227 protein-coding genes and 2 tRNA genes (2 of these 229 running past the window's edge) are annotated in these 223,625 nt (G+C 70.7%); 136 read left to right on the top strand and 93 right to left on the bottom strand.

Going from position 1 to position 223,625, the window contains the following annotated elements:
- Positions 1-786, top strand: partial view of an ABC transporter substrate-binding protein gene (locus ACIBI9_RS03270; protein WP_397220278.1) — the 3' portion only. 516 nt of this gene lie to the left of the window's left edge; only the last 786 of its 1,302 coding nucleotides appear in the window; its start codon lies beyond the left edge, outside the window; its stop codon occupies positions 784-786.
- Between the two features lie 54 nt (positions 787-840).
- Here ACIBI9_RS03270 and ACIBI9_RS03275 read toward each other — a convergent pair whose 3' ends face one another.
- The 6 genes from ACIBI9_RS03275 to ACIBI9_RS03300 all read right to left on the bottom strand — a co-directional run bounded on the left by ACIBI9_RS03275 (position 841) and on the right by ACIBI9_RS03300 (position 6,064).
- Complete coding sequence (locus ACIBI9_RS03275; RefSeq protein WP_397220279.1) at positions 841-1,242, bottom strand: hypothetical protein; 402 nt, start codon at positions 1,240-1,242, stop codon at positions 841-843.
- 60 nt (positions 1,243-1,302) lie between these two features.
- The gene (locus tag ACIBI9_RS03280) at positions 1,303-2,094 is read right to left on the bottom strand and encodes an ABC transporter ATP-binding protein (protein WP_397220280.1); all 792 of its coding nucleotides are present in this window, start codon (positions 2,092-2,094) and stop codon (positions 1,303-1,305) included.
- Entirely contained in the window at positions 2,091-3,041 is a 951-nt protein-coding gene (locus ACIBI9_RS03285; protein ID WP_397220281.1) for an ABC transporter ATP-binding protein, read from the bottom strand. Before ACIBI9_RS03285 ends, ACIBI9_RS03280 begins: the two co-directional genes overlap by 4 nt.
- Entirely contained in the window at positions 3,031-4,029 is a 999-nt protein-coding gene (locus ACIBI9_RS03290; protein ID WP_397220282.1) for a branched-chain amino acid ABC transporter permease, read from the bottom strand. The genes ACIBI9_RS03285 and ACIBI9_RS03290 overlap by 11 nt, the downstream gene beginning before the upstream one ends.
- A gap of 16 nt (positions 4,030-4,045) precedes the next feature.
- Positions 4,046-5,335 (bottom strand): branched-chain amino acid ABC transporter permease, encoded by a 1,290-nt coding sequence (locus ACIBI9_RS03295; RefSeq protein WP_397220283.1) that lies wholly within the window; start codon positions 5,333-5,335, stop codon positions 4,046-4,048.
- Positions 5,336-5,719: 384 nt separating this feature from the next.
- Positions 5,720-6,064, bottom strand: coding sequence for a PaaI family thioesterase (locus tag ACIBI9_RS03300; RefSeq protein ID WP_397220827.1), 345 nt, complete (start codon positions 6,062-6,064; stop codon positions 5,720-5,722).
- 131 nt (positions 6,065-6,195) lie between these two features.
- Between ACIBI9_RS03300 and polA the strand changes: the two genes are divergently transcribed.
- The 5 genes from polA (at position 6,196) to ACIBI9_RS03325 (ending at position 13,993) form a co-directional block, all read left to right on the top strand.
- The gene (polA, locus tag ACIBI9_RS03305; protein ID WP_397220284.1) at positions 6,196-8,886 is read left to right on the top strand and encodes a DNA polymerase I; all 2,691 of its coding nucleotides are present in this window, start codon (positions 6,196-6,198) and stop codon (positions 8,884-8,886) included.
- A gap of 56 nt (positions 8,887-8,942) precedes the next feature.
- Positions 8,943-10,037, top strand: coding sequence for a polysaccharide deacetylase family protein (locus tag ACIBI9_RS03310; RefSeq protein WP_397220285.1), 1,095 nt, complete (start codon positions 8,943-8,945; stop codon positions 10,035-10,037).
- A 192-nt stretch (positions 10,038-10,229) separates the two neighbouring features.
- Positions 10,230-11,714 carry a 30S ribosomal protein S1 gene (gene rpsA / locus ACIBI9_RS03315; protein ID WP_397220286.1) on the top strand — a complete coding sequence of 495 codons (1,485 nt, stop codon included), beginning with the start codon at positions 10,230-10,232 and terminating at the stop codon, positions 11,712-11,714.
- A 272-nt stretch (positions 11,715-11,986) separates the two neighbouring features.
- Positions 11,987-13,495 (top strand): alpha/beta fold hydrolase, encoded by a 1,509-nt coding sequence (locus tag ACIBI9_RS03320; protein WP_397220287.1) that lies wholly within the window; start codon positions 11,987-11,989, stop codon positions 13,493-13,495.
- An 18-nt stretch (positions 13,496-13,513) separates the two neighbouring features.
- Positions 13,514-13,993 carry a GNAT family N-acetyltransferase gene (locus tag ACIBI9_RS03325; protein WP_397220828.1) on the top strand — a complete coding sequence of 160 codons (480 nt, stop codon included), beginning with the start codon at positions 13,514-13,516 and terminating at the stop codon, positions 13,991-13,993.
- Here the strand turns inward: ACIBI9_RS03325 and ACIBI9_RS03330 are convergent.
- Positions 13,881-14,567, bottom strand: a complete 687-nt coding sequence (locus tag ACIBI9_RS03330; protein WP_397220288.1) for a Clp protease N-terminal domain-containing protein — start codon at positions 14,565-14,567, stop codon at positions 13,881-13,883. The genes ACIBI9_RS03325 and ACIBI9_RS03330 overlap by 113 nt on opposite strands.
- A gap of 31 nt (positions 14,568-14,598) precedes the next feature.
- Between ACIBI9_RS03330 and coaE the strand changes: the two genes are divergently transcribed.
- Entirely contained in the window at positions 14,599-15,201 is a 603-nt protein-coding gene (gene coaE, locus ACIBI9_RS03335) for a dephospho-CoA kinase (RefSeq protein ID WP_397220289.1), read from the top strand.
- A 7-nt stretch (positions 15,202-15,208) separates the two neighbouring features.
- Here coaE and ACIBI9_RS03340 read toward each other — a convergent pair whose 3' ends face one another.
- Positions 15,209-20,776 carry a TIR domain-containing protein gene (locus tag ACIBI9_RS03340; RefSeq protein WP_397220290.1) on the bottom strand — a complete coding sequence of 1,856 codons (5,568 nt, stop codon included), beginning with the start codon at positions 20,774-20,776 and terminating at the stop codon, positions 15,209-15,211.
- 67 nt (positions 20,777-20,843) lie between these two features.
- Here ACIBI9_RS03340 and ACIBI9_RS03345 point away from each other — a divergent pair, with 67 nt between their 5' ends.
- Positions 20,844-22,016, top strand: a complete 1,173-nt coding sequence (locus ACIBI9_RS03345; RefSeq protein WP_397220291.1) for an SLC13 family permease — start codon at positions 20,844-20,846, stop codon at positions 22,014-22,016.
- On the opposite strand, the gene ACIBI9_RS03350 is transcribed toward ACIBI9_RS03345, so the two are convergent.
- The 7 genes from ACIBI9_RS03350 to ACIBI9_RS03380 all read right to left on the bottom strand — a co-directional run bounded on the left by ACIBI9_RS03350 (position 22,017) and on the right by ACIBI9_RS03380 (position 27,083).
- Positions 22,017-22,259 carry a hypothetical protein gene (locus ACIBI9_RS03350; RefSeq protein ID WP_397220292.1) on the bottom strand — a complete coding sequence of 81 codons (243 nt, stop codon included), beginning with the start codon at positions 22,257-22,259 and terminating at the stop codon, positions 22,017-22,019.
- 96 nt (positions 22,260-22,355) lie between these two features.
- Positions 22,356-23,177 (bottom strand): inositol monophosphatase family protein, encoded by an 822-nt coding sequence (locus tag ACIBI9_RS03355; protein WP_397220293.1) that lies wholly within the window; start codon positions 23,175-23,177, stop codon positions 22,356-22,358.
- A 10-nt stretch (positions 23,178-23,187) separates the two neighbouring features.
- On the bottom strand, positions 23,188-23,805 hold the full coding sequence (locus ACIBI9_RS03360; RefSeq protein ID WP_397220294.1) for a hypothetical protein: 618 nt from the start codon (positions 23,803-23,805) through the stop codon (positions 23,188-23,190).
- On the bottom strand, positions 23,805-24,857 hold the full coding sequence (locus ACIBI9_RS03365; RefSeq protein ID WP_397220295.1) for a hypothetical protein: 1,053 nt from the start codon (positions 24,855-24,857) through the stop codon (positions 23,805-23,807). Before ACIBI9_RS03365 ends, ACIBI9_RS03360 begins: the two co-directional genes overlap by 1 nt.
- 213 nt (positions 24,858-25,070) lie before the next feature.
- Complete coding sequence (locus tag ACIBI9_RS03370; protein WP_355191877.1) at positions 25,071-25,304, bottom strand: helix-turn-helix transcriptional regulator; 234 nt, start codon at positions 25,302-25,304, stop codon at positions 25,071-25,073.
- A gap of 13 nt (positions 25,305-25,317) precedes the next feature.
- Positions 25,318-26,172, bottom strand: coding sequence for an ABC transporter permease (locus ACIBI9_RS03375; RefSeq protein WP_397220296.1), 855 nt, complete (start codon positions 26,170-26,172; stop codon positions 25,318-25,320).
- Positions 26,169-27,083, bottom strand: coding sequence for an ABC transporter ATP-binding protein (locus ACIBI9_RS03380; RefSeq protein ID WP_397220297.1), 915 nt, complete (start codon positions 27,081-27,083; stop codon positions 26,169-26,171). Before ACIBI9_RS03380 ends, ACIBI9_RS03375 begins: the two co-directional genes overlap by 4 nt.
- A 139-nt stretch (positions 27,084-27,222) precedes the next feature.
- On the opposite strand from ACIBI9_RS03380, the gene ACIBI9_RS03385 reads away from it, so the two are divergent.
- The 4 genes from ACIBI9_RS03385 (at position 27,223) to uvrB (ending at position 33,042) form a co-directional block, all read left to right on the top strand.
- On the top strand, positions 27,223-28,827 hold the full coding sequence (locus ACIBI9_RS03385) for an SPFH domain-containing protein (protein ID WP_397220298.1): 1,605 nt from the start codon (positions 27,223-27,225) through the stop codon (positions 28,825-28,827).
- Position 28,828: 1 nt separating this feature from the next.
- Positions 28,829-30,061: an SPFH domain-containing protein gene (locus tag ACIBI9_RS03390; protein ID WP_397220299.1), complete on the top strand. Its 1,233-nt coding sequence runs from the start codon at positions 28,829-28,831 to the stop codon at positions 30,059-30,061.
- A 10-nt stretch (positions 30,062-30,071) separates the two neighbouring features.
- Positions 30,072-30,845 (top strand): sporulation protein, encoded by a 774-nt coding sequence (locus ACIBI9_RS03395; protein WP_397220300.1) that lies wholly within the window; start codon positions 30,072-30,074, stop codon positions 30,843-30,845.
- Between the two features lie 88 nt (positions 30,846-30,933).
- Positions 30,934-33,042 (top strand): excinuclease ABC subunit UvrB, encoded by a 2,109-nt coding sequence (gene uvrB, locus ACIBI9_RS03400; RefSeq protein WP_397220301.1) that lies wholly within the window; start codon positions 30,934-30,936, stop codon positions 33,040-33,042.
- A 13-nt stretch (positions 33,043-33,055) separates the two neighbouring features.
- On the opposite strand, the gene ACIBI9_RS03405 is transcribed toward uvrB, so the two are convergent.
- The 5 genes from ACIBI9_RS03405 to ACIBI9_RS03425 all read right to left on the bottom strand — a co-directional run bounded on the left by ACIBI9_RS03405 (position 33,056) and on the right by ACIBI9_RS03425 (position 38,639).
- Positions 33,056-33,817 carry an alpha/beta fold hydrolase gene (locus ACIBI9_RS03405; RefSeq protein WP_397220302.1) on the bottom strand — a complete coding sequence of 254 codons (762 nt, stop codon included), beginning with the start codon at positions 33,815-33,817 and terminating at the stop codon, positions 33,056-33,058.
- A 714-nt stretch (positions 33,818-34,531) separates the two neighbouring features.
- A complete protein-coding gene (locus ACIBI9_RS03410; RefSeq protein ID WP_397220303.1) occupies positions 34,532-35,407 on the bottom strand; it encodes a serine protein kinase RIO in 876 nt (291 codons plus the stop codon).
- Between the two features lie 342 nt (positions 35,408-35,749).
- Positions 35,750-36,481, bottom strand: a complete 732-nt coding sequence (locus ACIBI9_RS03415) for an ABC transporter permease (RefSeq protein WP_397220829.1) — start codon at positions 36,479-36,481, stop codon at positions 35,750-35,752.
- A gap of 23 nt (positions 36,482-36,504) precedes the next feature.
- On the bottom strand, positions 36,505-37,434 hold the full coding sequence (locus ACIBI9_RS03420) for an ATP-binding cassette domain-containing protein (protein ID WP_397220304.1): 930 nt from the start codon (positions 37,432-37,434) through the stop codon (positions 36,505-36,507).
- A gap of 5 nt (positions 37,435-37,439) precedes the next feature.
- Complete coding sequence (locus ACIBI9_RS03425; protein WP_397220305.1) at positions 37,440-38,639, bottom strand: cytochrome P450; 1,200 nt, start codon at positions 38,637-38,639, stop codon at positions 37,440-37,442.
- Between the two features lie 145 nt (positions 38,640-38,784).
- On the opposite strand from ACIBI9_RS03425, the gene ACIBI9_RS03430 reads away from it, so the two are divergent.
- A complete protein-coding gene (locus tag ACIBI9_RS03430) occupies positions 38,785-39,468 on the top strand; it encodes a helix-turn-helix domain-containing protein (RefSeq protein ID WP_397220306.1) in 684 nt (227 codons plus the stop codon).
- A 296-nt stretch (positions 39,469-39,764) separates the two neighbouring features.
- On the top strand, positions 39,765-40,325 hold the full coding sequence (locus ACIBI9_RS03435) for a hypothetical protein (RefSeq protein ID WP_397220307.1): 561 nt from the start codon (positions 39,765-39,767) through the stop codon (positions 40,323-40,325).
- Positions 40,326-40,391: 66 nt separating this feature from the next.
- Here the strand turns inward: ACIBI9_RS03435 and ACIBI9_RS03440 are convergent, their stop codons facing one another.
- Both ACIBI9_RS03440 and ACIBI9_RS03445 read right to left on the bottom strand, forming a co-directional pair.
- Positions 40,392-40,961 carry a Uma2 family endonuclease gene (locus tag ACIBI9_RS03440; protein WP_397220308.1) on the bottom strand — a complete coding sequence of 190 codons (570 nt, stop codon included), beginning with the start codon at positions 40,959-40,961 and terminating at the stop codon, positions 40,392-40,394.
- Positions 40,962-41,023: 62 nt separating this feature from the next.
- Positions 41,024-41,629 carry a hypothetical protein gene (locus tag ACIBI9_RS03445; protein WP_397220309.1) on the bottom strand — a complete coding sequence of 202 codons (606 nt, stop codon included), beginning with the start codon at positions 41,627-41,629 and terminating at the stop codon, positions 41,024-41,026.
- 136 nt (positions 41,630-41,765) lie between these two features.
- On the opposite strand from ACIBI9_RS03445, the gene ACIBI9_RS03450 reads away from it, so the two are divergent.
- Together ACIBI9_RS03450 and ACIBI9_RS03455 are read left to right on the top strand one after the other, a co-directional pair.
- Positions 41,766-42,530 carry a glucose 1-dehydrogenase gene (locus tag ACIBI9_RS03450; RefSeq protein ID WP_397220310.1) on the top strand — a complete coding sequence of 255 codons (765 nt, stop codon included), beginning with the start codon at positions 41,766-41,768 and terminating at the stop codon, positions 42,528-42,530.
- Complete coding sequence (locus tag ACIBI9_RS03455; protein WP_397220311.1) at positions 42,531-43,325, top strand: alpha/beta fold hydrolase; 795 nt, start codon at positions 42,531-42,533, stop codon at positions 43,323-43,325.
- A gap of 57 nt (positions 43,326-43,382) precedes the next feature.
- On the opposite strand, the gene ACIBI9_RS03460 is transcribed toward ACIBI9_RS03455, so the two are convergent.
- Positions 43,383-43,982: a DUF4126 domain-containing protein gene (locus tag ACIBI9_RS03460; RefSeq protein WP_397220312.1), complete on the bottom strand. Its 600-nt coding sequence runs from the start codon at positions 43,980-43,982 to the stop codon at positions 43,383-43,385.
- Between the two features lie 4 nt (positions 43,983-43,986).
- Positions 43,987-44,892 (bottom strand): phosphotransferase, encoded by a 906-nt coding sequence (locus tag ACIBI9_RS03465; protein WP_397220313.1) that lies wholly within the window; start codon positions 44,890-44,892, stop codon positions 43,987-43,989.
- 70 nt (positions 44,893-44,962) lie between these two features.
- Here ACIBI9_RS03465 and ACIBI9_RS03470 point away from each other — a divergent pair, with 70 nt between their 5' ends.
- Positions 44,963-47,320, top strand: a complete 2,358-nt coding sequence (locus tag ACIBI9_RS03470; protein WP_397220314.1) for an FAD-dependent oxidoreductase — start codon at positions 44,963-44,965, stop codon at positions 47,318-47,320.
- On the opposite strand, the gene ACIBI9_RS03475 is transcribed toward ACIBI9_RS03470, so the two are convergent.
- From ACIBI9_RS03475 to ACIBI9_RS03495, 5 genes are all read right to left on the bottom strand, one after another.
- A complete protein-coding gene (locus ACIBI9_RS03475; RefSeq protein WP_397220315.1) occupies positions 47,298-48,056 on the bottom strand; it encodes a GntR family transcriptional regulator in 759 nt (252 codons plus the stop codon). The genes ACIBI9_RS03470 and ACIBI9_RS03475 overlap by 23 nt on opposite strands.
- A 285-nt stretch (positions 48,057-48,341) precedes the next feature.
- Positions 48,342-49,106 carry a carbohydrate ABC transporter permease gene (locus ACIBI9_RS03480; protein WP_397220830.1) on the bottom strand — a complete coding sequence of 255 codons (765 nt, stop codon included), beginning with the start codon at positions 49,104-49,106 and terminating at the stop codon, positions 48,342-48,344.
- A 53-nt stretch (positions 49,107-49,159) separates the two neighbouring features.
- Positions 49,160-50,122 (bottom strand): carbohydrate ABC transporter permease, encoded by a 963-nt coding sequence (locus ACIBI9_RS03485; protein ID WP_397220316.1) that lies wholly within the window; start codon positions 50,120-50,122, stop codon positions 49,160-49,162.
- Positions 50,112-51,422 (bottom strand): ABC transporter substrate-binding protein, encoded by a 1,311-nt coding sequence (locus ACIBI9_RS03490; protein ID WP_397220317.1) that lies wholly within the window; start codon positions 51,420-51,422, stop codon positions 50,112-50,114. The genes ACIBI9_RS03485 and ACIBI9_RS03490 overlap by 11 nt, the downstream gene beginning before the upstream one ends.
- A 72-nt stretch (positions 51,423-51,494) precedes the next feature.
- Positions 51,495-52,745, bottom strand: a complete 1,251-nt coding sequence (locus ACIBI9_RS03495; protein ID WP_397220318.1) for an ROK family protein — start codon at positions 52,743-52,745, stop codon at positions 51,495-51,497.
- Between the two features lie 86 nt (positions 52,746-52,831).
- On the opposite strand from ACIBI9_RS03495, the gene ACIBI9_RS03500 reads away from it, so the two are divergent.
- The 3 genes from ACIBI9_RS03500 to ACIBI9_RS03510 are packed head-to-tail and all read left to right on the top strand — an operon-like array spanning position 52,832 to position 56,876.
- Entirely contained in the window at positions 52,832-54,976 is a 2,145-nt protein-coding gene (locus ACIBI9_RS03500; RefSeq protein WP_397220319.1) for an alpha-N-acetylglucosaminidase TIM-barrel domain-containing protein, read from the top strand.
- A gap of 8 nt (positions 54,977-54,984) precedes the next feature.
- Positions 54,985-55,887 (top strand): N-acetylmuramic acid 6-phosphate etherase, encoded by a 903-nt coding sequence (locus ACIBI9_RS03505; RefSeq protein WP_397220320.1) that lies wholly within the window; start codon positions 54,985-54,987, stop codon positions 55,885-55,887.
- Positions 55,884-56,876, top strand: coding sequence for an N-acetylglucosamine kinase (locus ACIBI9_RS03510; RefSeq protein WP_397220321.1), 993 nt, complete (start codon positions 55,884-55,886; stop codon positions 56,874-56,876). The genes ACIBI9_RS03505 and ACIBI9_RS03510 overlap by 4 nt, the downstream gene beginning before the upstream one ends.
- Here the strand turns inward: ACIBI9_RS03510 and ACIBI9_RS03515 are convergent.
- A complete protein-coding gene (locus ACIBI9_RS03515; RefSeq protein WP_397220322.1) occupies positions 56,821-57,951 on the bottom strand; it encodes an NAD(P)H-dependent flavin oxidoreductase in 1,131 nt (376 codons plus the stop codon). The two genes, ACIBI9_RS03510 and ACIBI9_RS03515, sit on opposite strands and share 56 nt — an antisense overlap.
- 9 nt (positions 57,952-57,960) lie before the next feature.
- Positions 57,961-58,644, bottom strand: coding sequence for an acyltransferase (locus tag ACIBI9_RS03520; RefSeq protein WP_397220323.1), 684 nt, complete (start codon positions 58,642-58,644; stop codon positions 57,961-57,963).
- Between the two features lie 110 nt (positions 58,645-58,754).
- Between ACIBI9_RS03520 and ACIBI9_RS03525 the strand changes: the two genes are divergently transcribed.
- The 13 genes from ACIBI9_RS03525 to ACIBI9_RS03585 all read left to right on the top strand — a co-directional run bounded on the left by ACIBI9_RS03525 (position 58,755) and on the right by ACIBI9_RS03585 (position 72,438).
- Positions 58,755-60,419 (top strand): CTP synthase, encoded by a 1,665-nt coding sequence (locus ACIBI9_RS03525; protein WP_397220324.1) that lies wholly within the window; start codon positions 58,755-58,757, stop codon positions 60,417-60,419.
- A gap of 76 nt (positions 60,420-60,495) precedes the next feature.
- Entirely contained in the window at positions 60,496-61,095 is a 600-nt protein-coding gene (locus ACIBI9_RS03530) for an NUDIX domain-containing protein (protein WP_397220325.1), read from the top strand.
- Between the two features lie 17 nt (positions 61,096-61,112).
- Positions 61,113-62,018: a site-specific tyrosine recombinase XerD gene (locus tag ACIBI9_RS03535; RefSeq protein WP_397220326.1), complete on the top strand. Its 906-nt coding sequence runs from the start codon at positions 61,113-61,115 to the stop codon at positions 62,016-62,018.
- Positions 62,019-62,142: 124 nt separating this feature from the next.
- Positions 62,143-63,078: a ParA family protein gene (locus ACIBI9_RS03540; protein WP_394500055.1), complete on the top strand. Its 936-nt coding sequence runs from the start codon at positions 62,143-62,145 to the stop codon at positions 63,076-63,078.
- A complete protein-coding gene (locus ACIBI9_RS03545) occupies positions 63,075-63,890 on the top strand; it encodes a segregation and condensation protein A (RefSeq protein ID WP_397220327.1) in 816 nt (271 codons plus the stop codon). Before ACIBI9_RS03540 ends, ACIBI9_RS03545 begins: the two co-directional genes overlap by 4 nt.
- A 655-nt stretch (positions 63,891-64,545) precedes the next feature.
- A complete protein-coding gene (gene scpB / locus ACIBI9_RS03550; RefSeq protein ID WP_225966326.1) occupies positions 64,546-65,079 on the top strand; it encodes an SMC-Scp complex subunit ScpB in 534 nt (177 codons plus the stop codon).
- Entirely contained in the window at positions 65,076-67,013 is a 1,938-nt protein-coding gene (locus tag ACIBI9_RS03555; RefSeq protein ID WP_397220328.1) for a pseudouridine synthase, read from the top strand. Before scpB ends, ACIBI9_RS03555 begins: the two co-directional genes overlap by 4 nt.
- A gap of 69 nt (positions 67,014-67,082) precedes the next feature.
- Positions 67,083-67,442: a chorismate mutase gene (gene aroH, locus ACIBI9_RS03560; RefSeq protein ID WP_185073133.1), complete on the top strand. Its 360-nt coding sequence runs from the start codon at positions 67,083-67,085 to the stop codon at positions 67,440-67,442.
- Between the two features lie 63 nt (positions 67,443-67,505).
- Complete coding sequence (locus ACIBI9_RS03565) at positions 67,506-68,594, top strand: prephenate dehydrogenase (RefSeq protein WP_397220329.1); 1,089 nt, start codon at positions 67,506-67,508, stop codon at positions 68,592-68,594.
- Positions 68,595-68,698: 104 nt separating this feature from the next.
- Positions 68,699-69,268, top strand: coding sequence for an RNA polymerase sigma factor (locus ACIBI9_RS03570; protein ID WP_397220330.1), 570 nt, complete (start codon positions 68,699-68,701; stop codon positions 69,266-69,268).
- Complete coding sequence (locus tag ACIBI9_RS03575; RefSeq protein WP_397220331.1) at positions 69,261-70,322, top strand: CU044_5270 family protein; 1,062 nt, start codon at positions 69,261-69,263, stop codon at positions 70,320-70,322. Before ACIBI9_RS03570 ends, ACIBI9_RS03575 begins: the two co-directional genes overlap by 8 nt.
- A complete protein-coding gene (locus tag ACIBI9_RS03580) occupies positions 70,319-71,218 on the top strand; it encodes a hypothetical protein (protein WP_397220332.1) in 900 nt (299 codons plus the stop codon). Before ACIBI9_RS03575 ends, ACIBI9_RS03580 begins: the two co-directional genes overlap by 4 nt.
- 71 nt (positions 71,219-71,289) lie before the next feature.
- Positions 71,290-72,438: an NAD(P)/FAD-dependent oxidoreductase gene (locus tag ACIBI9_RS03585; RefSeq protein WP_397220333.1), complete on the top strand. Its 1,149-nt coding sequence runs from the start codon at positions 71,290-71,292 to the stop codon at positions 72,436-72,438.
- Between the two features lie 50 nt (positions 72,439-72,488).
- Here ACIBI9_RS03585 and ACIBI9_RS03590 read toward each other — a convergent pair whose 3' ends face one another.
- Positions 72,489-72,689, bottom strand: coding sequence for a DUF2795 domain-containing protein (locus tag ACIBI9_RS03590; protein ID WP_192792368.1), 201 nt, complete (start codon positions 72,687-72,689; stop codon positions 72,489-72,491).
- A 40-nt stretch (positions 72,690-72,729) separates the two neighbouring features.
- Positions 72,730-73,575, bottom strand: a complete 846-nt coding sequence (locus ACIBI9_RS03595) for a glycosyltransferase family 2 protein (protein ID WP_397220334.1) — start codon at positions 73,573-73,575, stop codon at positions 72,730-72,732.
- Between the two features lie 108 nt (positions 73,576-73,683).
- Here ACIBI9_RS03595 and ACIBI9_RS03600 point away from each other — a divergent pair, with 108 nt between their 5' ends.
- From ACIBI9_RS03600 to der, 4 genes are all read left to right on the top strand, one after another.
- Positions 73,684-74,316, top strand: a complete 633-nt coding sequence (locus ACIBI9_RS03600; protein WP_397220335.1) for a TetR/AcrR family transcriptional regulator — start codon at positions 73,684-73,686, stop codon at positions 74,314-74,316.
- A gap of 1 nt (position 74,317) precedes the next feature.
- Positions 74,318-75,673, top strand: a complete 1,356-nt coding sequence (locus tag ACIBI9_RS03605; protein WP_397220336.1) for a carotenoid oxygenase family protein — start codon at positions 74,318-74,320, stop codon at positions 75,671-75,673.
- A 61-nt stretch (positions 75,674-75,734) separates the two neighbouring features.
- Positions 75,735-76,457 carry a (d)CMP kinase gene (gene cmk / locus ACIBI9_RS03610; protein WP_397220337.1) on the top strand — a complete coding sequence of 241 codons (723 nt, stop codon included), beginning with the start codon at positions 75,735-75,737 and terminating at the stop codon, positions 76,455-76,457.
- A 30-nt stretch (positions 76,458-76,487) separates the two neighbouring features.
- Positions 76,488-77,879, top strand: a complete 1,392-nt coding sequence (gene der / locus ACIBI9_RS03615) for a ribosome biogenesis GTPase Der (protein ID WP_394500028.1) — start codon at positions 76,488-76,490, stop codon at positions 77,877-77,879.
- A 71-nt stretch (positions 77,880-77,950) separates the two neighbouring features.
- Here der and tnpB read toward each other — a convergent pair whose 3' ends face one another.
- The 4 genes from tnpB to ACIBI9_RS03635 all read right to left on the bottom strand — a co-directional run bounded on the left by tnpB (position 77,951) and on the right by ACIBI9_RS03635 (position 82,508).
- Positions 77,951-79,351 (bottom strand): IS607 family element RNA-guided endonuclease TnpB, encoded by a 1,401-nt coding sequence (gene tnpB / locus ACIBI9_RS03620; RefSeq protein WP_397220338.1) that lies wholly within the window; start codon positions 79,349-79,351, stop codon positions 77,951-77,953.
- A 184-nt stretch (positions 79,352-79,535) separates the two neighbouring features.
- Positions 79,536-81,335: an MFS transporter gene (locus ACIBI9_RS03625; protein ID WP_397220339.1), complete on the bottom strand. Its 1,800-nt coding sequence runs from the start codon at positions 81,333-81,335 to the stop codon at positions 79,536-79,538.
- Positions 81,332-81,976 carry an LppX_LprAFG lipoprotein gene (locus ACIBI9_RS03630; protein WP_397220340.1) on the bottom strand — a complete coding sequence of 215 codons (645 nt, stop codon included), beginning with the start codon at positions 81,974-81,976 and terminating at the stop codon, positions 81,332-81,334. The genes ACIBI9_RS03625 and ACIBI9_RS03630 overlap by 4 nt, the downstream gene beginning before the upstream one ends.
- 73 nt (positions 81,977-82,049) lie before the next feature.
- Positions 82,050-82,508 (bottom strand): MarR family winged helix-turn-helix transcriptional regulator, encoded by a 459-nt coding sequence (locus ACIBI9_RS03635; protein ID WP_397220341.1) that lies wholly within the window; start codon positions 82,506-82,508, stop codon positions 82,050-82,052.
- 34 nt (positions 82,509-82,542) lie between these two features.
- Between ACIBI9_RS03635 and ACIBI9_RS03640 the strand changes: the two genes are divergently transcribed.
- Positions 82,543-83,472, top strand: coding sequence for a cation diffusion facilitator family transporter (locus ACIBI9_RS03640; protein WP_397220342.1), 930 nt, complete (start codon positions 82,543-82,545; stop codon positions 83,470-83,472).
- Positions 83,473-83,488: 16 nt separating this feature from the next.
- On the opposite strand, the gene ACIBI9_RS03645 is transcribed toward ACIBI9_RS03640, so the two are convergent.
- The 11 genes from ACIBI9_RS03645 to ACIBI9_RS03695 are packed head-to-tail and all read right to left on the bottom strand — an operon-like array spanning position 83,489 to position 93,129.
- Positions 83,489-83,668: a hypothetical protein gene (locus ACIBI9_RS03645; RefSeq protein WP_350726448.1), complete on the bottom strand. Its 180-nt coding sequence runs from the start codon at positions 83,666-83,668 to the stop codon at positions 83,489-83,491.
- A gap of 10 nt (positions 83,669-83,678) precedes the next feature.
- Positions 83,679-84,269, bottom strand: coding sequence for a 4'-phosphopantetheinyl transferase family protein (locus ACIBI9_RS03650; RefSeq protein WP_397220343.1), 591 nt, complete (start codon positions 84,267-84,269; stop codon positions 83,679-83,681).
- A 17-nt stretch (positions 84,270-84,286) separates the two neighbouring features.
- Complete coding sequence (locus ACIBI9_RS03655; RefSeq protein ID WP_397220344.1) at positions 84,287-85,009, bottom strand: hypothetical protein; 723 nt, start codon at positions 85,007-85,009, stop codon at positions 84,287-84,289.
- Positions 85,006-86,370, bottom strand: coding sequence for an MCE family protein (locus ACIBI9_RS03660; RefSeq protein ID WP_397220345.1), 1,365 nt, complete (start codon positions 86,368-86,370; stop codon positions 85,006-85,008). Before ACIBI9_RS03660 ends, ACIBI9_RS03655 begins: the two co-directional genes overlap by 4 nt.
- The gene (locus ACIBI9_RS03665) at positions 86,367-87,371 is read right to left on the bottom strand and encodes an MCE family protein (RefSeq protein ID WP_397220346.1); all 1,005 of its coding nucleotides are present in this window, start codon (positions 87,369-87,371) and stop codon (positions 86,367-86,369) included. Before ACIBI9_RS03665 ends, ACIBI9_RS03660 begins: the two co-directional genes overlap by 4 nt.
- Positions 87,368-88,399: an MCE family protein gene (locus ACIBI9_RS03670; RefSeq protein ID WP_397220347.1), complete on the bottom strand. Its 1,032-nt coding sequence runs from the start codon at positions 88,397-88,399 to the stop codon at positions 87,368-87,370. The genes ACIBI9_RS03665 and ACIBI9_RS03670 overlap by 4 nt, the downstream gene beginning before the upstream one ends.
- Positions 88,396-89,421: an MlaD family protein gene (locus tag ACIBI9_RS03675; RefSeq protein ID WP_397220348.1), complete on the bottom strand. Its 1,026-nt coding sequence runs from the start codon at positions 89,419-89,421 to the stop codon at positions 88,396-88,398. The genes ACIBI9_RS03670 and ACIBI9_RS03675 overlap by 4 nt, the downstream gene beginning before the upstream one ends.
- Complete coding sequence (locus ACIBI9_RS03680; RefSeq protein ID WP_397220349.1) at positions 89,421-90,455, bottom strand: MCE family protein; 1,035 nt, start codon at positions 90,453-90,455, stop codon at positions 89,421-89,423. The genes ACIBI9_RS03675 and ACIBI9_RS03680 overlap by 1 nt, the downstream gene beginning before the upstream one ends.
- A gap of 1 nt (position 90,456) precedes the next feature.
- Positions 90,457-91,476, bottom strand: coding sequence for an MlaD family protein (locus ACIBI9_RS03685; RefSeq protein ID WP_397220350.1), 1,020 nt, complete (start codon positions 91,474-91,476; stop codon positions 90,457-90,459).
- Between the two features lie 4 nt (positions 91,477-91,480).
- Positions 91,481-92,338: an ABC transporter permease gene (locus ACIBI9_RS03690; protein ID WP_397220351.1), complete on the bottom strand. Its 858-nt coding sequence runs from the start codon at positions 92,336-92,338 to the stop codon at positions 91,481-91,483.
- Entirely contained in the window at positions 92,338-93,129 is a 792-nt protein-coding gene (locus ACIBI9_RS03695; RefSeq protein WP_387558184.1) for an MlaE family ABC transporter permease, read from the bottom strand. The genes ACIBI9_RS03690 and ACIBI9_RS03695 overlap by 1 nt, the downstream gene beginning before the upstream one ends.
- A gap of 251 nt (positions 93,130-93,380) precedes the next feature.
- On the opposite strand from ACIBI9_RS03695, the gene ACIBI9_RS03700 reads away from it, so the two are divergent.
- From ACIBI9_RS03700 to ACIBI9_RS03745, 10 genes are all read left to right on the top strand, one after another.
- A complete protein-coding gene (locus ACIBI9_RS03700; RefSeq protein WP_397220352.1) occupies positions 93,381-93,809 on the top strand; it encodes a CBS domain-containing protein in 429 nt (142 codons plus the stop codon).
- A gap of 93 nt (positions 93,810-93,902) precedes the next feature.
- The gene (locus tag ACIBI9_RS03705; protein ID WP_397220353.1) at positions 93,903-94,484 is read left to right on the top strand and encodes a hypothetical protein; all 582 of its coding nucleotides are present in this window, start codon (positions 93,903-93,905) and stop codon (positions 94,482-94,484) included.
- Between the two features lie 212 nt (positions 94,485-94,696).
- Positions 94,697-95,569, top strand: coding sequence for an endo alpha-1,4 polygalactosaminidase (locus tag ACIBI9_RS03710; protein ID WP_397220354.1), 873 nt, complete (start codon positions 94,697-94,699; stop codon positions 95,567-95,569).
- Positions 95,559-96,473, top strand: coding sequence for a carbohydrate kinase family protein (locus tag ACIBI9_RS03715; RefSeq protein WP_397220355.1), 915 nt, complete (start codon positions 95,559-95,561; stop codon positions 96,471-96,473). The genes ACIBI9_RS03710 and ACIBI9_RS03715 overlap by 11 nt, the downstream gene beginning before the upstream one ends.
- The gene (locus ACIBI9_RS03720) at positions 96,470-97,759 is read left to right on the top strand and encodes an alpha-glucosidase/alpha-galactosidase (RefSeq protein ID WP_397220356.1); all 1,290 of its coding nucleotides are present in this window, start codon (positions 96,470-96,472) and stop codon (positions 97,757-97,759) included. The genes ACIBI9_RS03715 and ACIBI9_RS03720 overlap by 4 nt, the downstream gene beginning before the upstream one ends.
- Positions 97,756-99,033, top strand: coding sequence for an ABC transporter substrate-binding protein (locus tag ACIBI9_RS03725; protein ID WP_397220357.1), 1,278 nt, complete (start codon positions 97,756-97,758; stop codon positions 99,031-99,033). The genes ACIBI9_RS03720 and ACIBI9_RS03725 overlap by 4 nt, the downstream gene beginning before the upstream one ends.
- Positions 99,030-99,941, top strand: coding sequence for a carbohydrate ABC transporter permease (locus ACIBI9_RS03730; RefSeq protein ID WP_397220358.1), 912 nt, complete (start codon positions 99,030-99,032; stop codon positions 99,939-99,941). The genes ACIBI9_RS03725 and ACIBI9_RS03730 overlap by 4 nt, the downstream gene beginning before the upstream one ends.
- The gene (locus ACIBI9_RS03735) at positions 99,938-100,750 is read left to right on the top strand and encodes a carbohydrate ABC transporter permease (protein WP_397220359.1); all 813 of its coding nucleotides are present in this window, start codon (positions 99,938-99,940) and stop codon (positions 100,748-100,750) included. Before ACIBI9_RS03730 ends, ACIBI9_RS03735 begins: the two co-directional genes overlap by 4 nt.
- A 67-nt stretch (positions 100,751-100,817) precedes the next feature.
- Positions 100,818-101,591: a cyclase family protein gene (locus ACIBI9_RS03740; RefSeq protein WP_397220360.1), complete on the top strand. Its 774-nt coding sequence runs from the start codon at positions 100,818-100,820 to the stop codon at positions 101,589-101,591.
- On the top strand, positions 101,588-103,294 hold the full coding sequence (locus ACIBI9_RS03745; RefSeq protein ID WP_397220361.1) for a thiamine pyrophosphate-binding protein: 1,707 nt from the start codon (positions 101,588-101,590) through the stop codon (positions 103,292-103,294). Before ACIBI9_RS03740 ends, ACIBI9_RS03745 begins: the two co-directional genes overlap by 4 nt.
- A gap of 72 nt (positions 103,295-103,366) precedes the next feature.
- Here the strand turns inward: ACIBI9_RS03745 and ACIBI9_RS03750 are convergent, their stop codons facing one another.
- The 4 genes from ACIBI9_RS03750 to ACIBI9_RS03765 form a co-directional block, all read right to left on the bottom strand.
- The gene (locus ACIBI9_RS03750; RefSeq protein ID WP_397220362.1) at positions 103,367-103,741 is read right to left on the bottom strand and encodes a PTS-dependent dihydroxyacetone kinase phosphotransferase subunit DhaM; all 375 of its coding nucleotides are present in this window, start codon (positions 103,739-103,741) and stop codon (positions 103,367-103,369) included.
- Positions 103,742-103,790: 49 nt separating this feature from the next.
- Positions 103,791-104,408 carry a dihydroxyacetone kinase subunit DhaL gene (gene dhaL, locus ACIBI9_RS03755; protein WP_397220363.1) on the bottom strand — a complete coding sequence of 206 codons (618 nt, stop codon included), beginning with the start codon at positions 104,406-104,408 and terminating at the stop codon, positions 103,791-103,793.
- Complete coding sequence (dhaK, locus tag ACIBI9_RS03760) at positions 104,408-105,388, bottom strand: dihydroxyacetone kinase subunit DhaK (RefSeq protein WP_397220364.1); 981 nt, start codon at positions 105,386-105,388, stop codon at positions 104,408-104,410. Before dhaK ends, dhaL begins: the two co-directional genes overlap by 1 nt.
- Before the next feature lie 77 nt (positions 105,389-105,465).
- Complete coding sequence (locus ACIBI9_RS03765; RefSeq protein ID WP_397220365.1) at positions 105,466-107,082, bottom strand: IS200/IS605 family accessory protein TnpB-related protein; 1,617 nt, start codon at positions 107,080-107,082, stop codon at positions 105,466-105,468.
- Positions 107,083-107,433: 351 nt separating this feature from the next.
- Here ACIBI9_RS03765 and ACIBI9_RS03770 point away from each other — a divergent pair, with 351 nt between their 5' ends.
- The 3 genes from ACIBI9_RS03770 (at position 107,434) to ACIBI9_RS03780 (ending at position 109,757) form a co-directional block, all read left to right on the top strand.
- On the top strand, positions 107,434-107,832 hold the full coding sequence (locus tag ACIBI9_RS03770) for a cytochrome P450 (protein WP_397220366.1): 399 nt from the start codon (positions 107,434-107,436) through the stop codon (positions 107,830-107,832).
- Between the two features lie 18 nt (positions 107,833-107,850).
- Positions 107,851-108,597 carry a lysophospholipid acyltransferase family protein gene (locus ACIBI9_RS03775; RefSeq protein ID WP_397220367.1) on the top strand — a complete coding sequence of 249 codons (747 nt, stop codon included), beginning with the start codon at positions 107,851-107,853 and terminating at the stop codon, positions 108,595-108,597.
- A gap of 131 nt (positions 108,598-108,728) precedes the next feature.
- Entirely contained in the window at positions 108,729-109,757 is a 1,029-nt protein-coding gene (locus ACIBI9_RS03780) for an RDD family protein (RefSeq protein ID WP_397220368.1), read from the top strand.
- A 114-nt stretch (positions 109,758-109,871) separates the two neighbouring features.
- Here the strand turns inward: ACIBI9_RS03780 and ACIBI9_RS03785 are convergent, their stop codons facing one another.
- Positions 109,872-110,372 (bottom strand): MarR family winged helix-turn-helix transcriptional regulator, encoded by a 501-nt coding sequence (locus ACIBI9_RS03785; protein WP_397220369.1) that lies wholly within the window; start codon positions 110,370-110,372, stop codon positions 109,872-109,874.
- 90 nt (positions 110,373-110,462) lie between these two features.
- Between ACIBI9_RS03785 and ACIBI9_RS03790 the strand changes: the two genes are divergently transcribed.
- Positions 110,463-111,317: an NAD-dependent epimerase/dehydratase family protein gene (locus ACIBI9_RS03790; protein WP_397220370.1), complete on the top strand. Its 855-nt coding sequence runs from the start codon at positions 110,463-110,465 to the stop codon at positions 111,315-111,317.
- Between the two features lie 432 nt (positions 111,318-111,749).
- Positions 111,750-112,715: a DUF418 domain-containing protein gene (locus ACIBI9_RS03795; RefSeq protein WP_397220371.1), complete on the top strand. Its 966-nt coding sequence runs from the start codon at positions 111,750-111,752 to the stop codon at positions 112,713-112,715.
- A 69-nt stretch (positions 112,716-112,784) separates the two neighbouring features.
- Here ACIBI9_RS03795 and ACIBI9_RS03800 read toward each other — a convergent pair whose 3' ends face one another.
- Together ACIBI9_RS03800 and ACIBI9_RS03805 are read right to left on the bottom strand one after the other, a co-directional pair.
- Positions 112,785-114,059, bottom strand: coding sequence for an ABC transporter substrate-binding protein (locus ACIBI9_RS03800; protein ID WP_397220372.1), 1,275 nt, complete (start codon positions 114,057-114,059; stop codon positions 112,785-112,787).
- Between the two features lie 307 nt (positions 114,060-114,366).
- A tRNA-Pro gene (locus tag ACIBI9_RS03805) sits at positions 114,367-114,440 on the bottom strand.
- A gap of 95 nt (positions 114,441-114,535) precedes the next feature.
- Between ACIBI9_RS03805 and ACIBI9_RS03810 the strand changes: the two genes are divergently transcribed.
- From ACIBI9_RS03810 to ACIBI9_RS03825, 4 genes are all read left to right on the top strand, one after another.
- On the top strand, positions 114,536-114,961 hold the full coding sequence (locus tag ACIBI9_RS03810; RefSeq protein ID WP_397220373.1) for a hypothetical protein: 426 nt from the start codon (positions 114,536-114,538) through the stop codon (positions 114,959-114,961).
- 70 nt (positions 114,962-115,031) lie between these two features.
- Positions 115,032-115,577: a hypothetical protein gene (locus ACIBI9_RS03815; RefSeq protein ID WP_397220374.1), complete on the top strand. Its 546-nt coding sequence runs from the start codon at positions 115,032-115,034 to the stop codon at positions 115,575-115,577.
- A gap of 8 nt (positions 115,578-115,585) precedes the next feature.
- Positions 115,586-116,275, top strand: coding sequence for a hypothetical protein (locus ACIBI9_RS03820; RefSeq protein ID WP_397220375.1), 690 nt, complete (start codon positions 115,586-115,588; stop codon positions 116,273-116,275).
- 6 nt (positions 116,276-116,281) lie between these two features.
- Complete coding sequence (locus ACIBI9_RS03825; RefSeq protein WP_397220376.1) at positions 116,282-116,479, top strand: hypothetical protein; 198 nt, start codon at positions 116,282-116,284, stop codon at positions 116,477-116,479.
- Between the two features lie 81 nt (positions 116,480-116,560).
- On the opposite strand, the gene ACIBI9_RS03830 is transcribed toward ACIBI9_RS03825, so the two are convergent.
- Together ACIBI9_RS03830 and ACIBI9_RS03835 are read right to left on the bottom strand one after the other, a co-directional pair.
- A complete protein-coding gene (locus ACIBI9_RS03830; RefSeq protein ID WP_397220377.1) occupies positions 116,561-116,974 on the bottom strand; it encodes an ATP-binding protein in 414 nt (137 codons plus the stop codon).
- Between the two features lie 15 nt (positions 116,975-116,989).
- Entirely contained in the window at positions 116,990-117,760 is a 771-nt protein-coding gene (locus tag ACIBI9_RS03835) for a SigB/SigF/SigG family RNA polymerase sigma factor (RefSeq protein WP_397220378.1), read from the bottom strand.
- A 174-nt stretch (positions 117,761-117,934) separates the two neighbouring features.
- Here ACIBI9_RS03835 and ACIBI9_RS03840 point away from each other — a divergent pair, with 174 nt between their 5' ends.
- The gene (locus tag ACIBI9_RS03840) at positions 117,935-118,291 is read left to right on the top strand and encodes an STAS domain-containing protein (RefSeq protein ID WP_394500053.1); all 357 of its coding nucleotides are present in this window, start codon (positions 117,935-117,937) and stop codon (positions 118,289-118,291) included.
- Between the two features lie 24 nt (positions 118,292-118,315).
- On the opposite strand, the gene ACIBI9_RS03845 is transcribed toward ACIBI9_RS03840, so the two are convergent.
- Positions 118,316-119,017 (bottom strand): ANTAR domain-containing protein, encoded by a 702-nt coding sequence (locus ACIBI9_RS03845; protein ID WP_397220379.1) that lies wholly within the window; start codon positions 119,015-119,017, stop codon positions 118,316-118,318.
- 79 nt (positions 119,018-119,096) lie between these two features.
- On the opposite strand from ACIBI9_RS03845, the gene ACIBI9_RS03850 reads away from it, so the two are divergent.
- Together ACIBI9_RS03850 and ACIBI9_RS03855 are read left to right on the top strand one after the other, a co-directional pair.
- Positions 119,097-120,923 carry a SpoIIE family protein phosphatase gene (locus ACIBI9_RS03850; RefSeq protein ID WP_397220831.1) on the top strand — a complete coding sequence of 609 codons (1,827 nt, stop codon included), beginning with the start codon at positions 119,097-119,099 and terminating at the stop codon, positions 120,921-120,923.
- 126 nt (positions 120,924-121,049) lie between these two features.
- Positions 121,050-122,153, top strand: a complete 1,104-nt coding sequence (locus tag ACIBI9_RS03855; protein ID WP_397220380.1) for a glycosyltransferase — start codon at positions 121,050-121,052, stop codon at positions 122,151-122,153.
- A 54-nt stretch (positions 122,154-122,207) separates the two neighbouring features.
- Here the strand turns inward: ACIBI9_RS03855 and ACIBI9_RS03860 are convergent, their stop codons facing one another.
- Positions 122,208-123,260, bottom strand: a complete 1,053-nt coding sequence (locus tag ACIBI9_RS03860; protein WP_397220381.1) for a PucR family transcriptional regulator — start codon at positions 123,258-123,260, stop codon at positions 122,208-122,210.
- Positions 123,261-123,335: 75 nt separating this feature from the next.
- Between ACIBI9_RS03860 and ACIBI9_RS03865 the strand changes: the two genes are divergently transcribed.
- The 4 genes from ACIBI9_RS03865 to ACIBI9_RS03880 all read left to right on the top strand — a co-directional run bounded on the left by ACIBI9_RS03865 (position 123,336) and on the right by ACIBI9_RS03880 (position 127,582).
- Positions 123,336-124,253, top strand: a complete 918-nt coding sequence (locus ACIBI9_RS03865) for a proline dehydrogenase family protein (RefSeq protein ID WP_397220382.1) — start codon at positions 123,336-123,338, stop codon at positions 124,251-124,253.
- Entirely contained in the window at positions 124,253-125,878 is a 1,626-nt protein-coding gene (gene pruA / locus ACIBI9_RS03870; RefSeq protein ID WP_397220383.1) for an L-glutamate gamma-semialdehyde dehydrogenase, read from the top strand. The genes ACIBI9_RS03865 and pruA overlap by 1 nt, the downstream gene beginning before the upstream one ends.
- 114 nt (positions 125,879-125,992) lie before the next feature.
- Entirely contained in the window at positions 125,993-126,955 is a 963-nt protein-coding gene (locus tag ACIBI9_RS03875; RefSeq protein ID WP_397220384.1) for a GlxA family transcriptional regulator, read from the top strand.
- Positions 126,956-126,958: 3 nt separating this feature from the next.
- Complete coding sequence (locus tag ACIBI9_RS03880) at positions 126,959-127,582, top strand: DJ-1/PfpI family protein (RefSeq protein ID WP_397220385.1); 624 nt, start codon at positions 126,959-126,961, stop codon at positions 127,580-127,582.
- 154 nt (positions 127,583-127,736) lie between these two features.
- Here the strand turns inward: ACIBI9_RS03880 and ACIBI9_RS03885 are convergent, their stop codons facing one another.
- Complete coding sequence (locus tag ACIBI9_RS03885) at positions 127,737-128,345, bottom strand: ArsR/SmtB family transcription factor (RefSeq protein ID WP_397220386.1); 609 nt, start codon at positions 128,343-128,345, stop codon at positions 127,737-127,739.
- A gap of 67 nt (positions 128,346-128,412) precedes the next feature.
- Between ACIBI9_RS03885 and ACIBI9_RS03890 the strand changes: the two genes are divergently transcribed.
- Positions 128,413-129,654: an MFS transporter gene (locus tag ACIBI9_RS03890; RefSeq protein ID WP_397220387.1), complete on the top strand. Its 1,242-nt coding sequence runs from the start codon at positions 128,413-128,415 to the stop codon at positions 129,652-129,654.
- A 56-nt stretch (positions 129,655-129,710) separates the two neighbouring features.
- Positions 129,711-130,517 (top strand): serine/threonine-protein kinase, encoded by an 807-nt coding sequence (locus tag ACIBI9_RS03895; protein ID WP_192792411.1) that lies wholly within the window; start codon positions 129,711-129,713, stop codon positions 130,515-130,517.
- On the opposite strand, the gene ACIBI9_RS03900 is transcribed toward ACIBI9_RS03895, so the two are convergent.
- Together ACIBI9_RS03900 and ACIBI9_RS03905 are read right to left on the bottom strand one after the other, a co-directional pair.
- Complete coding sequence (locus ACIBI9_RS03900; protein ID WP_397220388.1) at positions 130,518-131,399, bottom strand: hypothetical protein; 882 nt, start codon at positions 131,397-131,399, stop codon at positions 130,518-130,520. It lies immediately after the preceding gene.
- A gap of 2 nt (positions 131,400-131,401) precedes the next feature.
- Entirely contained in the window at positions 131,402-131,776 is a 375-nt protein-coding gene (locus tag ACIBI9_RS03905; RefSeq protein WP_397220389.1) for a hypothetical protein, read from the bottom strand.
- Positions 131,777-131,915: 139 nt separating this feature from the next.
- Here ACIBI9_RS03905 and ACIBI9_RS03910 point away from each other — a divergent pair.
- A tRNA-Pro gene (locus ACIBI9_RS03910) sits at positions 131,916-131,989 on the top strand.
- Positions 131,990-132,048: 59 nt separating this feature from the next.
- Here ACIBI9_RS03910 and ACIBI9_RS03915 read toward each other — a convergent pair.
- Genes ACIBI9_RS03915 through ACIBI9_RS03935 form a run of 5 tightly spaced genes read right to left on the bottom strand, consistent with a single transcriptional unit; the run spans position 132,049 to position 135,015 of the window.
- Positions 132,049-132,960, bottom strand: a complete 912-nt coding sequence (locus ACIBI9_RS03915; protein WP_397220390.1) for a hypothetical protein — start codon at positions 132,958-132,960, stop codon at positions 132,049-132,051.
- Positions 132,957-133,343, bottom strand: coding sequence for a hypothetical protein (locus ACIBI9_RS03920; RefSeq protein WP_397220391.1), 387 nt, complete (start codon positions 133,341-133,343; stop codon positions 132,957-132,959). Before ACIBI9_RS03920 ends, ACIBI9_RS03915 begins: the two co-directional genes overlap by 4 nt.
- Positions 133,344-133,357: 14 nt before the next feature.
- Positions 133,358-133,522, bottom strand: coding sequence for a CHAT domain-containing protein (locus ACIBI9_RS03925; protein WP_397220392.1), 165 nt, complete (start codon positions 133,520-133,522; stop codon positions 133,358-133,360).
- Between the two features lie 23 nt (positions 133,523-133,545).
- Positions 133,546-134,112: a hypothetical protein gene (locus tag ACIBI9_RS03930; RefSeq protein ID WP_397220393.1), complete on the bottom strand. Its 567-nt coding sequence runs from the start codon at positions 134,110-134,112 to the stop codon at positions 133,546-133,548.
- A 51-nt stretch (positions 134,113-134,163) separates the two neighbouring features.
- On the bottom strand, positions 134,164-135,015 hold the full coding sequence (locus tag ACIBI9_RS03935) for a DUF72 domain-containing protein (protein WP_397220394.1): 852 nt from the start codon (positions 135,013-135,015) through the stop codon (positions 134,164-134,166).
- Between the two features lie 128 nt (positions 135,016-135,143).
- On the opposite strand from ACIBI9_RS03935, the gene ACIBI9_RS03940 reads away from it, so the two are divergent.
- Genes ACIBI9_RS03940 through ACIBI9_RS03950 form a run of 3 tightly spaced genes read left to right on the top strand, consistent with a single transcriptional unit; the run spans position 135,144 to position 138,173 of the window.
- The gene (locus tag ACIBI9_RS03940; protein WP_397220832.1) at positions 135,144-136,271 is read left to right on the top strand and encodes a mandelate racemase/muconate lactonizing enzyme family protein; all 1,128 of its coding nucleotides are present in this window, start codon (positions 135,144-135,146) and stop codon (positions 136,269-136,271) included.
- Between the two features lie 5 nt (positions 136,272-136,276).
- Positions 136,277-137,446, top strand: coding sequence for a mandelate racemase/muconate lactonizing enzyme family protein (locus tag ACIBI9_RS03945; protein WP_397220395.1), 1,170 nt, complete (start codon positions 136,277-136,279; stop codon positions 137,444-137,446).
- A gap of 10 nt (positions 137,447-137,456) precedes the next feature.
- On the top strand, positions 137,457-138,173 hold the full coding sequence (locus ACIBI9_RS03950; RefSeq protein ID WP_394499971.1) for a FadR/GntR family transcriptional regulator: 717 nt from the start codon (positions 137,457-137,459) through the stop codon (positions 138,171-138,173).
- Positions 138,174-138,389: 216 nt separating this feature from the next.
- Here the strand turns inward: ACIBI9_RS03950 and ACIBI9_RS03955 are convergent, their stop codons facing one another.
- The 5 genes from ACIBI9_RS03955 to ACIBI9_RS03975 are packed head-to-tail and all read right to left on the bottom strand — an operon-like array spanning position 138,390 to position 143,134.
- Positions 138,390-139,673 carry a glucarate dehydratase family protein gene (locus ACIBI9_RS03955; protein ID WP_397220396.1) on the bottom strand — a complete coding sequence of 428 codons (1,284 nt, stop codon included), beginning with the start codon at positions 139,671-139,673 and terminating at the stop codon, positions 138,390-138,392.
- Complete coding sequence (locus ACIBI9_RS03960; RefSeq protein WP_397220397.1) at positions 139,670-140,065, bottom strand: universal stress protein; 396 nt, start codon at positions 140,063-140,065, stop codon at positions 139,670-139,672. Before ACIBI9_RS03960 ends, ACIBI9_RS03955 begins: the two co-directional genes overlap by 4 nt.
- Positions 140,062-141,582: a tripartite tricarboxylate transporter permease gene (locus ACIBI9_RS03965; protein WP_397220398.1), complete on the bottom strand. Its 1,521-nt coding sequence runs from the start codon at positions 141,580-141,582 to the stop codon at positions 140,062-140,064. Before ACIBI9_RS03965 ends, ACIBI9_RS03960 begins: the two co-directional genes overlap by 4 nt.
- Before the next feature lie 10 nt (positions 141,583-141,592).
- The gene (locus ACIBI9_RS03970) at positions 141,593-142,105 is read right to left on the bottom strand and encodes a tripartite tricarboxylate transporter TctB family protein (protein WP_397220399.1); all 513 of its coding nucleotides are present in this window, start codon (positions 142,103-142,105) and stop codon (positions 141,593-141,595) included.
- 21 nt (positions 142,106-142,126) lie between these two features.
- Positions 142,127-143,134 (bottom strand): tripartite tricarboxylate transporter substrate binding protein, encoded by a 1,008-nt coding sequence (locus tag ACIBI9_RS03975; RefSeq protein ID WP_397220400.1) that lies wholly within the window; start codon positions 143,132-143,134, stop codon positions 142,127-142,129.
- A 135-nt stretch (positions 143,135-143,269) separates the two neighbouring features.
- Here ACIBI9_RS03975 and ACIBI9_RS03980 point away from each other — a divergent pair, with 135 nt between their 5' ends.
- From ACIBI9_RS03980 to ACIBI9_RS03995, 4 genes are all read left to right on the top strand, one after another.
- Entirely contained in the window at positions 143,270-144,256 is a 987-nt protein-coding gene (locus tag ACIBI9_RS03980; protein ID WP_397220401.1) for a LysR substrate-binding domain-containing protein, read from the top strand.
- Positions 144,257-144,319: 63 nt separating this feature from the next.
- Positions 144,320-145,234, top strand: coding sequence for a 5-dehydro-4-deoxyglucarate dehydratase (gene kdgD, locus ACIBI9_RS03985; protein WP_397220402.1), 915 nt, complete (start codon positions 144,320-144,322; stop codon positions 145,232-145,234).
- Positions 145,235-145,239: 5 nt separating this feature from the next.
- Positions 145,240-146,562, top strand: a complete 1,323-nt coding sequence (locus ACIBI9_RS03990) for an enolase C-terminal domain-like protein (protein ID WP_397220403.1) — start codon at positions 145,240-145,242, stop codon at positions 146,560-146,562.
- Positions 146,563-146,619: 57 nt separating this feature from the next.
- On the top strand, positions 146,620-147,477 hold the full coding sequence (locus ACIBI9_RS03995; RefSeq protein WP_397220404.1) for an NAD(+)/NADH kinase: 858 nt from the start codon (positions 146,620-146,622) through the stop codon (positions 147,475-147,477).
- Between the two features lie 13 nt (positions 147,478-147,490).
- Here the strand turns inward: ACIBI9_RS03995 and ACIBI9_RS04000 are convergent, their stop codons facing one another.
- The gene (locus ACIBI9_RS04000) at positions 147,491-148,780 is read right to left on the bottom strand and encodes a YibE/F family protein (protein ID WP_397220405.1); all 1,290 of its coding nucleotides are present in this window, start codon (positions 148,778-148,780) and stop codon (positions 147,491-147,493) included.
- A 65-nt stretch (positions 148,781-148,845) separates the two neighbouring features.
- Between ACIBI9_RS04000 and ACIBI9_RS04005 the strand changes: the two genes are divergently transcribed.
- On the top strand, positions 148,846-149,553 hold the full coding sequence (locus ACIBI9_RS04005; protein ID WP_397220406.1) for a DUF72 domain-containing protein: 708 nt from the start codon (positions 148,846-148,848) through the stop codon (positions 149,551-149,553).
- Between the two features lie 134 nt (positions 149,554-149,687).
- The gene (locus ACIBI9_RS04010; RefSeq protein ID WP_397220833.1) at positions 149,688-150,524 is read left to right on the top strand and encodes a magnesium transporter CorA family protein; all 837 of its coding nucleotides are present in this window, start codon (positions 149,688-149,690) and stop codon (positions 150,522-150,524) included.
- Here the strand turns inward: ACIBI9_RS04010 and ACIBI9_RS04015 are convergent.
- Genes ACIBI9_RS04015 through ACIBI9_RS04025 form a run of 3 tightly spaced genes read right to left on the bottom strand, consistent with a single transcriptional unit; the run spans position 150,502 to position 154,003 of the window.
- Entirely contained in the window at positions 150,502-150,981 is a 480-nt protein-coding gene (locus ACIBI9_RS04015) for a DUF1850 domain-containing protein (protein WP_397220407.1), read from the bottom strand. The genes ACIBI9_RS04010 and ACIBI9_RS04015 overlap by 23 nt on opposite strands.
- A gap of 38 nt (positions 150,982-151,019) precedes the next feature.
- A complete protein-coding gene (locus tag ACIBI9_RS04020) occupies positions 151,020-151,967 on the bottom strand; it encodes a TAXI family TRAP transporter solute-binding subunit (protein WP_397220408.1) in 948 nt (315 codons plus the stop codon).
- Positions 151,964-154,003, bottom strand: a complete 2,040-nt coding sequence (locus ACIBI9_RS04025; RefSeq protein ID WP_397220409.1) for a TRAP transporter permease — start codon at positions 154,001-154,003, stop codon at positions 151,964-151,966. Before ACIBI9_RS04025 ends, ACIBI9_RS04020 begins: the two co-directional genes overlap by 4 nt.
- 270 nt (positions 154,004-154,273) lie before the next feature.
- On the opposite strand from ACIBI9_RS04025, the gene ACIBI9_RS04030 reads away from it, so the two are divergent.
- Entirely contained in the window at positions 154,274-155,245 is a 972-nt protein-coding gene (locus tag ACIBI9_RS04030) for a response regulator transcription factor (RefSeq protein WP_397220410.1), read from the top strand.
- On the opposite strand, the gene ACIBI9_RS04035 is transcribed toward ACIBI9_RS04030, so the two are convergent.
- Positions 155,246-155,689, bottom strand: a complete 444-nt coding sequence (locus tag ACIBI9_RS04035; protein WP_397220411.1) for an ATP-binding protein — start codon at positions 155,687-155,689, stop codon at positions 155,246-155,248. It abuts the gene before it with no gap.
- A 174-nt stretch (positions 155,690-155,863) separates the two neighbouring features.
- Between ACIBI9_RS04035 and ACIBI9_RS04040 the strand changes: the two genes are divergently transcribed.
- The 3 genes from ACIBI9_RS04040 (at position 155,864) to ACIBI9_RS04050 (ending at position 157,908) form a co-directional block, all read left to right on the top strand.
- The gene (locus ACIBI9_RS04040; protein WP_397220412.1) at positions 155,864-156,331 is read left to right on the top strand and encodes an adenylyltransferase/cytidyltransferase family protein; all 468 of its coding nucleotides are present in this window, start codon (positions 155,864-155,866) and stop codon (positions 156,329-156,331) included.
- Between the two features lie 193 nt (positions 156,332-156,524).
- Positions 156,525-157,112 carry a hypothetical protein gene (locus ACIBI9_RS04045; RefSeq protein WP_397220413.1) on the top strand — a complete coding sequence of 196 codons (588 nt, stop codon included), beginning with the start codon at positions 156,525-156,527 and terminating at the stop codon, positions 157,110-157,112.
- A gap of 103 nt (positions 157,113-157,215) precedes the next feature.
- Positions 157,216-157,908: a DUF427 domain-containing protein gene (locus ACIBI9_RS04050; RefSeq protein WP_397220414.1), complete on the top strand. Its 693-nt coding sequence runs from the start codon at positions 157,216-157,218 to the stop codon at positions 157,906-157,908.
- A gap of 39 nt (positions 157,909-157,947) precedes the next feature.
- On the opposite strand, the gene ACIBI9_RS04055 is transcribed toward ACIBI9_RS04050, so the two are convergent.
- Complete coding sequence (locus ACIBI9_RS04055) at positions 157,948-159,345, bottom strand: tyrosine-type recombinase/integrase (RefSeq protein ID WP_397220415.1); 1,398 nt, start codon at positions 159,343-159,345, stop codon at positions 157,948-157,950.
- Positions 159,329-160,054 (bottom strand): helix-turn-helix domain-containing protein, encoded by a 726-nt coding sequence (locus ACIBI9_RS04060; RefSeq protein ID WP_397220416.1) that lies wholly within the window; start codon positions 160,052-160,054, stop codon positions 159,329-159,331. Before ACIBI9_RS04060 ends, ACIBI9_RS04055 begins: the two co-directional genes overlap by 17 nt.
- A 95-nt stretch (positions 160,055-160,149) precedes the next feature.
- Between ACIBI9_RS04060 and ACIBI9_RS04065 the strand changes: the two genes are divergently transcribed.
- The 41 genes from ACIBI9_RS04065 (at position 160,150) to ACIBI9_RS04265 (ending at position 189,313) form a co-directional block, all read left to right on the top strand.
- Complete coding sequence (locus ACIBI9_RS04065) at positions 160,150-160,407, top strand: helix-turn-helix transcriptional regulator (RefSeq protein WP_397220834.1); 258 nt, start codon at positions 160,150-160,152, stop codon at positions 160,405-160,407.
- Between the two features lie 166 nt (positions 160,408-160,573).
- The gene (locus ACIBI9_RS04070; protein ID WP_397220417.1) at positions 160,574-160,810 is read left to right on the top strand and encodes a hypothetical protein; all 237 of its coding nucleotides are present in this window, start codon (positions 160,574-160,576) and stop codon (positions 160,808-160,810) included.
- A 1-nt stretch (position 160,811) separates the two neighbouring features.
- Positions 160,812-161,699 (top strand): hypothetical protein, encoded by an 888-nt coding sequence (locus ACIBI9_RS04075; protein ID WP_397220418.1) that lies wholly within the window; start codon positions 160,812-160,814, stop codon positions 161,697-161,699.
- Positions 161,696-162,952 carry a DnaB-like helicase N-terminal domain-containing protein gene (locus ACIBI9_RS04080; RefSeq protein ID WP_397220419.1) on the top strand — a complete coding sequence of 419 codons (1,257 nt, stop codon included), beginning with the start codon at positions 161,696-161,698 and terminating at the stop codon, positions 162,950-162,952. The genes ACIBI9_RS04075 and ACIBI9_RS04080 overlap by 4 nt, the downstream gene beginning before the upstream one ends.
- Before the next feature lie 52 nt (positions 162,953-163,004).
- Positions 163,005-163,271 carry a hypothetical protein gene (locus ACIBI9_RS04085; RefSeq protein WP_397220420.1) on the top strand — a complete coding sequence of 89 codons (267 nt, stop codon included), beginning with the start codon at positions 163,005-163,007 and terminating at the stop codon, positions 163,269-163,271.
- Positions 163,271-164,029, top strand: a complete 759-nt coding sequence (locus ACIBI9_RS04090; RefSeq protein WP_397220421.1) for a hypothetical protein — start codon at positions 163,271-163,273, stop codon at positions 164,027-164,029. Before ACIBI9_RS04085 ends, ACIBI9_RS04090 begins: the two co-directional genes overlap by 1 nt.
- Positions 164,026-164,220, top strand: coding sequence for a hypothetical protein (locus ACIBI9_RS04095; protein WP_397220422.1), 195 nt, complete (start codon positions 164,026-164,028; stop codon positions 164,218-164,220). Before ACIBI9_RS04090 ends, ACIBI9_RS04095 begins: the two co-directional genes overlap by 4 nt.
- The gene (locus ACIBI9_RS04100) at positions 164,217-164,615 is read left to right on the top strand and encodes a hypothetical protein (RefSeq protein WP_397220423.1); all 399 of its coding nucleotides are present in this window, start codon (positions 164,217-164,219) and stop codon (positions 164,613-164,615) included. The genes ACIBI9_RS04095 and ACIBI9_RS04100 overlap by 4 nt, the downstream gene beginning before the upstream one ends.
- 20 nt (positions 164,616-164,635) lie before the next feature.
- Positions 164,636-164,944, top strand: a complete 309-nt coding sequence (locus ACIBI9_RS04105) for a hypothetical protein (protein WP_397220424.1) — start codon at positions 164,636-164,638, stop codon at positions 164,942-164,944.
- Between the two features lie 65 nt (positions 164,945-165,009).
- Positions 165,010-165,489: a DUF6011 domain-containing protein gene (locus ACIBI9_RS04110; RefSeq protein ID WP_397220425.1), complete on the top strand. Its 480-nt coding sequence runs from the start codon at positions 165,010-165,012 to the stop codon at positions 165,487-165,489.
- Positions 165,486-165,689 (top strand): hypothetical protein, encoded by a 204-nt coding sequence (locus tag ACIBI9_RS04115; protein ID WP_397220426.1) that lies wholly within the window; start codon positions 165,486-165,488, stop codon positions 165,687-165,689. Before ACIBI9_RS04110 ends, ACIBI9_RS04115 begins: the two co-directional genes overlap by 4 nt.
- Positions 165,686-166,363 carry a hypothetical protein gene (locus ACIBI9_RS04120; protein WP_397220427.1) on the top strand — a complete coding sequence of 226 codons (678 nt, stop codon included), beginning with the start codon at positions 165,686-165,688 and terminating at the stop codon, positions 166,361-166,363. The genes ACIBI9_RS04115 and ACIBI9_RS04120 overlap by 4 nt, the downstream gene beginning before the upstream one ends.
- Positions 166,360-166,899, top strand: a complete 540-nt coding sequence (locus ACIBI9_RS04125; RefSeq protein ID WP_397220428.1) for a helix-turn-helix domain-containing protein — start codon at positions 166,360-166,362, stop codon at positions 166,897-166,899. Before ACIBI9_RS04120 ends, ACIBI9_RS04125 begins: the two co-directional genes overlap by 4 nt.
- 791 nt (positions 166,900-167,690) lie before the next feature.
- On the top strand, positions 167,691-168,116 hold the full coding sequence (locus ACIBI9_RS04130) for a hypothetical protein (RefSeq protein WP_397220429.1): 426 nt from the start codon (positions 167,691-167,693) through the stop codon (positions 168,114-168,116).
- A gap of 360 nt (positions 168,117-168,476) precedes the next feature.
- Entirely contained in the window at positions 168,477-168,746 is a 270-nt protein-coding gene (locus ACIBI9_RS04135) for a hypothetical protein (RefSeq protein ID WP_397220430.1), read from the top strand.
- Positions 168,730-170,268 carry a hypothetical protein gene (locus ACIBI9_RS04140; RefSeq protein WP_397220431.1) on the top strand — a complete coding sequence of 513 codons (1,539 nt, stop codon included), beginning with the start codon at positions 168,730-168,732 and terminating at the stop codon, positions 170,266-170,268. The genes ACIBI9_RS04135 and ACIBI9_RS04140 overlap by 17 nt, the downstream gene beginning before the upstream one ends.
- Positions 170,265-170,447 (top strand): hypothetical protein, encoded by a 183-nt coding sequence (locus ACIBI9_RS04145; protein WP_397220432.1) that lies wholly within the window; start codon positions 170,265-170,267, stop codon positions 170,445-170,447. The genes ACIBI9_RS04140 and ACIBI9_RS04145 overlap by 4 nt, the downstream gene beginning before the upstream one ends.
- Positions 170,444-171,835, top strand: a complete 1,392-nt coding sequence (locus tag ACIBI9_RS04150) for a phage portal protein (RefSeq protein WP_397220433.1) — start codon at positions 170,444-170,446, stop codon at positions 171,833-171,835. The genes ACIBI9_RS04145 and ACIBI9_RS04150 overlap by 4 nt, the downstream gene beginning before the upstream one ends.
- Positions 171,832-172,602, top strand: coding sequence for an HK97 family phage prohead protease (locus ACIBI9_RS04155; RefSeq protein ID WP_397220434.1), 771 nt, complete (start codon positions 171,832-171,834; stop codon positions 172,600-172,602). The genes ACIBI9_RS04150 and ACIBI9_RS04155 overlap by 4 nt, the downstream gene beginning before the upstream one ends.
- Positions 172,599-174,044 carry a phage major capsid protein gene (locus ACIBI9_RS04160; protein WP_397220435.1) on the top strand — a complete coding sequence of 482 codons (1,446 nt, stop codon included), beginning with the start codon at positions 172,599-172,601 and terminating at the stop codon, positions 174,042-174,044. The genes ACIBI9_RS04155 and ACIBI9_RS04160 overlap by 4 nt, the downstream gene beginning before the upstream one ends.
- A gap of 56 nt (positions 174,045-174,100) precedes the next feature.
- Positions 174,101-174,319: a hypothetical protein gene (locus ACIBI9_RS04165; RefSeq protein ID WP_397220436.1), complete on the top strand. Its 219-nt coding sequence runs from the start codon at positions 174,101-174,103 to the stop codon at positions 174,317-174,319.
- A complete protein-coding gene (locus ACIBI9_RS04170) occupies positions 174,316-174,591 on the top strand; it encodes a hypothetical protein (RefSeq protein ID WP_397220437.1) in 276 nt (91 codons plus the stop codon). The genes ACIBI9_RS04165 and ACIBI9_RS04170 overlap by 4 nt, the downstream gene beginning before the upstream one ends.
- Positions 174,592-174,656: 65 nt before the next feature.
- Complete coding sequence (locus tag ACIBI9_RS04175; protein WP_397220438.1) at positions 174,657-174,836, top strand: hypothetical protein; 180 nt, start codon at positions 174,657-174,659, stop codon at positions 174,834-174,836.
- Positions 174,823-175,476 (top strand): hypothetical protein, encoded by a 654-nt coding sequence (locus tag ACIBI9_RS04180; RefSeq protein WP_397220439.1) that lies wholly within the window; start codon positions 174,823-174,825, stop codon positions 175,474-175,476. Before ACIBI9_RS04175 ends, ACIBI9_RS04180 begins: the two co-directional genes overlap by 14 nt.
- Positions 175,476-175,775: a hypothetical protein gene (locus ACIBI9_RS04185; RefSeq protein WP_397220440.1), complete on the top strand. Its 300-nt coding sequence runs from the start codon at positions 175,476-175,478 to the stop codon at positions 175,773-175,775. The genes ACIBI9_RS04180 and ACIBI9_RS04185 overlap by 1 nt, the downstream gene beginning before the upstream one ends.
- Before the next feature lies 1 nt (position 175,776).
- Positions 175,777-177,330, top strand: coding sequence for a hypothetical protein (locus ACIBI9_RS04190; protein ID WP_397220441.1), 1,554 nt, complete (start codon positions 175,777-175,779; stop codon positions 177,328-177,330).
- Positions 177,327-178,169, top strand: a complete 843-nt coding sequence (locus ACIBI9_RS04195; RefSeq protein ID WP_397220442.1) for a hypothetical protein — start codon at positions 177,327-177,329, stop codon at positions 178,167-178,169. Before ACIBI9_RS04190 ends, ACIBI9_RS04195 begins: the two co-directional genes overlap by 4 nt.
- 77 nt (positions 178,170-178,246) lie before the next feature.
- Positions 178,247-178,708, top strand: coding sequence for a hypothetical protein (locus tag ACIBI9_RS04200; RefSeq protein ID WP_397220443.1), 462 nt, complete (start codon positions 178,247-178,249; stop codon positions 178,706-178,708).
- Positions 178,708-179,139, top strand: coding sequence for an HK97 gp10 family phage protein (locus ACIBI9_RS04205; protein WP_397220444.1), 432 nt, complete (start codon positions 178,708-178,710; stop codon positions 179,137-179,139). The genes ACIBI9_RS04200 and ACIBI9_RS04205 overlap by 1 nt, the downstream gene beginning before the upstream one ends.
- Positions 179,140-179,156: 17 nt before the next feature.
- Complete coding sequence (locus ACIBI9_RS04210; protein WP_397220445.1) at positions 179,157-179,660, top strand: hypothetical protein; 504 nt, start codon at positions 179,157-179,159, stop codon at positions 179,658-179,660.
- 9 nt (positions 179,661-179,669) lie between these two features.
- A complete protein-coding gene (locus ACIBI9_RS04215; RefSeq protein ID WP_397220446.1) occupies positions 179,670-179,990 on the top strand; it encodes a hypothetical protein in 321 nt (106 codons plus the stop codon).
- A complete protein-coding gene (locus ACIBI9_RS04220) occupies positions 179,991-180,476 on the top strand; it encodes a hypothetical protein (protein ID WP_397220447.1) in 486 nt (161 codons plus the stop codon). It begins immediately after the preceding gene.
- Positions 180,473-180,979 (top strand): hypothetical protein, encoded by a 507-nt coding sequence (locus ACIBI9_RS04225; RefSeq protein ID WP_397220448.1) that lies wholly within the window; start codon positions 180,473-180,475, stop codon positions 180,977-180,979. Before ACIBI9_RS04220 ends, ACIBI9_RS04225 begins: the two co-directional genes overlap by 4 nt.
- Before the next feature lie 173 nt (positions 180,980-181,152).
- Positions 181,153-181,287, top strand: coding sequence for a hypothetical protein (locus ACIBI9_RS04230; RefSeq protein WP_397220449.1), 135 nt, complete (start codon positions 181,153-181,155; stop codon positions 181,285-181,287).
- Positions 181,274-184,798, top strand: coding sequence for a hypothetical protein (locus ACIBI9_RS04235; protein ID WP_397220450.1), 3,525 nt, complete (start codon positions 181,274-181,276; stop codon positions 184,796-184,798). The genes ACIBI9_RS04230 and ACIBI9_RS04235 overlap by 14 nt, the downstream gene beginning before the upstream one ends.
- Before the next feature lie 26 nt (positions 184,799-184,824).
- Positions 184,825-186,636, top strand: coding sequence for a hypothetical protein (locus tag ACIBI9_RS04240; protein WP_397220451.1), 1,812 nt, complete (start codon positions 184,825-184,827; stop codon positions 186,634-186,636).
- Positions 186,637-186,650: 14 nt separating this feature from the next.
- Complete coding sequence (locus ACIBI9_RS04245) at positions 186,651-187,178, top strand: hypothetical protein (RefSeq protein ID WP_397220452.1); 528 nt, start codon at positions 186,651-186,653, stop codon at positions 187,176-187,178.
- 123 nt (positions 187,179-187,301) lie between these two features.
- Positions 187,302-187,658, top strand: a complete 357-nt coding sequence (locus ACIBI9_RS04250) for a hypothetical protein (RefSeq protein ID WP_397220453.1) — start codon at positions 187,302-187,304, stop codon at positions 187,656-187,658.
- A complete protein-coding gene (locus tag ACIBI9_RS04255; protein WP_397220454.1) occupies positions 187,658-188,257 on the top strand; it encodes a hypothetical protein in 600 nt (199 codons plus the stop codon). Before ACIBI9_RS04250 ends, ACIBI9_RS04255 begins: the two co-directional genes overlap by 1 nt.
- 2 nt (positions 188,258-188,259) lie before the next feature.
- Entirely contained in the window at positions 188,260-189,051 is a 792-nt protein-coding gene (locus ACIBI9_RS04260; protein WP_397220455.1) for an N-acetylmuramoyl-L-alanine amidase, read from the top strand.
- A gap of 43 nt (positions 189,052-189,094) precedes the next feature.
- Positions 189,095-189,313, top strand: a complete 219-nt coding sequence (locus ACIBI9_RS04265; protein WP_397220835.1) for a hypothetical protein — start codon at positions 189,095-189,097, stop codon at positions 189,311-189,313.
- Positions 189,314-189,399: 86 nt separating this feature from the next.
- On the opposite strand, the gene ACIBI9_RS04270 is transcribed toward ACIBI9_RS04265, so the two are convergent.
- On the bottom strand, positions 189,400-190,251 hold the full coding sequence (locus tag ACIBI9_RS04270) for a helix-turn-helix domain-containing protein (protein ID WP_397220456.1): 852 nt from the start codon (positions 190,249-190,251) through the stop codon (positions 189,400-189,402).
- A gap of 15 nt (positions 190,252-190,266) precedes the next feature.
- Positions 190,267-191,022, bottom strand: coding sequence for a DUF6879 family protein (locus tag ACIBI9_RS04275; RefSeq protein ID WP_397220457.1), 756 nt, complete (start codon positions 191,020-191,022; stop codon positions 190,267-190,269).
- 249 nt (positions 191,023-191,271) lie between these two features.
- On the opposite strand from ACIBI9_RS04275, the gene ACIBI9_RS04280 reads away from it, so the two are divergent.
- The 3 genes from ACIBI9_RS04280 to ACIBI9_RS04290 are packed head-to-tail and all read left to right on the top strand — an operon-like array spanning position 191,272 to position 192,433.
- Complete coding sequence (locus tag ACIBI9_RS04280) at positions 191,272-191,970, top strand: hypothetical protein (protein WP_397220458.1); 699 nt, start codon at positions 191,272-191,274, stop codon at positions 191,968-191,970.
- On the top strand, positions 191,967-192,182 hold the full coding sequence (locus tag ACIBI9_RS04285; RefSeq protein ID WP_397220459.1) for a hypothetical protein: 216 nt from the start codon (positions 191,967-191,969) through the stop codon (positions 192,180-192,182). Before ACIBI9_RS04280 ends, ACIBI9_RS04285 begins: the two co-directional genes overlap by 4 nt.
- Positions 192,179-192,433, top strand: a complete 255-nt coding sequence (locus ACIBI9_RS04290) for a hypothetical protein (protein WP_397220460.1) — start codon at positions 192,179-192,181, stop codon at positions 192,431-192,433. The genes ACIBI9_RS04285 and ACIBI9_RS04290 overlap by 4 nt, the downstream gene beginning before the upstream one ends.
- Positions 192,434-192,714: 281 nt before the next feature.
- On the opposite strand, the gene ACIBI9_RS04295 is transcribed toward ACIBI9_RS04290, so the two are convergent.
- From ACIBI9_RS04295 to ACIBI9_RS04305, 3 genes are all read right to left on the bottom strand, one after another.
- Entirely contained in the window at positions 192,715-193,305 is a 591-nt protein-coding gene (locus tag ACIBI9_RS04295) for a hypothetical protein (RefSeq protein ID WP_397220461.1), read from the bottom strand.
- Entirely contained in the window at positions 193,302-193,637 is a 336-nt protein-coding gene (locus tag ACIBI9_RS04300) for a hypothetical protein (RefSeq protein WP_397220462.1), read from the bottom strand. Before ACIBI9_RS04300 ends, ACIBI9_RS04295 begins: the two co-directional genes overlap by 4 nt.
- Positions 193,638-193,708: 71 nt before the next feature.
- A complete protein-coding gene (locus tag ACIBI9_RS04305) occupies positions 193,709-194,371 on the bottom strand; it encodes a DUF6907 domain-containing protein (RefSeq protein ID WP_397220836.1) in 663 nt (220 codons plus the stop codon).
- On the opposite strand from ACIBI9_RS04305, the gene ACIBI9_RS04310 reads away from it, so the two are divergent.
- A complete protein-coding gene (locus tag ACIBI9_RS04310; RefSeq protein WP_397220841.1) occupies positions 194,300-194,542 on the top strand; it encodes a hypothetical protein in 243 nt (80 codons plus the stop codon). The genes ACIBI9_RS04305 and ACIBI9_RS04310 overlap by 72 nt on opposite strands.
- A gap of 225 nt (positions 194,543-194,767) precedes the next feature.
- On the opposite strand, the gene ACIBI9_RS04315 is transcribed toward ACIBI9_RS04310, so the two are convergent.
- A complete protein-coding gene (locus ACIBI9_RS04315) occupies positions 194,768-195,370 on the bottom strand; it encodes a TIGR03086 family metal-binding protein (protein WP_397220463.1) in 603 nt (200 codons plus the stop codon).
- 55 nt (positions 195,371-195,425) lie between these two features.
- Positions 195,426-196,079, bottom strand: coding sequence for a TetR/AcrR family transcriptional regulator C-terminal domain-containing protein (locus ACIBI9_RS04320; RefSeq protein WP_397220464.1), 654 nt, complete (start codon positions 196,077-196,079; stop codon positions 195,426-195,428).
- A gap of 86 nt (positions 196,080-196,165) precedes the next feature.
- Here ACIBI9_RS04320 and ACIBI9_RS04325 point away from each other — a divergent pair, with 86 nt between their 5' ends.
- Complete coding sequence (locus tag ACIBI9_RS04325; RefSeq protein ID WP_397220465.1) at positions 196,166-197,674, top strand: FAD-dependent monooxygenase; 1,509 nt, start codon at positions 196,166-196,168, stop codon at positions 197,672-197,674.
- On the opposite strand, the gene ACIBI9_RS04330 is transcribed toward ACIBI9_RS04325, so the two are convergent.
- From ACIBI9_RS04330 to ACIBI9_RS04340, 3 genes are read right to left on the bottom strand one after another with little or no spacing between them, the layout of a single operon-like run.
- Positions 197,671-198,933, bottom strand: a complete 1,263-nt coding sequence (locus ACIBI9_RS04330; RefSeq protein ID WP_397220466.1) for a M20/M25/M40 family metallo-hydrolase — start codon at positions 198,931-198,933, stop codon at positions 197,671-197,673. The genes ACIBI9_RS04325 and ACIBI9_RS04330 overlap by 4 nt on opposite strands.
- Positions 198,930-200,792, bottom strand: coding sequence for a prolyl oligopeptidase family serine peptidase (locus tag ACIBI9_RS04335; RefSeq protein WP_397220467.1), 1,863 nt, complete (start codon positions 200,790-200,792; stop codon positions 198,930-198,932). Before ACIBI9_RS04335 ends, ACIBI9_RS04330 begins: the two co-directional genes overlap by 4 nt.
- Positions 200,793-200,796: 4 nt before the next feature.
- Positions 200,797-201,849 carry a C39 family peptidase gene (locus ACIBI9_RS04340; protein WP_397220468.1) on the bottom strand — a complete coding sequence of 351 codons (1,053 nt, stop codon included), beginning with the start codon at positions 201,847-201,849 and terminating at the stop codon, positions 200,797-200,799.
- A gap of 93 nt (positions 201,850-201,942) precedes the next feature.
- On the opposite strand from ACIBI9_RS04340, the gene ACIBI9_RS04345 reads away from it, so the two are divergent.
- Together ACIBI9_RS04345 and ACIBI9_RS04350 are read left to right on the top strand one after the other, a co-directional pair.
- On the top strand, positions 201,943-203,271 hold the full coding sequence (locus tag ACIBI9_RS04345) for an SWIM zinc finger family protein (protein ID WP_397220469.1): 1,329 nt from the start codon (positions 201,943-201,945) through the stop codon (positions 203,269-203,271).
- Positions 203,268-205,979: a hypothetical protein gene (locus tag ACIBI9_RS04350; RefSeq protein ID WP_397220470.1), complete on the top strand. Its 2,712-nt coding sequence runs from the start codon at positions 203,268-203,270 to the stop codon at positions 205,977-205,979. Before ACIBI9_RS04345 ends, ACIBI9_RS04350 begins: the two co-directional genes overlap by 4 nt.
- A 33-nt stretch (positions 205,980-206,012) precedes the next feature.
- Here ACIBI9_RS04350 and ACIBI9_RS04355 read toward each other — a convergent pair whose 3' ends face one another.
- Entirely contained in the window at positions 206,013-207,122 is a 1,110-nt protein-coding gene (locus ACIBI9_RS04355) for a DUF5925 domain-containing protein (RefSeq protein ID WP_397220471.1), read from the bottom strand.
- Between the two features lie 66 nt (positions 207,123-207,188).
- Positions 207,189-208,601, bottom strand: a complete 1,413-nt coding sequence (locus tag ACIBI9_RS04360) for a serine/threonine-protein kinase (protein WP_397220472.1) — start codon at positions 208,599-208,601, stop codon at positions 207,189-207,191.
- Between the two features lie 94 nt (positions 208,602-208,695).
- Between ACIBI9_RS04360 and ACIBI9_RS04365 the strand changes: the two genes are divergently transcribed.
- From ACIBI9_RS04365 to scpA, 5 genes are all read left to right on the top strand, one after another.
- On the top strand, positions 208,696-210,561 hold the full coding sequence (locus ACIBI9_RS04365) for a potassium transporter TrkA (RefSeq protein ID WP_397220473.1): 1,866 nt from the start codon (positions 208,696-208,698) through the stop codon (positions 210,559-210,561).
- Between the two features lie 17 nt (positions 210,562-210,578).
- On the top strand, positions 210,579-211,517 hold the full coding sequence (mtnA, locus tag ACIBI9_RS04370; protein ID WP_397220474.1) for an S-methyl-5-thioribose-1-phosphate isomerase: 939 nt from the start codon (positions 210,579-210,581) through the stop codon (positions 211,515-211,517).
- A gap of 81 nt (positions 211,518-211,598) precedes the next feature.
- Positions 211,599-213,293, top strand: a complete 1,695-nt coding sequence (locus tag ACIBI9_RS04375; RefSeq protein WP_397220475.1) for a peptidoglycan-binding protein — start codon at positions 211,599-211,601, stop codon at positions 213,291-213,293.
- Positions 213,294-213,381: 88 nt separating this feature from the next.
- Complete coding sequence (locus tag ACIBI9_RS04380; protein WP_397220476.1) at positions 213,382-215,112, top strand: methylmalonyl-CoA mutase family protein; 1,731 nt, start codon at positions 213,382-213,384, stop codon at positions 215,110-215,112.
- Positions 215,109-217,256, top strand: a complete 2,148-nt coding sequence (gene scpA, locus ACIBI9_RS04385) for a methylmalonyl-CoA mutase (protein ID WP_397220477.1) — start codon at positions 215,109-215,111, stop codon at positions 217,254-217,256. The genes ACIBI9_RS04380 and scpA overlap by 4 nt, the downstream gene beginning before the upstream one ends.
- On the opposite strand, the gene ACIBI9_RS04390 is transcribed toward scpA, so the two are convergent.
- On the bottom strand, positions 217,250-219,307 hold the full coding sequence (locus tag ACIBI9_RS04390) for a serine/threonine protein kinase (RefSeq protein WP_397220478.1): 2,058 nt from the start codon (positions 219,305-219,307) through the stop codon (positions 217,250-217,252). The genes scpA and ACIBI9_RS04390 overlap by 7 nt on opposite strands.
- A 112-nt stretch (positions 219,308-219,419) precedes the next feature.
- On the opposite strand from ACIBI9_RS04390, the gene meaB reads away from it, so the two are divergent.
- From meaB to ACIBI9_RS04405, 3 genes are all read left to right on the top strand, one after another.
- Positions 219,420-220,379 carry a methylmalonyl Co-A mutase-associated GTPase MeaB gene (meaB, locus tag ACIBI9_RS04395; RefSeq protein ID WP_397220480.1) on the top strand — a complete coding sequence of 320 codons (960 nt, stop codon included), beginning with the start codon at positions 219,420-219,422 and terminating at the stop codon, positions 220,377-220,379.
- A gap of 85 nt (positions 220,380-220,464) precedes the next feature.
- Entirely contained in the window at positions 220,465-222,219 is a 1,755-nt protein-coding gene (locus ACIBI9_RS04400; protein ID WP_397220482.1) for an AMP-dependent synthetase/ligase, read from the top strand.
- Positions 222,216-222,668 carry an acyl-CoA thioesterase gene (locus tag ACIBI9_RS04405; RefSeq protein WP_397220484.1) on the top strand — a complete coding sequence of 151 codons (453 nt, stop codon included), beginning with the start codon at positions 222,216-222,218 and terminating at the stop codon, positions 222,666-222,668. The genes ACIBI9_RS04400 and ACIBI9_RS04405 overlap by 4 nt, the downstream gene beginning before the upstream one ends.
- On the opposite strand, the gene ACIBI9_RS04410 is transcribed toward ACIBI9_RS04405, so the two are convergent.
- Positions 222,586-223,625: the 3' portion of an acyltransferase family protein gene (locus tag ACIBI9_RS04410; protein WP_397220486.1), read on the bottom strand. Its footprint extends 34 nt past the window's final position; the window shows 1,040 of its 1,074 coding nt (coding positions 35-1,074); its start codon lies off the right edge, out of view; the stop codon is at positions 222,586-222,588. The two genes, ACIBI9_RS04405 and ACIBI9_RS04410, sit on opposite strands and share 83 nt — an antisense overlap.

Genomic DNA, 223,625 nt, shown 5'->3' on the forward strand with positions numbered 1-223,625 from the left:
TCGCCGCCCGACAAGCTGCAGGGGCGCGTGCTGGGTGACCTCGTGGTGGCCGACGGCAACGACACGGTGGGCATCCTGGCCATGCAGGACTCCTACGGCACGGGTCTGGCCGACCAGGTGCAGAAGACCGTCACCGACGGTGGTGGCGAGGTCGTCGAGCGCGTCGACTACGACCCGAAGGCGGCCGACTTCTCGGCGGACGTGGCCAAGATCAAGGCGAAGAACCCGAAGGGCATCGTGCTGATCGGGTTCGAGGAGACGGCGAAGGTCGTGGCGGAGCTGGTCAAGCAGGGCCTGCCCGCCAGCAAGCACAAGTGGTACATGGTGGACGGCAACACGTCCAACACGAACTACGTGAAGATGCCCAAGGGCACGCTCGAAGGCGTCAAGGGCACGATCCCGGGTGCCGCGGCCCCCGAGGAGTTCGAGAAGAAGCTCCTGGCCGTCGACCCCAAGCTCCAGGACTTCAGCTACGCCCCCGAGTCCTACGACGCGGCCAACCTGATCGCGCTGGCCGCCGAGGCCGCCAAGAGCGACGCCGGCACGGACATCGCGGCCAAGCTCGCCGAGGTGAGCAAGGGCGGCGAGAAGTGCAAGAGCTTCAAGGAGTGCGTGGACCTGCTGAAGGCCGGCAAGGACATCGACTACGAGGGCGTCAGCGGCCCGGTCGAGTTCAACGAGGCCGGTGACCCGTCCGTGGCCACCATCGGCATCTACCAGTACGGCGCCAACAACAAGTACGCCACCAAGGCGCTCGAGTACCGCACCGGCAACATCGCCGGCTAGTACCGCCGCCTCACACGGAAGGGCCCGGCCGTCACGGCCGGGCCCTTCTCGTTTCTACTTGCAGCCCGCCACGATCTGGTCGGCGGCCACGCGGTACTGCTTGAGCAGCGCCACCTGCCGCGCCCGGGGCACGTCGTTCCTGGACAGCCCCGCGGTCGTGGTCTTGATCGTCTGTACGGCGCCCTTGAGGGAGTCGGGCAGCCGGTCGCCGAACTCCAGCGTGATCCCGCGCAGCTCCGCCAGGCGGCCGATCACGGCGTCCTCGAAATATTGCCGGTCCTCCTGACCCTTCGGCTTCAGCATGAGGTTGGCGTACCCGATGGCCGAGACCACGCGGGCGCACGGGCTGTCGGTGGGATCGCCGCCGGTGCTGTATTTGGACGCGGACGAGGCGTTGCCCTGGCATCCGACGAGCAGCACGGGAAGCATGAGCGCGACTGTCGCTAAACGTTTCACACCGCACATTAAAGAACGGCGAAGGGGCCCATGGGAGCCCCTTCGCCGTTCTCGAGCGTCTTACGCCTTGGCCAGCGTGCCGAGGTACAGCTCGATGACCTTGGGGTCGTTGGCGAGCTGCCGTCCGGTGCCGGTGTAGGCGTTGCGGCCCTGGTCGAGGACGTAGCCGCGGTGGCAGATCTGCAGGCAGCGCCGCGCGTTCTGCTCCACCATGATCACCGTCACGCCCGCCTTGTTGATCTGCTGGGCCTGGATGAACACCAGGTCCTGCAGCTTGGGCGACAGACCCGCCGACGGCTCGTCGAGCAGGAGCACGGACGGCTCGGTCATGAGGGCTCGGGCCATCGCGACCATCTGCCGCTCACCGCCGGACAGGGAGCCGGCGCGCTGCTTGCGCCGCTCCTTGAGCGCGGGGAACAGCTCCGCCACGAACTCGAAGCGCTCCTTGAACTTCCCCGGCACCTGGAAGGCGCCCATCTCGAGGTTCTCCTCGATGGTGAGGCTGGGGAAGACGTTGTTGGTCTGCGGCACGTAGCCGACGCCGCGGGCGACCAGCGAGTGCGCCTTCATGTTCGTGATGTCCTCACCCTTCAGCAGCACGGTGCCGCTGCGGATGGTGACCAGCCCGAACATGGCCTTGAGCAGCGTCGACTTGCCGGCGCCGTTGGGGCCGATGATGCCGATCAGCTCGCCCTCTTTGACGTAGAGGTCGGAGCCGTTGAGGATGTTGACGCCCGGCAGGTAGCCGGCGATCAGCTCGTCGCACCTCAGTACGGCGTCCTTGGCGCCCTCCAGGTGGTCGCTGCGGTCGGTGACGGCCGCCTTCGACTGGGCCGGCTCAGGGACGGTCACTTCTGCGTCTCCTCTTCGATCTCGGCCTCCAGCGCCGCCTCGGCCTCGTGGAGCTGGGCCTCCAGCTCGGTCTCCGAGAGCGGCGCGTCGTGGTGGGCGCCCAGGTAGGCGTCGATCACGCGCTCGTCGGACATGATCGTCGAGGGCGGTCCCTCGGCGATGACCGCGCCCTGCGCCATGACGATGACCCAGTCGCTGATGTCGCGGACCATGTCCATGTCGTGCTCCACGAACAGCACCGTCATGCCCTGCTCGCGCAGGTCCTTGACGTGGCCGAGCAGCGACTGCGTCAGCGCCGGGTTGACCCCGGCCATGGGCTCGTCGAGCATGACCAGCTCGGGCTGGACCATGAGCGCGCGGGCCATCTCCAGCAGCTTGCGCTGGCCGCCCGACAGCGACCCGGCGAAGTCGTCACGCTTGGCGGCGAGTTTGAACCGCTCCAGCAGTTCCTCGGCCCGCACCGTGATCTCGTCCTCCTGGCCGCGCCACAGGCTCGGCACGAGCGCGCGGAAGAAGCTCTCACCCTTCTGCTGCTGGGCGCCCAGGCGCATGTTCTCCATGACCGTCAGCCTGGACAGCGCCTTGGTGAGCTGGAACGTGCGCACCATGCCGGCGCGGGCCACCTTGTGCGCTGGCACCCCGTTCATGGCCCGCCCGTTGAACGTCCACGAGCCGGAGTCGGCCGTGTCGAACCCGGTGAGCTGGTTGAAGAACGTGGTCTTGCCGGCGCCGTTGGGGCCGATCAGCGCGGTGATGGAGCCGCGCTGGATCTCGACGTGGCCGACCTCGACCGCGGTCAGGCCGCCGAAGCGGCGCACCACGTTGTCCACCACGAGGATGGGGTCGGGCTTGGGCACGCCGGGATCGCGCGCGAGGTCCTTGAACGCCGCCAGGGCGGCCGCCTTGCGCTCGGTGGCGCCTGCCTGGGTGTGGGTTTCAGCGTGCATCGATTGCTATCTCCCTCTTGTCACCGAAGACGCCCTGTGGCCGGAAGACGAGCAACAGGATGAGGCCAAGACCCACGATGATGTAGCGGAAAGCGCCCACCTGGTTGGTGTCCATGAACGTGATGTACCCGGCGCCGACCGCCTCGGTGAGCACACCGTAGATGAAGACCAGCAGCACCCAGAAGATCATCGAGCCGACGACCGGGCCGAGCACGCGGGCCGCGCCGCCGAGGATGACCATGGTGTAGACGTAGAAGGTCGTCTCGGTGCCGAAGACGTCCGGCTGCACGGAGGCGAAGGCCAGGCCGTAGATGAAGCCGCCGAGCGAGCCGATGACGCCGCCCAGGATGAGCGACTGCATCTTGTACGAGAAGACGCTCTTGCCGAGGCTGCGCACGGCGTCCTCGTCCTCGCGGATGGCCTTGAGCACGCGGCCCCACGGGCTCTTCATGAGCAGGTAGACGATGCCGCAGCAGATGGCGATCAGTGCCCAGCCGACGACCAGCACCCACAGCACCCGGTTGTTGAAGAAGATCGGCACCGGGCCGAGGTTGAAGCCGTATTCGCCCTCGGGGAAGGGGTTGAGCGCGTAGAAGCCGTCGGAGAAGCCGCGCTGCCCGTCGGAGCCGCCGAAGACGTCCTTGAAGGCCACCGAGCGGAAGACGAGCCTGATGATCTCGGCCGCCGCGATGGTGACGATGGCCAGGTAGTCGGCGCGCAGCTGCAGCGTCGGGATGCCCATGAGGATCGCCAGCACCACGGCGGCGGCCAGGCCGACGATGATGCCGATCCAGAACGGCAGGCCCATGACGGTGACCGTGACGGCCAGGCCGTAGCCGGCCACGCCCATGAACGCGGCCTGGCCGAAGTTGAGCAGGCCGGTGTAGCCGAAGTGGATGTTGATACCGATGGCCGCGAGGGCGTACAGCACCGTGTCCACGCCGATGGCGGCCTTGAGCGTGGTGCTGATGATCGTGATCCAGTCCATTCTGATCCTCCCCCGATCAGCCGATCCGCTCGCGGCGGCCCAGGATGCCCTGCGGCCGGACGAGGAGCACGATGATGAGTACGGCCAGCGCGCCGACGCTCTTGAGCTCCGGCGGCACCCACAGGGTCGAGACCTGGATGAACAGTCCCACCACCAGCGAGCCGACCAGCGCGCCGAACGCGGTGCCGAGCCCGCCGAGCGTCACGCCGGCGAAGATGAGCAGCAGGATGTCCTGGCCCATGGTGAATTTCAGGCTCTGCGACAGGCCGAGCATGATGCCCGCCAGCGCGGCGATGGCGCCGCCCGTGGTCCAGATGATCCGGATGACCCGGTCGACGTTGATGCCGGACGAGGCCGCGAGCGCGGGGTTGTCGGCCACGGCGCGGGCCGCCTTGCCGGTGCGGGTGCGCATCAGGGCCAGGCCGACGATGATCAGGACCGCGAGCTCGATGCCCATGGCGACGAAGTTCTTGGGGGCGGCCGTGATGGGGCCGACCTGGATGCCGGGCTGGGCCGTGTACTGGGCGAAGGCCTCGTTCTGGCCGCCGAAGAAGATCAGGAACACGTACCGCAGGAAGAGCGCCACGCCGATCGAGATGATCATCATGGCGATGGTGCCGGTGCCGCGCCTGCGCAGCTGGCCCCAGAACAGGCGGTCCTGCAGGTAGCCGAGGATGCCGCCGACCGCGACCGCGATGATGGCGGCGGGTATGAGATGCAGCCCGAAGCCCACGTTGAACGCATAGGCGAGGATCGCGCCGAGCGTGACCAGCTCGCCGTGGGCGAAGTTGGTCAGGCCGGTCGTGCCGTAGATGAGCGACAGACCGAGCGCGGCCAGGGCGATGATCAGGCCGAGGTTGAGCCCCTCGAAGGTCAGCTGCGCGGCCGTCGTCCAGAAGGAGCTCTCGCCGCCGCTCTCCTGCTGCTGCTGCCCAGGGGCGCCCTTGGCCTGGAGGGCGAACAGGACCGTCGAGCAGTTGCCCTCGAAGACGGTCGGTGTGCGGACATTGTTGCCGCCACGCACCTCCGCGTTCTGCGGAAGGCTGCTGACATCCAGGGTGACCTTGTACTTGCCGGGTTTGTCGACCTGAACGTCCCAAGTGCCCTGTGCGTTGCTCGTGACCTCCTTAACGGGTTGTCCGCTCTCGGTGGTCACGGCGATTTTGGCGCCGTTCACTGGCTGGCCTTGGAGTTTGAGTGTTCCCCTCAGTCCCTGGCAGTCGGCGGGCCCCGCGTGGGCGGGGCTGGCCAGCAGGAAGACGAGTCCACTCAGGAAGGCCGTGAACGCGATCACGGCTCTGCGCAATGGTGCTCCCTCAAGTAGGTCAAGGCGGGGTTGTGCCCCTCCATCTCGACACGCGCGCATCGCAGGCACAACTGGGATGCTGTGGCGGGAGCTTATTCTGGTGGCGCCCGGTTCAGTATCGTTCGTCACCAATTAGTGACATGTGTGTGTCGCTGATGTGAGCAAACAACAAGCCAGGTCAGGGGCTAAATCACAGTAGACGCCTGGCGGCTTGGTGAACGAATCCATAACGATCGCCGTAAAACGTGGACGAGCCCGCGAGGGCGACCTTTGGGGCCGTGTAGGGCTTCCCCGGCCGCACACGTTTTCTACTGGGCCGCCCTGCGGGCTCGCGTTCGGACCACCGTATGACCTACGGGCGCGGCGCGCAAAGGGACGGGAGGTTCACCTGTCGCGGAGCATGCACGTGAGACGAGAGGTGCAGACGAGTTTTCCCTGCTCGTCGGTGATCTCGATGCCGTACGTCGCCAATGTCCGGCCGCCGTGCAGCCTGGTCGCCACGCCCGTGACGTGTCCGGCGGTCGCCGAGCGGTGGTGGGTGGCGTTGATCTCGATGCCCACGGCGATGCGCTCGGGGCCCGCGTGGATGGCGGCCGCCACCGAACCCAGCGTCTCGGCCAGCACCGCCGAGGCCCCGCCGTGCAGCAGGCCGTAGGGCTGGGTGTTGCCCTCGACCGGCATGCGGCCCACGACCCGCTCGGGGCCGGCCTCGAGGAACTCGATGCCCATGCGGTCGGCCAGCGTGCCCTCGTGCACGGCGCCGAGCACCGAGAAGTCCAGGGGGTTGGTCTGCGTCAAAGGGACGTCTCCACTCTTCCGAGCTCAGGTTTTCTGTCGCAGACGCAGACTAGGCTGCGTGTGTGCCGAAGAGTGAAGTGACCCCCAGCCGCCCGCGCCTGTTGCTGCTTGACGGGCATTCCCTGGCCTACCGCGCTTTTTACGCGCTCAAAGACGCCAACCTGATGACCACCGATGGTCAGCACACCGAGGCGGTCTACGGGTTCACCTCGATGCTGACCAACGTCCTGCGCGACGAGCAGCCGACCCACGTGGCGGTGGCCTTCGACAGGTCGGAGCCGACGTTCCGCCACGAGGCGTACTCCGACTACAAGGCCAACAGGAGCGAGACGCCGGAGGACTTCCGCGGTCAGATGCAGCTCATCTTCGAGCTGCTCGACATCCTGCGCATCCCGCGCCTGTCCAAGGCGGGCTTCGAGGCCGACGACCTCATCGCCACGCTCGCCACCCGCGCGGACGGCGAGGGCATGGACGTGCTGATCGTCACCGGCGACCGCGACGCGCTGCAGCTGGTCAACGAGCACATCACCGTCCTGATGACCCGGCGCGGCATCAGCGACATGACGAGGTTCACTCCCGAGGCCGTCGTCGAGAAGTACGGCCTGACCCCGGAGCAATACCCCGACTTCGCCGCCCTGCGCGGCGACCCCAGCGACAACCTCCTGAGCATCCCGAGCGTGGGGGAGAAGACCGCCGCCAAGTGGGTGCGCGAGTTCGGCTCGCTGACCGCGCTGGTCGACCGGGTCGACGAGGTCAAGGGCAAGGTCGGCGACAAGCTGCGCGAGCACGTCGCCCAGGTGCTGATGAACCGGCGCCTCACCGAGCTGCTGCGCGACGTCCCGCTCGAGGCCGACCTCGGCGACCTCACGCAGGGTGCGTGGGACCGCGAGGAGATCAACAAGCTGTTCGACTCCCTGCAGATCCGCGGCGAGCTGCGCGAGCGCGTCTTCAAGGTGCTCGGCAGCGGCGAGCAGGAGCCCGAGCAGGGCTTCGAGGTCGAGACCGTGCTGCTCGGCCCCGACCGGGTGGCCGGCTGGCTGTCGGCGATGCCCGCGGGCCGGGCCGGGCTGGCCTTCAAGGGCGCCTACGGCAGCGGCACCGGCCGCATCGACGGCATCGCCATCGCCTCGCCCGACGGCACCGCCGCCCACATCGACCCCGTCAAGCTCACCGAGGCCGACGAGACGGCCCTGCGGGCCTGGCTGGGCGACGAGGGCAGGCCCAAGGCCGTCCACGACGCCAAGGGGCCCATCCTGGCGCTCTGGGCGCAGGGCCTCGACCTGCGCGGCCTCAGCTGCGACACCGCGCTGGCGGCCTACCTGGCGATGCCGGGGCAGCGCACGTTCGCGCTCGAAGACCTTGCCAGGCGCTACCTCCACCGCGACCTGCGGGCCGAGGAGGAGTCCACCGGGCAGGCCGCGCTGTTCGGCGACGACGAGGACGCCCCGGCCAAGGACCTCGCGCTGCGCGCCCACGCCGTGCGCGAGCTGGCCGACTCCCTGGAGACCTTCCTGGCCGGGCGCGGCGGCACCCAGCTCCTGGCCGACGTCGAGCTGCCCCTGCTGACCGTGCTGGCCGAGCTGGAGCGGGCGGGCATCGCCGTCGACGGCCAATACTTCGCGGGCCTGGAGGCCGAGTTCGGGGCCGCGGTCAAGCACGCCGTGGAGGAGGCCCACCGCTCCGTCGGCGAGCAGTTCAACCTGGGCTCTCCCAAGCAGCTGCAGGAGATCCTCTTCGTCCGGCTCAACCTCCCCAAGACGAAGAAGATCAAGACCGGCTACAGCACCGACGCCGACCAGCTCGCCTGGCTGGCCACGCAGACCGAGCACGAGCTGCCGACGATCATGCTGCGCCACCGCGACCAGCAGAAGCTGCGCACCACCGTCGAGGGCCTGATCAAGGAGATCTCCGACGACGGGCGCATCCACACCACGTTCAACCAGATCATCGCCGCCACCGGCCGCCTGTCCTCCGAGAAGCCCAACCTGCAGAACATCCCGATCCGCACCGCCGAGGGCCGCCGCATCCGGCAGGGCTTCGTGGTCGGCGAGGGCTACGAGACGCTGCTGACGGCCGACTACAGCCAGATCGAGCTGCGCATCATGGCCCACCTGTCGGGCGACGAGTCGCTGATCGCGGCGTTCGAGTCGGGCCACGACTTCCACCAGGCCACCGCCGCGCGCGTGTTCAACCTGCCGCCCGAGCAGATCGACGGCGAGCTGCGGGCCCGCATCAAGGCCATGAACTACGGCCTGGCCTACGGCCTGTCCGACTTCGGCCTGTCCGGCCAGCTCAACATCCCGGTCTCGGAGGCGCGGGCGCTGAAGGAGGAATACTTCACCGAGTTCGGCGGCGTGCGCGACTTCCTGCAGGCCATCGTCCAGCAGGCGCGCACCGACGGCTACACCGAGACGATCATGGGCCGCCGCCGCTACCTGCCCGACCTCACCAGCGACAACCGCCAGCGCCGCGAGATGGCCGAGCGGATGGCGCTCAACGCCCCCATCCAGGGCTCGGCCGCCGACATCATCAAGGTCGCCATGCTCAACGTCCACCAGGCCGTCCGCGAGGAGAAGCTGGCCTCCAGGATGCTGCTGCAGGTCCACGACGAGCTGGTGTTCGAGGTCGCGCCAGGGGAGCTGGAGCAGCTCAAGCAGCTCGTGTGCGACCAGATGAACGCCGCCTACCACCTGCGCGTCCCGCTGGAGGTCTCCGTGGGCGTGGGGCGTACGTGGGAGGACGCCGGGCACTGACTGATCATCTCTTTCGACTAACCTGGAGGAAATTTCACTAGGCGGCCAGGAGCTCTGTGCGGATTTCAGCGTCCCTCACGCGGATCATCGGCATCGCCAACGTGGTGGTGGTAACGGTGGCCGTCGTCGGCCTGAGCCTCTTACCGTCCGAGCAGAGCCCGCACGCCAAGCCGAAGGACGTGGCCAAGATCCAGGGCAGCGTCGCACCGCCGAGCCAGACGCCGGTGGGCGAGCCGCCGGGGGTCGTGGCCACGCCCGAGTTCGCCCGGCAGGTGCACGCCAACGAGGCCGGGCTGGTGCCGGTCCTGATGTACCACCGGATCCTCCCCAAGCGGCTGGCCTCGATCGACAGGACGCCCGACCAGCTCAGGAAAGAGCTGGAGAAGCTGGCCAAGAAGGGCTACGTGCCGATCACCGCCAGAGACTTCGCCACCGGCGACATCAAGGTGCCGGCGGGGAAGTTCCCGGTCGTCCTGACGTTCGACGACGGGCACCCGAGCCACTTCGCGCTCGACGCGAACGGCAACCCCAAGGCCGGCACGGCCGTGGCCGTCCTCCAGGAGGTGGCCGGGAAATACCCGGGGTTCCGGCCGGTCGCCACCTTCTGGATCAACAGGGAGCCGTTCGGGCTGACCGACCGGCAGTCCCAGGCGGCCGCCGTCAAGTGGCTGATCGACCACGGGTACGAGGTGGCCAACCACACCTGGAACCACCCCAACCTGCGCGTGCTGCGCAAGAAGAAGGTCCGCGAGCAGATCGTCCGGCTCGAACGCCTGCTCAAGAAGCTCGGCGTGCCGGAGTCGCGGACCATGGCCCTGCCGTTCGGGTCGATGCCCCGGCCGAAGAAGCTCGCCCGTACCGGGTCTTGGGACGGCACCCGGTATGATTTCGCGGGTGTCTTTCTCGCGGGTGCGGAGCCATCGCTTTCGCCCTACGCGAAAAAATTCGACCGCGGAGCCATCCAGCGCATCCAGAGCAACGGCAAGAAGGGCGAGTGCCGCAAGTGGTGCTCGCAGTACTGGCTGGAATGGCTGGACAAGCACCCTGGCGAGCGCTATGTCTCCGACGGCGACCCGGCCCGCATCTCCATACCGGAGAAACTGCGAGGTAAAATCGACGCCAAGCGCGGACTGCAGGTCATCGCGTATTGATTGCTCCCCGGATTGACCCCGTGGCGATGGTCTCATATGCTGATCGCTGCGCTGTGGGCTCGCGCGCGCCTCAGACGGAGCGGGCTCGCGCTCGGTCACGTCGATGTCGTAATTCCTCGGCTTGATGCGGAAGAGGGCCTGCCGCGCATCCGCCACATCGACATCCTGTCCGCGTTCGGAGCAATTCCACACATGACGTCCAGCACTGAGGCCACCTCGAGCACCCCGCAGGTAGCGGTCAACGACATCGGGTCCGAGGAAGCCTTCCTCGCGGCGATCGACGAGACCATCAAGTACTTCAACGACGGCGACATCGTCGAGGGCACCGTCGTCAAGGTCGATCGAGACGAGGTTCTTCTCGATATCGGCTACAAGACCGAGGGTGTCATCCCCTCGCGCGAGCTTTCCATCAAGCACGATGTCGACCCAGCTGACGTCGTGGAGGTCGGGGAGCACGTCGAAGCCCTGGTTCTCCAGAAGGAGGACAAAGAGGGCCGCCTGATCCTGTCCAAGAAGCGCGCGCAGTACGAGCGCGCCTGGGGCACGATCGAGAAGATCAAGGACGAGGACGGCATCGTCACCGGCACCGTCATCGAGGTCGTCAAGGGTGGTCTCATCCTCGACATCGGCCTGCGTGGCTTCCTGCCGGCGTCCCTGGTGGAGATGCGTCGCGTCCGCGACCTGCAGCCGTACGTCGGCCGCGAGCTCGAGGCCAAGATCATCGAGCTCGACAAGAACCGCAACAACGTGGTTCTGTCGCGCCGCGCCTGGCTCGAGCAGACGCAGTCCGAGGTTCGCCAGACGTTCCTCAACACCCTCCAGAAGGGTCAGGTCCGCAAGGGCGTCGTCTCCTCGATCGTCAACTTCGGCGCCTTCGTCGACCTCGGTGGGGTCGACGGTCTGGTGCACGTGTCCGAGCTGTCCTGGAAGCACATCGACCACCCCTCCGAGGTTGTCGAGGTCGGCCAGGAGGTCACGGTCGAGGTCCTCGACGTCGACATGGAGCGCGAGCGCGTCTCCCTGTCGCTCAAGGCGACCCAGGAAGACCCGTGGCAGCAGTTCGCCCGCACCCACCAGATCGGCCAGGTCGTGCCGGGCCGCGTCACCAAGCTGGTGCCGTTCGGCGCGTTCGTCCGGGTCGAGGAGGGCATCGAGGGCCTGGTCCACATCTCCGAGCTGGCCGAGCGCCACGTGGAGATCCCGGAGCAGGTCGTCCAGGTCGGCGACGAGATCTTTGTCAAGATCATCGACATCGACCTCGACCGTCGTCGCATCAGCCTCTCGCTGAAGCAGGCCAACGAGGGCGTCGGGGCCGAGGTCGAGTTCGACCCGACCCTGTACGGCATGGCGGCCACGTACGACGACCAGGGCAACTACATCTACCCCGAGGGCTTCGACCCGGAGACCGGGGAGTGGCTCGAGGGCTTCGACAAGCAGCGTGAGGAGTGGGAGCGGCAGTACGCCGAGGCCCAGCAGCGCTTCGAGGCTCACCGGAAGCAGATCGAGGAGGCCCGCAAGGCCGAGGCGGAGGCCGGCGAGGCCGCTCCCTCGTCCTACAGCGGCGAGACGCAGGCTCCGGCCGGCGGCTCTTCGTCGTCGGCTCCGGCCAGCGGCGCGCTCGCCTCGGACGAGGCGCTCGCGGCTCTTCGCGAGAAGCTCGCCGGCGGCCAGAGCTGACCCTCGGGTCCGGCTGAGGCCCAGCCATAACTCCGGAAGGCCCCGCACCGTTCGTGGTGCGGGGCCTTCCGCATGCCTGCCCCCATGCGTGTGGCGCTGTGGGCGTGCCGGGAGCGTAGGGGGCTTTTGGGGCGGTTCGGTGAGGGGGCCGGAGATTTTACCTTGGGTGTCGGCGAGGCCGCCGCCCGCGACGATCGGCGCTGACAGACTGACCTGCGCTGTTGACACCACGATCGATTCCCAGGGGCGACGCATTGGGCATGGTTCAGCGGGTGATCATCCTTGCCGCGGCCGCTCTGGCGGCCGCGGCCACCGCGTCGCCGGCGGTGAAGGGCGCGGCCGCTCCCCAGTGGCAGGACTGCGGCGACGGGCTGCAGTGCGCCAAGCTGTCCGTGCCCGTCGACTGGGCCAGGCCGCACGGCGCCCGTACCGAGATCGACCTGGCGAGGATGCCCGCGCAGGACCCGCAGCACAGCCGCGGCTCCCTGGTGGTGAACACCGGCGCGGCCTCCACCGTCCAGGCCGTGCGCGCCCGGCCGGAGAGCGTGAGCGAGCTGACCAGGTGGTTCGACGTGGTGCTCGTCGAGCCGCGCGGGCTGGGCGACCGGGGGAGCACGGCCGCCGTCCGGTGCGCGGTGGCGCAGCCCGACCCGCTGCGCCTCGTCCTCACCCCGGGACGGGCCGGGTGGCGCGCCTACGCCCGCGACAACGCCGCCTACGACCGGAGCTGCCGCGCCGCCGCCGGACCCGCCTACGACGGGCTCACGTCCTGGCAGGTCGCCCACGACCTCGAGGCCCTGCGCGCCGAGCTGGGGGAGCCCCGGCTGCGGTACTTCGGCGCCTCCTACGGGGCCGTGTACGGGCAGGCGTACCTGGAGCTGTTCCCGCACCGGGCCGGGCGGATGTACCTGGAAGGCGGGCCCGACCACACCGAGCCCGCCCTGGCGCAGCGGCTGACCGCCCAGGCGCGGGCGGCCGAACGGCAGCTGTTCTCCTTCCGCGACTGGTGCCGCAGGCACCTGGGCTGCCCGCTCGACGACGCCGACGCCGTGAAGGTCTACGACGCCCTGACCCGCCGCACGCCCCTGCACGCAGGCCCCGGGCGTACGGTGAACGCCCGGCACCTCGCGGCGGCCGTCCACGCCGGGCTGGTCCCGGGGCGCTGGCCGGAGCTGGCCCGGGCCATGTCCGAGGCCAGGGAGGGCGACGCCACCAGGCTGGCGGCGATGGGCTCCGAGGCCAGGGAAGGCGACGCGACCAGGCTGGCGGCGATGGGCTCCGAGGCCAGGGAGGGCGACGCGACCAAGCCGGCCGCCGTGAGCGCCCCGGCGGCGCCCGCGACCGTGTCGGGATCCATGCTGTGCCACGACTTCATGCCGGCCATGCCCGGCTACCGGCGCTTCCTCGCGATGGAGACGCGGCTGCGCGAGGTGGCGCCGCGCGTGGGATGGGTGAGCGGCCGGTACGAGGTCGCGCGGTGCCTGGGCATGCCGCGCAAGGGCGCCCCGAGCTGGCCCCCGCACGTGCCGGCCCCGCGCCACGACCCCACGGTCCTGGTCGGGATCGGCCGGCTGGACGCGGGAGCCCGGCCCACGGGGCCCGTCCCCGGGGCGGTCGTGCTGTCGCACGGCGACGGGCGCGACGCGTACCTGCTCCAGGGGGTCAGCAGGCTCCGCGCCACCTGCCTGCGCACGCACGTGCACGACTACCTCGTCAACGGGGCGCTGCCGCAGGAGGGCACCGACTGCCCCGGCGAGCTCACGGCGAGCATGTATTCGTGAACAGCGAACGATAGGGTGCTGCGCGTGCTGATCGAACGGGCGACCACGGTGGACGCGGGCGAGATCCTCACCCTGCAGCGGGCGGCCTACGTGAGCGAGGCCCAGCTGTACGGCGACCCGTACATCCCGTCGCTCGTCGAGTCGCTGGAGCAGGTCCGCAAGGTCATCGAGGGCGCCGTCGTGCTCAAGGCGCTCGACGCCGGCCGCGTGATCGGGGCGGTGCGCGGACAGGTGTCCGGCACGACCTGCCTGGTCGGCCGCCTGGTCGTGGCGCCCGACCGCCAGGGCCAGGGCATCGGCACGGCGCTGCTGACGGCCCTGCACGAGGCGGTGCCGGAGGCGGAGGCGTTCGACCTGTTCACGGGGCACCTGTCAGAGGCCAACCTCAAGCTCTACCGCCGTCTGGGCTACCGGGAGACGGGCCGGGAGCGGATGGACGATCATCTGACGCTGGTCCACCTGCGTATGCGGCCAGATCGATCCCTTCCTCAGCCGTGATCATGACGCGGCCCAGGTCGTCGTCCACCCAGTTCCATCCCCAGCGCCACTCCGAGCCCGCCGGATGCTCGGCGTCGAGCCGGTCGAGCACGTCCTGGAGGGCGGAGGCGGGCACGATGACCTGGTGGCGGCCCCGCCACGGCACGTGCACGGGCGGGTCGATCGGCGGCGTCGGGACCCCGTGCGCGCGCAGCGCCTCGGCCACCGCCGCCGGGTCCACCCCGAACAGGTGCAGCGGCGTCGGTCCCCTCTCCTCCTCGACGTCATAGGCCAGGGCCATGAGCCAGTGCGCCGGCTCCGCGTGCCGGTGGCCCGCGGCCAGCGCCAGGCCGGTCGCGATGCCGTACAGCTTGTAGAAGGCGGGGTTGGCGAAGCCGCCCGCCCCGTGCGCGGGCCTGGCGTGGTGCGGCAGGCATGCGAGCGCGCGCTCGCGGTCCAGCCCTGCCTCGGCCAGCACCCGCGCGGCCAGGGACTCACCGGCCAGCAGGGCGAGCACGACGTGTTGCGGCCCCACCCAGTCGTCCCCGACGGCCGCGGCCTGCTCGTGCGCGGCCCGTACGATCGTCGTCTTCATGCTTCGATGATGACCCCGTAGGCTTTTTCCCGTGTTGAAGACTGGGCTCACAGGCGGTATCGGATCGGGCAAGAGCGAGGTGTCGAAGCGGCTCGCGGCCAAGGGCGCGGTCGTGATCGACGCCGACAGGATCGCCCGCGAGGTGGTCGAGCCGGGCACGCCGGGGCTGGCCAGGGTGGTGGCCGCGTTCGGGGAGGGCGTGCTGCGCGCCGACGGCTCGCTCGACAGGGAGAAGCTCGGCTCCATCGTCTTCGCCGACCCCGACCGGCTCGCCGCGCTCAACGCGATCGTCCACCCGCTGGTGGGGGAGCGGGTGGCGGAGCTGCAGAGCCGGGCGGCCGACGACGCGATCACCGTCTACGACGTGCCGCTGCTGGCGGAGAACCACCTGGCCCCCATGTACGACGTGGTCATCGTCGTCGACGCCGACGACGAGACCCGCATCCGGCGTCTGGCCGAGCACCGGGGCATGCCGGAGGCCGACGCGATGGCCCGCATCGCCGCCCAGGCCTCCCGGGAGGACCGGCTGGCGGTGGCCGACATCGTGATCCCGAACGAAGGCGCGCTGGCCGAGCTCGACGCCCGCGTGGACGAGGTCTGGGAGGAGCTGACGAGGCGCGCGAGCCGCGGCTGACCCGTGCTCAGAGGGGCGAGTCGAGCGGCACCTGCCGCACGCCCGGCAGGTAGGGGTCGAGCTCGCCCAGCTCGAACCGGGACATCCCGATCACGTGCCAGAACTGCCCGGCCGGCTCGCCCTGCACCTTGTAACGCCCGTCGGGCGCCAGCGCTGCCCACCCCTCGGCCAGCCCGAGCAGGGTGGCCCGCCGCTCGCCGCCCTCCCAGAGGATCACCACGCCGTCGTCGCCCGCGCTGGCCAGCAGGTCGGCGACCGGGCTGAAGGCCACCGACCACACCCGGCGGGCGTGCCCGGCCAGCGTGTGCCGCGGCCGCCCGGTCACGGTGTCCCAGACCCGCACCACGAGATCGTCGCCGCCCGTGGCCAGGCGCTCGCCCGTGGCGTCGAACGCCAGGCTCCACAGCCGCCCCTCGTGCCAGAGCTCGTGCACCAGCCGCGGCTGCCACGGCTGCCCGGGACGCAGCTCCCACACCATGGCCCGGCCGTCGTTGCCGGCGCTGGCCAGGTGGCGGCCGTCGGGGGAGAAGACCACCGAGTAGACCCGGTCGGTGTGGCCCTTGAGCGTGGCGACCCGGCCGCCGGAGGCCACGTGCCACAGGCGTACGAGCCGGTCGTCGCAGCCCGTGGCCACGTACTCGCCGTCGGGGCTGAACGCGATCGAGCGCACCCGCCCGCGGTGGTCGGCCAGGTTGCCCGCCAGCCGCCCGGTCGGGCGGTACCAGATCTTGACGCTGTCGTCGTCGTTGGCCGTGGCCAGCAGGCTGCCGTCGGGGCTGAACGCCTCGGCCCAGACGTGGTCGGTCTCGGCGCTCAGCTCGCGCTCGTAGTCGCCGGTGACGGCGTTCCAGAAGTGCACGCCGCCGTCGTTGCTGGAGGTGGCCAGCACGGGCCCGGCGGGGGAGAACAGGGCCGAGATGAGCCGGTCGGCCGTGCCGGTGAACTCCCGCAGCCGCCGTCCCGTACGCGGTTCCCACACGCGTACGACGCCGTCGTTGCCGCTGGTCGCCAGCATCGAGCCGTCGGCGCTGAACCTGACCGACGAGATGCGCCGCCCGTGGCCGCGCAGCACCCGCTGGCACTTGCCCGAGCCCGGGTCCCACAGGCGCACGGTGCCGTCGTTGCTGCTGGTGGCGATCTGCTGGCCGTCGGGGCGGAACGCGAACGGCCAGACCGAGCTGCGGTGGCCCGTCAGCTCGACCCGCTGACCGCCGCCGACCTGCTGGAGCCGGAGCACGCCGCCCGAGTCGCCGCTGGCCAGCGCCTGCCCGTCGGGGCTGAAGGTCACCTGGTAGACGGCCGCCGCGTGCGTGGTGTGCACGCCCCGGGACTCGCCCGACGGCTCCCACAGGCGTACGGCGCCCGCCGTGTCGCCGGTGGCCAGCAGCGAGCCGTCCGGCGAGAACGCCACGCAGTAGATGCTGCCCGCGTGCCCGCTCAGCACGTGCAGCGGCCGCCACGTGGCGGTGTCCCACAGCCTGAGGGTGCCCGCCTCGTCGCCGGTGGCCAGCAGGCGGCGGTCCGGGCTGTGCACGGCGCGGTAGACGCTGCCGCGATGGCCGTCGAGCGTCTGCCTCACCTGACCGGACGTCAGGTCCCAGACGCGTACGACGCCGGCCGCGTCGCCCGTCACCAGCACCGAGTGGCCGAACGACGCCGTGTAGATCGGCGCCTGGTGCCCCTCCAGCGCGTGCGCGAGCCGCCCGGTGGCCGTCTCCCACACGCGGACGATGCCGTCGCCGCCCCCGGCCGCCACCAGGTCGCCGGCCGGGCTGAGGCGCACCGGCCAGACGCCGTCGGCGTGGCCCTTGAGCGCGTGCAGGCACTCGCCGGTGAGGGAGTCCCACAGCAGCACGGCTCCGTCGCTCGCGCCCGTGGCCAGCAGGTCGCGGGTGCGGGCGAACGTGACCGCGTAGACGCGGCCCCGGTGCCCCTGCAGCGTGCGCACGGGCGCGCCGCCGACGCAGAGCAGCACGCCGCCGTCCTCGTTGCCGATCGCGATCGTGGAGCCGTCGGGGCTGTAGGCGATGGGCTCGGGCAGGCGGCTGGTCTGGAAGTGGTAGCCGTACGGGACGCCGATGCCGGCCGGGGCAAACTCGACCTCCACCGGCTGGCCCGGCACCACCGCCGCGCCGGGCAGGTGGGGCAGCGTGCCGGTCACGTCGATCAGCGAGGCCCGGTGCCAGCGGGCGCCCTCGACCGCCGCGTCGCTCAGGTCGACCCGGGCCAGCCGTGCCCCCGACAGGTCGGCGCCGGTCAGGTCGGCCCCGGTCAGCACGGCGCCGTCGAGCCGCGCCCCGGTCAGTCTGGCCTCGCGCAGGACGGCCCTGGACAGGTTCGTGCCCGCCAGGGTGGCCTCGGACAGGTCGGCGCCGGTGAGGTCGACCTCGCTCAGGTCCCTGGCCGACAGGTCCTCGCCCTTGAGGTTCGCGCCGCGCAGGTCGGCCCGCGCCGGCGTGCGCAGCCTGGCCGAGATCTTGACCGCGTTGGCCCTGGACACGTCGTCGCCCGGCGGGTCGGCCGCCCACGCGCGCAGCGCCTGTACGTCGGCCAGGTCGCACAGGAACTCCACGGTCAGCGCCGACAGCGGCCTGCGTGACAGCAGCGCGAAGTTGTCGAGGGCGATGTGGCGGGCGATCAGCCACTCCATCACGGACGCGTGGATGAACCCGAACATCCCGTCCTCGGTCCGCACCAGCAGGCTGCCCGAGCCCATCCGGTACGCCGCGTGCGCCGCCGACAGCTGCCCGTCGGACAGGTCCGTCAGCGTTTCGCCGATCTCGGTCAGCTCGTCCACGCCCAGCAGCGACTCGCCGGTGTCCCACAGCCGCATCGCCAGCGCCGTCACGGCCTGCCACAGCTCGTCGACGGTCAACGCCGTGGCCGAGCCGGGGATCCTGGCCCGGCGTTCCTCGAAGGCCAGCCAGGAGCTGAGGATCTCGTCGTACAGCAGCGCGGGGCTGATCGTGTGGCGGGCGCCCGCCACCGTACGCAGCCGGTCGGCGTCGAGGTCGGCGATGAAGGTCAGCATGCGCGGGTTCTGGGCCAGCGCCAGCAGGTCCTTGATCTCACCCATCAGCGACATGCGCGCGCCGGCCTCGTCGCCGTCGTCGAACCGGTTGGCCAGGTAGGAGCGGATCTGGTCGTGCGTGAAGTCCTCGACGCTGAGCACCCGCCGCTGCGGCAGCACCCCCACCATCTCGCCGAGCGAGGTCAGCACCTGGCTGTGCGACTTGAAGTGCTGCGTGCGGCTGGCGACCACGATCTTGGCCTTGTCCTCGGCCGCCGCCAGCAGCGTGGCCAGGTGATCGGCCGCCCGGTCGAACGTCAGCCGGGTCACCAGCTCGTCGAACCCGTCGAACAGCAGCACGATGCGCCCCTGCCTGAGCAGGTAGCGGAACGCCTTGAGATCGATGAACTCCTCGCCGTGCCCGGCCAGATGGGCCGCCACCAGCGCGTCCACGGAGTGCGCCTTGTCCAGGGCGCGCAGCTCGATCAGGATCGGCGTCAGGTGCGGCAGCTCGACCGGGATGCGCCGGGCCAGCTCGCGCAGCGCGAACGTCTTGCCGTGGCCGAAGTCGCCGAGCAGCAGCAGGAACCTGCCGTGGTCGGTGGCCAGCAGCCGCATCAGCTCGTCGGTCAGGCCGTGCTTGATCTGGCCGCCCTGGCGGTCGAGCTCGCGGTAGCGCTGCGGCACGTACAGGTCGGGCGGGTAGCGGCGGTCGGCCGTCAGCCTGGCGGTCTGCTCGGCGACGTAGCCGGTCAGGTCGAGCAGCCCCTGGAACTCGGTGAAGGTGCGCAGCCGCACCCCCTTGCGCATCAGGTCGTCGCGGACCGCCCGGGAGGCGGGCGGGCCCTGGTAGACCAGCTCGGCGGCGAGGCCGGTGGCGTGCGCCTGGCGGACGAAGCCGTCGGCGGTGCTCTCGGTCAGCTCGCCCACGTGCGCGCCGATCATCGTCTGGCGGACGAAACCGTCCTCCGGGTGGGTGACCACGAGGTGCGCGTCGAACCGGCGGATCCTGGCCCGCTCGTGCCTGGCCTCGCAGACCTCGGCGATCCGGTCGAGCAGCAGCTCGACCGGGCTCGGGGCGCGCTCGTCCGGCTTGGGCGCGGGCGGCTCGGGGGTCGGGCTCTCGCCGGTGAACGTGGCCCGCACGGCCTTCCACCGGTACGGGGCCGGCTCGGGCTCGCCCGCGTCGGGCTGCCAGATCCGCAGGCCGTCAGGGGTGATCTCGACCACCTGGTGCCGCCCGGAGCGCGGCGCGGCGATCACGCCCTCGGCCCGGTGGGCGGAACCGCCGTGGAAGAGCAGGTTGAGCCGGTGGGCCAGCAGCCGCTCGAACGTGGGCGCGTCCCGCAGCTCGCCCGGCGGATGCCCGATGGCGCCCAGCCGCAGCCACGCGCTCTCCTCGTACGGCCGCAGCCGTTCGGCGAACCAGGCCGCCTGCGCCTCCCCGAGCTGCGCGTACGCGTCCCGTTCGAGGTGGCTCATCGCCATCGTCGAGTTGAGCCCCGCCACGACCACCTTCAGATCGGGCACCTCGAACAGCGTCCACGGCTGCCCGCCGTCGAACACCCGGTCGTCCAGCCCCTGGTAGACCTCGCCGAACAGCCCGGCGAAGTGCCGCCACTTGGGCCAGTAGGGCGGCTGCGGGCTCACGTCGTCGGCCTCGCAGGTCATGAAGTACGCGCTGGCGGCGGCCTTGGTCACGTCGCGCGGCCCGGGCAGCAGGATCAGCCGGTGCTGCTCCAGCCCGATCAGCAGCCGCAGGTCGGTCACGAACCGCGTCGCCTGCCCGAACTGCCCCAGGCTGCCAGACTCCGTCAGGTCGCCGGTGACCAGCATGAGGTCGGGACGTGGCATGCCCCGGTCGTACATGGCGGTCAGGTCCGCCCAGATGCGCGCCTGCATGTCCTCGGGCGTGAACGGCTCGCCCGGATCGGGCAGCGCCCGGCCGAACCTGGGGCCGCCGATGTGCAGCACGCTGATCGACTCGCGCGCCCGGTCGGGGCTCACCGTCGGGGGGAACTTGGGCGCCGTCACCGGCGTGCGCCGCGCCCTGGCCCGGTCGCCGGGTGGCGGGAGCGTCGGGGCGGGCACCGCCACCCTGGAGCCGTCGGGGAACGCGGGCGCCGCCTCCGGCTTGGCCCGGCCCGCCATCGCCTCCCGCACCCGGCCCAGCAGCAGCGCCCTGGCCTGCCCGGGGTCGGTGACGCCCAGCAGGTCGACCCAGGTGATCGTGGACAGCAGGCCCTCGAGCTGGACGTCCTCCAGCCTGATCGTGACGAGCTTGTTGGAGGGGTTGTCGGGGTCGGCCCGCAGCGCGGCCTGCCACTCCATCCGGCCGTAGCGGGAGGTGAGGTAGTTGCGCGACAGCACGGCCACGACCAGCTGCGCCTCGCTGACCCCGCGGTCCATGAAGTCGATGAAGTTGGTGCCCGGCACGAAGTCCCACTCTTGGATCATGGTCTTGTAGCCGGCCGCCTCGAGCTCCCACGCTATCCAGGTGGCCCACGCCGTGTCGGCAGGGGAGTAGCTGACGAAGATCTCTGTCGGCCTGCCGTCACGCGCCATGAGCTCAGTATCCCCTGTGGGACCGCGGGTTTCAGCGTCCTTTGGCCACCTGTGCGATCATCTACGGGTGTGGCGGCGTCTCGGTGTGCTCGACCTGATCAGGATCGGGCTGCTCATACTCGGCGTGGTGTTCGTGCCGACCGGGTTGCTGCCCTGGGAGGCGGCGGCTGAGAGCCTCGACGAGATCGGGCCCCTGCTGATCTTCCTGGTCGCGATCATCGTGCTGGCCGAGCTCACCAAGGAAGCCCAGGTCTTCGACGCCATCGCGGCGAGGATGGCGGTGCTCGGACGCGGCAACTACGCCGCCCTCTTTTTTCTTTGCACAGCTTTCGCGTCATTTATCACGATATTTCTGAATCTGGACACGACGGCGGTCCTGCTCACCCCCGTCATGCTCGCCCTCGCCCCCAGAGCCCGCATCGCCGCCCTCCCCCTGGCCATGACCACGATCTGGCTGGCCAACACCGCGAGCCTGCTGCTCCCCGTCTCCAACCTGACCAACCTCCTGGGCATGGAGAAGATCGGCCTCGACGCCCAGCAGTTCGCCGCGCGCATGTGGGTCCCGCAGCTCGCCTCGATCGCGGTGACGATGGTGTTCCTGTGGGTGTTCTACTGGCGCCGCGGCGAGCGGCGCGACCTGCGCTACACCCCGCCGCTGCTGGAGCCGGTGGCCGACCGCGTGCTGTTCGGCGCCGCGTCGGCCGGCTGCCTGCTGTTCATCGCGATGCTGCTGCTCAAGGCGCACGTCGCCATCGCCGCCACGGCGGCCGCCGCGATCGTCGTGGCGGCCTTCCTGGTACGCGCCCGCGACCGCCTGACCTGGAGCCTCATCCCGTGGCAGCTCGTGATCTTCGTGACGGGGCTGTTCCTGGTGGTGCCCACGCTCAGCAGGCACGGCCTGTCCGACCTGATGACCTGGATGGTCGGCACGGAGGGCGACCCCTACCGCACGGCCGCCGTCGGGGCCGGGCTCTCCAACGCCATCAACAACCTGCCCGCCTACAAGGCCGTCGAGACCGTCATCCCGGCCGCCGACCAGGACCAGCTGCTGGCCCTGCTGGCCGGCACCAACGTGGCGCCGGTCGTCACGCCGTGGGCGTCGCTGGCCACGCTCCTGTGGTTCGAGTCCTGCCGCCGCCACGACGTCAAGGTTCCGATGCGCCGCTTCCTGCTCACCGGCACGGGCCTGGCCGTGGTCGGCCTGCTCGCCACCGTGTGGACCCTCGTGCGGTTCAGCTGATCAGGCGGCGGCCAGCGCGTAGGCGCCGGCGACCGCGTCCAGCGCCCAGCGCATCCGCACGACGTACGTCTCGGGGTGGTCGCCGGCCTCCTGCGCCACGTACGCCGCGCACCAGGCCGGGTCGCCGCCGCACCGGCACAGCCGCTCGTCCACGGCCTCGCGGATCTGGAACGGGGACAGCCGGTCGGACGGCTGCAGAGCGGTCGCGAAGAGCACCTGCGCCAGCTGGGTCGTGGTCATCATGTCGAGCCCCTCTCCCTTGTTCCGTTCTCTCTGAATAGACCTCGAACGGGAGCGGAACTCATCGACGAAAGACACAGATATTCTGCGGACTTTTCCTCATTCGGGCCGGAGGAGGGCGAGCAGCCCGGGGACGGCCCGGGGATGGGCGGCGACGAAGCTGCGGTCGTCGGCCGTGCCGTCGATGCACTCCTCGAACGGGCCGCCGTCCAGCGCCCTGATCTCGATGCCGGCCTCCTGGGCCAGCAGCGCGCCCGCGGGCAGGTCGACCGCCTCGGCCCGGTAGCCCACGATGCCGTCGATGTCGCCGCGCGCCAGCATCGCCCACGCCAGCAGCGGCGCCCACAGCTGCAGCACCCGCCGCGCGTTGAGCTCCAGCGCCGAGCGCAGCGCGCGCACGGTCGCGTCGCCCCTGCTCACGTCGTAGCCCTGGGTCCAGGCCAGCAGCGGCCCGTGCGGGCTCGGCGCGTACGGGGGCGCGAGGCGTACCCCTGAGGACGACCCCGCCGCGGCGGACAGCGCGCCCCGCCCGCGGACGGCCGACCACGTCCGGGCGGACACAGGGTCGTGCACCACGCCCAGCACGGGACGCCCGCCCCGGCACAGCGCCACGCCCACCACGTAGGCGGGCAGCCCGATCGCCACGTTGTTGGTGCCGTCGAGCGGGTCGACCAGCCACGTCCACTCGCCGCCCGCGGCTCCCACGAGCCCTGACTCCTCGGCGATCACCGTGTGCGACGGGTACGCCGTCAGGATGCGCTCCAGCAGCAGCTTCTCCGAGGCCAGGTCGAGGTCGGTCACCACGTCGCCCGCCTCGCCCTTGGCCCGGACGCCGACCACGCCGCGCATGCCCTCCCGGAGCAGCGCCCCCGCGGCCTCGGCGGCTTCGACGGCGACCGTGCGGGCGTGATCCAGGTCCATCGGATGCCTCTCAGGTCAGGTGAGCGGTGATCAGGCGTACGGCCAGCTCGGTCTCGCGGGCGTCGAGGGGCTGCCTGGCCACGTGGTGCGGCCCGCCGCCCAGCGGGCCGAGCGACAGGTCGCGGCTGCCGGGCCGGCCCCGTCCCAGCGCGATCGTGGCCGCCTCGCCGCCCTCCGGCACGACGCTGCTGTGGAAGCGGTCGGCGGCCAGCGTGTACGTGTCGCCGGGGCCGAACACCTCCACCAGGCCCGTCGCGTGCCGCACGGTGCGCCCGGTGGGCGAGATGCGGTCGCCGTCGGCCCCGCTGACCACCTCGAAGACCCGGTGCGTGGCGTCCCGGCTGGCGTCGGTGACCACCGCGTGCACGTTGCGCACCTGGCCGTAGAGGACGTGGCTGACCAGGTCCCAGCTGTGGCAGTGGATCTGCGAGGTGGTGCTCTCGGCGTGCGTGAACGAGTCGGACCACAGGTGGAGGCACACCCCTTCGCCGCCGTCGCGCTCCAGCGGCAGGCACACGAATCCGAGCGGGTGGCGCACCGCGGTCAGGCCCCCGGACGAGAGCGTCTCCAGCGCCCAGGCCCTGGCCTCACCACCGAGCACCCGCTGGTGGACGCCGTGATGGCTCATCACACACCAGCTCGATCATGGGGCTCGCCATAGGGATCCATCGCCCGCAACGCCTTGCGGGCGATGTCGACGACGTCACGGCCGTTGTACGCCTTGGGCAGGGGGATCCCGACGCGTTCGAACAGCTCCTGAACCTCCTCGATGGTGGGCTCGTCGCTCAACGGCACCTTCTTGTACATCTCCAGCGGCACCCGCCGCGCCTGCTCGAAGCTGAGCCGCAGCTCGGTGTCGCAGTTCTCGTAGTAGAAGGTGCCGGCCAGCGCGGTCATCGCCTTGTTGGGGTCCTCGACCGTCATGATCACGCGGGTGGCCGACACGTCCCAGCGGAACGTGGTCATCGTCGAGGACAGGCCCACCGCGATGTCGAGCAGGCCGTAGCGCTGGCGGTGCCAGAAGGCGGCCAGGATCGTCGCGTACGACTCCTTCCTGGCCCGGTCGGTCGTCCACGTCTCGCCGGTGCCGTCGGGGGCGTCCGACAGCGAGCGGCGGTAGTGGGCGTACGTCTCGCACACCTCCAGGTTGGACGGGTCGATCACCTCGACCCTGACCGTGAGGTGGCGCTTGTCCCTGCGGGCGGCCGCGACGCACTCGGGCAGGGTGACCGCGCGCAGGTAGGTGCCGGTGCCGCCCTTGAAGCTCCACCGGTGGGTGTCCTTGCGCGCCTCCGCGTGGGACTGGGCGATCTCCTGCGAGCTGCCCAGCACCCGTACGAGCTGGAGCGCGTCGAGGGCCTTGCGGGTGCTGCCGACCAGCCCCTCGATCTCCTGCAGGCGGGCCAGGCGCGCGGGCAGCTCGGCCAGCGCGCCCGAGGTGATCGTCTCCTCGACCGGGGCCTGGCGCGCGCGGTCGCGCAGCAGCGCGGTGGCCACCAGCGCCATGATGACCAGGGTCGCGGCGTTGACCAGCTGGGACTGCACCTCGTCGGGCACGATCTCGTTGGGCATGACGCCCACGACGCCGATCACGATCGCGAGCACCAGCGCGATGGCCCCGTCGGCGTTCTGTGCAGCCCATGGGGCGACCTGCTTCACCGCCGCCACGAACCGTGTCATCGCTCGCCCCGCCGTTCGACGATCATTCAGTCCCGAGGTCATGTTAACGACCACGCCAAACGACTACCAGTACATATAAAGCTAGGGAGCTTTATTGGCTCTAACCCGTACGGGGCCCATCGGTAGCATGCGGCTCGCATGATCATGGATCCCGAGGTGCTGAGCGGTCACCTCCTGGCCGTGGCCACCGCCTGGCCGCGGGCGCGGCCGCGGTCAGGCGGTCCGCTCGCCGATCCGGGGGAACGGGCTGGTCGAGAAGACCACCTCCACCGGCACCTCGAAGTATTCGGCGATCCGCAGCGCCAGGAAGAGGCTCGGGCTGTATTCGCCCCGTTCCAGGTAGCCGACGGTCTGGTAGTGGACCCCCAGGGCGTCGGCCAGCTGCCTGCGGGTCACGTTCCGCTCTGCGCGCAGCAGCGCGATGCGGTTGTAGACGGTCTCGCTCATCCCGCGTATCTTCTCAGCCGATCCGCTGCAACGCCCGGTCACGACGTGCCTGCATCAGCGAGCCGGACTCCCTCCTGGCCATCCTGCGCAGGATCGGCGGGGCGAGCACCAGGCCCGCCACGGCCCACGCGCTCAGCACGAGCACCATCGGGACCGGCCGCCAGGAGCCGCCGAGCTCCGTGGCCGCCATGGCGTCGGGCAGGAAGGCCATGCGCATGCCGTGCCCCAGCCAGTACAGCGGGAACGCCTGCGCCACCCCCTGCAGCCAGCCCGCCAGCGAGGAGATCGGGTAGAAGATGCCCGAGATGGCGGTCAGCCCGCCGACGGCCAGCATGGAGAACCCGGCGGCGCTCGTCGGGCTCTTGGCGGTCGAGCCGATGACGGCGCCCAGCGGCAGGGTGGCGACCAGCCCGAGCAGCGACACGCCGACCACCAGGAGCCAGCCGCCCACCCCGATGTCCGCGAGCGCGGGGATCATGATCAGCCCGGCGACGAGCAGGATCGCGATGGAGATCAGCGCGGAGAGCGTGAGCAGGACGACGCGGCCGATGAGGTAGCCGAGCATGCCCTGCGGGAGCGCCTTGGCGCGCAGCAGCGTGCCGTCCTCGCGCTCGACGGCCAGCGAGCCGACCGCCCCGATCAGCCCGTTGAACGCGGCCAGCATGCCCAGGATGCTCGGCAGCGTGAAACTGGCCAGCATGAACTCGGCGCCCGGCATCTTGGCCTCGCGCTGGAAGTACAGCACGACGATCAGGGCGACGGTGGAGACGATGGTGAACCCGAGGTCCTGCGGGTTGAGCAGGCTGTGCTTGAACTCGATCCAGCCGCGTGCCAGGCCGAGCCGCACGGCGTGCAGGGTGGCGTTCACGCCTCCTCCCTCCTGACGATCTCCATGTACGTGTCCTCCAGCGTGGCCCGCCGCACCTCCAGGTCGGCGATCTCCGTGCCGTGCTGCGCGAACAGCTCGCGCACGAACCCGGTGGCGTCCTGCGTGGCGTGCACGAACTGCTCGCCGCCCCGGCTCCAGCGCACCTGCGCGTCGCGTGAGACCTCGCGGGACAGGCGGTCGGCGCTGCCGTCGGCCACGATCCTGCCGCCGGCCAGGATGAGGATCCGGTCGGCGAGCTTCTCCGCCTCGTCGAGGTCGTGCGTGGTGAGCAGGATGGTGGTCTCGTCGAGGTCCGACAGGCGGTGCACGAGGTCGTGGAAGTCGCGCCGGGCCTGCGGGTCGAACCCGGCGGTCGGCTCGTCGAGGAAGAGCACCTCGGGCCGTCCGACGATGCCGATGGCGACGTCGAGGCGGCGGCGCTGGCCGCCGGAGAGCCGGTTGATCCGGTGGTCGGCGTGCTCGCCGAGCCCGACGGCCTCGATCAGCTCGCCGATGTCGAACGGCGGCCGGCCCGGGACCGCGTACGGCTCGTAGTAGCGGCTCAGGTGATGGAGGAGCTGGCGCACCCGCCAGCGGCCGTGGTCGCGCCAGGACTGCAGCACCACGCCCAACCTGGCCCGCCAGCGCTCGTCGCCGCGGGCCGGCACGGTGCCGAGCACGCGCACGGAACCGGAGGAGGGCACCCGGAAGCCCTCCAGGATCTCGATCGTCGTCGTCTTGCCCGCGCCGTTCGGCCCGAGCAGGGCGATCACCTCGCCGGAGGCGACCGTGAAATCGACGCCCCGGAGGACCTCCTTGTGCCCGTACGCCATTCGCAGGCCGTCGACCTCGATGGCGGCGGCGGTCCGGCCCAGGTCGAGACCGCCCGCGAGCTCTCTTACCGCATCCATCAATTCTCCAGATAGTAGCTCTACTACATAGATAGCACACCTACTACGGGACGCAATAGACATATGACATGCATTGCAAGCGAACAGTAAGTCGCACCCGATACGGTCGGATTCGCCTGTAGCGGAAAAGGAAGGTTCGATGTCACGACCCAGAGAGGCACTGATCCAGGCAGGTCAGGGCATAGCCCAAGCGGTTGCCCAAGGGGGTGACATGCGGCAGGCGATGGGGCAGGCCATGGGCCAGGTCGTCGATCAGGCGGGACAGTTCGCGGGCCAGGCCCGGGGTTTCGCGCTGAACCCCCACGACTTCGCCGCGGCCCGCGACGGCGGCGCGTCGGTCGGCACGGCCATCGAGGCCAGGTCGGCGTCGCTGAACGAGGCCGGCGAGATCGTCAACCGCAGCTTCACCGAGAACGGCATGCACGTCATCTCCCCGGTGGTGATCCCCAAGGGGAGCACCGCGAAGGTGATCGTGCCGCTGGGCATCCTCGTGGTGCTCGGCCTGATCGGCGCGCTCGGCAACGTCATCCCCAACACCGATCTGTTCTTCGGCCCGCACTACTGGGTGGTGCTGGTCCTGGCGGCCGCGTTCCTGTGGTGGCGGCGCAGCGTGGTGATGGTGCCCGAGGGCTGCAAGGCCCTGATCACCCAGTTCGGCAAGCTGGTGCACATCGCGGACCCGGGCCGGGTGACGCTGTTCAACCCGTGGAAGCGGGTCAGCTACATCGTCAACACCACCCGCGAGTACCCGTTCAACGCGCCGATCAGCGAGGCGCCGACGCAGCAGGGCGTCAAGGCCAGCGTGGACCTGTTCCTGCAGTTCAGGATCGAGAACCCGGCGGAGTTCATCTTCGTGCTCGGCTCGGTCAGCGGCTTCCAGTCCAAGCTCCAGAACGCCATCAGCGAGGTCACCCGCTCCCTCATCTACGCCCAGCGGGCCGAGGAGATCTACGACCTGGTGGGCGAGAGCACGCTGGGCATGCTGGAGAGCCTCAACCAGCAGTTCCTGCCCGCCGTACGGCTCACCGACGTGAACATCACGCACGCCGAGCCGTCCAGCCAGGAATACCGGATGGACCTGGCCGCCCCCGAGATGGTCAGGGTCGCCAAGGAGGCCTACACCTACGAGTACGAGCTGCAGTTGCGCAAGGAGCAGAACGAGGGCGACCTGGTCAAGGAACTGGCCGGGCTGCAGGAGACGCTGAGCGCCATCCAGGCGGAGATCGCCGGCTACCAGGCCCGCATGGACACCGCCCTCGAACGCGCCAGCCACCAGGCCACCGCGCAGGCCAGGCAGCGCCTGGTCGAGGCCGAGTCCACGGCCAACGCCAACGCCGCCCTCCTGGAGGCGCAGGCACTGGACATCAGGGCGCTGTCGGCCGCGGAGGCGCCCGAGATCCTCGACTACCGCTTCCAGCAGGACCTGCTGAACAAGCTGGAGTCCGTCGCCACCAGGCTGCCGCAGGTCGTGCAGGTGGGCGAGCAGACCGACATCGACTTCCTGGCCCTGGCCCAGCAGCTGGTGGGCGGCAAGGACGCGGCGCTGTTCTCCGCCGAGGACATGGCCGCCATCCGCGCCAGGCTCGACGAGATCGGCTCCCGCGTGCAGAGCCGCGAGGCCGAGATCGCCGCCCTGCTCAAGAAGGCCGTCGCCGACGTGACCGAGCCCCAGGCGCCGCCGCCGCCCGACGCGGACCTGGAGAGCACCGTCGAACGCCTGCTGCCCGGGAAGGGGGAGATCTGACATGAGCCGCGAATTCTCGAAGATCAAGGAGTCGCTGGCCTCCTGGGGCGACATCCGCCAGCTCCTGCGCGGCGGCGAGCAGGGCCAGCTCGTCCCCGTCGTGATCCCCAAGGACCGGCGCGGCTTCGCCTGGATGTCGCTGGTGTTCCTGGCGCTGTACTTCGCGGGGATGGCGGTCCTGACCGACCTCACCGTGACCGCCGCGCTGCTGGCGCTGTTCTTCCTGGTCGTGGCCATGGTCACGATGTGGCGCAAGGCGATCATCGAGATCGAGGAGGGCACCACCGGCGTACGCAGCCGCTGGGGCGCCATCACCGGCACCCTCCCGCCGGGCCGCCACTACCTGTGGCTGCCGTGGGACCGGGTGGACGCGGTCGTCGACACCTCCACGGAGATCCCGTACTCGGCGCCGATCGTGGCCTGCCCCACGGCCGAGAACGTGCCGCTGAAGTCGATCGAGTTCTTCCTCAAGTTCCGCATCGTGGACCCCGTCGCGTTCGTCCGCACGATCGGCGCGGGCAACTTCGACCTGGTACTCTCCAGCGCGGTGCAGGACGCGATCAGGCAGCGCAGCCGCCGTGTCAACACCGAGCGCGCGTACGACCTGCGCGGCTCCGACGTCGGCGACATGCAGGACGCCCTCAACCGCCAGCTCGGCCGGTACGGCGTGCGCATCACGGGCGCCAACATCCCCGACGTCCAGCTGCCCGACCAGTACCAGCAGCACCTGGCCACCCGCGAGAAGGTGGCCAAGGAGCTCTCGGCCTACGAGCGCGAGTGGGAGCTGACCCGCAAGCGCCGCATCGACACCCTGCTGATGGAGATCGAGCGCTCCAAGAAGACCCGTGACGCCCGCGTCGTCGAGGTCAAGGCCGCCCACAACAAGGCGCGCAAGGACGTGGCGCGCATGCTGGAGGAGCAGGAGACCGAGGCGCAGCGCGTGACATGGGAGATCGAGGCGCGCGGCCGGGCCGAGCTGACCGCCGCCGAGAACGAGGCCAAGGCACTGCGCCGGCTGGCCGAGTCGTACCGGGACAACCGGGCCGTGCTGCAGTACGAGCTGGCCCGCAGGCGCCTCGACGTGGGCGCCAAACTCGCGGAGAACGCGCCGCAGCCGCTGGTCGTGCGCACCCAGCAGGGCCAGTCGGACTCCGCGCTCTCCACCCTCCTCCTTGCCCAGTTGCTCCCCCGCATCTCGGGCACGGGTCAGAACGGCCACACACCTTCCGCTTAGGAGAACCCCAATGGTGTTCCGCAAATTGATGGCCGCGTTCGGCGCGGGCGTCGAGGTTGACACGGTGTTGACCAACACGGGCGTGCGTCCCGGCGAGATCCTGCGCGGCGTCGTCCACTTCCGTGGCGGCAGCTCCGACTACAAGGTCGAGGGCATCCACATCGACCTGACCGCGGTGGTCGAAGTCGAGTCGGGCGACAACGAGTACAAGACGACCTACAGCTTCCTGCGCCAGCAGGTCGCCGGGACGTTCCAGCTCGCCGCGGGCGCGCAGCACCAGCAGCCCTTCGAGATCCAGATCCCCTGGGAGACGCCGATCAGCGCCATCGCCGGGCATCCGCTGCACGGCATGAGGCTGGGCGTCCAGACGGAGCTGGCGCTGGCGGGCGCGCTCGACAAGGGCGACCTCGACCCGCTGTACGTGAGCCCGCTGCCGGCGCAGGACCACGTCATCGCCGCGCTCGACCGGCTGGGCTTCCAGTTCAAGAAGGCCGACCTGGAGCGCGGCACGCTGTACGGCTCGACGATGCCGTTCTTCCAGGAGATCGAGTACTACGCGGGCGGGCAGTGGCGGCGCCACTTCAACGAGCTCGAACTGACGTTCATCGCCGGGGCGCGGCAGATGGACGTCATCCTGGAGGCCGACAAGCGGGGCGGCTTCCTGACCTCGAGCCATGACGCGTACAACCGCTTCACCGTGCGCTACGACGACCCGCCGCACTCGGCGGACGCGGCGCTGCAGCGCGGTCTGGAGCAGATGGCCCGCCACCGCGGCTGGTTCTGATCGGGTACGTCGCCGGGGAGCGGGGACCCCGGCGACGGCCAGAGGGGGCGTGACTGTTTCTGTCGGTCGGGACGCCTACAGTGGCAACATGCGACCGGTCACAGATTTGCAGCGGAAGGTGGCGCCTTTCGAGGTCGTCACCGAGATGACTCCCTCCGGCGACCAGCCCACGGCCATCGCCGAGCTGGAGCGCCGCGTCAAGGCCGGAGAGAAGGACAGCGTGCTGCTGGGCGCCACCGGCACCGGCAAGACCGCCTCCATCGCCTGGCTGATCGAGCGGCTGCAGCGGCCCGCGCTGGTCATGCAGCCCAACAAGACCCTCGCCGCGCAGTTCGCCAACGAGCTGCGGGAGATGCTGCCCAACAACGCGGTCGAATATTTCGTTTCTTATTACGATTATTACCAGCCTGAGGCGTACGTCCCGCAGAGCGACACGTACATCGAGAAGGACTCCTCGATCAACGACGAGGTCGAGCGGCTGCGCCACTCGGCGACCAACTCGCTGCTCACCCGCCGCGACACCATCGTGGTCGCCTCCGTGTCGTGCATCTACGGCCTGGGCACGCCGCAGGAATACGTCGACCGCATGGCCAGGCTGCGCGTCGGCATGGACGTCGACCGCGACCAGCTCCTGCGCCGCCTGGTCGACATGCAGTACACGCGTAACGACCTGGCCTTCACCCGGGGCACGTTCCGGGTCCGGGGCGACACGATCGAGATCATCCCGAAGTACGAAGAGCTGGCCGTGCGCATCGAGATGTTCGGCGACGAGATCGAGAAGCTCTCGACCATGCACCCGCTGACCGGCGAGGTCATCACGGAGGACGAGGAGCTCTACATCTTCCCCGCCTCCCACTACGTCGCGGGCGAGCAGCGCATGGCCGCCGCCGTGACGGGCATCGAGGCGGAGCTGGCCGGGCGGCTGGAGGAGCTGGAGCGCCAGGGCAAGCTGCTGGAGGCGCAGCGGCTGCGGATGCGCACGACGTACGACATCGAGATGATGCGGCAGATCGGCACCTGCTCCGGCATCGAAAACTACTCGCGCCACATGGACGGGCGCGAGGCCGGCAGCGCGCCCAACACGCTGCTCGACTACTTCCCCGAGGACTTCCTCCTGGTCCTCGACGAGTCCCACCAGACCGTGCCGCAGATCGGCGCCATGTACGAAGGCGACGCCTCCCGCAAGCGCACGCTGGTCGAGCACGGTTTCCGGCTGCCGTCGGCGCTCGACAACCGGCCGCTGAAGTGGGAGGAGTTCCTGGAGCGCATCGGCCAGACCGTCTACCTGTCGGCGACGCCGGGGCCGTACGAGCTGGGGCGGGTCAAGGGCGAGGTCGTCGAGCAGGTCATCCGCCCGACCGGCCTGGTCGACCCCGAGATCGTGGTCAAGCCGACCAAGGGCCAGATCGACGACCTGGTCCACGAGATCCGCCAGCGGGCCGAGCGCGACGAGCGCGTGCTGGTGACCACGCTGACGAAGAAGATGTCCGAAGACCTCACCGACTACCTTCTGGAGCTCGGCATCCGGGTGCGCTACCTGCACAGCGAGGTCGACACGCTGCGCCGCATCGAGTTGCTGCGGGAGCTGCGCACGGGCGAGTTCGACGTGCTCGTCGGCATCAACCTGCTGCGCGAGGGCCTCGACCTGCCCGAGGTGTCGCTGGTGGCCATCCTCGACGCCGACAAGGAGGGCTTCCTGCGCTCGGAGACGTCGCTGATCCAGACCATCGGCCGTGCCGCCCGTAACGTGTCCGGCCAGGTCCACATGTACGCCGACAAGATCACGCCGTCCATGGAGCGGGCGATCGACGAGACCAACCGGCGGCGGGCCAAGCAGATCGCCTTCAACGAGGCCAACGGCATCGACCCGCAGCCGCTGCGTAAGAAGATCGCCGACATCCTCGACTCGCTCCAGCGCGAGGACGCCGACACCGACCGGCTCCTGGGCGGCGGCCGCCAGCAGTCGCGCGGCAAGGCGCCGGTGCCCGGCTTCGGCGCGCGGCAGGCCGGCCAGCACGCCAAGGCCATCGCCGGCGAGATGCCGCGGGCGCAGATGGAGTCCTTGATCGAGTCGCTGACCGAGCAGATGCACCAGTCGGCGGCCGACCTGCAGTTCGAGGTGGCGGCGCGGCTGCGCGACGAGATCAAGGAGCTCAAGCGCGAGCTCCGCGACATGCGCGAGGCCGGCATCAAGTGACGCGCCTGCCGGGCTAGTGGAGGAAACCCGCCAGGGCACGGACGAATGCCTCGGGGTCGTCGAGCATGACGCCGTGCCCCGACTCCGGGATGCCGACCACCTCGACACCGCTCGCCCGCAGGTTGTCGGCGTCCTCGGGCGGGTCGCCCTCCGGGTGCAGGAAGGCGCGGGGGATCGGGAGGTCCTGCAGGAGCCGGCGCATGGGGGGCGTGGTGCCCGCGGCCAGGCTGACGGCCGTACGGTGGAGCCCGCGCAGGTCCGCCAGCCGCATGGTGGACCACCAGTGCGGCCCCACGCGCTCGCGCACCTCCTTCCACCCGTGCGACAGGAACGCCTCCTCCGTGTAGCTCGCGATGCCGCCGCCGGCCGGCTGCACGGGAGCCGGGGGATAGGGGTCGAGGTCGGCGTCCACCAGCACCAGGTTGGCGATCAGCTCCGGGTGACGCGAGGCAAGCACGATCGCCACCGCACCGCCCATGCTGTGGGCGATCACCGACGCCCCGGCGACCCCCGCTTTACGCAACGCCTCGGCCAGGGCGTCGGCATGGGTCTCGAGCGTGTAGTCGAAGTCCCGGGGGCGGTCGCTGATCCCGAACCCGAGCAGGTCGATCAGGAGGGAACGATGCTGCGGCAGGAGGGGGTGGGCGGCGACCTCGGCGTAGTACGGGGCGGAGGTCGCGCCGAGGCCGTGCACGTAGACGCGCGCCGGCTCCGCGCCCGGCAGCTCTACCCAGCGGATGCGAGCGCCGCTGGGGTGGACGACGGCATCGTGCATGACGGCCCTCCTCGTCGTATATCGGGGCCAATATACCCACCACCTGCGTAAACGACCGGCAGCCCGACAGCCCCCGCAGATCCCCTCAGCCACCACCGACACTTCCAACCCCGTGCGACCCAGCAGCCGGCACGCGCTCCTCCGCGGAGCAGTGGTCGGCCCGCCCAACCCCTGCGACCCAGTGGCCGGCATGCGCTCCTCCGCGGTCCAGCGGCCGGCGCCACGCTACCCCACGGTCCAGCGGCAGGGACGCTACCCTGCGGTCTGGCGGTCGGCACCCGCTACCCCTCAGTCCAGCGGAGGGCGACGGCGCGCGGCTGCTTCGCGAGCCAGTGGGCTGCGATGGCGTGCGCTGCTTCGCCACCCGGCGGACGGCGGCGACACGCGCTCTCCCGTTCCGGCGCGCTGGCAGCCCGCCGCCCTGTGCGCGCTGACGGCCAAGGTTGCGACTCCGGCCCTGCGTTTGGCGCCCTAACCCGGGCACTGCCACCTCCACCCCAGCACCCGAGGGACCGCGACCCCGCGTCCACGGCGCCATCCGCAGCCCTACGGCGCGATCCGGCCGTCCCGTCTCGCCATTCGGCTGTCCCGTCTCGCTATCTGGCCGTCCCGCCTCCGATCTGGCCGTCCTGCCTCGCCATACGGCCGTCCTGCGCCGCCATCCGTCACCTCGATGCGTCGCAGGAGGTCGGGCTGCGGGGGACGGGAGCCGGATCACTGGGACAGGCCGGCCTCTCTGCGGAGGAGTGCGGCGAGGGAGTCCGGGTCGGCGGCCGGGACGCCCTTGGCGGCGAACCAGGTGGCGACGTTGTGGGCGTCCCGGTCCAGGAACGAGGGGCCGGTCGGGTGGGCGATCACGTCCACGATCTGCGGCAGGTCGATGATCACCAGCCTGCCGTCATGGACCAGCAGGTTGTACGGCGACAGGTCCCCGTGGGCCAGCCCCTCCCTGGCCAGCGTGACCATGGCCGTCACGAGCTGCTCCCACAGCCCGTCCAGGTCGTCCGACACCTGCGCCAGCCGCGGCGCCGCGTACCCGTCCCGTGTCCCGATGAACTCCTGCAGGATCTCCGTCTCGACGATCTGCACCGGGTACGGCACGGGGACCCCGAGCTCCCACAACCGGCACAACGCCCCGAACTCGGCGACCGCCCACTGGGCGGCGATCACCTGCTTGCCGAACGCGGTGCGGTTGGCCATGGCGCGGTTCATGCGGCTCTCGCGGGTCCTGCGGCCCTCCAGGTAGCCGGAGTCTCGGTGGAACAACCGGTGATCGGAGGAGCGGTAGCGCTTGGCGGCCAGCAGGCAGACCCGGTCCGTGCCGGGCACGCCCCGCGAGATCAGGTGGACGTCGGCTTCCTTGCCGGTCTTGAGCACGCCGTGCTCGGTGTCGACGGCGGCCAGCTCGGTGACGAGCCAGTCGGGGTACGGCTTGGGCCCCTTCTCCGTGGGAGTGCTCTGGTCCCAGGTGGACCAGCGGTCACCCTCGGGCGGCCCGTCGTCGGTCTCGGGAGTGCTCTCCAGCCATTCGAGGTCGTCGGCGTCGAGGGCGTACTTGCCGCGGGTGCGGTGCTGCGAGTGCTTGGGCACGGTGGGATTGCTCCAGGTGTGAGGCCCACCAGCTCGTCGATCAGGTCAGCGAACGCGCGGTGGGAAGGTTTGAGGACGCGGAAAACGGCACGCGAACAGTCGTCGTCACGGTCTCACCCTCCCTTCGCGGCACAGCGCGGCGATCATCGTCAAGCCGCTGCCAAGCGATCAACTCGGGTCCCGAGTATGCCGGGCCCCGCACGGCCCTCGCAACCGATTAAACGACGCCCCCGCCGCCCGGTCTCACCCCCTGCCTCGAGCGACCGGCCGGAGTGACAGCCTGGCCGGCAGGCTCGCGTCCGTACCGCCGAGCACGGACTCGGCAGCAGGTCGGCGTCAATCTCATCGGTTGTAGAGCCTGCGTGCCCACAGGTATCCGGCCAGGGCGATGACCGCGCTCCACGCGGCCGCCTCCACGAAGCTGGAGCCCGCCGGGCGGCCGGCCAGCAGCGCGCGCAGTGTCTCGATGACGGGAGTGAACGGCTGGTGTTCGGCGAACCAGCGCAACCCGGTCGGCATCGACTCGGTCGGTACGAAACCGCTGCCGAGGAACGGCAGCAGCATCAGCGGCATCGGCAGGTTGCTGGCCGTGGTGACGCTCTTGGAGACCAGGGCGAGCGCGACCGACAGCCAGGTGATGGCGAAGGTCAACATGGCCAGCACACCGACCACGCCGAGCCAGTCCAGCGCGGAGGCGGACGGGCGGAAGCCGATCAGCACGGCCACCAGGGTCACCGCTGCGATCGCGATGAACGTCTGCACCATCGCCCCGAGCACGTGCCCCATGAGCACCGAGACACGGGCGATGGCCATGGTCTTGAACCTGGCGATGATGCCCTCGGTCATGTCGGTCGCCACCGAGATCGCGGTGCCCTGCGCGGCGCCCGCGATCGTCGTGATCATGATGCCGGGGGTGAGGTAGCCGGCGTAGGCGGCGCGGCCGCCGCCGATGCCCGCGCCCATGGTGCCGCCGAAGACGTACACGAACAGCAGCAGGAACACCACGGGGACGGCGGCGAACGTGAAGATCAGCGAGGGGTAGCGCCAGATGTGTTTGACCTGGCGGCGCAGCATCGTCGCCGAGTCGGTGATCGCTCTCAACGGGAGGGCTCCTTGGTCAGGGCGAGGAAGACGTCGTCCAGGTCGGGGGTGTGCACCGACAGCTCGGCGACGTCGATGGTCTGGGTGTCCAGCCACTCCAGGAGCTTCTTCAGCGTCCTGACGCCGCCGGAGTCGGGGATCTGGACGGTGAGCGCCGCGTCGTTGTGCGAGGTCGCGCCGACGTGCGGGGCGGCCCTGCGGTAGCCGTCGGCGTCGGCGAAGCGCACGACGATGTGGCCGCCGGGGACCAGCCGCTTGAGCTCCTCCGGGGTGCCCTCGGCCACCAGTTCGCCCTGGCTGAGCAGGGCGATGCGGTCGGCGAGCTCGTCGGCTTCCTCCAGGTACTGCGTGGTCAGGAAGACGGTCACGCCGTCCTGCCCGACCAGGTCCCTGACGATCTGCCACATGGTGCGGCGGCTGCGCGGGTCCAGGCCCGTGGTCGGCTCGTCGAGGAAGATCAGCTTGGGCGTGCCGACCATGGTCATGGCGAGGTCGAGCCGGCGGCGCATGCCGCCCGAGTAGGCGACCGCCGGCTTGCGCGCGGCGTCGGTGAGGTCGAAGCGCTCCAGCAGCTCGCGGGCTCGTTCGCGGCCCCTGGAGCGGCCGAGGTGGAGCAGGTCGGCCATGAGCCGCAGGTTCTCCTCGCCGGTGAGGAAGCTGTCGACGGCGGAGAACTGGCCCGTGACGCCGATCGCGGCGCGCACCTTCTCGGGCTCTCTGGCCAGGTCGTGCCCGGCCACCCGGATCTCGCCGGCGTCGGCCCTGATCAGGGTGGACAGGATCTGCACCATCGTGGTCTTGCCCGCGCCGTTGGGGCCGAGCAGGGAGAAGATCGTGCCCTGCGGGATGGCGAGGTCGATGCCGTTCAGGACGCGGTGGGCGCCGTAGGACTTACGCAGCCCCGTCACCGAGATGAAGGTTCGCATCGGGTTCACCACCGATCCCAGGTGACGGGCAGGCTGTGCACGCCGTACACCTGCGAGGGGTCGGTGCGCAGCGGCACCTCTTCTGCCGGTACGGCGAGCCGCAGCGTCGGGAAGCGGGCGAACAGCGCGGGGAAGGCGACGCGCATCTCGACGCGGGCGAGCTGCTGGCCGAGGCACTGGTGGATGCCGTGGCCGAAGGCCAGATGTCCGGTGGCCGAGCGGCGCAGGTCGAGCACGTCGGGGTCGGAGAACTTGGCGGGGTCCCTGTTGGCGGCGTTGATCGCGATGATGACCGTGTCGCCGGCCTTGAGCTGCCTGCCGCCGAGCTCGACGTCCTCCAGCACGCCGCGCAGGCCGGTGGCGGCGATGGACAGGTGGCGCAGCAGCTCCTCCACGGCACCGGCCGCAAGGCCGGGGTCGTCGCGCAGGGCGGCGAGCTGTGCCGGGTTGCGCAGCAGGGCGAAGGTGCCGAGCGCGAGCATGTTGGCGGTGGTGTCAAGCCCGGCGCCGAGCAGGAAGGCGGCCACGCCGCCGAGCTCCTCGTCGGTCAGGTCGCTGCCTGTGGCCAGGTCGCTGAGCAGGTCGTCGGTCGGGTTCGCGCGCTTGGCGAGCGCGAGGGTCCGCAGGTACTCGCCGAGCTCGATGAAGGCGGCGTACTGCGCCTCGGGCTCTGCGCCGTCCGAGATGGTCCGCGTGAAGGTCTGGAACTCATCGCGGTCCTCGTACGGCACGCCGAGCAGCTCGCAGATCATCAGCGCGGGGACCGGCCGGGCGAAGACCTCGACGAGGTCGGCGGGCGGCCCCTGCCGCTCCATCGCGTCGAGCCGCTCGCGGGTGATCTCGGTGACCCGCTCGGTGAGCAGGTTCATCCTGCGGACGGTGAACTTGCCCGCCAGCATCTTGCGGAAGCGGGTGTGCTGGGGCGCGTCCATGCCGGTCAGATCGCCGACGGGGGCGGGTGGCAGGTATCCCATCAGCGGGTAGTACTGGGTCTCGTAGCGGGAGCTGAAGCGCGGGTCGGCGAGGATCTGGCGGACCAGCCCGTAGCCGGTGACCAGCCAGACGCCGGGAGCGCCCTCGGGCGCGGCCAGCCGGGCGATCGGCTGCTCGTCGCGCAGCGCGGTGACCTCGGGGGCGGGATCGAAGGGGCAGGAGGGGGCGCGGTCGAAGGAAGGGGTCTCTTCGCGATAGTACGTGTTCGACATATTGTGAACGCTACGTTGCATTCAAAAGAGCTGCAATCGATGGAATGCGTTTCCGCAGGCCGCAGCGGGCAAATTGATGCAATGACAATGGAGGCGAACGCAATGCTTCGTTGCATTGAGTGGCGGCGAACGCAATAATGCCGTCATGTCACGAGGAAGGTTGACCCAGCGGGACCGCCAGCGCATCGCGGCCGGCCTCGCCGAAGGACGTTCCTATGCCGAGATCGCCAGGCGGCTGGACCGGCCGACCTCGACGATCAGCCGGGAGGTCGGTCGCAACGGCGGCCCCGGCGGTTACCGGCCCGAGCAGGCGCACCGGGCGACGGAGCGGCGGGCGCGGCGCGGCACGCCGGCTCTCCGGTTCGCGGCCGGACCGCCGGACGCCAAGGGGCGCGAGGTGGCGGACGAGGTCATCGAGATGGCGGTCGGAATGGGGCTGCCGAAGATGATGGCGCGCGTGCTTATCAGCCTGTGGCTGAACGAGGACGGCAGACTCACCGCGGCCGAGCTGACGCGCGGGCTGAAGGTGAGTCCGGCCTCGGTCTCCCTGGCCGTGACCTACCTGATCCAGCAGGGGCTGATCGGGCGCGAGCGCGATCCGCAGCGGCGTCGCGACATCTACGTGGTCGACGACAATGCCTGGTACCAGTCGGTCGTGATCAGCTCGCGGCAGTCGCTCGAGGCGGCGGAGCTCGCCAAGGCGGCGGGGGAGACGTTCGGCCTCGACACGCCCGTGGGGCGCCGGCTGGCCAAGGGCGGGGCCTTCCTGGAACGGATCAGCCTGGACTTGCTGGAGTCGACCGAGCGCTGGCGCCACCTCCTGTCATGATCCGCCCAGCGGCCGGACAGGCTTGATACGTCGTCACCAGGCAGGCTCGCGTCCCCGTCCGCTCCGGTGCAGCTGCTCTGTGCATGGTCGCCTTGGGGGAAGACCGCGCTGAATCCGGCGCGGCGGCATCGACGTGCTGCTCGGCTCGATGACGGCCAGGCCGGCGCCGACTCGGAGTCTCATCAATCTCGAACATCCCAGGAGGAAGCCGCAGCCCTGTGGCCATGGCGACGCCCAACCGCGCATCGAAAAGAAATGCGGTGCGGTGGATCCGGCCGGGCTTGTACGGTGCGGGCATGCGACGTTGCCCGGAATGCGACCACTGGGAGCCCGCCGGAGCCCCCGGCTGCGCCCGGTGCGCCGGACTGGTCGACGAGATCGTGGAGGAGGGCTGGCGCGCGTTCCTTGAACGGGAGTTCGGCACCGCCCGGCCGCCGGACGAGCGCCTCATCGCCGAGATGGTCACCGACGAGCCCGACAAGCACCCGTGGCGCGTGGTGGACGCCGCTTATGACCGCCTGACCTGCCCCGAGTGCGGCGATCGGCTCAGCAGGGGCCCGGCCGGGTGCGCCGCCTGCGACCTGGCCAACGGCTTCCGCTACTCCGCCATCGAGATCGACCGCCCCGCCGTCCCGCCCGGCAACGAGCACGCGCTGCGGGTGAACGTGGCCGTCACGCGCCGTCCGTCCGGGATCTCGGAGTCCGAGGTGCTGCTGCGGCGACTGTCGCTGCCCATCCTCATCGAGGGCCGGCTCCCCACCCGAGCCCAGGCCCAGGCAACCAAGGCCCTGGCCAACGGCGGCGCCACGGAGGCGGAGCTCGCGGCGCTCATGTACGGGGAGTGGGGCGACGCCTGAGTCGCCACCCCTTGGTCGGGCGGACGGGTTGTCCGCCGCCTTCAGTCGCCGTGGGCGGACTGACCCCTAAACGGGTGGCCATTTCAAGTCGAGATCGATGTCGACGTCGAATCCGATGTGGGTCTGCAGTCGCTTGCGGTGAATGCCGGTGGGGACGTAGGCCTTGACCGTGGGCTCGAGCTCGAAGGTGTAAACAACGGGCAACCCTTCTTCCTGCTCGACTCGCCAGAAGTACTTGATGCCCGCATTCGAATATTTGATCGGCTTGGTGGTCCGATCTCTTTCCATGGATTCGTCTGAGACCACCTCTGCCACGAGATGCACGTCCTCCGGCTTGAAGGTGGTGGTCTTCGCCGAGATCGCCGACTTCTTGACTACGAGGATGTCCGGCTCTGGCCGCTGGCGCAGTCCCAGGGTAACCGTCATCTCGCGAATCACTTCGAGATGCTCGGGGGGATTGAGGAAGTTCTCAAACAGCCGGATCGCATACAAGTGAAAAGCGGTCTGCGGCGACATCATGATGAGTGACCCATCGATCAGTTCGACGTGCCGAGGCGCGTCGGGGGGAAGATGATCGAGCATGTCGGCGGTCCAGCCGCCGGAAGGGCCGGGAAAGAACCACTCAGGAAGGGTCATAGTCATAGTCTGCCTCCTCAGCGTTTCACGCGGCGCACCCATCTTGCCACAGAGAGTAGTCGCTAAGGGAGGTCTTTGCGTTCCTCCATCGAGCGGCGGTAGAGCTCGTCGATCTGGTCCAGCGGGTCGGGGGCGTGGCGGCGGGCCTCGATCTCGAGGTCGGTGCGGGAGCCGAGGTCGGCGATGCCCGTGGCCGTGTGCTGCACCTGGTCGCCGAGGAGGTCGGCGCGGATGCGGGCGCACATCGCCGTCAGCTTGGCCTGGTGCTCCCTGAGCCGGTCGAGGGTGGCGTGGTCGACGTACGGGGACAGGCGGCGTTGCTGGGCGTACATGCCGAGCTGGCCGTCGTGGACGTCCGCCTGCGCGGAGAGGTCGGCCATGAGCCGGGGGAGGTCGCCGAGGCCCCAGCCCTGGCGCTGGGCGTGGTCGACGGCCTGGCGGGTGAGGGAGACCTCCCGGCGCAGGTCGAGGCGGAGGCGCTCGACCTCGGCGGCGTCGCCCGTGCCCATGGCGTTGACGTGGGTGGTGAGCCGGGTCGTGGCCTGCTTGGCCTTGACCGCCGCCTTCCTGCCCAGCTTGACCAGGAGGTAGACGCCCACACCGCCCAGCAGCAGGAAGAACGCCAGGATCACCAGTAGGACGACAAGCAGCTCGCTGATCTCCGCCACCTCCTGTGGGTCTCGATGAATTGAAGGATAGTCGGCCGGGGCGGCATCGGCGCGGACAAGAAACCAAGCAAGCACTTGATCGGAGTCGCGGGGCTGTGCTTCAGTTCTCGCAGAGCGGCGGGAAGGGCGGGGTGACGTGCTCGACGGCAAGGTTGTGATCATCACCGGTGGCGCCCGTGGGATGGGGGCGGCCACCGCGCGGCGCTGCGTCGCGGCCGGGGCCCAGGTCGTGATCACCGATGTGCTGGTGGAGGAGGGTACGGCCACCGCCAAGGAGCTGGGTGCCCGATTTTTACCCCACGATGTGACAAATCAGGACCAGTGGGCCGAAGTGGTCGCCGCCACCCTGGAGGCGTACGGCAGGCTCGACGGGCTGGTGAACAACGCGGGCATCGCCCTCGCGCAGCCGATCGAGCACCAGCCGCTGGAGGCCTTCGAACGCGTGCTCCAGGTGAACCTGGTCGGCGTCTTCCTGGGGCTCAAATCGGTGGTCAAGGCCATGCGCGAGTCAGGCGGCGGCGCCGTCGTGAACCTCTCGTCCGTCGCCGGCCTCACCGCTCTCCCGGGTACGGGCGGCTACGGCGCGTCCAAGTGGGGCGTGCGCGGGCTGACCAAGATCGCCGCCTTGGAGTTCGGCAAGGATCGCATCCGGGTCAACTCCGTACATCCCGGAATGATCGTCACCCCGATGACGCAGCCGCTCGGGGCCGTCTCGGGGGACGGGACCTTTCCGCTGGCGGCCGCCGGGCGCTGGGGTGAGCCGGAGGAGGTGGCGGAGGCCATCGCGTTCCTGCTGTCCGACGCGGCCTCGTACGTGACGGGCGCGGAGCTGGCCGTGGACGGCGGGTGGACGGCAGGAGAGGGCGCGCTGCTGTCCCGACTGGAGGGTGAGGGTCAATAGATGCCGTACGCGGATGTCGGCGGAAATATCAGGCTTTTCTACACGGAGGACGGTGACGGGCCGCCGCTGCTGCTCGTCCACGGGTGGGGCACCGACTCCCACCAGTGGTCCTGGCACATCGACGCGCTCGCGGCCGCCCACCGGGTGATCGCCGTGGACCTGCGCGGCCATGGCTACTCGTCCGTCCCCGAGAGCGGCAACACGCCGCGCGAGATGGCCGGCGACCTGCGCGTCCTCCTCGAAAGCCGGGGCATCCCGCAGGTGGTCGCCGTCGGGCACTCGATGGGCGGCCAGGTGGTCTCCATCCTCGCCGTCGAACATCCCGAGCTCGTACGCGGGCTCGTCGCCGTCGACCCCGGCTACGGCATGACCGACCCGGTCGCCCGGCGCTTCCCCAAGATGATCGCGGGCCTGCGCGGCGAGCACCCGCACGCCGCCGCCGAGAAGATCGACGAATGGTGCACGAACGCCGGCACGCCCGCCGTCATCAGGCGCTGGCACAAGCGCCGGCTGTACGGCATGCCGCCGCACGTGCTGGTCCAGGCGTTCGAGGCCATGTTCACGGCCCCGGACGCCATCGGGGTGCGCCCGGCCAGCGACGACTACCTTGCCCGCCGGCGCTGCCCGGTGCTGTCGATCTGGGCGGATCGGGAACGGGCGAGCTGGGAGTCCGGCCTGCTCAAGCACCCCGCGTCCAGGGTCGTGTGCTGGGAGGGTGCTGGCCACCGGCTGCACGAGGAGCGCCCCACCGAGTTCGTGGACCTCGTGGAGGAGTGGCTGCAGGCCCAGGAGTGACCGCGGGCCAGGAGTGACCGCGGGCCAGGAGTGATCGCAGGTCAGGGGCGCCCCGGGTCAGGGGAGGCCGCGGGCCGCTCTCCTGCGGGCGCGCATGCGCCGTACCTTCCTGATCAGCCACCAGGCCAGCACGGCCATCACCAGCAGCGCGACGATCACCAGCACGGGGGCGAAGACGGCGACCAGGCTCATGCCGAGCGATCCCGCGTCCTCCGCCGTGCTCACCACCGGGGCGCCCACGCCCGCGGTCCCGGCGTTGATCACCGGCCGGGCGGCGGCCTTGACCGCGTGCACGGCCAGCGCCATCACGATGCCGAGCAACCAGCCGGCCCAGGGGTGCTCGGCCATCCAGGTGGAGTGGTCCAGCTCGGCCGCCGCCTGCGTCGCCGAGAAGACCACGCCGCCCGACGCCGGGCGCACCACGGTCTGGATGGTGTCGTTGATGCTGTCCACGGCGGGCACCTTGTCCAGGACGAACTCGGCCGCCAGCAGGACGGCGATCACCGCGAGCACGCCCCAGTTGGACAGCCAGGAGTAGCCGTCGGGGAGTTTCACGGTGTCCGTGAAGTTGGCCAGGACACCCACGACCAGGAGCGGGATGTAGGCGTTCAGCCCGGCGGCCGTGGACAGGCCGAGGCCGGTCAGTGCGGCTAACATGCCCCTAGTCTGCCCGCGCCGCCTCGTCCATGAGGTACGCGAACCCGGATCCGGTGAATTCGGCCACCGCCCGCTCGTACTTCTCCATGCCCCAGGACCAGAAGTCGAAGTCGATGCTCTCGTTCGCGCCGTCCTGGATCGAGGCCCAGAGCGTCCAGCCGTACTTGGACATGAGGCCGAGCAGCCGCGCGCGGGCGATCTTGTGGCGCAGACGGCGGCCGTAGTAGGCGGTGACGAGCTCCTCCAGGTGGCCGAGCGGCAGGTCGGACTCGCTCCAGATGTTGCCGAGCTCGAAGCAGGGGTCGTTGTTGCCGGCGTACTCGTAGTCGATCAGCCAGAGGCGCTGCCCGTCGTCGAGGATGTTGCCGGGCAGGAGGTCGTTGTTGCAGGGTACGGTGCCTTCCGCCCTTATTTGCAGACATTTCCGGAGGTCGTCGACGGCGGGCATGAAGTCGAGGTAGCCCGCGGGAAGCCGGTAGCCCCGCTCCCGCACGATCCCCAGGTAGTGCCGCTGGACCTCGAACATGTCGAAGTCCCGTACGAACCGCGGCCCCGCGTGCAGGCGGCGGCACGCCCGCGCCACCCGGGGCAGGTTGGCCGGGTCGCGCAGGTCGGCCTCGGTGAACGTCCGCCCCGGCAGGAAGCCCACCACCAGCACCCCCAGCTCGGGCAGGTACGCGTGCACCGGCGCCCCCACCCCGGCCGCGGCGGCGGCCAGCGAGCACGCGTGCTCGGCGTCCCTGTCGATCCCCAGCAGCGAGCTGTCGCTGGCCCACACGCGCGCCACGTAAGTCCCGTCCGGGGTCGTGACCTTGTAGTTGTGGTTGGTCAGCCCTCCGGGCAACTCCTCGACGGAGCGCGGCACGCCGGACAGCAGAGGAATGCGATCGAGCACCTCGGGCACGGCCATGCTCGATGCTAGGACGGGCGGCGCTAAACGGTCTAGACCTTTTACCGGTCCGAAGGTTAGCCTCGCCACCATGAGCGACTCGGCCCGCATCGTGATCATCGGTGGCGGGGTGGGCGGCGCGTCCGTCGCCTACCACCTCACCCAACTCGGCGAACGCGACGTCGTCCTGCTGGAGCGGGACGAGCTCACCAGCGGCTCCACCTTCCACTCGGCGGGCCTGGTCGGCCAGCTGCGCGCCGATCCCACCCTGACCCGCATGAACCAGTACTCCGTCGAGCTCTACCGCACCCTCGACGCCGGATGGACGGAGTGCGGCGGCATCAAGCTGGCCTCCACGCCCGAGCGCATGGCGGAGATCCGCCGGCAGATCGGCTGGGCGCGGACGTTCGGGCTGCCGCTGGAGGAGATCTCGGTGGCCGAGGCCGTCGAGCTGTTCCCCCTCATGGACCCCGAGGGCGTCGTGGGCGCCGCGTACCTGCCCACGGACGGGCAGATCGACCCCTCGCAGCTCTGCTACGCCCTGGCCCAGCGGGCCCGCGAGGGCGGGGCGGTGATCCGTACCAAGACCAGGGTGCTCGGCATCACGACGGCGAACGGCCGCGTCACCGGCGTGCGCACCGACCAGGGGGACATCGACTGCGAGATCGTGGTCAACTGCGGCGGCATGTTCGCGGCCGAGGTCGGCCGCATGGCCGGGGTGCGGATCCCGATCGTGCCCATGTCGCACCAGTACGTGGTGACCGACGCCTGCCACGAGCACACGGGGCTGCCCACGCTGCGCGACCCCGACCTGCTCGTCTACTACCGGCAGGAGGTGCAGGGGCTGGTCATGGGCGGGTACGAGCGCACCTGCGCGCCCTGGACGGCCGGCCCGAACTCCTTCGACGCGGTCCCCGCGGACTTCAACGGCCGCCTCCTGTCCGAAGATTGGCCGAGATTTGAGGAAATTTCGGATAATTCCCGGATTCGTGTGCCTGCGATGGCCGACGTCGGCATCCGCAAGCTGATCAACGGCCCCGAGGCGTTCACCCCCGACAACGAGTTCTGCCTGGGGGAGACGGAGGTCGGCGGGTTCTTCGTGGCGGCCGGGTTCTGCGCGCACGGCATCGCGGGCGCGGGCGGCATCGGCAAGGTGATGGCCGAGTGGATCGTCGAGGGCGAGCCCAGCATGGACCTCTGGCACATGGACATCCGCCGCTTCGGCCGTCAGTACCGCTCGCCGTCGTACACGATCAAGCGGGCCGTCGAGAACTACGAGACGTACTACGACATCCGCTACCCGGGCCACGAGCGCTCGGCGGGACGGCCCCTGCGGCTCTCGCCCGCGTACGGCTGGCACGCCGCCCACGGCGCCGTCTTCGGCGAGAAGTCCGGCTGGGAGCGGGTCAACTACTACGACTCGAACTCGACAGGGGAGGGGGAACGCCCCGACGGTTGGGCGGGGCGGCTCTGGTCGCCCGCGATCGGCGTCGAGCACCGGGCCACGCGCACCACGGCGGGCCTGTTCGACGAGAGCTCGTTCGCGAAGATCGAGGTCTCCGGCCCGGACGCGGCGGACCTGCTGGAATGGGTGTGCGACAACCGGGTCGCCCGCGAGGTCGGCGCCGTCACCTACACCCAGGCGCTCAACCGGCGCGGCGGCATCGAGTGCGACTTCACCGTGACCAGGCGGGGCGAGCAGGAGTTCCTGATCGTCACCGGAACCGCGTTCGGCTCGCACGACCTGGGCTGGCTGCGCAAGCAGGCCGCGCGCACCGGCGCGACGGCCAGGATCGCCGACGTCACCGGCCAGTACGCGTGCTTCGCCCTGTGGGGCCCGCGCGCCCCCGAGATCATCGCCGGGCTCACGCCGGACCCGATGGACTTCCCGTTCATGTCGTCGCGGGAGATCACCGTGGGTGACGTGCCGGTGCTGGCGCTGCGGGTCACGTTCGTGGGGGAGACGGGCTGGGAGCTGTACTGCTCCACCGAGTACGGGCTGGGGCTGTGGCAGGAGCTGTGGCGGGCGGGGGAGCCGTACGGGCTGGTGGCCGGCGGCTACCGGGCCATCGACAGCCTGCGGCTGGAGAAGGGCTACCGGGTGTGGGGCGCGGACATCGGGCCCGAGACGACGCCGTACGAGGCGGGGCTGGGGTTCTGCGTCAAGACCGACAAGGACTTCCTCGGCAAGGACGCCCTGGACGCGGCGCCCGAGCGGCGGCTGCGGTGCGTGACGCTGCGCGACCCGCGGGCGGTCGCGCTCGGCAACGAGCCCGTACGGCTGGACGGGCAGGTCGTGGCCCGGGTCACCTCGGGCGGGTACGGCTACACGGCGAAGGAGTCGATCGCCTACGCCTACCTGCCGGTCGGTCCCGGGGCCCAGGTCGAGATCGAGGTCGAGGGCGCCTGGGTGCCGGGCGTCGTGGTCAGGACTCCCTTGGTTCCGTGACGCCGCTGCGTACCGAGATCCGGACCCGGTCGGGGCGGAACAGGTCCCGGGCGAACTCCACCGGCGTGCCGTCGCCCGCGTGGGCGGTGCGCTCGATGAGCATGAGCGGCGCGCCGGGGGCGATGCCCAGCTCGGCGGCCTCCGCCGGACGGGCGATCACCGGGGCCAGGTGCTCGACCGCCGTACGCGGCTCCAGGTCGTAGCGGGCGGCCAGCAGGGCGTAGAGGGAGCCGGTGAGGTCCTGGTCGAGGAAGCCGGGCAGGGGCGGGAACCAGGAGTGCTCCAGCGCCACCGGCGACAGCCCGGCCGAGCGCACCCTGGCCACCTCGTGCACCGGCGAGCCCTCCGCCACCTCCAGCCCCGCGGCCGCCGCCCGCGGGGCGGGCACGGTGGCCGCCGTCAGGACCCGCGCCTCGGCCCGCAGGTGGGCCCGCCGCATCTGCTCGGTGAACCCGGCCAGCCCGGTCAGGTCGCACTCGATGCGCGGCTCGGCCACGAACGCGCCGCCCGACCTGCCGGGCACCCTGATCAGCACGCCGTCGCGCTCCAGGGTGGCCAGGGCCTGCCTGAGCGTCATCCTGCTCACGCCCAGCCGCCCGGCCAGCTCCCGCTCGCCGGGCAGCCGGTCGCCCGGCTCCATCTCGCCGCTGGAGATCGACTCGAGCAGCCACCGCTCGATCTGCACGTGCGCGGGGACTCCCGTGCCACGCTCCAGCTCCGGTGGTGTCCCGACCACACGCGCATCTTGGCATGGGTTTCGGCGTGAATGCCAAATGTGAGCCACTTGCCCGCCGACCGCGGCCGGGGTCCTTTGAGGAGGGCAGGGCACGGCGCTCGCGCAGGTCGGGTGGCACCTCCGCCGCGTCTCCGAGGGACCTCAGCCGACGTCGGCGGCGCGGTCGGGGATGGCGGGACGCGCCCGCCGACCGTGGCTGGGGTCCTCTGGGGATGGAGGGCGGTGCGGGCCCGTTGGGCGGCGAGCGTCGGTCGAGGGCTGGGGTCCTTGAAAGGGTGGTGTGGGTCAGCCCTTGATGGCGCCCTGGGTGATGCCGTTGACGAAGCTGCGCTGGAAGACGAGGTACACGACGACGATCGGCGCGATGACGATCAGGCAGGCCGCCGCCAGCAACGGGATGTCCGTCGTGTACTGGCCGACGAAGAGCCCGAGCCCGCTCGGTGCGGTGCGCCGGTCCGGGTCCTGCATCATGACCAGCACCAGCATGAACTGGTTCCACGACCACATGAAGTAGAGGACGGACAGCGTGGTGACCGCGGGCCACGAGATGGGCAGCAGCACCCGCGCCAGCACCACGAGGTCCCGGGCGCCGTCGATGCGCGCCGCCTCGACGAGTTCCTCGGGCACGTTCGAGAAGTGCGTCTGCATCCAGTACACCCCGAACGGCATGAACAGCGCCGCCTCGGCCAGGATGACGCCGACGTAGGAGTTGGTGAGACCGACCTCGCGCAGGTTGAAGTAGAGCGCCACCACGATGACCTCGATCGGCAGCGTGAGCCCCATCACGAACCCGAACGACAACGTCCGGTGCCCCCACACCTTGAGGATCGCCAGCCCGTACCCCGCGAGCGTGGCCATCACCACCGCGAGCGGCACCACGAAGACCGCGATCAGCACGCTCGAACTCATGAGGTTGGTGAAGTTGCCCCGCTCCCAGGCGAGCGCGAAGGTCTCCCACGACCACCTGTCCGGGATGCTCAGCCCGTCGAGCTGCGCGCCCGAGGGGTGCAGGGCGGCCAGGACGATGCCGGCGAAGGGCACCAGCACCATCACCGCCAGCAGGACGAGCACTCCGTACCGGACACTGACACCGCCGAGCGTTCTCAACTCTGATCATCCCTGGTGAAGTATCGGACGGCGCTGACGACGGCGACCACGATCACGGTCAGCACGACCGCGAGCGCGCTGGCGCCGCCGATGTCGCCCTCGTTGAAGGCCAGCCGGTAGACCAGCAGGCCGGGCACGTTGGTCTGCCCCGCCGGGCCGCCGTTCGTGGTGACGAAGACGAGGTCGAAGCTGGCCAGCGCGGCGATCGTGGTGATGACGCCGGCGACCGTGATCTCCCTGCGCACCCCGGGCACGGTGACGTGCCGGAACTGCCGGAACGCCCCCGCGCCGTCGAGCCTGGCCGCCTCGTACAGGGACGGGTCGATCTTCTGCGCGCCGGCCAGGAAGAGCATCATGCACAGGCCGCTCATCACCCACGTCCCGATGAGGCCGAGCGCGATGAGAGCCAGGCCGTAGTCGCCCAGCCAGGCGCGGGTGATCGACCCCAGCCCCACCAGATCGAGGAACTGGTTGACCACGCCGGACTCGCTGTAGAGCCAGCGCCAGGTGATGCCGACGGCGACGAGCGGCAGCACCTGGGGGAGGAAGAAGACGATCCGGAAGAACGTCATGCCCCGGCGCACCTTGCCCATCAGGAGGGCCGTCATGAGCAGCCCGACGCAGATGGGGATGACCGAGAAGAAGACGATCAGCGCGAGGCTGTGCAGGATGGCCTCGTACAGCGCTGAATCACGAAAAATCTTGACGTAGTTGGAGAAACCAGCCCAGACCGGCGGCAGGATGCCGTCCCAGGTCAGGAGCGACAGGCGGAGGGTGTTCAGCGCCGGCCAGATTGCGAAGCCCAGGTACACCGCGAGCGCGGGGAGCACGTACAGCCAGCCGCGCACCCGCCGCCCCAGCCGGCGCGGTGGCGGGGCGTCCCCGGCGGTCGCCCGCCCCCCGCCGCGGGCCGGAGCGGCCCGCGGCGGGGAGACGGCCGGGCTCAGCTCACGAGCCATGATGGGCGTCCCACGACTCCTGCAGGGACTTCAGGAAGGCGTCGGGGGTCATCTTGTTGCTGATCAGCCCCTGGATGCCGGGAGTCAGCTTGTCGATCATGCCGGGGGAGGCGAAGTCGGGGAACGGGACGATCCCGTTGCCCTGCGCCACCGGCGCGAAGACGCCCGCGATGTCGCCGCGCAGCCCCGTGGCGCCCAGCTCGGCCTTGGTGTCGACCGGCATGAACCCGCCGTCGAACTCGACCTTCGCCGCCTCCGGCGAGCTGAGGTAGTCGAGGAACGCCGCGGCGACGTTCGGGTTCTTCGACTTCGACGAGATGGCGTACGCGACGCTGGCTCCCGAGGCCACCTTCGCGGGCTCGCCCGACGGCGTGGGCATGAGGAAGAAGCCCACGTCGTCCTTCATCTCGGTCTCCAGGGTGGAGGCCGCCCAGTTGCCGGTGATCAGGAACGCGCTGTCGCCCTTGGCGAAGCTCGCCAGCGCGTCGGCGTCGGCCGTGGCGCTCGCCCCGGCGGAGACGTATCCCTTCTTCGCCCAGTCGGCCAGCGTCTGGGTGGCCTTCAACGCGGCCGGGTTCTCGATCGTCGCGCCCGGCTTGCCGTACACCCACGACCGGTAGTCGTTGACGTCGCCGGTGACGTTGAGCAGCGCGTTCCACAGGTGGAACCCGCCGACCTGGAGCGCGCCGTTGCTCAGCGGGGTCTGGCCGGCGTCCTTGGCCTTCTGCATCGCGGCCTCGAAGTCGGCCAGCGTCTTCGGCACCTCTTTCACGATCTTCTTGTTGTAGAAGACGCCGAGCACCGAGAGCCCGCCGGGCACGGCGTACAGGCTGCCGGTCCCGAACTGCTTGGCCGACTTGTCGGAGCTGAGGACCTCGAGGCTGGCCGGCGGGAACTTGGTGGTCCAGCCGTACGCCTTGGACCACGGGCTCAGGTCGAGGATGAGACCGGCCGGGACCAGGGAGTTCATCGCGCCCGGGTTGTACTGGGCGATGTCCGGCGCCGAGTCGGACGACATCGCGAGCTTGATGGACTTGATGTAGTCGTTGAACGGCGTCATCTGGGGCTTGACGGTGACGTTGGGGTGCTTCTTGGTGAAGCCGTCGATGAGCGCCTTGGTGGGCGGGTCGTTGGTGTAGGCCAGGGTCAGCGTCACGGGGTCGTTCGCGATGGTGGTCGATACATTGACCTTGGTCGCCGTACTTCCCCCCGAACTGCTGGCGCCCGCGCAGGCCGTCAGCGCGAACGCCGTCGTGACGCTGAGCGCCGCGAGCGCTGCATGCCGGGCTGGTCTCGTCATGCGTGTGACCTTTCTCCTCAATCGGGTGGGTGGCGTCGTGTCGTCAACGGCTGTCAGGGCGACCGGTTCTCATCACGCGGAGGCTGGTCTCACCAGGCCGAATCTGGTCCGTTCGATCTCGTCCAGCGAGTGGAGCAGCGCCCCGTGGACGACGGCGTCCTCCTGGAGCGTCGAGACCTCCAGCGCCGGCTGGTCCAGCGGCTCGCAGGACAGATGCCGCCGGAGCGCCGCGAGCAGCGGCTCGCCGCATCTGGCCAGGGGCCCGCCGATGACGACGAGCCGCGGGTTGAGGATCGCCCGGATCACGGAGATCCCCTTGGCGAAGCGGCGGGCCACCACGTCGATCGCCTCCAGCGCCGCCGGCTCGCCGTCGGCGACGGCGTCCAGCACGGCCTCGAGCGCGTGCTCTCCCGCGGCGTCGATCCGGGCCAGGAGCGCGCCGTCGGCGGCGCGTCCGGCCGCCGCCGTGGCCTGGCGCACGATCTCCGCGCCGCCGACCCGATCCTCGAACGGGCCCAGGCCCTGCGGGTGGCGGGGGGTCGAGGGGCCGTCGGTGAACAGGTCGAGGAAGCCGACGTCGCCGGCGTCGTTCGAGGCGCCGCGGTAGAGCTCGCCGTTCAGCACGATGCCGGCGCCGACCCGCTCGCCCCAGTGGATCATCACCAGCGAGTCCTCGCGCCGCTCCGCGTCCCGCCAACGCTCGCCCTGTGTGGCCAGCTTGACGTCGTTGTCCAGGTAGACCGGGCAGCCGAGCGCCTCCGTCAGCCGGCGCGCGAGGAGGTCGCCAGTCAGGCCGGGCATGCTCGGGATGAGCTTGATGACCCCGGTCGCCGGGTCGACGATGCCGGGGGTGCCCACCGAGGCGAACCAGAGGTCGCCGGTCGTGACGCCCGTCGCGCGCAGCGTCCGCTCCACCGTGGACAGGAGCGTCTCCACCACCTGGTCACCGCCGGGACCGGCGGCGAGCTGCTCCGCGTCGGAGGCCGTGACCGTGCCGGCCAGGTCCGCCAGCGCCACGCGCACGTCCTGAGGGCTGATCGACAGGCCCAGCACGTGGCCGGCCTCCGCCCGGAACCGTACGAGCTGCGCCGGCCGTCCCGCCCGGGTGGAGTCGCGATCGAGGGGGCCGAACTCGACGAGCCCTTCGGCGACCAGCGCGTTGAGCGAGCGGGTGACCGCCTGGCGGGAGAGCCCCACCGCCTTGGCCAGCGCGGACACGCTCATGCTGGCCTCCTTCGGCGGCGCGGCCCGCAGCTTGCGCAGGACGGCGGCGGCGTTGACCTCGCGCATGAACTGCGTGCCGGCGGCGACGACCTGCTCCATGCTCTCTCCCTGCGATCGGTTGCCGGTACGCTAGCATATTAATTATGGACCGTACGGAACTAATTAGTCGAGGGGTGTGAGCTGCAGTGTTGTCCGGTGAGGGCCCGCCCTGGGCGGACACCGTCCGCGGCCTGGCCCGCCGCGTGCTGGGTCCCGTGGCCGGGTCGGTACGGTTCGCCGCCCGCGACGGCGACGGCCGTGAGTACGCCTACGAGGCGGCGGACGGCGTGCTCGCCATCGCCGCGACGGACGGGGTGAGCGCCTCGGTCGCGCTCCATCACTATCTCCGGGAACGCTGCGGCACGTCCGTGGGCTGGGACACGGTGCTCCCACTAGGGCTGACGTCCCTGCCCGACGCCCCTCTCCGACAGGGCGCCGCGCGGGTCCGGGAGGGCTACTACTTCAACTTCTGCACCTTCAGCTACACGATGCCCTACTGGGACTGGGCCGACTGGGAGCGGGAGATCGACTGGATGGCCCTGCACGGCATCACCATGCCGCTGGCCGTCACCGGCCACGAGGCCGCGCTGCACGCCGCCTACTCCCAGCTCGGTCTCGACGACCGGCAGATCCGCGGCTTCCTGGGCGGGCCGGGCTATCTGCCGTTCCAGTTCATGGGCTGCCTGGACAACTTCGCCGGCCCGCTGTCCTCGTCCTGGATCGAGAGCCATCGCGAGCTCGGCGCGCGCATCCTCGACCGCGAGCGCGCCTTCGGCATGACGCCCGTGCTCCCGGCCTTCACGGGACATGTCCCGCCCGAGCTCGCGTCGACGGGGCGGGCCGGTCGCCGCCTCTGGCAGGGGTTCGAGACCTGGGTGCTCGACCCGGCCGACCCGCTGTACGAGCGGATCGGCGCCGAGATCGCCCGCGCGCAGATCAAGCTCTTCGGCACCGATCACCTGTACGCCGCCGACCCGTTCATCGAGATGATCCCCATCGACGCCGACCCGGCCTTCCCCGGGGCCGTGGCGGCGGCGACGCTGGCCGGGCTCCAGGCCGCCGACCCGGACGCGGTCTGGCTCATGCAGGCCTGGCCGTTCTCCTACCAGCGGGACTTCTGGACCGAGGACCGCGTCAACGCCTTCCTCGACGCGATCCCGGACGGCCGGATGCTCGTGGCGGACCTGTGGGCGGAGCACGACCCGCTGTGGGGGCCCTTCCAGGGGTTCTCCGGGAAGCCGTGGCTCTGGTGCGCGCTGCTCAACTTCGGCGGCCGCACCGATCCGGGCGCCGACCTGCGCGGAGTGCCCGCCGGGATCGACGCGGCCCTGGCGGCGCCGAGCCCGCCCGCCGGCCTCGGCCTGTCCATGGAGGCCACCCGCAACAACCCGGTCTTCTTCGAGCTCGTCGTCGACCAGATCTGGAACGAGGTCCCCGACCTCGACGCCTGGCTCGACGCGTTCGTGGCCCAGCGCTACGGCACCCGCTGGACGGCCGAGCTGCGGACGGCCTGGCAGGGGCTCCTGGAGACCGTCTACGACACCCGGGGCCTGCCGATTCTCCCCCAGGCGTTCGAAGGCGTCATCACCGCGGCGCCCTCGTACGAGCGCGGCCCGGCCGAGCTCCGCGCCGACGTCGCCGGTGTCCTGTGGTACCGGCCGGAAGTCCTCGCCACGGCCTGGGAGCAGCTGATCGAGGTGGCCGAGCGCGACCCCGGCCTGGCCGCGGGACCGCTCGGGCACGACCTCGTGGAGACCGGCATCGCGTACATGGCCAGGGTCGCCGACCGCCTCTGCCTCGACGTCCTGGACTCGGCGGGCAGCCCGGCGCAGGTCGACCGCTTCCTCCGGGTCTTCGAGGACCTCGACCGGATGCTGGCCTGCCACCCCGAGTACACCTTCCAGCACTGGGAGGCCACGGCCCTGTCGTGGGCCGGCGACCCGGACGACCGGGCGGTCCTGCGGGACAACGCCCGCCGCATCATCACGGTGTGGGGCACCTCGGACAGCCCGCTGCTGGACGACTACGCGGGCCGGCACTGGGCGGGACTGGTCGGCGGTTACTACCGCGACCGCTGGGAGCTGTGGGCGCGAGGTCTCGCACGCGCGCTCGCCGGCGACCCCGGCGCGGAGGCGGAGCTGCGGGAACGGCTCCGCGAACGCGCCGAGCTCTTCCTGCGGGAGGGCCCGGGGCCCGCGGCGTCGGATCCGGGTGATCTGGCCACGGAGTCACGCCGGCTGTTCACCGCCTACGAGGGCTCGCTCGCCCAGCCGTACGAACACGATCGATGAGGAGCACGATGCCCCAGGTGGCACCACCGACCGAAAGCCGCAACCCGCGCACCGCCGACATCGACACGCTGGAGTCAGGAGACGTCCTGCGGCTGCTGCTGGACGAGGACGCCAGGGCGGTGGAGGCGGCCCGCGCGGCAACCGGGCCGCTCGCCCGGGCGGTGGACGAGGCGCGTCTCCGGCTGGGCCGGGGCGGGAGCGTGCACTACTTCGGCGCCGGCGCGTCGGGGCGGCTGGCGGTGCTGGACGCCACCGAGATCACGCCGACGTTCGGGGTGGCGCGTGGCCTGTTCACGGCGCACTTCGCCGGCGGGCCGGGCGCGCTCACCGACTCCTCCGTGGACCGGGAGGACGCCGAGGAACTCGGCGCCGCCGACGCCGGGGCGCTCGGCGAGAACGACGTGGCGATCGGGATCACGGCGTCCGGGGCCACCCCGTACGTGGCCGGAGCGCTGCGCGCGGCCAGGGCGGCGGGCGCGCTCACCGTGCTGATCACCTGCAACCCGGCCGCGCCGCTGCGCGATCTGGCCGCGATTCTCGTCGTCGCGGACACCGGGCCCGAGGCGCTGACCGGGTCCACCCGGCTCAAGGCGGGCACGGCGACCAAGGTGCTGCTGAACGCGTTCTCGACGGCACTCATGATCAAGGCGGGGCGTACCTACTCGAACCTCATGGTCGGGCTGGTCGCCACCAACGCCAAGCTGGAGCAGCGGGCGGTGAACCTGCTCATGGAGGCGACCGGGGAGGACGCCGCGGCCTGCGGCGCCGCGCTGGCGGAGGCGGACGGGCGGATCCCGGAGGCGCTCGTACGGCTGCTCACGGGCTGCACACCCGGCCAGGCGCGGGCCGCGCTCGCCGCTCATCCGGGCGTCCGCGCGGCCGTCGCCGCGCTGGGCGGGCAGGCCGGATGAGCGGCTTCGCGGGCGTGGACGTCGGCGGCGGAGGCATCAGGACACGGATCGAGAGCGACGGGGAGATCGCGCGCGGCGAGGACTCGGCACCCGTGCCCCGCACCGAGGGGCGGGTGGACCTCGACCGGCTCGCCACCCGGATCGCGTCGGTCATCGGGGACGCGACGCGCGTCCCCGGGCGGCTGGACGGGATGGCCGTCGGCGTGACCGGCCTGCCGGGGCTGGTCAGGGAGCCGGAGGCGCTGTGGCGGGCGCTGGGGGAGCGGTTCGGGCTCGGGACGCTCGTGGTCGCGGGCGACATGGTGACCACGCACGTCGGCGCGCTCGGATTCCGGCCCGGAGTGGTGGTCGCCGCCGGGACCGGCGTCATCACGCTCGGCACCGACCTCGACCGCGTCTGGAACCAGTCCGACGGATGGGGCCACCTGCTCGGCGACCACGGCGGCGGCGCCTGGATCGGCACCCAGGGCCTCCAGGCCGCCCTGCGCGCCCACGACGGCCGGTCCGGCGGCTCGCCCGCCCTGCTCGAACACCTGACGGCCAGCTTCGGCCACCCCCTGGACCTGGTGGCGCTCGTCTATGAGTCGGCCTCGCCGGCGCACCACCTGGCGTCGTTCGCGCCTTCCGTGGCCGACGCGGCCCGCGCGGGGGATCCGGTGGCGCGCGGGATCTGGACAGAGGCGGGGCGGCAGCTCGGCCAGACCGCCGTCGCCGCCGCGTCGGGGCTCGACCCGGTCTTCTCCTGGGGCGGCCGCGTCTTCGACGCCGCGGACCTGCTGATGGAGCCGTTCCAGGGCACCGTGCGCGAGCTGCTGCCGGGAGCCCGGTTCACGCCGCCCGCCGGGACCTCGGCCGACGGCGCGCTCGCGCTGGCCAGGGCCGCGGCGGACGGCGGGATCCGGCCGCGGCACCCGTACCTGTACGTCTACGCGGCTAGTCGGAGCCGGTCAGGAGCCGCAGCCGCTCCACCGCCTCCCCGAACTCGCTGATCATGTCGTAGACCACCTCGCGGGCCGGCCTCACCTGGTCGAGCTGGCCCACGACCTGCCCGACGAAGTAGTTGACCAGCTCCACCGCCCCCGGCTCGCCCTTCTCCGCCGCCGCCCCGATGCGGGCCATCGCGCCCTCGGCCACCAGCAGCTGCAGCGGCATCCCGAGCGGCCCGGGGCTCTCCTGCCCGGAGTCCCACTCCTCCGTCCAGGCCGACTTGAGCTGGCGGGCCGGCTTGCCCGTACGGGACCTGGACCTGACCGTGTCGAGCGACGAGGCGGCCAGGAACTTGCGCTTGACCGCGGGCGACGTCTCCGCCTCCTCAGTGGTCAGCCAGACTGAGCCGCACCACACGCCCTGCGCCCCGAGCGCCATGGCCGCCGCCATCTGCCGTCCGGACGCGATCCCGCCCGCCGCCAGCACGGGGACCGGGCCGACCGCGTCCACGACCTGCGGGACCAGCACCATCGTGGAGATCTCGCCGGTGTGCCCGCCCGCCTCGGTGCCCTGCGCCACGATGAGGTCCGCGCCCGCCGCCACCTGCCTGCGGGCGTGCTCGACCGTGCCGACCAGCGCGGCCACCGGGACCCCCGCCTCCCTGGCCCTGGCGACCATCTCGGGCGGAGGCGGCCCCAGGGCGCTGGCGATGAGCCCGATCGGGTGCTTGAGCGCCACGTCGATCAGCCCCGTCGCCCCGGCCGCCGTCACCCGCCTGCCGAACTCGTCCGCCGCCGCCGTCAGCGGCTGCACGGGGGCGCTCACGCCGTACTTGGACAGCAGATGGGTGACGAAGTCGCGGTGCCGGTCGGGGACGAAGTCCATGAGGTGCGCCTGCCGGTCGAGCGCGGAGGCGTCGACCTTGCCGGGCACGAGCACGTCCACGCCGTACGGCCGGCCGCCCACCTGCCCGTCGATCCAGGTCAGCTCGGTGTCGAGCTGCTCCGGCGAGTACGCGATCGCACCCAGGACCCCGAAACCGCCCGCGTTGGTGACGGCGGCCACGACGTCGCGGCAGTGGCTGAAGGCGAACAACGGGAACTCGATGCCCAGGCGCTCACAGATGGGGGTCCGCATGGTTCGACGCTAACCGGCAGAAGCTTGTTCGGTCCATCCCCCGGGCCGGGCCGGGTGCGTCAGGAGGGAGCGGGGGGCGTGCCAGCCTAACTCCGAGCTGTAGCCGCGTATTAGCTTGGCCGGGACGCCGGCGACCACGCTGTGGTCAGGGAACTCGCCGCGTACCACCGCCCCGCCCGCGACCACGCACTGGCGGCCCAGTCTCGTGCCCGGGAGGATGATCGCGCCCGCCCCGATCCACGAGCCGGAGCCGATCGATACCGGGCTGTTACGCGGCCACTGGCGGCCGATCGGCACCTCGGGGTCGTCGTAGACGTGGTTCTGGTCGGTGATGTACACGTACGGGCCGGTGAAGACGTCGTCGCCGATGTCGATCGACTGGTGGGCCACGATGTGCGAGCCGCGGCCGATCGAGCAGCCGCCGCCGATGCGCAGGATGGACTCCGGCCCCAGGTCCAGCCCGGGGCCCATGCCGCAGGACAGGGACACGCGCTCGCCGATCAGCGTGTGGTCGCCGATCTCGATCCATCGCTCGCCGAAGATCGCGCCCGGGGGGAAGGCGATGCTGACCCCGTCGCCGATCCGGCCGAAGCGGTAACCGGACGGAGCGGCAGGAGTGATCGCGCCCGCGCGGCGGATCGCCGCGTAGGCTCGGTGAATCAGCGCGCCGACTGCCCGCCGTACCAATGACATAGGGACCAAAGTTACCGCTAGGTCACACCGTTCGGGCATGTCGGGGGCGTTGTTTGATATCCTGAGAGCCCGTGGACACTTCGACCACACCTCGAGCCACGGGAGCCCCTTTGCGCAGCGCATCGCAAACCAAGCATCTGTTCGTCACCGGCGGTGTCGCCTCCAGTCTCGGCAAGGGGCTCACGGCATCCAGCCTCGGTCGCCTGCTCAAGGCACGCGGTCTCAGGGTCACCATGCAGAAGCTCGACCCTTACCTCAATGTCGACCCAGGGACCATGAACCCGTTCCAGCACGGCGAGGTGTTCGTCACCGACGACGGCGCCGAGACCGACCTCGACGTCGGCCACTACGAGCGCTTCCTCGACACCGACCTGCACGGCTCGGCCAACGTGACGACCGGCCAGGTCTACTCCAACGTCATCGCCAAGGAACGGCGGGGCGAATACCTGGGCGACACCGTCCAGGTCATCCCGCACATCACCAACGAGATCAAGGACCGGATCAGGGGCATGGCCGCTCCTGAGGTGGACGTGGTCATCACCGAGGTGGGGGGCACGGTCGGCGACATCGAGTCGCTGCCGTTCCTGGAGGCCGTCCGCCAGATCAGGCACGAGGTCGGGCGCGACAACGTGTTCTTCCTGCACGTGTCGCTGCTGCCGTACATCGGCCCCTCGGGCGAGCTCAAGACCAAGCCGACCCAGCACAGCGTGGCGGCGCTGCGCAGCATCGGCATCCAGCCGGACGCGATCGTGCTGCGCTCCGACCGGCCCGTGCAGACGGCGATCAAGCGCAAGATCAGCCTGATGTGCGACGTGGACGAGGACGCCGTCGTCTCCGCCGTGGACGCGGCCTCGATCTACGACATCCCCAAGGTGCTCCACTCCGAGGGGCTCGACGCCTACGTGGTGCGCCGGCTCGGCCTGCCGTTCCGCGACGTCGACTGGAAGGAGTGGGAGGAGCTCCTGCGCCGGGTGCACCGGCCGGCCAAGGAGGTCACGATCGCCCTGGTCGGCAAGTACATCGACCTTCCGGACGCGTACCTGTCGGTCACCGAGGCGCTGCGGGCCGGCGGGTTCGCCAACGACGCCCGGGTCAACATCCGGTGGGTCAAGAGCGACGACTGCGAGACCCCCGAGGGCGCCGAGCGCGAGCTCGACGGCGTCGACGGTGTGCTGATCCCCGGCGGGTTCGGCGTGCGCGGCATCGAGGGCAAGATCGGCGCGATCCGCCACGCCCGCTTGGGCAAGATCCCGCTGCTCGGCATCTGCCTCGGCATGCAGGGCATGGTCATCGAGGCCGCCCGCAACATGGCCGGCATCGAGGACGCCAACTCCGCCGAGTTCGACCCCGACACCAAGCACCCGGTCATCTCCACCATGGCCGACCAGGAGGACGTCGTCGCCGGCGAGCGCGACATGGGCGGCACCATGCGGCTCGGCAGCTACACCGCCAAGCTCGGCGAGGGCACCCTGGCCAGGCAGCTCTACAGCGGCAAGGCCAAGGCCGACGAGCGCCACCGCCACCGCTACGAGGTCAACAACACCTACCGCGAGCAGCTCGAGAAGGTCGGCCTGGTCTTCTCCGGCCTGTCGCCCGACGGCCGGCTGGTCGAGTACACCGAGCTGCCCACCGAGGTCCACCCGTTCTTCATCGGCACCCAGGCCCACCCCGAGTTCCGCTCGCGCCCCACGCGGGCCAACCCCATGTTCAAGGGCCTCATCACCGCGGCCCTGGCGTACGCCGACGCGCGAGTCACCACGAAGGTGACCCAGTGAGGGTCCCCGGAGCGGCGAGCCTCGGACCGAGGGCGGCAGCTTGCGTAACCAACGAGGGCCGGAAGCGAGTGCGACCATGATCACAGACACGCCCGAGGCGTGGGACGTCGTCGATTCCAAGGAACGCTTCCGCGGCCACGTCATCACGGTGGTCACGGACTCGGTGAAGATGCCCCTCGACGAGGTCGCCGACCGCGACGTCGTGGTGCATCCCGGCTCGGTCGCCGTGCTCGCGCTCGACGACCGGGAGCGGGTCCTGATGATCAGGCAGTACCGCCACCCCACGCGCATGCTGATGTGGGAGCTGCCCGCCGGGATCCGCGACGTCGAAGGCGAATCGCTCGTCGAGGGGGCGGCCCGCGAGCTCGCCGAGGAGGCCGGCTACCGGGCCGACACCTGGCACACCCTCGTCGACCTGCGCTCCTCTCCGGGCATGACCGACGAGCGGATCCGGGTCTTCCTCGCCCGAGACCTGACCAAGGTCGAGACTGACTTCGTCCACCGGCACGAGGAGATCGACATGCCGGTCGAGTGGGTGCCGCTGGCCGACGCGGTCGAGAGGGCGCTCATGGGAATGATCCACAATTCCCCGGCCGTGGCCGGTATCCTCGCCGCGTACGCGGCTTCGGTTGAGGGGTTCGCCCTGTTGCGCCCCGCCGACGCCCCTGAGGCGTGACCGGAAGGATCATTTTCGTGGAGGCGGTGCTCTCCAGCTACCTCGCCCATCTGGCGGTGGAGCGGAGCCTGGCTGCCAACACGCTCGCGTCCTACCGTCGTGACCTGCGGCGATACGTCGAACACCTGCACGCGCGCGGCCGGGCGGAGCTCGACGAGGTGGGGGAGGCCGATGTGCTGGCCTTCCTCGCCGCGTTGCGCGAGGGCGACGGCGAGCACCCCGCGCTCGCCGCCAGCTCGGCCGCCCGCGCCGTCTCCGCCGTGCGCGGGCTGCACCTTTTCGCCCTGCGCGAAGGCGTCACGGCCCACGACCCCGCCCACGAGGTACGCCTGCCGCGCCAGCCGCGCAGGCTCCCCAAGGCCATCACCGTCGACGAGGTCGAGCGGCTCATCGCCGCCTCCGGCCCCGACGGCGCGCCCCTGACCTTGCGCAACAGGGCGCTGCTCGAGCTCCTGTACGGCACCGGCGCCCGCATCTCCGAGGCCGTCGGGCTGGCCGTGGACGACCTCGAGGACGACCAGGTACGCCTGCGCGGCAAGGGCGAACGCACGCGCGTCGTGCCCCTGGGCCGCTACGCACGCTCCGCCCTCGACGCCTACCTCGTACGGGCCCGCCCCGGCCTGCTCGCCCACGGGCGCGGCACCCCGGCCGTCTTCCTGAACGCCAGGGGAGGCCGTCTGACCAGGCAGGGAGCGTGGGAAGTGCTCCAGGCCGCCGCCGAACGCGCCGAGCTCGACGGGATAAGTCCCCACGTTCTTCGCCATTCCTTCGCAACCCATCTGATAGACGGCGGCGCTGACGTTAGGGTGGTTCAGGAGTTGCTCGGCCATGCCTCCGTGACGACCACGCAGGTCTACACACTGGTGACGGTCGACAAACTTCGCGAGGTCTACGCCGCCGCGCATCCACGTGCCCGGCAGTGATCTATAGTCTTTTGCGACGTGCGGCAACCCTCGGCGTGCCGCCTTGCCGCCTAAAGTGGCGAGCCCATAGTGTCCGTCCGGACGGTCCGGTTCGGGATCGTCAGGGAGGTTCGAGCTGGTGACTGTGACGACCAAGGGTTCGACCCCGGGGACCCCCGACAACCCCTGGGGCGACACGAAGACCAACGCGCCTTCCAACGGCGTCAACCTCGGGCCCACGCAGCGGCCCAGACCCGTGTTCCCCGAGCCGGTGCCGCCCGCGGTGCACGGCCCGGCGCGTGTGGTCGCGATGGTCAACCAGAAGGGCGGCGTCGGCAAGACGACGACCACCATCAACCTGGGTGCCGCGCTCGTCGAATACGGGCTCAAGGTGCTGCTGGTCGACTTCGACCCGCAGGGCGCGCTCTCCGTCGGCCTGGGCATCAACCCGCTCCAGCTCGACCTGACGGTCTACAACCTGCTCATGGAGCGGGGCGTCACCGCCGAGGACGTGCTGCTGGAGACCGGCGTCGAGGGCCTCGACCTGCTCCCCAGCAACATCGACCTGTCGGCCGCCGAAGTGCAGCTCGTCACCGAGGTCGCCCGCGAGCAGGTGCTCGGCCGGGTGATCAAGCCGCTGCTGCCGCACTACGACGTGTGCCTCATCGACTGCCAGCCGTCGCTGGGCCTGCTCACGATCAACGCCCTCACCTGCGCCCACGGCGTCATGGTGCCGCTGGAGTGCGAGTTCTTCGCGCTGCGCGGCGTGGCGCTGCTCATGGACACGATCTCCAAGGTCCAGGAGCGGCTCAACGAGGACCTCGAGATCGAGGGCCTGCTGGCCACCATGTACGACGCCCGTACGCTGCACGGCCGTGAGGTGCTGGCGCGCGTGGTGGAGGCGTTCGGCGACAAGGTGTTCCACACGGTGATCAACCGTACGGTCCGCTTCCCCGACGCGACCGTCGCCGGTGAGCCCATCACCACCTTCGACCCGTCCTCGCTCGGTGCCAACGCTTACCGAGAGCTGGCCCGCGAGGTGCTCTCGCGCTGGTCGGCGCCTGCCACAATGGCCAGGTGACCGACGCCGAGCAGCCTCAAGGGTTCCAGGTCCACCTGGACGTCTTCGAGGGACCCTTCGACTTGCTCCTCGGCCTCATCGCCAAGCACAAGCTGGACATCACCGAGGTCTCGCTCTCCAAGGTCACCGACGAGTTCATCGCCTACATCCGCTCCCGGGGGCCTGAGTGGGACCTCGACCAGACCAGCCACTTCCTGCTGGTCGCGGCGACCCTGCTCGACCTGAAGGCGGCCCGGCTGCTGCCCTCGGGCGAGGTGGAGGACGAGGAGGACCTGGCGCTGCTGGAGGCCAGGGACCTGCTGTTCGCGCGGCTGCTGCAGTACAAGGCGTACAAGGAGGTGGCGAAGCTCTTCGCGGGGCGGATGGCGGAGGAGGCGCTGCGCTTCCCCCGTACGGTGCCGCTGGAGCCGCAGTTCGCCAACCTCCTGCCCGAGCTCATCCTGGGCATCGGGCCCGAGCAGCTCGCCAAGATCGCCGCCAAGGCCTTCACCCCCAAGCTGCCCCCCACCGTCAGCGTCGGGCACATCTACCAGCCCCTGGCGAGCGTCAAGGAGCAGGCGGCCATCCTCGTCATGCACCTGCGCCGGCTCCGGCGCGCCACCTTCCGCACGCTGGTGGCCGACTGCTCGGGCACCTTCGAGGTCATCGCCCGCTTCCTGGCGGTGCTGGAGCTCTTCCGGGAGTCGGCGGTCACCTTCGAACAGGTCGAAGCGCTGGGGGACTTGCACGTAACCTGGACGGGCGCTGACGACGGGGACGTCGCGGTGGGGGACGATTACGAGGAATCCGCGGAGAAACCACGCAATGACTGACAACCCACTGCCCACCCCTCGCCGATCCCCGGACTCCGAGCCCCCGCTCCCCGCCTGGATGACCCTCCCCGGCTCCCTCGTCCAACCATCACCCCCGGAGGCGGAGGACGCGGCCGAACCGCCATCACCACCCGAGCCACCGCCCTCGGACGACGCGCCGTTGGCGGACGACGCCCCGTTTACGGACGAGGCGGTGTTGGCGGACGACACTGCGCGGATGGACGACGCGCCGTTGGCGGACGATGCCCCGTCGGCGTCCGGACCGTCCTCAGACGACGCACCGTTGACCGATGGGGCCCGATCGGCCGCCGGGGCGGGGACGGCGGATGGATCGCTTTCGGCCAACGTCTCGCTTCTGCAGGAGGCGCCATCGGACAACGCCCCGGCGCCGAGGGCTCCCTCCGCCGCCCCGGACGCGGGTCTTTCGGGCGCCGGGTCGGCGGGTCGTGGTGCGGTGGAGTCCGGCGCAACGCGCGCAGCCGAGGAAGCGGGCGTTTCGGAGGCCGGTGAGGCGCTGGCGGGCGAGTGGCGCGATGCGAGTGGCGCGGATGCCGTCTTGGGCGCGGAAGGCCATCCGGGGTGGGACGAGGAAGAGGCGGAAGACCTCCAGGAGGGACTCGGGGACGCGGAGGAGCGGGCGGGAGAAGGGCCGACGTTGGAGGCGGCGTTGGAGGCCATCCTGCTCGTCGTCGATGAGCCCGTGTCCGAGATCACCCTGGCCCAGGTGCTGGAGCGGCCCACCCACGAGGTCGTCGCCGCGTTGCGGGGCCTGGCGGCGGAATATACCGCTGCCGGCCGAGGTTTTGACTTGAGAGATGTCGCGGGCGGCTGGCGTTTTTACACGCGTGCCGACTGCGCGCCCCTGGTCGAGCGGTTCGTACGCGACGGCCAGCAGACGCGGCTCACCCAGGCCGCGCTGGAAACACTTGCGGTCGTGGCTTACCGGCAACCGGTGAGCCGGGCCCGCGTCGCCGCGGTACGCGGCGTCAACAGCGACGGCGTCATGCGGACGCTCGTCGCGAGAGGGCTGGTCGAAGAGGCCGGCACCGACCCGGAGAGCCAGGCAGTGCTCTACCGGACAAGCTCATACTTCCTTGAACGTCTGGGACTGCGGGACCTCAGCGAGCTCCCAGAGCTCGCGCCCTTCCTCCCCGACGACGTGGAAAACCTCGAGGAGACAACAAAGTGATCAACAGGCGTAGCACCCCGTCCGGTGATGGACGCGGTCGTGGACGTACCGGCGGCGCGGGTCAGGGCCGCGCGGGACGTCCCGCCTTCCGCTCCGACTCAGGCTCAGGGTCCCGTTCGAACGACGGCTTCCGCGGCGGGTCCAGGGACTCTCTCCGTGCCGACCGGAGCGGCTCGCGTGCCCGGTACGGGTCGGGCGACCGCGAGCAGAGGAACCCCCGTGGCGAGCGCGAGGAGCGCAACCCGGCGCGCGACGACCGCGGCAACCGCAACGACGACCGAGGCAACCGCTACGAAGACCGCGGGAGCCGGTACGAAGACCGCAACGGGCGCGGTGAGCGCCAGGAGCGGCCCCGCGGCGACCGGGGCGGATACCGCTCCGAGCGCCGCGACGACGAGCGAGGCAGCGAGCGCGGAGGCGAGCGTGGCGGCGGGTTCCGCGACGACCGCCGGGGCTACGGTGCCAGGGGGCGCGACGGGTACGGCGACGAGCGCGCCCGTGGTTCCCGCGACGACCGCGGCGGCTACGGCACCGACCGGCGTGAGGAGCGTGGCGGCTTCGGTGCAGGCCGGCGCGACGAGCGCAGCGGTTACGGTGCCGGCAGGCGTGACGAGCGCGGCGGCTATGGTGCCGGGCGGCGTGAGGAGCGTGGCGGTTACGGCGCTGGGCGGCGTGACGAGCGCACCGGTTACGGTGCCGGCAGGCGTGACGAGCGCAGTGGTTACGGTGCCGGCAGGCGTGACGAGCGCAGTGGTTACGGTGCAGGGCGGCGTGACGAGCGCGGAGGTCCCGCGGCCGGTCGGCGCGATGACCGTGGCGGCTATGGCACCGGGCGGCGCGATGACCGTGGCGGTTACGGTGCCGGGCGGCGCGATGAGCGCGAGGGTGCCGGGGCCGGGCGGCGTGACGACCGTGGCGGTTACGGTGCCGGGCGGCGTGACGAGCGCAGTGGTGGCGGTGGGTTCCGGGTTGACCGGAGTGGGCGCAGGGACGGGGCCGCTCCGGCCTCCTCGCGTGCCCGGTTCGGCAGGCGGGACGGCGATGCCCGCACCACCGACCGCGCCCCCCGTACGCCCCGCCGCGACGACGTGCAGACGATCGGCGGCGGCAGCCCCCAGCGCGACCGCGTGAAGGCCGCTCGCCAGCCCCTTCGCGACCGCGACTTCTACCCCGACGACTACACCGACGAGCGCGACACCACCGAGGTCCCCAACGGGGTGCGGCTGCAGAAGGTGCTCGCCCAGGCGGGCGTGGCCAGCCGCCGGGCCTGCGAGGAGATGATCGGCGACGGCAGGGTCACCGTGAACGGCCAGGTCGTGCGGCGGTTCGGGGCCAAGGTGGATCCGGCGACGCAGGTCATCCACGTGGACGGCAAGCGCATCCCCACCGCCCCCGACCTCGTCTACTACGCCCTGAACAAGCCCATCGGCGTCGTGTCCACCATGAGCGACCCGCAGGGCCGCCCGTGCCTGGCCGACTATGTGGAGGAGCTGGCCCCCAGGCTGTTCCACGTGGGCAGGCTGGACACCGAGACCGAGGGCCTGCTGCTGCTCACCAACGACGGCGAGCTGGCCAACCGGCTGACGCATCCCAGCTACGGCGTGCAGAAGAAGTACTGGGCCAAGGTGCCGGGCCCGATCCCGCGCGACCTGGGCCGCAGGCTCAAGCAGGGCATCGACCTGGAGGACGGCCTCGTCAAGGCCGACAGCTTCGCGATCGTGCAGGAGCACGGCCAGCAGGCGCTGGTCGAGGTCGTCCTGCACGAGGGTCGCAAGCACGTCGTCAGGCGCATGCTGGAAGAGGCCGGCCACCGGGTGATCGATCTGGCCAGGATCGAGTTCGGCCCGGTGAAGCTGGGCCGTACCAAACCCGGGACGGTTAGGGCGCTGACCTTGAAAGAGGTCGGTGAGCTGTACGCGGCCGTGAAGCTGTAATCTGGCCGGACGCAGGAGCCCGTGCGAACCTCCGCACGGGCTCTCCCGCTATGGAAGGGGACTGACCACATGGTGCGGGCGATCCGCGGGGCGATCCAGGTGGAAGCCAACGACCGCGACTCGATCATCGCAGGCACGACCGAGCTCGTCACCGCGATCATGGAGCGTAACGAGCTGACCACCGACGACGTGATCAGCGTGCTGTTCACGGCCACGCCCGACCTGACGGCCGAGTTCCCGGCGCTCGCGGCGCGCAAGCTGGGCTTCCACGAGGTGCCGCTGATCTGCTGCACCGAGATCGACGTGCCGGGCGCGCTGCCCCGCGTCGTACGCCTCATGGCCCATGTCGACCTCGACCGCCCGCGCTCCGCGATCCAGCATGTCTACCTGCGTGGCGCGGTGAAGTTGCGGCAGGATATCGCCCAGTAACGCCCGGCGATTACGTCAGGGCATATTCACGCCCACTATGGCCCGATAAATCAGGACACCGAGATGGAACTTCGCACCGCGCTCGTCGTCGGCACCGGTCTCATCGGCACTTCCGCGGCCCTGGCGCTGCGCAAGCGCGGCGTACGCGTGCTGCTCGCCGACCGCGATCACGCCGCCGTACGGCTGGCACGGGAGCTGGGCGCGGGCGAAGACTGGAACCCCGACGAGCAGCTCGCCGACGAGGTGGACCTGGCGATCATCGCCGTCCCCCCGGCCCACGTGGCGAGCGAGCTGCTGGAGCTGCAGCGGATGAACGCCGCCAGGTTCTACACCGACGTCGCCAGCGTGAAGGCCGAGCCCCTGCACCGGGCCTCCCAGCTCGGCTGCGACCTGACCTCCTACGTCGCCTCCCACCCCCTCGCGGGCCGCGAGAAGTCCGGCCCGGGGGCGGCCAGGGCCGATCTGTTCCTGGGCCGGCCGTGGGCGCTGTGCCCCACCGAGGAGGCCGACGCCGAGGCCAAGGCGACCGTGCTGCGGCTGATCGAGCTGTGCGGGGCCAACGCGGTCGAGGTGAGCGCGTCCGAGCACGACCGCGCGGTCGCCGTCGTCTCCCACGCCCCCCACGTCGCCGCCTCCGCCGTGGCGGCCCGCCTGGCCGACGCCACCGACGTCGCGCTCGGCCTGGCCGGTCAGGGCGTACGCGACGTCACCAGGATCGCGGGCAGCGACCCGAGCCTCTGGCTCGGCATCCTGTCCGGCAACGCCTCCCCGGTCGCCGAGGTGCTCGAAGCCGTCGCCGCCGACCTGGCCGACGCCGCCAGCGCCCTGCGCGCCCTGGCCGAGGGCGACGGCACCGCCACCAACGACATCACCCAGCTGCTCAAGCGCGGCGTCGTCGGCCACGACCGCATCCCCGGCAAGCACGGCGGCCCGGCCTCCTCCTACGCCGTCGTCCAGGTCGTCATCGGCGACCGCCCTGGCCAGCTGGCCCGCCTCTTCCGGGTGTGCGACGAGGTCGGGGTCAACGTCGAGGACGTGCGCCTGGAGCACGCCCCCGGGCTGCCCCTGGGCATCGCCGAGCTGTCGGTCCAGCCCGACGCCGTCTCCTCGCTGGCCGAAGGCCTGCGCGAGCGCGGCTGGGAAGTTCCCTGAGATCGGGATCGTCCCGTGTGAAAGCAGAACGCCCTATCGGTTGAGTAAAGGGTGTGACTGCCAATGTGACGGCTCGCGCCGGGCCATCGGACCCGGCGGAGGCATTGAGCGACGCGGCTCTGCTGGAGCTGTCGCGCCGAAAACCCGAGCGCTTCGGTGAGATCTACGACCGGTACGTGGCGGAGATCCACGCCTACCTCGGCAGGCGCCTGGACCGGCAGGCCGCCGACGACCTGACCGCCGAGGTGTTCCTCGCGGCCTTCAGGAAGCGCGAGACATTCGATTCCGGGCGTGGCGAGGTCCGCGCCTGGCTCTACGGGTTCGCCGGCAACCTGATCGCCCTGCACCGCCGTGCCGAGACGCGGCGGCTGGCGGCGCTGCAGCGCAGCGCCGGAGTGCACCGCGCCCCGGAGGACGGCCACGAGGAGCGCGTGGTGACCCGCGTGGACGCCGTGAGCGCGCAGGGACGGCTCGCGGCGGAGCTGCGGGCCCTGTCCGACGGCGACAGGGACGTGCTGCTCCTGAGCGCGCTGGGCGAGCTGAGCCATGAAGAGGTGGCCCAGGCCCTCGACATCCCCTACGGCACCGTCGGCTCCCGCCTGTCCCGCGTGCGCAAGAAGCTTCGTGCCGCCCTGGGCAGCGTCAACCCCCTGAACGGAGGCACCGATGGATGACTACCGGGCGGTGCGGGAGCTGCTGCCCGCGCCGCCGCTGACGCCCGACGTGGAACGGGCCGGACGCGAGAAGCTGGCCGCCGCGATCGCGGGGGAACGGGTACGGAAGGGCCGCAGGGCCGCCAGGTGGACCGGGCTGGGGCTCGGCCTCGCGGGCGCGGCGGCCGCGGCGGCCCTGGTCGTCGTCCCCGCCACGGCCCCCACCGTGCCACCGAGCCGGCACGGCGTGCTCGCCGCGCCGGACGGCAAACAATTCCTGCTGGCCGCCGCGGCCTCGGTGGCCTCCGTGCCGGACACCGGCACCTGGTGGGGGAGCACGCTGGTCCACGGCAAGGAGTTCCGCGAGCCCGGCCAGGGCTACGTGCTGCGGCAGAGCGAGTCGCAGGAGACGTGGATCCCCGCGGACCCGGAGGGCCGCACCTGGTACCGCTGGACGTACCTGGGCGCCAAGCCCGCCACGCCCCAGGACGAGGCGGCCTGGCGCGCCGGCGGGGCGCCGGAGTCGTGGACGTACGGGGAGAAGACTCCCGGATTGCCCACCGAGGACGCCCCGAACGGCATCGTACGGGCGGCCCCGGGCAAGCCGGAGACCTTCTCCACCGAGGACTGGGACTTCCGCATCGTGCTCGCGGGCAAGCCGCTGACCAAGATGAACGAGGTGCCCGACACCCCCGAGGGCCTGCGCGCGCTCCTCGGCGCCCCAGACGATCAGGCGACCATCGACAACACCGCCCGCCTGCTCTTCTTCGCACCGGTGACCAGCCGGACCAGGGCCGCCGCCTACCGGCTGCTGGCCTCGCTGCCCGGGGTCGGCGCCGTCGGGCCGGTGACCGACGTGCTGGGCCGCGCGGGGCAGGCGGTCGAATACCGCTCCGCCGAATACCCCACGACACCGTACGTGGGAGAGAGCCGCACCCGGCTGGTGATCGACCCGGTCAGCGGGATGCCGCTGTCCATCGAGACCCGGTCGGTGAAGGACGGGCTGCTCCTGGAGTACACCGCGGTCCAGGACAGCCGCTGGACGAATGACAACCCATTGGAGGAGACGAAGTGAGATACCCGGTGGCCGCAGCGGCCGTCCTCATCACCGCCGGCGTCGTCGCCGTGCCCGCGCAGGCGGCCCCGGCCGAAGGCGCCTACTGGCGGGTCGAGGTGGTGCGGACCGGAGACCATCCGCGCCCCGTGGGCAGCGGATACACGCTGACCGAGCGGTCGGTCAGCGTCGAGTGGCAAACACCTGAGGGCAAGGCGTGGTCCGCCTACCGCGAGCTGGGTGCCCGGCCCAAGACCGCGAAGGACGAGGCGGCCTGGCGGGCCGACGGCTCGCCTGCCTCGTGGACGTACCGGACGGAAGGCATGAAGATCTCGCTGTCCACCGAGCCCGGCAAGGGCCGGGTGGGCCCGGCGGAGGGGCGGCCCGCCGGGAAGTTCCGGATGGGAGAGAAGTGGGTGACGTACGCCCAGCTCCAGGCCCTGCCGGCCGAGCCCGGAGCCCTCAGGGCGCGCGTCGTCGCGGACGTGCGCGCCTGGATCGACGAGGCCGCGGAGGAGGCCAAGACCACCGACCCGAGTGCCAAGAAGGAGGACTGGCTGGCCAACCTGGACCGGTACGTGGCCGAGTACATGACCAGGCTGCTGTACGAGAACCCGGTGCCGTTCAAGGTCAGGTCCGCCGCGTACCAGGCGTTGAGGACCACCAAGGGCGTCAGTGACCTCGGCCAGGCCAAGGATCCGCTGAAGCGGTCCGGTCAGAAGGTCGCCCTGCCGGTCTACGAGCAGAAGAGCTCGGTGCTCAAGGAGCAGTTCATCGTGGACACCCGGACGATGACGCTGCTGGCCCACTACGTCGACCTCCAGGACGGCGGCAAGCAGCTGGCCGGAAAGAGCGCGGTCGAGACGTACAAGGTCGGCTGGACCGACGACAAGCCCGCCGTGCCCGCCGCCGGCTGATCAGCACCAGCCCGATGTCACATCCGAGCCTCCTCGATCCGTCTTCAGGGCGGATCGAGGAGGTAAGGAAAATGACCGACATTCTGGTACTCGGAGCCGGCTACACCGGAGTCGTCGCGGCCATCAGGACCGCCGTCAGGACCCGCCGCACGGGCGGCCGGGTAAGGCTGGTGAACGCCTCGCCGAGGTTCACCGAGCGGCTCAGGCTGCACCAGACGGCGGCCGGGCAGCGGCTGGCCGACTTCCCGCTGGAGGACGTGGTCGCGGGCACCGGCATCGAGTTCGTCCAGGGCCGGGTGGCCGGGCTGGACGTCGAGCGCCGGCAGGCCCGCCTGGAGGACGGGCGCGTGCTCGGCTACGACAAGCTGATCTACGCGCTCGGCACCGTCACCGACGCCTCGGTGCCCGGCGTCGCCGAGCACGCCTTCGTCTACGACGACTACGCGGGCACCGTACGGCTCGCCGAACGCCTCGCCGCCCTCACCTCGGGCACGGTCGTCGTGGCCGGCGGCGGGCTGACCGGCGTCGAGTCGGTCACGGAGATCGCCGAGGCCCACCCGCACCTGCACGTGGTCCTGCTGACCCGGGGGCGGCCCGGCTCCATGATGGGCGAGCGGGCCCGCGCCCACCTGGACGCCGCGCTGGAGCGGCTGGGCGTCGAGGTGCGCACCGGCGCGGACATCACCAAGGTGCTGCCGGAGGGCGTCGAGCTGGCCGGGGGCGAGCTCGTCCACTCCGACGCGACACTGTGGACCACCGGCACCAGGGGCCTGCCGCTGGCCGCCGGGTCGGGGCTGACCGTCGACGCCCACGGCCGGATCGTGGTGGACTCCGCGCTGCGCTCGGTGTCCCACCCCGACGTGTACGCCGTCGGCGACGCCGCCGCGGTCAGCCAGCCGTACGGCGTGCTGCACGGCACCTGCCAGGGCGGCATCCCCACCGGCCTGCACGCCGCCGACTCGCTCGCCGCGACCCTGCGCGGCAGAACGCCGAAGGCGTTCCGGTTCGGGTACGTGCATCAGCCCATCTCCCTGGGGCGGAAGGACGCGGTCATCCAGTTCACCCGGCCGGACGACAGCCCGCGCAGGTGGTACCTGAAGGGCCGGGCGGCGATCACGTACAAGGAGACCGTGAGCAGCAGTCCGATCCCCACGTTCAGGCTGCTGAAGCGGGGTCTGGTGCCCGTGTGGGTGTTCGCGCTGAGCGCGGGGCTCGGGTGAGCAGCACGACGGGCGGGGCCCCACGGCCCCGCCCGTCGCACTTTCGGTGATCAGCGCCTGGTCGTCAGGGCCTCGGTCACGTCACTCGGGTCGTCGAACATCTCGTGGTCGGGCAGGGTCTCCAGGGCTTTGATGATGTCCTTGCTCGCCTTGCGCTCGCGGGCAGCCCTGATCAGTTCTTGCTTGTTGGCCGGAAACTCCACGCCGCTCAGGTTCTTGAGCAGGTCGATCGGGTTCGGTATCGTTGTCATAACTCTGTGCTGCCCTGCTGTCACGATATGTAACATTCGGTCAGCAATCGGGTCGTTCCAGCCGTTGCCGCGCCCGTTCCACCTCGGCCGGCAGTTCCCGGCGCTCGGCCAGGGCCCGCGGCAGCCGCGGCACGGCCGTACGCAGCCCCTCCCAGCCCGCCGGGCCGGCGCGCAGCGCGTCGAGCGACCGCCGCGCCACCACCCGCCACGGGCGGCGCAGCACCGCGGTCAGCACGGCGTTGCGTGTGGCCAGCACCTGCCTGCCGCGCGGGTCCTTGGGGCGAGGCGGGTGGTGGTGGGCCACGACCTCGTCCACGTACGCCAGCCCCCACCCCTTCGCGGCCAGGTCCACGGCCAGCCGCTCCTCCTCGCCGAAGAAGAAGATCACGTCGTCGAACCCGCCCGCCTCCAGGAACGCCTCCTTGCGCACCACCACCGCGAACGCCAGGAAGCCCAGCACGCTCGGCCCCGGCAGGTCCGGCTCCACGCCGAGCGGTGAGTCGCGCATCGCCTCCGACACCGCGTCCAGGCGCTCCTCCGGCCCCACCAGCACGCGCGCCCCCAGGACGGCCAGCCGCGGATGCGCGTCCAGCACGTCCGCGGCCTGCTCCAGCGCCCCCGGCGCCCACCAGGAGTCGTCGTCGGCGAAGGCCACGTACGGGGTCTCGGCCAGGCGGACGCCGAGGTTGCGGCCCGGTGCCCCCAGGTTCCTGCCCGCCTCCACCACGTGAACGTCCGGGAAGTGGCGCCGCACGAACCCCGCCGTCCCGTCGGTCGAGCCGTTGTCGACGAGGATCACCGGGCGCGGGTGCAGGGGAAGCGTGCGGGCCAGCACCCGCAGCCTGTCCTTGCTGGCCACCACCACGGTGACGCGCGGATCGTTCACAGAGGGCCACTTACCGCGCCGCGCTCTCTTACTCCTCAGGTTGACGGCGCTCCCCGGAAAGGGGTAGGAAAGGCGGTAACAGCGTTACCGAAAGGAAACGGCGTTACCGTGAGCACTGCGTACCAGCAGGCCCAGCAGGAGGGGCAGAGCGTCGTCCGGGCCGCGATCCTCGACATCGCCACGCATCTGCTCGCCACCGAGGGGCCGGCGGCGCTGACCGTGCGGCGCATCTCCGGCGAGGTCGGCTGCTCGACCAAGGTGATCTACACGCTGTTCGGCGGCAAGGACGGGCTCAGCCAGGCGGTGTGGCTGGAGGGGTTCGCGCGGTTCGAGCGGTGGCTGCTCGAGGTGATGGGTCCAGACGACCCCCTGACCGCGCTGCGCAAGGGCCTGGAGGCCTACCGCGCCTACGCGCTGGCCGAGCCCGACCACTACCGGGTCATGTTCCAGGGGGCGATGCCGGGGTTCAAACCGGACCAGGAGTCGGTGCAGGCCGCCAGGCGGACGTTCGACCTGCTGCTGCGGTGCGTGGAGGAGTGCCTGGAGGCGGGCGTGCTGCGCGGGGGCGCGGCCCGGGAGATCGCCGATGTGCTGTGGATGGCCATACACGGCGCCGTAAGTCTGGAAATATCCGGCTATTTCGAGCCGGACGAGGTGGCACAGCGCTACCGGCTGCTCTGCGACTCGGTCCTCGCGCCCTTCCTGGCCGAAGGCGCCCGACCCACGACGAGAGGAACGTGACATGACGCCCTTCACCGGCGGGTTCGCGCCCGTGACCGATGAGATCACGGCCTTCGACCTGGAGGTCACCGGCCGCATCCCGGCCGAGCTGAACGGCCGCTACCTGCGCAACGGCCCCAACCCGCTCAGCCTCGACGACCCCACGGCCAGTCACCTGTTCCTCGGCGAGGGCATGGTGCACGGCGTGCGGCTGCGCGACGGCCGCGCCGAGTGGTACCGCAACCGCTGGGTACGCAGCGCCGGCGTCGCCGAACGGCTCGGCGAGCCGTCCCGGCCGGGGCCGCTGCACAAGAACTGGGACTTCGCCGCCAACACGCACGTCATCGGGCTGGCCGGGCGCACGTTCGCGACCGTCGAGGCGGGGCCCCTGCCGTACGAGCTGGACTACGAGCTCGACACCGTCGGCACGTGCGACTTCGACGGCGGCCTGCCCGGCGGGTTCGCCGCGCACACCCACCTCGACCCGGTCAGCGGCGAGCTGCACGCGCTGGCCTACTTCTTCGGCTGGGACCACCACCAGCACATCGTGATCGACCCCGAGGGCTCGGTGACGCGGATCAGGGACATCCCGATCGCCGACGCCCCGATGCTGCACGACTTCGCGCTCACCGAGCGGTACGTGGTGATCTACGACCTGCCGGTCACGTTCAGCCAGGCCCACGCGGAGAAGGGCGTCCCGCTGCCGTACGCGTGGAACGACGCCCACGGCGCCCGGCTCGGGCTCATGTCACGCGAGAGCGGCGAGGTGCGGTGGGTGGAGGTGGACCCGTGCTGGGTGTTCCACACGCTCAACGCCTACGACGACGGCGACGAGGTGGTCGTGGACGTGGTCCGCTACCCCAAGCGGTTCGTGGACGCCCGGCTCGACCTGGGCGGCCTGCCGACGCTCGACCGGTGGACGATCGACCCGGTCGCCGGCAAGGTCCGGCAGACGCGGCTGGACGACCGGCCGCAGGAGTTCCCCCGCATGGACGAGCGCCGCACCGGCCGGCCGTACCGCTACGGCTACACCTCGGCCGCCCGCGACCTCCACGACGTGCTCTACCCGGCCGACACCGAGCTGGAGGACCTGCCCGACCAGGCCTTCGACAACACGCTCATCAAGCACGACCTGGTGCGGGGGACGCAGGAGTGGCGGCAGTTCGGGCGGGGCGCGTACGTCGGCGAGCCCGCCTTCGTGGCCTGCGGCGAGGCCGAGGACGACGGGTACGTGCTCGCCCTCGTCAACAACGAGGCCAGGGGAGCGGCCGACCTGATGATCCTGTCCGCGCAGGACTTCACCGGCGAGCCGGTCGCCACCGTCCACCTGCCCGCCCGCGTGCCGCTCGGCTTCCACGGAAGCTGGATCGCCGACTGAGCGGGACACGGTAGCCTCTTCAGGTTGGGGTTCTTGAGAAGCTCGTGAAGAGGGAGAGGCCGTGACCGGTCTGGTCGTCGCCATGGACGGTCCTTCGGGGTCGGGTAAGTCGAGCGCGTCGCGCGGGGTCGCCCGGGCGCTGGGCCTGCGCTACCTCGACACCGGGGCGATGTACCGGGCGATGACCTGGTGGATGCTCCGGCAGTCGGTCGACCTGACCGACCCCGCCGCCGTGGCGGCCCGCTGCGGCGAGCCGCGCATCGAGTCCGGCACCGACCCTGACGGCCCCACGATCCACGTCGACGGCGTCGACGTGGCGGGTCCGATCAGGGAGTCCGAGGTCACCGACGCCGTCTCGGCCGTGGCCGCCGTCCCCGAGGTCCGGGCTCGCCTGGTCGCGCTCCAGCGGGAGCTCATCGGGGCCGGTGACATCGTGGTCGAGGGCCGCGACATCGGCACGGCCGTCTGGCCCGAAGCCGCCGTCAAGGTCTACCTGACGGCCAGCCCGGAGGCCCGTGCCGCTCGGCGCAACGCCGAGCTCGCCGGCTCGACGGTGGAGGCGCAGCAGCAGGCCATGGCCAAGCGTGACACCCTCGACTCGACACGCAAGACGGACCCACTCTCGATGGCGGATGGCGCCGTCGAGCTCGACACCACGCCGTTGAACCTGGAAGAGGTCATCGCTGAGGTGTTGAGATTGGTCGCGGAGCGGAGGAGCTCGGAAGGAGAGAGCGGAGCCAACGAGTTCCGAAGCGGCCGCGACCGTATACACGAGCGCACCTGAGGGTGCGGTACTCACAAAGGATGAAATTTCGTGCCAACGGGGGATTGGGTCGAGGCCGGCCTCGACGACCTTGAGATCACCGAGCACGGCGACACCACGCCGTTGCCGGTCGTCGCCATCGTGGGGCGGCCTAATGTCGGCAAGTCCACGCTGGTCAACCGCATCATCGGCCGCCGCGAGGCGGTCGTGGAGGACGTGCCGGGCGTCACGCGCGACCGGGTCACCTACGACGCCAACTGGCGTGGCCGCCGCTTCACGGTGGTCGACACCGGCGGCTGGGACCCCGACGCCACCGGGATGAACCTGCGCATCGCCGAGCAGGCGCAGGTCGCCGTCGAGCTGGCCGACGTGATCGTGTTCGTCGTCGACGCCACCGTGGGCGCGACCGACGCCGACGAGATCGTGGGATCGGTGCTGCGGCAGTCCGGCAAGCCGGTCGTCCTGGCCGCCAACAAGGTCGACAACCAGCAGCTGGAGCTGGAGGCCGCCGCGCTGTGGTCGCTCGGCCTCGGCGAGCCGTACCCCGTCTCGGCCCTGCACGGGCGCTCCAGCGGCGACCTGCTCGACGTGGTGCTCGACGCGCTGCCCGAGACGCCCGCGCTCGGCTTCGAGACCGAGCGCGGCCCGGCCCGCGTCGCGCTGCTCGGCAAGCCCAACGTCGGCAAGTCCTCGCTGCTCAACAAGCTCGCGGGCGAGGAGCGGGTGCTGGTCGACCCCATGGCCGGCACCACCCGCGACCCGGTCGACGAGCTGATCGAGCTGGGCGGGCGCACCTGGCGGTTCGTCGACACGGCGGGCATCCGGCGGCGCGACCGCGAGCTGCAGGGGGCCGACTTCTACGCGGCCATGCGCACCCGCGCCGCGCTGGAGCGCACCGAGGTGGCCGTCGTGCTCATCGACGCCAGCCAGATCCTCACCGAGCAGGACCTGCGCATCATCGGCCTGGTCATCGAGTCGGGCCGGGCGATGGTGGTGGCCTTCAACAAGTGGGACCTGGTCGACGAGGACCGCCGCTACTACCTGGAGAAGGAGATCGACCGGCAGCTCGTCCGCACCCCGTGGGCGCTGCGGGTCAACATCTCCGCCCTGACGGGCCGGCACATCGATCGGCTGGTGCCCGCCCTGGAGAAGGCGCTCGACTCCTGGTCCACCCGGGTGCCCACCGCCCGCCTGAACGCGTTCCTGACGGAGCTGGTGCAGCAGACGCCGCCGCCGGTGCGGGGCGGGAAGCAGCCCAAGATCCTCTTCGCCACGCAGGCCTCCGTCGAGCCGCCGAAGTTCGTGCTGTTCACGTCGGGCTGGCTGGAGGACACTTACCGGCGCTTCATCGAGCGGCGCATCCGGGAGGAGTTCGGGTTCGCCGGCTCGCCGATCGAGGTCACGATGAAGATCCGGGAGAAGCGGGCCAAGAAGGACAAGTAACGCATCGCTGCTGGAGCTCGCGCCGCCTGCAACCAGGAGGCCGAGCTCCAGCAACGCGGCAGCGTCCCACGTCAAACAACCGGGAGCTCCCTTCTCCGTTCGCCGAGCCTGTCAGCGATTCGCCTGAGGCGAAGGTCCCCGTCTGATCCGGGCGCAAGGACCCGTTGCGGGGTAGACGCTTCACAGCCACCTGCCACGCCAGGCGAGGGCTTAGGGTCGGCTCCACGTCCGTTTCGTGTCTCCGAGCCACTCCCGGCGACAACTCTTTTCACCAGTGAGGCGAGGTTTATCGCGGCGTTACGGTCGCGATCGATCCTCAGCCCGCAGAACGCACAAACGTAGGTGCGCACGCGCAGCGGCAGTTTGGCTTTCACTGCCCCGCAGCCTGAGCAGGTCTTCGATGAGGGATACCAGCGGTCGGCCACGATCAGAGAGCCGCCGTTCCACTTGGTCTTGTAGGTGAGCTGGCGGCGTATCTCGCCGAATCCGGCATCGGCGACAGCGCGGGCCAGTCGCCGGTTGCGCAGCATTCCGGCCACGTTGAGGTCCTCGATCACGATCGAGCCGTACGCGCGTGCCAGGTCGGATGTGAGCTTGTGGAGGGCGTTGTGGCGCAGATGGGCGACCCGATGGTGAACCCGGTTACGCTGCGCGTTGGCTCTGGCCCAACGCTTGGATGGTGACTGTCCGCTGCGCCGGTCCGGTCCTTGGCGGCGTGCGACCGTCCGTGACAGCCGCCGCAACCGGCGCAAGGCGGTGGCCAGGTGGCCGGGATTTTCGGCGGCGGGGCGATGATCGGAGAAGACCGCCAGTGTCTTTACGCCAAGGTCGACGCCGATTATCGCTTCTGGCTGCCTCGGGCTGCGCACTATGCGCTGGACCAGCACTGAGAAGGCCACGAACCACCGACCCGCCTCTTTCCGTACGGTGGCGGAGCGGATGGTCGCGGTGCCTTGCTCGATGCGGCGCGAAAGCTTGCGGGTCGACTCGTGCGTCTTGATCCGGCCCAGCACCGGCAGGACCACATGGGCGCGGCCCTCCAGCCGGATTGCACCGGTGGTGAAGCGCACGGATTGGACACTCCTGTGCTTGGATTTGAAGCGGGGGAAGCTCACCGGCGGCCCGTTACGTGTGCCATTGGCGGAGGTGCGCCAGTTCGCCAGTGCAGCTGCCAGCCGCTCCAGACCACATGCATATGCTTCTTTGGAGCATTCCGCCCACCATGGCGCGACCTCATGTTTGACGGTGTTCCAGCGTTTGCGCAACGTGTACATCGACCACGGCACTGGAGGGGTGAGCTGATCGCCGCGGAGGCCGTAAGAGCGTTCGGCTGCTCGCTGTGCCAGATTGGCCTTCACAAGTGCCAGCCCCCAGTTGAACGCTACCCGCGCAGCCCCGCAGTGTGAGGCCAGCGCGCTCGCCTGACGCGGCGTTGGATCCAGCGCGAAGCGGTACGCCTGCAGGACCTGCACCTCGCTACCCTCCACTGCCATACGGTCTGTGATCGGAAGACTACAGGAATTTACCATGCAGTCTCGAACGTATGGACGATTACTGTTCCATGCGGTCCCCAGGCGTCCACAGCGGAGGCGCCGGGGCCAGTAGACGCGCCCATATCGCCCCAGGCCACAGACTCGCCTGGTTCCCGGAACCTTCTCAAGAGTGCCGGGCGCGGGGCATCAGCAGCGCGACGGCCGCGCCCAGCAGGCAGATGAACGCCGTGACCAGGAACATCTCCGTGTACTCCGTGTGCAGCGCCGCCTGCACCTTCGCGGTGTACTCGGCCAGCCGCCGCTGGTACGTCGCCGCGTCCACGCCGAACGGCAGCGGCGTGTCCAGGTGCGCGGTCAGCGACTGGAACCGGTAGAAGCCCCACGCCGACACCGCCGCGATGCCGATCAGCATGCCCATCATCCTGGCCACCACGACCGCAGCCGACGCCACGCCGTGCTGGGCCGCCGAGGTCACGCGCAGCACCGCCGACGAGACCGGGGCGATGACCAGCCCCAGACCCAGGCCGGCGACCACCAGGTCGACGTCCACGAGGAGCCCCGCGCTCTTGAGCTCGAGCGGCCAGCGGCTCATCAGCCAGTAGCCGGCCGCCGCCAGCACCATGCCCGCCACCGCGACGACGCTGTCGCCCAGCCTGCGGGCCAGGAGGCCGCCCAGCAGGGCGCCCACGGTGAGCGCGGCCAGGAACCTGGCCAGGACCAGCGACGCTCCCAGCGCGTCCTCGCCGAGCAGGGTCTGGGCGGTGAACTGGACGAACACCATGGTCACCAGGAGCGCCGCCCCGGCCAGGAAGCTCACGGCCAGGGTGGCGAGCAGGGGGCCCTTGCGGGTGGCGGAGAGGTCGAGCAGGCGTACGGGGGAGCGGATCTCCCACCACACGAAGATCCCGGTCACCAGCGCTCCGGCGGCGATCACGGGCAGGCCCCATGGGGGGAGCACGGTCTTGGCAGGGTCGGGGTTGTACAGGCCCACGACCAGCAGCGCGAGCGCCAGCGCCAGCAACGCCCCGCCGACGACGTCCACACGCCGTTTCCCGCCGCCTGCGGCGGCCGCCCGCGCGGTCGCGCCGGCGCCGCCCGCGTGATGCGCCGTCGCGTCGGCACCGGCGCCGCTGGCCCCCTCGTCTGCGGCTCCGTCGGGCTCGACCTGGCCTGCCGCGCCGTCGGCGGGCGTCGTGGGGGATGCGGTGCCAGGGGCGCCGGCCGTGGGCGCTGCCGTGCTGGACGCGCCCGCTGAGGGGAGCGCCATGCCGGGAGTGGCCTGGGGTGCCGTGCCTGGAGCGGCAGCTGAGGGGAGTGCGGGTTCGGGGGCGGTCGTGGTGTCGTGCGGTGGACCGGGGCGGGTGGGATTGCCGGAGGGGACGGTGAAGTGGACCGCGACGGCGGCCAGGGCGGCGAGCGGGACGTTGATCCAGAAGATGGCGTGCCAGCCGCCCAGCTCCACCCCCGCCACCACGGCGCTCGGGATCAGCGCCAGCACCCCGCCGTAGAGGGGCCCGAGGGCGCTTCCGAGCTCCTGCGCCGCCCCGACGGCCCCCAGCGCCACCGGCCGCTCGCGCTCGTCCCACAGGTCGCCGATGAGCGCCATCGTGATCGGCAGCAGCGCCCCGCCGGCCACCCCCTGCACGGTGCGCCCGGCCACCACCATCACCTCGCCGGCGGCCAGCGCCGTCAGCACCGAGCCGAGCGCGAACGCGGCCAGGCAGGCGTGGATCAGCGGCCGCCGCCCGTAGCGGTCGGAGAGCTGGCCGAGCAGCGGCATCGCGGCGACGTACCCGAGCAGGAACCCCGTCACGATCGGCGTGGCCCGCTCCAGGTGGTTCAGCGGGATGCCCACGTCCTCGGCGATGTCGATGAGGACCGTGACCACCACGTACGCGTCGAGCGCGGCCAGCAGCACCACCGCGCCCCCGGCGCCGAGGACTACCCGGCGGGCGCCTCTCATCCGGCGGCGGGCGGCGTGATCGTGACCGGCGCGTCGTAGTCGCTGAACGACACCGTCACCGTGCCGTCCTGCAGCGGCAGGCTGGCCTTGGTCAGGCGGCTGGTGGCCTTGTCGAGCCAGACCTTGCCGTTCACGCCCTGCGTGAGGCCGGGGATGATCTGGCCGATCGCCGACCCGGGGAACGCGGTGGCCACCCGGTACGCGTCGCCCTCCAGCGCCTCCACCTGGGGATCGGCGGCCGAGGCGAGCAGCTGCGCGATGCCCTTGGTCGGCTCGAGGATCACCGAGGGGTCGTAGAACTGCGCGAGCTGCTGCCGCGTCATCTTCTGGAAGCCTCCCGTCGGCCCCTTGAAGTGGACGGTGTCCCCGACCACGGCGAAGCTGATCTCCTGCAGGCCCAGGAGGTCGATCGTGATCGTGCCGTCGGCGTCACCGGCAGCCGTGAGCCTGCCGTCCGCCTTCTTGACCGGCACCGTGGTCTTGCCCTCGGTCGCGATCGAGAAGCTGGCCGACTTGACGCTCTTCATGGCCTCGGAGGCCTTCTTCATCAGGTCGGGACCGGTGGGCAGTTCGTCGCCCCCGCCCGACGAGCACGCCGACACCAGCGCCAGAACGGCCACGATCAGAAGCTTTCTGAGCATGTGCGGATCGTATCGATCGCCTGGGAACGCCGTGAGGCGTCGCGGATATCGGTTGGGTGTCAGCGCAACTTCTTCAGCGCAGTTTCTTCAGGCGCTCGACGATGGGCCCGTAGGCGGCCTCGATCGCTTCGAGCTGTTCGTCGGTGAGCCGGTCGACGAAGTGCTCGCGCACGCTCGCCACGTGGTGCGGCGCCACCCGCTGGATCGCCTCCCAGCCCTCGTCGGTCAGCACCGCGAACGTGCCCCGCCGGTCGTCGCGGCAGTCCTCCCTGGTCACCAGGCCCTTGGCCTCCATGCGGGAGATCTGGTGCGACAGCCGGCTGCGCGACTGGATCGTCGCGTCGGCCAGGTCGCTCATCCGCATGCGCCGCCCCTCGCTCTCCGAGAGGTTGACCAGGATCTCGTAGTCGTTCAACGAGAGCTGATGCTCCTGCAGCTCCCGGTCGAGCCGGTGCATGAGGAGCTTGTGCAGCGCCAGATGCGTGCGCCAGGCACGCTGTTCGGCGGGTGAAAGCCAGCGAGGCGCGCTCATGATCCCTAATCTAGCGCACGTAAAGTGAAGCGCTATGGAGCAGCGGGATCCAGGGGAGAGCCTGGGCACCGTCCTGGTCGCGGGAGCGGCCAATCTGACCATCGCCGTGGCCAAGCTCGTCGCGGGTCTCATCAGCGGCTCGGCGGCCATGCTGTCGGAGGCGGCCCACTCCGCCGCCGACACCGTGACCGAGCTGCTGTTGCTGGTGGCGGTGCGCCGCGCGAGCCGGCCGCCGGACCGGCGGCATCCGTTCGGCCACGGCAAGAGCGGGTTCTTCTGGGCCATGATGGCGGCGGTCGCGACGCTGGTGGGCGGGGCCGGGTTCTCGATCACGCACGGCGTGCACGTGATCGGGCACGGCGAGGAGCTGACCAACCTCACCCCGTCCTACATCGTGCTGGCCATCGCGTTCGCCGTCGAGTCCGTCTCGTTCGCCAAGGCCCTCTCCCAGCTGCGCAGGCAGGCCGCGAGGCACGACCTCGATCCGGTCCGGCTGGTGCGGATCACCTCCGACACCCCGTTGAAGGCCGTGCTGTTCGAGGACGCGGCCGCTCTCGTGGGCCTGGTCATCGCGGGCGCCGGGCTGGCGGGGTCGCAGCTGACGGGCTCGGCGCTGTGGGACGGCCTGGCGTCGGTCGGGATCGGCCTGCTCCTGCTGGTGGTGGCGCTCATCCTGATCCGGTCGAACATCTCGCTGCTCATCGGCCAGGCCGCGCCCCCACACGTCGAGGAGGGCATCCGGGCCGAGCTGACGGCCCAGCCGGAGGTGGAGGAGGTGGTCGAGCTGCTCACGATGATGATCGGCCCCGGCTCCGTCCTGGTGGCCGCCAAGATCGACTTCGTGGACATGGCGAGCGCGGCGGGCGTGGAGATCGCCTGCGACGAGGTGGACCGGCGGTTGCGCGAGCGCTTCTCCGGGATCAGTCAGGTCTTCCTCGACCCCACCCCGACCCGCCGCCACTGACGGGGGCAGGGGTGGATCAGCTGAAGTAGTGCATGGCGATGGCGACGCCGATCACGTGCATCAGCACGACGATGACGATGAAGGAGATGAACACGAACTTGGCCGGCCCGTGCTCGAACGTCTTGCCCTCTTCGAGGGGGCGCCGCTGGGCCATGCGGTCGGCGATCCGCTCCTCCAGGGATTTCCGGTAGAACATGCATGCAAGTTTATCCAGGGGGGATGGGTGCCCTCCTGACCGGGGCGTCCGCGACGACGGCCACCCTGATGTCCGGCCCCACGCTCCACTCGAGCAGGTGGCGGCCGTCGAGGTCGTCGCCGCCCGAGCGGAGCTTGTCGAGCGTCAGCTCCCCGCGCTTGATCAGCGCCTCCTTGCGCGTCCAGTGCCGGATCAGCTCGTCGTTGCCGGTGACCATCGCGCGCTCGCGCGGGGTGAGCGCCCGGTCCGCGAGCAGCGGGTCCAGCGGCCCCGGCGGCACGTGCTCCGCGTCCACGCCGACCTTGCCGGGACCGGCCGCCGCGCACACGTAGCCGCGCGTGTGGCTGAAGCTGACGCCCAGCTCGGGCGCCTCCTCGATGTACGGCTTCCCGTGCCCGGGGCCGTGCAGGTCGCAGCGCTGCCGCAGGGTCAGCTCCTGCGGCCCGACGTCGAGCACGGCGGCGGCGCAGAGCCGTACGAGCAGGTGGGCCGCGACGAAGCTGGCTCGATCCGCCTCGAACCTGAACCGCCCGGCCCGCTCGGTCTCCACCTCGGTGAGCCAGTCTTCCGGGGCGCGCACCTCGTCGGGGCGGCCGCCCATCGCTAAGAAACCGATGGTCAGTCCTTCTTCTTGTCGCCGGTGAGGTTGTACTGGTCCTCCGAGGCCGCGCCGAGAACGGTCACGTCATGGATCTTCCAGGTCCCCTTCTCCTTCACAAGGCTGATCTTAAGGTGCGAGTCCTTGACGGAGCGGATCGCTTCGGAGGTGTTCACCTGCTGGTCGACCACGACGATGGCGTGCGCGGTGGCCTCGTCCACGTCGGCCAGGTAGACCTCGCGCACCGTGGCCTGCGAGGTGGCCTTGAGCTTGACGATGACCTGCGCCATCGCCCCGCCGAACGCCGCGTCGTAGGTGGCCAGGAAGTCGCCGGTGGCCTGGGCGGCGAGGGTGGAGCGGGTGCCCTGGAGGTTCTGGTAGTCGTAGCTGAGCAGCGCCTTGCTGAACGCGCCGGCCGCCCCCGACACCTCCAGCCGCAGCGCGCGCTCGGACTCGATCCTGGCCCGCGCGTCCTCGGCCTGCGCGGCGGAGATCCACTGCAGCACGGCCGTGGCGGCCAGCGCGGCCACCAGCATCGCCGCCAGCGTCCCGAGCACCCGGGCCCGCGTGACGCGCCCGCCGCCCTTGCCGCCCGCCGCCTCTTCAGCGGGGGCCCCTTCAGCGGGCGCCGCATCCGCCACCGTAGGCTGCTCGTCCTCTGAGGAGGTCTCCTCTGCGCGGGCCTCCTCGGAGGGGGCCTCCTCGGTGCGGGCGTCCTCGGCGAGGTCCTGCTTGGCGGTCATTTCGACTCCTCACGGCGGCGGGCGGCCCGGCCCGTCGCGATCCAGCCCACGATGCCACCACCGGCCACCACGGCGAGGAATATCCCGGCAATCAGCGGGGTGGCGTTCGGCGGGGTGCGGGACGCGGGCCCGGCGGCCGCGGCGCCGCTGGGCGACGGGGTGGCCTCGGGCCGCTGCTTCGGTTTCTCGGTGTTCCTCGCCACCGGACGCGCGGACTCGGCGGGCGAGGCGGTGTCCGCCGGTCCGGCGGCGTCCTGGTGGCGATCCGTATGGCGATCCATGGGGGAGTCGTCGGAGTCCGAGGAGTCCCCGGCGGCGGGGGAGGGGCAGGAGCGCAGGGCCGGCACCGTCGGAGGCCCGACCGCGCCGGCGTACTCCTCGGCCGGGGTCGGCCCGCCCGGCACGCTGAAGATGAACGCCGCCCTCCCGTAGACGGTGTCGCCGTGCCGGTCGCTGATGTCGTCCGCGAGGCTGAGCGCGGTCGGCACGATGCTGAGCAGGTGGTGCACGTTCCGCTCGGTCCGCGGCGAGAACGCCGGTTGATGCGGCTGTCCCAGCGCCGTCAGCAGGCACGAGAACCCCGGCCGGGACTTCTTGATGGCCGCGTCCAGCTGGGCGAACACCCCTGGCCCCCGGTCGAGGAAGGCGTTCAGGTCGGCACGGGAGGCGCGCAGCGTGCTGGTCACCGTGCTCAGGTCCGTGATCCCGGAGGCCAGCTCGCCCCGCTTGCCGGCCAGCGTGTGGGTGAGCTTGGTGAGCTGCACCGACAGGTCGTCGAGGACGGCGGCGTTGTCGGCCAGCGTGCCGGTCAGGGAGTGGGCGTCGTCGATGATGTTCCTGATCGCCGGGGCCCGCCCGTCCAGCGCGACGGCCAGCTCATGGGTGATCGTCTTCGCGTCCCGGGGCGGCACCGCGTTGAGCAGCTTGCCGACGCCCTCGAACAGCTTCTTGTAGTCGAGCGGCACCGACGTCTTGGCCAGCGGGATCGTGTCCCCGGCCGCGAGCGGGGGACCCGTCACGCCGGTGGCGGGCGGCGAGAGCTCCACGTACGGCTCCCCGATGGCCGACTTGCGCCGCACCTCGGCCGTGGCGCCCTTCGGCAGCCGGATCCCCCTGTCGATGTCGAGACCGACCACGATCTTGCCCGGCGCCAGCCGCACGTCGCCGATCTTGCCGACCCGCACCCCCAGGTACGCCACGTCGAACCCCTGGATGAGCCCCGGCGACGAGACGAACTCGGCCGACACCCGGTAGGGCCGCTCGATGGCGTCGAGCCGGATGATCGTGCTGAACGCCCAGACGGTCATGACCACGCCCAGGACGGCGAAGAAGCCCAGGTTCAGATAGATCCGGTTTCTCATCGCGGCGGCTCCAGGAGCAGGCGGAAGTCCTCGATCCGGTTCGGCAGCGGCCCCTGCGACGAGCTCTTGGGCAGCAGGACGCCCTTCAGCCACAGGTAGATCAGCACCTGCCCGTTGACCGTGATCGGCGGCGCGTCGATGAACTTCTGCAGCCGCGCCACCAGCGTCTTCAGGTCCTCCTTGCCCCGCTGCATCGCCGAGGAGACGGCCTCCAGCTCCAGCAGCAGCGTCCGCAGCCGGGCGGCGTGGCGCGGGTAGACGGTGAGGTTGGCCTCCTCGGCCAGCCTGGTCAGCGCGATGATCGTCTTCTTGACGTGCTTGCGCCCGTGCGCGATCCGCGCGGTGGCCGCGGCCAGCGTGCCCGGCAGCCGGTCCAGCTCGCCGCTGCCCTTGGCGAGGTCGTCGCCCAGCCTGGCCAGGGCGTCGATGCTGGTGCCCAGGTCCCGGCGGGCCGCGGCGTAGGCGTCGGTGACCTCGGCCGTCTGCTTGATCAGCTTGTTGACGTCGTCGCCCTTCCCGGCGAAGGCGGTGGAGGCCGCGTCGAGGATGGCGTTCACGTCCTGCGCGCCGAGCGCCTCGATGAGCGGCCCGGCCTTCGCGGTGACCTGCTCGATGTCCGGCTCGACCGACGTGTCGGCGATGGTGGCGCCGGTGCTCAGGTACGGCCCCGTGGCCAGGTCCTTGCCCGCGGGCGGCGTGAGCAGGACGTAGTTCTCGCCCAGCACCGACGTCTTGGCCACGGTGGCCGTGCTGCCCTCGGGCACCCGGTACTTCGACACGATCGACATCGTCACCTTGGCCCGGTAGCCCTCCAGCCGGATGTCGGTGACCGTGCCCACCCGTACGTCGGAGATCTGCACGCTGTGCCCGGCCACCAGGCTCTGCACGTCGTCGAAGACCGCGTGCAGGGTCAGGTCGCCGGTGGTCGCGCCGAGCGTCTGGAGCGAGCACGACGCCGTCAGAGCCAGCGCGAGGATCGCGGCGAGCAGGCGTGCCCTCATCGCCGCCTCCCCTGCTGCTCGTAGGGGCAGTTGCTCAGCCCGGCGGGCAGGCACGGCACCCGCCCCAGGTTCAGCGATTCGAACAGCGGCGTCAGCCACGCCCTGGTCATCGCGTTGAGCACGACGCGGATCTTCAGCACGTGCTGCTTCCTGTCCCACGAGTCGATCACCACGTCGGCGAAGTCGGCCGCGCCCTTGACCGCCTGCGCCACCGACTCGCTGTTGGCCCGCATGGTCAGCACCAGCTCGGCCAGCGTCCCGGCGGCCTGGGGGAGCCGCTCGGAGTACTGCTCGATGATCACGTCGCCGCGCCGGACGAAGTCCGAGATGCCGGTGATGAAGTCGCGCAGCCGCCGCCGTTCCTCCGCCAGGATCGAGCTCGCCTCGGCGAACGCGTCGATCGCGCCCGTCACCTGGCTCTCGCGCCGGTTGAGGCTGGTGGCCAGCCGGTTCAGCCCCTTGGCCAGGTCGACGAGCTGCTGGTCCTGCTTGGCCAGGGTGCCGGTGAGCCGGGAGGTGTCGGCGATGGCGTTGTTGACGGTCTTGCCGCGCCCCCTGACCCCGTCGGCCAGGTCGCTCGCCACGGAGCCCAGCTTCTTGTCGTCGAGCGCGTCGGTGAGCTTGGTGAACGCGTCGAGCGCGTCGTCGATCTCCACCGGCAGGTCGGTGCGCTCCAGGGGGATGACCGTCCCCGGCGCGACCTTCTGGTCGCCGGGCTTCCACGGGGGGTAGAGGACGACGTTCCGCTCGCCGAGCGTGTTCTGCGGCGCGACCACGGCCTTCACCCCGGCCGGGAGCGGCACCTGCCGATCCACCAGCAGGTCGACCCTCACCTTGTCCCCATCAATCCGGATCTTCTCGACATATCCGGCGTCCAGCCCCATCACCTTGACCCGCGCCTGCTCGTACAGGGAGGGCGCCTTGCGGAAGATCGCCACCAGCCGGTACGGCTCCGGCCCCAGCACGGTGCACCCCGACGTCAGGAACACCCCGGCCACGGCCAGCAGGACCGCCACGAGTCGTCTCATTTGGCGCTCTCCCTGTCCTTGCGGATGGCGGCGAGCACCTCCGGGTTGATGGGGCCGAGGCCCGTGGCTATGGCCTCGAGCCACGGGCCCTGACCGCCCATCGTGGACAGGCCGGAGAACGTCGGGCCCGCCCATGCCAGGAGCGAATTGAACTGCTTGTTGCTGTCGCTGAGCCGCGTCGTGATGGCCGCGTTGTCGTCCAGCACCTGAACGAGGGTCTTCTCGTGCTCGTTGATCAGCTTGGTCGTGCTGCGCACCAGGTCGCTGCCGTCGCCCAGCAGCGTGCGCAGCTCGTCGCGCCGCCTGCGCAGCTCGGCCAGCATGACGCCGATGGCGTCGATGAGCCGTCCGAGCTGCCTGTCCTTCTTCTCCAGGACGTTCATGATCCGGGTGCCGTTGTCGATGAGCCGCTGGAGCTGCGGCTCGCTCTTGCTGATCGTGTCCGACAGGTCGCCGATGTTCTGCAGCAGCCGGGTGATGCGGCCGCGCTTGCCGAGGTCGACCTTGTCCAGCTCGGTGAGCAGGTCGTCCACGGCGTCGGTGTCCAGGCGCTCGACCAGCCGGGTCGCGTCCTTGATGGCGTCGTTGATCAGGGTGGGAACGCCGGTCCGCGTCATGGGGATGCGCCGCTGCCCCTCGGGGAGCTGGTCCATGTACGGGGCCGCGACGGGGCCGGTGAGCTTGACGTACCGGCCGCCGAGCAGGTTCGACAGGGCGATGTCGGCCCGGGTGCCGCGGCCGAGCCGCACGCCGTCGTCCACCTTCCAGGTGACCACGACGTTCCCCTGCGCGTAGTCGGCGCGGACCTCGGTGACCTTGCCGACGCGCACCCCGGCGACCCTGACGTCGTTGCCGGTGCGCAGCCCGCCGGAGTCCACGAACACGCCGGACATGTAGTAGCCGCCCTCCAGCAGCCCCAGGTTGCCGACCAGGAAGGTGCCGACGAGGATCGCGCCGAGCGTGGCCAACGACACGAGGCCGACGACGATCCGGTTGCGGTCGCGGAAGGACTTGAGCGCCATCACTCGCCCACCAGGAGCTTCTGCAGGTCCTTCGTGCTCTGGACCCGGGTGTTGCGCAGCGGCGGCGGCGCCTGCATCCCGTAAGGGCAGGGCGCGGCGCTCAGCGCCACGCACGGGACCGCGGTGATGAAGTAGTGGCCGCGGTTCACGGTCTGGTACGCCCGGGCGAACAGCGGCTGGAACGTGCTGACCGTCCTGTCGATCTGGTTCACGTGCCGCCTGATGCCGCCGGTCAGCCCCGCCAGGTTGTCGACCAGCCGGCCGAGCTCGTCGGCGTTCTTGCCGAGCACCTCGTTGGAGGTGTGGACGGTCGTCGACAGCTCCACCAGCGACTCGTCGATCAGCTCGCGGTTGTCGGCGAACGCCTCCGACAGCGTGACGAGGTTGTCGACGAGCTGCTCGATCTGCTTGTCGCGCCGGGCGACCACGCCGGTGACGGTGGCGTAGTCCTTCAGCAGCTGCTCGATGGTCTTCTTGCGCTCGGTGACCGTGGTGGTGATGGCGTTGACGTTGTCGAGCAGCCTCGGGATGTTCTGCTCGTTGCCCTTGAGCGACTTGGCGGCGGCGGTGAGGAGCTGGTTGATCTGGTCGGGGTCCAGGCTGCGGGTGAGCGGGCCGAGGTCGCTGACCAGCTGGCCGATGTCCACGACGGAGGAGGTACGGGTGATGCGCGCCCCGGGCGTCAGCCTGCCGGGCGCGGTGCCGGGCAGCAGGTAGACCACGCGCTGGCCGACGGCGTTGCGCCAGCGGATCGCGGCCTCGGTGTCAGCGGGCACGGTGATCCCCTGCTGCACCTCCATGGTCACCTCGGCCCGCCCGTCCACCACCTTGATCGTGTCCACCTGGCCCACGGGCGCTCCGGCGATCTTCACCTGGTCGCCCTCGTTCAGCCCCGACACGTCGTCGAACACGGCGACCAGCGGGTAGCCGGCGCCCGTGCTCACGCGGGCGATCTGCACGCCGATCACCACGATCAGCGTCACGCACACGCCGACGAAGACCGCGAACCGCGCGAACGTCCAGGCCCGCCGCATGTCAGCGCCTCCCGTCGGTCGGGCCGCAGGCGCCGACGATCAGCTCGCAGAGGTCGGTCGCCACGAACGCCTCGACCTGGAGCTGGCGGGTGTTGCCCGGCCCGGGCGCCTCGATCAGCTCGTTGAGCAGGTCGACCAGCCTGTTCAGGCCGCGTACGCCGTCGCCGGCCAGGCCGAGCTGGGCGTAGATGAGCGCGGCGACCCGCTCGCCGGAGTGCACGCCGGCCCGCAGGTCCTGACGGTGCTTGGCCAGCCCGTGCGCCGCCAGGCCGGAGACGGAGGTGACCTCGTCCAGCAGGGCGCGCACCTTGTCGGCCCGCGCGAGCAGGTCGGGGGTGATGACGTTGACGTCGGAGGAGATCGAGACGAGGTCGTCGCCCTTGTCCTGCAGGGCCGTGCCCAGCAGGGCGGCGTCGTGCAGGAACTGCCGGGCCCGGCCGCGCTGCCGGTGCGCGACGCCGACGAGCGTGCCGGCGTCGCCGATCAGCTCGCGCAGGTTCTCGCCCTCGCCGTCCAGGCCCTGGGCCAGGGTGTGCACGATGACGGTGACCTCGCGCGGGTCGACGGCGTCCAGGCCGCGGTAGGCGGCGCCGAGCGTGTCGGACAGGTCGAGCGGGCCCTCGGTGTCGGTGATGACGGCGCCACCGGCCAGATAGGGGCCGGTGGTCTCGCCGGAGCCGGGCTTGAGGTCGAGGAACTTGGGGCCGAACACCGAGGCCGGCTCGACGGAGGCGACCGTGGAGCTCGGGACCTTGACGCCGGGGTCGAGGTGCATGGTCACCACGGCCCGGCCCTTGGCATCCAGCGATATGCCCGTCACCCTGCCGACCGTGATGCCGCGGATCTTGACGGGGGAGCCGGCGTCCATGCCCTGCCCGGCCCTGGCGAACACGGCGTCGATCCTGGTCCCGCTCAGCTCGGTGGCGGTGCGGACGACGTACAGGGTGGCGGCGGCGAGCACGACGAGCACGGCGAACGCGATGCCCACCCGGGCGGCGAGGGAGAGTTGGAATCGGCCCACCGGCTCACCCCGTCAGCGGTATGTTGCCGCCGGCGCCCCAGAACAGGTACGACAGCAGCAGATTGAGCAGCACGATCGTGACGATCGACTGGCGGATGGCGCGGCCCGCCGCCACGCCCACGCCCACCGGACCGCCGGTGGCGTGGAAGCCGTGGTAGCAGTGGATCACGATGACCGCGAAGGCGAACACGCCGACCTTGGTGACGCTGAACGCGATGTCCCGGACCGGCAGGTACAGGTAGAAGTAGTAGTCGTAGACCCCCGGCGCCAGGCCGAACAGCACCGTGCACATCAGCCGGGTGGCGAAGAAGCTGGCGAACAGCGCGATCAGGTAGATCGGCACCAGCGCCAGCAGCGCCGCCACGACCCTGGTGCAGATCAGGTACGTGAAGGCGTTGATGCCCATGACCTCCAGGGCGTCGATCTCCTCCGAGATCCGCATCGCGCCCAGCTCCGCCGTGAACGACGAGCCCACCTGCGCCGCCAGCGCCGTCGCGGCGATGATCGGGGTGATCTCGCGGACGTTCGCGAAGCTGCCCACCAGCCCCATGAACGACTCCGCGCCGATCGCCTGTAATCCCTGATAGCCCTGCAGGCCCACGGTCGCGCCCACGACGAACGCCATCGTGAACACCACGAAGATCATGCCGCCGCCGATGACGGTCGCCCCGACGCCCACCACGACGTCGCTGACCTGCCGGATGACGACCTTGAAGAACTTCAGCCGCAGGACGACGTCGCGTACGGAGTAGAACAGCACCTTCCACACGAACAGCGGCCAGTCGGCCAGCGTCGCGAACCGCTCGGCGACGTCCCGTCCCCGCAGGGCGAGCCGCAGACCGGCCGTGCGCGTCACCATCATCACAGCGACCTCGGCGGGTAGGCCAGGAAGTAGACGGCCGAGATCACGTAGTTGAACGCGAACACCAGCATGAACGTCACCACGGTCGCCTGGTTGACCGCCCGCCCCACGCCGACGGGGCTGGAGGCGCACGTCATGCCCTTGTAGCAGGCGACCGCCGCCGCGATGAACCCGAAGATCCACGCCTTGAACAGCGTCACGTACAGGTCGGAGGCGACGACCAGGGAGAACGCGCCGTCGAAGTACGCGCCCGGGGTGACGCCCTGCACGATCACGTTGAAGAAGTAGCCGCCGCTCGCGCCGGCCAGGATGACCAGCGGGCACAGGCAGACCGCGATCGTGCTGGCCGCCCACATGCGCGGCGTGACCAGGCGGTGGATCGGGTTGACCGACATGACCTCCATCGCGCTCAGCTCGTCGCGGATGTGGCGCGCGCCGATGTCGGAGGTCATCGCGCTGCCGCCGGCTCCGGCGATCAGCAGCGCGCTGGCCAGCGGCGCCACCTCGCGGATGAGCCCGACGAAGACGGCGCTGCCGGTCGCGGAGCTGGCGCCGAGCTGCCTGGCCAGCTCGCCCACCTGGAGCGCCACGGTGGCGCCCAGCGGCAGGGCGACCAGCAGGACCGGGACGCTGGTGACCCGGGCCAGGAACCAGCACTGTTCGACGAACTCCCACCACCAGCGCCTGATGTCCCAGGTCCTGCGCAACCCCTCCAGGACGATGACGAACAGCTCACCGATCTGGCCGAGCGTCGACCCGGCCCGGCGTCCGATGTACCCGGACAGGGTCATCGGCGACCTCGGGTTACCGCCATGACCACCTCCGCCGCCTACGGATGAGTGGCAACCCTACTGACGGGTTGTCTAGTAGTCGATGCTTTCGTGGGAATTTGCGCGAAAGGTATGAGACGCAGGTCACATGTTGTCAGCCAGGCACGAAAAGTGACCGCCCCGTTACAACCCGGCTCCCCTTGACGCGGTCCCCACGGGGTTGTTTGCCTGTACGCAAGGCCTGGAAGACTGAGGTTCAAGAGGTGGTGCACATGCTCATCGGGACGATTCTCCGCGCCAAGGGAAGCGATGTGGCGACAGTGTCGCCCGGGGCGACGGTGCGCGAGCTGCTGGCCACGCTCGCCGAACGCAACATCGGTGCCGTGGTGGTCTCCACCGACGGCCTCGCGATCGAGGGCATCGTGTCCGAGCGCGACGTCGTGCGCCGCCTGCACGACCGCGGCCCGGCGATCCTCGATGGCCCGGTATCCGCGATCATGACCAGCGAGGTGCGCACGGTGGGACCCGGCGAGAACGTCGACTCGCTGCGGCAGATCATGACCACGCAGCGGTTCCGGCACATGCCGGTGGTCGAGAACGGCCGGCTCGTGGGCATCGTGAGCATCGGCGACGTGGTCAAGAGCGCGATCGAGGAGCTGGAGACGGAGAAGGCGTCGCTGGTCGACTATCTCCACCGTTGACAGGGATGGCACCCTTGGTCCGTGATGTACGGGCCTCCTGAATATCCGCCTGAGTATCCGCGCGCGACGAGCAGTCCGACGATCATCGTGCTCGTGTCCGGGCTCGCCGCTCTGCTCGGGTTCCTGCTGGGGGTCTTCGTGGGGTACGGCGCGGCCGAGCCGTCCGAGGAGCCCGCGCCCAGGGTCACGGTCACGGTCGAGGACACGCAGCCCCCGGAGTCCGAGCCCACCGGCACCGGCCCGTCATCACCGGTCCAGCCCACACAACCCACACAGCCCACGCAGCCCCAGGGAACGCAGCCGCCGGCCAGCCAGCCGGGCGCCACCCAGCCCGGGCCCGGCCAGACGGCGCCCGGGCAGACGGCACCTGGTCAGACGGCGCCCGGTCAGACGGCGCCCGGTCAGACCGGTCAGCCGAGCGCGGGGACCGGGAGCAGTCCCGCCTTCAACTCCGTGTCCATGCGGACGCTCGTCGTGGGCACGGACATCCAGCCGGGCACCTACCGCACGGCGGGACCGACCGCGGGCATCCCCATGTGCTACTGGGCCAGGCTGCGGAGCGCCACCGGGGACGAGATCGCGAGCGGCATGCCGGCGGGCCCGGCCAGCGTCACCATCCTCGCCACGGACAAGGCGTTCAGGACCGCCGGATGCGCGGAGTGGATCAGAGCATGACGCTTTTGTGCGTCAAACTCTGGACAAAAGAGCAAGAATGCGCAATTCTGTGCGGCAAGTAAGAAGGGAGGCACGCCTGGAGCGTGCTGGCGTGAAGTCCTACGGTTATGGGCCACGCCACTCCGGTGTCCCTGGCCAGGACGCGGCTCGGAGAGTGCGGAACAGCGCGCAGCGCCACTAATCCGAACCAGATCCGTTCGCGAGGAGTGCCTGTGCGTCGTCTCCCTGCCCTGATCCCTGCTTTGATCTCCGCTTTGATCTCCGCGGCCGCCCTGGCCGCCACCACCACCGCCCCCGCCGCCGAAGCCAAGGCGTTACCCGCCCCTGTCGCCTGCAACGGCTGCTGGAAGCCCGCGCTGAACACGTCCTGGCAGTGGCAGCTCTCCTCCCTGCCGACCAAGCCGTACCCGAACGTGCAGATGTTCGACATCGACGGCTTCGCCGCCAAGGACGGCGCGATCGTCAAGTCGCTCAAGGCCGACAAGCCGGGCCGCGGCGTCGTCTGCTACATCAGCGCGGGCACGTACGAGGACTGGCGCCCGGACGCGAGCCAGTTCCCGTCCGAGGTGCTCGGCAAGCCGCTGGAGGACTGGCCGGGTGAGCGCTGGCTCGACGTCCGCAAGTACACCGGCAAGCTCGGCCAGATCATGAAGGCCCGGCTCGACATGTGCAAGGCCGCCGGGTTCGACGCCGTGGAGCCCGACAACGTCGACGGCTACGCGAACGACAGCGGCTTCCCGCTCAAGGCCGCCGACCAGCTCGCCTACAACACCTGGTTCGCCAACGAGGCGCACAAGCGGGGCCTGTCGGTCGCGCTCAAGAACGACGTGGAGCAGATCCCGGCGCTGCTGCCGTACTTCGACTTCGCGGTGAACGAGGAGTGCTGGGAGCACACCGAGTGCACCACCGCGCAGAACGACGACTACGGCTACGACCAGTTCGTCAAGGCGGGCAAGGCCGTGTTCAACGTCGAGTACAACCTGGCCACCTCGGCCTTCTGCGCCAAGTCCAACGCTCAGAACTTCAACTCGCTGAAGAAGAAGTACGAGCTCGACGCCTACCGCGTGCCCTGCCGTGGCGCGTGACCTCGACCTGCTGGTCGTCGGTGACGCCAACCCCGACGTGGTGCTCTCCGGGGCGCCGCGCGGGTTGGCGTACGGCCAGCGTGAACAGCTCGTCTCCGGCGGCGACCTGGTGCTCGGCGGGTCCGGCGCGATCACCGCGTGCGGGGCGGCCCGGCTGGGCCTGCGGACCGCGTTCGCCGGGCGGGTGGGCGACGACGCCGCCGGGCGCTTCGTGCTGGACGCCCTGGCCGACCGGGGCGTGGACGTCTCCCGCTGCGTGATCGACTCCCGGCCCACGGCCATGACCGTGGTGCTGGCCGACGGAGCGGACCGGGCCATCCTCACCTCGCCCGGCTGCCTGCCGTACCTGACCGTGGAGGACCTGCCGCGCGGCGTGGCCCGCCACGTCCACGTGTCGTCATATTTCCTGCAACCGGGGCTCGCGCCCGGCCTGCCGGGCTTCCTGGCGGAGGAGCGGCGCGCGGGTGCGACCACCTCGCTGGACACCAACGACGACCCCGCCGGGGAGTGGCAGGGGCTCGGGGAGGTGCTGGCCGAGGTGGACGTGTTCCTCCCGAACGCCGCGGAGGCGCGGGCCGTCGCGGCCAGGCTCTTCGGCACCGGCCCCGAATGCCTCGAGGCCGCGGCGGCCCGGATCGGCGGGCTCGGACCCGCCATAGTCGTCAAGGACGGCGGCGACGGCGCGCTGGCGTGGCAGTCGGGCGAGCTGACCCGGGCGCCCGCCGTACCCGTCGAGCCGGTGGACACCGTCGGCGCCGGCGACAGCTTCAACGCCGGCTTCCTGGCCGCCCGGCTGCGCGGGATGAGCCTGCGCGAATGCCTGCGCGTGGCCGTGACCTGCGGATCCCTTTCTACCCAGGCCGCCGGCGGCACCGCCGCCCAGCCCACCTGGAAGGAGCTATGAAGATCGTCTTTCTCGGCGCCGGGAGCGTCGAGTTCACCCAAGGGCTGCTGGCGGACCTGGTCGCCTTCCCCGATCTGGGGGAGTTCGAGGTGGCGCTGCACGACATCCACCCCGAGCGGCTGGACACCGCCGAGGCCGCCGCCCGTGTCATCGCGGCCGGTCGGCCCGTCAAGATCTCCGCCCACCTCGACCTGCGCCGGGCCCTCGAAGGCGCCGACTTCGCGGTCAACATGATCCAGGTCGGCATGATCGACGCCACCCGCGTCGACTTCGAGGTGCCCGCCCGGTACGGGCTGCGCCAGACGATCGCCGACACCATCGGCGTGGGCGGCATCTTCCGCGCCCTGCGCACCTTCCCGGCGCTCGACCGGATCGGCCGGGCCATGGCCGAGGTGTGCCCGGACGCGTGGCTGCTCAACTACACCAACCCGATGGCCATGAACGTCTGGTACCTGGCCGCCGCCACCCCCGTGCGCAACGTGGTCGGGCTCTGCCACTCCATCTACTGGACCGCCAACGACCTGGCCGAGCTGGTCGGGGTGCCGCTGGAGGAGGTGTCGTACCTCGCGGCGGGCGTCAACCACCAGTCGTGGATGCTGCGCTTCGAGTCCGGCGGCCAGGACCTCTACCCGCGCCTGGACGAGGCCATCGAGCGCGACCCCGGCCTGCTGCGCCGGGTGCGCGTGGACATGTACCGCAGGCTCGGCTACTACCCGACCGAGACGAGCGAGCACTCGGCCGAGTACGTGCCCTGGTACCTGCGCGACGAGAACGAGATCGAGCGCCTGCGGATCCCCGTGGGCGCGTACATCGGCATCAGCGAGGAGAACGTGCGCCAGTACGAGGCCACCCGCGACGCACTGAGAGCGGGCCGGCCGATCACCGTGGAGGGGACCATGGAATACGCCCCGCAGATCATCCACAGCGTCACCACCGGCACGAGCCGGGTCGTCTACGGGAACGTCCAGAACAGGGGCCTGGTCGCGAACCTGCCGGACGGCTGCGTGGTGGAGGTGCCGTGCGTGGCCGACGCGCTCGGCGTCCGCCCGACGGCCGTCGGCGACCTGCCCGCGCAGTGCGCGGCGCTCAACCGCTCCTACGTCAACGTCAACGAGCTGACCGTGCGCGCCGTCACCGAGGGGCGGCCCGAGCACGTCCGGCACGCCATGATGGCCGACCCGAACACGGCCGCCACCCTCACCGTCGAGCAGATCGACGAGCTGTGCGGCGCGCTGATCGAGGCCCACGGCGAGCTGATGCCGGAGTCCCTGAGGAGCCGGTCATGAAGGGCATGGCGACGGGCACGGCGGCGCTCGTCCTGGTCGCCGGGCTGCTGACGGCCTGCGGCTCCTCCTCCGAGGACGCCTCGGGCCCGGTCGAGATCACCTGGTGGCACGGCCAGACGGAGATGCAGGCCAAGGTCATCGAGGAACTGGCGGCTGAGTACTCCAAGGCCCACCCGGACGTGAAGATCACGCCCGCCGTCGGGTCCACGAACGTGGACGACATGCTGCAGAAGGTCCAGGCGGTGCTGGCCGGCGGCAAGGCGCCCGACATCGCGTACATGTACGGCACCTGGATGCCGCATCTGGCTCGCAACCCCAAGGTGTACGACCTGGCCGCCACCGTGAAGGCCCCCGGGTTCGGGTGGGACGACTTCTGGCCGTCGGAGCGGGCCGTGTCGGAGGTGAACGGCAAGGTCGTCGGCATCCCCGCCCTGGTCGACAACCTGGCCGTCATCTACAACAAGAAGCTGTTCGACGCGGCGGGGCTGCCGTACCCGTCCAAGGACTGGACCTGGGACGACTTCCGGGCCACGGCGAAGAAGCTGACCGGCGGCGGCGTGTACGGCACCGCGTACCCCGTGACCGGTCTCGAGGACACCGTGTGGCGGTTCTGGCCGATGATCTGGCAGCAGGGCGGCTCGATCCTGACGCCGGACGGCAAGAAGTCGGCGTTCAACACGCCGCAGGCGGCGCAGGCGCTCGACCTGTGGAGTGCCATGGCCCAGCAGGATAAGTCCGTATATCTCGATCAAAATGGGGAGAAGTTCGTGCCGCTGTTCCAGAGCGGCAAGATCGGGATGATCGCGGCGGCGCCGTACGCGCTGCTGGACATCATCGACCACAAGATCTCCTACGGCGTGCAGGTGCTGCCCGGCTACAACGGCAACCACGAGACGGTCGCCGGGCCGGACAACTGGGTCGTGTTCGACAACGGCTCGCGCCGGGCCAAGGCCGCCGCCGAGTTCCTCACCTGGCTCACCAGGCCGGAGCAGGACGCCCGGTGGTCGCTCGGCCTGGGCAACCTGCCGCTGCGCAAGGCCACGACCGCGCTGCCGGCGTACCAGAAGTTCGTCAAGGACTTCCCCGGCATCGACGTCTTCACCGCGAACCTCGAGAACGCCAAGCAGGCCAGGCCGCACCTGCCGGCGTACCCGGAGTTCTCCGAGAAGGTCGGCAACGCGATCGCCCAGTCGCTGGTCGGCGGCACGCCCGCGCAGCAGACCCTCACCAAGGCCGCGACCGAGGCCGACGCGGTGCTGGGGCGCTCGCGATGACAGCCCCGACGATGAGCGGGGCGGCGCGGGTGAGCGCGCCGCCCGCGCGGCGGAGCCGGTTGGTCCCCCAGCTGACCGGGTGGGGCTTCGTGTTCCCCGCGACGCTCGTGATCGTCGGGCTCAGCCTGTTCCCCGCGGTGTGGGCGCTGCTGCTCTCGCTGCGGGACGGCGACCTGCTCACCGGCGGCGACTACGTCGGGCTGGCGAACTACCGCGACATGTTCGGCGATGCCGAGCTGGCCGCGGCGGCCGGGCACACGCTGCTCTACACCGTGCTGTTCGTGCCCGGCTCGGTGGTGCTCGGGCTGGCGCTGGCGCTGGCGCTCAACCTCAAGATCCGCCTCATCGGGTTCTACCGCACATGCTTCTTCGTCCCGTACGTCGTCTCCGCCGCCGCCACGGGCATCCTGTCGAACTTCGTCTTCGACCCCGACTTCGGCATCGTCAACGCCGGGCTGAAGGCGCTCGGCCTGCCCGCGATGGGGTTCCTGCAGGACCCCGACCAGGCGATGCTCACGCTGGTCGCGATCTCGCTCTGGGGCGGCGTGGGCATGCCCGCCGTGGTCTACTTGGCCGCTCTCCAGGACATCCCGCGCGAGCTGATCGAGGCGGCCCGGGTGGACGGCGGCGCCGGGCGGCACGTCCTGCGCCACGTCGTGCTGCCGCAGCTGCGCCCGGCCACGGTCTTCCTGCTGATCTGGCAGACGATCACCGCGCTGCAGCTGTTCGACCTCGTCTACACCACCACCAAGGGCCAGCCGCTCGACTCCACGACGACCATCGTGTTCTACCTCTACCGGCAGGCGTTCCAGCTCTTCCACTCCGGCTACGGCACGGCCATCGCCTATGTCCTGTTCATCGTGACGCTCGCCGTGTCGGGCGCGGTCCTGTGGAGGGGTGCGAAGTGACGCGCCGCAGCCTCGCCCATCTCTTCCTGATGCCGCTCGCGCTGCTGTTCGTGGCGCCGCTGGTGTGGATGGCGCTGACCGCGTTCATGCCGGACGCCGACATCAACACCTACCCGCCCAAGCTCTGGCCCGAGCACTTCACGCTCGACGGGTTCAGGCGGATCTTCACCGAGGACGAGTACCCGCTCTGGCTGGCCAACACGATGATCGTGGCCGGGGCGGCGGTGCTCGGGCACGTGGTGCTCTGCTCCCTGGCCGGGTACGGCTTCGCCCGGATCGAGTTCCGCGGCCGCGGGGTCGCCTTCGCGGCGGTCATGGCCACCATCATGGTGCCGACCCAGGTGCTGATGATCCCGACGTTCCTGCTGTTCAAGAACATGGGCCTGATCGACACGCTGGGGGCGGCCATCGTGCCGTGGCTGGCGTCGGCGTTCGGGGTGTTCCTCATGCGGCAGTTCTTCCTGTCGCTGCCCAAGGAGCTGGAGGAGGCCGCCGTCATCGACGGCTGCTCCCGCCTGGGCGTGTTCTTCCGGGTGGTGCTGCCGCTGGCCCGGCCCGCGCTGGCCACGCTGGTGGTGTTCACGCTGCTCGGCGCCTGGAACGACCTGATCTGGCCGCTCATCGCGATCTCGTCGGAGTCGGGCTACACGCTGCAGCTCGGGCTGGCCACCTTTGCCGGCGCCCGGCACACCGAGTGGTCGGCGCTCATGGCCGGCAACGTGATCGCGGTGCTGCCGCTCGTGGCCGCGTTCATCCTGGCGCAGCGGCACTTCGTGGCCACGATGAGCTTCAGCGGACTCAAGGGCTGAGGTTGTTTGCAGTGGTGGGGTGTGCGTAGGAGGATGCGCACAGCCCACCGCCCACCAGGAGGATGACATGTCGGTGTTGCAGAGCTTCGTTGACAGCGTGCGCAGCGGGGCGATCGAGGTGATCGACCTCACGGCGCCCCTCTCGTCCGAGACGCCGATCCTCCAGCTGCCCGAGCCGTTCGGCAACACGATCCCGTTCCGCCTGGAGGAGATCAGCCGCTACGACGACCGCGGCCCCGCCTGGTACTGGAACGACATCCACACGGGCGAGCACACCGGCACCCACTTCGACGCCCCCGTCCACTGGGTCACCGCCCGCGACGGCCAGGACGTCTCCCAGGTGCCCGTGCGCAGCCTCATCGCGCCCGCCGTCGTGCTCGACTTCGCCGCCGAGGCGTCCAAGGACGCCGACTTCCTCCTCCAGATCGACCACGTCAAGGAGTGGGAACGCGCCAACGGCCCGCTGCCCGACGGCGGCTGGCTGCTCTACCGCACCGGCTGGGACACCCGCTCCGGTGACCAGGCGGCCTTCCTGAACGCCGACTCCTCCGGCCCCCACACGCCCGGCATCTCGGTGGAGTGCGCCAAATGGCTGGCGTCCGAGACCCCGATCGCCGGGATCGGCGTCGAGACCGTCGGCACCGACGCGGGCGCCGCCCACTCCTTCGACCCGGCCTTCCCGTGCCACTCCTTCCTGCTGGGGGCGGGCAAGTACGGCCTGACCCAGCTGCGCAACCTCGACCTGCTGCCCGTGACCGGCGCCGTCGTGGTCGCGCCGCCGCTGCCCATCGTGGGCGGCTCCGGCAGCCCCGTGCGTGTGCTGGCCCTGGTGGAACGTTGATCGTCGCGGAGGCCGTGGGGCGGGCCCTGGCCGCCTGCGGCGTCGGGACCGCCTTCGGGGTGGTCGGCAGCGGCAACTTCCACGTGACCAACGCCCTGGTGGCGGGCGGCGTGCGCTTCGTCGCCGCCCGCCACGAGGGCGGGGCCGCCACCATGGCCGACGCGTACGCGCGGATGAGCGGCCGGGTCGGCGTCGTGTCGGTGCACCAGGGGCCGGGGCTCACCAACGCCCTGACCGGTCTCACCGAGGCGGCCAAGAGCCGTACGCCGCTCATCGTGCTGGCGGGGGAGGCCACGGAGGTCCAGTCCAACTTCCACATCGACCAGGCCGCGCTCGCGACGGCGGTGGGAGCGGTGGCGATGCGCGTCACCTCGCCGCAGGAGGCGGTGTCGCGGGCTGCCGAGGCGTACCGGGTGGCGGTGGAGGAGCGGCGCACGGTCCTGCTGAACCTGCCGCTCGACGTCCAGGCCGCCCCCTTCGAGGGCCCTGTCGACGTGACGCCGCCCGCGGTCGCTTCGGCGGTTCCCGCGGCGGGCTCTTCGCCGGGTGCTTCGGGGGGTTCTTCGGCGGGTGCTTCGGGGGGCTCTTCTGCGGGTTCTCCGGCGGGTGAAGTGGCGGGTGAAGCGGCGGAGCTGGCGCGGCTGCTCGGCGCGGCCGAGCGGCCGGTGTTCATCGCGGGGCGCGGCGCCCGGCACGCGCGGCGGGAGCTGGAGGAGCTGGCCGATCTCGCGGGCGCCCTGCTGGCCACCTCGGCGGTCGCGAAGGGGCTGTTCCGCGGCAGCCCGTGGGACCTCGACGTGAGCGGCGGCTTCGCGACGCCGCTGGCCGCCGAGCTGATCCGCGGCGCCGACCTGGTCGTCGCGTGGGGATGCGCGCTGAACATGTGGACCACCCGCCACGGCACGCTCGTCTCGCCGGGGGCGAAGGTCGTGAAGGTCGATCTCGACCCGGCGGCGTTCAAGACCCATGTGCCCGCCGACCTGGGCGTGGTGGGTGACGTGGCGCGGGTCGCGGAGGCGCTGGCCGCTCAGGTCGCGCCCCGCCAGGGTTATCGGTCGCCGGAGATCGCCGCGCGCGTGCGGGCCGAGGGGCGCTGGCGGGACGTGCCGTACGAGGACGAGAGCGGCGGCGGCAGGATCGATCCCCGGACGCTCAGCATCGGGCTGGACGACCTCCTGCCGCGGGAGCGGATCGTCGCCATCGATTCCGGAAATTTCATGGGATATCCGTCGATGTTCATGGACGTCCCGGATGAGGGTGGGTTCTGCTTCACGCAGGCGTTCCAGTCGATCGGGCTGGGGTTGGCGACGGCGATCGGCGCCGCGGTGGCCCGGCCGGACCGGCTGCCGGTGGCCGCGCTCGGCGACGGCGGCGCCCTCATGGGCACCGCGGAGCTGGAGACCGTCGTCCGGCTCGGCCTGCCCATGGTGATCGTGGTGTACGACGACGAGGCGTACGGGGCCGAGGTCCATCACTTCGGGCCGCACGGACACCCGCTCGGGACGGTCACGTTCCCACCGGCCGACCTCGCCGCCATCGCCCGGGGCCACGGCTTCGCCGCCGTCACCGTCGGCGGGCCCGGCGACCTGGCGGGCGTGGCCGAATGGGTGGACGGGCCCCGCGACCGGCCGCTCCTGGTGCACGCCAAGGTCACGGCGGAGCACGGCTCCTGGTGGCTGGAGGAGGCCTTCAAGGGCCACTGAGCTCACAGCTCGCGGTAGGCGCGGGCGTTCTCTGAGCTCACAGCTCGCGGTAGGCGCGGGCGTCCTCTGAGCTCACAGCTTGCGGTAGGTGCGGGCCTCCTCGGCCGCCTCCAGCACGTCGGCCAGCGGTGCGCCCGCGCCCGCCGCCACCGCCGCGGCGATCGCCCCTTCCACGAACGGCACGTCCGCCACCACCACCCGCCCGTCCTCCTCCAGCAGGCGGGCGGTCAGCACCGAGCTGCCCAGGTCGGGGATGAGCACCACCCCGTCGCCCTGGTCGACGCTGCGCAGCGCCGCCTCGATGAGGTCCAGGCTCGTGCCCAGCCCGCCGTCCTCGGTGCCCCCGGCGGCGGCCACGGGCGCGTCGGCACCGGCGATCCCGCGGGCCAGCGCCGCCGCCTCCGCGGCCAGCCCCGCGCTGTGCGAGACGAGCACCAGCCCCACCATCACCCGGCTCCGCGGCGGATCACGCGATCACCGAGGCCGGGGCCGCTCATCACGCCACCACCGAAGCCAGGGCCGTCATGAACAGGGCCGCCGACGCCGCCCCCGGATCCTCGTGCCCGATGCTGCGCTCGCCCAGGTAGCTGGCCCGCCCCTTGCGCGCCTGCATCGGGATCGTGGCCTTCGACCCCTCCTCGGCGGCCCTGGCCGCCCGCTCGAACGCCTCCTTCACCCCGATCCCGTCACGTACGGCCAGGGCGAGCGTCCGGGAGGCCGGGACCAGCGCGTCCACCATGGTCTTGTCGCCCAGCGCGGCCTTGCCCAGCCGTTCGAGCGCCACCACCCCGGCCTCGAACGCCGCCGAGAACCCGGCCAGCGTCACCGGCGACTCCAGCGACTTGCCCATCTGCCGGAACACCGACCCGTACAGCGGCCCCGAGGCGCCCCCGACGCGGCGGATCAGCGTCGCGCCCGCCGCGGCCAGCACCTCGCCTGGGGTGCCCGGCGGCGACTCGGCCAGCGTCTTGCGGACCTCGGTGAGGCCGCGGTCGAGGTTCGTGCCGTGGTCGGCGTCGCCGATCGCCGCGTCCAGGCGGGTCAGCCGGTCGCGGTCGTTGTGCACCAGCCTGGCCGCCTCCTCGAACCAGGCCACGAACACGTCGGTGTCCATCAGCGCCCCCAGCGCAGCCCCGGCGTCTCGACCGGAGCGTCCCACAGGCGGGTGAGCACGTCGTCGAGCAGGCAGATCGACACGGAGAAGCCCTGCATGTCGAGGCTGGTCACGTAGTTGCCGACGAGCGAGCGCGACACCCGGGCGCCCTTGCCCCTGGCGAAGGCCGCGACCTCCGCGAACACCACGTACAGCTCCATGAGCGGGGTGCCGCCCATGCCGTTGACCATGACCAGCAGGTCGCCGCGGAGCGGCAGGTCGCGGTGGATGGCCTCCATGGCGATCCCGGCCAGCTCGCGCGCCGACACCATCGGCACCCGGGCCCGTCCCGGCTCGCCGTGGATGCCGATGCCCAGCTCCACGTCCGTCTCCGGCAGGTCGAACGTCGGCTTGCCCGCGTGCGGCGTCGTACAGGAGGTCAATGCGATGCCGAACGACCTGCTGCGCTCGTCCACCTCGCCCGCCACCGCGGCGATCTGGGCCAGCGGCGCGCCCTGCTCGGCCAGCGCGCCCGCCAGCTTCTCCACGAACACCGTGGCCCCCGTGCCGCGGCGGCCCGCCGTGTAGAGGGAGTCCTGTACGGCCACGTCGTCGTCGACCAGCACGCTGGCCACCTCGACGTCCTCGATCAGCTCGGCGGCCATCTCGAAGTTCAGCACGTCGCCGGTGTAGTTCTTGACGATGTGCAGGACCCCGGCGCCGCCGTCGACCGCCCTGGTCGCGTCGATGATCTGGTCGGGGACCGGTGAGGTGAAGACCTCGCCGGGGCAGGCCGCGTCGAGCATGCCGTACCCGACGAAACCGGCGTGCAGCGGCTCATGCCCCGAGCCGCCGCCCGAGACCAGGCCGACCTTGCCCGGCCGCGGTCCCTCGGCCCGGTAGACCACGCGGTCGCGTACCCGCAGCGACGGGTGGGCCGCGGCCATGCCGTTCAGCGCGTCCTCAACGACGGAGTCGGCCGTGTTGATGAGCTTCTTCATGGTGAGAAGATCTGCCCATTTTCACGAGGGCGCAAGCGTCGTAGCGTGGGCGGGGTGGACGTCGTCTACAACCGTTCCTAAGGGCTGAGCATGGGTTGCACATGCTCAGCCGAACGCTCCGAACGGTGTTGAGCGTTCTGGTCGCCCGCGTTCGCGCCGCGTCCGGCGCCGACGGATCGTGTCCGTGGTCCGGGGATGCGGGGGCGGGGTCCCTCACGCCCGCGAGCGTCCGGTCCTGCCTGGACGGTCCGATGCCCCTGCTCATCGCTCCGGTGAGCAGGGGGCGGTGCCGTCCGACGCCGGATCGGGTGCCCTTGGGCGCGTCTGCCGATCGCCACGGCGGCTGCGTCGTGGCGGGTGGTCGTACGAGTCTTTGTGGTGAGGGGCTTCTGCCAGTGCTGGGCACCCCACTTCGAGGTGTACGCCGGGTCGGCGGCGATGATCACGATCCCGCTCTGGTCGGCCATCGACGTAAGCCGGGCGCGCAGCCTGCTCGTGGGCATGCCGGAGATGAGACGGCGGAAGCGTTTGCGGCGGCCGTGCTTCTCCCGCGTCTTCTCCGCCTGAAAATCGAGGTCTTCGATTGCGATGGCCTGCACGCCGCAGGCCCTTGCCCAGTGCAGCAGCCGGGTCAGGGCGTGGCGGACCTGGGCGTCGCGATGTCCGGCGTTGCCGGACAGGTCGTAGGGGAAGCGGCGGGGGTTGCCGATGGGGTTGCCGTGGGCGTCCAGGCGCCAGGCGGCCAGGTGGGCGGCGTTGGTGTCCACGCCGACCACCCCGTGGGCGAGCGCTGCCAGCATCGGCACGGCCGGGGCTGCAGGGATCTGCCAGGAGGCGGTGATGTACCAGCGTCCGCGTGCCGCGTCCAGGTGGATGCGGTAGGCCACGGCCCGGTTGGCCTCGATGCGATCCCGCCATTCCACCCCGCGGTGGGCGAAGGCCACCCGGGCCGCGAGCACGTAGCGGCCGTGCGGCGCGTTCGCCAGGTGCGCCAGCGGCGCGGGCAGCCGGATCGCCACCTGGCCGTCAGGGGTGATGCGGATGGTCTCGTTGCCGTAGCGTTTGCCGCTTTCGCCGTCGGCGGCCAGGAACCAGCGCTCGGCCTCCCATGCCTGCCGCCACTCGGCCTCCGTCAGACCCGCAGCCTCCACGTTGTGGCGAGTGTTGGCCAGGCGCTTGCCGCCCCGCACCACGCGCACCCGCCCGGCCTGATAGTCGGCCTTGCACCGCTGAAGCCGATCTTGCAGAAGGTGCAGGCGACGGGACTTGGCGAACCACTCCCGCGCCGAACGGTATCCGCCCGGATCCGTGCGAGTGCCCTTCGTCCCCACAGGCAGCGACAGTTGGCGGCTGATCGCGCGGATGGCGGCCTCAAGGTCGCGGATGTGGCCGGCTTGACAGCGGCGGGCCAGCGCCCACTGATCGTGAGACGCTTTGGTGATGGCCCCGGCCCACCGCGCCGATGACAACGCGGTCAGTTCGCGCTTGCGCGCCGCCCAAGTCTGGGCGCAGTGCCCCGGCCCGTCGGCGCACCTGGTTTTCAGGTCGGCGGAGGCCAGCGCGCCCAGATGCGCGCCGACCAGACGCAACACCTGCTCGTCTGCGGAGGTGAGGTGCTTGAGCCGGTCGCGGACAGCGACGCCAGACGGACCGGGCACCACGAACACGGGAGCGATCGGGCGCAGCTCAGCCATGCTGGAGGACCTTCGATGCCATGGGGGCGCGGTCCGGGGCCGATCGGCGAGCACCGGCGGCCGGCGCTGCTGGATGGCGATTGAACAGGCACGCTCGCATGACTGGCATTTGCCCCCTCCCGGTGTTCACGTTGCGTGGCCGCAATGATACCAAGAGTTGACCATGTCGGCTAGAACATATGCACGAGACTGCCAGTGGATGCGCAACGCAGCCTCCACAGGCTGAGCCAGACCCCGGGCAGAGTACGCCCGGCCGACAGCAGCGAGCCGGGACGAGGACTGCCCGCTGCGCGCGCACATGCCGTCGAGTCTTCACTGCGGCGATGACGATGACGTAACCAGAGTCACCTCGTGCACCCTCATGCACACTCAAACACCAACAGCTCCGACACCCCGGCGCACGGCATCGCCCGCCGCCTCACCAAGCCCGCCGAGTGGCACGGCGTCCGGCTCCCCGCCGACGCCAAGGTGTGGATCCTGATCGGCTCCGCCAACAGGGACGAGTCGGTCTTCCCCGACCCCGACGTCTACGACCTGGGCCGCGACACCTCCAGGTCCATCAGCTTCGGTGTCGGCCGCCACTACTGCCTCGGCGGCCCGCTCGCCCGGCTGGAGGCCCGGGTGGCGCTCGAGGAGCTCATCAAGGCCGTATCGCCGTCGTACGAGATCGACCAGGACGGCATCCGGCGCATCTCGCACGGCAATGTGCGGGGGATGGTCCGGCTCCCGACTACCGTGGCACCCGCCTGAGTAGGCTACCTTCTGCTCATGGCTGAGATCGTGTACCCGCCGGTGATCGCCGCCGCGCGGACCCTGTTTCGCGTGCTCGACGTCCGGTTCCACATGGAGGGTACGGAGCACGTGCCGCAGACCGGGGGAGCGGTGCTGGTGAGCAACCACATCAGTTACCTCGACTTCATCTTCGCGGGGTTCGCCGCGCTGCCCTCGCGGCGGCTGGTGCGCTTCATGGCCAAGCAGGACGTGTTCGACCACCGGATCTCGGGGCCGCTGATGCGCGGCATGCACCACATCCCGGTGGACCGGGGGGCGGGCGCCGGCTCGTACGCCACGGCCCTGCGCATGCTGAAGGCCGGCGAGGTCGTCGGGGTCTTCGCGGAGGCGACGATCAGCCGGTCGTTCACGGTCAAGGAGATCAAGAACGGCGCCATCCGCATGGCCCAGGCCACCAACGTGCCCATCATCCCCGTCGCGCTGTGGGGCAGCCAGCGCTTCTGGACCAAGGGCCGGCCCCGCAAGCTCACCCAACGGCACGTCCCGCTGACCATCGTGGTGGGGGAGCCGATGTACCCCAAGCGCGGCGAGAACGTCAACGACCACACCGCCGACCTGCACAAGCGGATGTCGGAGCTGGTGGACCAGGCGCAGCGCACGTACCCGGAGGTGCCGCCGGGGGTCTGGTGGCAGCCCGCCCACCTGGGCGGCACGGCCCCGACGCCGGAGGAGGCGGAGGCCATGGACGCCGCCGAGGCCGAGGCCCGCGCCAAGAAGGAGTAGCCCCTCCCTCCCGAGGCTCTGCCGGGACACCTCGCACGGATCAGCACAGGCAGCCCGCCCGCCACTCGCCAGGCCGAGCAGGCGGGCTACCAACCGCACGCTCACCGGTCCACGCGATGGCGCGGACCGGCTTGCGCAAGTATCTTCCGGAAGGCAAGAGCTGGGTGGTTTCCGAGGAGAAGCAGTCCCTTGCCCTGTACTGCGGCCAGATGCGGCTGAGCCGGGCTCGGCCGACGGCTCTCGATCGCCATGCCCGTCGCCTTGTCGCGATCATCGCCTGGGCGGCAGCCCTGGCTGTGGCCGCGTATTCGACCTGGGACGCCTGGCAGGTGGAGTACGGGTCTTCCTACGCCGTCCTCGGCTGCGTGGGGTCCTTCGGCGGGGGCGGCTTCGAGCTCACCACAGTGGCGTCAGCCCTGCTGGGGGATGCCTACGACATCGCGGACCTGGCCGTCCTGTGGGGCGTCCCCTCGATTCTGGTCCTCGCGGGACTGCTGATGTCGGCTGCCACCGGAAACGGGGCCGTCATCGGCCGCCGCGTGGCCGGCCTGCTCGTCCTCATCGCGATCGTGGGACCGGCCAGCCCTTCGTACATGCGTGAGGACGGGTGCTCCGGGATACCCGTGCTCAGCGGAGAGTGGTTCGGGACGGTGCTGAGCGCCTACGGGCCGGCGCAGTATGCCCTCCTGTGCGCGGCGCTGCTGGTGCTGTCGGCCACCCGGACGGCGCGGGACACCTGGCCGAGTGGGTCCACCGGCCGCCGGGCGGCGGCGTTCGCCATCGACTACGTGATCTTCGTCGCCTTCCTGAGTCTCTTCACGGGGCAGCTCAGCGGGCTGGACTACGGCCTCCTGAACTGGTTCAGGGTCAACGAACCGGCGTCGCTGCTCGCCGCCGTGGCCGCGTTCCTTTACGTCTTGACCGGGCTGACGTTCGGCAAGCGGCTCATGCGCATCCGCGTCGTCTCCGCCGAGACGGGTCATTGGCCTGGCTGGCGCAGGGCCGGGATCCGCGCGCTCGTCTTCCCCGTCCTGGTCTGCGTGCCACAGTTCGGGCTGGCCGTGCTCTTGGTGGACGGCCTGTGGGCGATGTCCGACCCGGCGGCCCGCACTCTGCGCGACCGCCTCGCCGGCACGCGGGTCGTTCGCGACCTGCTGTGAGACGCTCAGGCCTTCCCTTCGCACAAGCCTCCACGGAGAGTCCCAAAGCAGATGCCCCAAGGCGGGCAGCACCGACTGCCCCATGGCCCTTCAGCCGCACCCCGGGACAGCGCTCTACGCAGGCCGGCCGGTGTCGCCCAGGGAGACGAGGAGTTTGCGGAGGAGGTCGGCCAGGGCGTCGCGGTCGGCGGGGGAGAGGCCGGACAGGAGGTGGGCCTCGTTGGCCGCGTGACGTTCCAGGACGTCGTTGGCCACCCGCCGTCCCTCGTCCGTCAGCGCCACGAGTGTCATGCGGCGGTTGTCCGGCGCCGGCCAGCGGTCGACCAGCCCACGCTCCACCAGGTGGTCCATGCGGTTGGTGAGCGCGCCAGGGCTGACCATGGCCGCGGCCGACAGGTCCTTCATGCACATGGAGTCGGCGTCGTTCCTGAGCAGCGTGGCCAGCATGTCGAACTCCCACGCCTCCAGCCCCTGCTCGGCCAGGAACTCCTTGACCCCCCGCTCCAGGAGCCGTGAGGCCCGCGACACCCGGCCGACCACGCCCATCGGGGACACGTCCACGTCGGGCCGGGTCCGTGCCCACTGCCCGAGGATCGCGTCGACTGCATCTCCCATGGCGGCAATCGTACGACATTGAAATGTTCGATGTCGTGGGTTATGGTCCTACGTGGAAATGTTCAATGTCGAAGTTTTTGAGGTGGGGCAATGAAGGTGCTGGTGCTTGGCGCGACGGGGTACATCGGCGGTGCCCTGGTGGAGCGGCTGGTCGCGCAGGGGCATGAGGTGGCGGCGTACGTACGGCCGGCGGCGGAGGGGGACAGGCGGGTGCCGGGCGTGGCCGATGTCCGGTACGGAGATCTGGCGGATGCCGCTGCGCTGGAGAAGGCGATCACCGCGGACCTCGACGCGATCGTGCACGCCGGCCAGTTGATCGGCGAGCAGGAGACCGACCTGGCCACGATCGGCGTGCTCGCCGGATCATCCAAGAAGGTCGTCTATGTCAGCGGCGTCTGGGTGCTCGGCGAGACCGACGGGGCCGACGAGGACAGTCCGGCCAACCCCATCCCCCTGGTTGCGTACCGGGACAAGGTGGAGCGGCTGGTGATCGACGGCGGCGGCTCCGTGGTGCGTCCCGGCGTCGTCCACGGGCGCGGCGCGGGCATCCCTGCGCTGCTCAAGGCCCAGGCCGCGCGGCGCGGGACCGGTGTGTACGTCACCGCGGACGGCACGGTGCCGACGTGGACCTTCGTGCACGTGGACGACGTGGCCGAGCTGATCGTGGCCGCCGTGGAGAAGGGGGAGGCGGCCGTCTACCACGCCATCAGCGAGGAGGCGGTGCCCGTCACCGCCGTGGCCGAGGCGGCGGCCAGGTCGGCGGGCGTCAAGGAGACGGCCGAGCCGTGGCCGCTCGAGGAGGCCGCGCAGGAGCTCGGGGAGGGCTTCGCCCAGGCCCTGGCGCTCAGCCAGCGCGTCAGCGCGACCCGTACCCGCGAAACGCTCGGCTGGCGGCCCTCCGGCCCCGGCATCGTCGCCGATCTCGTCGAGGGTTCCTACGTTTGACGCGCTCTCCCACTCCGGGCGGGCCAAGAGGAGGACGGCGGTACGCGCCGGCGCCTCGTCGTCGAGCAGCCGCCGGATCTCGGCGATGCGGCCGAAGGCGGCGGCGTGGAGGGCGAGCAAAGCGCCTTCACGCGCCGCCTCCAGCCGCTGCACCGTTATGCGGTCCGATGATGACCGAGGTGACGGCCGGGTGCGGGCAGGGATCGGCGGGGACGGCCGCGCGGCGCGCCCCCGCCACCACCGCACCTCCAATACCGCAAGGACGAGGATCGCCAGGCGGCTGAATCGGCCGAAAGTACCGTCGCAGACCACGAGCCCCGACTGGTGGCCGATGTCCGTACCGGGCCCCGTCCCCAGGATGAGGTGCATGCCCTATCAAGATCACGCTCCGGGACCGGTCCGCGCCGAGACGACGGCATGGGAGGCCCCGCGATGACCTCCCCCGGCCGGCCGCGTGTCGCCGCGCTCGACGTCCTGCGCGGGTTCACGCTGTGCGAGATCCTGCTCGCCAACATCCAGCTCATAGCCAACGGCGACAGCGCCGTCATGACGCAGCCCATGGGCGACTGGGACCCCTGGCTCGGGCTCCCGATCTTCTCCCTGCTGTTCGGCATCGGGTTCTCGCTGCTGCTGGACTCCGCCGCGAACCGCGTCCCCCGCCCACGGCTCGTCCTGCTGCGCCGGCTTCTGGCGCTGCTCGCGATCGGCCTGGTGCACATGCAGCTGTGGCGGGCCGAGATCCTGACCTCCTACGCCATCGTCGGCTTGCTGGTGCTGCTGCCCTCGACCTGGCTGCCGCGATGGGCCGTGGCCGGCCTCGCCCCGGCGCTCGTTGCGGCGGCGCTGATCGGCGGCGGGGGCGGCGGGCCTCTGATGATCGGCGGGCTGTTCCTGGTGGGCTCGGCGCTGGTCCGGTACGGGATGATCGAGAGGATCGAACGGTCCACCCGAGGGCCGCTCCTGATGGGCCTGGTCTTCGCGGCAGGGGCGGCCGCTGCCCTGTGGGTGCGGGACGGCGTGCGAACCGGGGCGGGTACGCCGTCCTTCACGTCCGGCCTGGCCGATCTGATGCTCGCCGGTGTGTACGTGTGCACCCTGCTGGTCCTGCTCAGAACGCCGCTGCGACCGGCGCTGGCGGCCGTCTTCGCGCCGCTGGGCCGGATGGCGCTGACCAACTACCTGACCGCCACACTCCTCGTTCTGGCGGCCAGTCGCATCCTCGGCCTGCCGATCGGCCAATCCCTGCAGGCGGCGTACTTGACCGCGGGAGCCGTCCTCGTGGCCCAGTGGCTGTTCTCCACCCTCTGGCTGCGCCGTCACCGCCAGGGTCCCCTCGAGTGGCTCTGGCGGTGGGCCACCTGGGCCCACCGCTCAGCCCTGCGCATCCCCACGAGCTGAGCCCTCGTGCGGTGCCAGTAGGGCGGTCGTACCGGGCCGGACCTGGTGACGGCGACCGCCGAGGGGGCTCTAGCCCGCGATGAGGGCGTTGGCCTCCGTGATGAGCTTCTGGGCGGCCGCGTCAGGGGTCATCCGGCCGTACAAGACCTCATTCGTATACCGCGTGAGAATGGTCTCGATGGCGCTGGCGCGCTTCGGCGGGACGGCGGGCGGGTCCGTGAGCTCGCCCTTGATCTCGTCGAGGAAGGCCAGCGTCTTCTTGTCGCTCGCCGGAAGCTTCTCCCTGACCGCCGCCAGCACCTTGGAACTGGCCGGCAGGCCGCGGTCGCTGAGGATGATCGCGCCCGCCTCCGGGTCGTTGATCATGAAGTCGATGAACTTGGCCGCCGCGGCCTGATGCTCGGACTTCGCCGAGGCGGTGTAGAACATCGCGGGCTGGAGGAACATGCCGCCCGCGGCGGCGCCTTGTGCCTTCGGCATCCGCAGCAGGTCCACTTCCTTGCCGCCGGACGCCTTGTTGATCGAGCCGAGCTGGTTGCTCCACCACATGCCCATCGCGCCGTTGCGGGTGGCGAACAGCGACCGGTCCTCGCCCTGGGTCCCGAGCTCGATGCTCTTGGCGGCGTCAGGAGAGCCCTTGGTCTTGATCAGCCTCTGATGGATGGCCCACCACGCCTTGAGCGTCTCGGGCGAGACGCCGATCTTGTTGCCCTTGTAGAGGGACTCGCCCCGCTGAGCGGCGAAGATCTGCAGGAACGCCGGGTTGAAGGCCTGCTGCGTGCCGTAGACCTTGCCGCCGGTCTTCGCGGTGATCCTCGCCGCCAGGTCGACGTACTCATCCCAGGTCCACATGGTGTCGTCGGGCAGTTCCTGCCCCGCGTCCTTGACCGCCTTCGGGTCCACGACGAGGGACCAGGCGTTGACGCCGGTGGGGATGGCGAACTGCTTCCCGTCGATGGCGCCGGTGGCCAGCACCTTGCCGTCGATGTCGGCGGTGTCGACCGCGCTGGACAGGTCGGCGAGCGTGCCGCGTTCGGCGTATTCCCGCAGGCCGCGGATCTCGAGGGTGATGACGTCAGGCGTTTCGTCGCTCGCCACCTTCGTGGCCAGCGTGTCGTAGTAGGTGCCGAAGCCGGAGAACTCCTCCTCGATGTCGATGTCCGGGTTCTTCGCTTCGAACTTCTTGATCGCCTCTTGCGTCATCTTCTGCCGTGCGTCACTGCCCCAGTAGGAGAAACGCAACTTGATCTCGCCGTTGGCGCCTTCGCTGCCGCAGGCCGCAGTGATCACCAGCACAGCAGTGGCCAGCAACGCTGCCGTCCACGTCTTCTTGCCAGAGCCCACGGCTCTACCTCCCGGGGGTTGAGGGGTGCAGGACCTGCTTCGGTCCTGGGGCGGTCACTCCACGGATCAGTCACTTCCGTCCGGGCAGGAGGAAGTCGAAGCTCCGCCCGAGCGCGCTGATCGGCATGGCGAGCATCGGAGCCCACGACGACCTCCACCGGAGTCAAAGAATCTTGCAAGGGTACCGGGGCGGTGAAATCGTCGGTAGCTGTTGAGGCAGAGGAAGTCGTTCGCTCTGCCTTGCGGCGAGAAAGCAGAAAGGGCCCCGATTCACCGTGTGAATCAAGGCCCTGACATGCGTGACCAGTCGGGACGACAGGATTTGAACCTGCGACCCCTTGACCCCCAGTCAAGTGCGCTACCAAGCTGCGCTACGTCCCGGTCGTGTCGGCCGCTCCCTGCGGAGCGGGACGTCATAACCTTAGCGCACATCGGAGGTGCACGCGTACACGGAGAGCTGGGGCGGAGGTGGCCGAGTGGGGCGGAAGCCGACCATCGATCGGCGGGAGTTGGCCAGGCTGGTGGCCGAGGGGATGAACGTGCAGGAGCTGGCCGCGCACTTCGGGGTCAGCGAGTCCGGGGTGCTGCAGGCCAAGCGGGCCGCCGGGCTGGCCAAGGCGATGCTCGACCACAGCCGGGCCGTGCCGTGGAAGCTGGCTCGCGAGCACTCCCAATCCGGGCCCGCCACCAATTTGCGTAATCTGTCGGCGGCCGCGCAGGGGAAGCCGCCCGCGGCCGAGCGGCTGAACACGGCTCTGCGATGGGCTCAGCGGCTCGTCGACGCGGGGCTCGACGTGCGGTACGACGCCGCTGAAGGGTTCAGTGAGGTCCCCGCCGCACCAACGGGCTCACATGTCGCAGCCGTGCTGGCCGCGGCCAGGGAGGCACTGGAAGCCCGCTGAGGCGGTGAGTTTCGACCCACCTGTTCGAGGGCAGTCGCTGGTCTCAACAAAGAGACCGGAGGCGAACAACATGACCACCTTAATCTGGGTGGCCGTCGTCGCGGTCGTGGCGGTGGCGCTCGTCGCTGTGGGCTATCTCGTGATGCAGCAGAGGCGCCGTGACCATCTCCGCGAACGTTTCGGCCCGGAGTACGAACGCATAGTCGCCGAGCACGACAACCGCCACGAGGCCGAGCAGGAGCTGCTCGACCGGGAGCGCCGGCATGCGGAGCTCGACATCCATCCCCTGACGGAAGAGTCGCGCGACACCTACGCGAACCAGTGGACCGAGGTGCAGGAGCGCTTCGTCGACGCGCCCGGGTTCGCGGTGACCGAAGCCGACCAGCTGGTCACCGCGGTCATGGCGGAACGGGGTTACCCGACGGAGAACTACGAGGAGCGCCTGTCCACCCTGTCGGTGGGCCACGCGAAGACCCTCGACCACTACCGGACGGCCCACGAGATCAGCGGGCGGGCGGCCAGGAAGGAGGCCTCCACGGAAGACCTGCGGCAGGCCATGGTGCACTACCGCGCGCTGTTCGAGGAACTGCTGCAGGAGACCACACGAGGACGGTGAACGAGCACATGAGCACCCCCAGCACCCCAAGGAGTGGCAGCGAGGAGGAGCGCGCCCAGCGCGATGAGCACCTCCGCGACGATGAGCTCCTCAGCGAGCGCGCCGACGAGCACGCGGATGATCGCAGGCTCGCCGACGACGACTCTCCCCATGCCGCGGACGATCATGTCCCGGGCGACGTCCGTGTCGCGGGGAACGACGAGGCGGAGAGGCACAGTCCGCGTGCCGGCGACGAGTACGCCGCCGCCGTGCCCGGCGCCGTGACGCCGCCCGCGGCCGAGTACGACGACGGCGCGTACCGCGACCCCTACGCCAGGACCGGCGAGGACATGCCGGCCGAACCGGAGACCGAGCCGGACGAGGTCCCCGCGCACGCCGCCCCCGAGGACGTCGTCCTGTTCGACCAGAACCCGGACCAGGTGCAGGCCCGCTGGCGCGACCTGCAGGCGTCGTTCGTCGACGACCCCGGCGAGGCCGTGCGGCGCGCCGACGGGCTGGTCGGCGAGGTCGTGGACGCCCTCACCAGCAGCCTCACCAACCGCACGAACGGCCTGCGCGACCGCTGGAAGGACACCGAGGCCGCCGACACCGAGCAGATGCGCCTGGCGCTGCGCGACTACAGGAGCGTCCTGGAAAGCCTGCTCGCCCTCTCCAGCCGCCGGACCGAGACCCAGCTCCAGACCTGGGGAAAGAGGTGACCTGACATGCTCGCGGTGGTCGCAGCGATCATCTTCGGACTGGGGTTCCTGCTCGACCTGGTCGGCGCCCGGATCCCCGGCGGGTTCTCCGGCATGACGTTCGTCCTGCTCGGCCTGACACTGCTGGCGCTGCATCAGGCGGGCGTCGGCACGGCCAGTATCCGTTCCGGCTACAGCAACTGGCGTGGCCGGGCACGTAGGTAGGAAACAGCGACGGGTCCGCCGGTAAAAGGCCCCAGCCGGTGAGGCCCAGAAAAGGGAGGTCGCCGAGGACGGCGGCCTCCCTCACTCTTTGCCGGGAAAGCGCATGATGACGGTGCTGCCGCCGTTCCCGACCCGTACGGTCAGGTCCGACGACACCAGGCGGGCCACCCACAGCCCCATCCCGCCCACCGCGCCCGGTCTGGGCCCCGGCTTCCAGGCGCCTTGGTCGTGCACCTCAACGATCAGGTCGCCGCTCACCGTCCAGGTGCGCATGGAGGCCCGGTCGGCCCCGTGGGTGACGGCGTTGGTGGCGACCTCGTTGACCGCGATGACGAAGTCCCCGATGACGTCCTCGGGCATGCCTGCGTCGCGGGCCTCGTCCTCAGCGAACTGCCGGACCTGCGGCAGGTCCGGCAGTCGGAAGCGGAGCTGTTTCACGGGCGCGCCGGGCGGCGGGCTCGTGTAGCCCGACTGAGGCTCTGTGTCCTCGTTCACCCGGCGACCTTCTTCTCAGCCGACCAGCTCGGAGCGCAGCTGGTCGAGAACTTTGCGGAGGATACGTGAGACGTGCATCTGGGAGATCCCGAACTCGGCGGCGATCTCGGCCTGCGTCATGTTGCCGAAGAACCGTAGCAGCAGGATGTGCTTCTCGCGGGAGGGGAGTGCGTCGATGAGCGGCTTGACGGCCTCCCTGTCGACCATGGTGCTCAGCGTGTCGTCGTCTTCGGGGATGACGTCGCCGAGGGAGGCGGCGTCGTCGTCGGTGCCGAGCGGCGCGTCGAGCGACAGGGTGCTGTAGGCGGCGGAGGCGTCGAGGGTCAGCAGGACGTCCTCCTCGGTGATGTTCATCTTGGCGGCCAGCTCGGCCACGGTGGGCGACCTGCCGAGGTCCTGGCTGAGGTCGGCGACCAGCCGGTTGAGCTCCGAGCGGCGCTCCTGGTAGAGGCGCGGCACCCGGATGGCCCAGGTGCGGTCGCGGAAGTGGCGCTTGACCTCGCCGGTCATCGTGACGACCGCGTAGCCCCTGAACGCGTGGCCCAGGGTCGGGTCGAAGCCGTTGACGGCTTTCATCAGGCCGACGTACGCGGCCTGGAGAAGGTCCTCCAGAGGTTCGCCGCGGTAGCGGTAGCGCCGGGCGATCTCCATGGCGAGCGGCCGGTGCATCTCGACGATGCGCTCACGCAGTCGCTCTCTGTGACTGTCGAGGGTCTCTTCTCTGACCATCTCGGCCAGGAGCTCTTCCGCTGTCATCTCCTCGAGGACGTATTCCTGCACAGCCATCGCTGCTCCTCTTATGGGTCGCAGGCGCCCTCTACCAGCGAAAAAGCCCAGGCAGAGGCACGCCTCGCTCAACTCTCGAGACGAAAGCCCGCTGCTGGACTCCGCATCAAGTGTCCCCCGTTTCGCGGGAAGTATTCCTCCCTCCTGTGGTGACAGTAGGGTTGCTCCGTGACAATGCCGGATAACGGTGAGGGGTCCATGGCGGCCCTGAGCCTGACGTCGTCGACGGTGGACGAGATCACCGTGATCAAGGTCGACGGCGTCCTCGATGCCACGACCCGCGAGCAGTTCGCCGACTACCTGTCCCTGGCGGGGTCGGACCTGATACTTGACCTCGCCGGGGTCACGTTCATGGACTCTCGCGCGCTCGGGCTCATCGTCCACCACTGGCAGACGAGCCTGGCGTCGGGCGCCAGGTTCGCGCTCATCGGGGTCGAATACTCCAAGTCCAAGGTGATGTGGATCACCGGGCTGGCGCAGCGGCTGCCCCTCTATGACACGCTCGACGACGCGCTGGCGGCCATCGGCTGAGGGCGGGGGCAAGGGAAACGGAGGTCAGCGCTTCGACTTGCGCTGGTGCTCGTCGACCAGCAGCCTGGCCAGGTCGGCCACCTTGACCTGGTGGTGCTGGGAGATCTTGCGCAGCTCCTCGAACGCGGCCTCGGCGGTGCATCCACTGGTCTGCATGATGATGCCCTTGGCCTGGTCGATCACCGCCCGTCCGGCCAGGGCCTCCTGGAGCTGCGCGGCGTCGGTACGCACCTCCTCGAACTCCCACATGTTGGCCATCGCCACCCCGACCTGCTCGGTCAGCATGTCGGCCAGCGAGTGGGCGCCCTGCGGGGAGAACGCCCCCGGGCGTACCGAATAGAGGCCGACCAGCAGCAGGGCGGGCGCCACTTCGATGGGGACGACCAGCACGGATCGCACACCCCAGCGGCTGGCCAGCGCGTCGTAGCGGGGCCAGCGGGGCTCGTTGAGCACGTCGGCCACGCCGGCGCGGCCGCCGCTCTGCCGGGCCTCGACGGAGGGGCCCTCGCCGAGCGCGCGTTCGCCCTCGACGAGCATGATCAGCTCGCTGTGGGAGCCGGACACCAGCACCCGGTGGTCGCGCCAGTGCTCGGCCGAGGCTCCCGAGCAGCCCGGTACGCCGGCGGCCAGCGCCGTGGTCAGGTCGCGCAGCACACGTTCCGTGGAGGTGTCCTCGCCCAGCCGGCCGAGTGCGGCGAGGTCACGGGCGAGACCGGGGGTGATCATCGCAGTTGATTTCATAGCAAGAAGCCCCTACCCGATATGGCCCCCCGTATCCCCTGTGACGTAGCGTCAGAGGGTGACCATGCCGGACCTCGAACAAGCGCTGGACGCGTTGGCCGGACGGGTGTCCTCGCTTCGCGAGGCGAGGACCGCCTATCCCGCCGACCTCGCGCCCACGCTCGACGCTGCCCTCGCCGAGCTCGACACCGCCGCCGAGCTGCTGGCCGAGGCCCGCGAGGCGCTGCAGAAGGCGCCCAAGCGGGCGGGCGGCAAGAAGGACGGCACGCAGCGGGAGCTGAAGCTGCTGCGTCAGGTGTTCCGGGCCTTTCCGGTGCCGGTCATCGTGCTGGACAGCGGCGGCGTGGTCAGGCGGATCAACCCCGAGACCTCGCGGGTGCTCGGCAGCCCCGACGGCTATCTGGTGGGCCGCTCGTTCCCCCTGCTGGTGGACGTCTCGCGGCGGGCGGCGTTCCGGTCGCATCTGACGGCGGTGCTGCAGACGGGCCAGCCGTCGGCGTTCGAGACGCGGCTGGCGCATCAGGGGCGCACGCACACCGTCCAGCTGGCGCTGACCAGGCTGACCATGCCGGGCGAGCCGCAGCAGATGGTGGCGGCGGTGGCGCTCCCGACCGAGGTGCAGCTGCCCGAGCCGGGCGCGCGGCGGCCCGAGCAGTCCGACGGGGCGCTGCTGCTGGCGGCGGCCAAGCGGCAGGACCTGCTGGTCAAGATGGCCAACCTGCTGCTGGAGGAGGAGACGCTGCTGCGCCCGGTCGCGCTGCCGAGGGCGACGCGGCTGCTTGGGGCCGAGTGGGCCGACTGGGTGATCGCGGACATGGTGCGCGGCGGGCTGCCGCGCCGCTCTGTCGTGGTGGCGCCGAAGAACCAGCCGCTGGGTGACCTGGTCCGCCAGGTGGAATCCGCGGATCCGGTGGGCAGCCAGATCGTGATGCAGGTGCTGGAGCGCGGCTCCGGCGTGGTGCAGGAGATGCTGGACGACGACAGCCTGCTCGGGTTCTGCGCGGACGGGCCGCTGCTGACGGCGATGGGCGCGGGCTCGATGCTGTGCGTGCCGATCGGCTCCGGCGACGGCGTGCTCACGCTGGTGCGCGCGCACGACCGGCGCCCGTTCGCGCTGGCCGACCTGGCCGTCATGCAGGAGGTGGGGCTGCAGCTCGGGCTGGCGGTACGGGCCCAGACCAGCTTCCAGAACCGTTCGCGGGCGGCGGACGCGCTGTCGGCGAGCGTCGCGCCCCGCAAGCTGCCCGACGTGCCCGGCTACGAGGCGGCGGCCGTCTACCACCCCGGGGCTTCGGTGGGCGCCGAGTTCTACGACGTGTTCCCGGTGTCGTGCGGGTGGGGGTTCGCGCTGGGCGGCGCCGTCGGCAAGGGCGAGGAGGCCGCGTCGGTCAGCGCGATGGTACGCGGCGGCCTGCGGGTGCTGGGCGTCTGGGAGTCCGACCCCGACCTGGTGATGCGCAAGGTCAACGAGGCCCTGGTCGCGCAGGGCACCGGCATGTTCGTGATGGCCGCGGCGGGCTTCGTGAAGGGGCGCGAGATCAGGCTCTCGTCGGCCGGGCACCATCCCGCCGCGCTGCTGCAGGCCGACGGCGGCGTGCGCTTCGCCGCGGGCGGCGGCGTGCCGCTGGGCCTCGCGCCCGAGGCGGAGACCAGCGTGGAGCGGTTGACGGTGGCCACGGGCGAGACTCTGGTGCTGTATTCGGAGGGGCTGATCTCCTCCAGGAACGAGCTGGGGGAGCCGTACGGCGAGGAGCGGCTGGCCGACGTGCTCGGCCGGTGCGCGGGGCAGTCGCCGTCCACCGTGGTCAAGGCGCTGGAGGCCGACCGGCACGCGTTCTCGGGCGGCCAGGTGTGGGACGAGATCGTGATCCTCGCGCTCAGGGGCGTCTGACCTGCGAAGTCAGGATGTCTGATTTTTGGGGGTTTGCGATCGAGTCAAGCCTGGGTATGGTTGAAAGCGTAGACATGTGCCTAAGACGCAGGCGCACCTTTCAGTCTTTCTTCGCTGAGGTGTGCCATGAATATCGCGATCGTCGCTTCCGCCGAGAGCAACCGGCGTGACCGCATCCTTTCCGTCGCCCGTGAGCTCGGCCGCGAACACCACGTCACCGTCTACTCCCGTCGTGACAGCATTGAGGGCAAGCCCAAGACGCGGGTGGCCCCGGGGGTCACGTTGGAGCAGATCGACGTGGGCCCGGCCGAGGAGCTGACGGCCGACGGCGTGGTGCCGTACCTGAACGACGTCGGCGAGCAGCTGATGCGGCGGTGGAGCCAGGACCGGCCCGACGTGATCCATGCGCATTCGTGGACCGGCGGTCTGGTCGCGGTGGCGGGCGCCAACGGGCTGGGGGTTCCGGTCACGCAGACGTTCCACACGGTCGACGCCTCGCACAAGGACCTGGAGCTGGCCCTCGGCCGCCGGGCCAACGCGGTCATCGCGGGCTCCGGGGACGAGGAGTCGGCGCTGATCCGGCTGGGCGTGCCGCGCAACCACATCGCCGTCGTCCCGTACGGCGTCGACACCGAGCGCTTCCAGCGTCGCGGCGCGGTGGCCATGAAGGGCACGCGCAAGCGGCTCCTGCACGTCGGGCCGCTGACGGTGGATCGCGGCGCGGACACCATCGTGCGGGCGCTGCCGGGGCTGGGCGACGTCGAGCTGGTCATCGCGGGCGGGCCCGAGCCCGAGGACCTCGCCACCGACAAGGACGCCTGCCGGCTGCGCGCGCTGGCCGAGCAGCTCGAGGTCGCCGACCAGGTGACGCTGCTGGGCCAGGTCAAGCGCTCGGCCGTGCCGAAGCTCATGCGCAGCGCGGACGCCGTGGTGTCGGTGCCGCGCGAGGCCGTGACGGGCATCGTCGCGCTGGAGGCGATGGCCTGCGGCGTGCCGGTGATCGCCTCGGCCGTCGGCGCCCACCTGGACTCCGTCATCGACGGCGTCACCGGGCTGCTGGTGCCCCCGGACCGGCCGGCGCGCACCGCGCGGCTGGCCCGCGAGCTGCTGTGGGACCCGACCCTGCGGACCGCGCTGGGCTACGCCGGCGCCGACCGGGCGCGCTCGCGCTACTCCTGGGAGCGGGTGAGCCAGGAACTGGTACGGGTGTACGAGGCGGCCTGCGCCTGAAGCACCGAAACCCCGGCAGGCGGCAGAAGCCGCCTGCCGGCACCATGTAGATGGTCATGACCCGCAGAGTCGGGCGGCCTTGAGCCCCAGGTGCACGGCCAGGCGGTCGTCGCCGTCCGAAAGATCCCGATGGGTGAGGCGCTCGGCCTTTCCGAGCCGGTAATAGAGCGTCTGGCGGTGGATGCCGAGCTCGGCGGCGGTCTTCTGGGCGTGGCCACCGTGGTCGAGGTAGGCCTCCACGGTCTCGGCCAGCTCGCCGTCCAGGACTGCGGTCTCGGCCGCGAGCTCGCGCAGGTCCGCCTGGCCGAGCCTGGCCAGCAGGCGGTGCACGCCCAGGTCCTCCCAGCGGGCGATGGGCGCGTACCGGGGGAAGTGCTCGGCGACGCGCAGGGCGTGGCGGGCCTCGCGCCAGCTCAGCCAGGCGTCGGCCGGGTCCGTCCGGGGCGCGCCGATGCCGGCGGCGGTGCCGTACGCGCTCTGCAGGGTCTGCGCCACCTCGCCCGCGAGGTGGGCGGGGGCGAGCAGGGCGACGGGCGAGCCGGGGCGGGCCAGGACGCCGCGCGGCAGCGTCCAGAGGGCGGCGAGGCGCTCGGCCGACTCGCGTACGGCGATCGCCGCGACAGGGCCCGGCACCTCGATGGTCGCGCCCGCCCGCTCGGACGGGTCGGCCGAGAAGAGGGCGAGCAGACCGCGGCCGAGGTCCTGCCGGCTCCTGGCCTCCTGGGCGAGGGCGGCGGCGGCCCTGGCCACCAGCGGCGCGACGGATTCGAGCGCCGCGAGCGAGCCCGAGTCGAGCAGCCAGAGATAACCGTAGGTGACGTCGCCGTGGCGCAGCGGCCAGCACACCCTGGCCAGGACCCCGAGCTCGGCGTCGGCGGGGATCCGGACCGGGCCGGGGGCCTTGGCGATGCCGTAGCGCTCGAAGTAGTCGCGCACCTCTCCGGTGGCGCGCCGGCGCAGGATCGACTCCTGGCGGACCGTGTCGATGTCGCCGTGCTGCGCCCCGTACGCCAGCAGCCGGAACGAGCGGTCCTCCAGCGTCGCGGACGCCCCCAGCCGGGCGGCGATCTCGTCGACGATCTCTTGCAGGTCTGCCGTGTTGTGCATTTGTATGACAGCCTGCCACATCGGCCGTTACGCACGTCGATGGCCCCCGCTGAGCTGCGTTTTTAGACTTGAAGCATGCTGGGTCAAGTGCTCCTCGCCGCGTCCGGGAGCGGCGTCGTACGTCGTGCCGTGTCGGGCTTTCCGCTCACCAGGAAGGTGGTCGATCGGTTCGTCGCGGGCGAGAGCGTCCACGAGGCCCGCGACGCCATCGAGCGCCTGCGCGACATGAAACTCGCCGTCACCGTCGACCACCTCGGCGAGGAGACGCGCGACGCGCGGGCCGCCGAGGCCACCGCGAACGCCTACCTGACGCTGCTCGACGCCGTCCGGCCGCTCGACCTCGGCACCCGGGGCGAGGTGTCGGTGAAGCTGTCGGCCGTGGGGCAGCGGCTCGACGACGCGATGGCGCTGGAGCACGCCCGCGAGATCTGCGCCGCGGCGGCGCGCAACGGCTCGACCGTCACGCTCGACATGGAGGATCACACCACCGTCGACTCGACGCTGACCATCCTGCGCAAGCTGCGCGAGGACTATCCGTCGACCGGGGTGGCGATCCAGGCGTACCTGTTCCGCAGCGAGGACGACTGCCGCGACCTGTCCGCCGAGGGCTCCCGGGTGCGCCTGGTCAAGGGCGCCTACCGCGAGCCCGCCTCCGTCGCGCACCAGGGCCGCGGCGCCGTGGACAAGGCGTACGTGCGATGCCTGCGGGTCCTCATGGCGGGGAAGGGGTACCCCATGGTGGCGACGCACGACGATCGCATGATCGCGATCACGGAGGTGCTCGCCGACCGGTTCGGGCGGACGATCGGCGACCACGAGTTCCAGATGCTCTACGGAATCCGGACCGACCTGCAGGAGTCCCTGGCCGGGGCCGGCCACACGGTCCGCGTCTACGTCCCCTACGGCGACGACTGGTACGGCTACTTCATGCGCCGCCTCGCGGAGCGCCCCGCCAACGTCGCCTTCTTCCTTCGCGCCCTTGGGGGTAAGTAATGGATGCCATCAGCAACGTTCCCGTTCCGGCCAACGAGCGCATCTACGGCTACGCGCCGGGCAGCGCCGAGCGGTCGGCGCTGGAGGACCGCATCAAGGAGCTGGCCGGGTCGTCGATCGACCTGACCATGACCATCGACGGCGAGCAGCGCCTCGGCGCGGGCGCCCCCATCGACGTGGTGCAACCGCACAACCACGCTGCTGTCCTGGGCCGTACCAACGACGCTATGGCCCGGGACGTGCAGGACGCCGTCGACGCGGCGCTGCGGGCGGCGCCCGCGTGGCGGGCGCTGTCGTTCGACGAGCGGGCGGCGATCTTCCTGAAGGCCGCCGACCTGCTGGCCGGGCCGTGGCGGGCCACGCTCAACGCGGCGACCGTGCTGGGCCAGTCGAAGTCGGTGCAGCAGGCGGAGATCGACTCGGCCTGCGAGCTGATCGACTTCCTGCGCTTCAACGTGGCCTACGCGCGCCAGCTCTACGCCGACCAGCCGATCTCGTCGCCCGGCGTGTGGAACCGGATGGAGTACCGGCCGCTCGAAGGCTTCGTGCTGGCGATCACGCCGTTCAACTTCACCGCCATCGCCGGAAATCTGCCAACTTCTGCGGCTTTGATGGGGAATGTCGTCGTCTGGAAGCCGTCGCCCACCCAGCAGTTCGCCGCGCACTTCACGATGCGGCTGCTGGAGGCGGCGGGGCTGCCTCCCGGTGTGATCAACATGGTCACCGGCAACGGCCAGGCCGTCTCCGAGGTGGCGCTCGCGCACCCGGCCCTGGCCGGGATCCACTTCACCGGCTCCACGGCGACGTTCCAGCACCTGTGGAGCACTGTCGGCCAGAACATCGCCTCCTACCACGGCTACCCGCGCCTCGTCGGCGAGACCGGTGGCAAGGACTTCGTGCTGGCCCACCCGTCCGCCGACCCGGCCGTGCTCTCGACGGCGCTGGTCAGGGGCGCCTTCGAGTACCAGGGGCAGAAGTGCTCGGCGGCCTCGCGGGCGTACGTGCCGCGCTCGGTCTGGAACCGGATGCGCGACGACTTCGTGGCCACGGCCGAGTCGCTGACCGTGGGCGACGTGTCGGGCGACCTGTCGACGTTCATGGGCGGCGTCATCGACGCCCGGGCCTTCGCCAAGCACAAGGAGGCCATCGACCGGGCGCGGGCGGCCGCGAACATCGACGTCCTCACCGGCTCGTACGACGACAGCGTCGGCTACTTCGTCAAGCCGACCGTCCTGGAGTCGGCCGACCCCACTGACGAGATCTTCGTCAAGGAGTACTTCGGCCCCATCCTGGGCGTGCACGTCTACGAGGACCGCGACTTCGACGCGGTGCTCGACCAGATGGAGGGCATCGCCCCGTACGCGCTGACCGGCTCGATCATCGCCCAGGACCGGTACGCCATCGCCTCGGCGTCCGACCGGCTGCGCTTCGCGGCGGGCAACTTCTACGTCAACGACAAGCCGACGGGCGCGGTCGTGGGCCAGCAGCCGTTCGGCGGCGCCCGCGCCTCGGGCACCAACGACAAGGCGGGCTCGATCTTCAACCTGATCCGCTGGGTGAACGCCCGCACGATCAAGGAGACGTTTGTGCCGCCGACCGACCACCGTTATCCGCACATGGGCTGATTTTTCAGCCCAGCCAGCCCATGAGCCCTCCGGTCCTGCCCCGGGGGGCTCATGGCGTAATGTGCAATGTTCGTGTCGTTGACGCCTTGACAGGCCCGCCACCAGCATGAAGACATGCAGCGACGGGTTCTGATCGTCGTCTTCCCCGGCTTCCAGTTGCTCGACCTGGCCGGTCCCGCCGACGTGTTCGCCACGGCGGCGCTGCTGGCGCCCGAGGACGGCTACCAGGTCGAGGTGGCGGCCGTGCGGGCCGGACCCGTGTCCTCCGGCAACGGGATCGCCGTCACGGCCGGCGCCCTCGGCGAGGTCTCGGGGCCCGTCGACACGCTGATGGTCGTGGGCGGGATGTCGCTCCCCGATCAGCTGGGCGACCGGGAGCTCGTCGAGGCCGTCGTCCGGCTGGCCGCGGGCGCGCGTCGGGTGGCGTCCGTGTGCAACGGGGCGTTCCTGCTGGCCGAGGCCGGGCTGCTGGACCACCGGCGGGCCACCACGCACTGGCTCTCCGCCGGCGAGCTGGACGCCCGCTACGAGTGCGTCGAGGTGGATCCCGACCCGCTCTACATCGAGGACGGCAACGTCTGGACCTCGGCGGGCGTGCTGTCCGGCGTGGACCTCGCGCTCGCGCTGGTGGCCAGGGATCACGGCCACGCGCTCGCCCGCGACGTCGCCCGCGGCCTCGTGGTGTACCTGCACCGGCCGGGCGGGCAGAGCCAGTTCAGCACCCCGATGCGGGCCATGACGCCGCGCAGCGAGCCGCTCAGGGAGCTGCAGGCCTACATCGACGCGAACCCCGCCGCCGACCTGAGCGTGCCCGCGCTCGCCGACCGGGTGGGGATGAGCGAGCGCCACTTCTCCCGCGTCTTCACCGAGCAGACCGGCCTGTCTCCCGGCCGCTACGTCGAACGCAGCCGCGCCGAGGCCGCCAGGCGGCTCCTGGAGGTCACCGCCCATCCGCTGGACCGGGTGGCCAGGGAGTCGGGCCTCGGCACGCCGGAGACCCTCTACCGCGTCTTCCGCCGCCACTGGCGGATCTCACCCGGCGACCACCGTCGCAGGTTCCGATCGAAGGAGAAGTAAGCGATGCATGTGGCGATCCTGCTCTATCCCCGTTTCACCGCGCTCGACGCGGTCGGGCCGTACACGGTGCTGGCCTTCGCGCCCGGCTGGACGGTCACGTTCGTCGCGGCCGAGCCCGGGCCGGTCACCGACGACCAGGGCACGCTCACCCTCACCGCCACGGCCTCCTACGAGGACCTGCCCCGCCCCGACGTGATCGTGGTCCCGGGCGGCCCGGGGACGTTCGACGTCATGTCCGACGAGGCGCTGCTGGGCTGGCTCCGGGAGGCCCACGAGCACAGCCGGTGGACGACCTCGGTGTGCAGCGGGTCCTTCATCCTGGCCGCCGCGGGACTGCTGGAGGGGCTGAAGGCGACCAGCCACTGGGCGGCGCTCGACATGCTGGCGCAGTACGGGGCCGAGCCGGTGAGCGAGCGCGTCGTCACCCAGGGCCGGGTCGTGACCGCGGCGGGGGTGTCGGCGGGGATCGACATGGCGCTGACGCTGCTGGCCCAGGCCACCGACGAGACGACGGCGCAGTCGGTGCAGCTCGTCATCGAGTACGACCCGCACCCGCCGTTCGACGCCGGATCGCCCAGGACGGCGCCGGAGGGCCTGGCCGAGCTGGCCCTCAAGCTCATCGGCTGACCCGCTACGACTGCACCATGAGTCCGTCGGGCGCCACGCCATGGGTCGCCCAGTGGACCGCGATCTTCCGGACCACGGCTCGGGAGAGGTACGTCTCCTCGCCGTGTACTGCTCCGCGCGACGGCCGCCCCGGCCCTTCCGGCCGCGGGCGGCCCTAGGTCGTGCTCTCCTGACCGGCTCCCACCGGCAGCACGTCGAAGTGGACGACCACGCGCCCCGTCGACGGATCGCGGGAGTCCGGCGGCTCGATCTCCCTGCGGTCCGACAGCGCGCGATACCGCTCCAGCACCTCGAACACCTCGTCCCGCAGCGCCACGGTCTCCTCGGGCGTGAGCCGCAGCGACCGCCGCCCGTAGCCGCTCGCGCGTACCCACTCCTCGGGCGCCCGCGCCTCCTCCTCGCGCCACCGGGCCAGCTCCGCGCCGCGCTGGCGCACCAGGTCGTCCAGCAGGAACTCCATCGCACCGGCCGTCTCGGGGTCGGAGCCCGCCTCCCCGTAGGAGAACCCGCCGGGCGTGATGTGCCAGTACTTCTCCTTGCCGCGCCCCATCCCCGGCACGACCTCGATCATGCCGTGCCCGGCCAGCTCCCTCAGGTGGTAGCTCGTGGCGCCGGTGTTCTGCCCGAGCAGGGCGGCGAGCTTGGTGGCCGTGGAGGGGCCGTGCTCGTCCAGCAGCTCGTAGATCCGCAGCCGCAGCGGGTGGGCGAAGGACTTCAGGGCGTTCGCGTCGAGCGTGCGGGCGGAGTAGCTCTTGCTCTGCATGCTATGCAAGCCTATCTTTGCAAAGAAAACTATGCACACTTTCCCTTACACATTATCGGAGTGAGCCGTGGGGCGTTCGTTTGGATTTCTCCTGTCCTCCACCGCGCTGTCGAACCTGGCCGACGGCGTGCTGAAGGTCGGAGCTCCGCTGCTGGCCGTGTCGATGACCCGTTCGCCCACGCTGGTGTCGCTGGCGGGGGCGGCCGCGACGGTGCCGTGGCTGCTCCTCGCGCTGCACGCCGGGGCCATCGCCGACCGGCTCGACCGCCGCCGCATCATGGTCGTGGCCAACGTCGCCCGGGCCGCGGTGCTCTCCCTCGCCGGGCTGGCGGCCCTGCTCGGCCTGCTCGACCTGTGGGTGCTGCTGGCGGCCGTGCTCCTGGCCGGGGTGGCCGAGGTCTTCGCCGACACCTCGGCGCAGTCGATCCTGCCCATGACCGTGCCTCAGAACCACCTGACCAGGGCGAACGGCCGCGTCTCCACCGCCCAGATGATCGGCAACGACTTCGTCGGCGCCCCGCTGGCGGGCCTGCTCGTCGTGACCCTCCCCGCCGTCGTCTTCGGCGCCCCGGCCCTCCTGTACGGCGCGGCGGGCCTGCTGCTGCTGGGCATGCGCGGCACGTACCGCATGGACGTCCCCCGCGCGCAGGGGAGGCCGCTGCGGCGGGACATCGGTGAGGCGCTGCGGTACCTGTGGTCCCATCGGGTGCTGCGCAGCCTGGCCGTCACGGCCGGGCTGCTGAACCTCGCCAACGCCGCCTACTTCGCCGTCTTCGTGCTGTGGGCCGTCGGCGACGGGTCGCGGATCGGGCTGGAGCCGGGCGAGTACGGACTGATGACGACCGCGTTCGCCGTCGGGGCGCTCCCGGGGTCCCTGCTGTCGGGGTGGGCCGCGGGGCGCTTCGGGGAGTTCCGCGCGCTCGTGGGGTGCTGGCTGATGACCAGCCTCCTGCTCATCGTGCCGGTGGTCGTGCCCTCCCCGTGGACGCTCTATCCGACGGCCGTGCTGTGGGGCGTGGCGGGCGCGGCGGGCAACGTCCTGGTGATCTCGGCCCGGCAGCGGCTGATCCCGGCCGGATTGCTCGGCAGGGTCAATTCGGCATACCGCCTCGTCGGGATGGGCGGGATGCCGCTCGGGGCGGCCCTGGGGGGCGTCGTGGCCGAGTTTGCGGGGCTTGGTGCCGTCCTCGTGGGCGCCACTGGAGTATGTTTGGGGGGTGTCGGACTGGTGTGGCGCGCGTTGTCTGATCGAATTTCTAGGCCGTTGACCAGCGCACCCGCACTTTCCGACATATCAGGATCACGTTAGGCACCCTACGGCCTGTGCTGAAGTGACATGATTATCCCCGAGCAAGAGGGGATGGTATGCGGGAGATCGGCGGACGGTACCTCCTGAACGAGGAGGCCGGTCGTGGGGGTATGGGAGTCGTCTGGCGTGCGTTCGATCAGCTCCTCCACCGTACGGTGGCACTGAAGGAGCTGACCTTGGCCGGTGAGGCCGAGATGGTACGCCGCCGGGTGCTGCGTGAGGCCAGGATGGCTGCCGGCCTGACGCACCCTAACATCGTCACGGTCCACGACCTGATCGAAGAGGGCGGCAAGCTCTGGATCGTGATGGAATACCTGGACGGGCTCTCGTTGCACCAGCTGCTCTCCCAGGTGGGCACCTTACCGGCCCAGTCGGTCGCCGCGATCGGGCAGCATCTGCTCGCCGCGCTGCGTACCGCCCACCAGGCCGGAGTGCTGCATCGCGACGTGAAGCCCGCCAACGTCATGCTGACCGGTGACCGGGTGGTGCTGACCGACTTCGGCATAGCGACCGCCGAGGGCGACATCCGGATGACCAGGTCGCGGCGGTTGCGGGGCACTCCGGCGTTCATGGCGCCCGAGCGGCTGCACGGGGGGCCGGCCAGCAAGGAGGCCGACATGTGGTCCTTCGGCGCCACCCTCTACAGCGCCGTCGAGGGCCAGCCGCCCTACCCGGGCCAGGACGCGGCCACGGTGCTCGGCATGGCCCGCAGCGGCCCGTACCCGCCGCCCCGGCGGGCCGGGGTGATGCGGCCGCTCATCGAGGGCCTGCTCCACCACGACCCGGTACGCCGCTACACGCCGGAGCAGACCGCGGGACTGCTGGCCGGCATGCGCGCCAGCGCCTACCAGGCCGCCATCTGATCACATCCCCCTGCCGGGTCGCCTGCCCGGCAGCATCTCCATGCGGATGTCGTCGTTCTGCGGGAGGACGTACGTACGGCCCCCGCCGTCCCGCCAGTCCTCCTCGCTCACCGGCGGCACGAGGTAGTAACGGTCGTCGCGGACGAGCAGGAGCAGCATTCCCGTGTAGGAGTGCCGGTATTTCCCGGTCCTGTATTTCTGGTGCTCGACGCCCGCGGGGTTGATCGAGAGGTCCTCCTTCGACCAGATCACCACCTGGGTCCGCCCGGGCAGATCGCGCACGGCCTGCTCGGCCACCTTCGTCCCCCGCCCGTTGGCGTACAGGGACGCGGCCCAGAGCAGCGAGAAGACGGCCACGGCCACGCTGACGGCGAAGGCGATCCTGCTGGAGTTCCGGGCCGGCGACGGCCAGGTGAGCAACAGCAGGCCGAGGGCCGACAGCGCGAGCAGCTGGTACGTACCCGTCTGCCACCACTGGTTGAGCACGGCGACGGCGCAGACGAGCCCGGCGAGCGCGAGCCCGCCCCCCACGACCCCGCGGTCCGCCACGATCGGCACCCGGCTCCTCAGCCGCGCCCCGGCCCCTCGCAGCCGCTGCGGAACGAACCGGGCCAGCCGGGCACGGTGGGCGACGACGGTGAACGCCAGCGGGATCGCCACCATCCACGGCAGGAAACCGGTGTCGAAGAGGTTGACGCCGTAGATGGCGTACTCGTCGGCGCCGTAGCCCAGGTCGGTGGCCCTCAGGCTGAAATACTGGAGATAACCCTCCAGGTAGGCCCATCCCATGTAGATGAGCACCGCCGCGCTGACGGTGATCAGCATGGTGATCAGTCCGATCGCGTCGAGCGGACGCGACCCGCCCTCCCCGCTTTCCGGCACGGCTACGGAGCCTGCGGAGCGGAGGTGGTGGGCACAGCCTCCGGCGACGGCTCCGGGGACACCTCGGAAGGCGGCGGAGCCTGGGCCGTGGTCGTGGGCTGTACGGCCGTGATGGTGGTGGAAGGGGTGCCGGGCGGCGCGATCGCGGGGCACGGCAACGCCGCGCCGTCACTGCCGGTCGGGCACGGCCTGCGCCCGGACTTCGTCGGCTTGGGGGTGCGCATGCCCTTCTTCACCGACGCGACCGGAGTCCTCGCCCTCGACGCGACCGGCGTCCCCGACGCCGGCGGGTCCACCTCTCCGTCACCGCACGCGCAGAGCGATCCCAGCAGGAGCGCGGTGACGATGACCTCGGCCAGCCAGCTCCGCCAGGACATTCCGCCGGGTCCTCCTCGCGCGCGATGCCGTCACGGTGTTCATCACTGCGCGCGAGCGGGACGTTACAGCGTTGCCGTCCATGATCCCGCACCTCGGATGTGCGCTAAGGTTGTGACGTTCCGCTCCGCAGGGGGCGGCCGGGACGTAGCGCAGCTTGGTAGCGCACTTGACTGGGGGTCAAGGGGTCGCAGGTTCAAATCCTGTCGTCCCGACGGTTGGGTGAGGCCCGTCACCTGGAAGGTGGCGGGTCTTTCGCATCCGCCGGCCCGGATCAGTCCTTGTCCTCCGTGGTGAAGCGCATGCCCGGTGGGGCGATGCCGCGCCACAGGTACGTCGTGACCTCCTGGCCCGCTGCGGGCTCGCCGGCCGCGTCCGCGGGAGGTGGCCAGCCGAGCCCGCGGTAGACGCGGTGCCGGTACAGGTCGAAGACCGACTGCATGAGCAGCCCGTACGCGCGGGCCCGGGCGAGCATGGCGCCGTAGTAGACGGCGGGGCAGCCGATGAGCGTGACGAGCAGGGCCCACCGGCTCCAGGGCGTCCAGACGGCGAAGAGCAGGCACCACAGCCACAGCCGGGCGGCGTCGTCGAGGCCCTTGCGCGCCTGGGCGAGCTCCTCCTGAGGCTCCTTGTCCAGCGAGAGCCACAGGTGGGGCCAGCACAGGACGGGGTCGAGGCCGTACCGGGCGCGGGGGCGGTCCTCGGCGGCGCGCAGGATGTTGCCCAGGCGGGTGGGCATGGCGGACGAGGGCTCCGCCGGGAGGTCGAAGAGCCGCTGTTCGGCGATCGTCCGCAGGCGCTCGTCCTCGGGACCCGCCTCGCCGTGGAACGCCTTGGCGGTCAGCCCCTGCAGGCTCTGCTCGATGCGCTCGCGGCGGCGTACGGTCCGCTCCCGCAGCGGGGCCGCCAGGCGCTGCGGCCAGTAGCCCTCGAGTAGGCGGAGTACGGGCAGCGTCAGGTGTTCGGCGATGACCGCCGAGGCCGCGACGAGCATGAGTACGGCGGCGAGCAGGAGCAACTGCAGCACCGTCGGGAGGGCGGCCAGGCCGGTGGCCCAGGTCCTGCCGTAGCCGGAGGTCCACAGGGCGAGCAGGCCGCCGGCCCAGAAGGCGAAGGCGGGGGTGAGCACGCGGGGGGCGAGCTGTTCGACGAGGCTGGTGCCCAGGCTCTGGCCGATCGGGTTCACGCGCTCGTCCCACTCTCGTCGCGGACCAGGGGAGCGCCGTCGTTGGGGCAGGTGGGGACGGGCTTGGCCAGGTCGAGGTGGAACCACTCGTAGCCGTCCTGCGGGCAGACGTACCTGGGCGGCATCGGCGCGCGGCCGGGGCCCGGGGGCGGTTGCACGCCGCGGCTGCTCTCGCTGTCGGCCAGCTCGGCGGCCCGCCCGCGAAGGGACGGGTGGCGGCTCAGGAAGCCGAGGAACTCCTCGTCCACCGGCTCGCCGCCGCGCCCGCGCTGGATCAGGGCGGACAGCTCCTCGGCCGCGGCGGCCACTTCGCCGGGGTTCAGCAGCGTGGGCAGCTCGGCGAGCAGGCGGACGGCGAGTTCGATCATGGCGGCGTCCTCCATGGGGCCCCCTCCCGTCAGCGTCCGATGTGGCAGCAAGCCGCCCACCCGGCCGGTCGGGTGGTCTGCTGCTGCCGCGCAAGGCCCCCGCTGGACGTCGAGCGCATCCATCGTCGCGCGGCGCGAAGGGCGTCGGCGGGCGACAGGCCGTCGCGGCGACGATTTTCGTAAAAGGCGACCATTGAGGAGACGGAGCGGCGGGGGATCAGCGTTTGGGAGGATGTCCACCGACGGCGTGGAGCGCGTCGATGTACCCGCCGCCGACGTCGAACCGCGTGATGTCCGTAGTCCTGGTCGCGGAGCGCGTACGTGCCCAGTCCGCCGCCGGGCCGATCTCCTGGAGCCGCAGCCGTTTCCCGCGGCCGATCCCTCGGACGCGGCCGATGTGGCAGACGTGCGGGTCGATCCTTTCGACGTGCACGGCCATGAGCGGGAACGCCGTGGTGAGGGTCTCGATCAAGCCCTTGGTGGAGTCCAGGTCGGCGTCTGCCAGTGGCCGGGGACGTTCCCCGCGCAGCGCCAAGGCCCGATGAGCCACCGTCGCGCCCTTCCAGCTCGAACGTGTGGCATGGGCGATGTCGCGCAGGCGCACGGCCGAGTAGCCCTCCAGACGGTACTCGTCGGAGACAGTGTGCAGAAGCACCCATTTGCGGCCGACGCCCACCACATACGCGTCGAGTTGATCGGCGCCGTCGATGTCGCGGCTGACTCTCACCGGCTTGCCGGAATCTCTCGCCCTCGTCAGATCCTTGAGGATCTTCTCCTTCGCCATGAGCAGGAATCGTGCCATTCCGGGTGCCCGCCGTTCACCTGATTTAGGCGGTCAGAACAGGGTCAGCGGGTCTGTGGGCTCGGGTTCGGGGAGCGGGGTCAGGCCGGGGAGGCGGGCGCGTACGGCCTCGTGGAAGTCGCGGGCCAGCTTCGGCGCGTCGGCGTTGTCCGGGGTGTGGACGAAGAACGTGGGGGAGCGGCCCTCCCGCAGCCATTCCGTGACGGTGTCCAGCCACGGCGCCCAGCCCTCGACGGTGCGGGCCTCGGCGTCGCGGCCCAGGTAGCGGACGATCGGGTGGCCGGTGAGGGCGCGCGTGCGGCGGGGCACGCGGGGCTTCTTGGTCCACGCGTCGCGCTCGGCGTCGCTGGTCGGCGGGCTCTGGAAGAGCGTCATGGTGTCGAACGGGACCCACTCGGCGTCCGCGGCCGCAAGGACGCGCTCCAGGAGCCGTTCGGAGCGCTCGTCCTCGAAGAAGGCGCGGTGGCGGACCTCGACGGCGTACCTGTGGGAGCGGGGGAGCCGGTGCAGGAAGGTCGCGAGGGTGCCGAGGTCGGCCGGCGAGAAGGAGCCGGGCAACTGGATCCAGAGCGCGTGGGCTCGCGGGCCCAGCGGCTCGATGGCGTCCAGGAAGGCGTGGAGGTGCTCGTCGGCGCCCGTCAGGCGGTGCTCGTGGGTGATGGGCTTGGGGAGCTTGACGACCATGCGGAAGTCGGGGGCGGTCTGGGCGGCCCACGACTCCACCGTGGCGCGCGTGGGGGTCGCGTAGAAGGTCGTGTTGCCTTCCACGGCGTCGCACCAGGTCGCGTACGAGCGCAGGCGCTCGCCGGGCGGGAGATGGCCGGGGAGGAACCGGCCTTGCCAGCGCGCATGAGTCCACATCGCGCATCCCACGTGAAGCCGCATGCTCTCGACGGTATCGGAGATCCGTTCCGCTTCAACGCCGCCCAGGACCAACGCAATGGCAGTTGTCATACGAGTGATGGCTTCGTATGATGACTGACAACATCGCCGCCTACCCTCTTGGACCGCCCATGGCCGCCGACCGCATCCGCCACGTCTCGCTCTCCTCCGTCACGCTTCCGCTCGACGTCCCCGTCAGCGACGCCAAGGTGCTCACCGGGCGGCAGAAGCCGATGACCGAGATCGCCTTCCTCTTCGCCGAGATCACGACCGAGGACGGTCACGAGGGCACCGGGTTCAGCTACTCCAAGAGGGCGGGTGGTCCCGCGCAGTACGCGCACGCCAAGGAGGTCGGGGACAACCTGATCGGCCAGGACCCCTCCGACATCGGCAAGGTGTACGAGACCCTGCTGTGGGCGGGCGCCTCGGTCGGCCGGTCCGGTGTCGCCACGCAGGCGCTGGCGGCGGTCGACGTCGCGCTGTGGGACCTGAAGGCGAAGCGGGCGGGGCTGCCGCTGGCCAAGCTGCTGGGGTCCTATCGTGACTCCGTCCGGACGTACAACACCTCGGGCGGCTTCCTGCACGCGCCGATCGAGGAGGTCAAGGCCCGCGCCACCCAGTCGCTCAAGGACGGCATCGGCGGGATCAAGATCAAGGTCGGGCAGCCCGACACCCGGGAGGACCTGCGGCGGCTGGCCGCGGTGCGCGAGCACATCGGTGACGACGTGCCGCTGATGGTGGACGCCAACCAGCAGTGGGACCGGCCGACGGCGCTGCGGTTCGGGCGGGCGGTGGAGGAGCTCGGACTGGTCTGGATCGAGGAGCCGCTGGACGCGTACGACGCCGAGGGGCACGCGCAACTGGCCGCCGCCCTCGACACGCCCATCGCCACCGGCGAGATGCTCTCCAGCGTCGCCGAGCACGTCCGCCTCATCGAGGCCCGCGCAGCCGACATCATCCAGCCGGACGCCCCGCGCGTCGGCGGCATCACGCCCTTCCTGCGCCTGGCCACCCTCGCCGATCACGCGGGGCTGCAGCTGGCGCCGCACTTCGCCATGGAGATCCACCTCCACCTGGCCGCCGCCTACCCGCGCGAGCCGTGGGTCGAGCACTTCGAATGGCTCAACCCGCTGTTCAACGAGCGGCTCGAGACCCGCGACGGCCGCATGATCGTCCCCGACCGGCCGGGGCTCGGGTTCACGCTCAGCGAGCAGTGCCGCAAGTGGACCGTGGACAGCGTCGAGTTCGGGAAGGCCTGAGCGCGATGGGTGACCGCGTCGCGTCGGTGCGGTTCGGCCATTACGCCGTGCCGCTGGCCCACCCGGTGAGCGACGCCAAGGTCGCCACGGGGCGCCAGCGGCCCCTGGCCCAGATCGACGTGCTGACCTGCGAGATCACGACGGACGACGGGCTCGAGGGGCTCGGGTTCTCGTACACGACGCGGGCGGGCTGCCGCGCGCAGTTCGCCCACGCGAAAGAGGTCGGGGAGACCCTCCTCGGCCGGGATCCGTCCGACATCGGCAGGTTGTACGACATGCTGCTGTGGGCGGGGGCGTCGGTCGGGCGTTCGGGGGTGGCCACGCAGGCGCTGGCGGCGGTCGACGTCGCGCTGTGGGATCTGAAGGCGAAGCGGGCGGGGTTGCCGCTGGCCAAGCTGCTGGGGTCGTATCGTGACTCGGTCCGGACGTACAACACCTCGGGCGGCTATCTGCAGGCGCCGGTCGAGGAGGTCAAAGAGCGGGCCCAGCGGTCGCTGAGCGAGGGCATCGGCGGGATCAAGATCAAGGTGGGCCAGCCCGACACCCGGGAGGACCTGCGGCGGCTGGCCGCGGTGCGGGAGCATCTCGGTGACGACGTGCCGCTGATGGTGGACGCCAACCAGCAGTGGGACCGGGCCACGGCGCTGCGGTTCGGGCGGGCGGTGGAGGAGCTCGGGCTGGTCTGGATCGAGGAGCCGCTGGACGCGTACGACGCCGAGGGGCACGCGCAGCTGGCGGCCGCGCTCTCCACGCCCATCGCCACCGGCGAGATGCTCTCCAGCGTGCCCGACCTCGTGCGGCTCATCGACCTTCGCGCCGTCGGCTTCCTGCAGCCCGACGTGCCGCGGGTGGGCGGCATCACGCCCTACCTCAAGGTCGCCGCGCTGGCCGATCACGCGCATCTGCAGGTCGCGCCGCACTTCGTGATGGAGATCCACGTCCACCTGGCCGCGGCTTACCCGCGCGAGTCCTGGGTGGAGCACATCGAGTGGCTGTCGCCGCTGTTCGAGGAGCGGCTGGAGATCGAGGGAGGGCGCATGCGGGTTCCGGACCGTCCGGGGCTCGGCCTCACCCTCGCCGACGCGGCGGCGGCCTGGCGGCTCGACCAGGTCGAGTACGGTGCGGCTGCGGGCGGGCGGTCTGATCGGGTCGAGTTCCGTGCGGACGCCGGGTAGGTTGTCAGCCGTGCCGCCAGATCAGAGGCTCGACCGCGACAGCGGGCGCGGGCTCGCGCATGAGCTCGTCGAACGGCTCAAGGAGCGCATCCTCGCCGGCGAGATCGAGCCCGGCCAGAAGCTGCCGACCGAGTCCTCGCTCGTCGAGGAGTTCGGCGTGAGCCGTACGGTGGTCCGCGAGGCCATCTCGCGGCTCCAAGCGGCCGGGCTGGTCGAGACGTTCCAGGGGCGGGGCTCCTTCGTGCTGGCGTTGCCCGCCTCCACGGCCTTCTCGGTGGAGCCCTCTCAGATCCGCACCCATCGCGACGTCCTAGACATGATCGACTTCCGGATCGGCGTCGAGTCGGAGTCGGCGGGGCTGGCCGCCGAGCGCCGCACCGATCTGCAGCTGAAGGCCATCGAACGGGCCCTGGTCGACCTCGGGCGCTCCGGCGAGCAGCCCAGCAGCGCCGTCGAGGCCGACTTCCAGTTCCATCTCAAGATCGCGCTGGCTTCGGGCAACCGGTTCTACTCCGACCTGCTGGCGTCCTTCGGGCCCATGGTGATCATGCTGCCGCGCACCCGGCTGGAGCACGCGTACTCGGTGTCCAACGCCACCCACCTCACGCGGGTGACGCTGGAGCACGAGAACATCTACCGCGCCATCGCCGACCGGGACGCCGCGGCGGCGCGGGCCGCGATGCGGCTGCACCTGTCCAACTCGCGAGCCCGCCTCCAGGCCCCGTAGCGGACGGCTACCGGCGCGGCGGGTTCCCGATGCGGGCACGTCTGTCCCGACTCACGGGCTCGGTGGTGGGCGGTTGCCGTGGGGTCGGGGTGCGAGTGTGGCGGGTCGCAGGGCCGGTGGTGGCGGTACCTGCGGGTGATGCGGGTGCGGCTGTCCCGACTCGCGGGCCTGTCTGCAGGCCCACCGGGCCCGTCTCCAGGTCCGGTGGGCGCCGGGTTACCAGCGGGCCGTGTTGGGGGTGAAGTCGGGCTCGACCGTGCGCATGTACGCCGTGTCCTCGCGCCCCCGCTGCCCGCACCGTACGTACTGCTCGTGCAGGGCCCCCAGGGCGTCCTCGTCCAGCTCCACGCCGAGCCCCGGCCCGGCGGGCACGGCCACGCTGCCGTCGCGGAACTCCAGCGCCCCCGGCCTGATGACCTCCTCGGTCTTCCACGGGTAGTGGGTGTCGCAGGCGTAGGTGAGGTTCGGGGTCGTGGCGGCCAGGTGGGTCATCGCGGCCAGGCTCACCCCGAGGTGGGAGTTGGAGTGCATCGACAGCCCCATCCCGAACGTCTCGCAGATGCCCCCCAGCAGGGCCGAGCGGCGCAGGCCGCCCCACAGGTGGTGGTCCGAGAGGACGACCTGCACGGCGTCGGCGGCGACGGCGGGCTTGAGGTGCTCGAAGGCGATGACGCACATGTTCGTGGCCAGGGGCAGGTCGGTGTGCTTGGCGACCTGCGCCATGCCGTCGATGCCGGGCGTCGGGTCCTCGAGGTACTCCAGGACCCCGGCCAGCCGGTGCGCCACCTTGATCGAGGTGTCCACGGTCCAGGCGCCGTTGGGGTCGATGCGCAGGGCGTGGTCCGGGAAGGCGGCGGCCAGCGCCTCGACGGTCTCCATCTCGTGGCCGGGCTCGAAGACGCCGCCCTTGAGCTTGATGGCGGTGAAGCCGTACTCGTCGACCATCCGCCGGGCCTGGGCGACCATCTGCTCGGGCGTGACGCCCTCGCCCCACGAGTCCTCGTCCTGCCCCGGGTGGCCCGCCCACTTGTAGAACAGGTACGCCGAGAACGGCACCCGGTCGCGTACGGCGCCGCCGAGCAGGTCGCTCACCGGGCGGCCGAGCGTCCTGCCCTGCAGGTCGAGCAGCGCCACCTCGAACGGCGCGGCCACGGTGTCCACGGCGCTGGAGACCTCCAGCATGCCGCCGAAGCTCGCGCCCGCGCCGCCGGTGGAGCGGCCGAGCGTCTCCACGACGACGCGGCGCAGGCCGTGGGCGTCGAACACGTCCAGGCCGGGCAGCGCGGCGGCCACGGCGTCGAGCCGGTCGAGATGGGCCTGGTCGGCGTACGTCTCGCCCAGCCCCACCAGCCCCGAGTCGGTGTGGACCTGGACGATCGCGCGCAGCACGAACGGCTGGTGGACGCCGACGACGTTGAGCAGGGGCGGGTCGCGGAAGGCGACCGGCGTGACCGAGACGCGGCTGATGCGCCCGCCGTCAAGGCTCGCGTGCTGGATCATCTGGGCGCCTTCACCGTCAGCACCGGCACGCTGGCCTCCATGAGGATGCGCTGCGCCTCGCTGCCCAGGATGAACTTGCCCACCAGCGACCGGTGCCGCAGCCCGATGACGATGAGGGTCCCGCCCGTCTCCTTGACGAGCTCCTCGAACGTCTCCGGCAGGTCGTCGTCGTGGAGCGGCTGGCGTACCTCCGCGTCCACGCCGGCGGCGCGCGCCCGGGCGAGCAGCGCGGCCGAGGCGTCGTCGTCGATCTTGTGCTCGTCGACGGGGGCGCCGCGGCGCGGGGAGTTCACGATGATCACGCGCTGGGAGCGCAGCGCGCCCTCGCGCAGGCCCGCGTCGACCGCGGCCTCGCCCTCGGGGGTGGGCAGGTAACCGACGAGGATCGTCATGGCGTCTTCTCCTCAACTGGAACGCGCTCCGCGGCGGCGGTCTTGCGGCGTACGGCTTTGCGGATGAGTGGCAGGAAGGCGACGACGACCACCAGAGCGAGCACCGTGCCGGAGATCGGGCGGGTGAAGAAGCCGGTCGGGTCGCCGCCGAAGATGAGCAGCGCCTGCCGCGACGAGTTCTCGATCATCGAGCCGAGGACGAACGCGAGCACCAGCGGCCCGGGCTCGAACCCGAACTTCTTCATCAGGTAGCCCAGCAGGCCGAAGGCGATGACCAGGAAGATGTCGTAGACGTTGTTGTTCACGGTGTACGCGCCGAGCAGCGTGATGAGCACCGTGATCGGGGCCAGGATGGCGGGGCGCACGCGCAGGATCTTCACGAAGACGCCGACCATCGGGATGCTCATGATGAGCAGCAGGATGTTGCCGATGTACATCGAGTTGATGACGCCCCAGAAGACGTCGGGGTGCTCGGTGACGAGCTGCGGCCCCGGCTGGATGCCCTGGATGAGCAGCGCCCCGAACATCAGCGCCATCGTCGCGTTCGCCGGGATGCCGAGCGTCAGCAGCGGGATGAACGAGGACGTGGCGGCGGCGTTGTTGGCGGTCTCGGGGGCGGCCACGCCCTCGACGGCGCCCTTGCCGAAGCGTTCGGGCTGCTTGGCGCGGCGCTTCTCGAAGGCGTACGCCGCCAGCGACGACAGCACCGCGCCGCCGCCGGGCAGGACGCCCAGCACGAACCCGATGAGCGAGCCGCGCCCGATCGCGCCCTTGGCCTGGCCGAGGTCCTGGCGCGACGGCCACACGTTGCCGACCTTGGCCGGCGCGTGCACCTGGTTGTGCCGCTCCTCGAGGTTGTAGAGGATCTCGCTGAGGCCGAACAGGCCCATGGCGATCGGGATGAAGTCGATGCCCTCGGCGAGGTTCAGGCTGTCGAAGGTGAACCGCTCGGCACCGGTGAAGGTGTCGCGGCCGACGGTCGCGATGAGCAGGCCGACGCAGGCCGCGATGATCGCCTTGAGCTTGTTGCCGTTGCCGACCGAGGAGATCAGCAGCACGCCGAGCACGCCCAGCGCCGCGTACTCGGGCGGCCCGAAGTCGAGCGCGAAGCCGGCGACGATCGGGGCCAGCAGCGTCAGGCCGACGATCGAGACGGTGCCGCCGACGAAGGAGCCGATGGCGGCGATGCCGAGCGCGGTGCCCGCCTTGCCCTGTCTGGCCAGGGCGAACCCGTCGAAGACGGTGACGACGGAGGACGCCTCGCCGGGGAGGCGGAGCAGGACCGAGGTGATGGTCCCGCCGTACTGGGCGCCGTAGAAGATGCCGGCCAGCATGATGATCGCGGAGACCGGCCCGATGCCGTACGTGATCGGCAGCAGGATGGCGATCGTCGCGCCGGGCCCGAGGCCGGGCAGCACGCCGATGAGCATGCCGATGATCACGCCGATGAGGCAGTAGAGCAGGTTGGCCGGCTCCAGGACGACGCCGAAGCCGTTGAGAATGGGGGAGATGTCCATGGGGGTCTTCTCAGATGAGGCGCGGGAGCGGGACCTGGAGCAGCACGACGAAGAGCAGGTAGAACGCCGCCACCGTCAACACGCTGACCACGATGGAGGTGCGCCACGACTCTTTGCCCAGCCAGCGCAGCCAGACGAACACCAGCAGCAGGGAGGGGATCTCGAAGCCGATCAGCGGCAGCAGCCAGGCCAGCATGATGAGCGTCACCACGCCGGCCGCGGTGAGCAGGCTCGCCTTGGAGAACCGCTCGGTGTCCTCGAGCCTGCGGCCGGTGAACACGAGCACCGCCGACAGCACGACGATGACGACGCTGATGGCGAACGGCCACAGGCCGGGGCCCGGCTGGGTCAGGCGGCCGAGCCCGAGCGCGACGGAGCCGATCGCCCCGGCGACGCCGACCGCCAGCGCCACCAGGGCCGCCGAGAGCTGCGAGAGAGGGCCGGCGTGCGGTGGCCGGCTGTCGTCGGCGACCTCCTCAAGAGGGCCGGACTCGAGAGGGCCAGCCTCAAGAGGGTCAGACATGGACATGCTCGCTCCTAGGGACTATCCGGCCAGGCTGATGCCGTACTTGCTCAGCTGCTCCTTGTACGTGGCGGTGTCCTTCTGCAGGGAAGAGAGCACCTCCTGCGGGGAGACCTCCATCGGGGTGAGCGAGTTGTCCTCGTTGAACTTCTTGTACTCCGGCGTGGCGAACGTCTTCTTCGCCGCCTCCAGCAGGCGGGTCTTGACGTCCTCGGGCGTGCCCTTGGGCGCGGTCAGGAAGCGGTACTGCGTCACCAGGACGTCGAAGCCCTGCTCCTTGGCCGTCTTCACGTCCGGCAGGTAGGGGATGCGCTTGTCCGAGAAGACCGCGAGCGGGACGAGCTTGCCGGCCTTGATGTTCTCGATGGCCTCGCCGATCTGCATGGTGGAGACGTCCACCTGGTTGCCCAGCAGGGCGGTCAGCGCGGGGGCGCCGCCGTCGAAGGGCACGGCCGTGGCCTCGATGCCGGCGGTCTTGAAGGTCAGCGCGGAGGCGAGCTGGGCGCCCGTGCCGACGCCGGTCGTGCCGTAGCGGATGGTCTTGCCGGCCTTCTTCATGTCCTCGATGGACTTGTAGCCGGACTGGGAGTTGGTCGCCATGACGTAGTCGTCACGGGAGACGCCGGTGATGACGTCGAACGAGTCGATCTTCGTGGCCTCGGCGGGGGAGACCGTGAGCGGCGTGATGGTGAACAGGGACGCGTTCTGGACGGCGATCTTGTAGCCGTCGGGCTTCGCGGCCTGGAGCTCCTTGGCGTTGAGCGCGCCGTTCGCGCCGGGCTTGTTGAGCACCGGGGCGGAGACGCCGAGCTCCTTGCCCATGCCCTGGGCCAGCGCGCGGGTGATGAGGTCGGTCGAGCCGCCCGCGGACGCGCCGACGCTGAACTCGATGTTGCCCGTCGGATATTTACCGTCACCGCCGCCGGAGGACGTGGTCTTGACGCCGCCGCACGCCGTCAGCGCGAGCGCGGCGGCGCCGCCGATGACACCCGCGAGAATGCGGCGGCGGGTCGTCCGGGATGTCGGCATGGACTTCTCCTTACGTGCGAGCGGCGTCTATGGAGGTTACGGGGTTGTTTCCGCTCTGTAGTCTCCGGAGACTAGGGACCTGCCTCGATGCCTGTCCAGGCTCAATTCGGTATCAGGTGATACTCTGCGAGCATCATGCTAACACTGGATCAGATCCGGGCATTCGTGGCGGTGGCCGAGGAGCTCCACTTCGGCCGGGCCGCTGATCGGCTCCGCATGACGCAGCCGCCGCTCAGCCGCCACATCCAGAAGCTGGAGCGCTCGATCGGCGTGACCCTTCTGGAACGCGACAACCGGCGCGTGGTGCTCACCGACGCCGGGCGCGGCTTCCTGGAGGACGCGCGGCGCATGCTCTCGCTCGTCGACACCGCGGGAGACCGGGCCCGCCGCATCGCCAAGGGCGCCACGGGCACCGTACGGCTCGGCTTCACCGCCGTGTCGGCCATCAGCATGCTCGGCACGATCCTGCGCCGCCTCACGGAGCAGCTGCCGGAGATCGACGTCATCCTCCACGAGCGGGTGACCGCCGGGCAGGTGGACGGCATCCTGCGCGGCGAGCTCGACCTGGGCCTGGCCCGCCCGCCGTTCGACATCGCCACGCTCGACTCCCGCGTGGTCTTCCGCGAGCCGCTGTGCGCCGTGGTCCCCCTCGGCCACCCGCTGGCCGGCCTCGGCCGGCCGCTCGCGCCCGACGACTTCGACGGCCTGCCGGTCATCAGCTACAACCCCGTGCAGTCGCGTTACTTCCACGAGCTGACCATCCGCTTCCTCACCAACGCCCACCCCAGGATCGAGCAGCAGGTGCACCAGATCCTCACCGCCGCCCTGCTCGTGGCCGCCGGCCGGGGTGTGGCGCTGGCGCCGGCCAGCGCCCGCTCGCTCGGCATCGACGGCATCGTCTTCTGCGACCTGGTACGGGGCGGCGGCGATCCGCTCGACGAGGGCGACGGCGTCGCGGGCAAGCCGGTGGAGCTGCACGTCATCTGGGACCACGGCTCCACCAACCCCGCGCTGTGGCGCGTGCTGGAGCTGCTGCCCGATCCCGGACGGGACGATGCTCGTTCGGTATCGCCAGATACAGAATCGGGCTTGGACAGGAATCCACCCTCCTTCCTAGCCTGACGGCATCAACCTTTACCGGCGGTGCGGGGGATCCCACGGGCCGCGTGTCAACAGAGGACGTTCATGCCGAATTTCTCGCCCCAGGAGCTCGCCGCCCAGCTCAAGAGCGGCCTGCTGTCGTTCCCTGTCACCCATTTCACGCAGGAGCTGGAGTTCGACGAGGCGGGTTACCGTGACCACCTGTCCTGGTTGAGCGCGTACCCCGTGGCCGGTCTGTTCGCCGCGGGCGGCACCGGCGAGGGCTTCTCGCTGACCCCCGCCGAGATCGACCAGGTGGTTCGGGCGGCGGTCGGCGAGGTGAACGGCAGGCTGCCGGTCGTGGCCCCCGCCACCGGCGGCACCGCGAACGCCGTCGCGCAGGCTCAGGCCGCCGAGGCCGCCGGGGCCGACGGGCTGCTGCTCATGCCCCCCTACCTCACCGAGGCCGGGCAGGCGGGCCTGGTGGAGCACGTCTCCGCGGTGTGCCGCGCCACCAATCTGGGCGTGATCGTCTACAGCCGGGCCAACGCGATCCTGAACGACCGCGCCGTCGAGGCCCTGGCCGACCGCAACCCCAACCTCGTCGGGTTCAAGGACGGCGTCGGCAACATCGAGAACCTCACCCGCATCTACGCCACCGTCGGCGACCGCCTGGCCTACATCGGCGGCCTGCCCACGGCCGAGACGTTCGCGCTGCCGCTGCTGCAGCTCGGCATGAGCACCTACTCCTCGGCGATCTTCAACTTCGTCCCGCAGTACGCGCTCGACTTCTACGCCGACGTGCGCGCCCAGAACCGGGACGCCGTCTACCGGCGGATCAAGGAGTTCGTGATCCCGTACCTGGACATCCGCGACCGGCAGAAGGGGTACGCCGTCTCGATCATCAAGGCGGGCCTGGCCGCCGTCGGGCGCCCGGCGGGCCCCGTCCGGCCGCCGCTGCAGAACCTCACCGACGGCGAGCAGGCCGAGCTGGCCGCCCTCATCAACAAGATCAGCTAGGCGCCATGTCTCCCACCATCCAGCGCGTCGAGGTCGTCCCGGTGGCCGGGTACGACAGCATGCTGCTCAACCTCAGCGGTGCCCACGGCCCGTTCTTCACCCGCAACGTCGTCATCACCACCGACTCCGACGGGCGCACCGGCCTCGGCGAGGTGCCCGGCGGCGAGGCGATCCGCCGCACCGTCGAGGAGGCGGGCGCGCTGCTGGTGGGCGAGCCCGTGGCCCGCTACCGCGGCCTGCTGCGGTCGGTGTCCGAGCGGTTCGCCGACCGGGACGCGGGCGGGCGCGGCGCCCAGACCTTCGACCTGCGCACCACCGTGCACGCGGTCACCGGCCTGGAGTCCACCCTGCTCGACCTGCACGGCCAGTATCTGGGCCTGCCGGTGGCCGACCTGCTCGGCGAGGGCCGTCAGCGGGACCGGGTGCCGATGCTGGGCTACCTCTTCTACGTCGGCGACCCGGGCAGGACCGACCTGCCCTACCGGGTGGACGACGCGGGCGAGGACCGCTGGTCCCGGCTGCGCCGCCAGGAGGCGCTCACGCCCGACGCGGTGGTCGCGCTGGCCGAGGCCGCCCAGGAGCGGTACGGCTTCGCCGACTTCAAGCTCAAGGGCGGCGTGCTGGCCGGCGAGGAGGAGATCGAGGCGGTCACGGCGCTGGCCCGCCGCTTCCCCGAGGCGCGCGTCACCCTCGACCCCAACGGCGGCTGGCTGCTCGCCGACGCCGTACGGCTGTGCCGCGGGCTGGGCGGCGTCCTGGCCTACGCCGAGGACCCGTGCGGGGCCGAGGGCCGCTTCTCCAGCCGGGAGACGATGGCCGAGTTCCGGCGGGCCACCGGGCTGCCCACCGCGACGAACATGATCGCCACCGACTGGCGGGAGATGGCCCACGCCGTACGCGCGGGAGCGGTGGACATCCCGCTGGCCGACCCGCACTTCTGGACCATGGCCGGGTCCGTCCGCGTCGCCCAGCTCTGCCACGACTTCGGGCTGACCTGGGGCTCCCACTCCAACAACCACTTCGACATCTCGCTGGCGATGTTCACGCATGTCGGAGCGGCGGCCCCGGGGGAGATCACGGCGCTGGACACGCACTGGATCTGGCAGGACGGCCAGGCCCTCACGACCAGGCCGTTCCGGATCACGGACGGCGCGATCGAGGTGCCGACGACCCCCGGGCTCGGCGTCGAGCTCGACCGCGCGGCCCTGGCCGAGGCGCATGAGCTCTACCTCCGCCACGGCCTCGGCGCCCGCGACGACTCCGTGGCCATGCGGTATCTGGTGAAGGACTGGGTCTTCGACCCGAAGCGTCCCTGCCTCGTCCGCTGACGGATTCGGCAGGGTCCATGCCGACCGGCCCATGGCGGCTGGCCTAGTGTTGGCCTCATGGGCATGGTCGGGACGGTCGGGCTGGTGCTGCATCCCCAGCGCGACTCCAAGAAGGCGATAGACACCATCCTGCGCTGGGCCGCTGACAAGGGCGCCACCGTGCTCGGGCTGCCCGAGGAAGTGGGGCGGATCGACTGCACCGCCGTGCCCGTGGACGCCGACGCCCTCGTCGAGCGCGCCGACCTGCTGGTCGGGCTGGGCGGCGACGGCACGATGCTGCGGACCATGCGACTGCTGGCCGGCCGGCCCACGCCCATCCTGGGGGTCAACCTCGGCAAGCTCGGCTTCCTGGCCGAGATCGACGTGGACGAGCTGGCCGGCACGCTGTCGGCCATCGACGAGCACCGCTACACGATCGAGCCGCGTATGGCGATCAAGAGCCGGCTCGGGGGCACGGACGTGACCGCGTTCAACGACATCGCGCTGGTCCGGATCCCCGGGGAAGGGCTGGCCGCGATCGCCGTCACCCCGGCGGGCAGCGACTTCGTGCGATTCGCGGCCGACGCGGTGATCGTGGCGACCTCCACGGGCTCGACCGCCTACAGCTTCTCGGCCGGCGGGCCCATCATCTCGCCCCGGGTGGAGGCGGTGCTGGTGGTGCCGGCCGCCGCCCATTCGTCGTTCAACCGGGCGCTGGTGCTGCCCGCCGACGAGGAGGTCACGCTGGAGGTGCTGCCCACCAGCGGGCGGCTGGCGGTGGAGGTCGACGGGGCCGTGGTGGCCCACCTGTGCCCCGGCGACACCGTCACCGTGGCCGCGTGGCCGGGGGCGGCGAAGGTCGTCCGGCTGGGCACCACGTTCTACGAGCGGGCCCGGCGCAAGCTGCGGGTGGACGGCAGCGCCGAGGCCCTCTGACGGGCGGCCGCGCTCAGGTGCTTGCCCGGCGGCGGTGCCGGGCGGGGCGCTCACCGACATCCGGCCGCTCGTACGGAGGTTGGGCGGGGCCGTGCTGGTGGGCGTGCGGCGTGAAGAAGCTCTCCTCCGCGTCCCGCCGGGCGGGAGGCTCCTCGGCGTCCTCCTCCGGGTGGTGACGGGAGGCCGTCAGGGCCGCCAGCGCCGTGGTGATGGGCACGGCGGCGATGAGCCCCAGCGTGCCGACGATGCTGCGGACGATCTCCTGGGCGATGACCGGCGTCGTCAGCACCTCCCCCAGCGGCTGCTGCCCGATGCTGAACAGCAGCAGCAGCGGCAGCGACGCCCCCGCGTACGCCAGGATGATCGTGTTGATCACCGACGCGATGTGCGCCCGGCCGATGCGGCCGGCCGCCCGGTAGAGGCGGGCGAAGCCGTACGAGGGGTTGGCGTGGGCCAGCTCGGCCACCGTGACGGCCTGCGTGACCGTGACGTCGTCGAGCACCCCCAGCGCGCCGATGATGATGCTGGCCAGCAGCAGGCCCTGCGTGTCGATCTTCAGGCTCATGTCCAGCGCCAGCGCGCTGTCGTCGGTGATGCCGTTGAGCCGGGCGAACCCCAGCGCCCCGTACGACAGCACGCCCGTCAGCGCCAGGCTGGCCAGCGTGCCCAGCACGGCCATCGACGTGGCCAGCGAGAAGCCGTGGGTGAGGTAGAGGACCATCAGCATGATCGCCGAGGCGCCCACGATGGCCACCAGCAGGGGTGGCTCGCCCTCCAGGATGCCGGGGATGACGAACGTCAGCAGCAGCACGAACGTGACCGCCAGCCCCACCAGCGCCGTCACCCCGCGCCAGCGGCCGAAGGCGATGACCGCCAGCGCGAAGGCCGCCCCGAACAGCCACAGCGGCGTCGACCGGTCGTGGTCGGAGATCTGGTGGTTGCCGTCCGCGTCGCGCAGCAGGATCACGTCGTCGCCCGCGGCGAAGCGCTGGGCCCCGGGCCCGCTGGGCAGCCGGAGCGTGACCGTCTGGCCGCCCTCGACGCGGACGTCGGCGTTGCCGCAGGTGGCCGGGTCGGGCTCGGGCGCGCCGTCCGTGACGGCGGGGCACTTCTTGAGCGTGACGCCGGTGATCGTCCCGGTCACCCGCTGCACGCTGGACTCGGCGGTGCCGGTGCTCACCGTCCCGTCGGGCCAGAGCCACAGCAGGCCGGCCAGGGTGATGATCGCCAGCGGCACCAGCACGGCCAGGCCGGCCATCACCGTACGCCGGGAGCTGGGGGGATGCGCGTGATTGGCGCCCATCGAAGTAAACGTCCTCCTTGGCTGACGACAGTACTGCACCCAGGCCCGCTGGGTAGGCGTAAAGCATGTCGTGGCTGGTGGGTACCTCGGGGTGGCAGTACAAGGACTGGCGCGGAGTGCTCTATCCGGAGAAGGTCCCGCAGCGGCTCTGGCTGGAGGCGTACGCGGCGGAGTTCCCGACCGTCGAGAGCAACAACGCGTTCTACCGGCTGCCGAGCCCCGAGACGTTCGCGGCCTGGCGGGACCGCACGCCGGACGGGTTCGTGATGGCGGTCAAGGCCAGCAGGTTCCTGACCCACATCAAGCGGCTGGCCGACCCCGAGGAGCCGGTGGAGCGCCTGATGAGCCGCGCCTCGGAGCTGAAGGACAAGCTCGGGCCGATCCTGCTGCAGCTGCCGCCCACGCTGAAGGTCGACGTGGACCGGCTCGACCGGTGCCTGCGCTGCTTCCCCGCGGGCGTGCGGGTGGCCGTGGAGCCGCGGCACGAGTCGTGGTGGACGGAGGAGGTCCGCGAGCTCCTGAGCGCGCACGAGGCCGCGCTGTGCTGGGCCGACCGGCTGGGCAAGCCGCAGAGCCCGCTCTGGCGCACCGCGGAGTGGGGCTACGTGCGCATGCACGAGGGGCCGTCCCGCTGGTCGTACGGCGACACCGCGCTGAAGACGTGGGCGAGACGCCTGCACGAGGCGGGCTGGCGGGACGTGTACGTCTACTTCAACAACGATCCTGGAGGAGCCGCTGTGCGTAACGCGAGGCGATTTGCCAGACTCGGCTAGTGCACACACGTCTGTACAGAAACGGCGTCCTCGAAAAAGAAGGTTTTCCGATCGAGGAGGTCTCCGACTATGTGGAGGATCCCGGCAACACGGTCTGGTTCGACCTGTGCTGTCCTTCGCCTGCCGACCTCGGCGTGATCAGTGAGGAGCTGGGGCTGCACGAGCTGGCGGTTGAGGACGTGCTGTCCGACCATCAGCGGCCGAAGGTCGATATATACGACAATCACTTGTTCATCACTGTTTACGGGGTGCACTTCGACGAAGGGCAGCTCGATCCCGTCGAGGTGAACATCTTCGTCACCAGGAACGCCCTGGTCACCGTCCGCGAGAACGACCACTTCGACATCCGGGACGTGATCAAGCGCTGGGACGCCAACACCCGGCTGGCCGGTCATGGCGTGGCGTTCCTGCTGCACGGGCTGCTCGACTACGTGGTCGACAGCCAGTTCGACCTGGTGCAGGACCTCGACACCCAGGCGGAGGCGCTGGAGGAGTCGCTGTTCGACGAGGACGGCCACCATGACGGCAGGGCGCTGCAGCGCAGGATGTACGAGCTGCGCAAGAACACCGCCCGGCTCCGCAAGATCTCGATGCCGATGCGCGAGGTGGTCGGCACCCTGCTCCACCGCGACCAGGACTTCATCGACGAGCCCGCCATGGCCCCGTACTACCAGGACGTCAACGACCACGTGCTGCGCGTGGCGGAATGGGTCGAGACCATCCGCGACATGCTCGCGAACGTCCGCGAGACCCGCCTCGCCCAGCAGGGCTTCCGGCTGAACGAGATCATGAAGCGGCTCACCAGCTGGGCCGCGATCATCGCCGTGCCCACCTTGATCACCGGCTACTACGGGCAGAACGTGCCCTACCCGGGCGAGGGTCAGTCGTGGGGATTCTGGATCTCCACGATGCTGGTGGCCGGCGTGTCCGGGTGTCTGTACGTGGTGTTCAAGAAGAAGGACTGGCTGTGAGCGCCCGCGGGGCCCATCGCAGCGCGGCCAGGTCGTAGGGCGGGCGGCAGGGGCCACTCCGCGCGTCAGGCCGCTCCTCCAGGGCCAGCCGCACCCGAGCGGCGCCGTCCGCCGGGAACAGGGGCAGGCAGCGGCCGCCCGAGATGAGGGTCCGGCGGCCGATCGACGTGGTGAGCAGGGACAGCTCCTCGTAGGTGGCGGGCACGGCCAGGCGCAGCACCCACGTGCCCTCCGGGGTCCGCACCCGCGTCCCGTCGAGCGCGTAGTACTCCAGCACGCTCTCGTTGGTCGAGACGACCGCCCGCATGGTGAACCGGCGGCCCTCCACGGTGAACACCTCCGCGGAGGGCGCCTTGTAGATCGAGTGCACGTACCCGATCGAGAAGGCGCCCGCGACGACGGGCAGGCCGTTCACGGTGAGGCGCCCGGCGCTCCCGCCGGAGCAGAGCGCCGCCACCGCCGTGAGTGCCGTCGCGAGCGCCGCGAGCAGCCTCGTCAGGCCTTTTCCTTGTAGTAGCGGGCCGCGCCGGGGTGCAGCTCGACCGGCGCCACCTGCTGGCCCAGCATGACGTCGAGCTTCTTGGCCTCCGGGTGCACGGCCGCCAGCTCGGCCTTCTTCTCGAACAGGGTCTTGGTGATGTCGTAGGCGAGCTGCTCGCTCATCTTGTCGGGCACCAGCAGCACGTTCGCGATGCCGACGGTCTTGATCGAGCCGGACAGCTTGTAGACGGACAGGTCCACGTCGAGGCCGACGTACTGCTGGCCGTACGTCGACTGCATGCTCGTCAGCACGTCGCTCGTGTCGAGCACCTTCACGTCCGGCTTGCTCGTGGCCAGATCGGTGATGCCGGCCGTGGGCAGGCCGCCGACCCAGAAGAACGCGTCGATCGTGCCGTCCTTGACCGCCTGCACCGACTCGTTGATCGACAGCTGCTGCTTGGTGATGTCGTTGTCCGGGTTGATCCCGGCCGCCTGCAGGACGCGCCTGGCCACGACCTGGGTGCCGGAGTTGGCCGGGCCGAGCGAGACGCGCTTGCCCTTCAGGTCGGCCACCTTGGCCGCCCTGACGCCGGGCGCGATCACGAGCTGCGTGTAGTTGTCGTAGATGCGGGCGAGGGCCTTGATGGGCTGCTTCGAGGTGAAGGTGTCCTTGCCGTTGACCGCGTCGGCCGCCGTGTCGGACTGGGAGAAGCCGATGTCGGCCTTGCCGGAGGCGAGCAGCTTGATGTTCTCGACGGAGGCCGAGGTGACCGACGCCGTGGCCTGGGTGTTGGGGATGCTGGACGACAGCAGCTTGGCCAGGCCGCCGCCGTACACGTAGTAGACGCCCGTCGTGCCGCCCGTGGCGATCGACAGCCGGTTGCCGGAGCCGCCCGCGCCACCTCCGCCGCAGCCGGCCGCGGTCAGGACGGCGACGGCCACTATCGCAAAGATCCGCTTCACGCTGGGTCCCTTCTCCTACTTCTGACGAGGTGCACGGCTCCGGCCACGGCCAGGACGGCCAGACCGGCGACGATGGGAACGGGTTCGAGGAAGAGCAGCAGCACCGCGGCGATCGCGGCGAGCACGCGCTCGGGCCATCCGCTCATGCCGCCGGTCGCGAGGGCGAGGGCCGCCACGGCGACGGCCGAGACGACGGTCATCAGCAGCACGGTGCCGATCGGCCCCTGCCCGAGCAGCGCCTGCCCGTTGGGCGTCAGCACGAAGGCGAACGGCACCAGGAACGCCGGCAGCGTGTAGCGCCAGGTCATCATCATCGTCTTGTACGTGTTGCCGCCGGTGATCGCGGCCGCCGCGACCGCGGACAGCGCCGTGGGCGGGCTCACCTCCGACAGCACCGCGTAGTAGAAGACGAACATGTACGCCTCGGCCTGCGTCACACCGAGCGTCGTGAGCGCCGGGCCGATGATCACCGCGGCGATGATGAAGCTCGCGGTCACCGGCACGGCCAGGCCCAGCAGCATGACCGCGATGCCGGACATGAGCGTGGTCAGCACGAGGTTGCCCGCGGCGAAGTCCACGATGATCGCGCTGAGGTTCAGGCCGAGGCCGGTCTGCGTGATGACGCCGACGATGATGCCCGCCGCCGCGCAGACCGCGGTCACGGGCAGCACCTCCAGCGTGCCCTTGGCCAGCGCCTGCCCGGTGCGCTTGAGGCCCATGCGGTGCTGCGGGTCGAGGAACGACAGCGCGAACGCGATGGCGGTGGCGATCACCACGGACTGGAACGCCGAGCGGTCCAGCGCCATCAGCACGATGATGAGGATGAGCGAGCTGAAGTGGTAGCCGAAGCGCAGCAGCAGCTTGCCCGCCTTGGGCGCGTCCACCTGCACGGCACGGGTGCTGAAGCGGCGCGAGTCGATCTCGATGGCCAGGAAGATGCCCAGGTAGTACAGCAGCGTGGGGATCGTCGCGTACAGGAGCACCTCGAGGTAGCTGACCCTCAGGTACTCGGCGATGATGAACGCCGCCGCGCCCAGCGTGGGCGGCGACAGGATGGCGCCGATGCCGCCGGCCGCGAGGATGCCGCCCGCCGGCTCCTTCGGGTAGCCGGCCCGCCGGAGCACCGGCCAGGCGACGCTGCCCAGGCTGACCGTGGTGGCCACGCCGGAGCCCGACACGGTGCCGAGCAGGAAGCCGGCCGTGGTGACGGTGCGGCCGGGGGCGGCGCGGGACTTGCGGAAGGCGGCGAAGCTCAGGTCGATGAAGAACTTGCTCGCGCCCGAATAGTCGAGGACGGCGCCGTAAATCGTGAAAAGGATGATGTAACTGGCGGCCACTTGCATGGGGACGCCGAAGAAGCCCTCGGTGCCGGTGTAGAGCTGGGACACGATTTGGCCGAGGTCGAAGCCGCGGTGCCCGATAGTCCAGTCAATCGGCAAATATGCACCGTAATAGGCATAAATCAGGAAAATGATGCAGATGATGGCCAGGGACCAGCCGACGGTCCGCCGTACCGCCTCCAGGAGCAGCACCGTCAGCGCCAGGCCCGCCACGATGTCGAGGTCCGTCAGTGCGGCGCCGGAGCCCCGGTTGCGGAACCCGTCGATGTCGAGCAGCGGATAGACCAGCACGGCCAGCGAGGCGGCGGCGAGCAGCCAGTCGGCCACGGTCGGCCGCTCCGGCCGCCGCGTCCCCTCCGGGTGCGCCACGGCTCTCGACACGCCCGCGAGCGGGTCGTCCTTCGCCGGTGTGTCAGGGGGCGGGCTCGCGGGGGCGCCGCGCCGGAACATCCGCGCCACGAATGACGGCCAGCCCGACCGGTAGCAGAGGAAGACCAGCGGCAGCGCCACCGCCAGGAACGTCATCCGGTGTTCCAATGCCTCTACCGGCCGGAACACCACCACCAGCGAATAAACCGACAGCAATCCGCCCACGATCCACACGCCGAGCCGTAGAGGCCCGCCGAGTTGCCGCGCGGGGCGTTCCTGTTCGTGCGCGGAAACAAGCTCGGCCTCACGGTCGCTCAGCTCGGTCAAGACACATCCTCCCCCGACACGGCGTTGCAGCGGACTTTACGAGCCGGTAACGCGCGGAGGGAAGAGTCCGTTATCTTTTCGATTTCCTAGGCCCGGAACAAAGGTCCCGAATCCGCTCGCCGCCTCGCGCGCCCCCGCGGCGAGCCCAGCCGGCGCCCCCGACCCTCGGTGCCCGGCCGGCCGCCGCGTGCCCCTCACCGGGACGTCCGGGCGCTCGTGAAAAAAAGTTTCAAGAAGACCTCAAGGTTTGGCAAATGATATAAAGGCTCGGTGGCCGAGATCACCCTTGACCTCCGCCAGCTCCAGGCGTTCGCCGAGGTGGGCTACCAGGTCGCGGGCAGCGGCGGCGCCCACGCGGCGATGGCGGCGCTGCGCCGGGTGGTCCCGGTGGACGCGTACGAGTTCGTCGCGTTCGATCCGGCCACGGGGCGGCACCACAGCGTCGTGTCCGACGGCCATCCGCGCATCGACCACGACGCGGCCGAGGAATACGCGGGGCTGGAGGCGTGCCACAGGGCCATCGCCACCCGCGCGCCGGTGATCATGCCGGAGCCGGGCACCGAGCGCTACTTCCGGCGCCACCTCGCCCCCTACGGCTGGCGGGCGGGGCTGACGGCGCCGCTGTTCCTGAGCGAGGGCCGCTACACGGGGCTGCTCCACCTGACCACGAAGGACTCCTTCCCCCGGCTCACGGGCGCGCTGGTCGTCGCGATCAGCCCGATGCTCGCCCACGTCACCGACCTGACCAGGTGCGTGATCGACCCGGTCGGGCTGCCGCCGGACTTCCGGGCGGTCGCCTTCGACCGGGTGGGGACGCGGCGCGAGGTGCCGGGCCACGAGGCGTCGGCCGTGCTGCGGGAGGATCCGGCGATGGCCGCGTTCGCCCGGGCGTTCATCGACTCGCGGGAGCTGAGCAGGCACGGGCTCTGGCTCGACCGCGAGGGGCACTGGCACGAGTTACGGCTGCTCAGGGCCGGGGTCGGGTTCCAGGGGGCGCTCCAGGGCGCGGTCGTGGCCGAACGGCCGTGCCCGCTGCCGTACGACCTGACGGGGCGCGAGGTGGACGTGCTCACCCGGGTGGCGGCCGGTGACTCCAACCCGCAGATCGCCGCCGCGCTGGTGCTCAGCGTGCGCACGGTGACGACCCATCTGGAGCACATCTTCGCCAAGCTCGGCTGCGACAGCCGTACCCGCCTGACCACCAAGGCCCTCGCCGAGGGCCTGTGCCGCCTCGACGTCTAGTCAGACGGCCATCCCGGCCGAGAGGTGGGACCACAGGAGCTCGAACCAGACCGTCGTCGTGCCGTCCTCGCGGGTGAAGCCCCAGCGGTGGCTGAGCGCCTCGATCAGCGGCAGGCCGCGCCCGCTGGTGGACTGCGTGCTCGTACGGCACACGCACGGCGGCCCGTCGGACCCCGAGTCCGACACGAGCACCCGCACCGCCGTCTCCGAGCTGCTCACGGTCACCGTGAACGACCCGCCCGCCCCTGACCTGGTGTGCAGGATCGCGTTCGTGGCCAGTTCGCTGGTGAGCAGGGCCGCGTCGTCGTACAGGGGGTGGTCGCGGCCGAGCGCGGCCGTCACGAGCCCCCGGGCTCTGGCCACCTGCGACGGGACGCCCGGGAGCCGGGCCACGAGATCACGGGAGTCGCCTCCGTCGACGCTGTGAAAGTCCGGCGGTGCCACGGCGACCTCCCCCAAATCCGGTGACGTTATGAGACGCGCCGGTGGTGGGCCGGAGATTATCGCGAAAAGGTAGGAATGACCTTGCCCGAGGTCGGCTGCACGACCGCCGACGCCGACCGAGTACGCTGCGATCGACGAGTCGTCTAGGCCATAGGGGAGAGCGTGGGAGGTCGCGTGAGCAGCCTGGAGGCCGTCTGGGTGCAACCGTACGACCGGGCGGGGGCGGCGGTCGTGACCGGCGTCTTCGACATCCTGCACGTGGGCCACGTGCGCTACCTGGGCGCGGTCGCCGATCGCGGCCTGCCGCTGGTCGTCGGCGTCGAGGACGATCCCCGGGTGCGTGCCTGGAAGGGGCCGAGCCGCCCGCTCAACCCGGCCGAGGAGCGGGCCGAGGTGCTGGCCGCGCTCCGCTTCGTGACCGGCGTGTTCATCGTCACTGGGGCGCCGGAGGCGCACGGGCCGGAGGACTACATCGACCTGCTGGCCCCGATGCAGCCGGGGGCGCTCGCGCACACGGCCGGCGACCCGCACGCGGGCGCCCGCGCGGCGGCGGCGGCGATCCTGGGGGCCGAGTGCTGGGAGATGGCCTCCATCCCCGGCCGCTCCACGACCCGGATCGTGAACGCGGCCGGCAAGGGCTGACAACCCCGGGCTCTCCGTGCTCGCCGGGAGCCGCTCGCTGGGCGTTGCGGCGGGGATGCTATCCCCGCAGGCCGCTCCACGACCCCTGCCCACGCCCCAAGCGAGAGAGTCGCGCCCGTGACGGTGCGGCGCCTGGGGCGGGTGGGACGCGCGGGAGCGGGTGGGAGGGCATGATCGACTACGCTTTCGTGGCATGACGGCCGACCTGGTGGCGAAGCGCGTGACGAACCTGCTGGCACCCCAAGTGCTGGTGATCCTCATGCCGCCCGTCGTCGGCCTGCTGGCCCAGGGTTGGGCCGGCGCCGCATGGGGTCTGGTGGCCTCGGCGATCTGCGGGGGCGTGCCGGCGGCGGTGATCGCGGTCGGCGTGCGCGCGGGCCGCCTCGACTCCCACCACATCGTGGACCGCGCCCGCCGCACCGGCCCCCTGCTCGCCGCCGTGGCGGCCGTGCTGGTCGCGCTGGCGCTGCTGGTGGTGATGGGCGCGCCGACGCTGCTCGTCGCCACCGTGACCGCGATGCTGGTCGCGCTGGCCGTCACCGTGCCGGTGACGCTGCGCTGGAAGATCTCCTTCCACGCCGCCGTCTCGGCGGGCACGGTCGTCGTGTTCGCCCACGTCCTGCCCGCCTGGCCGGCCGCGATCGCCGGAGCCGCCGTCGTCGCGCTGGTGTGCTGGGCGCGCGTACGGCTCGCGCACCACACCTGGCCCCAGGTCGTCGTGGGAGCCGTGGTCGGGACGGCCGCGACGTGGGCGACGCTGGCCGCGTTCGGACTGAGCTGAGGCCCGCACGCAGGGCCGGAATAGTGCTGCCGCGTCCGGGGTTCCCGCTGACATGGATGTCACGAACCGCGGCCGGGTACGCGTCGAGCCAACGGCCAAGCGTGTGAGGACCTATCTCGGCGGCCGGGTGGTGGCCGACTCCACCTCCGCCCTCCTGGTGTGGGAGGTCCCGTACTACCCCACCTACTATTTCCCGGCGGCCGACGTGGACGAGTCCGCGCTCAAGGCCACCGGCGCGACCAAGCACTCCCCGAGCAGGGGAGACGGCCTGGTCCACACCATTACCTCGGGTACGGCGGAGGCGGTCGACGCCGCGCTCGTCTATCCCGACTCGCCGCTGGAGCAGATCCGCGGCCACGTCCGCTTCGAGTGGGACGCCATGGACGCCTGGTTCGAGGAGGACGAGGAGGTCTACTTCCACCCGCGTGACCCGTACACGCGGGTGGACATCCTGGCGAGCTCGCGCCACGTGCGGGTCGAGGTGGACGGCGTGACCGTGGCCGACTCCCGCAGCCCGCGCATCCTCTTCGAGACGGGCCTGCCCGCCCGCTACTACCTGCCGAAGACGGACGTACGGCTCGACCTGCTGGAACACACCGACACCGCCACCCACTGCCCCTACAAGGGCACGGCGGAGTACTGGACGGTCAACGGCCAGAAGGACCTGGCCTGGTCGTACCGCACGCCGCTGCCGGAGAGCGCGAAGGTCGCCGGGCTGATCGCGTTCTACAACGAGAAGCTCGACATCTACGTGGACGGCGAGCTCCAGGAGCGCCCGAAGTCGAAGTTCTCCTGATCAGAGCGCTGTTCCCGGCGACTACACCTGCCGTGAACATCACAGCGAGACCGCCTGTTCTGCCTCTGTTCCGGATGCCGTGTGATCTTGAACGGCGCGGAGGCGGAACAGGCTCCGGTCGATCGCGTTCCGCGCGGCCTCGAATGTCTCCTCCGTCACGTGCCCATAGACGCCGAGCGTGACCGGGAGGCGTGATCCCTTCCGGCTGTGCCCCATGAAGTCCATGACCCCGGCGAGGTTCACGCCGGCGTCCTGGAGGGTCGTCGAGAAGAAGTGCCGAAGCGCGTGCATGCCCTCCTCTCGAGCCTCCTCGAACAGCAGCGCGCCGCGCTCGTCGTTCGTTGGTGGGGGGATGACGCCGGCCCGCGCCAGGGCCACCTTCCAGACGAGCGTGTTGTAGACCGACGTGCGCAAGTTCAGGCCCTCGGCTGTCTTCTGCAGGCCGCGGTTCGAGCGGGTTCGCGCTCCTTCCGCCAGCGGGGGCACGAACAGTTGGCCGCGCCACACGAACAGCAGGCGCACCGTCACCTTGTCCTCGGCAAGCTCGCCGTCCTCGGTCATCCATGGCAGCGTCGTCTCGACTGGCGGGTGCGACCGGATATGTGCTTGGACGGCCTGGGCGACACCGGGGGACAGTGGCGCCGTACGCGTCTTGCCGCCCTTCGGCAACTTGAACACGATCAGATTGCCGACTCGGGCGATCTGACGCCGGATCTCCAGCTTGCCGTTTTCGAAGTCGAGGTCGTCCACCGTGACCGCGAACGCCTCGCCCTGTCGGAGCCCACACCCGGCCCCCAGGATGGGGACCGCCCGGTAGGGGGTCGGGTGCTGGTCGATCACCGACCAGACCTTCTCTGTGGTCCATGGATCCCGTTCCTTCGGGTCATTCGCGATCCGAGGGATGATCGGCGACCGCGCCGGGTTGTCCTTCCGCATCCCATCCGCCACGGCCAGATCGAACGTGCCCTGCACGATGTGGAACGCGATCTCCTGGGTCGAAGGGCCGTGCGTCTTCGCGAGATTGACCAGCCATTCCAGCACTTCGGAGGGACGCACCGACCGGACTTGACGCTCGCCGAACCACGGCTCAACATGCAAGCGGTTGACGGATTCGTACCGGACGGCACTGCCACCGCCGAGCTTCCGAAGACGCATCCACTTCCCGGCCAGCGGGCCGAACAGCTCCCGGCCTGCGGCCGGCGCGACGTACTCGTCTCGCTCGACGTCCTCCTGCATCTTCTGGGCGTGCTTGCGGGCGGGATCCTTGGCCCGGAAGGCCTTCGACTCCTCTCGACCATCGGGGGCAATCCAAAGGGCGAGCCAGCGCTTCGCGTCCTTGTTGCCGCCGAGGTCCGGGTGCCTTGCAGTCTTTCTCTTGACGGGTTTTCCGTCCGGCCCCTTGACGGTGGTGTGCCAGAGGTCACGAACTCGTGCCATCGTCGTCCTCCTTCCGTTTCTTGTTGCGGGTCTCGAAGTATTCGCGAAGTTCGTTCATGATTTGGCGCGTGATATGCCCGCGAAGGGTGCGAACCTTGTTCGGCTGGCTTAGATCGACGCCGGACCCAACAAGTCGCTGCTCGCGCTCCTGGTAAGGGGACATGGTGTACTTGCCCCACAGCTCCCGGGTCGCCTGCTTTACGTCGTCGACATGGACGCCCAGCTCATCGGCCACGGCTTGGAGCTCGCGGTGCACCGAGCGTTCTTCGGTGTCGACACGTCTCGCCTGAGCCGTCCGTTTGTCCATGTGTAGGTGGCGACTCACGATTGCGCTGACCTTTTCTGGTGCAATATCGGGACGGGCCGCCAATGCAGGCTCCGCGAGCATCGCAAGAACGTACTGGCCGATGAAACCGCGCCCGAAGCTGTCCATGATGGTGACAAGCCCGAGGCCGTCGAGCAGTTGGACCAGGGTGACGGTCTGATTGACGGCCAACGTCATCACGAGGGGGAGGGCGAGAAACTCCTCCAAGTTCAGATCCCGCTTGCCTGTCTCGATGCGAGAGATCGCTGACGGGTCCCATGTCAGGCCCAGGTCCCGTGCGGCTCGCGAGACGTCGGCCAACACGATGCCGTGCTCTTCGCGGATCCGCCGCATGTTCTGGCCGATCAGCCCCGTCACGGTTGGCGTTGGTTCTCGTTGGCTCATGGCAGGAACCCTACGGTGCTCATTGCATGGTTGCAACGTCCACCACTGATCGCTATGTTGCTTCTGGCAATCATGCAATGAGCCAAGGAGCAATGATGACTAGGGTCAAGCCTGAGCCGCGTGCTAGACCGGCGCGAAACTCCAGACGGCCGACAGCACCCAGCTCGGAGGACCGACACCTGAGCCCGGAGGATCTGGCCGCACGCTTCAATATGTCGCTCTCAACGATCTACAAGTGGAACTCCGAGGGCACGGGCCCACGCTTCATGAAGATCGGCAAACACGTCCGCTACAAGCTCGAAGACGTGCGGGCTTGGGAGGACAAGCAGTACGCGGACCAGGCCGCCAGCTAGCCATGGCCGCACTCACCCCATCCCCGCGCGCGCCGTACGCAGCGCGCGATGGACCCTCGGCGGTCCCCATTCCCCCAGGCAGCCGACACGGAAGACCACGGAAGGACACCGGCCAGCCGATCGAGGAGGTGCGTGAGCACCTCAGCACCACGAAGGGGACCCCGAGATGGAAGACGACGAGTGGACAGCCCGCCGGAGGCAGGCGGCCCTGAGGTTGCCCGCGCTCTGGTGCGGGTGCCATGACCCCGAGGAGCACTACTGCGTGGACGCGCCGCGAGACGTGATCGAAGGACGACCGCTGGAGAGCTGGCGCGCGGCACGCGACCACCTCGCCCGTGAGGGCTATCGGGCCATCATGCCCGCCCGCGTCCACCAGCTCCTCGGCGAAACCGAGGCAGCCTGACGTGGCACTTGAACGGACCCGCCGCATCGGGCCGTATGCGCCGCTGTCAGCGACCTATTACTACGACGACGCCCTCGCACTCGCCGGTGAACCCGCCGAGCTGCTGTTCGTCCGCGGCCTGGCGTTCTCGGCTCAGGTCATGAACGACGGCTTCATCTCCGACATCCAGCTCACGCGTCAGGTCGGCGTCGGCATGGCGGACGTGGAGGAGCGCGCGGCCAAGCTGGTCGAGCACGGCCTGTGGGATCGGGTCGATGGCGGCTACGTCGTGCGGGCCTGGCTGAAGTGGAACAAGTCCGCCGAGGAGGTCGGGCGCTACCGGGCGAAAGACTCCGCGCGGAAGGCCAAGGGCAGCGAGTCAGACGGCCGATCGGATTCCGACCGGAGTTCCGCGCGGAATCCGCGCGGAATCCCTGCGGAGTCCGATCGGAATCCGACACACAGAAGCACTACACAACACAACACTGCATCTGCACCCCCCGCCGCTGACGCGGCGGATGACGTACCGCATGACGCAGGTGATGAGGCGGTGCTGATCGCACTTGTGCCTCCTCAACCGGCGCCACCAGAGCCCGGGTCCGATGACGACCCGGACTGGGCGCGGTTCTGGTCGACCTACCCGAACAAGCGCAGCAAGAAGGAAGCTCGCGTCAAGTGGGCCCGAGCCATCAAGGCAGGGGCGGATCCGGAGCTCATCATCGCGGGGGCAGAGCAGTACTCCGCCCAGGTGCGGCGCGAGCGCAGGCCGAAGGAACGGGTCAAGCACCCCGATGGCTGGTTGAGCGGCGAACGCTGGAACGACTTCCTCGAACCCGACGACGCGGACAACGGTCCGCTGAACACCTGGGACGAGTACGAGGAGACCTTTCCCGAGGAGTTCGGCCGGTGAACGACGACGACCCGCGCATGCCACCGATGGACATCGAGGCGGAGCAGTCCGTCCTCGGTGCGATGCTCCTGTCTCCGAACGCGGCCGCGCTTGCCTCGGGGCAGCTGTCCATGGCCGACTTCGCCCGCCCGGCGCACCGCGAGATCTTCAAGGCCGCCGCCGACCTCTACCAGCGGGGCGTGCCGGTCGAGGTCATGTCGGTCCGTGCCGAGCTTGAGCGCACCGGCGCCATCGGCAAGGCCGGCGGCGCGCTGTACGTCGCGGAGCTGTCCAGGGCAGTGGTGACGGCGGTCAATGCTGGGTTCTACGTGGGCCGCGTGCGCGAGGTCGGTCTCAAGCGTGCCCTGGTCGAGGAGTTCACCCGACTGGCCAGCATGGGCTACAGCCCAGCCATCGAGTCCGACGAGCTGATCGCCACGGCCGACGCCACGCTCAACACCCTGCGTACGGTCGGCACCGACGACGCCATCCCCGGACTGTCCACCTTCGGCTCCTTCGTCGATGAGGCCGACCAGGGCCACGACTGGATCGTGCCCGGCCTGCTCGAACGGATGGACCGCGTGATCGTGGTCGCGTCCGAGGGCGCAGGCAAGACCACGTTGGCCAGGCAGATGACCGTCATGCTCAGTGCTGGCGTGCATCCGTTCAGCTGGCACGCCCGCATCACGCCGGTCCGGACTTTGTACATCGACTTGGAGAACCCGCCGCCGCTCGTGCGCCGCAAGGGCCGCCAGCTCGTCAACCAGGGGCGGACCGTCGAGGGCTGGGACGATGACCGCTGCTGGCGGTGGACCCGCCCCGGCGGCATCGACCTGCGCAAGCCGCACGATCAGGCCCTGGTTGAGCGCGCCATCGCCGAGACCGGCGCCCAGTTCGTCGCGCTCGGGCCGTTGTACAAGTCCTTCCTGGAGGGCGGAGAGAAAGCCGAGACCGTCAACGGCCAGGTGGCCCGAATCCTCGACCGCTTCCGCGAGCGGTACGGCGTCGCGCTCTGGCTGGAGACACACGCCCCGATGGAGCAGAACGGGCAGCGCTCCCTGCGCCCGCTCGGCTCCGGCGTGTGGACCCGCTGGCCGGAGTTTGGCCTCGCCCTGCGCAAGAGCTCGAAGCATCCACACCGTGTGGACGTCGGCCGGTTCCGTGGCGACCGCGATGAGCGGGCCTGGCCGCATCACCTCGAACGCTCCAGTCCGTGGCCTTGGGCCCCGGTCTGGGACGGCGGCTTCCCCATCGAGGAGGCATCCGGCACATGACCAGAAGAGGAGAAATTGTGGACGTTTCGAACGAACTGTCCTGGAGCGGATCGTGACCACCACCAACGGCCTCGTGCCGGACGCTCCCGAGCCGGACGCTCCCGACGTCATCATCGGGCACATCACGATCCCGCGTGAGCTCGATCACTTCTACTTCGCCGACCCCCGCCCGGCGTCGGACGCCGTGGATCTGCGCGACGTGCTCGCGGAGCTCGACGCCTTCCGGGTTCGGGTCGTCCGCCAGCTCGACGCGATCCAGGCCCGGCTCGCCGCGGTCATCGCCGAGCAGGTCGAGCAGGCCGAAGCGGTGAAGGAGTGATGACGATCCCGACCACAGCAATGTTCCGCGACTTCGCCGCCGGCGTCGTCGCCCGCAACGTCGGCCACCTGCTCGACTACTCCGAGCAGGAGCAAATCGACCACGCCGTCGCCGCCCTGGAGCGGTTCGAGCGTCACGCCCACATCAAGCCCGCCCCTTCGGGCCTGATGATCGACCTCGCCGGTTTCGGCTCGGCACCCGTCCACTTCATCGGCGGCAAGAGCCAGTACCTGCTCATCAGTGAGGTTGCCGAGGCGCTCGGCACGCCCGTGTGGGAAGCCTGCGAGTGGGCGGACCGAGAGCACCTGTGGGCCCTGTACGACCAGCGACAGAAGGACGAAGAGAGCGGCATCCTCGGCTGGGAGTGCCTCGGCGGCTACTGCGATCTTCGACTGTCGTTCGTCGCCGACAACCCCGAGGCCAAGCCCGACGGTGGAGGTCGCCGTACCTCCACCTACGGAGACTGGCTGATCTCGCAGGACCGGCTGCTCGCCATCATCGCCGACTCTCCGTGGGGGAAAGTCTTCATGAGCAACGCGCGTGACCTCATGCGCCTCGGGATGCGGAAGGTCATGGGCGATGGTCCCATGGGGCAGGCTCCCGTCTACCGGCCAGACGGCAACCCCGCCATCCACGACGACGGCACCCCGATGACCGCCGCCGACATCTGGCACACGCCCCTCACCGAGGAAGAGGCCAGGCTTAAGGCTCGCCGCGGCCCCAACATCCCGATTGACGAGATGGAGGGCGACCAGTGAGCCGCGACTTCAACCGCCTTCGCGACCGCGTCAACGACCTCGAGGAGACGCTCCTCCAGATCCGTGGCGCGGTCGCGCTGGTCGCGTTCGAGCACCTGGCCGACGTCATCCCCGACACCGAGCAGGGCCGCCAGCTCCGCCGGATCCTGATCAACATCGAGAAGATCGCCAACCCGAGGAGGCAGTCATGACGAACGCCCAGCTCGACGCACTCGCCGAGCACTACGCCAAGAACTTCGTGCTGGAGACCACGGCCGGCACCGTCGAGGACGCGCCCGAGGACTTCGAGCCGTACGACCCGGCCGCGCTGCTCGCGGACTTCCGCAAGCTCGTCGAGCTGGCCGACCAGGCCGACGACGGCACCCCGCAGCCCATGCGCTCGGTGGCCGCCAAGATCGACGACGACGGCCGCGAGCGGTGGGCGCTCCCCGAACACCTCAGGCCCGTGGACCTCAACCACGTGCTCATGTACGCCGCCGCCGAGTTCCACGCGCTCATGCGTGAGGCGTTCGCCGCCTCCAATCAGTTCGCAGCGCTGCGCCAGCTCCAGCGGGTCATGAACGCCAGCCCAGCCAACGCCGGATGACCACTAAGAAGGAGATCACCATGTCCATCGATGTTCGACCTGCTCGGCTGGGTTCCGACGGCCGCTGCGACTTCGAGACAGGCCCTGACGCCTACTGCCTCGCCCCCGCGGCGCACGTGAAGCTCACCGGCACCCGGCCCCACTCCTGGGCCTCGTTCGCCCCGCCCGCCGCGCTGGCCTTCCTGTGCGACGAGCACGTCGACGCTGAGCCGCTGGCGGAACGAGAGCACGCCGAGCACAACGCTGCCCAGGTCCCAGACGACTACGGCTGCGAGGTGTGGGCCGCACTCCTGCAGGCGTATCCGGAGCCGCTGCCCATCGCCGCGTGACCAACGATGACGACGCCCCGGGCCCGCGCGTATCGGGCCCGGGGTGTCACCGGGGGAAGGATCTCATGACCGACGCACTCGACCTGCCCGAGGGCTTCTACGCCATCCAGGACCCGCACGACCCGACCACCGTCACTTACTGGCGCCGTAAGGATCAGGCTGGGCGAGGCCGGCCGCAGTTCGCCGCCTGGCCGCCGAAGGCGAGGAACGGGCCCGTCCTGCTCAAGGCGGATGTCCCGCAGGACCTGCATGGCGCCGAGCGGCAGCAGTGGGCCAGCCGCTGGTTCCACGAACACCTCGCGCCGTACCTCGACGCGGTGGTCGAGGTCATCGCCGCCGACCCGGTCGCCGCTGGCCGCCGGTTCGCCGAGCTCACCACTCGGTGCTGCCGGTGCGGTCGGGCGCTGACGGACGACCTATCGAAGACGTACGGCATCGGCCCCGACTGCCGAGACGGCATCCCGGCCGACCTACTCGCCGCCTTCCTGACCCCGGCCGTTGGCCGGGCGCACGCCGAGTTGCTCGCCGGGAAGGTCGCGCTGTGATCGGCCGGACCTACCTCGACCCGGGCGACCGCCTCGGCGGCCAGTACGACCCGCCGCGCCGCTGCGTCGTGCTCGCGAAGTGGGGGCCCGGCGGCGGCCCGCGCAACGTGGCCGTCCGCTACCTCGACGACGGGACGCGCGCCGTGATCCCGTTCCCGCGCCGACTCCGCCGTGACCCCGACGCCCGGGAGGTGTCTTGACGACCGATCGCGCCTACGAGGCGCTTGACGCCGTACGCCGCGCGCTGCCCGAGCTCGACGCCGCGCTCGTGCCCGGCACCCGACGCCGATGGAGCCAGCACGACCTCACACCCGAACAGCGCGACCGCATGGACACCCTGGCCCGAGCCGAGCGCGTGGACCGGGTGGCCAACGCGGCCCGCGGAATCATTGCCCTCGGCGACGGCCGCGCGCCGCTCGACCTCGGCGTGCTCGTCACCCTCGACGACATCACCCTCAGCATCACCGAGCTGGAGGCCGCCGCCTGCGACCGGATCGGCATCACGCCGCTCGCCGGCGCCAGCACCGTGGAGCGGATCGGGCGCCTGGTCGGCCTGCTCGACCGGATCGCCGCGCACGATGACCTCGCCGAGCACGTCGAGGCGGAAGCCGTACGGCTCTCGCGGTCCGCCTCGCGCGCCTTGGGCGACGCCGAGCCGATCCACCGGCTCGACGCTCGGTGCCCGGTCTGCGACGCCCGCTCGCTCCGCGCCTTCCCCGAGCGGGAGGTCGTGCTCTGCATCAATAGCGCCTGCCAGTGCGACCACGAAGACTGCCCCTGCCACCGGGACCGGCCGATCCGCCACCGCTGGCACTTCGGCGAGTGGCCCTGGCTCGCCCAGGTCCTGGCCGACGACCTGGAGGAGGCGTCATGAACGACCTCGTGCAATTCATGGACCGGTGCGCGTGTGAGACCAGGTTCGACCGCTGCATCCGACCGGCCACCGGCGAGGACGGCCACTGCGACGGGTGTCGGGACGTCCGGCCGAACGGCGGCAGCCGAGACCACCACATCAAGCTCGTCACCGAAGACGAGCTGGCCGCCATGAACGCCGACCCGGCCACCGTCTGGCGCGCTGCTCACTACGCCGTCGTCACCCCCCGACCAGATCGCCATCGCCGACCGGCTGGCCGTCCAGTGGGTCGGGAGGTGGCCGTGATCATCCCAGCGAGGCGGCTGATGGCGCACGATGACGATGACGACCTATTCACCACTGAGGAGGCCGCCGCCGAAGTTGGGGTCGAGCCGACCACGATCTACACCTGGTGCGCCCGTGGCTACCTCGCGCCCGTGCCCGGCAAGAAGCGCGGCCGGTCCAACCTCTTCAAGCTGGAGGACGTTTTCGCCTGCGAGAAAGCCAGGATTCGGAAGCACCGAAAACGATCGCCGGGTGCTAATCTTCTGAACTGACAGATCAAATGCGTGGGGACACCCATGCCCGCAGGCCCGCCACAGCGCGGGCCTTTCGCGTATATCGGCTGGTCGGGCGGTGATTCTCATCGCCCGCTTCAAGCCATCCGGCAAGCCGGTCAGGCCCGTCTTCCCGACCAAGACCAACCGGCAGATCAGCCGCTTATGCCCTGTCGAGTGGGGATCGGGGTGTCCCGACCACGGTGGCAAAGAGTGCCGGTGCGTCAAGCCCCGGCGGCACGGCGGTGGCCACGAGTGTGAATGCGATGGCGGGAGATGACCTGCATCTTCTTCCACCGCTGGGTGACGATCGAGGTCATCGGCCGTATCCAGACACAGCGGTGCGCGCGGTGCGGCACGACCAGAACCCGGGTCCGCTGATGACCCGCAACCGCGGGCGTAACGGCCGGCCCTGGCGCCGCGCGCGGGCCCGCCTCATGGCCGATGCCCCGGACGTGTGCCACATCTGTGGCCACTCGGGCGGGGCGAACGAGGCGGACCACGTACCTGCACTGAAGATCCTCAGAGCGCTGGGCCTTGACCCCTGCGACCTGCGATACCTCCGCCGGGCGCATGGCACCTGGGCCCGCTGCCCCGTGTGCGGCCGGGCCTGCAACCAGAGCAAGGGGGATCGGGAGCTACCTCCCGCCCCTCGGCAGTCCCGTGCCTGGTGATCAACCAGCCCGGCGCGCACTGGCAGGACCTGGGGGCTCAGGGTGCTCTTCGTGATCACGGGGCCACCTGCTGGGGGGAAGAGCACTTTCGTCCGGGGGAGGGCGAAAGCTGGGGACGTGGTGGTGGACTACGACCTCCTGGCCCAGGCCCTTTCGGGGCCGCACCAGGGCGACCCCTACCACCACCCGGAACCCATCCGCACCATCGCCTTCCGTGCCAGGACAGCCGCGATCCGCGAGGCGCTGCGCCACGTGCACGCGACAGACATCTACGTGATCCACTCCATGCCGACGCCCTCGTGGCTGGCCACGTACGCCGAGCACCACGCCGAGATCGTGACCATCGACCCTGGTCGTGACGTGGTCATGGCTCGCATCGCGGCCGAGCGACCAGCCAGCGCGCGCGCCGTGGCCACGCGCTGGTACAACAACCGGGCGGCACAGGGCGAGGGCAGGCAGGGCACCCCCGCCCCCCGCCCCCAGGGCCCAGGCCCCCGTCACCCCCAGTGCACCCCACCACCCAGGTCGTCACGCTCATGGTGACAATGCGTAACGCGATCGACATTACGCATCGTGACGATGATTGAACCGCTCACCGTGCGCGACAGGCGAAGATCCAAGGCGCCCCACATCCCCGCAGGTCAGGGGCGGGGGGCCGGGTGATCACGGAGCGATGATCACGGGTGGCAGATCCGCGCCAGATGGTCCTTTTCTCCCCCTGGCTAAAAAACTTACGCTCTGTTACTTGTCACGTTCTGTAACCAAATCGCTGGTTACTTTCGGTTGCCGCACATTGTCACCAGTTGTGATGTTCGTTCTGTAGTCGCCCGTCGCTGATCACGTGCGGGTAGGAAGCCCCGGCTCCTCCAGGTGGCCGGGGCTTCCGCATACCTGGAGGTAGAGATGACCACTGGGCGCGCGCCTCGTGTGGATCTGGTCGCGTCGGTCCGCGGGGATTTGAAGCGGCTGGGGCTGGATGAGAAGGGCACGCTGGCGATGGCGGCGCTGGACATCGCTGTCCGGCTCGGCGTGGACGGCGTCCGGCCGACGGCGGCGGCGATGCTGCACAAGGAGTTGCGCGCCACGCTGGCAGAGCTGGAGCGGGTGGCGGCCGGTCAGCCGTCGTCGGATGGGATCGACGATCTGAGGGCTCGCCGTGCTCGACGCGCCTGAGCTGGTCGGCGTCCAGACGCCGCGGATCAGGTGGGTGCCGGAGTCATATCGGTCGTCCGGCGCCGACGTGGCGGAGCTCGCCGAGCAGGCTGGGCTGATCCTCGATCCGTGGCAGCGCCTGGTGCTCGAAGACGGCCTGGGCGAGCAGAAGAACGGCGCGTGGACGTCGTTCGAGACGGGCCTGGTGGTCGCCCGGCAGAACGGCAAGGGTGCGGTATTCGAGGCTCGCGTTCTGGCCGGCCTGTTCCTCTTCGATGAGGAGCTGATCCTCTACAGCTGTCACGAGTTCAAGACCAGCCAGGAGTTCTTCCGGCGGATCCGTTTCCTGATCGACGGCAAGGACGAGTTCCGGCGCCGGGTGCGCAAGGTAGTCACAGCGCACGGCGACGAGGGCATCGAGCTGACGACGGGCCAGCGCCTGCGGGTGATCGCCCGCTCGACTGGGTCGGGCCGCGGCTTCTCGGGCGACTGCAACATCTGGGATGAGGCGTTCAACCTCCCGGCCTCGGCGATCGATGCGCAGATGCCGACGATGTCGGCCCGGCCGAACCCGCAGGCGTGGTACGGATCGTCGGCCGCGGACAAGCGACTGGCCCCGTGCGAGCAGCTGGCCGCAGTGCGCCGGCGTGGCATCGCCGGCGGGGATCCGTCGCTGACGTACCTGGAATGGAGCATCGACCCGCACACCGCCGAGTGTGCTCGCGACGAGGCTGGGACGATCACGTGCACCGCGCACGATGACCGGGCGGACCCAGCGAGCTGGGCGAAGGCGAACCCCAGTCTCGGGATCCGGATCTCGGTGGATCACGTGCGGCGCGAGTTCACGTCGATGTCGGCGAAGGGCTTCGACCGGGAACGGCTGTCCGTTGGCGACTGGCCGGTGGATGAGGGCGCGGCCTGGGAGGTCATCCCGGAGGAGCGCTGGCGGGCGGTGGCCGACGAGTCCAGCGACGCAGAGGGCAAGGTGGCGTTCGCCATCCACGTCGCGCCGGACAGGTCGTACGCCGCGATCGCGACGGCAGGGCGACGCGCTGACGGGCTGCTACATGTCGAGGTGATCGACTACCGGGCGGGTACGCAGTGGGTGCCGGAGCGGGCGAAGGACCTTCAGGAACGCTGGTCTCCGTGCGCGTGGGTGGTCGACGCTGGCTCCCCGGCTGGATCGCTGATCGCGGACCTCGAGCTCGTGGAGTTCGAGAGGCCAGGCGGCGGGATAGGCGCGCTGGAGATCACGAAGCCCACCTCTACCGAGGTGGGCCACGCGTACGGCCAGTTCGTCGACGCCGTGATGCCCGAGGAGGGCGCCCCCACGATCCGGGTGCTGCCTCACCCGGCGCTCGACACCGCTGTGGCCGGCGCCGTCACACGTTCGATCGGACGGGACGCGAAGGCGTGGGACTCGAAGGTCGCGTCGGTGGATATCTGCCCGCTCGTGGCTGCGACCTTCGCCGCCTGGGGCTTCAGCACCAAGGGTCATCTCGAGGAAGAGGAGCCGATGGAACCGCTGGTGGCCTTCAGGTGAAGCTCTCTCCGCTGGCGCGAGCCCTGTTCGGGTACGTGGCCGGCTGCCTCGCCATCGTGGCCGGGGTCTGGATCGAGTTCGGCGCTGGTTACGGCCTCATCGCCGCCGGGGCCGCGGCCGTGGCCTCCTTCCTCCTGCTGGCCGATGTCGAGGGCGATGAGGACGGGGAGGCGCCGTGAACTTGCTGACGCGCATGCGCCGTCGGCGCTCTCTGGACAGTCCGCTGGCCCTGCCGGACTCGTTCGGCTACTTCGGCATGTCGCGGCCGGTGAACGGGCTGGAGAAGCCCGCGCCCGCCGAGTTCCTCGCGATCGCGCAGCGCGTGCTCAAGCGCAACGGCGCCGTCGCGGCGCTCATGTTCATCCGGCAGGCGGTGTTCAGCGAGGCCCGCCTGTGCTTCCGCCAGCTGCATGCCGCCGGCCCCGGCGAGCTGTCGGCCGACGGCGACCTGTCCATCTTGGAGCGGCCGTGGCCCGGCGCCACGATGCAGGACCTGCTGTCGCGGATGATCCAGGATGCCGACCTGGCGGGCACCTCGTTCGTCGCCCGGCGACCGAACGGGACACTGAAGCGGCTCCGGCCGGACTGGGTCACCATCGTGACCGGGTCCGAGGAAGAGCCCGACCTGTACGGCGACGCCCTGGACGGCGAGCTGCTCGGCTACATCTACTCGCCCCGGGCGCCCGGCAGCGAGCAGGGCGAGGTCCTGCTTCCGGGTGAGGTCGCGTGCTTCGCGCCGATCCCGGATCCCGAGTTTCAGTTTCGTGGGCTGAGCTGGATCACGCCGCTGCTGGGCGAGGTCGAAGCCGACAGCGCGGCCACCGAGCACAAGCGCAACTTCTTCCACAACGGGGCCACCCCGCGCGTGGTCGTGTCCTTGGACGCCACGGTGAAGCCCGACATGTTCGATCGCTTCATCGCGAAGTTCGAGGCGGCCCACGGCGGCACCGGATCGGCGTACCGGACCATGTACCTGGGCGGCGGCGCGGACGCGAAGATGCTGAGCCACTCGCTCAAGGATCTTGATTACAAGGCCGTCCAGGCGATCGGCGAATCCCGGCTGGCCGCTGCCGCCGGCGTGCCGCCGGTCATTGTCGGCTTCTCCGAGGGCCTGGCCGGCAGCTCGCTGAACGCGGGCAACTACGCCTCCAGTCGCAGGCGCTTCGCCGACGTCACCATGCGTCCGCTCTGGCGGCGGGCCGCCGGCGCGCTCTCGCACCTGGTCGACGTCCCCGACGGCGCGGAACTGTGGTGGAACGACCGTGATGTGGCGTTCCTGCGCGAGGACCTGGCCGACATCGCGAACATCCAGGCGAAAAAGGCATCCACCATCCGCCAGCTGACCGACGCCGGGTTCACAGCGGCCAGCGTGGTCGCCGCGGTAGAGGCGGACGATCTGAGCCTGCTGGAGCACTCGGGTCTCTTCAGCGTGCAGTTGTTGCCGCCCGACAAGATGCGCCCCGATGCCGCCCCAGCCGCGGCCGTCGATTCCCCGGCCGACGACGAGCCGGAGCCCGACGACAGCGAGCAGGGCGACGACGAGCAGCCCGAGGAGGGCACGGAATGACGCTTTTCACCCGGGCCTTCCCGCTCGATGACATCGCGATCGCGCCTGGCGGCGATGGCCGCACGGTGACCGCGTACGCCGCGGTGTTCGACACTCCGGCGGAGATCCACGACCGCGATGGCCACTACCTGGAGGAGATCGCGGCGAGCGCGTTCGACAAGACGCTGACCGAGCGAGGCCTGCGCTTCGGCGTGTTCTACAACCACGCCGCAACCCTGCACGGAACCCCGTCTGAGCGCGCCAGTGTGCCGCTCGGCACGCCGCTGGAGATCCGCGCCGACGCCAAGGGCCTGCTGACCGTCACCCGGTACAACCGGACTCCGCTCGCCGATGAGGTGCTCGAGGCGATCCGCAATGGCGACATCACCGCGCAGTCCTTCTCTGGCCGGATGATCCAGAGCAAGCCGTCCAAGCCCGGCCGCGCGCCGTACCGGGCCGGCCGGGGCGGTGAGCTCGTGACCGTGGTCCGTAGCGAGATCGCGCTGCGCGAGTACGGCCCCACCCCCATGCCGGCGTACGAGCCCGCAGCCATCCTCGGAGTGCGCTCGCTCGCCGAGGAGTTCGCCCAGCTCAGCACTGACGAGCGCGCCGAGCTGGCCCGCATGCTTTCGCTCACCACCCCGCCCGGGGCCGGAGGCGACACCGACACCCCCGCGGAGGGGGCCGTCACGGAGGAGTCGGAGCCCGAGGAGGGCCACCGCTCCGGTCCGGCTATGACCCGCGCTCGTGCGCGGGCCCGCCTGATGAAGAGGGGAATCCTCCTGTGAACAGACTGACCGAGATTGACGAGCGGCTGGAGGCCATTCGCGCCGAACTGCTCGCGCTCGCCGACGGCGACCTCGACGAGACGCACGCCGCGCGCTTCGACGAGCTGGAGACCGAGTACGCCGAGCTGGAGACCGAGCGCGAGCCGCTGGCCCGCCGCGCGGCGACCATCGAGCGCGTCCGGACCACCGCCGCCACGGCCGCGCGCGGGGGCCGCGGCCTGGAGCCGGGCGGCGGCAACCGGACGCCGGGGCTGATCGTTCGCAACGACCCATACGACGGCCTGGACCAGGTGCGGTCCAACGCTGTCCCGGCCGGTGACCTGCGCTCTCGCGCCCTGGCGGCGATCGAGCAGGCCCCGGCCGAGCTCGACGACGCCGGTCGTGAGCGCGCCGCCTGGCTGCTGGAGCGCGGTGACCGGCACGGTCGCATTGCCCGCCACATGCTGCTCACCGGCTCGCCCGCCTATCAGAGGGCGTTCGAGGCAGTGCTGGCCGGCGTCCAGCCGTGGCAGCTCGATGAGGAGGAGCAGCGGGCGCTGCGCTTCGCCGACGAGCACCGACGGGCGATCAACGAGGGCACCGGCGCGGCGGGAGCGTTTCTCGTGCCGTTCCACCTTGACCCGACGATCATCTTGTCGAACGCGGGTTCGTCGAACCCGTTCCGGCAGATCTCTCGCGTGGAGACGATCACCACGAATGAGTGGCACGGCGTGTCCTCGGCGGGCGTGACGGCCCAGTGGCACACGGAGGGCACCCAGGTCGCCGCCGACAACAGCCCGACCTTCGCCCAGCCCAGCGTGCACATCCACGCGGCTGACGCCTATCTGCAGGCCTCGTTCGAGGCGACGATGGACACCAACATCGCCTCTCAGGTTGGCATGCTGCTCAACGACGCCAAGGACAACCTGGAGGCCGATGCGTTCGCAGTCGGCACCGGCTCCGGCCGGCCGTTCGGTGCGGTCACCGCCACGGCGGCCGTCGGCGGTTCCGTGGTCGCGGGCGGCAACACCTACGACGTCGCCGACGTGTACGCGGTCAAGGACGCGGTTCCCACCCGGTGGCGGTCGCGCGCCTCCTGGGTCGCCAATGAGTCGATCTGGAGCCTGACGCGCCAGTTCGCCACCGGCTCCGGCCCGAGCCACGCGTTCTGGGCCGACCTGGGTATGGACCGGCCGCCGACGCTGCTGGGCCGCCCGGTCTACGAGTCCAGCGCCATGGACTCCACCTGGAACACCACCGGCAACAACGACATCGTCCTGGTCGGCGACTTCAGCAACTACCTGATCGTCGACAGGGTGGGAATGACGGTCGCCTATGAGCCGCTGGTGAAGGGCGCGAACCAGCGTCCGACCGGCGAGGTCGGCTGGTACGCGTTTTGGAGGGTCGGCGCGAACGTGCTGGTGCCGAACGCCTTCCGCGTCCTTCGCATCAACCTGCCGTAGCCATCCAGAGGCGGGAGCCTCGCGGCTCCCGCCTCGCCCACCAAGAGGAGGCGGACGTGCAACGCGCCGCGCAGACGTTCCACCTGCCCACCGCGGATGGGTGGCGCACCATCGCGGCCGGCGACGAGCTGGCCGACGACGACCCGGCGGTCGAGGCTGCGCCGCAGTACTTCGTGACCGCCGAGCCGAGGCCAGCCGGATCCGATCCGTCACCCGTGCCGGCCAAGCGCAGGACTCAGAGCGGGGCCACCGCCAAGAAGGTGATCACAAAGTGAGCCTCTGCATCGATCTCGGCTACCAAGTTCTCAGCAGCCAGGTCACCGTTGTGCAGGACAACGGGTCGCTGGGACTTCAGACGTTTCGGGTGTCGTGCCCAGCCGGGAAAAGGCCTGTCGCAGGCGGATACCAGGTGAGCTACGTCATTGGGCTCGCCACGCCACGTCTGCACGGCAGCTATCCCGACGGGGACGACTGGGTTTTCACCTTCGAGGGCATCAGCTCGGGCGATCGAGCTGCCGATCTCTACGTGGTCTGCGCGAACACGTGATCGGCCACATCCAGCTAACCAGCTTCCCCGGCGGTGTCCGCGTCGATCGAGCGGACCCTGAGGCGATGATCAGCTTGGAACTGTTCGCCGAATCGTGCTCGCACCTGCTGCGGGTGCACGGGAACCTCATCACGATCGCCGATCAGGTGGTCTACCGCGTCGTCGGCTACGCGGATTGTTCGCTGCTGGTCGAGCTGGTCGAGGACCGCAGGATGAAAGAGGAGGCCAGCAGTGCCGTTCAATGACCTCGGCAAGAACAAGATGCTCGACGGGCTGGACGAGTCGGTCAGCGGCGCGATCACCCACGTCGGCGTCGGCAACCTGACCGACCCCGGCACCGGCGCCAACTACGCCGGCACCGAGGCGACCGGCGGCAGCCCGGCCTACGCCCGCCAGGCGGTCACGTGGGGTGCCGCGGCCAGCGGCCAGAAGTCGAACACGGGCGCGCTCACGTTCGACGTGGCCAGCGGGACGTACGCGTTCCTGCTGTTCTTCAACGCGAGCTCCGGCAACACCAACAACTTCTTGGGCTATGCCCCGATCAACGGCAGCGTGAAGGGGTTCTTCTCCGTCGACACGACGGTTGCCAACGACGCCCTCTTCAGCGTCGCGCACGGCCTTTCCGACGGCGACCGCGTCCAGCTCTTCAACGTCTTCTCCGAGACGCTGCCCACCGGACTCACTGAGGGCACCGTGTACTTCGTCGTCAACTCGACGAGCAACTCGTTCAAGGTGTCCACGACCTCGGGCGGATCCCCGGTGGACATCACCGCTGTGGCCGGCGGTGAAGGGTTCTTCCAGAAGGTGATCCCCGAGGTTTTCGCCTCGCAGGGGCAGCTCACGGTCGCCGTCGGCGCCCTGGTACTCGACGGGACGGGGATCTGATGGCGGCGGGACTACAGATCACCAAGGCGGAGATCAACGCAACGTCGGGGACCGTGGCCAGGTCGGTATTCGCCGTGCTCAGCGACGTGCTGGAGTTCAAGGCGTGGCTCGACACGGTTTCGGCCAACGACCTGGAGACGACCTACGGGTTCGCCACGGCGGAGGCCGCGGACCTCAAGAGCGCGTTCGCTGACCTGGCCGACCTGGCCGGGATCTTCAACGGCAGCGCCGCGGCCAATACGTTGCCGCACGACTACCGCGTCTTCGCCAAGCGCCTGATCGGGACAGGGCTCTACTAGTGTGGCCACCCCGAACGTAGTCGAAGTACTGCAGGACTCGCAGAGCGGTGCGAACGCGTCCGTCTCCACGGCCGCCGGGACCCAGGTCGGGGATCTGCTGGTCGCCGCGTTCGGCAACAACTACTTCGACGGCGCCAACATGGCCGCCCCGACCGGGACCGCAGGAACCTGGACGCCGAAGGCCTACGGCGATGCGGGCGTCAACACCGCCCACCTGCGCATCTACACCCGGAGCGTCACCTCCGGCGGCGCGCAGACGGTCACGATCAGCCCGGTCTCCTCCGAAGAGGTTTACCTTTTCGTGTACGTGATCCGCGACTGGATCACGGTCGACGACGCGACGGCGAGCGCATCGGCGACCCAGACCACCAGCCCGGTAGCGCCGTCCGCCACGGCTATCGGCGCGGATGACCTGCTGTTGTGCTTCTGGCAGACCGGCGCCCCGCACGGCGGCCCGACCTTCACAGCCGCCCCCGGCGGCATGACGAACCTGCTCCAGGTCGCCGACCCCGTTGGCCCGTTCAGCAGGCTCGGCACCGCCCGGCAGGTCCTGGCCGCCTCAGGCGCGACAGGCAGCCGCACCGCGACGATTAGCGCGGCATCGCAGTACGCATCGGCCTCGATCGTCATCGCGGGAGCGAGCGGTGGCGGCGCGGTGTCCGCGACCGGGCTGGCGCCGGCGGCGGCCGTTGGGCTCGCGGTGGCCCGCAAGGTCGCTCCCGAATCGGGCCGTGCTTGCCTGGCGCCCGCAGTTGCCGGGATGGTGCGCAAGGTCGCTGTCGTGACCGCCAGGGCCAGCGTGGCGACGGTAAGCAGTGCGACAGCGCGGAAGTCCGCCGCGGCGGTGGGCGGCGCGCTCTCAGCGGCGACATCCTCCGCGACCACGCGGAAGACAGCGTCCTCGGTCGGCCGGGCCTGCCTGGCGGCGGCCACGAGCTCGACCACGCGCAAGCTCACTCTGGTCGCCAGCCTGACACCGGCCGCGGCCACCACGACCACCGGAGCTCGCAAGGTGACCCTCACCTCGGGCAGGGGCACGGCCGCTGTCGCTGCGGTGGGCGGGACGCGCAAGGTAGCCCCACGGGGCGGCACTGCCTACGCCGCCGCCTGGTCGTACCGGTCGCAGGTACTGACGCGCCTGGTGACCGGCGCGTGCAGCGCGGCCTTCGTCGGCTCGGTGACGGCTCGGAAGGTGGTGCCGGCCTCCAGCCGATCGTGGGCGGCGGCGTCCTCGAGCTCGGCGGCCCGGCGCGTGGCGGCGGTGCTCGCACTATCCGAGATGGGGGCCGCTGGAGGCGCCCATGCCCGGAAGACAGTCGCCTCAAGCGGCCGCGGCGTCCTGGCCGCCACGGGCCTGGCCGGCGCGCGCAAGCTGGCGCCGACCGGAGGCCGATCGTACGCCGCGGTGAGCGCGGCCCACACCTCTGAACCCGAGCAGAGCGCCGGGGTCATGTTCATCCGCGAGCGGCCTGCCTCGATGGCACTGAAGCGCGACCGGGCCGGTTCCTCGATGGCGATGCACTCGCGGCGTACAGCGGAAATGGAGGGCGCATGAGCTGGGATCTTGGCGACTCGGTGCCCCTGTCCATCACGATCACAGACCCTGCTGGAGCCCTGGCCAACGCGGGCTCGGTCTCGCTGACGATCAGCTTGCCGGACGGCAGTACGGTCACCCAGGGCCCGATCTCGCCAACGTCGACCGGCGTCTACGACTACGACTATCCGACGGTGCAGGCCGGGATCCACCGGGTCCGCTGGCTCGCTACCGGCGCCAACGCCTGCGCGTTCGCCGACGTGATCGACGTCGAACCCGCCGAGGGCGCCCCCTTCATCTCGCTCGCCGACACCAAGCACCATCTCAAGAAGGACCCGGCGGTGTCGGAGGACGATGAGGCGCTGCGCTGGTTCATCGGCGCTGGCTGTCAGATGATCGAGGACCGGATGGGGCATGTGTCCCCGCTCACCGTGGTGGCCGACCTGTCGGCTCGCCGGGGCGTCGTGGTCCTGTCGGAGCGCCCGGTCATCTCGATCGTGAGCGTGGTACGGCTGCCCGGCGGCGAGGTCGTGCCCCAGGCCGACCCGCTGGCGGGTACGGACGGGTGGACGCTGAAGAACTCCGAGGGCGTGCTGCTGGTGCCTGCCTGGTGCGGCGACGTGCGGATCACCTACCGCGTCGGTCGCTCGCCGTTGCCGCAGAACTTCCGCTTGGCCGGGCTGGACCTGATCAAGCACCTGTGGCAGGGCTCCCAGCACAACAACGCCGGCGGCCGGCCGATGCTCGGCGACTCGGACGCCATCGCGGCGGCGGCCCGGCCGTTCGCGATGCCCTACCGAGTGATGGAGCTCCTGGGGCTCAAGAAGAACCAGGAGCGCGACGAGCCGCTCGTCGGCTGACAGGCACCACGCAGCGGCGACCGCCATTTCAGCGTGAGGTTCCACCTAACACCCAACGACCTGGGAGGACTCGCCCCTTGTCCACCATCCCCGCGGCGCTCGACGCGCTCGTGACGCTCGCTAAGCGCGCCTGGCCGGACGTCCAGGTCCTCGACGGCGGGCCGACAGTCGAGGTCCGCGACGACGTGATCGCCATCGGCTACAGCGGCAGCGAGAGCCAGCCAGACGTGCAGAGCACTCTCGCCCGCGAGCAGCTCGACCTGGAACCGGACATGGAGCGCTACGACGTCATGTGCATGGCGAGCGCGTGGCGGGGCGACGCTCACCGCGATGGCCAGCCGGACGCCCAGACAGTGCGGAACCGCGCCTTCGAGCTGCTGGCCGGGCTCCGCGACGAGCTGGCGCGCGACAGCCGCCTCGGCGGGACGGTCATGATGGCACGGCTCAGCACGCTGGACGTGACCGGCGACCAGACCCACAACGGCCCGGTCTGCACGGTGCGCTTCCAGGTGCACATTGACGCGTTCGCGGTGGCGTGATGGCTGAGCCGTCTGACCCGTCGCAGGCGATCCGCCAGCTCGCCAAGCAGCTCGACGGGATCCCGAAGGATCTGCGGCAGAAGCTGCGGCCTGCGCTGCGGGCGGCCGCTGAGCCGGTTGTGCAGGACGCTCGGGGTCGGGCGTCCTGGTCTACGCGGATCCCGCGCGCGATCTCGATGAGCGTGCGGTTCAGCCGGGATCCGGGCGTGTTGATCCGGGTGCGCAGATCGGTGGCGCCGCACGGACGCGCCTACGAGGGGATCACGGGCGCGAGCGACTTCGTGCATCCCGTGTTCGGCCACCGGGACCGCGAGGTGGCCGAGTCGACGCGGCCTTACCTCGAACCGGCGGTGCGGGCGGCGGCGGACAACGTGCTCGCGAAGGCGGCCGGGGTCGTGGACCAGGTGGCACGGGAGCAAGGCTTCCGATGATCAAGGGGGACTGATAGATGGCCTTCCGGCTGCAAAGCTTCTTCGAGCTCGACGCGGAGCTGACATCTCCGCTCGACCTGACCACGCCGACGGCTGCACTGTCCGTCGCCCGCCAGCTGGTGCTGGCTCAAGGCACGGGCGCAGGCCAGGCGGACATGATCTGGTCGGACACGGTCACGATCGCGCCCTCGGGCACGCAGGCCGTCGACCTCGCCGGCACACTGGCCGGCCCGCTTGGGGGCACGCTCACGTTCGCCCGGATCAAGCTGGTTGTCGTCGCGGCGGCCTCTGGTAACACGAACAACGTCAACGTGATCTCGGACGGCACCAACGGCCCGCTGCTGTTCATCGCCAAGGGCGACGGGATCCCAGTCAAGCCTGGCGGCCTGTTCTTTTCGTTCGATCCGTCTGCGGCGGGGACTGTTATCACGCCCAGCTCTGCCGACCTGATCAACCTGGTCAACTCCGGCGCTGGCACGTCGGTCACAGCCGACGTGGTCATCGTCGGTGCCTCGGCATAAGGGGGCCTGATGGACACCGTGTGGATCTCTCACCCGCGCCTCGATGACCGCAAGGTCGAGGTGCCCGCCAGCGCGCTGCAGGAGCACCAGCGGGCGGGCTGGGAACTGACCGCTACCCCGGACACCAGGCCCGCAGTTATCCAGGCGCTGATCGACGGCGGCTGGGAGCCCGAGGAGGCCCGTCGGGCGGTCGAGGCGGCGATGCCCGACCCGCCCGGCTCGCCGCCAGAGAGCGGCCAGACCGACCAAGCCCCGGAGGACACCTCCGGGGCTTCTTCTTTGCCCGAAACCGGCTCGCGGGTTCGGCGCACGACCAGGGGGGAGCAGTAAATGCCCGCTACGCCGATCACTCCGGCCAGCCGTTTCTTTCGGCCCGGCATCACGAAGGTCTCGTGGATCGTCTCGATCGCGAACATCAACGCGCCCACGCGGCTGGAGCTGAACGCCGGCTCGGACCTGTCCAAGGACGTGGCGGACATCTCGGGCTGGATGGTCTCCGGTCAGAAGATCGACACGCCGGACCTGAACTCCAGGTTCGTCAGCAACATCCCCGGCCTGACCTCGGCAGACGAGAGCGCGATCACGTTCTACGCGAGCGACACCGGCGTTGACGTGCGCACTCTGATGCCGCGTGACACGGCCGGGTTCATCGTCTGGTTGGACGGCGGCGACGTGGCCGGCCGCAAGATGGACGTCTTCCCCGTCCGGGTCCTGTCGGTGGGCAAGGTGCGCAGCATGGGCGCGGAGGCCGCGAGGCTGACGATCCAGTACGCCGTCACCTCCGAGCCCAGCGAGAACGTGACCATCCCGGCATGACGAAGGCTGACCGCCTGCTCAACCGCCAGCGCCTGTTCGCCGAGCATCCGATCCGGATCGACGACGATACGGAGGCGCGGCGCGAGGTTGAGCAGGCGCAGTTCGCTCTGGCCTTGTTGCGGACGCAGGGCGACGTTGCGGATGAAGCTGCCCTTCGGAGGGCCAAGGCCGCCCTGAAGCGCGCCGAGAAGAGGGTGCGGGACTGCTACGAGTTCATCCCGCTGCGCGCCCTGCCAGCCGACGACTTCGAGGCGCTGATCGGCAAGCACAAGCCGAGGCCGGACACCGATGACGGTATCTGGAACAACGAGACGTTCCCGAAGGCGTGCCTGCTGGCGTGTGACGAGTCCGGCCGGTCGGAGGCGGACTGGGAGCACATCTTCAAGCACGTGCTGTCGGGCCCGGAGCAGCTCCAGCTCTGCAATACGGCGATCCGGGTGAACGCGAGGACTCCGGACGAGTCGCTCCCAAAAGGCTGGGCGCAGATCGAACCCTCTGGCTAGAGCTGGAGGTCTGCGCCGCCTATGGGATTCCGCACAGTGTCTTCCTGTCCTGGGACGACGACGACCGGGACAAGGCGATCTGGCACTGGATCTGGAAGCGCCAGGAGTGCAAGACGTGTGGGACGCGGCCGGATGAGTGGGATGAGTCGCGCGGGGGCCACCGGTGGGCGTACGTGGCGGAGAAGCGCAGGTGCCGCGGCTGCGAGGTGCGAGAGCAGGCCGAGGAGACGGTGACGGCCGAGGACGGCCGCGGGGTCCACATCGTGATGATCCGCAACGAGGGGGTGGCCGAGCATGCCGACGCGTGACTTGATCATCGCCTTGAAGTCGAAGTGGGACGACCGCGGCACCACGGACGCCGCCAAGGGTCTGAAGAAGGCAGAGGACGCCAGCAAGTCTTTCAGCCGCGAGCTGGAGCAGCTGGAGAAGCAGGCCAAGCAGCAGGGCACGACGCTCGCCCAGGCCGGTGCTCAGGCTGGCCGGTTCGGCGACAAGCTCGACGACATCGGCCGTACCGCGATCAAGACGCGCAGGCTACTGGAGGACGCCACGCGGCGCCTGCCGACCATCGAGCTTGACGCGGACTCTTCCGATGCTGAGCGGGAGGTCGCGGCCCTCACGACGCGTCTCAAGTCGCTGTCCGACATGCGCATCGGGATCGACGTCGATGCCCGCGAGGCCGCAAACGAGGCAGAGGCGATCAGGCGCCAGCTGATCGCGCTGGCTGCCCTCCATCCCGAGGTCGTCGTCGACGCCAACATCGACCGCGCCGTCCGCGACCTGGACAAGGTGGAGCGGGAGGCCCGCGACCTCGACCGCCGCATCAACATCAAGGTCGATGTGGATGGCGGCGCAGCGGCGGCCGCGATCGGCATGATCCAGACCGCGCTCGCCGCGGTCCGCTCGTCTGGCCCGCTCACTGCAGCGGCGGTAGCGGCCGGGCTCGGCGCACTCCCGGGCGCGGCTGCGCTGGCGACATCGGCCATCGCGGTCGGGCTGGGCGGCGCGCTGGCCGGCCTGGGCTTGGCCGCGGCGCACGGCTCGGAGGCCGCGCAGGACGCGATCGGCCAGCTGAAGGAAGCCGCCAAACGCGAGGCCACCGCGATGGGCGTGCCCTTCGAGGCCGTCTGGATCAAGATTTCCCAGGTAGCGGAGCGTGAGCTGGTCAAGCTGTCGCCCGTGGTCCGCCGCAACCTTGCCGAGCTCGCCCCCGAATTTGAGGACTTCGTCGACGACGCGGGCGCCTCCTTGGAGGAGCTGACACCGACCATCGACGGCGTTGAGCGGGCGTTCTCCGCGGTGCTCACGAAGCTGGGCCCGAAAATGCCCGAGATCATGCAGCATCTCGCCGCGGCGATCAACGAAATCACCGCCGCCGTGGAGAAGGACCCCCAGCTTCTGGCGGACTTCGCGGTCAACCTGGCCAAGATCGCCAAGTGGGCCGCTGACGCTACGACGGCGCTGGCCCGGTTCGTCCGATGGGCTCAGGAGAATGCCACCGCGATCAAATCCCTCATCGCCGTGACCAACCCCGCCGCCGGCGCCCTGGGCGCCTTCATCGGCGAGGCGGACAAGGCCGGGCGAACCAGTCTCGACCTGGGCCAGGGCGCCCGGGATGCCGCCCAGGGTATGGAGGTGATCGGGGCCAGCGCTGACGAGGCTTCCCAGAAGATGCGGGAAGCGTGGGCCGGGGCGTACGCGGAGTTCGCAAAGTTGGGCAGTCTGATGTCCTCCGCCCAGCAACGGGCTTCCGGTCAGGAGTCGCTGGCGCAGGCTCAGGCACGGGCGGCGGAGGTACAGCGCCAGGGCGCCGAGCGGATCGCTCGGGCGGAGCGGGAGCTGGCAGACACACAAGAGCAGAGCGCGGAGCGGATCAAGGCGGCCAAGCAGCGCGTCAAGGACGCCCACCGGCAGGCGGCGGAGGCGGTCGAGGCCGCCCAGGAGCGGGTGCGTGCCGCCCAGGCCGCAGTCACCGCCGCAGAAGAGGAAGGCGCCCGCCGGGTCGCGGATGCCCAGCGGCGCGTGGAGGACGCGCGGGAGCGCGCGGCGGAAGTCGCTGAGGAGTCGGGTCGGCGGATCGCTGACGCGGAGCGGGCCCTGGCCGATGCCCAGCAGGATGCGGCGGCCCGGCAGGTGGATGCTGAGCGGCGCGTCCAGGATGCCCACCGCCGTACCGAGGAAGCGGTTGAGGACCTCACCGCCGCCCGGGAGCGGGCACAGGAGCGGCTTGAGGACCTGATCGCCGCGGAGTCCGGCGCCGCCCTCGATGAGGAGGGCGCCCAGCTCGCTATCGACCGGGCCCGGCAGCGCCTGGACGAGATCAACGCCGACCCCGAGGCGACCGAGCTGGACCGGCGCGAGGCCGACCTGGCGTACAGGCAGGCCTTGCAGCGGCTGGAGGAGGTTCGGCGCCGCAACCAGGAGTTGCGCGACGACCTGGCCGACGCGCAGCGGCGCGGCATCGACGGCTCAACCGAGGTCGTGGACGCGATCGGCCGAATCGAGGACGCTCGCCGGGCCGAAGCCGAAGCCGCGGACGCCGCGGCGCGGCAGCGGGAGGAGTCCGCCCGCCAGGTTGCCGACGCTGAGCGGGCGCTGGCGGACGCGCACGCGGAGGCGGCTCGGCAGCAGGAGGACGCCTCACGGCAGCTGGCCGACGCAGAGGCTGAGCTGAGCCGGGCGCGCGCCGATGCCGCCAAGGCGGTTCAGGACGCCCAGAAGGACGTGGCCAAGGCTCAGCAGGATGCTGCGCAGGTGGCCAAGGACGCCTCACGGCAGGTGTCAGAGGCCCAGGCGGAGGCTGCCCGCGCTGTTCGGGATGCTGCCCGGGACATCACGGATGCGGAGAAGGCGCTCCGCGACACTCGGCAAGAGGTTGCGCGCGATACCCGCTCCGCCAACGACTCCGTCATGGAGTCCTGGGCCAAGCTCCGCGGCGACGCCAAGCTCACCAGCGCCGAACTGCTCGCCGAGCTGGAGAAGCAGGTCAAGGACCAAGAGCAGTGGGCCAACAACCTCGTCTCGCTGGCCGGCCGAGTGCCTGACGAGATGCTCGCGGAGCTGGCCGACCTGGGGCCGGGCGCTGCGGGGATCGTGGCCACCGCGGCGTCCATGTCGGACGCGGAACTCCGGAAGTTCATCGACCTCCACGGCCGGAGCGGCAAGGAGGCCGGCGAGACATTTGCGCGCAACCTCGCGGACGCCGGCCCCGTCCTCCGGGAGATCGCCAAGCAGCGCGGTCAAGAGGTGGCGGACAAGGTCAGGGAGGGTATGGACGGCGGGCGCACGTCGGTGATCGAAGCCGCCAAGCGGATCGGGCTGGACATCAGCATGGGCGTCGGCGCTGACCGCCAGGTGAAGATCACCGTGGACACCGCCGAGGCGGACGCGACCATGAACGCCTGGCTGCTCAGGTACTCGGCGCAGATCTCCCAACATTACGCCGACGGCGGCATTGTCTCGTTCGCGGGTGGTGTCGAGAACCATGTTGCCCAGATCGCCGGCGCCGGGGCCGTTCGCATGTGGGCGGAGCCAGAGACAGGCGGAGAGGCCTACATCCCCCTCGCGATGTCGAAGCGGTCCCGGTCTGAAGAGATCTTGTCCCAGGTAGCGGAGCGCTTCGGCGGCAGGTTCTACCGGACAATGCCTTTGTCCCGGTCGCCTGTGTCAGCGGGGAACGGCGGCGCGTACCGTCCGTCGGCGCCGATCTACAACATCACGGTGCACGGTGGACTGGACAGCGCGCCCGAGATCGGGGCGCGCGTTGTCCGGTCGATCCAGGAGTTCGAGCGACGCTCGGGGAACGGCTGGCGCCAGTGAGTCTGCCCACCATCTCCGTCGAGGTGATGTTCGACAACACGGCGCCCTCGGGCAATGCGAAGACGAACTCCTTCACCGGCGGCACCAACGGGTCCACGATCACGACCGGGAACAGCGGCGGGACCAGCGGGAACGCGTTCGACAACATCCTGGGGTCGCCGCAGTTCTCCAACGCTCAGGCCTTCGGCGGCGGTCTCAGCGCGTTCAACCCGACGGTCGGCGCAGACACGCACATGGACTGGACAGGTGTCAGCCAGGCCGGGAACGTCTTCTGCGCCCGCATGTACCTCTACCTGGTGTCGGCGACGTCGGGCTCGCAGAAGGTGTTCGTGCTGAACGGGCCGGGCGGCATCATCAGCGCCCTGTGGATGTTCTCGAACCGGACGGTGCGCGTGTATCTCGGGTTCGCCACGAGCGTGGCGGCCCAGCTCAACACGCCCATCCCGACCGGCCAATGGGTCCGGATCGAGCTGCGCTACACGATCGACTCCGCCGGCAACGGCACGGCGGAGATCTGGAGGTTCGACGACCCGAACAGCTCCATCGCTACCGAGTACGCCATCTCCGGCACGCTGGCCTGGCCCGGTGGCAAGCCGTCCGGTGTCGAGTGGCAGCTACAGCGCGACGCGGGCGGCTGGTGGTACCTGGACAACCTCGCCGTCGCCGACAGCAGGATCGGGCCCGTGCTGGGGACGTGGACGGACGTCACTCTGGCGGGCAAGCGGGGGATCTCGACCAAGCGCGGCTCGGACCGGGTGATCAGCCCGGTGATCCGGTACGACGCGGGTACAGCAACGGTCCACGTCAATAACACGAACCGGCGCTTCGACCCGACGAACGTGGACGGCCCGCACGGCACCGGCGTCCGGAGCAAGGTCGCCCCGATGAAGCCCATCAGGATCCGGGCCACCTACAACGCCGTCACGTACGACGTCTTCAGGGGTTTCGTCGATCAGTGGGACGTCGATCACGTGGCCGACGTCTACTCCGAGGCGACGGTAACGGCCAGCGATGGCTTCAAGGTCTTGAGGAACCGCAAGAGGCCGCCGGTGGCCCCGGTGGGCGCGGGCGAGAACGCCGGGGCGCGCGTTACCCGCATCCTAGACTCGGCGGGCTGGCCGACTGCTGATCGCGTCATCGCGACCGGCAACAGCACGCTCCAGGAAACGACCCTCGAGGGCGAGGCGCTCGCCGAGCTGCAGGCCGTCGCGGAGTCGGAGATCGGCGAGCTGTACATCGACGCGAGCGGCAGGGTCGTCTTTCGCAATCGCCAGGCCGTCATCCTGGACTCCAGGTCGAACTCGGTGCAGGCGACCTTCGGGACGGGCGGCACCTTCACCCCTGCGCAGGCGAAGCTCGTCACCGACGATGCGACGTTCTACAACGAAATCAGAGCTCAACGTGAAGGTGGCGTCGAGCAGGTGGCGGGGGACGCGACCAGCCAGGCGGAGTTCCTCATCAAGACCTATCAGGCGTCGGGCCTGCTTCTGCAGGACGATACGGCGACGGCGGGTTACGCGTCGTGGATTCTGTACGTCAGCAAGGAACCGGAAGTCAGGTTCGACTCCATCGAAATCCATGCGCATGCGGATCCAGACACGCTTTTCCCGATCGTTCTCGCTCGGGAGATCGGTGACCGGATCCGTATCATTCGGCAGCCGTCGGGCGGCGGCGCTCCGATTCAGCGTGATGTTTTCATTCGCGGCATCAGTCATGTCACGGATGGGGCGAGGTGGATTACGACGTGGACCCTGCAGTCCGCGACGAAGTACGGCAGCTTCTTGGTGCTCAACAATTCTATCCTCGGGAGGCTGAATGAGAATGCTCTCGGCTTCTAGACGGAAGGAGGATCATGCCGGGCTTTAAGAACTGGGCCTCCGGTGAGATCCTGTCGGCCGCCGACCTGATGAAGCTTCCGCAGCACAACTACATCGTCAAGCCTTCCGATGAGTCGGTCACAAACGCCACAGTGCAGGATGATGACCATCTGGTCCTGGCGGTTGCTGCGAACACTGATTATGTGCTTGACGGAATGTTGGTGTATTCCGCAGCTCAATCTGTAGGCATGGTCTATGGCTGGTCGTTCCCTACGAGTGCAACAATGTGGTGGAATTCCGGCAACGCTCCTCTCTATGATGCGCAAGGCACTCCTCAAATATCGTTGGATGCGCGTCTCATCAACGAATTTGCGCAATGTGTTGGTATATCGAGCGGTGGAGCCGGAAATCCTTTCAGACTTATGGCGCGCCCTTATGGGTTGTTGCGAGTGGCGGGAACGGCGGGAAATATACGCATGCGTTTTGCGCAACAGACCCTGAACGCCGGTGACGCAACAGTCATGAGAGCCGGATCCTGGCTGCGCATCACCAAGATCAGCTAGTGGTCCCCGCGTCCACATCGGCACCCCAAGGGCGCCCAGCCGCGTGGAGCGGCGGTAGCCGTTACGAGCGAAGGAGTGCCGTGACAACACCTGCCGACGGGCCCGCATCCGGCGAGGAGCGATGTGGCCGATGAGCCTTCCCCGGGTGAGCTGTCCCGCCGCCTGGACGGCGTGGTCATGAGCCTTGCCCAGCTCATCCAGCGCGCGGAGTACGCCGCCGACCAGAGGCTGATCGAACGCCGGTTCACCGATGTCGAGGGTGACGTCAACGAACTACGCCGAACCCTCCTCGATGAGGTGCGAGCCCTGCGAGGTGACCTCGCCGCCGCCGTGACCAGGCTGGAAGCCGCCGACGAGAAGCGCGAGGAGAAGCGCGGCGGCAACCTCAAGCAGATGATCTACTCGGGGATCCTGCCCACGCTGTTCATCCTGCTCACGATCGCCGTCCAGGTGTGGTTGGCGCCCCGAGGTGGAGGGTGATGGGCGAGCACGTGCGCCGAGTGCGCCGCAACTGGGTGATGATCGCTGGCGTCGCTGTGGTCGCCCTCCTCGGGCTGTGGGTGTCGCTCCAGATCGGTTCGCTCGGCGGCCGCGTACGGCAAGCCGAAGACGACCGGCAGATCCTCAGCGAGCAGGTCGAACGCCTCGGTGGCGTCCCACTGGTCTCCCCGTCCGCCGGGCCTCCCGGCGAGCGCGGCGCCACCGGGCCCCCAGGACCACAGGGCGACCCAGGACCATCCGGGCCGCCCGGACCGACAGGCCCGCCCGGGAGCGACGGTCACGACGCCGTGGACGGGAAAGACGGCGCCGCTGGCGAACCCGGCTCACCTGGCAGGGCCGGCAACCCCGGCGCCCAGGGCGAGGCCGGCCCCGCAGGCCCGAAGGGCGACCAAGGCGAGCCGGGGGAGGCCGGCCCTCCAGGACCGCGCGGGGAGCCCGGCCCTCAGGGTGAGCAGGGCCCTCGTGGCGAGCCTGGCCCGGCCCCGTCGTCGCTGACGATCCCCATCGGCGTCATCACCTACACGTGCACCCCTGACCCGCCTGGATCTACCAGTTACACCTGCAAGCCGGGAGGCTGACCATGCCGTACCTGACCCAGCTCGCCGACGTCGCCCGGCGCACCGGCCACCCGGTCACCGAGGTCTCCGGATGGCAAGGCCGCGGTCACGGACCACAGCCGGAAGTCCAGGGCATCGTCTGCCACCACACCGCGGGCCCGGCCGGCGGCGGCGACTACCCGTCCCTTGCCGTGGTGCGGTCCGGTCGACCCGGCCTCGACGGGCCGCTATCCCACTTCGGCCTGGGGCGGTCCGGCCGCATCTACGTCATCGCCGCCGGCCGCTGCTGGCACAACGCCCCCTCGACGTCGCCGCGCCACACCAACTCGGCCTCCATCGGCATCGAGGCGGAGAACGACGGACGCCAGCCCTGGCCCAGCGACCAGCTCGACGCGTACGTGGCTCTGTGTGCGGAGCTGTGCAAGGAGTTCGGCCTGCCGGCCTCGCGGGTGAAAGCGCACCGCGAGGTCAACACCGACAAGCCCGACCCTCACACCGTCGACATGACCGGCTTCCGCGCGGCCGTCGCCCGCCGGATGCGTGAGCAGCCCGAGGGCACTCCGAGGGCGCCGGCTTTCCCCGGCCGTCTGCTGAGGTATCCGCCCGGCGCGCGCGGCAGCGACGCCTACGCGTGGCAGGCGCAGATGCGGGACCGCGGCTGGGATCTCATCCCGGACGGCTCGTACGGCCCACGCTCGGCTGAGGTTTGCCGCCTGTTCCAGCTCGACTCGACGGCGAACGGCTGGCCTCTCGATGCCGATTCGGTCGTCGGCCCGGCCACGTGGCGAGCAACGTTCGAGCGCCCGATCTCCTGATCTTTCCGGTTCCAAGGATCCAACCCCTGAGGAGGGGATCGTGATGAAGGACTCGACCAAGCGCACCATCCGGACCATCCTGCAGACCGGCGTCGGCATCGCCGTGGCGCTGCCCGCGATCGTCGGCGCGGCCGGCATCCCGGAGACCCTGCCGTGGGTCGCCGCCGCCCTGGCCGTGGCCGGTGGCCTGGCTCGAGTGATGGCGCTCCCCGCCGTGCAGGCGCTCCTGCCTGCCTGGCTGCGCACGGAGTCGCCCATGTGACCACGGCTGTGAGGGCCGTGCCGGAGCCCCGCCATCTCCTACGGGAGGTGGCGGGGCGTCTTCGTCGTGCTCCGGGACGGGGGATCTCAGTGTGGTGGGAGCGCCCGCCGAGCTGCACTGATCAGATTGTGGGCGTCGGCTCCGTATACCGCGGACTCCTGCAGCGTCTTCCATGTGCGCAGGTAGGTGTCCACGCTGGCATCGTCGTCGATCCACAGTTCGGCGTGCCAGGTTTCCACAATGACCTGGCGGTCGTCGTACATCCAGAAGGCCGTTGCCGGGGGGATCTTGAGGGGTGCCGACAGCGGGAGAATCCCGAGTTCGACCGTGCTCATGCCGACGGTTCCCGCGAGGCGGTCAAGCTGGCTGGCGAGGACAGAAGGCGGGCAGACCAGAGCACGAAGCGCCGCTTCCCAGAGGATGAGGTGGAAACGCTTGGAGGGGTCGTACAGCACCTCTTGCCGCCTCATCCGCGACAGCACGGCCTGCTCGATGTCGCGTGGCGATCGCTGCAACTCGGAGTATCGGGAGAAGATCGACCGGGCGTAGTCGGGTGTCTGGAGAATCCCGAAGACCATTGAGGACTCCCAACCGCGAAAGAGGGCGGCGTCGGCGTGCGCGCTTAGGTGGGTGTCCTGCACCGGCTTATGACCGGCGGCCAGTTGACGCCGCCAGGATCGGATATGAGATTCGAAGCCTCTCAGCCTCGCCAGCAGCTCGTCGTACGCCTCGGGCTGGCCGGTCGCCTCAGCCCACTTCCGCAGATCGTCCGGCGTGGGTGTTTGCCTGCCGTTCTCCAGCTTGGAGACCTTGGACTTGTTCCATCCATACTGGTCGGCGAGCTGCGTACCGGTGAGTCGGCCGGTGGGGGATGAGAGTCGAAGTTCGCGCAGGCGCGCTCCGAGCGCTTCCCGTGCCTGCTGGTAGTCCGTGCTCACCGGTACGCGCCTTCTCTACTCCTTCGCGGTGAGCTGTGCCGCGAATTCCTCATACGGAATGGCGTGATGCATGGCTGCGTCACGCGCCATGGAGTATCGCACCACCGCCGAAGGTTCCGTGATCAGTTCGACGTTCACCAGGTTGTCGGCGTCGTCGAAGTTGAGCAGCGCGACCAGGCGGGAGTCGAAGATCCAGAAGTCTTCAGCGGGCAGGTCGAGCCGCTCGGCGTCCGCACGCCAGAGATTGGTGATCTTCTCGCCGACGGCGCTGTTGCGGCGTGCGTTGTCGAGTAGGTAGAGCTGCCCCGGGGTGGGCGGGTCGTCAAGGATGCGAACGCGTTCGAACCGCTTCCCAAGAGCGGCCTGCTCGCGCCGTTCGGCACACCATGCTGCGTCCACGCCTTCCCAGTTCACGGGCTCGCCACGGCTGAACTGGGCGTAGGTGTCCGTGAGCTCGTCGGAGGCGTAGCGGCGGCGCGTCTCCAAGCGCCAGGCCCTGTGCTCGAACTGCGTGAAGAGCTGATCGAACTCGTCCAGGGCGATGATGTCGGGCACGCGAGTGACCTCCTTCGGGCCGAAGTCCACGAGTAGTTCCCGAGGAACCACGATGGGAGTGTCGCCCTCGTTCAGGTGCCGAAGCTTGGCGACGTCCTCTGGGGTGGTGAGCGGCGGTCCGTGCACGATGATCTCACCTGAGTCGAGATCCTCATGGATGGCGGGGCATCCGTTGACGCCGGAGTTAGTGCCGTTGAAGCGCAGTCGTCGCGTCATGGCTCTTCCCTTCGTGGGGGACGGGATCTCTCCAAGGCTCTCCCGAGGCCAATGCCTCATCCATGAGGTTTCATCGGCCTAAATAAGGAACGTCGCGCAACTTCGCGGTGCAGTCAAGCAACTTTGCGAAACCTCCCTGGCACTTCGCAGGTCGTTCTTCCTACCGTTCCGGCCATGGACAGTCACGGGTCCACAACCCCCGCAACATCGCCCGCGTCGGGTGCCACGAGCAGGCCTGCCGGCGCTGACGTGACTCGGCGTCGGCAGGCCGAACCGGTTGCCCCGCCTGCCGGCCTCAGAAGTGCCTGCCCGGCATGGTGCACGGCAGACCACGACGACAACGAGCCGCGGCACCTCGCTGAGCTGCTCGACGTCGCTGCGACGGCGGACGGGACCGCCGAGCACACCCCGCGCGTATATCTCGACCTCCGCCGGGGCCCGGACGACGACGGCCCGCTCATTCACATGGACCTCGACGAGCGGCCCGTCGCGCGCATGCGCCCCTGGGAAGCTGCCGAGCTGGGGGCTAAGATGATCGAGCTCGCGCGGCTGACCGGCGCGGCTGAGGCCCGCCCCATAGACCGGCACGGGGGCGACGACCGTTCCCAGGCGTCCGCTCCCGTGCCGCCCGCTCCGGCTCATGACGCCAGCAAGAGCGCGCGCATGCGCATCGTCACCCGGTACGCCCGGCGGCAGCGGAACGGCCGCGTCCTGTTCTGTAGCCCGTCCAAGGCCGAGCTCGGCGGCGAGATGCCTCGCCGCGAGACCTCCGGCAGTGACGGGAAAGTCGTCTTCCCCGACCTGGAGACCGCAGAGGCGGCAGCGCGCGAGCTGGAAGCCCTCGGCGGCGGCCCGCAGCGCGCCTACATCTGCAGACGATCGCGGCACGGTCACGCCCACCTGACCGGAACGCCGTGGGGCGGCCCGTCGGCGGGTGGCTTGCGATGACGCCGGAAGAGGTTTCGGCCTACTACGACGATGCCGCCAACGCGCGCGCCATGTGTGACCTGCTGATGAAGGCCCACCCGGACTGGAATGTGTGGCGAGAAGACGGTCTTTGGCGCGCCCGCTACGAGACGTGGCCCGAACACCAGCAGATTCGCGACTCCAACGCCGGAATGCTGACCTTCACGATACGGATGGGCGGAACGCTGTCATGACTCGCGTCATCATCCCTGCGTGGGTAGACCTTGAGGGCCGGGTGTGGATGGACACCGGCCGCACCCACCCGAAAACGCACGAGCCGATCATCGAACTGCTGAACGGCTCCGCCCAGGGCGCGCTCAGATGGGTCAACAACCAATTCGGCCCCCTGGAGCAGCTCGGTATCCAGAAAGGCCGCCGACTGAAGGCGGTGCCACCGGAGCCGCCGGTCGAGGACTCGAAGGACCGCGACGCGGCTACCGCGTAGGTCCTCAGCAAGCCCCTGGTGCCAGATTGCCTCTTTGCCAGGGAAGGTGGCCCCGCCGTCTGGGGTAGTAGCCAGACGCGAGGCGGGGCCACCCATCAGGACCACCCCCGCCCGAGGGCAACCGGAGGGCCTCCCGGGCGGGGGTGTAGCCGGCCGCCCTCAGAGGGGCCTCCTGCCCGCTCGGTCATGACGCGGCGCGGCAGGAGGCCCTCTCCGAGGGCGGCTGTACAGCAGAACGCCCCGCTGGTCAGCCAGCGGGGCGTTCTGCTGTACAGCGCGGACTACGCGGCGCTCGTCCAGCGATGGCCGGGCGTCAGCGTGGCCGCCAGTTCAACGGCCTGGGCCGGGGTGAGCATCACCTCCTGGCCGTCGAGGTCGAGGGTGATGAGCGGGTCGGATGCTGCGAGGTCGGAGACCCATATGCCGCCCTCGACCTCGATGAGCGTGCCATCGTTGGAGAGCACCTCGAACATCTCGGTGAGGTGGTGCCGGGTGTAGGCCCTGTCGCGGCAGGCGTTCCCGTCCGCCGTCGAGGCCCAGGCGCACCACGTCGGGTGCGGCTCGACGCCGGGCGCGCGGGCCACGAGGTCGAACGAGGTGAGCATGCCCGCCAGTTCGGCCAGGTGGCTGCCGAGCGTCCGGGCCTGCGGGCCGGTGAGCCGCACGGTCGCACCGCCGATCAGCGTGAGCACCACGGACGTCGCGGCCGTGGCCGGGCTGTAGAACGCGGCGAACTGCTCGGTCCACGCCTGCAGGACCTGGCCCGAGGCGGTGACGATCGTCCGGGCGCGCGACCGGTGCAGGAACAACTCCGCGGAGTGCTCGCACCGGTCATCGGCGTTGGCGCACCACGCCGGGTGCCGGGCGCTCATCGCTGGCCGCCCTCGGCCGTACGCCGGTCGGGCAGGCCCGCCCGCTCCAGCTTCGCCTTGCGCCGCTCCCGCAGCGACACGACGCCCAGCCTGGCCCGCGCCTCGGCGAGGATCGCGCGGCCCTTGACGGCCCGCTCGTAGACGGACTCGCGCTTGATGCCGAGGATCTTCGCCAGCTCGCCGAAGCTGTACCCGCGGGGCTTCTCCTGGTTGTGGGCGATGGCGACGTTGGCCACGTCGCGCAGGTGGTTGCGCAGGCCCTCGACGTGCACGAGCCCGGCCGGGTCGTCGGCCAGCCGAACGCCGAGCGCGTCAACGAGCCGGTGCAGCATAGCGACGTATTCTTCCGTCTCCACAACGCGCGGTGAGCGCTTGCGGCGGGGGGAGGTAGCCATGATGCCGGTCACCGCCCGTCCGTCGCTGCGTCGTTAGGCTCCGCCTCACGCCCGGGGGTGTTAGGCCGCGCCTCACGCTGGACCGGCGATCCCGGGGTGGCCGGGCTGGTGGCCCGGCCCATGAGCACGACGGCCGCAGCGTCCGTCAGGGCGAGCGCCAGGGCCCGCCGCCCGGCGTTGTCGAGCTCCAGGAGGATACGCCCGACGGCGGCCGCGACTTCGGGCGCGACCATGGTGAGTTCCGTGTCGTTGGCGCGGTCGGCGGCGATGTTGACCGCCACGTCCCCGGTGTGGCCCGGCTGCTCGTGCTGGAAGATCGCGATCTGGACGTTGAGGCTCCCGGCCGCCAGCTCGGCGACGTCGCGGGTGTGGGTGATGTAGTCGGGCCGGTGGTGCTGCGCAGTGCACCACGTCGGGCAGTTGAGGGATGATGTGGTCACGTGCCGACCTCCTGGAAAGGTCTGGTGCTGAGGGCCTGTTCGGGTGTTCGCAGCACCCGGCAGGCCCGCAATCGATACTTTCAATCGAACCTCTGTTGCGATTGGAACGATACGCCCATTCGCGTGCAATCGCAACAGAGGTTCGATAATCTGTGCCGTATGCCGAAGAAGGATCCGCTCGACAAGCTCGACGAGAGCACGCGCCGATACCGCGAGACAGAGAAGGCGCACGAGGCATCCCGCAAAGAGGTCACCGACGACGTCGTGGACGCCTTGCGCGAAGGGAAACGGCCGACCGATGTGGCCGCGCACTCTCCCTTTACGGATGCCTATGTCCGACGCATCGCGCGGGAGAACGGCGTTGAGCCGGCGCCACGGGGCGGGAGCAGAAAGAAGAAGTAGGGGGGTCGCGAACCGCGACCCCCCTACGCCGTTCCGTCTCTGTTCCGTTAGAGGTCCAGAATTGACGGGAAGTGATGACAAGCGATGAGAGTTAAACGAGCTGGTGAGGGGGCATGTGGAGGGGGCTAGTCCAGGTCGCTGCGTGCTCCACTGAGAAGCTCGACATCTACGTGGACGGCGAGCTCCAGGAGCGCCCGAAGTCGAAGTTCTCCTGATCCCGAGCGGTCAGGAGGAGGGGGTCCAGCGCGGGTCGCGGCCGAGGTAGCGCAGGAGCGCCGCCACGTCGTCGTCGCCCGGCTCCGAGCCCAGCGCCGGGGCGTACGCGCCCCAGGCGCGCAGCGGCTCGACGATCTCCATGGCCACCTCCAGCAGGGGCCTGGCCAGGTCCGGCGTGAGCGGCGAGGCCTGGCCGGTCGCGGCCGCGATGTCCCAGGCGTGCACGGCGGCGTCCAGGGCGCACGCCGTCGAGCCGGACCACGGCGACATCTTGTGCGGCGGCACCGGCGTCGGCACCTCCGCGGCGGTCCGGTCGACGCCCGCCCACGCCCGGGCCGAGCGGGCCAGCGCCTCCTCGGTGAAGGCCGCCGGGTCCGCCTCCAGCTCGCCCGACGGCTCGAACGGGTTGAACGCGGGGCCGGGCTCGCCGGTCAGCGCGGCGGCGAAGCCGATCTGGTCGCCGACCGCGTGCTGGAGGACCTGGGTGACGTTCCAGGCCGCGCAGGGCGTCGGCAGGTGCCAGGCCCCGGCCGGTACGGCGCCGACGACCCGGCGCAGCGCCTCGTGCGAGCCGTCGAGGATGTCCCAGCCGCTGACAGTGGTGTCGCTCATTGGTGAGCCCCTTTCGTGGTGCTTTCAGCATAGCAGAACGGAATAGTTTGTTCCACTACTTGGAGGCCTCTGCTTCCAGGCCGTGGATCAGCATGTCCAGGGCCTGCGCGAAGTCCGCCGGCGGGTCCACGCCCTCCCGGGTGCTCCGCAGCAGCCTGCTGAAATGCGGCAGGCGTGCCGGATCCATCTCGCGTACGTACGCGCTGACCCCCTGCTCGCCCGCGTGCACGCCGGGGTCGCCGGTGAACCCGCCCGTGGACAGCACCAGCGACCCGAACACCAGGCTGTTCACGGCGGTCAGCGCCCGCCACGCGCCCAGGTCGTCGAAGCCCGCCTGGAACAGCGCCGCCACCAGCGCGTCGAGCGGCTCCAGCGCCCGTACGGAGGTCGGGTTGGACTGGTCGGTGACCAGCGCGAGCGGCACCGCCGGATGGCGGCTGAACACCCGGTACATGCTCAGCGCCAGCTCGCGCACCTGCTCCTGCCACGGCAGCGCCGGATCCGGCCGCTCGACCTGCTCGAACACCCGCTCCGCCACGCCGTCGAGGATGTCGGCCTTGTTCGAGACGTGGTTGTAGAGGGACATCGCCTCGACGCCGAGCGCCTTGGCCAGCCGCCGCATGGTCAGGCCCTCCAGGCCCTCCTCGTCGGCCAGTTCCAGGGCCGCGTCCAGGACCCTCTCCCTGTTCAGCGGCTCCCGTCGTGCCATTCGGTGCTCCCTTCCCGATTGACAAAGCTTACGGTGTATGTGTTCTACTTACTACGTAAGCTTACGCCGTAAGTAGAGGAGTGGGGATGACCGACGTGATCATCGTCGGCGGCGGGCCCGTCGGGCTGCTGCTGGCGTGCGAGCTCAAGCTGGGCGGGGCAGACCCGCTGGTCCTGGAGGCGGCCACGGGCGAGGAGCGCCGGACGCGCAGCCTCGGCCTGCGCTCGCTCAACGCGCGCACAGTGCAGTCGCTGGCCCTGCGCGACCTGGTCGGGCCGGTGGAGGGGGAGCAGTGGGCGATGCTCGACGAGCTGGCCGCGCGCCGGGAGCCCGCCGGGGCCGACCTGGTCGCCATGATGGTGGAGCTGCTCCGGGAGGGGCTGATCAGGGGGCACTTCAGCGGGCTGCCGCTGCTGGGCGAGGCCGGCGACGCCGAATACCTCATGCTCAAGCAGGACCGGCTGGAGGCCGTCCTGGCCGAGCGGGCCGCCGGGATGGGGGTGCGGATCTGGCAGGGGTGCGCGGTGAGCGACGTCGCGCAGGAGGAGTCCGCCGCCGTCGCCACGCTCGCCGACGGGCGGAAGGTACGGGCCGCGTACCTCGTGGGGTGCGACGGCGGGCGGAGCCTGGTGCGCAAGCGGTCGGGGTTCGCGTTCGAGGGGACGCCGCCGACCATGACGGGGCGGACCGCCGTGGCCGAACTGGCCTCCGCCGAGACTGTGACGTCGTCCCTGCGCCACCCCGGCGGGCTGGTGAACCTGTCGCTGGTGCCGGGGGAGATCGCCACCATCGAGTTCGACGGCGGGCCCGACGAGCGGGACGCGCCGATGACGGCCGAGGAGCTGGAGGGCAGCCTGAGGCGGGTGACGGGGCACGACGTGGTGGTCAAGCGGCTGGAGACCGGCATCCGGTACAGCGACAACACCCGGCACGCGGGCACGTACCGCAAGGGGCGGGTGCTGCTGGCGGGGGACGCGGCGCACGTGCACTCGCCGATCGGCGGCCAGGGGCTCAACCTGGGGCTGCAGGACGCGGTCAACCTCGGCTGGAAGCTGGCCCTGGTGGCCCGGGCGCTCGCGCCCGAGGCGCTGCTGGACACCTACACCGCCGAACGGCACCCGGTGGCGGCCCGGGTGCTGCGCAACACCCGGGCCCAGGTGGCGCTGATGCGGCCCGGGCCGCAAGTGGACGCCTTGCGGGAAGTGCTGGCGGAGGTGATCGAGCTGCCGGACGCCAAGCGGCACTTCACGGGGATGGCCGACGGGACGGACGTCGACTACGCGCCCGGCTCGGCGCACCCCCTGGTCGGCCGCTTCGCCCCACGCCTGGAGGCGGTCCCGCTCGCCGAGTTGCTGCGGGACGGGCACGGCCTCGTGCTGGCCCTCTCGGCCGCACCCGGCGACGGTGGGCTCGACGCCGCCGTGGCGGGCCACCGCGACCGCGTGCGGGTGGCGCACGCGGACCCCTCAGCTACGCTTCCCGATGGGGACGCGGAGGTGCTGCTGGTGCGGCCCGACGGCTACGTCGCGTGGGCGGGCGGGCGCGACGGGGTCGCCGACGCGCTCACCACGTGGTTCGGCCCGCCCGGGGACTAGGCGAGGAGACGGGTGAGGACCCGGGTGCCGAATTCGAGCCCCTCCACCGGCACCCGCTCGTCCTTGCCGTGGAACATCCCAAAGTAGTCCAGGTCTGGCCGGAGCATGAGGGGCGCGAAGCCGTACCCCTTGATGCCGATCCTGGCGAAGGACTTCGCGTCCGTGCCGCCGGCCATCACGTACGGCACCGGCCGGGCGAACGGGTCCTCGGCTACCAGCGCGCCCGCCAGCGTGTCGAAGAACACCGACGGGTACGGCGCGTCGGGCGCGTCCTCCAGGTTGACGAACTCGCGGGTGATCTTCGGCCCGAGCAGCGCGTCGATCGTCTCCAGGAACTCCTCCTGCAGCCCCGGCAGGTAACGCCCGTCCACGTGCGCCTCGGCGGTCGAGGGCACCACGTTCACCTTGTATCCGGCGTCGAGCATCGTCGGGTTCGCCGAGTTGCGGATCTGGCTCTTGAACAGCCCGCCCAGCGGCCCGAGCCGGGCGGCCTCCTCGTCGAGGCGGTCGAGGTCGATCGGCTGGCCGGTGATCTCCGACAGGCTCTGGACGAGGGCGGCCACCGACGGCGTCAGGCGTACGGGCCACTGGTGGGAGGCCACCCGCGACAGCGCGTGCACCAGCGTGGCGACCGGGTTGTCCACCGGCGGGCGCGAGCCGTGCCCGGCCACGCCGTGCGCGGTGAGCTTCATCCAGGCGGTGCCGCGCTCGCCGACGGCGATCGGATACACCCGGTGCTCGCCGGAGGCCACGCTGAACCCGCCGGACTCGCTGATCGCCTCCGTGACGCCGTCGAACAGCTCCCGGTGCTCGGTGACGGCGTGCCGCGAGCCGTAGTCGCCGGTCGCCTCCTCGTCCGCCAGGAACGCCAGCACCAGGTCACGCTTCGGGCGCACGCCGCGGGCGGCCAGGTCGAGCACGGTCGCGAGGGTCATCGAGCACGAGCCCTTCATGTCGACCGCGCCGCGCCCGTACACGCAGCCGTCCACGATCTCCCCCGAGAACGGGTGCAGCTGCCACTCGGCCGGATCCGCGGGCACCACGTCCAGGTGGCCGTGGATCAGCAGCGCGTCAGGGGAGTCGCCGTCGATCCTGGCCACGACGGTGGTCCGCTTCGGAGCCGACTCGAACACCACCGGCTCGATCCCCGCGTCGGCCAGCAGCGTGGCGACGTATTCGGCCGCCGGCCGCTCACCGGAGCCCGGGTTGGTGGTGTCGAACCTGATCAGATCCGAGCAGATCTCGGCAACGCTCTTCACGCTCTCCCCTTCAGTGTCAAAGGCGGCACCTCGGGAGTCTCCATGCCGAAGATCAGCCCGTAGAAGGCCAGCTCGGCCTCCAGCGCCGAGACGATGGTCTCCTCCCTGCGCCAGCCGTGCTGCTCGCCGGGGTAGGTGATCAAGGCCCACTCTTTGCCATGTTTGTCCAGTTCGGCGGTGAACCGCTCGGCCTGGCTCACGTCCACGATCGCGTCCTCCAGGCCGTGCAGCATGAGGCACGGGCCCGAGGCGCGGTAGGCGTTCAGGAGCGGTGAGCGCTCGGTGTAGCGGTCGCGGGTCTCGGGCAGCGGGCCCACCAGACCGTCCAGGTAGCGGGACTCGAAGTCGTGCGTCTCGGCCGCCCAGCTCTCCGGGTCGGTGATCGCGTAGTGCGCGACCCCGCCCGCGAACACGTCGCTGTGCACGAGCGCCGCCACCGTCGTCCAGCCTCCGGCGCTGCCGCCGCGGATGGCGATCTTCGCGGCGTCGGCCCTGCCCATCTCGACCAGGCCGCGCGCCACCTTGGCGCAGTCCTGCACGTCCACCACGCCCCACTGGTGGCGCAGCCGCTCGCGGTAGGCGCGGCCGTACCCGGTCGATCCGCCGTAGTTGACCACGGCCACGCCGAGCCCTCTGCTGGTGAAGTACGCGATCTCCAGGTCGAGCACGACCGGCAGGTTGCCGGTCGGGCCGCCGTGCACGAAGATCACGTACGGCTTCGGGCCGCTCCGGCCGCCGGACGGCGGGTAGAGGTGCGCGTGCACGCCCTCGACGGTCACGGCCTCGGGGGTGGGGAGCAGGTCGCGGTCCGGCAGCGGCTTGCGCGGCGACACGACCTCGTGGGTGCCGTCCGCGAGGTCGACGAGGGTGACCTCCAGCGGCGTGTACGGGGTCGCGCCCACGGCCGCCACCTTGCCGCCCGCGACCGACACGGTCGAGGACCAGTAGGTGGCCGTGCCGCCGATGTCCCTGATGTCGCCGGTCTCCGGGTTCAGCACGCCCAGGCGGCGCAGGTCCGGGGTGCCGTACACGACCGCGAGCTCGCCCGTGTCCGTGATGGCCAGGTACGTCATGCCCGGCTTCCAGGCGGCGGCGCCGAACTCCTGCTCGATCGGGGTGAGGTTCGTGGCGGGGGAGCCGTCGAGGGGGACGAGGTGGACGTTCCACCAGCCGGTGGGGTCGGTCACGGCGTACAGGCTGCCGTCGTCGCGCCACTCGGCCTGCGCCACCGACTCCTCGGCACCTCCGGCGACCACGCGGTACGCGCCCGCCGTGCCGTCCTCGCGCAGCGGGGCCACGCACAGCTCGGTGCCGTCCCAGGGCATGTTCGGGTGGTCCCAGCCGATCCAGGCGACGTGGCGGCCGTCGGGGGACAGGCGGGGGTTCATCAGGAAGTGCTGGGCCTTGACGATCACCGTGACCGGGCCGCCGTCCAGGGGCACCGCCACCAGGTCGCGCACGCCGTCCGTCTCCCGGACCGCCCACACCTCGTCCCGGCCGGGCGGGAGGTAGAGGTCCGCGTAGCGGTACGGCCCCTCGGGGGTGATCGCCACCGGCTCCGCGCCCTCGGCGCGGAGGTAGAGGCGCTGGTCGGCCCAGTTCGTGAAGACCAGGCCGCCGCCCGGGAGCGGACGCCAGGAGCGCCCGCCGTACTCGATCACCCGGTTGCGCGCGTTCCAGCCCGGCGGCAGGGTGTCCACGCGGGTGCCGTCCGGGAGGCGGCGGACGACGCCGCGGCGCCCGCCCTCGGCCGGGCGTGGCTCGTCCCACCAGACTTCGACGCCGGAGGGCGTGGCCACGGCCTCCACCCACTGCGGGCCGCCGTCGGTACGGGCCACGTCGATCGGTCGAATGCTCATCAAGTCACCAATTGCCATTCGTGCATGGGGGAAGTGGATGGTCAGGCGGGTGAAGGATGTACGCGATGCCCCCGCTGCCCGAGCTCCTGAGCCATACGTTCTCGAACGCTGCCCGCGGATAGACCCTTCGAACCGAGGCGTCGTCGGGCGCCGCGGGATCGTTGACGACGATGTCGCCCTCGCCGGTGAAACCGGTGACGACCAGGATGTGCCCGCTGGTGGAGTAGCAGGAACCGGGCAGCTCGGCCGCCTTGAACGACTGCGACGTGATCACCGGGACGCCCGCCCGTACGAACGCCTCCAGCTCCACCGCCGACCGCAGCCGCGTCACGAACCCCGCCAGGCCGTAGCGCCCCGCGTACGCCACGTTGAACGGCCAGTTGCCGGTGCCCTGGTAGCTCTCGTCGTACGTGCCCATGGCCGCGTGATCCACGGAGGGGGACGGGTCGCCGTGCCCCACCCAGGCCAGCTCGGCCGGGCCGGGACCGCGGCCCCAGTAGCCCAGCACCATGGCCACCGAGGCCGGGCTGCACCAGTTGACGCCCCCGCCGTCCCACTGCGGATGGTGCCCGGCGTGCGCGTGCTGGGAGTACGCGGGCACCGCCAGCTCCACCGCCCCCGCGGCGCCGAAGGGGCTCGGCGTGACCGGGCGGCGCGGCACGGCCGAGGCCATCACGCCCAGCCCGGTCACCTGCGCGTCCGCGCCGTACGCCGCGACCCGCACCTGGTAGGCCACGACCGGCCGCCGGGCCACGAACGTGTCCACCGCCACGTCCCCGTCCTCGTCGCCCTGACCGGGCACCGAGGTGCGGGGAGTGCCGTGCTCCGACCAGTGGCCCATGACGTACCACTTGGTGAGATCGCCCCGCTCGGTCCTGGCCCGGAGCGACACCTCGATCCACGAGCCCGGCGGGGTGCGCGCGGTCCACGAAGGTATGAGCTGGGTCGCCGGAAACCCGATCCGCTGCTCCGCACTCGCCCACGAGCCCGCCCACGGCGAACCCGCGGGTACGGCGAAGCGGGCGAAGGCGACGCGGGTCAGGTCGACGGTGAGCACCAGCCATATTGTGGTTTCGCACCCTGTGTCGCACATCGGATGGTTTACGTACCGGCCCCATTTGTGTCGGTGGTGATCTCTATGGTTCGGGGCATGACTCAGGCGGTACAGGCATATTCCTACGCGGGCCCCTCCACGCTCACCGACGGCAGGCTCGGTCTTTCGACCTCCGGTGGCACGGCGTTATCGGGGCCGCAGACGCACCCACGCTTCTTCAGCGGGCTGCTCACCCACGCGGCCCCGGCCGCGGCCGGGCTGCTGGCGGTGGCGGACGTGGCGCTCGCCCGCTACCACCAGCCCAGGCCGGGCTGGACTCGCGACCCGGTGGTGACGTGCGACGGCGGGCGGCTGCGGTTCGAGTCGTTCTCGGCGTGCGGCGGCGTCTACGCCCGGCTCGACGTGCTGGAGCTCGACGGCGACGTGCTCGACCGGGGCACCACCAACGTCGACGTCAACGGCCCGCTGCGCGAGTCCCTGGCCAGGGTGGGCGGCAGGGATCCGCTCCACCTGGGCGTGGGCCCCGACGAGCTGACGGTCACCACGCTCGACGGCGCGGTCGTGGAGAAGAAGGTGCCGCTGCCGTCGCGGTGGCTGCGCGGGTTCGCCGAGGTGCAGGTGATCGCGTCCGGCTGGGACCTGCGGGCCGAGCTGGCCGGGCCGCACGCCGTGCGCTTCCTGCGCTCCCTGCCGAAGGGCGCCCGCTCCACCGTCTGGGCCGTCCCCTCGGGCCGCGACCTGCGCGTGGCCTCCGGCCCCGCGCGCGGCGGGGTCTGCCTGTCGGGCACCGGGCGGGTGGCCACGCTGCTGCCGCTGCTCAGGTTCGCCAAGGCGCTGCGGGTGTACGGGCCCGCCGACGGCTCCTCCACGGCCGGCGGGTGGGAGCTGGAGCTGCCCGGCATGCGTTACACGCTGGCCGTCTCGCCCGAGCCGTGGCGCGGGTTCTCCGGCGAGGGGGCGGTGCTGTCCGACCTGGCCACCGACGAGGCCGCGGACGACGCCGACGTGGTGGGCATGCTGCTCAACTTCGAGCCCACGGTCGAGCTGGGGCTGCTGGCCGACCGCTCCGGGCTTCCGCTCGAACGCGTACGCGCCGCGCTCACCCAGCTCGGCACGGCCGGGCGCGTCGGCTACGACCTGCACGAGGCGGCCCACTTCCACCGCGAGCTGCCCTACGACAGGGACCAGGTGGCCCAGCTCAACCCCCGGCTCACGGCCGCCCGCGCGCTGGTCGACTCCGGCGCCGTACGGCTGCTCGGGGAGACGGCCGAGGTGACGACCGACGGCGGGGTGCGGCGGGTGCGGATCGCCGAGGGCGAGTGCACGTGCCAGTGGTGGTTCGACCACCGGGGCTCGCGCGGGCCGTGCAAGCACGTGCTGGCGGCCAGGATCGTCGCCCGCGTCGCCGTAGAGGTCGCTCCATGACCGCATGGGAGACGGTGGTGGCGGCCATCGACACCGGGGACCCGCAGTGGGTCGCCGAGCGCGTGCTCGCCCTCGGCGAGCGCGAACGCCGTGAGGTGGCCGCCCTGCTCCCCGCCCACATCGCCGTGGCCGAGCGGCGGGCCGAGGACCGGCAGCTGGAGCGCATCACCAGGCGGGAGCGCGAGAGCGAGGCCGCCTGGCGCGAGCACGTGCGCCGGGCCGAGCGCGCCGGCCGCACCGTCCACGAGTACGAGCGCTGGGAGTGGAACACCCCCTGGAACCCGCCCTGGCCGCTGGAGCGCGAGGAGAACTGGGTCGACTCCCTGCGGGTCGCGGGCGCCGCCACCATCGGCGGCGCGGCGGCCGTCGTGGCCTGGCTCAACCGCCGCGAGTTCCAGGACCGCCGGGAGGTGAGCATCGCCACCACCGAGATCCTCGAACGCGTCCTGTCCGCCCGCCCGGCCGCATGGCAGGAAGACTTCGCCACCCGCGCCGCGCTCCGGCTGCGCCCGGCCCCCCGCCGGCGCCGCCGCTCGGACGAGATGGACACGCTCGCCCTGGCCATGCTGCGCCGCACCGGCGTGGTCCCGCCCGAGCACGACCCCCTCGTGGTGGCCTGGGTACGCCGGCCGCCCGAGCGCGAGGACCCGCTGCTCGACCACCTCCTTCCCCGGCTGTTCGAGGCGGAGGGCGTGGGCGCGGTGCTGCGCGGCGAGCGCGCTGAGCCGCTGACGCGCGGCACCTGGCTGGCCGCGCTGAAGAAGCTGGCCGGTCAGGGCCGCCGAGACCTGCTGCTCGACGGGTGCGTACGGCGGGTCCTGCGCGGTGGCGAGGCCGCCGACCTGCGCTTCTTCGTCCACCTGCACGAGCTGCTCCAGCCGACCCCGGACGAGGTGAGCAAGCACGCCGCCGACTACCTGCGGCTGCTGCCCGCCGCGCCGGGACCCGTGGCGGAGATGGCGCTGCGCCACCTGCGCGGCCTCGACCACCTGGACCCCGCGGACGTGTCGGAGGCGCTGCGGGCACTGCTGTTCAGGGCGGAGCGCAAGCTGGTGACGGCCGGGCTGACCTGGCTCGACGCCGTCGCCCGCGCCTGGCCGGGCGACCTCGACGAGCTCGCCCCCGCGCTGGGGTACGCGTTCGCCTGCGAGTCCGCCGACGTGCAGGGCCGGGCGGTGCGCATCGCGGTCAAGCACGCCAAGCGCTTCACGCCGGTGGGGGCGCAGGCCCTCCGCGACTCCTTCGGGCTGCTGCCGCACCAGCTCGGGGAGACCCTCGTGGCGGTGTTCGGCGGGGAGGCCGCCGAGGAGCCCCCGGAGCCCTTCACGCCCGCCCCGCTGCCCGCGCCGCGCTTCGCCGAGGCGTTCCCCGGGCCGGTGACGGCGCCCGTGGAGCTGGGGCCCTGCGGGGGCGGATGGGAGTCCGCGGAGCTGTGGCTGGCGGGGGTCGTACGGCTGCACCACGACGACCGGTACGGGCTCGTGGCGAGGCTGTCGAAGTGGCGGCTGGGCATTCGCTCGCACGAACGGCCGTGGCTGGACGTCTGGCAATGGTGTGAGGAGATCGCCCGGCTGATCCTGACGGGCGGCTCCACGGCTGACGGGCTGCCCCGGGCCGGCTCGGTGTCGGCGCCGCACCTGTTCCTGCTGCGGCGCTGGGCCGAGGTCCACTCGGCGCTCCAGGACGGCGCCCTTCCGCCGTACCTGCTGGCCGAGCCCACCGAGGGCACCGGGCACGTGGACGCCGGGGAGCTCGTGGCGCGGCTGGCGGGCTACGAGCGACGCGGTGTCGAGGCCCTGCCGGCGGACCTGCAGCAGGCGCTGCTGCGGCTGCCGCGCGAGGTCGCGCCCGAGGTGGTGGCGCGGGCGCGGCTGCTCACCTCGGAGGCGGGGCGGGCGGCGGCCCGGTGGATGGACGGCGGGCGCCCCGAGCCGGTCACCGAGGTCGGCTGGCTCGCCTCAGGGCGGTTGGATCCCGGCGGCGAATACCGCGACGACCGGGAGCCGGCCGACACCCGGACCCCCGATCTGGCGCCCAGGATCCGGGTGGCGCCGACGGGCCTGCCGCTGGTCGACGAACTGCTCACCGAGCCCGGCCGGCGGCGGCGGGAAGGTCAGGGCGGGCTGCTGCCTTGGTGGCCGTACGTGATGCCGTCCGACCGGGAGGTCGTCGCGCTGCACCTCGTCCCGCACCTGCTGTACGGGTGGCCGACGCAGGGGGCGAGGCCGCCCGAGGCGTACGCTCTGGCGCTGGCCGACGGTCCGTGGGGCGAGGGGATGGCGCTCGTGCTGGCGTTCTTCCTGGCCGACCCGTCCTGGTCGAAGCTGCCCGTGGTGCGGGCGCACCTGCTGGTGGACCTGGCGGCCCGCGGCGACGAGGACGTGGAAGGGATCGGCCGGCAGCTCGGGCTGCTGCTGCGCAGGACGTGGCTCAAGCCCGGCCCGGTCCTGGAGACCCTGGAGAGCGCGGCCGAGCAGGGAGCGCAGTGGGAGGTGTGGCGGATCATGACGGGGTTCCTGCCCGTGTTCCTGCCGGGGCCGGAGGAACGGCCGCACACCCGGCACACGCAGGTGCTCGCGTTCGCGCTGCGCGCCGCCCGGTGGGCCGGAGCGCGGGGGCCGGTGCCCTGCGTGGCGGAGATCGCCGAGCGGCGGGCGTCGAACAACTTCGTCCGCGAGGCCCGCCGCCTGCACACCTACCTGACGTGACCGCCACGTGACCGCCTCTGGCCGGCGCGCCGGTCAGAGGTACAGGCCCGTGGACTCGTCGCCCGGCTGCGGGGTGAACTCGCGGCCCGCGCGCAGGGCGTACAGCTGCGCCAGCGTCGCGCCCGACGTGCTCACCCCGGTGGAGGAGCCCAGCCACGCGACGGCCTCCTCCTTGCTCAGCGGCCCCACCTCCACCTGCGCCAGGCAGCGGCCGGGGCGGACGACGGCCGGGTGGAGGCGGGCGAGGTCCTCGTTGGTGGTGATCGCCACCAGGACGTCCCGCCCCTGGCCGAGCAGGCCGTCGGTCAGGTTGAGCAGGCGCGAGAGCCCCTGGCCCGCCTGGGCCTTGGCGCCCGAGCTGATCAGCTCGTCGCAGTCCTCCAGGACGAGCAGCCGCCAGCGCTGCGTGTCCTCGTCGGAGTCGTAGCCGACGGCCACCTCCATCAGGTAGCCCGGCTCGTTGAACAGCCGCTCGGGGTCGAGCACGCAGTCGACCTGGCACCAGTCGTGCCACTGCTTGGCCAGCGTGCGCAGCAGCGTGGTCTTGCCGGTGCCCGGCTCGCCGTGCAGCAGGATGAGGCGGCCGTTGACGTCGTCGGGGGTGATCGACATCAGCCGGTCGAGCGCCGGGCGGACCTTGGCCGAGTAGTTCTTGTTGATCTCGTCCCAGGGCTGGGCCGTGATCGGCTTCTCCGAGCGCGTGCCGCCGTGCATGCCACGCCACCAGAAGCCCATCTCGACGTGGTCCACCTCCGGCATGGCCTCTTCGGCGCCCTCGATGCTCTCCTTGAGCACGCTCTTGGCCAGCTCCTCGTCCACGGCCGTGACGCTGACGGTGGCCGTGCGGTTGCGGTGGCGCACGACGCGCAGGGTCCAGCCCTCGCCGGCGATGAGCCGCGACTCCGAGCCGTCCTCGACCCGCGCCGTGCGCAGCAGCCTGCCGTCGGCGGGGCTCAGCGGGGCGTCAGGGCGTACGCGCTCCAGATTGGCCAGACGTGACCACGGCTGCGCGCCCGTCGCGAACGGCGACAGCGCCAGGGCGTCGATGACGTCGATGGCGGAGTCGGCGTCGTCGATCCAGATGTTCATGGGGAGCTCTGAAGACTCCCGGCTGGGGAACGGCACCTCCCTCATCACAGACATAACGTTAATGATCCAGCGTCCAGCCGTCACATGTCGAAGGGTTTTGCGGAAAATTCGGCGTATCGGCTAGCTCTTGTTGAGGGTGCCCGTCTGGGTGACGATGCCGGGGCCGGGCTCGTCCCGCCAGGTGTAGGAGACGGTGTCGCCCTGCTTGGCGAGCCAGACGGTGCCCGGGATGCACATGCCCTCCTCCATCGCTTCCAGCGAGAACGTCAGCCGCGACGTCTCCACCTTGGTCAGTGTGATCGTGCCGCGGCAGCTCGCGCCGGTGTCCTTCTCGCTCCACTGCGCGGTGGAGGCGCCCGGCTTCAGCACCACGGTGTTCTCGGCCCCGTCGGCGTCCATGGGGTTCGTGCTCTCCGTCCGGCCCGTCCACGTCCCCGCGTAGGCGGCGGGGATCTTGAGCTTGCCGCCGGCGCTGGTCTCCGCGGACGACGGTGTATCGGACGGTGTGTCGGCGGAAGCCGGCGAGGTGGCCGGGGAGGAGCGGTCGTCCTGGTCGGCGAGCGGGGTCGGGGTGCTGTTCACGGAGAGGATCGTGACGACGGCCGCGGCGAGGGCGACCACGCCCGCCAGCGCGCCGATGAGCAGGCCCCGCGAGCGGGGGCGGCTCGCCCCCTGGGTGGTGAGCGCGGCCTGGGGGCGCGGCCCCGTGCGCAGGCCCTCAGGTATGCCGGGGTCCTGCGGGGTGTTGGGGTTGACCAGGGACATCATCAGGTGCTGGGCCGTGGGGCGCCGCGACGGGTCCTTGGCCAGGCAGGAGGCGATCAGCCCGCGCACGCGCGGCGGCAGCGGCGACAGGTCCGGCTCCGCGTGGAGCACCCGGTGCAGCACGGCGGGCACGGTGTCCGCGCCGAACGGGCTCGTGCCCGTGGCCGCGAACAGCACCGACGAGGCCCACGCGAACACGTCGGAGGCGGCCGAGGCGGGCGAGCCGCTGATCTGCTCGGGCGCCAGATATGCGGGGGTCCCGATCAGGCCGGAGGTCATCGTGGCCGCCCCCTCCGCCCGGGCGATGCCGAAGTCCACCACCCGGGGCCCGTCGGGCCCGAGCAGCACGTTGGCCGGCTTGAAGTCGCGGTGCACGATCCCGGCCGCGTGGATGGCGGCCAGGGCGGTGGCCGTGCCGACCGCCAGGCGCTCGAGGTCGCCGCCGCGCAGGGGGCCGCGCTCGCGCACCCGGTCGGCCAGCGAGGGACCGTCCACGAACTCGCTCACCACGAACGGCCGGGGCCCGTCGGCCGAGACGTCGAGGACCCGCGCCGTGCAGAAGGAGGCGATGCCCTCCAGCGCGTCCAGCTCGCGCGCCAGCCTGGCCCGCGTCTGCTGGTCACCCGCGCTCAGCAGCTTGATCGCGACCGGTTCGCCGGCGGCGGTGCGGGCGAGGTAGACCACGCCCTGACCGCCCTCCCCGAGCCGCCCGGACAGGAGGTATCCGCCCAGGGACGGCGGGTCGTCCGGTCGCAGGGGGCTCGCCATGGCCGATACGTTACCGGTCGCCATGCGCATGTGAAGATCCACCGGTACCTTGGGGCGTTGGCCAAATCACACCTTAAGCGGAGGTATCGGGGAAGTGTCGAAGGCGACGTTCCGTGAGCGGGCGCGTTACTGGTTCGACAACACCATGTCCAGGGGGACCGCCTCGTTGATCGGCTGGCTGGCCGTGGTGTCGGTGGGGCTGATCGTGGTGGTGGCCGGGCTCACGCTCTGGCTGGCGCCGAACGAGCCCGACGGTGTGAACGGTCCCGGACATGTGCTCTGGATCTCGCTCATGCACGCGCTGAATCCGGGCAAGCTCGCCAGCGACAAGGGCTCGACCGCGTACATGGCCGTGATGTTCGCGGGGTCGATCGGCGGCCTGTTCATCGTCAGCATGCTCGTCGGCCTGCTGTCCAACGGGCTCAAGCAGAAGGTGGACCGCCTGCGCAGGGGGCGCTCGCGGATCGTCGAGTCCGGCCACACGGTGGTGCTCGGCTGGTCGGACCAGGTGTTCACGATCGTGGCCGAGCTGGTCAAGGCGCACGCCAGCCAGAAGGGCTCGGTCATCGCCGTACTGGCGGAACGCGACAAGCTGACCATGGAGGACGACATCCGCGAGGCCGTCGGGGACCTCGGCAGGACCCGGCTGGTCTGCCGCACGGGGCGGCCCACGGAGCCGCGCGACCTCGCGCTGATGAACCTGGCCACCGCCCGCTCGGTCGTCGTGCTCTCGCCCGAGGGCGAGGACCCGGACGCGCACGTCATCAAGATCCTGCTCGCGCTGGCCAAGCGCCGCGGCGTCCACCCGCCGGTGGTCGCCGGGCTCACCTCCAGCCGCAACATCGCCGCCGCCCGCCTGGCCGGCGGCAAGGACGTGCACCTCGTCGACTCCGACGACACCGCCTCCCGGCTCATCGTGCAGTCCTCGCGCCAGTCGGGCATGTCCGTCGTCTGCATGGACCTGCTCAACTTCGACGGCGGCGAGATCTACCTGCGCACGCCCAAGAAGCTCGTCGGCGTCACGTACGGCGAGGCGCTGCACGCGTACCAGACCGCCTCCGTCATCGGCCTGCGCCGGCCGACCGGCGTCGTGCTGAACCCGCCCATGGACACCGTCGTCAACGCCGACGACGAGGTCATCGTCATCGCCCACGACGACTCCCACATCCGCCTGGCCGCCGGCAAACCGTCCATGGACGAGTCCGCCATCGTCGAGGCGAAGGCGCCGCCCACCGAGCCCGAGCGCACGCTCCTGCTCAACTGGAACGGCCGGGCCGAGCAGATCGTCCGCTACCTCGACGGCTACGTGGCACCCGGCTCGGTGCTGGAGGTCGCCGCCGACCACCCCAAGGCCGGCACCGGCCTGGCGGGCCTGCGCAACCTCACCGTGAACGTCAAGGACTGCGACACCACCGACAGGTACGCGCTGGAGTCGCTCGGCGTCGGCCTCTTCCAGCACGTCATCGTGCTCTCCGACGACCGCTTCGACGCCCACCACGCCGACACGCGCACGCTCATGACGCTGCTGCAGCTGCGCGACATGCAGAGCACGCTCGGCGAGCACTACTCGATCGTCAGCGAGATGCACGACGAGAGCAACCGGGCCCTGGCCGAGGTCACCGAGGCCGACGACATCGTGATCAGCGACACCGTCATCGGCCTGCTGCTCGCCCAGCTCGCCGAGAACCGGCACCTGGCGGACGTGTTCAGCTACCTGTTCGACTCGCGCGGCTCGGAGATCTACCCCAGGCCCGCCGCCTCCTACGTGAAGACGGGGACGCGCGTGCACTTCTCCACGGTCGTGGAGTCGGCCAGGCGCAGGGGCGAGACCGCCATCGGCTACCGCAACGCCCTGGCGCGCAACGACCCGCCGCACTACGGCATCGTCCTCAACCCCGACAAGTCCGAGCCCATCGTGCTGAACAAAGGCGACTCGGTGATCGTCCTCGCCGAGCGCTGAAACGTACAGTTTGCCGTGTGAGGACCATTGACTGGGTGGACGGCGCAGTCGAGCTCGTCGACCAGACACTGCTGCCCGACAAGTGCGTGACGCTGCGCATCCACACCGTGGACGAACTGGTGGACGCCATCCGGCGGCTGGCCGTGCGCGGCGCGCCCGCGCTCGGCGTGGCGGGGGCGCTCGGCGTGGTGCTGGCCGACGGCGACCCCGCGCAGATCGCCAGGCTGCGCGCCGCCCGGCCCACCGCCGTCAACCTCGCCTGGGGCGTCGACCGGGCCGCCGCCCACCTGCGGGAAGGCCGCGACTCCGTGCTCGCGGCCGCGTTGCGCGTGCGCGACGACGACATCGCCGCCTGCGTGGCCATGGGGGAGCGCGGGGCCGACCTGCTCGAAGGCGACCGGCTGCGGATCATGACCGTGTGCAACACCGGCGGGCTGGCCGCCGTCGAACGCGGCACCGCGCTCGGCGTCGTGCAGACGCTCCACGAGCGCGGGCGGCTGGCCGAGGTGCTCGCGCTGGAGACCCGCCCGCTGCTGCAGGGCGCCCGGCTCACCACGTGGGAGCTGGCCAGGATGGGCGCGCCGCACCGGCTCATCGCCGACTCTGCGGGGCCGTACCTGCTGGCCAAGGGCGAGGTGGACGCGGTGCTCATCGGCGCCGACCGCATCGCGGCCAACGGCGACACCGCCAACAAGATCGGCTCGTACGCCCTGGCGCTCGGCGCGGAGCGCGCCGGAGTGCCGTTCGTGGTGGTCGCGCCCGAGTCCACGATCGACCAGAAAACCCCCTCCGGCGAGCACATCGAGATCGAGGACAGAGGGGCGGACGAGGTAGTGACGGTCAGAGGTGTACGCGTGGCGCCTGAGGGCACCCGGGCGTTGAACCCGGCCTTCGACGTGACGCCACACGATCTCATCACCGCGATCGTGACGGACAAACGGGTGATCAGACCCTAGGTCAAATCACCCAACTTCAGGACCTGTCCGCACGCTCCGCGTTACGCTCGGTGGTCTCGACAGCGACTCTCGGAGCTCACCGTGGCCATCGACCTGGTGTTACGCAAAGACTGGAACGCTCGCCCGCCGCGCGGCGACTACACGCAGCTCGACTCCACCAAGGGAGTGAAGGTCCACTACACGGGCGGCAGAGTCGACCCCGGCATCGTCTCCGACCACAGCGGGTGTGTCGCGCTGGTGCGGTCGATCCAGGCGTTCCACATGGACGACAACGGCTGGATCGACATCGGCTACTGCGTCGACGAGGAGACCGAGCTCCTCACCCGGCAGGGGTGGAAGTCGTACCGGGACCTGAGCGCTGGTGACGTCGCGCTCACGCTCGACCATGACACGGGCATGTCCGAGTGGCAGCCCGTGCTGGAAGTGTGCGTGTTCCCCGCGATGGAGCGGGAGATGATCCGCATGGAGGGGCCCGCCCACTCCTCCCTGACCACTCCCCATCACCGCTGGCCCGTGGAGCGCCAGGCGGGGGAGGGCACGCGGCGCCTGTGGGTGACCACCGAGACCATCGGTCATCGCGACCGCATCCCGGTCGCGGCGCCCTGCGCCGACCTGCCGGCCGAGCCGAAGTGGTCGGACGCCTTCGTGGAGCTGGTCGCGTGGTTCTCGGCCGAGGGCGAGTCAGACGCCGGCGGTGTCGCGATCCACCGGTCGCGGCGCGACCCGGCGCATCTCATGCGCATCCGCGCGGCTCTGCACGGGGTCTTCGGCCCGGGCGCGTCCCGATGGAAGGAGACGGTCAAGGACGATCTCGTCCGGTTCCTGCTCCCGGCCGACGCGGGACGGCAGCTGATCGAGGTGGCCCCCGGCAGGGTGCCTGGCCACGAGTTCCTCCTGTCGCTGTCCCGGGCCCAGCTCGCCCTGTTCCTGGAGACCTCCCTGACGGCGGGCGACGCCGGGCGCGACCGGCTCGCGCGCGCGGACCGGGCGGCGGCGGAGGCGTTCATGTTCGCCGCGCTGCTGTCGGGGTTGGGAGCGGCCATGAGCCGCCTGCCCGAGACGGGCATGTGGCTGACCACGATCCGGCGCCGGCAGTCCGTCATGCCCCGGCCGGCCCTGACAATCCGGAAGGAGACCTACCGCGGCCGGATCTGGTGTCCCCGGACGGAGAACCAGAGCTGGCTGGCCCGCAGGGAGGGGACGGTCTACTTCACCGGCAACACCATGGTCGCCTGCCCGCACCGGAAGGTGTTCGAGGGGCGGGGTCTCCACCACCTGCCCGCCGCCAACGGCCCGGGGCTCAACGCCGGCCACTACGCGGTGCTGGGGCTCGTGGGCAACGCGGGGCTCGTCCAGCCGCCCGACGGGGTGCTGCACGCGATCCTGGACGCGGTCCAGTACCTGCGCGACAAGGGCCGCGCGGGCAAGGAGATCAAGGGGCACCGCGACGGCTACTCGACCGACTGCCCCGGCGACCCGCTCTACAACTGGATCCGGCGGGGCGCGCCCCGGCCGGGCGGGACCCCGCCCCCGGTGCCGGGCGCGCCGCCGTTCCCCGGGCGGCTGCTGAAGTACCCGCCGGTCATGTACGGCGAGGACGTGCGCACCTGGCAGGCCCAGATGAAGAAACGCGGCTTCGACCTGGCCGTGGACGGGGCCTACGGCGCCGGGTCGCGCGAGGTGTGCCGCAAATTCCAGCGGCGGCAGGGCATCGAGGACGACGGGATCGTGGGGCCCCTGACGTGGCGGCTGACGTGGGAGGCGCCCTCGTCCTGAATCAGGGGTGGACCGGGGTCGGCGACACACCGAGCCTGGGGTGGACCCGGGGTTACCGCGCCTTCGCAGCTCCGCCTAGTATCCGACCATGGAACTGGCCACGGGGTTCGAGTCCATCTCGCGAGACGGCTGGCGGGCGCTGGCGGTCGAGGTCCTCCGCAAGTCGGGCATCGAGACGGAGGCGCCGGAGGAGGCGCTGTCCACCGCCACCTATGACGGGGTGACGGTCGCGCCGCTCTACGACCTGGACGACCTGCCCGGCGATCCCGGGCTGCCCGGCGAGGCGCCGTACGTGCGCGGGGCCCGGGGCACTCCCGGCTGGGACGTGCGCCAGCGGCACGCCGCGGCCGACCCCGAGGCGGTGCTGGCCGACCTGGAGAACGGGGTCACCTCGCTCTGGCTCGTCGTCGGGGACGGCGCGATCCCGGTGGACGCGCTGGGCGCCGTGCTGAAGGACGTCTACCTCGACCTGGCGCCGGTCGTGCTGGAGGCCGGGGAGCAGGTACGCGAGGCCGCCGAGGTCCTGTTCGGACGCGGGAGCGCGGTGCGGGGCAACCTGGGCGCCTCCGCAGTAGGGGGCCCAGGGCTGGAGCTGGCCCGGCGCTGCGTCGGCGGGTTCCCCGGGCTCGGGGCCGTCACCGTCGACGCCACCCCGTACCACGACGCGGGCGGCGGCGACGCCGAGGAGCTGGGCTGCTCGATCGCCCAGGGCGTCGCCGAGCTGCGGGCGCTCACGGACGGCGGGCTCTCTGTTGAGCAAGCGCTAGGGCAGATCGAGTTCCGGTACGCCGCCACCGCCGACCAGTTCGCCACCATCGCCAAGCTGCGCGCGGCCCGCCGGCTGTGGGCCAGGGTCGCCGAGGTGTGTGGCGCCGCCGGGCACGGCGGGCAGCGGCAGCACGCGGTGACCAGTTCGGCCATGATGACCGCCCGCGACCCCTGGGTGAACATGCTGCGCACCACCCTGGCCTGCTTCGCCGCCGGCGTCGGCGGCGCGCAGGCGGTCACGGTGCAGCCGTTCGACGCCTGCCTCGGGCTACCGGACGCCTTCTCGCGGCGCATCGCCCGCAACACGCAGGCGCTGCTGCTGGAGGAGTCGGGCCTCGGACGCGTCATCGACCCCGCCGGCGGCTCCTGGTACGTCGAGCGCCGCACCGCCGACCTCGCCGAGCGCGCATGGGCCTGGTTCCAGGAGATCGAGGCGGCGGGCGGGATCACCCGGGCCGCCGGGCTCGTTTCGGACCGGATCGCCGCCACCCGCGCCCGCCGCGCCGGCGACGTCGCCCACCGCCGCTTCCCCATCACGGGCGTGAGCGAGTTCCCCGACGTGCACGAGAAGCCGGTACGCCCGCCCACGCCCGCGCAGGCCGCCTCCGAGACGGGCGGCCTGCCCCGGGTCCGCTACGCCGAGGAGTTCGAGGCCCTGCGCGACCTGGCCGACGCGCAGCCCGAGCGGCCCACGGTGTTCCTCGCCACCATCGGGCCCGTGGCCGCCCACACCGCGCGGGCCGCGTTCGCCGCCAACCTGTTCCAGGCGGGCGGGCTGGACACCGAGACCGCCGGTCCCGGGGCCGATCCCGAGCAGATCGCCACCGCGTTCGCCGTGAGCGGCGCCTCCGTCGCCTGCCTGTGCTCGACCGACAAGCTCTACGCCCAGCACGCCGCCGCCGTCGCCACCGCGCTGCGCAAGGCCGGTGCGAGGAAAGTCTGGCTGGCGGGGAAGGGGGAGTACGAAGGCGTGGACGGAAACCTCTACGCGGGCTGCGACGCGCTGGCCGTGCTCCGCGAGACCTTCGACGACCTGGAGGTGACCCGATGATCCCGGACTTCTCCGGCATCCCGCTCAACGCCCTGCCCAAGGACGGGCCGGAGGCGCCGATATACGCCGGCGAGGTGTGGGAGACGCCGGAGGGCATCGGGGTCAAGCCGCTCTACACGGCCCACGACCTCGAGGGGCTCGACTTCCTGCGTACCTACCCGGGGGTGGCGCCCTACCTGCGCGGCCCGTACCCCACCATGTACGTCAACCAGCCCTGGACCATCCGCCAGTACGCGGGCTTCTCCACGGCCGAGGACTCCAACGCCTTCTACCGGCGCAACCTCGCTGCCGGGCAGAAGGGCCTGTCGGTGGCCTTCGACCTGGCCACGCACCGCGGGTACGACTCCGACCACCCGCGCGTGGCCGGCGACGTGGGCATGGCCGGGGTGGCGATCGACTCCATCTACGACATGCGGCAGCTGTTCGACGGCATCCCGCTCGACCGCATGTCGGTGTCGATGACCATGAACGGCGCCGTGCTGCCCGTCCTCGCGCTCTACATCGTGGCGGCCGAGGAGCAGGGCGTCGCGCCGGAGCAGCTCGCGGGGACCATCCAGAACGACATCCTCAAAGAGTTCATGGTCCGCAACACCTACATTTATCCCCCGGCGCCGTCGATGCGGATTATTTCGGATATTTTCGCTTATACGAGTGAGAAGATGCCGAAATTCAACTCCATCAGCATTTCCGGTTACCACATCCAGGAGGCCGGGGCGACGTGCGACCTGGAGCTGGCCTACACGCTGGCCGACGGCGTCGAATACCTGCGTGCCGGGGTCGCCGCCGGGATGGACATCGACCGGTTCGCGCCGCGGCTGTCGTTCTTCTGGTGCATCGGCATGAACTTCTTCATGGAGGTCGCCAAGCTCAGGGCCGCCCGGCTGCTGTGGGCCAAGCTGGTTTCTGGATTTAACGCGAAAAATCCGAAATCGCTGAGCCTCCGTACCCACTCCCAGACCTCCGGCTGGTCGCTCACCGCGCAGGACGTCTTCAACAACGTGGCCCGCACCTGCGTCGAGGCCATGGCCGCCACCCAGGGCCACACGCAGTCCCTGCACACCAACGCCCTCGACGAGGCGCTCGCGCTGCCCACCGACTTCTCCGCCCGCATCGCCCGCAACACCCAGCTCCTCATCCAGCAGGAGTCGGGCACCACCAAGGTGATCGACCCGTGGGGCGGCTCCTACTACGTCGAGCGCCTCACCCACGACCTCGCCGAACGTGCCTGGGCCCACATCCAGGAGGTCGAGGCCGCCGGCGGCATGGCCAGGGCCATCGAGGCGGGCCTGCCCAAGCTCCGCATCGAGGAGGCGGCCGCCCGTACGCAGGCCCGCATCGACTCGGGTCGCCAGCCCGTGATCGGCGTCAACAAGTACCGCGCCGAGAGCGACGAGGCCGTCGAGGTGCTCAAGGTCGACAACAGCGCCGTCCGCGCCCAGCAGCTCGACAAGCTGGCCCGGCTCAGGGCCGAACGCGACCCCGGCGCCGTGCAGCGCGCGCTCGACGCGCTCACCAAGGCCGCCGACAACCCCGCGCCGGGCCTGGAGCACAACCTGCTCAAGCTGGCCGTCGACGCCGCCAGGGCCAAGGCGACCGTGGGCGAGATCTCCGACGCCCTGGAACGGGTGTTCGGCAGGCACGCCGAGCAGGTCCGTACCATCTCTGGGGTGTATCGCGACGAGTCAGGCCCCTCCGCCAACATCGAGCGCGCCCGCCTGGCGTGCGCCGACTTCGAGCGGGCCGAGGGCCGCCGCCCGCGCATCCTGGTGGCCAAGATGGGCCAGGACGGGCACGACCGCGGCCAGAAGGTGATCGCCACCGCGTTCGCCGACCTCGGCTTCGACGTGGACGTCGGCCCGCTGTTCCAGACGCCGGAGGAGGTCGCCAGGCAGGCGGTCGAGGCCGACGTGCACATCGTGGGCGTGTCGTCGCTGGCCGCGGGGCACCTCACGCTGGTGCCCGCGCTGCGCCGGGCGCTGGCCGACCTCGACGCCGGCGACATCATGATCGTGGTCGGCGGCGTCATCCCGCCCGGCGACCACGACGAGCTGCGGGCCGCGGGCGCCGCCGCGATCTTCCCGCCCGGCACGGTGATCGCCGACGCCGCCCTCGACCTGCTCGACCAGCTGAGGAACCGTCAGTAAGTTCCCCGGTCGCACATCGTGACGGAGATCGTCCGCTGGGTGGCGACCGGGGACGTGATCCGGAGCGTGACGCGATGGACGCCGCCCGTGCTCTTGAGGCTCTGCGGCGAGGTCAGGAAGCGCTGGCCGTTCTCGGTGACGACCGCCGACGAGCGGCCCACGGCGACGTTGTCGATGTACCAGGTGTAGCGGAACGTCAGCGGCTGGCCCGTGCGCTGCACCAGCGCCTGGAGCGTGACCTCGCCGCCCGTCCAGCAGTCGCCGTTCCTGGCGCCGCCCGGGCGGACGTAGACGAGCCTGAGCCGGCCGGCGGCGGGCGTGGCACTGGCGGTCGGATCCGCCGTCGGATCCGCCGTCGGGTCCGACGTCGGATCCGTGGTCGGGACGTTGCTCGGCGTGCCGTCGTTCTGCGGGCTGGGCCTGGGGGTGCGCGAGCGCCTCGGGCGCGTCGTGGGGGTGCTCGCCGCTTCGGTCGTGGGCGCGGTGCTCACGTCGGCGACGTTCTTGGCCTTGGGGGTGGGCGTGGTGGGGGTGAGCCACATGATGGCGCCGGCCAGCGCCAGCACGGACACGCCGGCGACGCCCGCGATCATCACGGTCTTCGCCCGCCGCCGCCCGGACCGGCGGGGTGGCACGGGCGCCTGGGGCTGCGGGGCCTGGGGCTCGCCCGGCACGAGGAGGTCGACCAGCGCCGAGTGCTGGGCCACCGACGGCTCGGCCACCACCTGCTCGGCGCCCGGCCCTTCGGCGGGCGCGAACCCGGGCTGCGGCTCGGCGGGCGCGTGGTGCGGGAAGGCGGCCGGAGCCGCGGCCTCGACCGGAGCCGCCATCGGGAACGTCCCCGGCCCCTGGCCGTGCTGCCCGATCGCGCCCTGCCCATGAGGCGCGGCCTGATGGTGCGCGGCCGCTCCTTGGCCGAGGTGTGCAGGTGTGCTCTGGCCGAAGTGCGGGCCCTGGCTGTGGTGCACGGCCGGAGCGGGCTGCCCTGGCGCGGGGTGCGCGGCCGGAGTGGGCTGCCCCGGCACGGGCTGGCCGGGGTGCGCGGGCTGGCCCGCCACGGGCTGGCCCAGGGACTGGGGGTCGGTGCCGTGGTTCTGGCGCGAGGTCCTGCGCGGCAGCGGGGGTGCGGGCTGGTCCGCGGCCGGCTCCTGGGGGCGGGCCCGGCGCGGCGGCGTGTCCTGGTCGAGGGTGGCGTCGGGCGTGTCCTGCCAGGCCGCCAGCGGCGGGTCGGCCCTGTGGGGCTGGGCCTGGTAGGGAGCCGTCTGCTGGCGCGACGGCGCGGTCAGCCGCAGCAGCACGTCACGCATCGCGGGGCGGGAGCCCGGATCCTTGGCCAGGCAGGCCAGCAGGATCTCGCGTACCGGCCCGCGCAGCTCGCCCATGCGCGGCTCGTCCTTGAGGATGCGGTTGATCACCGCGGGCAGCGAGTCGTCCCCGAACGGCGGCACCCCCGTGGCCGCGGACACCATCACCGACGCCCACGCGAACACGTCCGCCGCCGCCCCCGCCGCCTTCCCGGCGAGCTGCTCGGGCGCCATGTACGCGGGCGTGCCGACGAAGCTGCCGGTCGCCTTCACGCCGGTGCCGAGCGCCCCGGCGATGCCGAAGTCCACCACCCGCGGCCCGTCGGCCCCGATCAGGACGTTCGCCGGCTTGAAGTCCCCGTGGACGACGCCGGCCTGGTGGATGGCGTCCAGCGCGGTCGCGGTCGCCACGGCGAGCCGCTGCAGCTCCGTCCCGCCGAGCCGGCCCACCTGCTCGAGCGAGGGTCCGTCCACGTACTCGGACACGATGTACGGCCTGCCGCTGGTCGAGGCGTCGAGCACCTGCGCGAGACAGAAGGGCTCGACCTTGCGCGCGGCGGCGACCTCCGTGGCGAGGCGGCCGCCGACGGCGAGCCCCTCGCGCAGCACCTTGACGGCGACCGGGGTGCCGTTGCGGGCCTGGCCGAGGTAGACGACACCGTGGCCGCCCGCGCCGAGCCGACCGACCAGCCGGTAGGGTCCCACCGTTGCCGGGTCGCCCTCGCGGAGGGGTTCGACGTTGGGCATGAGGGGAGTGACTCCTGTGACGGCTGAGGTTGAGAACTCCAGCACCCTACTGGCAAAAGTCAAGACTTGTCAGAGATTAGGCTGATCAACCGGGAAGAAAGGGGTAAGCCGGGTGCACTCGCTGGAGGACTACGCCCGAGGCGTACGGGCCGGGTCCCGTACGTGGATCGCCCGCGCGATCACGCTGGTCGAGTCGACCAGGCCCGACCACAACGTCCTGGCGCAGCGCCTGCTCGTCGAGCTCACTCCGCTGTCCGGCCACGCGCGCCGGGTCGGCATCTCCGGCGTGCCCGGCGTGGGGAAGTCCACGTTCATCGACGCGCTCGGGACGATGCTGACCGCGCAGGGCCACAAGGTGGCCGTGCTGGCCGTCGACCCCTCCTCCACCAGGACGGGCGGCAGCATCCTCGGCGACAAGACCCGCATGGCCCGCCTGTCGGTCGACCCCGCCGCCTTCATCCGCCCCTCGCCCACCTCCGGCACCCTGGGCGGGGTCACCAAGGCGACCAGGGAGGCCATGGTCGTCGTGGAGGCCGCCGGCTTCGACGTCGTGCTGGTCGAGACCGTCGGCGTGGGCCAGTCGGAGACCGCGGTGGCCGACATGGTGGACACGTTCCTGCTGCTCACGCTGGCCCGCACCGGCGACCAGCTCCAGGGCATCAAGAAGGGCGTGCTGGAGCTCGCGGACGTCATCGCGGTCAACAAGGCCGACGGCGAGCACGAGCTGCCCGCCAGGAAGGCCGCGCGGGAGCTGGCGGGCGCGCTGCGCATGCTCCGCTCCGACTCCGCGCCGCCGCCGGTGCTCACGTGCAGCGGGCTCACCGGCGACGGGCTGGACAAGCTCTGGGGGCACGTGCTGAGCCACCAGGAGTCGATCGACCTGGCCGCCAAGCGCCGCAGGCAGCAGGTCGGGTGGACGTGGACGCTGGTGCGGGACCGGCTGCTGTCCGAGCTGCGCAACGACCCCGAGGTGGCGGCGATCACCGAGGAGGTCGAGCGGGAGGTCCTGGCGGGCGAGCTGACACCCGCGCTCGCGGCCGATCGGCTCCTGTCCGCCTTCAAACGCCCCTGAGACGAAGGCGCGCGGCGCGCTGGTCTATCCCAAATGGTGGGATTGCTTTTAGAGTCGGCGTCAACACCGTCCAGGAGGTTCAGGCATGGCCAGCATTCCGTCCCTGCTGCGCGACCGGATCGCGGCGACCCCCGACGCAGAGGCGTACCGATTCCCCTCGGATGACGGCTGGGCCTCGCTCTCGTGGCGCGAGGTGGGCGAACGCGTGCGCGGGGTGGCCCTGGGCCTGGCCGGGCTGGGCGCGGGGCCCGGCAAGCGCGTGTCGATCCTCTGCTCGACCCGGTTCGAGTGGATCCTGGCCGACCTCGCGGTGCTGGCCACCGGGGCGGCCACAACCACCATCTACCCGTCCAACACGGCGGCCGAGTCGGCGTTCGTCATCACCGACTCCGGCAGCACGATCGTCATCGCCGAGAACGACGACCAGGTCGCCAAGCTCAGGTCCGTCCAGAGGGAACTGCCGGACGTCACCCACGTCGTGGTCATCGACGGCTCGCCCAGCGACGACGGCTGGGTGGTCACCCTGGCCTCGCTCGGCGGTGAGGGCGACTACGACGCCATGGTGGACGCCATCGCCCAGGACGACCTGGCCACCCTCATCTACACCTCCGGCACCACCGGCCGCCCCAAGGGTGTGGAGCTGACCCACGACAACTGGCTCTACGTCTCGCAGGCCGTCCGCGGGCTCGGCCTGATCTCTGAGTCCGACCTGCACTTCCTCTGGCTGCCGCTGTCGCACTCGTTCGGCAAGCTGCTGGAGGTCGTCATGATCGACATCGGCGTGGCGACCGCGATCGACGGCCGCCTCGACAAGATCGCCGAGAACCTCGGCGTGCTCCAGCCGACGTTCATGGCCGCCGCGCCGCGCATCTTCGAGAAGATCCACAACACGGTTGTCGCCACCGTGCGCCGCGAGGGCGGGATCAAACTGCGCATCTTCGACTGGGCGAAGAAGACCGGCATCCGGGTCGTCAGGGCCCGCCAGCGCGGGGCGGACATCCCGGTCACCACCCGGATCGAGCACGCCCTGGCCGACCGCCTGGTCTTCGCCAAGCTCCGCGACCGGTTCGGCGGCCGGATCCGCTTCTTCATCTCCGGCGCCGCCCCGCTCTCGCAGGACATCGCCGAGTTCTTCGACGCGGCGGGCCTGACCATCCTCGAGGGGTACGGGCTGACCGAGTCGTCGGCGGGCAGCTTCCTCAACCGGCGGGAGTCGGTGAAGTTCGGGACGGTCGGGCCGCCGCTGCCGGGCACCGAGGTGCGCATCGCCGACGACGGCGAGATCCTCATCGGCGGGCGCGGCATCATGCGCGGCTACCACGGGCTGCCCGAGGAGACGGGCGAGGCGCTGGAGGACGGCTGGCTGCACACCGGCGACATCGGCGAACTCGACGAGGCCGGGCGGCTGCGCATCACCGACCGCAAGAAGGAGCTGATCAAGACCTCGGGCGGCAAGTACGTCGCGCCCACGTACCTGGAGGGCCGGATCAAGGCGGCCTGCCCGTACGCGTCGCACGTCTTCGTGCACGGCGACCGGCGCAACTACGTCACGGCGCTGGTCACCCTCGACATGGATGTCGTCAAGCCGTGGGCCCAGGCTGAGGGGCTGCCGTCCGACCCCGAGGAGCTGCGCGAGCACCCGCGCGTGCGCGAGGAGGTCGGGCGGGCCATCGACCAGGTCAATGCCGACCAGGCCAGCTACGCCACGGTCAAGAAGTTCGCGATCCTGGCCGAGGACTTCACCGTGGAGACGGGCGAGCTGACGGCCAGCCTCAAGATCAAGCGCAAGGCCGTCGAGGAGCGCCACGGCAAGACCCTCGACTCCTTCTACGACGGGTGAGCGATCCCGCCGTGATCTCCCACCTGCCGGTGCGGCCAAGGCACTGCGACGCCCAGGCCATGATGCACGCCTCGCGTTACTACGAGTACATCGAGGACGCGTTCCTCGACTGGATCGGGGCCCGGGGCGGCTACGACCGGCTCCGGCGGGAGGGCGCCGACCTGGTGGTCAAGGCGAGCGGGTGCGAGCACCACGCGCCCGCCCGCCTCGGCGACGTGCTGGCCGTGGAGAGCGCGCCGGCCAGGCTGGGCACCACGTCGATCACGATGAGATTCACGATGCGGCGCGGGGACGAACTGGTGGCCGTCGGCACGGTCACGTACGTGTGCGTCCGCGACGGCCACCCTGCCCCGCTCCCCACGATCCTCACAGGACCCGCTTCGCCCCCGGCAGCGACCGCACCAGGTACGCCACCCACCAGCACAGCGGCAACGCCACCACCAGCATGATCGCGAACTTGACGACCGCGATCGCCTCCAGCCCGCGCAGCGCGTAGCCGATGGCGACCAGCACGAGCGGGTGGATGATGTAGACGGTGAAGGCGTGGTCGGACAGGAACCTCCCGCGCGGCCCCTGCTCGGCGAACCGCTCCCTGAAGAGCACCGTCAGCCCGATGATCATGCTGACCGCGAAGGTGGACTCCCAGATGGCCATGACCGCCGAGTTGACCGTCCCGCTGGTCGCGGACGAGAGCGGCACCAGCACGGCGCTCGACACACCCGCCACGACGAACCCGAGGTACCCCGCCCGCGCGGGCAGCGTCTCGAACCAGCCGCGCCTGAAGGCCACGCACCCGAGCACGAACATGGCGACGTACTGCGGCATGTAGTTCGGCGTCGGCAGCCCGAGCACCGGCACGTACGTGCCGGTCGGCACCTGGAAGCGCCACAGGAACGTGGCGAGGGACAGGCTCAGGACGAACAGCACCACCGACCGCGGCCGCAGCGGCGCGGGGCGCGGATCGGGCGCCGGCCGCAGGCTCCGCCACCACGCGTACGCCAGCGCGAAGACGATCAGCACCTCGGCGAACCACATGGGCCCCGGGTCCCACGAACCCAGGTAGTACATCCAGTACGGCATGTCCGGGCGCTGCGCGAGCCCGCCGAAGTTCACCAGCGGCCGCAGCAGGACGAGGAAGACGAGCAGCGGGATGCCCAGCCGCACCAGCCGGTCCCGCACGAAGGCGCGCGAGCCCTTGCGGTCGTAGGAGCCGGGGGTGAAGAAGCCGGAGATGAGGAAGAAGAACCCCATGAAGAACGCCTGGTTGAACACCACCAGGATGTCGAGCGCGACCCCCGACGGGTCCTTGGCGGGCTCGGTGTAGAACCACAGGGGGATGTTCCCGTACGTGACCGCGGCGTGGTGGGCCACCACCAGCGCGGTCAGCACGATCCGCAGGTTGTCGA

The organism is Nonomuraea sp. NPDC050451 (genome assembly GCF_044458585.1).

Coding starts and splice junctions, on each gene's coding strand:
- ACIBI9_RS03285 (WP_397220281.1), bottom strand. CDS start 3,041: ATGCACGCTGAAACCCACACCCAGGCAGGCGCCACCGAGCGCAAGGCG.
- ACIBI9_RS03290 (WP_397220282.1), bottom strand. CDS start 4,029: ATGGACTGGATCACGATCATCAGCACCACGCTCAAGGCCGCCATCGGC.
- ACIBI9_RS03300 (WP_397220827.1), bottom strand. CDS start 6,064: ATGGGCATCGAGTTCCTCGAGGCCGGCCCCGAGCGGGTCGTGGGCCGC.
- rpsA (WP_397220286.1), top strand. CDS start 10,230: ATGACGTCCAGCACTGAGGCCACCTCGAGCACCCCGCAGGTAGCGGTC.
- ACIBI9_RS03330 (WP_397220288.1), bottom strand. CDS start 14,567: ATGAAGACGACGATCGTACGGGCCGCGCACGAGCAGGCCGCGGCCGTC.
- ACIBI9_RS03340 (WP_397220290.1), bottom strand. CDS start 20,776: ATGGCGCGTGACGGCAGGCCGACAGAGATCTTCGTCAGCTACTCCCCT.
- ACIBI9_RS03350 (WP_397220292.1), bottom strand. CDS start 22,259: ATGATGACCACGACCCAGCTGGCGCAGGTGCTCTTCGCGACCGCTCTG.
- ACIBI9_RS03355 (WP_397220293.1), bottom strand. CDS start 23,177: ATGGACCTGGATCACGCCCGCACGGTCGCCGTCGAAGCCGCCGAGGCC.
- ACIBI9_RS03360 (WP_397220294.1), bottom strand. CDS start 23,805: ATGAGCCATCACGGCGTCCACCAGCGGGTGCTCGGTGGTGAGGCCAGG.
- ACIBI9_RS03365 (WP_397220295.1), bottom strand. CDS start 24,857: ATGACACGGTTCGTGGCGGCGGTGAAGCAGGTCGCCCCATGGGCTGCA.
- ACIBI9_RS03370 (WP_355191877.1), bottom strand. CDS start 25,304: ATGAGCGAGACCGTCTACAACCGCATCGCGCTGCTGCGCGCAGAGCGG.
- ACIBI9_RS03380 (WP_397220297.1), bottom strand. CDS start 27,083: ATGGATGCGGTAAGAGAGCTCGCGGGCGGTCTCGACCTGGGCCGGACC.
- ACIBI9_RS03385 (WP_397220298.1), top strand. CDS start 27,223: ATGTCACGACCCAGAGAGGCACTGATCCAGGCAGGTCAGGGCATAGCC.
- ACIBI9_RS03390 (WP_397220299.1), top strand. CDS start 28,829: ATGAGCCGCGAATTCTCGAAGATCAAGGAGTCGCTGGCCTCCTGGGGC.
- ACIBI9_RS03395 (WP_397220300.1), top strand. CDS start 30,072: ATGGTGTTCCGCAAATTGATGGCCGCGTTCGGCGCGGGCGTCGAGGTT.
- uvrB (WP_397220301.1), top strand. CDS start 30,934: ATGCGACCGGTCACAGATTTGCAGCGGAAGGTGGCGCCTTTCGAGGTC.
- ACIBI9_RS03405 (WP_397220302.1), bottom strand. CDS start 33,817: ATGCACGATGCCGTCGTCCACCCCAGCGGCGCTCGCATCCGCTGGGTA.
- ACIBI9_RS03415 (WP_397220829.1), bottom strand. CDS start 36,481: ATGCTGCGCCGCCAGGTCAAACACATCTGGCGCTACCCCTCGCTGATC.
- ACIBI9_RS03420 (WP_397220304.1), bottom strand. CDS start 37,434: ATGCGAACCTTCATCTCGGTGACGGGGCTGCGTAAGTCCTACGGCGCC.
- ACIBI9_RS03425 (WP_397220305.1), bottom strand. CDS start 38,639: ATGTCGAACACGTACTATCGCGAAGAGACCCCTTCCTTCGACCGCGCC.
- ACIBI9_RS03430 (WP_397220306.1), top strand. CDS start 38,785: ATGTCACGAGGAAGGTTGACCCAGCGGGACCGCCAGCGCATCGCGGCC.
- ACIBI9_RS03435 (WP_397220307.1), top strand. CDS start 39,765: ATGCGACGTTGCCCGGAATGCGACCACTGGGAGCCCGCCGGAGCCCCC.
- ACIBI9_RS03440 (WP_397220308.1), bottom strand. CDS start 40,961: ATGACCCTTCCTGAGTGGTTCTTTCCCGGCCCTTCCGGCGGCTGGACC.
- ACIBI9_RS03455 (WP_397220311.1), top strand. CDS start 42,531: ATGCCGTACGCGGATGTCGGCGGAAATATCAGGCTTTTCTACACGGAG.
- ACIBI9_RS03460 (WP_397220312.1), bottom strand. CDS start 43,982: ATGTTAGCCGCACTGACCGGCCTCGGCCTGTCCACGGCCGCCGGGCTG.
- ACIBI9_RS03465 (WP_397220313.1), bottom strand. CDS start 44,892: ATGGCCGTGCCCGAGGTGCTCGATCGCATTCCTCTGCTGTCCGGCGTG.
- ACIBI9_RS03470 (WP_397220314.1), top strand. CDS start 44,963: ATGAGCGACTCGGCCCGCATCGTGATCATCGGTGGCGGGGTGGGCGGC.
- ACIBI9_RS03480 (WP_397220830.1), bottom strand. CDS start 49,106: ATGGTGCTGGTGCCCTTCGCCGGCATCGTCCTGGCCGCCCTGCACCCC.
- ACIBI9_RS03485 (WP_397220316.1), bottom strand. CDS start 50,122: ATGGCTCGTGAGCTGAGCCCGGCCGTCTCCCCGCCGCGGGCCGCTCCG.
- ACIBI9_RS03490 (WP_397220317.1), bottom strand. CDS start 51,422: ATGACGAGACCAGCCCGGCATGCAGCGCTCGCGGCGCTCAGCGTCACG.
- ACIBI9_RS03495 (WP_397220318.1), bottom strand. CDS start 52,745: ATGGAGCAGGTCGTCGCCGCCGGCACGCAGTTCATGCGCGAGGTCAAC.
- ACIBI9_RS03505 (WP_397220320.1), top strand. CDS start 54,985: ATGCCCCAGGTGGCACCACCGACCGAAAGCCGCAACCCGCGCACCGCC.
- ACIBI9_RS03510 (WP_397220321.1), top strand. CDS start 55,884: ATGAGCGGCTTCGCGGGCGTGGACGTCGGCGGCGGAGGCATCAGGACA.
- ACIBI9_RS03515 (WP_397220322.1), bottom strand. CDS start 57,951: ATGCGGACCCCCATCTGTGAGCGCCTGGGCATCGAGTTCCCGTTGTTC.
- ACIBI9_RS03520 (WP_397220323.1), bottom strand. CDS start 58,644: ATGTCATTGGTACGGCGGGCAGTCGGCGCGCTGATTCACCGAGCCTAC.
- ACIBI9_RS03530 (WP_397220325.1), top strand. CDS start 60,496: ATGATCACAGACACGCCCGAGGCGTGGGACGTCGTCGATTCCAAGGAA.
- aroH (WP_185073133.1), top strand. CDS start 67,083: ATGGTGCGGGCGATCCGCGGGGCGATCCAGGTGGAAGCCAACGACCGC.
- ACIBI9_RS03565 (WP_397220329.1), top strand. CDS start 67,506: ATGGAACTTCGCACCGCGCTCGTCGTCGGCACCGGTCTCATCGGCACT.
- ACIBI9_RS03575 (WP_397220331.1), top strand. CDS start 69,261: ATGGATGACTACCGGGCGGTGCGGGAGCTGCTGCCCGCGCCGCCGCTG.
- ACIBI9_RS03585 (WP_397220333.1), top strand. CDS start 71,290: ATGACCGACATTCTGGTACTCGGAGCCGGCTACACCGGAGTCGTCGCG.
- ACIBI9_RS03590 (WP_192792368.1), bottom strand. CDS start 72,689: ATGACAACGATACCGAACCCGATCGACCTGCTCAAGAACCTGAGCGGC.
- ACIBI9_RS03605 (WP_397220336.1), top strand. CDS start 74,318: ATGACGCCCTTCACCGGCGGGTTCGCGCCCGTGACCGATGAGATCACG.
- ACIBI9_RS03625 (WP_397220339.1), bottom strand. CDS start 81,335: ATGAGAGGCGCCCGCCGGGTAGTCCTCGGCGCCGGGGGCGCGGTGGTG.
- ACIBI9_RS03630 (WP_397220340.1), bottom strand. CDS start 81,976: ATGCTCAGAAAGCTTCTGATCGTGGCCGTTCTGGCGCTGGTGTCGGCG.
- ACIBI9_RS03635 (WP_397220341.1), bottom strand. CDS start 82,508: ATGAGCGCGCCTCGCTGGCTTTCACCCGCCGAACAGCGTGCCTGGCGC.
- ACIBI9_RS03640 (WP_397220342.1), top strand. CDS start 82,543: ATGGAGCAGCGGGATCCAGGGGAGAGCCTGGGCACCGTCCTGGTCGCG.
- ACIBI9_RS03645 (WP_350726448.1), bottom strand. CDS start 83,668: ATGTTCTACCGGAAATCCCTGGAGGAGCGGATCGCCGACCGCATGGCC.
- ACIBI9_RS03650 (WP_397220343.1), bottom strand. CDS start 84,269: ATGGGCGGCCGCCCCGACGAGGTGCGCGCCCCGGAAGACTGGCTCACC.
- ACIBI9_RS03655 (WP_397220344.1), bottom strand. CDS start 85,009: ATGACCGCCAAGCAGGACCTCGCCGAGGACGCCCGCACCGAGGAGGCC.
- ACIBI9_RS03660 (WP_397220345.1), bottom strand. CDS start 86,370: ATGAGAAACCGGATCTATCTGAACCTGGGCTTCTTCGCCGTCCTGGGC.
- ACIBI9_RS03665 (WP_397220346.1), bottom strand. CDS start 87,371: ATGAGGGCACGCCTGCTCGCCGCGATCCTCGCGCTGGCTCTGACGGCG.
- ACIBI9_RS03670 (WP_397220347.1), bottom strand. CDS start 88,399: ATGAGACGACTCGTGGCGGTCCTGCTGGCCGTGGCCGGGGTGTTCCTG.
- ACIBI9_RS03675 (WP_397220348.1), bottom strand. CDS start 89,421: ATGGCGCTCAAGTCCTTCCGCGACCGCAACCGGATCGTCGTCGGCCTC.
- ACIBI9_RS03680 (WP_397220349.1), bottom strand. CDS start 90,455: ATGCGGCGGGCCTGGACGTTCGCGCGGTTCGCGGTCTTCGTCGGCGTG.
- ACIBI9_RS03690 (WP_397220351.1), bottom strand. CDS start 92,338: ATGATGGTGACGCGCACGGCCGGTCTGCGGCTCGCCCTGCGGGGACGG.
- ACIBI9_RS03695 (WP_387558184.1), bottom strand. CDS start 93,129: ATGACCCTGTCCGGGTACATCGGACGCCGGGCCGGGTCGACGCTCGGC.
- ACIBI9_RS03700 (WP_397220352.1), top strand. CDS start 93,381: ATGCTCATCGGGACGATTCTCCGCGCCAAGGGAAGCGATGTGGCGACA.
- ACIBI9_RS03720 (WP_397220356.1), top strand. CDS start 96,470: ATGAAGATCGTCTTTCTCGGCGCCGGGAGCGTCGAGTTCACCCAAGGG.
- ACIBI9_RS03725 (WP_397220357.1), top strand. CDS start 97,756: ATGAAGGGCATGGCGACGGGCACGGCGGCGCTCGTCCTGGTCGCCGGG.
- ACIBI9_RS03730 (WP_397220358.1), top strand. CDS start 99,030: ATGACAGCCCCGACGATGAGCGGGGCGGCGCGGGTGAGCGCGCCGCCC.
- ACIBI9_RS03740 (WP_397220360.1), top strand. CDS start 100,818: ATGTCGGTGTTGCAGAGCTTCGTTGACAGCGTGCGCAGCGGGGCGATC.
- ACIBI9_RS03750 (WP_397220362.1), bottom strand. CDS start 103,741: ATGGTGGGGCTGGTGCTCGTCTCGCACAGCGCGGGGCTGGCCGCGGAG.
- dhaL (WP_397220363.1), bottom strand. CDS start 104,408: ATGGACACCGACGTGTTCGTGGCCTGGTTCGAGGAGGCGGCCAGGCTG.
- dhaK (WP_397220364.1), bottom strand. CDS start 105,388: ATGAAGAAGCTCATCAACACGGCCGACTCCGTCGTTGAGGACGCGCTG.
- ACIBI9_RS03765 (WP_397220365.1), bottom strand. CDS start 107,082: ATGGCTGAGCTGCGCCCGATCGCTCCCGTGTTCGTGGTGCCCGGTCCG.
- ACIBI9_RS03775 (WP_397220367.1), top strand. CDS start 107,851: ATGGCTGAGATCGTGTACCCGCCGGTGATCGCCGCCGCGCGGACCCTG.
- ACIBI9_RS03785 (WP_397220369.1), bottom strand. CDS start 110,372: ATGGGAGATGCAGTCGACGCGATCCTCGGGCAGTGGGCACGGACCCGG.
- ACIBI9_RS03790 (WP_397220370.1), top strand. CDS start 110,463: ATGAAGGTGCTGGTGCTTGGCGCGACGGGGTACATCGGCGGTGCCCTG.
- ACIBI9_RS03795 (WP_397220371.1), top strand. CDS start 111,750: ATGACCTCCCCCGGCCGGCCGCGTGTCGCCGCGCTCGACGTCCTGCGC.
- ACIBI9_RS03815 (WP_397220374.1), top strand. CDS start 115,032: ATGACCACCTTAATCTGGGTGGCCGTCGTCGCGGTCGTGGCGGTGGCG.
- ACIBI9_RS03820 (WP_397220375.1), top strand. CDS start 115,586: ATGAGCACCCCCAGCACCCCAAGGAGTGGCAGCGAGGAGGAGCGCGCC.
- ACIBI9_RS03825 (WP_397220376.1), top strand. CDS start 116,282: ATGCTCGCGGTGGTCGCAGCGATCATCTTCGGACTGGGGTTCCTGCTC.
- ACIBI9_RS03835 (WP_397220378.1), bottom strand. CDS start 117,760: ATGGCTGTGCAGGAATACGTCCTCGAGGAGATGACAGCGGAAGAGCTC.
- ACIBI9_RS03840 (WP_394500053.1), top strand. CDS start 117,935: ATGCCGGATAACGGTGAGGGGTCCATGGCGGCCCTGAGCCTGACGTCG.
- ACIBI9_RS03845 (WP_397220379.1), bottom strand. CDS start 119,017: ATGATCACCCCCGGTCTCGCCCGTGACCTCGCCGCACTCGGCCGGCTG.
- ACIBI9_RS03850 (WP_397220831.1), top strand. CDS start 119,097: ATGCCGGACCTCGAACAAGCGCTGGACGCGTTGGCCGGACGGGTGTCC.
- ACIBI9_RS03855 (WP_397220380.1), top strand. CDS start 121,050: ATGAATATCGCGATCGTCGCTTCCGCCGAGAGCAACCGGCGTGACCGC.
- ACIBI9_RS03860 (WP_397220381.1), bottom strand. CDS start 123,260: ATGCACAACACGGCAGACCTGCAAGAGATCGTCGACGAGATCGCCGCC.
- ACIBI9_RS03865 (WP_397220382.1), top strand. CDS start 123,336: ATGCTGGGTCAAGTGCTCCTCGCCGCGTCCGGGAGCGGCGTCGTACGT.
- pruA (WP_397220383.1), top strand. CDS start 124,253: ATGGATGCCATCAGCAACGTTCCCGTTCCGGCCAACGAGCGCATCTAC.
- ACIBI9_RS03875 (WP_397220384.1), top strand. CDS start 125,993: ATGCAGCGACGGGTTCTGATCGTCGTCTTCCCCGGCTTCCAGTTGCTC.
- ACIBI9_RS03880 (WP_397220385.1), top strand. CDS start 126,959: ATGCATGTGGCGATCCTGCTCTATCCCCGTTTCACCGCGCTCGACGCG.
- ACIBI9_RS03885 (WP_397220386.1), bottom strand. CDS start 128,345: ATGCAGAGCAAGAGCTACTCCGCCCGCACGCTCGACGCGAACGCCCTG.
- ACIBI9_RS03895 (WP_192792411.1), top strand. CDS start 129,711: ATGCGGGAGATCGGCGGACGGTACCTCCTGAACGAGGAGGCCGGTCGT.
- ACIBI9_RS03905 (WP_397220389.1), bottom strand. CDS start 131,776: ATGTCCTGGCGGAGCTGGCTGGCCGAGGTCATCGTCACCGCGCTCCTG.
- ACIBI9_RS03920 (WP_397220391.1), bottom strand. CDS start 133,343: ATGGAGGACGCCGCCATGATCGAACTCGCCGTCCGCCTGCTCGCCGAG.
- ACIBI9_RS03925 (WP_397220392.1), bottom strand. CDS start 133,522: ATGGTCGCCTTTTACGAAAATCGTCGCCGCGACGGCCTGTCGCCCGCC.
- ACIBI9_RS03930 (WP_397220393.1), bottom strand. CDS start 134,112: ATGGCGAAGGAGAAGATCCTCAAGGATCTGACGAGGGCGAGAGATTCC.
- ACIBI9_RS03935 (WP_397220394.1), bottom strand. CDS start 135,015: ATGCGGCTTCACGTGGGATGCGCGATGTGGACTCATGCGCGCTGGCAA.
- ACIBI9_RS03940 (WP_397220832.1), top strand. CDS start 135,144: ATGGCCGCCGACCGCATCCGCCACGTCTCGCTCTCCTCCGTCACGCTT.
- ACIBI9_RS03945 (WP_397220395.1), top strand. CDS start 136,277: ATGGGTGACCGCGTCGCGTCGGTGCGGTTCGGCCATTACGCCGTGCCG.
- ACIBI9_RS03955 (WP_397220396.1), bottom strand. CDS start 139,673: ATGATCCAGCACGCGAGCCTTGACGGCGGGCGCATCAGCCGCGTCTCG.
- ACIBI9_RS03960 (WP_397220397.1), bottom strand. CDS start 140,065: ATGACGATCCTCGTCGGTTACCTGCCCACCCCCGAGGGCGAGGCCGCG.
- ACIBI9_RS03965 (WP_397220398.1), bottom strand. CDS start 141,582: ATGGACATCTCCCCCATTCTCAACGGCTTCGGCGTCGTCCTGGAGCCG.
- ACIBI9_RS03970 (WP_397220399.1), bottom strand. CDS start 142,105: ATGTCTGACCCTCTTGAGGCTGGCCCTCTCGAGTCCGGCCCTCTTGAG.
- ACIBI9_RS03975 (WP_397220400.1), bottom strand. CDS start 143,134: ATGCCGACATCCCGGACGACCCGCCGCCGCATTCTCGCGGGTGTCATC.
- ACIBI9_RS03980 (WP_397220401.1), top strand. CDS start 143,270: ATGCTAACACTGGATCAGATCCGGGCATTCGTGGCGGTGGCCGAGGAG.
- kdgD (WP_397220402.1), top strand. CDS start 144,320: ATGCCGAATTTCTCGCCCCAGGAGCTCGCCGCCCAGCTCAAGAGCGGC.
- ACIBI9_RS03990 (WP_397220403.1), top strand. CDS start 145,240: ATGTCTCCCACCATCCAGCGCGTCGAGGTCGTCCCGGTGGCCGGGTAC.
- ACIBI9_RS03995 (WP_397220404.1), top strand. CDS start 146,620: ATGGGCATGGTCGGGACGGTCGGGCTGGTGCTGCATCCCCAGCGCGAC.
- ACIBI9_RS04000 (WP_397220405.1), bottom strand. CDS start 148,780: ATGGGCGCCAATCACGCGCATCCCCCCAGCTCCCGGCGTACGGTGATG.
- ACIBI9_RS04005 (WP_397220406.1), top strand. CDS start 148,846: ATGTCGTGGCTGGTGGGTACCTCGGGGTGGCAGTACAAGGACTGGCGC.
- ACIBI9_RS04045 (WP_397220413.1), top strand. CDS start 156,525: ATGACGGCCGACCTGGTGGCGAAGCGCGTGACGAACCTGCTGGCACCC.
- ACIBI9_RS04055 (WP_397220415.1), bottom strand. CDS start 159,345: ATGGCACGAGTTCGTGACCTCTGGCACACCACCGTCAAGGGGCCGGAC.
- ACIBI9_RS04060 (WP_397220416.1), bottom strand. CDS start 160,054: ATGAGCCAACGAGAACCAACGCCAACCGTGACGGGGCTGATCGGCCAG.
- ACIBI9_RS04065 (WP_397220834.1), top strand. CDS start 160,150: ATGACTAGGGTCAAGCCTGAGCCGCGTGCTAGACCGGCGCGAAACTCC.
- ACIBI9_RS04070 (WP_397220417.1), top strand. CDS start 160,574: ATGGAAGACGACGAGTGGACAGCCCGCCGGAGGCAGGCGGCCCTGAGG.
- ACIBI9_RS04090 (WP_397220421.1), top strand. CDS start 163,271: ATGACGATCCCGACCACAGCAATGTTCCGCGACTTCGCCGCCGGCGTC.
- ACIBI9_RS04100 (WP_397220423.1), top strand. CDS start 164,217: ATGACGAACGCCCAGCTCGACGCACTCGCCGAGCACTACGCCAAGAAC.
- ACIBI9_RS04105 (WP_397220424.1), top strand. CDS start 164,636: ATGTCCATCGATGTTCGACCTGCTCGGCTGGGTTCCGACGGCCGCTGC.
- ACIBI9_RS04110 (WP_397220425.1), top strand. CDS start 165,010: ATGACCGACGCACTCGACCTGCCCGAGGGCTTCTACGCCATCCAGGAC.
- ACIBI9_RS04125 (WP_397220428.1), top strand. CDS start 166,360: ATGAACGACCTCGTGCAATTCATGGACCGGTGCGCGTGTGAGACCAGG.
- ACIBI9_RS04135 (WP_397220430.1), top strand. CDS start 168,477: ATGACCACTGGGCGCGCGCCTCGTGTGGATCTGGTCGCGTCGGTCCGC.
- ACIBI9_RS04155 (WP_397220434.1), top strand. CDS start 171,832: ATGACGCTTTTCACCCGGGCCTTCCCGCTCGATGACATCGCGATCGCG.
- ACIBI9_RS04175 (WP_397220438.1), top strand. CDS start 174,657: ATGATCAGCTTGGAACTGTTCGCCGAATCGTGCTCGCACCTGCTGCGG.
- ACIBI9_RS04185 (WP_397220440.1), top strand. CDS start 175,476: ATGGCGGCGGGACTACAGATCACCAAGGCGGAGATCAACGCAACGTCG.
- ACIBI9_RS04195 (WP_397220442.1), top strand. CDS start 177,327: ATGAGCTGGGATCTTGGCGACTCGGTGCCCCTGTCCATCACGATCACA.
- ACIBI9_RS04205 (WP_397220444.1), top strand. CDS start 178,708: ATGGCTGAGCCGTCTGACCCGTCGCAGGCGATCCGCCAGCTCGCCAAG.
- ACIBI9_RS04210 (WP_397220445.1), top strand. CDS start 179,157: ATGGCCTTCCGGCTGCAAAGCTTCTTCGAGCTCGACGCGGAGCTGACA.
- ACIBI9_RS04215 (WP_397220446.1), top strand. CDS start 179,670: ATGGACACCGTGTGGATCTCTCACCCGCGCCTCGATGACCGCAAGGTC.
- ACIBI9_RS04220 (WP_397220447.1), top strand. CDS start 179,991: ATGCCCGCTACGCCGATCACTCCGGCCAGCCGTTTCTTTCGGCCCGGC.
- ACIBI9_RS04225 (WP_397220448.1), top strand. CDS start 180,473: ATGACGAAGGCTGACCGCCTGCTCAACCGCCAGCGCCTGTTCGCCGAG.
- ACIBI9_RS04235 (WP_397220450.1), top strand. CDS start 181,274: ATGCCGACGCGTGACTTGATCATCGCCTTGAAGTCGAAGTGGGACGAC.
- ACIBI9_RS04240 (WP_397220451.1), top strand. CDS start 184,825: ATGTTCGACAACACGGCGCCCTCGGGCAATGCGAAGACGAACTCCTTC.
- ACIBI9_RS04245 (WP_397220452.1), top strand. CDS start 186,651: ATGCCGGGCTTTAAGAACTGGGCCTCCGGTGAGATCCTGTCGGCCGCC.
- ACIBI9_RS04255 (WP_397220454.1), top strand. CDS start 187,658: ATGGGCGAGCACGTGCGCCGAGTGCGCCGCAACTGGGTGATGATCGCT.
- ACIBI9_RS04260 (WP_397220455.1), top strand. CDS start 188,260: ATGCCGTACCTGACCCAGCTCGCCGACGTCGCCCGGCGCACCGGCCAC.
- ACIBI9_RS04265 (WP_397220835.1), top strand. CDS start 189,095: ATGAAGGACTCGACCAAGCGCACCATCCGGACCATCCTGCAGACCGGC.
- ACIBI9_RS04275 (WP_397220457.1), bottom strand. CDS start 191,022: ATGACGCGACGACTGCGCTTCAACGGCACTAACTCCGGCGTCAACGGA.
- ACIBI9_RS04285 (WP_397220459.1), top strand. CDS start 191,967: ATGACGCCGGAAGAGGTTTCGGCCTACTACGACGATGCCGCCAACGCG.
- ACIBI9_RS04290 (WP_397220460.1), top strand. CDS start 192,179: ATGACTCGCGTCATCATCCCTGCGTGGGTAGACCTTGAGGGCCGGGTG.
- ACIBI9_RS04295 (WP_397220461.1), bottom strand. CDS start 193,305: ATGAGCGCCCGGCACCCGGCGTGGTGCGCCAACGCCGATGACCGGTGC.
- ACIBI9_RS04300 (WP_397220462.1), bottom strand. CDS start 193,637: ATGCTGCACCGGCTCGTTGACGCGCTCGGCGTTCGGCTGGCCGACGAC.
- ACIBI9_RS04310 (WP_397220841.1), top strand. CDS start 194,300: ATGCCGAAGAAGGATCCGCTCGACAAGCTCGACGAGAGCACGCGCCGA.
- ACIBI9_RS04315 (WP_397220463.1), bottom strand. CDS start 195,370: ATGAGCGACACCACTGTCAGCGGCTGGGACATCCTCGACGGCTCGCAC.
- ACIBI9_RS04320 (WP_397220464.1), bottom strand. CDS start 196,079: ATGGCACGACGGGAGCCGCTGAACAGGGAGAGGGTCCTGGACGCGGCC.
- ACIBI9_RS04325 (WP_397220465.1), top strand. CDS start 196,166: ATGACCGACGTGATCATCGTCGGCGGCGGGCCCGTCGGGCTGCTGCTG.
- ACIBI9_RS04335 (WP_397220467.1), bottom strand. CDS start 200,792: ATGAGCATTCGACCGATCGACGTGGCCCGTACCGACGGCGGCCCGCAG.
- ACIBI9_RS04345 (WP_397220469.1), top strand. CDS start 201,943: ATGACTCAGGCGGTACAGGCATATTCCTACGCGGGCCCCTCCACGCTC.
- ACIBI9_RS04350 (WP_397220470.1), top strand. CDS start 203,268: ATGACCGCATGGGAGACGGTGGTGGCGGCCATCGACACCGGGGACCCG.
- ACIBI9_RS04355 (WP_397220471.1), bottom strand. CDS start 207,122: ATGTCTGTGATGAGGGAGGTGCCGTTCCCCAGCCGGGAGTCTTCAGAG.
- ACIBI9_RS04360 (WP_397220472.1), bottom strand. CDS start 208,601: ATGGCGAGCCCCCTGCGACCGGACGACCCGCCGTCCCTGGGCGGATAC.
- ACIBI9_RS04380 (WP_397220476.1), top strand. CDS start 213,382: ATGGAACTGGCCACGGGGTTCGAGTCCATCTCGCGAGACGGCTGGCGG.
- scpA (WP_397220477.1), top strand. CDS start 215,109: ATGATCCCGGACTTCTCCGGCATCCCGCTCAACGCCCTGCCCAAGGAC.
- ACIBI9_RS04390 (WP_397220478.1), bottom strand. CDS start 219,307: ATGCCCAACGTCGAACCCCTCCGCGAGGGCGACCCGGCAACGGTGGGA.
- ACIBI9_RS04400 (WP_397220482.1), top strand. CDS start 220,465: ATGGCCAGCATTCCGTCCCTGCTGCGCGACCGGATCGCGGCGACCCCC.